The sequence below is a fragment of the Soonwooa sp. genome, assembly GCF_032062245.1.
Lineage (GTDB): Bacteria > Bacteroidota > Bacteroidia > Flavobacteriales > Weeksellaceae > Soonwooa.
The window spans coordinates 1-221,586 of sequence record NZ_DAMBQF010000002.1 but is presented as its reverse complement, the minus strand read 5'-3'; the positions used below and the strand labels follow the sequence as shown (position 1 = coordinate 221,586).

The 221,586-nt window shown below is 35.3% G+C and carries 200 protein-coding genes, 3 pseudogenes and 1 riboswitch; of the genes and pseudogenes, 83 read left to right on the top strand and 120 right to left on the bottom strand.

The genetic code is table 11. The features are described 5' to 3' along the window. Nucleotides 1–195: 195 nt before the first annotated feature. Complete coding sequence (gene radA / locus RT037_RS02785) at nucleotides 196–1,545, top strand: DNA repair protein RadA (RefSeq protein ID WP_313027999.1); 1,350 nt, start codon at nucleotides 196–198, stop codon at nucleotides 1,543–1,545. Between the two features lie 132 nt (nucleotides 1,546–1,677). On the opposite strand, the gene RT037_RS02780 is transcribed toward radA, so the two are convergent. From RT037_RS02780 to RT037_RS02765, 4 genes are read right to left on the bottom strand one after another with little or no spacing between them, the layout of a single operon-like run. Continuing rightward, a complete protein-coding gene (locus RT037_RS02780) occupies nucleotides 1,678–3,945 on the bottom strand; it encodes a DUF5074 domain-containing protein (protein ID WP_313027998.1) in 2,268 nt (755 codons plus the stop codon). A 31-nt stretch (nucleotides 3,946–3,976) separates the two neighbouring features. Then, nucleotides 3,977–5,230 carry a cell surface protein gene (locus RT037_RS02775; RefSeq protein WP_312321531.1) on the bottom strand — a complete coding sequence of 418 codons (1,254 nt, stop codon included), beginning with the start codon at nucleotides 5,228–5,230 and terminating at the stop codon, nucleotides 3,977–3,979. Between the two features lie 13 nt (nucleotides 5,231–5,243). Next, nucleotides 5,244–6,380, bottom strand: coding sequence for a DUF5074 domain-containing protein (locus RT037_RS02770; protein WP_312321532.1), 1,137 nt, complete (start codon nucleotides 6,378–6,380; stop codon nucleotides 5,244–5,246). Beyond that, nucleotides 6,377–8,401, bottom strand: coding sequence for a TonB-dependent receptor domain-containing protein (locus RT037_RS02765; RefSeq protein WP_313027994.1), 2,025 nt, complete (start codon nucleotides 8,399–8,401; stop codon nucleotides 6,377–6,379). Before RT037_RS02765 ends, RT037_RS02770 begins: the two co-directional genes overlap by 4 nt. A gap of 107 nt (nucleotides 8,402–8,508) precedes the next feature. Then, nucleotides 8,509–8,693, bottom strand: a riboswitch (cobalamin riboswitch). A 192-nt stretch (nucleotides 8,694–8,885) separates the two neighbouring features. On the opposite strand from RT037_RS02765, the gene RT037_RS02760 reads away from it, so the two are divergent. Beyond that, nucleotides 8,886–9,458, top strand: a complete 573-nt coding sequence (locus tag RT037_RS02760; RefSeq protein ID WP_313027991.1) for an ACP phosphodiesterase — start codon at nucleotides 8,886–8,888, stop codon at nucleotides 9,456–9,458. Here RT037_RS02760 and RT037_RS02755 read toward each other — a convergent pair. The 6 genes from RT037_RS02755 to RT037_RS02730 all read right to left on the bottom strand — a co-directional run bounded on the left by RT037_RS02755 (nucleotide 9,455) and on the right by RT037_RS02730 (nucleotide 12,801). Next, nucleotides 9,455–9,958 (bottom strand): DinB family protein, encoded by a 504-nt coding sequence (locus RT037_RS02755; RefSeq protein ID WP_312324740.1) that lies wholly within the window; start codon nucleotides 9,956–9,958, stop codon nucleotides 9,455–9,457. The genes RT037_RS02760 and RT037_RS02755 overlap by 4 nt on opposite strands. Nucleotides 9,959–9,993: 35 nt before the next feature. After that, on the bottom strand, nucleotides 9,994–10,434 hold the full coding sequence (locus RT037_RS02750; protein ID WP_313027989.1) for a GNAT family N-acetyltransferase: 441 nt from the start codon (nucleotides 10,432–10,434) through the stop codon (nucleotides 9,994–9,996). Between the two features lies 1 nt (nucleotide 10,435). After that, complete coding sequence (locus RT037_RS02745) at nucleotides 10,436–10,756, bottom strand: barstar family protein (protein ID WP_313027988.1); 321 nt, start codon at nucleotides 10,754–10,756, stop codon at nucleotides 10,436–10,438. Between the two features lie 140 nt (nucleotides 10,757–10,896). Continuing rightward, on the bottom strand, nucleotides 10,897–11,448 hold the full coding sequence (locus RT037_RS02740) for a ribonuclease domain-containing protein (protein ID WP_312324801.1): 552 nt from the start codon (nucleotides 11,446–11,448) through the stop codon (nucleotides 10,897–10,899). Nucleotides 11,449–11,457: 9 nt separating this feature from the next. Next, entirely contained in the window at nucleotides 11,458–12,249 is a 792-nt protein-coding gene (nadE, locus tag RT037_RS02735; RefSeq protein ID WP_313027985.1) for an NAD(+) synthase, read from the bottom strand. Nucleotides 12,250–12,270: 21 nt separating this feature from the next. After that, entirely contained in the window at nucleotides 12,271–12,801 is a 531-nt protein-coding gene (locus RT037_RS02730; protein WP_313027983.1) for a GNAT family N-acetyltransferase, read from the bottom strand. Between the two features lie 113 nt (nucleotides 12,802–12,914). Here RT037_RS02730 and RT037_RS02725 point away from each other — a divergent pair, with 113 nt between their 5' ends. The 3 genes from RT037_RS02725 to RT037_RS02715 all read left to right on the top strand — a co-directional run bounded on the left by RT037_RS02725 (nucleotide 12,915) and on the right by RT037_RS02715 (nucleotide 15,496). Beyond that, nucleotides 12,915–13,910, top strand: a complete 996-nt coding sequence (locus tag RT037_RS02725) for a gliding motility protein GldB (RefSeq protein WP_313027981.1) — start codon at nucleotides 12,915–12,917, stop codon at nucleotides 13,908–13,910. 10 nt (nucleotides 13,911–13,920) lie between these two features. Further along, a complete protein-coding gene (gldC, locus tag RT037_RS02720; protein WP_312322149.1) occupies nucleotides 13,921–14,244 on the top strand; it encodes a gliding motility protein GldC in 324 nt (107 codons plus the stop codon). A gap of 91 nt (nucleotides 14,245–14,335) precedes the next feature. Continuing rightward, nucleotides 14,336–15,496, top strand: coding sequence for a cystathionine gamma-synthase (locus RT037_RS02715; protein WP_312322154.1), 1,161 nt, complete (start codon nucleotides 14,336–14,338; stop codon nucleotides 15,494–15,496). 171 nt (nucleotides 15,497–15,667) lie between these two features. On the opposite strand, the gene RT037_RS02710 is transcribed toward RT037_RS02715, so the two are convergent. Together RT037_RS02710 and RT037_RS02705 are read right to left on the bottom strand one after the other, a co-directional pair. Continuing rightward, entirely contained in the window at nucleotides 15,668–16,888 is a 1,221-nt protein-coding gene (locus RT037_RS02710) for a Vmc-like lipoprotein signal peptide domain-containing protein (RefSeq protein ID WP_313027979.1), read from the bottom strand. A gap of 30 nt (nucleotides 16,889–16,918) precedes the next feature. Next, a complete protein-coding gene (locus RT037_RS02705; RefSeq protein WP_313027977.1) occupies nucleotides 16,919–19,363 on the bottom strand; it encodes a TonB-dependent receptor domain-containing protein in 2,445 nt (814 codons plus the stop codon). Nucleotides 19,364–19,645: 282 nt separating this feature from the next. On the opposite strand from RT037_RS02705, the gene RT037_RS02700 reads away from it, so the two are divergent. From RT037_RS02700 to RT037_RS02675, 6 genes are all read left to right on the top strand, one after another. Further along, a complete protein-coding gene (locus tag RT037_RS02700) occupies nucleotides 19,646–20,200 on the top strand; it encodes an L-threonylcarbamoyladenylate synthase (RefSeq protein ID WP_409529539.1) in 555 nt (184 codons plus the stop codon). Nucleotides 20,201–20,521: 321 nt separating this feature from the next. Next, nucleotides 20,522–21,946 (top strand): CCA tRNA nucleotidyltransferase, encoded by a 1,425-nt coding sequence (locus tag RT037_RS02695; RefSeq protein ID WP_313027975.1) that lies wholly within the window; start codon nucleotides 20,522–20,524, stop codon nucleotides 21,944–21,946. Nucleotides 21,947–22,043: 97 nt separating this feature from the next. Further along, nucleotides 22,044–22,838 carry a thymidylate synthase gene (locus RT037_RS02690; protein WP_313027974.1) on the top strand — a complete coding sequence of 265 codons (795 nt, stop codon included), beginning with the start codon at nucleotides 22,044–22,046 and terminating at the stop codon, nucleotides 22,836–22,838. A 1-nt stretch (nucleotide 22,839) separates the two neighbouring features. Next, on the top strand, nucleotides 22,840–23,436 hold the full coding sequence (locus RT037_RS02685; protein ID WP_313027972.1) for a hypothetical protein: 597 nt from the start codon (nucleotides 22,840–22,842) through the stop codon (nucleotides 23,434–23,436). 191 nt (nucleotides 23,437–23,627) lie between these two features. Beyond that, nucleotides 23,628–24,251 (top strand): DUF2306 domain-containing protein, encoded by a 624-nt coding sequence (locus tag RT037_RS02680; protein WP_313027970.1) that lies wholly within the window; start codon nucleotides 23,628–23,630, stop codon nucleotides 24,249–24,251. A gap of 10 nt (nucleotides 24,252–24,261) precedes the next feature. Further along, nucleotides 24,262–26,775 carry a M1 family metallopeptidase gene (locus RT037_RS02675; RefSeq protein ID WP_313027968.1) on the top strand — a complete coding sequence of 838 codons (2,514 nt, stop codon included), beginning with the start codon at nucleotides 24,262–24,264 and terminating at the stop codon, nucleotides 26,773–26,775. A gap of 78 nt (nucleotides 26,776–26,853) precedes the next feature. Here the strand turns inward: RT037_RS02675 and RT037_RS02670 are convergent, their stop codons facing one another. The 14 genes from RT037_RS02670 to RT037_RS02605 form a co-directional block, all read right to left on the bottom strand. Continuing rightward, the gene (locus RT037_RS02670) at nucleotides 26,854–27,519 is read right to left on the bottom strand and encodes a porin family protein (RefSeq protein WP_313027966.1); all 666 of its coding nucleotides are present in this window, start codon (nucleotides 27,517–27,519) and stop codon (nucleotides 26,854–26,856) included. 27 nt (nucleotides 27,520–27,546) lie between these two features. Beyond that, nucleotides 27,547–28,419 carry a succinate--CoA ligase subunit alpha gene (sucD, locus tag RT037_RS02665; protein WP_079667132.1) on the bottom strand — a complete coding sequence of 291 codons (873 nt, stop codon included), beginning with the start codon at nucleotides 28,417–28,419 and terminating at the stop codon, nucleotides 27,547–27,549. Nucleotides 28,420–28,523: 104 nt separating this feature from the next. Further along, entirely contained in the window at nucleotides 28,524–29,423 is a 900-nt protein-coding gene (locus RT037_RS02660; RefSeq protein WP_313027965.1) for an LpxD N-terminal domain-containing protein, read from the bottom strand. Between the two features lie 55 nt (nucleotides 29,424–29,478). Continuing rightward, complete coding sequence (gene efp, locus RT037_RS02655; protein ID WP_312323491.1) at nucleotides 29,479–30,042, bottom strand: elongation factor P; 564 nt, start codon at nucleotides 30,040–30,042, stop codon at nucleotides 29,479–29,481. Nucleotides 30,043–30,076: 34 nt separating this feature from the next. Continuing rightward, nucleotides 30,077–30,865: an acyl-ACP--UDP-N-acetylglucosamine O-acyltransferase gene (gene lpxA, locus RT037_RS02650; protein ID WP_312323492.1), complete on the bottom strand. Its 789-nt coding sequence runs from the start codon at nucleotides 30,863–30,865 to the stop codon at nucleotides 30,077–30,079. Then, nucleotides 30,866–32,263, bottom strand: coding sequence for a bifunctional UDP-3-O-[3-hydroxymyristoyl] N-acetylglucosamine deacetylase/3-hydroxyacyl-ACP dehydratase (locus tag RT037_RS02645; protein WP_313027963.1), 1,398 nt, complete (start codon nucleotides 32,261–32,263; stop codon nucleotides 30,866–30,868). A 25-nt stretch (nucleotides 32,264–32,288) separates the two neighbouring features. Then, nucleotides 32,289–33,308 carry a UDP-3-O-(3-hydroxymyristoyl)glucosamine N-acyltransferase gene (gene lpxD, locus RT037_RS02640; RefSeq protein WP_313027962.1) on the bottom strand — a complete coding sequence of 340 codons (1,020 nt, stop codon included), beginning with the start codon at nucleotides 33,306–33,308 and terminating at the stop codon, nucleotides 32,289–32,291. 485 nt (nucleotides 33,309–33,793) lie between these two features. After that, nucleotides 33,794–35,008 carry an HD domain-containing protein gene (locus RT037_RS02635; protein WP_313027960.1) on the bottom strand — a complete coding sequence of 405 codons (1,215 nt, stop codon included), beginning with the start codon at nucleotides 35,006–35,008 and terminating at the stop codon, nucleotides 33,794–33,796. Between the two features lie 159 nt (nucleotides 35,009–35,167). Next, entirely contained in the window at nucleotides 35,168–36,013 is an 846-nt protein-coding gene (locus tag RT037_RS02630; RefSeq protein WP_313027958.1) for a diacylglycerol kinase family protein, read from the bottom strand. Nucleotides 36,014–36,086: 73 nt separating this feature from the next. Beyond that, nucleotides 36,087–36,890 carry an RsiV family protein gene (locus RT037_RS02625; protein ID WP_313027956.1) on the bottom strand — a complete coding sequence of 268 codons (804 nt, stop codon included), beginning with the start codon at nucleotides 36,888–36,890 and terminating at the stop codon, nucleotides 36,087–36,089. 84 nt (nucleotides 36,891–36,974) lie between these two features. After that, entirely contained in the window at nucleotides 36,975–38,909 is a 1,935-nt protein-coding gene (gene gyrB / locus RT037_RS02620) for a DNA topoisomerase (ATP-hydrolyzing) subunit B (RefSeq protein ID WP_313027954.1), read from the bottom strand. A 193-nt stretch (nucleotides 38,910–39,102) separates the two neighbouring features. Continuing rightward, nucleotides 39,103–39,861 (bottom strand): response regulator, encoded by a 759-nt coding sequence (locus RT037_RS02615; RefSeq protein ID WP_312322261.1) that lies wholly within the window; start codon nucleotides 39,859–39,861, stop codon nucleotides 39,103–39,105. Next, entirely contained in the window at nucleotides 39,854–42,697 is a 2,844-nt protein-coding gene (locus RT037_RS02610) for a histidine kinase (protein ID WP_313027952.1), read from the bottom strand. The genes RT037_RS02615 and RT037_RS02610 overlap by 8 nt, the downstream gene beginning before the upstream one ends. 162 nt (nucleotides 42,698–42,859) lie before the next feature. Continuing rightward, entirely contained in the window at nucleotides 42,860–45,040 is a 2,181-nt protein-coding gene (locus tag RT037_RS02605; RefSeq protein ID WP_313027950.1) for a LamG-like jellyroll fold domain-containing protein, read from the bottom strand. 344 nt (nucleotides 45,041–45,384) lie between these two features. On the opposite strand from RT037_RS02605, the gene RT037_RS02600 reads away from it, so the two are divergent. After that, a complete protein-coding gene (locus tag RT037_RS02600) occupies nucleotides 45,385–46,728 on the top strand; it encodes a cytochrome ubiquinol oxidase subunit I (protein WP_313027948.1) in 1,344 nt (447 codons plus the stop codon). After that, the gene (locus tag RT037_RS02595; RefSeq protein ID WP_313027946.1) at nucleotides 46,725–47,723 is read left to right on the top strand and encodes a cytochrome d ubiquinol oxidase subunit II; all 999 of its coding nucleotides are present in this window, start codon (nucleotides 46,725–46,727) and stop codon (nucleotides 47,721–47,723) included. The genes RT037_RS02600 and RT037_RS02595 overlap by 4 nt, the downstream gene beginning before the upstream one ends. Before the next feature lie 47 nt (nucleotides 47,724–47,770). Here RT037_RS02595 and lysS read toward each other — a convergent pair whose 3' ends face one another. The 3 genes from lysS to RT037_RS02580 all read right to left on the bottom strand — a co-directional run bounded on the left by lysS (nucleotide 47,771) and on the right by RT037_RS02580 (nucleotide 50,876). Further along, a complete protein-coding gene (gene lysS / locus RT037_RS02590; RefSeq protein ID WP_312322251.1) occupies nucleotides 47,771–49,465 on the bottom strand; it encodes a lysine--tRNA ligase in 1,695 nt (564 codons plus the stop codon). An 87-nt stretch (nucleotides 49,466–49,552) separates the two neighbouring features. Beyond that, the gene (rlmF, locus tag RT037_RS02585; protein WP_313027945.1) at nucleotides 49,553–50,482 is read right to left on the bottom strand and encodes a 23S rRNA (adenine(1618)-N(6))-methyltransferase RlmF; all 930 of its coding nucleotides are present in this window, start codon (nucleotides 50,480–50,482) and stop codon (nucleotides 49,553–49,555) included. A 4-nt stretch (nucleotides 50,483–50,486) separates the two neighbouring features. Further along, a complete protein-coding gene (locus RT037_RS02580) occupies nucleotides 50,487–50,876 on the bottom strand; it encodes a c-type cytochrome (protein ID WP_312322248.1) in 390 nt (129 codons plus the stop codon). A gap of 279 nt (nucleotides 50,877–51,155) precedes the next feature. Between RT037_RS02580 and dusB the strand changes: the two genes are divergently transcribed. From dusB to RT037_RS02565, 3 genes are all read left to right on the top strand, one after another. Continuing rightward, nucleotides 51,156–52,145, top strand: coding sequence for a tRNA dihydrouridine synthase DusB (dusB, locus tag RT037_RS02575; RefSeq protein WP_313027944.1), 990 nt, complete (start codon nucleotides 51,156–51,158; stop codon nucleotides 52,143–52,145). Between the two features lie 327 nt (nucleotides 52,146–52,472). Then, complete coding sequence (locus tag RT037_RS02570) at nucleotides 52,473–53,381, top strand: ATP-binding cassette domain-containing protein (protein ID WP_313027942.1); 909 nt, start codon at nucleotides 52,473–52,475, stop codon at nucleotides 53,379–53,381. Between the two features lie 21 nt (nucleotides 53,382–53,402). Further along, nucleotides 53,403–54,716, top strand: a complete 1,314-nt coding sequence (locus tag RT037_RS02565; protein ID WP_313027941.1) for an ABC transporter permease — start codon at nucleotides 53,403–53,405, stop codon at nucleotides 54,714–54,716. A 180-nt stretch (nucleotides 54,717–54,896) separates the two neighbouring features. Here the strand turns inward: RT037_RS02565 and prmA are convergent, their stop codons facing one another. From prmA to RT037_RS02550, 3 genes are all read right to left on the bottom strand, one after another. Continuing rightward, the gene (prmA, locus tag RT037_RS02560) at nucleotides 54,897–55,724 is read right to left on the bottom strand and encodes a 50S ribosomal protein L11 methyltransferase (RefSeq protein ID WP_313027940.1); all 828 of its coding nucleotides are present in this window, start codon (nucleotides 55,722–55,724) and stop codon (nucleotides 54,897–54,899) included. Between the two features lie 195 nt (nucleotides 55,725–55,919). After that, on the bottom strand, nucleotides 55,920–57,611 hold the full coding sequence (gene ggt, locus RT037_RS02555) for a gamma-glutamyltransferase (RefSeq protein ID WP_313027939.1): 1,692 nt from the start codon (nucleotides 57,609–57,611) through the stop codon (nucleotides 55,920–55,922). 399 nt (nucleotides 57,612–58,010) lie between these two features. Next, complete coding sequence (locus RT037_RS02550) at nucleotides 58,011–58,571, bottom strand: pentapeptide repeat-containing protein (protein WP_313027938.1); 561 nt, start codon at nucleotides 58,569–58,571, stop codon at nucleotides 58,011–58,013. A 117-nt stretch (nucleotides 58,572–58,688) separates the two neighbouring features. On the opposite strand from RT037_RS02550, the gene RT037_RS02545 reads away from it, so the two are divergent. Continuing rightward, on the top strand, nucleotides 58,689–59,999 hold the full coding sequence (locus RT037_RS02545; RefSeq protein WP_313027937.1) for a glycosyltransferase family 4 protein: 1,311 nt from the start codon (nucleotides 58,689–58,691) through the stop codon (nucleotides 59,997–59,999). 332 nt (nucleotides 60,000–60,331) lie between these two features. Then, nucleotides 60,332–60,568 carry a YtxH domain-containing protein gene (locus RT037_RS02540; RefSeq protein ID WP_313027936.1) on the top strand — a complete coding sequence of 79 codons (237 nt, stop codon included), beginning with the start codon at nucleotides 60,332–60,334 and terminating at the stop codon, nucleotides 60,566–60,568. 51 nt (nucleotides 60,569–60,619) lie between these two features. Here the strand turns inward: RT037_RS02540 and RT037_RS02535 are convergent, their stop codons facing one another. The 3 genes from RT037_RS02535 to hisS all read right to left on the bottom strand — a co-directional run bounded on the left by RT037_RS02535 (nucleotide 60,620) and on the right by hisS (nucleotide 62,688). After that, on the bottom strand, nucleotides 60,620–60,880 hold the full coding sequence (locus RT037_RS02535) for a hypothetical protein (protein ID WP_313027934.1): 261 nt from the start codon (nucleotides 60,878–60,880) through the stop codon (nucleotides 60,620–60,622). Between the two features lie 318 nt (nucleotides 60,881–61,198). Beyond that, nucleotides 61,199–61,324, bottom strand: coding sequence for a hypothetical protein (locus tag RT037_RS02530; protein WP_313027932.1), 126 nt, complete (start codon nucleotides 61,322–61,324; stop codon nucleotides 61,199–61,201). A gap of 5 nt (nucleotides 61,325–61,329) precedes the next feature. Continuing rightward, the gene (gene hisS / locus RT037_RS02525) at nucleotides 61,330–62,688 is read right to left on the bottom strand and encodes a histidine--tRNA ligase (RefSeq protein ID WP_313027931.1); all 1,359 of its coding nucleotides are present in this window, start codon (nucleotides 62,686–62,688) and stop codon (nucleotides 61,330–61,332) included. 179 nt (nucleotides 62,689–62,867) lie between these two features. Between hisS and RT037_RS02520 the strand changes: the two genes are divergently transcribed. After that, nucleotides 62,868–63,275: a hotdog domain-containing protein gene (locus RT037_RS02520; protein WP_312324379.1), complete on the top strand. Its 408-nt coding sequence runs from the start codon at nucleotides 62,868–62,870 to the stop codon at nucleotides 63,273–63,275. 21 nt (nucleotides 63,276–63,296) lie between these two features. Here RT037_RS02520 and RT037_RS02515 read toward each other — a convergent pair whose 3' ends face one another. Further along, complete coding sequence (locus tag RT037_RS02515) at nucleotides 63,297–63,626, bottom strand: single-stranded DNA-binding protein (RefSeq protein ID WP_079667109.1); 330 nt, start codon at nucleotides 63,624–63,626, stop codon at nucleotides 63,297–63,299. 476 nt (nucleotides 63,627–64,102) lie between these two features. Between RT037_RS02515 and RT037_RS13820 the strand changes: the two genes are divergently transcribed. Together RT037_RS13820 and RT037_RS02505 are read left to right on the top strand one after the other, a co-directional pair. After that, nucleotides 64,103–64,288, top strand: coding sequence for a hypothetical protein (locus RT037_RS13820; RefSeq protein ID WP_409456544.1), 186 nt, complete (start codon nucleotides 64,103–64,105; stop codon nucleotides 64,286–64,288). A gap of 171 nt (nucleotides 64,289–64,459) precedes the next feature. Next, on the top strand, nucleotides 64,460–64,843 hold the full coding sequence (locus tag RT037_RS02505) for a hypothetical protein (RefSeq protein ID WP_312324652.1): 384 nt from the start codon (nucleotides 64,460–64,462) through the stop codon (nucleotides 64,841–64,843). Nucleotides 64,844–64,957: 114 nt separating this feature from the next. Here RT037_RS02505 and RT037_RS02500 read toward each other — a convergent pair whose 3' ends face one another. The 3 genes from RT037_RS02500 to RT037_RS02490 form a co-directional block, all read right to left on the bottom strand. Continuing rightward, nucleotides 64,958–65,479, bottom strand: a complete 522-nt coding sequence (locus RT037_RS02500) for a hypothetical protein (RefSeq protein WP_312324651.1) — start codon at nucleotides 65,477–65,479, stop codon at nucleotides 64,958–64,960. Between the two features lie 2 nt (nucleotides 65,480–65,481). Continuing rightward, nucleotides 65,482–65,619, bottom strand: a complete 138-nt coding sequence (locus RT037_RS02495) for a hypothetical protein (RefSeq protein WP_312324650.1) — start codon at nucleotides 65,617–65,619, stop codon at nucleotides 65,482–65,484. Nucleotides 65,620–65,899: 280 nt separating this feature from the next. Next, complete coding sequence (locus RT037_RS02490; RefSeq protein WP_313027921.1) at nucleotides 65,900–67,549, bottom strand: dipeptidyl-peptidase 3 family protein; 1,650 nt, start codon at nucleotides 67,547–67,549, stop codon at nucleotides 65,900–65,902. A gap of 154 nt (nucleotides 67,550–67,703) precedes the next feature. On the opposite strand from RT037_RS02490, the gene RT037_RS02485 reads away from it, so the two are divergent. From RT037_RS02485 to RT037_RS02475, 3 genes are read left to right on the top strand one after another with little or no spacing between them, the layout of a single operon-like run. Next, nucleotides 67,704–68,054 (top strand): hypothetical protein, encoded by a 351-nt coding sequence (locus RT037_RS02485; RefSeq protein ID WP_312324683.1) that lies wholly within the window; start codon nucleotides 67,704–67,706, stop codon nucleotides 68,052–68,054. Between the two features lie 3 nt (nucleotides 68,055–68,057). Continuing rightward, nucleotides 68,058–69,149, top strand: coding sequence for an MBL fold metallo-hydrolase (locus RT037_RS02480; protein ID WP_313027918.1), 1,092 nt, complete (start codon nucleotides 68,058–68,060; stop codon nucleotides 69,147–69,149). 47 nt (nucleotides 69,150–69,196) lie between these two features. After that, entirely contained in the window at nucleotides 69,197–73,201 is a 4,005-nt protein-coding gene (locus tag RT037_RS02475; RefSeq protein WP_313027915.1) for a T9SS type B sorting domain-containing protein, read from the top strand. A gap of 63 nt (nucleotides 73,202–73,264) precedes the next feature. On the opposite strand, the gene purF is transcribed toward RT037_RS02475, so the two are convergent. The 5 genes from purF to RT037_RS02450 form a co-directional block, all read right to left on the bottom strand. Beyond that, on the bottom strand, nucleotides 73,265–74,773 hold the full coding sequence (purF, locus tag RT037_RS02470; RefSeq protein ID WP_409529538.1) for an amidophosphoribosyltransferase: 1,509 nt from the start codon (nucleotides 74,771–74,773) through the stop codon (nucleotides 73,265–73,267). A 19-nt stretch (nucleotides 74,774–74,792) separates the two neighbouring features. Continuing rightward, nucleotides 74,793–75,512 (bottom strand): phosphoribosylaminoimidazolesuccinocarboxamide synthase, encoded by a 720-nt coding sequence (purC, locus tag RT037_RS02465; protein ID WP_312323207.1) that lies wholly within the window; start codon nucleotides 75,510–75,512, stop codon nucleotides 74,793–74,795. A gap of 61 nt (nucleotides 75,513–75,573) precedes the next feature. After that, a complete protein-coding gene (locus tag RT037_RS02460; RefSeq protein WP_313027912.1) occupies nucleotides 75,574–76,275 on the bottom strand; it encodes a DUF3307 domain-containing protein in 702 nt (233 codons plus the stop codon). Then, nucleotides 76,272–76,877: a SatD family protein gene (locus RT037_RS02455; protein WP_312322167.1), complete on the bottom strand. Its 606-nt coding sequence runs from the start codon at nucleotides 76,875–76,877 to the stop codon at nucleotides 76,272–76,274. Before RT037_RS02455 ends, RT037_RS02460 begins: the two co-directional genes overlap by 4 nt. 137 nt (nucleotides 76,878–77,014) lie before the next feature. Continuing rightward, nucleotides 77,015–78,847 (bottom strand): endonuclease, encoded by a 1,833-nt coding sequence (locus tag RT037_RS02450; protein WP_312322165.1) that lies wholly within the window; start codon nucleotides 78,845–78,847, stop codon nucleotides 77,015–77,017. A 201-nt stretch (nucleotides 78,848–79,048) separates the two neighbouring features. On the opposite strand from RT037_RS02450, the gene RT037_RS02445 reads away from it, so the two are divergent. From RT037_RS02445 to RT037_RS02430, 4 genes are all read left to right on the top strand, one after another. Continuing rightward, nucleotides 79,049–80,173, top strand: coding sequence for an acyl-CoA dehydrogenase family protein (locus tag RT037_RS02445; RefSeq protein WP_313027908.1), 1,125 nt, complete (start codon nucleotides 79,049–79,051; stop codon nucleotides 80,171–80,173). Between the two features lie 151 nt (nucleotides 80,174–80,324). Next, the gene (locus RT037_RS02440; protein ID WP_313027906.1) at nucleotides 80,325–80,789 is read left to right on the top strand and encodes a nucleoside triphosphate pyrophosphohydrolase family protein; all 465 of its coding nucleotides are present in this window, start codon (nucleotides 80,325–80,327) and stop codon (nucleotides 80,787–80,789) included. Nucleotides 80,790–80,804: 15 nt separating this feature from the next. Beyond that, entirely contained in the window at nucleotides 80,805–81,377 is a 573-nt protein-coding gene (locus tag RT037_RS02435) for a thioredoxin family protein (RefSeq protein ID WP_313027904.1), read from the top strand. Next, on the top strand, nucleotides 81,364–81,972 hold the full coding sequence (locus RT037_RS02430; protein ID WP_313027901.1) for a DUF4230 domain-containing protein: 609 nt from the start codon (nucleotides 81,364–81,366) through the stop codon (nucleotides 81,970–81,972). The genes RT037_RS02435 and RT037_RS02430 overlap by 14 nt, the downstream gene beginning before the upstream one ends. Before the next feature lie 53 nt (nucleotides 81,973–82,025). Here the strand turns inward: RT037_RS02430 and RT037_RS02425 are convergent, their stop codons facing one another. The 14 genes from RT037_RS02425 to RT037_RS02360 form a co-directional block, all read right to left on the bottom strand. Further along, nucleotides 82,026–82,328, bottom strand: a complete 303-nt coding sequence (locus RT037_RS02425; protein ID WP_313027898.1) for an ATP-dependent Clp protease adaptor ClpS — start codon at nucleotides 82,326–82,328, stop codon at nucleotides 82,026–82,028. 122 nt (nucleotides 82,329–82,450) lie between these two features. Further along, the gene (locus tag RT037_RS02420; RefSeq protein WP_079666357.1) at nucleotides 82,451–83,797 is read right to left on the bottom strand and encodes a hemolysin family protein; all 1,347 of its coding nucleotides are present in this window, start codon (nucleotides 83,795–83,797) and stop codon (nucleotides 82,451–82,453) included. 199 nt (nucleotides 83,798–83,996) lie between these two features. Beyond that, complete coding sequence (locus RT037_RS02415) at nucleotides 83,997–85,415, bottom strand: hypothetical protein (RefSeq protein ID WP_313027894.1); 1,419 nt, start codon at nucleotides 85,413–85,415, stop codon at nucleotides 83,997–83,999. Nucleotides 85,416–85,458: 43 nt separating this feature from the next. After that, nucleotides 85,459–85,935, bottom strand: a complete 477-nt coding sequence (locus RT037_RS02410) for a T9SS type A sorting domain-containing protein (RefSeq protein WP_313027892.1) — start codon at nucleotides 85,933–85,935, stop codon at nucleotides 85,459–85,461. Nucleotides 85,936–86,141: 206 nt separating this feature from the next. Next, nucleotides 86,142–87,434, bottom strand: coding sequence for a cellulase family glycosylhydrolase (locus RT037_RS02405; protein WP_313027890.1), 1,293 nt, complete (start codon nucleotides 87,432–87,434; stop codon nucleotides 86,142–86,144). A gap of 125 nt (nucleotides 87,435–87,559) precedes the next feature. Beyond that, nucleotides 87,560–88,300 (bottom strand): LytTR family DNA-binding domain-containing protein, encoded by a 741-nt coding sequence (locus RT037_RS02400; RefSeq protein ID WP_313027887.1) that lies wholly within the window; start codon nucleotides 88,298–88,300, stop codon nucleotides 87,560–87,562. Further along, complete coding sequence (locus RT037_RS02395) at nucleotides 88,293–91,202, bottom strand: histidine kinase (RefSeq protein WP_313027884.1); 2,910 nt, start codon at nucleotides 91,200–91,202, stop codon at nucleotides 88,293–88,295. The genes RT037_RS02400 and RT037_RS02395 overlap by 8 nt, the downstream gene beginning before the upstream one ends. A gap of 208 nt (nucleotides 91,203–91,410) precedes the next feature. Next, nucleotides 91,411–92,271, bottom strand: coding sequence for an ATP synthase F1 subunit gamma (gene atpG, locus RT037_RS02390; RefSeq protein WP_313027882.1), 861 nt, complete (start codon nucleotides 92,269–92,271; stop codon nucleotides 91,411–91,413). A gap of 89 nt (nucleotides 92,272–92,360) precedes the next feature. Then, nucleotides 92,361–93,938: a F0F1 ATP synthase subunit alpha gene (gene atpA, locus RT037_RS02385; protein ID WP_313027879.1), complete on the bottom strand. Its 1,578-nt coding sequence runs from the start codon at nucleotides 93,936–93,938 to the stop codon at nucleotides 92,361–92,363. 17 nt (nucleotides 93,939–93,955) lie between these two features. Beyond that, entirely contained in the window at nucleotides 93,956–94,495 is a 540-nt protein-coding gene (gene atpH, locus RT037_RS02380; protein WP_313027877.1) for an ATP synthase F1 subunit delta, read from the bottom strand. A gap of 5 nt (nucleotides 94,496–94,500) precedes the next feature. Then, complete coding sequence (locus RT037_RS02375) at nucleotides 94,501–94,995, bottom strand: F0F1 ATP synthase subunit B (protein ID WP_079666348.1); 495 nt, start codon at nucleotides 94,993–94,995, stop codon at nucleotides 94,501–94,503. Between the two features lie 87 nt (nucleotides 94,996–95,082). Further along, nucleotides 95,083–95,292 carry an ATP synthase F0 subunit C gene (atpE, locus tag RT037_RS02370; RefSeq protein ID WP_313027874.1) on the bottom strand — a complete coding sequence of 70 codons (210 nt, stop codon included), beginning with the start codon at nucleotides 95,290–95,292 and terminating at the stop codon, nucleotides 95,083–95,085. Between the two features lie 40 nt (nucleotides 95,293–95,332). Then, complete coding sequence (gene atpB / locus RT037_RS02365; protein WP_313027871.1) at nucleotides 95,333–96,424, bottom strand: F0F1 ATP synthase subunit A; 1,092 nt, start codon at nucleotides 96,422–96,424, stop codon at nucleotides 95,333–95,335. Between the two features lie 69 nt (nucleotides 96,425–96,493). Continuing rightward, nucleotides 96,494–96,880, bottom strand: a complete 387-nt coding sequence (locus RT037_RS02360; protein WP_165137243.1) for a hypothetical protein — start codon at nucleotides 96,878–96,880, stop codon at nucleotides 96,494–96,496. A gap of 82 nt (nucleotides 96,881–96,962) precedes the next feature. On the opposite strand from RT037_RS02360, the gene ffh reads away from it, so the two are divergent. Further along, nucleotides 96,963–98,330, top strand: a complete 1,368-nt coding sequence (gene ffh / locus RT037_RS02355; protein ID WP_312322553.1) for a signal recognition particle protein — start codon at nucleotides 96,963–96,965, stop codon at nucleotides 98,328–98,330. Nucleotides 98,331–98,409: 79 nt separating this feature from the next. Here the strand turns inward: ffh and RT037_RS02350 are convergent, their stop codons facing one another. The 5 genes from RT037_RS02350 to RT037_RS02330 all read right to left on the bottom strand — a co-directional run bounded on the left by RT037_RS02350 (nucleotide 98,410) and on the right by RT037_RS02330 (nucleotide 102,558). Further along, the gene (locus RT037_RS02350; RefSeq protein WP_312322554.1) at nucleotides 98,410–99,090 is read right to left on the bottom strand and encodes a porin family protein; all 681 of its coding nucleotides are present in this window, start codon (nucleotides 99,088–99,090) and stop codon (nucleotides 98,410–98,412) included. Between the two features lie 444 nt (nucleotides 99,091–99,534). Further along, entirely contained in the window at nucleotides 99,535–100,179 is a 645-nt protein-coding gene (locus RT037_RS02345) for an outer membrane beta-barrel protein (RefSeq protein WP_312322555.1), read from the bottom strand. A 298-nt stretch (nucleotides 100,180–100,477) separates the two neighbouring features. Beyond that, complete coding sequence (locus tag RT037_RS02340; RefSeq protein WP_313027869.1) at nucleotides 100,478–100,966, bottom strand: hypothetical protein; 489 nt, start codon at nucleotides 100,964–100,966, stop codon at nucleotides 100,478–100,480. 173 nt (nucleotides 100,967–101,139) lie between these two features. Continuing rightward, complete coding sequence (locus tag RT037_RS02335; protein WP_313027867.1) at nucleotides 101,140–101,586, bottom strand: hypothetical protein; 447 nt, start codon at nucleotides 101,584–101,586, stop codon at nucleotides 101,140–101,142. 9 nt (nucleotides 101,587–101,595) lie between these two features. Continuing rightward, nucleotides 101,596–102,558, bottom strand: coding sequence for a PhoH family protein (locus tag RT037_RS02330; RefSeq protein ID WP_079666337.1), 963 nt, complete (start codon nucleotides 102,556–102,558; stop codon nucleotides 101,596–101,598). 100 nt (nucleotides 102,559–102,658) lie between these two features. Here RT037_RS02330 and RT037_RS02325 point away from each other — a divergent pair, with 100 nt between their 5' ends. Further along, on the top strand, nucleotides 102,659–103,486 hold the full coding sequence (locus RT037_RS02325; RefSeq protein ID WP_312324557.1) for an SAM-dependent chlorinase/fluorinase: 828 nt from the start codon (nucleotides 102,659–102,661) through the stop codon (nucleotides 103,484–103,486). A 63-nt stretch (nucleotides 103,487–103,549) separates the two neighbouring features. Here RT037_RS02325 and RT037_RS02320 read toward each other — a convergent pair whose 3' ends face one another. After that, nucleotides 103,550–105,721: a M12 family metallo-peptidase gene (locus RT037_RS02320; protein ID WP_313027864.1), complete on the bottom strand. Its 2,172-nt coding sequence runs from the start codon at nucleotides 105,719–105,721 to the stop codon at nucleotides 103,550–103,552. A gap of 124 nt (nucleotides 105,722–105,845) precedes the next feature. Between RT037_RS02320 and RT037_RS02315 the strand changes: the two genes are divergently transcribed. The 7 genes from RT037_RS02315 (at nucleotide 105,846) to RT037_RS02285 (ending at nucleotide 113,530) form a co-directional block, all read left to right on the top strand. Further along, a complete protein-coding gene (locus RT037_RS02315; protein WP_313027862.1) occupies nucleotides 105,846–106,391 on the top strand; it encodes a CopD family protein in 546 nt (181 codons plus the stop codon). A gap of 58 nt (nucleotides 106,392–106,449) precedes the next feature. Beyond that, the gene (locus RT037_RS02310; RefSeq protein ID WP_313027861.1) at nucleotides 106,450–107,178 is read left to right on the top strand and encodes an ABC transporter permease; all 729 of its coding nucleotides are present in this window, start codon (nucleotides 106,450–106,452) and stop codon (nucleotides 107,176–107,178) included. Nucleotides 107,179–107,199: 21 nt separating this feature from the next. Then, nucleotides 107,200–108,855: a gliding motility-associated ABC transporter substrate-binding protein GldG gene (gene gldG / locus RT037_RS02305; protein ID WP_313027858.1), complete on the top strand. Its 1,656-nt coding sequence runs from the start codon at nucleotides 107,200–107,202 to the stop codon at nucleotides 108,853–108,855. 66 nt (nucleotides 108,856–108,921) lie between these two features. Next, a complete protein-coding gene (locus RT037_RS02300) occupies nucleotides 108,922–109,458 on the top strand; it encodes a GNAT family N-acetyltransferase (protein ID WP_313027855.1) in 537 nt (178 codons plus the stop codon). A gap of 93 nt (nucleotides 109,459–109,551) precedes the next feature. Then, a complete protein-coding gene (locus tag RT037_RS02295) occupies nucleotides 109,552–111,756 on the top strand; it encodes a RelA/SpoT family protein (RefSeq protein ID WP_313027854.1) in 2,205 nt (734 codons plus the stop codon). Between the two features lie 12 nt (nucleotides 111,757–111,768). After that, nucleotides 111,769–112,962 carry a Na+/H+ antiporter NhaA gene (gene nhaA, locus RT037_RS02290; protein ID WP_312323719.1) on the top strand — a complete coding sequence of 398 codons (1,194 nt, stop codon included), beginning with the start codon at nucleotides 111,769–111,771 and terminating at the stop codon, nucleotides 112,960–112,962. A gap of 151 nt (nucleotides 112,963–113,113) precedes the next feature. After that, a complete protein-coding gene (locus RT037_RS02285; RefSeq protein ID WP_313027852.1) occupies nucleotides 113,114–113,530 on the top strand; it encodes a hypothetical protein in 417 nt (138 codons plus the stop codon). A 76-nt stretch (nucleotides 113,531–113,606) separates the two neighbouring features. Here RT037_RS02285 and RT037_RS02280 read toward each other — a convergent pair whose 3' ends face one another. After that, a complete protein-coding gene (locus tag RT037_RS02280) occupies nucleotides 113,607–114,569 on the bottom strand; it encodes a YihY/virulence factor BrkB family protein (RefSeq protein WP_312323717.1) in 963 nt (320 codons plus the stop codon). A 29-nt stretch (nucleotides 114,570–114,598) separates the two neighbouring features. Between RT037_RS02280 and RT037_RS02275 the strand changes: the two genes are divergently transcribed. Next, nucleotides 114,599–115,072 (top strand): 23S rRNA (pseudouridine(1915)-N(3))-methyltransferase RlmH, encoded by a 474-nt coding sequence (locus tag RT037_RS02275; RefSeq protein ID WP_079666326.1) that lies wholly within the window; start codon nucleotides 114,599–114,601, stop codon nucleotides 115,070–115,072. A gap of 51 nt (nucleotides 115,073–115,123) precedes the next feature. Here RT037_RS02275 and RT037_RS02270 read toward each other — a convergent pair whose 3' ends face one another. From RT037_RS02270 to RT037_RS02240, 7 genes are all read right to left on the bottom strand, one after another. After that, nucleotides 115,124–115,687, bottom strand: coding sequence for a phosphatase PAP2 family protein (locus tag RT037_RS02270; RefSeq protein ID WP_312322769.1), 564 nt, complete (start codon nucleotides 115,685–115,687; stop codon nucleotides 115,124–115,126). Nucleotide 115,688: 1 nt separating this feature from the next. Next, on the bottom strand, nucleotides 115,689–116,018 hold the full coding sequence (locus RT037_RS02265; protein ID WP_312322770.1) for a twin-arginine translocase TatA/TatE family subunit: 330 nt from the start codon (nucleotides 116,016–116,018) through the stop codon (nucleotides 115,689–115,691). Nucleotides 116,019–116,175: 157 nt separating this feature from the next. Beyond that, entirely contained in the window at nucleotides 116,176–117,420 is a 1,245-nt protein-coding gene (locus tag RT037_RS02260) for a TCR/Tet family MFS transporter (RefSeq protein ID WP_312322771.1), read from the bottom strand. 450 nt (nucleotides 117,421–117,870) lie between these two features. After that, complete coding sequence (secD, locus tag RT037_RS02255; protein ID WP_313027846.1) at nucleotides 117,871–120,783, bottom strand: protein translocase subunit SecD; 2,913 nt, start codon at nucleotides 120,781–120,783, stop codon at nucleotides 117,871–117,873. Between the two features lie 270 nt (nucleotides 120,784–121,053). Further along, nucleotides 121,054–122,412 (bottom strand): oxygen-independent coproporphyrinogen III oxidase, encoded by a 1,359-nt coding sequence (gene hemN / locus RT037_RS02250; protein ID WP_313027844.1) that lies wholly within the window; start codon nucleotides 122,410–122,412, stop codon nucleotides 121,054–121,056. A 115-nt stretch (nucleotides 122,413–122,527) separates the two neighbouring features. Next, the gene (locus tag RT037_RS02245) at nucleotides 122,528–123,556 is read right to left on the bottom strand and encodes a glycosyl hydrolase (protein ID WP_312322774.1); all 1,029 of its coding nucleotides are present in this window, start codon (nucleotides 123,554–123,556) and stop codon (nucleotides 122,528–122,530) included. Between the two features lie 195 nt (nucleotides 123,557–123,751). Then, nucleotides 123,752–125,266: an amino acid permease gene (locus tag RT037_RS02240; protein WP_313027842.1), complete on the bottom strand. Its 1,515-nt coding sequence runs from the start codon at nucleotides 125,264–125,266 to the stop codon at nucleotides 123,752–123,754. A 177-nt stretch (nucleotides 125,267–125,443) separates the two neighbouring features. Between RT037_RS02240 and pnuC the strand changes: the two genes are divergently transcribed. After that, nucleotides 125,444–126,133: a nicotinamide riboside transporter PnuC gene (pnuC, locus tag RT037_RS02235; RefSeq protein WP_313027840.1), complete on the top strand. Its 690-nt coding sequence runs from the start codon at nucleotides 125,444–125,446 to the stop codon at nucleotides 126,131–126,133. 131 nt (nucleotides 126,134–126,264) lie between these two features. On the opposite strand, the gene RT037_RS02230 is transcribed toward pnuC, so the two are convergent. The 3 genes from RT037_RS02230 to RT037_RS02220 all read right to left on the bottom strand — a co-directional run bounded on the left by RT037_RS02230 (nucleotide 126,265) and on the right by RT037_RS02220 (nucleotide 128,127). Further along, entirely contained in the window at nucleotides 126,265–126,501 is a 237-nt protein-coding gene (locus tag RT037_RS02230) for a hypothetical protein (RefSeq protein ID WP_312324042.1), read from the bottom strand. 73 nt (nucleotides 126,502–126,574) lie between these two features. Further along, nucleotides 126,575–127,003 (bottom strand): DUF4268 domain-containing protein, encoded by a 429-nt coding sequence (locus RT037_RS02225; RefSeq protein WP_312324044.1) that lies wholly within the window; start codon nucleotides 127,001–127,003, stop codon nucleotides 126,575–126,577. Nucleotides 127,004–127,191: 188 nt separating this feature from the next. After that, the gene (locus tag RT037_RS02220; RefSeq protein WP_312324049.1) at nucleotides 127,192–128,127 is read right to left on the bottom strand and encodes a nitronate monooxygenase; all 936 of its coding nucleotides are present in this window, start codon (nucleotides 128,125–128,127) and stop codon (nucleotides 127,192–127,194) included. 443 nt (nucleotides 128,128–128,570) lie between these two features. Between RT037_RS02220 and RT037_RS02215 the strand changes: the two genes are divergently transcribed. The 3 genes from RT037_RS02215 to RT037_RS02205 are packed head-to-tail and all read left to right on the top strand — an operon-like array spanning nucleotide 128,571 to nucleotide 130,182. Next, the gene (locus tag RT037_RS02215) at nucleotides 128,571–129,350 is read left to right on the top strand and encodes a HipA family kinase (RefSeq protein WP_312324046.1); all 780 of its coding nucleotides are present in this window, start codon (nucleotides 128,571–128,573) and stop codon (nucleotides 129,348–129,350) included. Next, nucleotides 129,337–129,720 (top strand): DUF3037 domain-containing protein, encoded by a 384-nt coding sequence (locus RT037_RS02210; RefSeq protein ID WP_312324051.1) that lies wholly within the window; start codon nucleotides 129,337–129,339, stop codon nucleotides 129,718–129,720. The genes RT037_RS02215 and RT037_RS02210 overlap by 14 nt, the downstream gene beginning before the upstream one ends. 3 nt (nucleotides 129,721–129,723) lie before the next feature. Next, on the top strand, nucleotides 129,724–130,182 hold the full coding sequence (locus RT037_RS02205; RefSeq protein ID WP_313027836.1) for a GNAT family N-acetyltransferase: 459 nt from the start codon (nucleotides 129,724–129,726) through the stop codon (nucleotides 130,180–130,182). Between the two features lie 3 nt (nucleotides 130,183–130,185). On the opposite strand, the gene RT037_RS02200 is transcribed toward RT037_RS02205, so the two are convergent. The 6 genes from RT037_RS02200 to RT037_RS02175 form a co-directional block, all read right to left on the bottom strand. Then, nucleotides 130,186–130,545 carry a cupin domain-containing protein gene (locus RT037_RS02200; RefSeq protein WP_312323749.1) on the bottom strand — a complete coding sequence of 120 codons (360 nt, stop codon included), beginning with the start codon at nucleotides 130,543–130,545 and terminating at the stop codon, nucleotides 130,186–130,188. 196 nt (nucleotides 130,546–130,741) lie between these two features. Beyond that, the gene (locus RT037_RS02195; protein WP_312323750.1) at nucleotides 130,742–131,785 is read right to left on the bottom strand and encodes a methylated-DNA--[protein]-cysteine S-methyltransferase; all 1,044 of its coding nucleotides are present in this window, start codon (nucleotides 131,783–131,785) and stop codon (nucleotides 130,742–130,744) included. Between the two features lie 64 nt (nucleotides 131,786–131,849). After that, nucleotides 131,850–133,739: a hypothetical protein gene (locus RT037_RS02190; RefSeq protein ID WP_313027833.1), complete on the bottom strand. Its 1,890-nt coding sequence runs from the start codon at nucleotides 133,737–133,739 to the stop codon at nucleotides 131,850–131,852. 21 nt (nucleotides 133,740–133,760) lie between these two features. Beyond that, nucleotides 133,761–134,915: an ABC transporter ATP-binding protein gene (locus tag RT037_RS02185; protein WP_312323753.1), complete on the bottom strand. Its 1,155-nt coding sequence runs from the start codon at nucleotides 134,913–134,915 to the stop codon at nucleotides 133,761–133,763. Between the two features lie 128 nt (nucleotides 134,916–135,043). Beyond that, entirely contained in the window at nucleotides 135,044–135,487 is a 444-nt protein-coding gene (locus RT037_RS02180; protein ID WP_313027829.1) for a hypothetical protein, read from the bottom strand. A gap of 100 nt (nucleotides 135,488–135,587) precedes the next feature. Further along, nucleotides 135,588–135,893: a hypothetical protein gene (locus tag RT037_RS02175; RefSeq protein WP_313027827.1), complete on the bottom strand. Its 306-nt coding sequence runs from the start codon at nucleotides 135,891–135,893 to the stop codon at nucleotides 135,588–135,590. Nucleotides 135,894–136,067: 174 nt separating this feature from the next. On the opposite strand from RT037_RS02175, the gene RT037_RS02170 reads away from it, so the two are divergent. Genes RT037_RS02170 through RT037_RS02160 form a run of 3 tightly spaced genes read left to right on the top strand, consistent with a single transcriptional unit; the run spans nucleotide 136,068 to nucleotide 136,959 of the window. Then, complete coding sequence (locus tag RT037_RS02170; protein ID WP_313027826.1) at nucleotides 136,068–136,349, top strand: PadR family transcriptional regulator; 282 nt, start codon at nucleotides 136,068–136,070, stop codon at nucleotides 136,347–136,349. A 1-nt stretch (nucleotide 136,350) separates the two neighbouring features. After that, a complete protein-coding gene (locus tag RT037_RS02165) occupies nucleotides 136,351–136,536 on the top strand; it encodes a hypothetical protein (RefSeq protein WP_313027823.1) in 186 nt (61 codons plus the stop codon). 54 nt (nucleotides 136,537–136,590) lie between these two features. Then, nucleotides 136,591–136,959 carry a hypothetical protein gene (locus RT037_RS02160; RefSeq protein WP_313027822.1) on the top strand — a complete coding sequence of 123 codons (369 nt, stop codon included), beginning with the start codon at nucleotides 136,591–136,593 and terminating at the stop codon, nucleotides 136,957–136,959. 115 nt (nucleotides 136,960–137,074) lie between these two features. On the opposite strand, the gene carB is transcribed toward RT037_RS02160, so the two are convergent. The 4 genes from carB to RT037_RS02140 form a co-directional block, all read right to left on the bottom strand. After that, nucleotides 137,075–140,254, bottom strand: coding sequence for a carbamoyl-phosphate synthase large subunit (carB, locus tag RT037_RS02155; RefSeq protein ID WP_313027820.1), 3,180 nt, complete (start codon nucleotides 140,252–140,254; stop codon nucleotides 137,075–137,077). Between the two features lie 60 nt (nucleotides 140,255–140,314). Continuing rightward, nucleotides 140,315–140,668, bottom strand: a complete 354-nt coding sequence (locus RT037_RS02150; RefSeq protein WP_312324110.1) for a four helix bundle protein — start codon at nucleotides 140,666–140,668, stop codon at nucleotides 140,315–140,317. A gap of 12 nt (nucleotides 140,669–140,680) precedes the next feature. Further along, on the bottom strand, nucleotides 140,681–141,778 hold the full coding sequence (locus RT037_RS02145; protein ID WP_313027818.1) for a carbamoyl phosphate synthase small subunit: 1,098 nt from the start codon (nucleotides 141,776–141,778) through the stop codon (nucleotides 140,681–140,683). 83 nt (nucleotides 141,779–141,861) lie between these two features. After that, nucleotides 141,862–142,752: an aspartate carbamoyltransferase catalytic subunit gene (locus RT037_RS02140; protein ID WP_312324056.1), complete on the bottom strand. Its 891-nt coding sequence runs from the start codon at nucleotides 142,750–142,752 to the stop codon at nucleotides 141,862–141,864. Between the two features lie 240 nt (nucleotides 142,753–142,992). On the opposite strand from RT037_RS02140, the gene RT037_RS02135 reads away from it, so the two are divergent. Continuing rightward, nucleotides 142,993–143,448, top strand: a complete 456-nt coding sequence (locus tag RT037_RS02135; protein WP_313027815.1) for an Lrp/AsnC family transcriptional regulator — start codon at nucleotides 142,993–142,995, stop codon at nucleotides 143,446–143,448. Here the strand turns inward: RT037_RS02135 and argH are convergent. The 8 genes from argH to RT037_RS02095 all read right to left on the bottom strand — a co-directional run bounded on the left by argH (nucleotide 143,445) and on the right by RT037_RS02095 (nucleotide 152,201). Next, nucleotides 143,445–144,749 carry an argininosuccinate lyase gene (gene argH / locus RT037_RS02130; protein WP_313027814.1) on the bottom strand — a complete coding sequence of 435 codons (1,305 nt, stop codon included), beginning with the start codon at nucleotides 144,747–144,749 and terminating at the stop codon, nucleotides 143,445–143,447. The genes RT037_RS02135 and argH overlap by 4 nt on opposite strands. 331 nt (nucleotides 144,750–145,080) lie before the next feature. Continuing rightward, nucleotides 145,081–146,169: a M20 family metallo-hydrolase gene (locus RT037_RS02125; protein WP_313027813.1), complete on the bottom strand. Its 1,089-nt coding sequence runs from the start codon at nucleotides 146,167–146,169 to the stop codon at nucleotides 145,081–145,083. Continuing rightward, complete coding sequence (argB, locus tag RT037_RS02120; protein WP_313027812.1) at nucleotides 146,141–146,932, bottom strand: acetylglutamate kinase; 792 nt, start codon at nucleotides 146,930–146,932, stop codon at nucleotides 146,141–146,143. The genes RT037_RS02125 and argB overlap by 29 nt, the downstream gene beginning before the upstream one ends. Before the next feature lie 78 nt (nucleotides 146,933–147,010). Further along, nucleotides 147,011–147,964 (bottom strand): acetylornithine carbamoyltransferase, encoded by a 954-nt coding sequence (locus RT037_RS02115; protein WP_313027811.1) that lies wholly within the window; start codon nucleotides 147,962–147,964, stop codon nucleotides 147,011–147,013. Between the two features lie 84 nt (nucleotides 147,965–148,048). Beyond that, nucleotides 148,049–149,185, bottom strand: coding sequence for an aspartate aminotransferase family protein (locus RT037_RS02110; protein WP_313027810.1), 1,137 nt, complete (start codon nucleotides 149,183–149,185; stop codon nucleotides 148,049–148,051). Between the two features lie 13 nt (nucleotides 149,186–149,198). Further along, complete coding sequence (gene argC / locus RT037_RS02105; RefSeq protein ID WP_313027809.1) at nucleotides 149,199–150,164, bottom strand: N-acetyl-gamma-glutamyl-phosphate reductase; 966 nt, start codon at nucleotides 150,162–150,164, stop codon at nucleotides 149,199–149,201. Nucleotides 150,165–150,445: 281 nt separating this feature from the next. Beyond that, nucleotides 150,446–151,633, bottom strand: coding sequence for an argininosuccinate synthase (locus RT037_RS02100; protein ID WP_313027807.1), 1,188 nt, complete (start codon nucleotides 151,631–151,633; stop codon nucleotides 150,446–150,448). Then, the gene (locus tag RT037_RS02095) at nucleotides 151,605–152,201 is read right to left on the bottom strand and encodes a GNAT family N-acetyltransferase (RefSeq protein WP_312323837.1); all 597 of its coding nucleotides are present in this window, start codon (nucleotides 152,199–152,201) and stop codon (nucleotides 151,605–151,607) included. Before RT037_RS02095 ends, RT037_RS02100 begins: the two co-directional genes overlap by 29 nt. A 167-nt stretch (nucleotides 152,202–152,368) precedes the next feature. Here RT037_RS02095 and RT037_RS02090 point away from each other — a divergent pair, with 167 nt between their 5' ends. The 9 genes from RT037_RS02090 (at nucleotide 152,369) to RT037_RS02050 (ending at nucleotide 163,706) form a co-directional block, all read left to right on the top strand. After that, on the top strand, nucleotides 152,369–152,782 hold the full coding sequence (locus RT037_RS02090) for a terminase gpP N-terminus-related DNA-binding protein (protein ID WP_079666268.1): 414 nt from the start codon (nucleotides 152,369–152,371) through the stop codon (nucleotides 152,780–152,782). 127 nt (nucleotides 152,783–152,909) lie between these two features. After that, a complete protein-coding gene (locus tag RT037_RS02085; protein ID WP_313027804.1) occupies nucleotides 152,910–154,229 on the top strand; it encodes a hypothetical protein in 1,320 nt (439 codons plus the stop codon). A gap of 40 nt (nucleotides 154,230–154,269) precedes the next feature. Next, nucleotides 154,270–155,850 carry an MFS transporter gene (locus RT037_RS02080; protein WP_313027803.1) on the top strand — a complete coding sequence of 527 codons (1,581 nt, stop codon included), beginning with the start codon at nucleotides 154,270–154,272 and terminating at the stop codon, nucleotides 155,848–155,850. A gap of 54 nt (nucleotides 155,851–155,904) precedes the next feature. Further along, a complete protein-coding gene (locus RT037_RS02075) occupies nucleotides 155,905–156,132 on the top strand; it encodes a DUF6814 family protein (RefSeq protein ID WP_312323249.1) in 228 nt (75 codons plus the stop codon). Between the two features lie 247 nt (nucleotides 156,133–156,379). Continuing rightward, complete coding sequence (locus RT037_RS02070; RefSeq protein WP_312323250.1) at nucleotides 156,380–159,076, top strand: ATP-binding protein; 2,697 nt, start codon at nucleotides 156,380–156,382, stop codon at nucleotides 159,074–159,076. After that, nucleotides 159,073–159,444 (top strand): response regulator, encoded by a 372-nt coding sequence (locus RT037_RS02065; RefSeq protein ID WP_313027802.1) that lies wholly within the window; start codon nucleotides 159,073–159,075, stop codon nucleotides 159,442–159,444. Before RT037_RS02070 ends, RT037_RS02065 begins: the two co-directional genes overlap by 4 nt. Nucleotides 159,445–159,462: 18 nt before the next feature. Next, nucleotides 159,463–161,349 (top strand): AMP-binding protein, encoded by a 1,887-nt coding sequence (locus RT037_RS02060; protein ID WP_312323253.1) that lies wholly within the window; start codon nucleotides 159,463–159,465, stop codon nucleotides 161,347–161,349. 14 nt (nucleotides 161,350–161,363) lie between these two features. Further along, nucleotides 161,364–163,271 (top strand): acetate--CoA ligase, encoded by a 1,908-nt coding sequence (gene acs / locus RT037_RS02055; RefSeq protein WP_313027801.1) that lies wholly within the window; start codon nucleotides 161,364–161,366, stop codon nucleotides 163,269–163,271. Between the two features lie 69 nt (nucleotides 163,272–163,340). Beyond that, the gene (locus tag RT037_RS02050) at nucleotides 163,341–163,706 is read left to right on the top strand and encodes a hypothetical protein (RefSeq protein WP_313027800.1); all 366 of its coding nucleotides are present in this window, start codon (nucleotides 163,341–163,343) and stop codon (nucleotides 163,704–163,706) included. 61 nt (nucleotides 163,707–163,767) lie between these two features. Here RT037_RS02050 and pheT read toward each other — a convergent pair whose 3' ends face one another. Beyond that, nucleotides 163,768–166,170: a phenylalanine--tRNA ligase subunit beta gene (gene pheT / locus RT037_RS02045; RefSeq protein ID WP_313027797.1), complete on the bottom strand. Its 2,403-nt coding sequence runs from the start codon at nucleotides 166,168–166,170 to the stop codon at nucleotides 163,768–163,770. Nucleotides 166,171–166,320: 150 nt separating this feature from the next. After that, nucleotides 166,321–167,451 carry a DNA polymerase III subunit beta gene (gene dnaN / locus RT037_RS02040; protein ID WP_079666257.1) on the bottom strand — a complete coding sequence of 377 codons (1,131 nt, stop codon included), beginning with the start codon at nucleotides 167,449–167,451 and terminating at the stop codon, nucleotides 166,321–166,323. Nucleotides 167,452–167,786: 335 nt separating this feature from the next. Here dnaN and RT037_RS02035 point away from each other — a divergent pair, with 335 nt between their 5' ends. Then, entirely contained in the window at nucleotides 167,787–168,140 is a 354-nt protein-coding gene (locus RT037_RS02035) for a diacylglycerol kinase family protein (RefSeq protein WP_313027796.1), read from the top strand. A 67-nt stretch (nucleotides 168,141–168,207) separates the two neighbouring features. Here the strand turns inward: RT037_RS02035 and hisIE are convergent, their stop codons facing one another. The 6 genes and pseudogenes from hisIE to RT037_RS02005 all read right to left on the bottom strand — a co-directional run bounded on the left by hisIE (nucleotide 168,208) and on the right by RT037_RS02005 (nucleotide 173,527). After that, the gene (hisIE, locus tag RT037_RS02030; protein ID WP_313027794.1) at nucleotides 168,208–168,798 is read right to left on the bottom strand and encodes a bifunctional phosphoribosyl-AMP cyclohydrolase/phosphoribosyl-ATP diphosphatase HisIE; all 591 of its coding nucleotides are present in this window, start codon (nucleotides 168,796–168,798) and stop codon (nucleotides 168,208–168,210) included. Beyond that, nucleotides 168,795–169,547: pseudogene (hisF, locus tag RT037_RS02025) on the bottom strand (imidazole glycerol phosphate synthase subunit HisF). Before hisF ends, hisIE begins: the two are co-directional and overlap by 4 nt. Before the next feature lie 129 nt (nucleotides 169,548–169,676). After that, a pseudogene (locus RT037_RS02020) lies at nucleotides 169,677–169,868 on the bottom strand (four helix bundle protein); the annotation flags it as partial. Nucleotides 169,869–170,282: 414 nt separating this feature from the next. Next, a complete protein-coding gene (locus tag RT037_RS02015; RefSeq protein WP_313027792.1) occupies nucleotides 170,283–171,167 on the bottom strand; it encodes an aminotransferase class I/II-fold pyridoxal phosphate-dependent enzyme in 885 nt (294 codons plus the stop codon). Between the two features lie 10 nt (nucleotides 171,168–171,177). Next, a pseudogene (gene hisD / locus RT037_RS02010) lies at nucleotides 171,178–172,344 on the bottom strand (histidinol dehydrogenase). A gap of 289 nt (nucleotides 172,345–172,633) precedes the next feature. Further along, nucleotides 172,634–173,527 (bottom strand): T9SS type A sorting domain-containing protein, encoded by an 894-nt coding sequence (locus RT037_RS02005; protein ID WP_313027790.1) that lies wholly within the window; start codon nucleotides 173,525–173,527, stop codon nucleotides 172,634–172,636. A 135-nt stretch (nucleotides 173,528–173,662) separates the two neighbouring features. Here RT037_RS02005 and RT037_RS02000 point away from each other — a divergent pair, with 135 nt between their 5' ends. From RT037_RS02000 to RT037_RS01975, 6 genes are all read left to right on the top strand, one after another. After that, the gene (locus RT037_RS02000) at nucleotides 173,663–174,217 is read left to right on the top strand and encodes a phosphoribosyltransferase (protein ID WP_079666245.1); all 555 of its coding nucleotides are present in this window, start codon (nucleotides 173,663–173,665) and stop codon (nucleotides 174,215–174,217) included. Between the two features lie 47 nt (nucleotides 174,218–174,264). Next, the gene (locus tag RT037_RS01995; RefSeq protein WP_313027787.1) at nucleotides 174,265–174,846 is read left to right on the top strand and encodes an adenylate kinase; all 582 of its coding nucleotides are present in this window, start codon (nucleotides 174,265–174,267) and stop codon (nucleotides 174,844–174,846) included. A gap of 96 nt (nucleotides 174,847–174,942) precedes the next feature. Next, nucleotides 174,943–175,926 (top strand): GTPase ObgE, encoded by a 984-nt coding sequence (gene obgE, locus RT037_RS01990; RefSeq protein WP_313027785.1) that lies wholly within the window; start codon nucleotides 174,943–174,945, stop codon nucleotides 175,924–175,926. Between the two features lie 20 nt (nucleotides 175,927–175,946). Beyond that, nucleotides 175,947–176,555, top strand: a complete 609-nt coding sequence (locus tag RT037_RS01985; protein WP_313027782.1) for a porin family protein — start codon at nucleotides 175,947–175,949, stop codon at nucleotides 176,553–176,555. A 43-nt stretch (nucleotides 176,556–176,598) separates the two neighbouring features. After that, entirely contained in the window at nucleotides 176,599–177,087 is a 489-nt protein-coding gene (locus RT037_RS01980; RefSeq protein WP_313027780.1) for a DUF6438 domain-containing protein, read from the top strand. A gap of 86 nt (nucleotides 177,088–177,173) precedes the next feature. Then, the gene (locus RT037_RS01975; protein ID WP_313027778.1) at nucleotides 177,174–178,442 is read left to right on the top strand and encodes a DEAD/DEAH box helicase; all 1,269 of its coding nucleotides are present in this window, start codon (nucleotides 177,174–177,176) and stop codon (nucleotides 178,440–178,442) included. 60 nt (nucleotides 178,443–178,502) lie between these two features. On the opposite strand, the gene RT037_RS01970 is transcribed toward RT037_RS01975, so the two are convergent. The 7 genes from RT037_RS01970 to RT037_RS01940 all read right to left on the bottom strand — a co-directional run bounded on the left by RT037_RS01970 (nucleotide 178,503) and on the right by RT037_RS01940 (nucleotide 186,437). Further along, nucleotides 178,503–179,642: a 1-acyl-sn-glycerol-3-phosphate acyltransferase gene (locus RT037_RS01970; protein WP_313027776.1), complete on the bottom strand. Its 1,140-nt coding sequence runs from the start codon at nucleotides 179,640–179,642 to the stop codon at nucleotides 178,503–178,505. A gap of 2 nt (nucleotides 179,643–179,644) precedes the next feature. Continuing rightward, nucleotides 179,645–180,412 (bottom strand): TatD family hydrolase, encoded by a 768-nt coding sequence (locus tag RT037_RS01965; protein WP_313027770.1) that lies wholly within the window; start codon nucleotides 180,410–180,412, stop codon nucleotides 179,645–179,647. 301 nt (nucleotides 180,413–180,713) lie between these two features. After that, nucleotides 180,714–181,679, bottom strand: a complete 966-nt coding sequence (locus RT037_RS01960) for a GSCFA domain-containing protein (RefSeq protein WP_313027767.1) — start codon at nucleotides 181,677–181,679, stop codon at nucleotides 180,714–180,716. Nucleotides 181,680–181,682: 3 nt separating this feature from the next. Beyond that, entirely contained in the window at nucleotides 181,683–182,654 is a 972-nt protein-coding gene (locus RT037_RS01955) for a polyprenyl synthetase family protein (RefSeq protein ID WP_313027763.1), read from the bottom strand. A gap of 141 nt (nucleotides 182,655–182,795) precedes the next feature. Continuing rightward, the gene (locus tag RT037_RS01950; RefSeq protein ID WP_312322427.1) at nucleotides 182,796–183,932 is read right to left on the bottom strand and encodes an inorganic phosphate transporter; all 1,137 of its coding nucleotides are present in this window, start codon (nucleotides 183,930–183,932) and stop codon (nucleotides 182,796–182,798) included. A gap of 28 nt (nucleotides 183,933–183,960) precedes the next feature. After that, the gene (locus tag RT037_RS01945) at nucleotides 183,961–184,599 is read right to left on the bottom strand and encodes a DUF47 domain-containing protein (RefSeq protein WP_079666235.1); all 639 of its coding nucleotides are present in this window, start codon (nucleotides 184,597–184,599) and stop codon (nucleotides 183,961–183,963) included. 140 nt (nucleotides 184,600–184,739) lie between these two features. Continuing rightward, the gene (locus RT037_RS01940; RefSeq protein WP_313027759.1) at nucleotides 184,740–186,437 is read right to left on the bottom strand and encodes a DEAD/DEAH box helicase; all 1,698 of its coding nucleotides are present in this window, start codon (nucleotides 186,435–186,437) and stop codon (nucleotides 184,740–184,742) included. 197 nt (nucleotides 186,438–186,634) lie between these two features. Here RT037_RS01940 and RT037_RS01935 point away from each other — a divergent pair, with 197 nt between their 5' ends. Beyond that, nucleotides 186,635–187,420, top strand: a complete 786-nt coding sequence (locus tag RT037_RS01935) for an FkbM family methyltransferase (RefSeq protein WP_313027757.1) — start codon at nucleotides 186,635–186,637, stop codon at nucleotides 187,418–187,420. 10 nt (nucleotides 187,421–187,430) lie between these two features. Further along, nucleotides 187,431–188,930, top strand: a complete 1,500-nt coding sequence (locus RT037_RS01930; protein ID WP_313027755.1) for a polysaccharide biosynthesis protein — start codon at nucleotides 187,431–187,433, stop codon at nucleotides 188,928–188,930. Between the two features lie 174 nt (nucleotides 188,931–189,104). Here the strand turns inward: RT037_RS01930 and RT037_RS01925 are convergent, their stop codons facing one another. Continuing rightward, on the bottom strand, nucleotides 189,105–190,043 hold the full coding sequence (locus RT037_RS01925; RefSeq protein ID WP_313027752.1) for an ABC transporter ATP-binding protein: 939 nt from the start codon (nucleotides 190,041–190,043) through the stop codon (nucleotides 189,105–189,107). A 76-nt stretch (nucleotides 190,044–190,119) separates the two neighbouring features. Between RT037_RS01925 and RT037_RS01920 the strand changes: the two genes are divergently transcribed. Together RT037_RS01920 and pheS are read left to right on the top strand one after the other, a co-directional pair. Continuing rightward, nucleotides 190,120–190,779: a YceI family protein gene (locus RT037_RS01920; RefSeq protein ID WP_312322176.1), complete on the top strand. Its 660-nt coding sequence runs from the start codon at nucleotides 190,120–190,122 to the stop codon at nucleotides 190,777–190,779. Nucleotides 190,780–190,883: 104 nt separating this feature from the next. Beyond that, nucleotides 190,884–191,894 (top strand): phenylalanine--tRNA ligase subunit alpha, encoded by a 1,011-nt coding sequence (pheS, locus tag RT037_RS01915; RefSeq protein WP_312322177.1) that lies wholly within the window; start codon nucleotides 190,884–190,886, stop codon nucleotides 191,892–191,894. A gap of 51 nt (nucleotides 191,895–191,945) precedes the next feature. Here the strand turns inward: pheS and RT037_RS01910 are convergent, their stop codons facing one another. The 5 genes from RT037_RS01910 to glgB form a co-directional block, all read right to left on the bottom strand. After that, complete coding sequence (locus RT037_RS01910) at nucleotides 191,946–194,360, bottom strand: DUF5916 domain-containing protein (RefSeq protein ID WP_312322179.1); 2,415 nt, start codon at nucleotides 194,358–194,360, stop codon at nucleotides 191,946–191,948. Nucleotides 194,361–194,505: 145 nt separating this feature from the next. Continuing rightward, the gene (locus RT037_RS01905) at nucleotides 194,506–195,273 is read right to left on the bottom strand and encodes a DUF3108 domain-containing protein (RefSeq protein WP_079666227.1); all 768 of its coding nucleotides are present in this window, start codon (nucleotides 195,271–195,273) and stop codon (nucleotides 194,506–194,508) included. 98 nt (nucleotides 195,274–195,371) lie between these two features. Continuing rightward, nucleotides 195,372–196,640 carry a glucose-1-phosphate adenylyltransferase gene (locus RT037_RS01900; protein WP_312322181.1) on the bottom strand — a complete coding sequence of 423 codons (1,269 nt, stop codon included), beginning with the start codon at nucleotides 196,638–196,640 and terminating at the stop codon, nucleotides 195,372–195,374. A gap of 69 nt (nucleotides 196,641–196,709) precedes the next feature. Beyond that, the gene (locus tag RT037_RS01895) at nucleotides 196,710–198,116 is read right to left on the bottom strand and encodes a glycogen/starch synthase (RefSeq protein WP_312322182.1); all 1,407 of its coding nucleotides are present in this window, start codon (nucleotides 198,114–198,116) and stop codon (nucleotides 196,710–196,712) included. A 15-nt stretch (nucleotides 198,117–198,131) separates the two neighbouring features. Next, nucleotides 198,132–200,033 carry a 1,4-alpha-glucan branching protein GlgB gene (glgB, locus tag RT037_RS01890; RefSeq protein WP_313027742.1) on the bottom strand — a complete coding sequence of 634 codons (1,902 nt, stop codon included), beginning with the start codon at nucleotides 200,031–200,033 and terminating at the stop codon, nucleotides 198,132–198,134. Between the two features lie 222 nt (nucleotides 200,034–200,255). Between glgB and RT037_RS01885 the strand changes: the two genes are divergently transcribed. From RT037_RS01885 to RT037_RS01850, 8 genes are all read left to right on the top strand, one after another. Then, nucleotides 200,256–201,380 carry an alpha/beta hydrolase-fold protein gene (locus RT037_RS01885; RefSeq protein WP_313027738.1) on the top strand — a complete coding sequence of 375 codons (1,125 nt, stop codon included), beginning with the start codon at nucleotides 200,256–200,258 and terminating at the stop codon, nucleotides 201,378–201,380. Then, complete coding sequence (locus RT037_RS01880) at nucleotides 201,373–202,770, top strand: leucyl aminopeptidase family protein (RefSeq protein ID WP_313027735.1); 1,398 nt, start codon at nucleotides 201,373–201,375, stop codon at nucleotides 202,768–202,770. Before RT037_RS01885 ends, RT037_RS01880 begins: the two co-directional genes overlap by 8 nt. 19 nt (nucleotides 202,771–202,789) lie before the next feature. Further along, nucleotides 202,790–203,995 carry an acetyl-CoA carboxylase biotin carboxylase subunit family protein gene (locus RT037_RS01875; protein ID WP_312322740.1) on the top strand — a complete coding sequence of 402 codons (1,206 nt, stop codon included), beginning with the start codon at nucleotides 202,790–202,792 and terminating at the stop codon, nucleotides 203,993–203,995. A gap of 10 nt (nucleotides 203,996–204,005) precedes the next feature. Next, nucleotides 204,006–204,716, top strand: coding sequence for an alpha/beta fold hydrolase (locus RT037_RS01870; protein WP_313027732.1), 711 nt, complete (start codon nucleotides 204,006–204,008; stop codon nucleotides 204,714–204,716). A 33-nt stretch (nucleotides 204,717–204,749) separates the two neighbouring features. Then, entirely contained in the window at nucleotides 204,750–205,706 is a 957-nt protein-coding gene (locus RT037_RS01865; RefSeq protein WP_313027728.1) for a hypothetical protein, read from the top strand. Between the two features lie 28 nt (nucleotides 205,707–205,734). Continuing rightward, on the top strand, nucleotides 205,735–206,838 hold the full coding sequence (locus RT037_RS01860; RefSeq protein ID WP_313027725.1) for a carboxylate-amine ligase: 1,104 nt from the start codon (nucleotides 205,735–205,737) through the stop codon (nucleotides 206,836–206,838). A 68-nt stretch (nucleotides 206,839–206,906) separates the two neighbouring features. Further along, nucleotides 206,907–207,746: a glutamine amidotransferase-related protein gene (locus RT037_RS01855; RefSeq protein WP_313027720.1), complete on the top strand. Its 840-nt coding sequence runs from the start codon at nucleotides 206,907–206,909 to the stop codon at nucleotides 207,744–207,746. A gap of 24 nt (nucleotides 207,747–207,770) precedes the next feature. Next, nucleotides 207,771–208,955 (top strand): hypothetical protein, encoded by a 1,185-nt coding sequence (locus RT037_RS01850; protein ID WP_313027717.1) that lies wholly within the window; start codon nucleotides 207,771–207,773, stop codon nucleotides 208,953–208,955. A gap of 263 nt (nucleotides 208,956–209,218) precedes the next feature. On the opposite strand, the gene RT037_RS01845 is transcribed toward RT037_RS01850, so the two are convergent. The 3 genes from RT037_RS01845 to RT037_RS01835 are packed head-to-tail and all read right to left on the bottom strand — an operon-like array spanning nucleotide 209,219 to nucleotide 211,476. Then, nucleotides 209,219–210,226: an acyl transferase gene (locus tag RT037_RS01845; RefSeq protein WP_313027711.1), complete on the bottom strand. Its 1,008-nt coding sequence runs from the start codon at nucleotides 210,224–210,226 to the stop codon at nucleotides 209,219–209,221. A gap of 8 nt (nucleotides 210,227–210,234) precedes the next feature. After that, a complete protein-coding gene (locus RT037_RS01840; RefSeq protein WP_312322750.1) occupies nucleotides 210,235–210,999 on the bottom strand; it encodes a UDP-2,3-diacylglucosamine diphosphatase in 765 nt (254 codons plus the stop codon). Nucleotides 211,000–211,032: 33 nt separating this feature from the next. Beyond that, nucleotides 211,033–211,476: a 6-carboxytetrahydropterin synthase gene (locus RT037_RS01835; protein WP_313028002.1), complete on the bottom strand. Its 444-nt coding sequence runs from the start codon at nucleotides 211,474–211,476 to the stop codon at nucleotides 211,033–211,035. Nucleotides 211,477–211,618: 142 nt separating this feature from the next. Here RT037_RS01835 and hppD point away from each other — a divergent pair, with 142 nt between their 5' ends. The 5 genes from hppD to RT037_RS01810 all read left to right on the top strand — a co-directional run bounded on the left by hppD (nucleotide 211,619) and on the right by RT037_RS01810 (nucleotide 216,354). Then, complete coding sequence (gene hppD, locus RT037_RS01830; RefSeq protein WP_313027705.1) at nucleotides 211,619–212,749, top strand: 4-hydroxyphenylpyruvate dioxygenase; 1,131 nt, start codon at nucleotides 211,619–211,621, stop codon at nucleotides 212,747–212,749. Nucleotides 212,750–212,766: 17 nt separating this feature from the next. Continuing rightward, on the top strand, nucleotides 212,767–213,234 hold the full coding sequence (locus RT037_RS01825) for a hypothetical protein (RefSeq protein ID WP_312322099.1): 468 nt from the start codon (nucleotides 212,767–212,769) through the stop codon (nucleotides 213,232–213,234). Between the two features lie 12 nt (nucleotides 213,235–213,246). Then, nucleotides 213,247–214,500: a fumarylacetoacetase gene (gene fahA, locus RT037_RS01820; protein ID WP_313027701.1), complete on the top strand. Its 1,254-nt coding sequence runs from the start codon at nucleotides 213,247–213,249 to the stop codon at nucleotides 214,498–214,500. A 108-nt stretch (nucleotides 214,501–214,608) separates the two neighbouring features. Further along, the gene (locus RT037_RS01815; RefSeq protein ID WP_312322101.1) at nucleotides 214,609–215,433 is read left to right on the top strand and encodes a flavin reductase family protein; all 825 of its coding nucleotides are present in this window, start codon (nucleotides 214,609–214,611) and stop codon (nucleotides 215,431–215,433) included. Next, nucleotides 215,434–216,354, top strand: a complete 921-nt coding sequence (locus tag RT037_RS01810; RefSeq protein WP_312322102.1) for a M28 family peptidase — start codon at nucleotides 215,434–215,436, stop codon at nucleotides 216,352–216,354. A 50-nt stretch (nucleotides 216,355–216,404) separates the two neighbouring features. On the opposite strand, the gene RT037_RS01805 is transcribed toward RT037_RS01810, so the two are convergent. Together RT037_RS01805 and RT037_RS01800 are read right to left on the bottom strand one after the other, a co-directional pair. Next, on the bottom strand, nucleotides 216,405–216,872 hold the full coding sequence (locus RT037_RS01805; RefSeq protein ID WP_312322103.1) for a DNA starvation/stationary phase protection protein: 468 nt from the start codon (nucleotides 216,870–216,872) through the stop codon (nucleotides 216,405–216,407). Nucleotides 216,873–217,019: 147 nt separating this feature from the next. Then, nucleotides 217,020–217,862: a prolyl oligopeptidase family serine peptidase gene (locus RT037_RS01800; RefSeq protein WP_313027692.1), complete on the bottom strand. Its 843-nt coding sequence runs from the start codon at nucleotides 217,860–217,862 to the stop codon at nucleotides 217,020–217,022. Nucleotides 217,863–217,963: 101 nt separating this feature from the next. On the opposite strand from RT037_RS01800, the gene RT037_RS01795 reads away from it, so the two are divergent. The 3 genes from RT037_RS01795 (at nucleotide 217,964) to RT037_RS01785 (ending at nucleotide 219,591) form a co-directional block, all read left to right on the top strand. Next, nucleotides 217,964–218,638, top strand: a complete 675-nt coding sequence (locus tag RT037_RS01795) for a DUF4197 family protein (RefSeq protein ID WP_313027689.1) — start codon at nucleotides 217,964–217,966, stop codon at nucleotides 218,636–218,638. Between the two features lie 22 nt (nucleotides 218,639–218,660). Beyond that, the gene (locus RT037_RS01790) at nucleotides 218,661–219,212 is read left to right on the top strand and encodes a ferritin (RefSeq protein ID WP_313027685.1); all 552 of its coding nucleotides are present in this window, start codon (nucleotides 218,661–218,663) and stop codon (nucleotides 219,210–219,212) included. 73 nt (nucleotides 219,213–219,285) lie between these two features. Further along, nucleotides 219,286–219,591, top strand: coding sequence for a DUF493 family protein (locus tag RT037_RS01785; RefSeq protein ID WP_312322106.1), 306 nt, complete (start codon nucleotides 219,286–219,288; stop codon nucleotides 219,589–219,591). 74 nt (nucleotides 219,592–219,665) lie between these two features. Here the strand turns inward: RT037_RS01785 and RT037_RS01780 are convergent, their stop codons facing one another. Continuing rightward, entirely contained in the window at nucleotides 219,666–220,643 is a 978-nt protein-coding gene (locus RT037_RS01780) for a deoxyhypusine synthase family protein (protein WP_313027681.1), read from the bottom strand. A gap of 197 nt (nucleotides 220,644–220,840) precedes the next feature. On the opposite strand from RT037_RS01780, the gene RT037_RS01775 reads away from it, so the two are divergent. Then, the gene (locus RT037_RS01775) at nucleotides 220,841–221,455 is read left to right on the top strand and encodes a DUF5715 family protein (protein ID WP_312322108.1); all 615 of its coding nucleotides are present in this window, start codon (nucleotides 220,841–220,843) and stop codon (nucleotides 221,453–221,455) included. Nucleotides 221,456–221,586 lie beyond the last annotated feature (131 nt).

Here is a 221,586-nt window from a genome sequence, read left to right as displayed (position 1 = left end):
ATTAAAAATTTTAACCTGAAAAATTTGCAGATTAACATAGAACATCGGGGCTAGAATAAGAAATAATAATTTAATTTTACAAATAATAGAAAAATTCTCAGTCAAAAACCAAAAAAGTTTAAAATCATCAATCGCCAACATTTATCAGTTTTCAAAAGCTATGGCTTTTTCAAAAAAAATCAAGAAATTAGCAGAATGGCAAAACTCAAAACCGTCTACTTCTGTCAAAACTGTGGCACGCAATTCCCAAAATGGTTAGGACAATGCACCAACTGTGGCGAATGGAATACACTCGTAGAAGAAGTTGTCGAAAAATCATCGACTTCCAAAAACTATTCTGGCGACAAGAAGCAACATATCATCAACATTATCGAAGTTAATGCGCAAGAAGAACCGCGCATTGCAACACCTAGCGAAGAGCTCAACAGAGTTTTGGGCGGCGGAATTGTCTTAGGATCAGTAACACTTATCGGTGGCGAACCAGGGATTGGGAAGTCAACTTTGCTGTTACAATTAGCCTTGAAGATGCGCAAAAAAGTTTTCTATGTTTCGGGGGAAGAAAGCGCTTCGCAAATCAAAATGCGGGCGGACAGATTAACCGACTTACAAAACCCAGAATGTTATCTTTTTACAGAAACGTCGGTGGACAAAATCCTGCACGAAGCCAAAAAATTAAAACCCGATTTCATCATTATCGATTCGATTCAGACTTTGCATTCTAGTTTGATAGAGAGTTCGCCGGGGACAGTTTCTCAGATTAGAGAATGCTCTGGAGAAATTATAAAATTTGCGAAAGAGACCAGCACACCAGTATTTTTGGTAGGTCACATTACGAAAGATGGACAAATTGCGGGACCTAAAGTGCTAGAACACATGGTCGATGTTGTCCTTAATTTTGATGGCGATAGGAATCACCTTTTCCGATTATTACGCGCCAACAAAAACCGTTTTGGATCCACCGCAGAAATCGGAATCTACGAGATGATTTCTCAAGGTTTAAAAGAAATTAAAAACCCATCCGAAATATTAATCACCAAAAAGTTCGAAGAACTTTCTGGCAACGCCGTAGCGGTGACTTTGGAAGGCAATCGTCCGATGTTATTAGAAATTCAGGCTTTGGTGAGCACCGCAGTCTATGGTACGCCACAACGTAGTTCGACTGGTTTTGATGCCAAACGATTGAATATGCTTTTAGCAGTTTTAGAAAAAAGAGCAGGTTTTCAATTGGGTGCGAAAGATGTTTTCCTCAACATTACAGGCGGAATAAAAACCGACGACCCAGCTTTAGATTTGGCGGTCATAGCTTCTATCCTTTCGTCTAATGAAGATTTTGCGATTTCGGAGAAGTATTGTTTTGCTGGAGAAATTGGTTTGAGCGGCGAAATTCGTCCGATTCCACAAGCTGAACAACGCATTTCGGAAGCGGAAAAATTAGGTTACGAAAAGATTTTTGTTTCCAACCTTAACAAAATTCCGAAGCGTAAATTTGGGATTAAAATAGAAGAAGTCGGGAAAATAGAAGATTTCCACGAACGATTGTTTTAGGTTTTATTTTAAATTGAAACTAAAAAATATTTAATAAAAAAGCTTCTTCACAAAGTTTGAAATTTTTTAATTAAACTAAAAAAGCTGCCCAAATATTGAGCAGCTTTCATTATTTAAAAGAAAAATATCAAATTAGTTTTTAACTAATTTTTTCTGATAAGATGCTTTGTCCGTTGTAATTTTAAGAACATAAACACCTTTTGCAAGACTTCTTACATCCAATTGATTATTCAACAATGGCAATTCTACACGTTTTCCTGATAAGTCATATACTTCAACATTTGTTACTTTATCCGTAGATTTTAAACTAACAAAATCCGTCACTGGATTTGGATAAATTTGAAGATCAACTTTAGAAACGTGATCAGTCGCTAAGGTCGAAGAAGAAATCGTCATGGTATGATCTAGAACTTTTCCGTTTGAGTTAAAACTAAGTGTCAACGTCGCTGTCCCTGATGTAATCGGCGTAATAACCAACTCATCATTTTCATTAATTTCCGCCGAAATAATTGCGTTTTTACTAATAGATTTAATACTTACAACAACGTTTGCGCCGATATTATCCTGATCTGTTACTTTATTTTTAAGATCAACTGTCGTAACAGAATTCACCGTCAAACTACTTGGTACATTGCTATCTAAAATTGGTTCAAAAACGTCTGGGAATACCGTCATTGCAGGGAACCAATAGTAATCGTTAAGCGTTTGCGTTTTGATTAATGCGCCCGTTGTATCATAAGTATGAATCCAGTTTTTTTGATAATGCGCACCGTAACCACTTTCTGTAGTATTCAGAATTAATTTATCAGAAACTGGGTCAACTCGTAATGCAGCACCATAAGGAATTTGTTTGTAAGTCCCCGTCTGTCCTGGGATTGCTGCAAAGTTTTCATTAAAAGTTTTAGTTGTAACGTCGAATTTTACAATCTGTGTTCCAGACGCCCATTCACTTTTAGAATTAATCCAATACAAAGCATTTTGTTGTGTACTTGCTGAAAAGCTTCCTGCATTCCAAGCGCCCCATGACGCAATGTATTTTGTTGTCGGAATAGCGTATTCTGTCGTTGCAAAAGTTGTTGGATTAATATTAACCAACTTTTGATTCTGAATCGCCCAAACACTTCCATCTTTAGCCTGTGCAACCGAATGGAAAGATCCTGGAATGGTTGTTTTTAAAGTATGCGTTTTAGGATCGATGATTAAAACACCACCATTTTGTTTAACCACAAAAACATACTGAGAAGTTCTTATCATATTTCCTATTTGGCCAGAATAAGTGGCACCACCACCAGTACCAGCAATCAAATCACCAACTTTCATATTTGCAATATCAAACAAGAAAACACCATTAGCAGCACCAATATAACCAGTATTTTGATCAACGCCGACAAAGGATCTTCCATCGCCACCGCCGATATTATCGAAACTTGCAATCTTCTCCATAGTTTTTGCATTAGCAACGACTAATCTTCCACCAGGTGTGTATTGCGTATCTCCTCCGTCCGACTCTTGTTTAGAAATAAAATAAAATTTATCGCCATAGATGGTACCATATTGTGTTGTTGCACCGAAAGCTTGGTTATTATTTTTTTCGCTGTAAACACGATAATAAACTTGATCATTTTCGCCAACAAAGTTAACCGAACCATTGGTATGCCCAAACCACTCTTCGTTCACCATAAAGAATCCTTTGGTAAAATCTGCTTGTGAAGAATATACAGAAACTGGCGTGAAAGTGCTTGAAATTTCTTGAGGATTCATATCGACATTGTAATTCCATAAATCCCAAGAACCATTTACCAACTGACGACTCGTCGCTCCAAGACCAGAATATCCAAAATCATCCGTCGCCGAATCTTTAACCCAATAAGACCAATAGCCTTGGTACCAACCAGATTGCCAGTGATCATTAGCATCAACAGCTTTGTAGTCGTCAAAATCATAAGCTGTAGTATTAATAATACCATCCAAAGGATAAAGCGGATATGTTGTATTGTTGTTTTTGTACAAACCAATTGTTCCTTTACCATCTAGGTCAAAGCCCATACCACCAATTGCTGAACCGTATTGAGTCCCCTGATAAAGCAATGTATAAAAACGTTTGTCAACTTTTGCAATGGCTTTTATCATATCTTCGCCAGTTGCATTACCATCCCAACGGAATCCCCAAACGAGAGCATCAGGATTTTTTTGATCATTCCACTGGATGGCTAACACCGCTTTGTTAGATCCAGTCCCAACCCAATAGACAACGTCGTCCATTGTAAAATTGCTATTCTTAGATTGTTTTTTCGACATTATGTTTTTGACCTCCGATCGAGGAACGCCTTGCACTGTAACTTGAGCATTAACAGAAAATGCAAAAAGAAACAGCAAAAAGAAAAGATACATCTTTCTCATAAGTACTGATTTTTATTGTTTGTTTTTAATTTTATTTAAAATGTAAGTTATAAGCTCCTGCCACTTCTGTCGAAACTTCGCCTAGCCAACCAGCTTCTTGATTGATACCTGTATATACTTTCACGAAATCGATACCCGGAAGTTTAACATAGTTTCCATACTTATCAACCGCCCAAGAGATATCGATATTGGACGCATCATCATTATTTGGTGCGTTGTCAGCATAACCATACGCATAAGATTTACCAACCCAATAGGTGCCTGTGCCGCTTTGATCATAGAAGTTATCCTTAAGGCGAGTTCCTTTTAAAGAATAAGACATTTCTGAAAACCATAAAGGATAATAGCTTTGCGCATGGAAGGTATTTCGAGTTTTAAAACCAGAAACACCTCGGTTATCTTGCCATTTGATATACTGTGTGTCGGTCTGCCAGAACTCAGTGCCAGGAACGGGCACTTTATTTTCATCTGGTTTGAAGTAAGTAATTTCGTAATTTTTAGTAGTAGTATCTTTAAAATACTCGCTACCTGCAATCTCATACCACTCATCTTCATCGGGTTTTCCATTTTTATTTCGATCGTAGGCCACCATGATAATGCCAGGTTCGCAAGAGCCAGCTCTTTCTTCGATTGCTTCATTTCCCCAAAAAGCATTTCCTAGAATTTTGAAATCTCGTCCATCGTAATTCGGAATGGTATGATCAAAACCAAAAACCACATATCCTCCAAAGCCGCCCAAAGTCACCATGGTCGAATTACCACCAACCAAAGATTCTTTGGCTTTTTTAATCATTTTCTCTTGAGTGTCTCCAATGGCATACTCTGGAATTTCGTTAATGAATTGACCAACCGCAGGTCGATAATCGAAAACATCAGCAATATATTTACTATAGGATTTCAATTCCTTATTGACGATAATTTGGGATGTATATTTTTTAGAAACACCATTCGTTTCGGCAGTTAAAGTCAACGCATAATTCTTGGCATACCGCGAAATAAACTCGAGTTTGGGTACATCTTTAGCAATGATGGAATCATAAACCACTTCCTTGTTATCAACTATTTTCTTGGCACTAATGCTCCAAGTAAGTTTTGAATTCAAACCTAATTTTGAATCGATATCCAAAACGCGATAACGACTAACCGAATATTGATCGTCCAAAGTTTTTCCTGGTAGACTTACTCCGTTATCAACTTCTTCACGATCCGACTTACAAGCGACAAGTCCAATTAGCAGGCTGCTTGCAAAACCTAAAGTCAAAATTTTTATAGAATTTTTTCTCATAATACATTAGATGTTATTTGTACAGAAAAACAAAATGCGCAGGGATATTTCCGGCTTCTGTTTTCCATTTGAATTTTCCATTTTTATCAAAACAATACACAAAACCCATCGATACATAATTGCGAGCATCCGTCATATAGATATCTTCCGTAATAGGATTTACTGCAATACCATAAGGCGTTTTTATAGCGTCGGCATAAGTAGGTTCGATGATGTTTTTAGAAATAATTTGTTCGGTTTTAACATCGATAATTCCGAAAGATTTGGTGTAGGTGTGCGTGTTGTAATTAAACTCGTTACCATAATAATAGAGTTTGTCATTAACAATCTTCATTTCGCTGACAGCCACGCCAAAATCTTTTTTAACCTGTCCAGAAACAGGATCAAGCAAATACAAACTCGATGGAATTGTGTAATAATCGCCACGAGAACTCACGTACAAATCGCCGTAATTATCTTTTTCGATATGGTGAAGATTAATCGCAACATCTATTTTTCTTAATTCTTTAAATGTCGTTAAATCCACTTCCGATAAGGTTTTGTCATAATTCGGAAAACGATAACCACCTGAATTGGCGACATAAAGTTTATTACCGATAATTTGCATTTCCTCTGGTTGATAACCAACAGTCACCTCTCTTGTAATCGCCAAAGAAAGCGTGTCTATCTCAGCGACTTTACCAATCGGCGCATTGGGATCTAACACGACTGGACCTGCATAACTGCTTGCATAAGCCTTCCCATCTTTGAAAGCCATATAACGACAGTTCTGAAGTTTAATCGTTTTAATACGTTTGGCAGTCTTCGCATCGAGAACTTCAATTTTATTGGAAACATTGACCACGACATACATTTTGCTGCCGTAGATTTTAATATCGTTACCCACATCACCCAATTCTTTAACCACTTCGGGATTAATATCAGCATAGATATTTCGGTGATACGTTCCCGTTGCATAGTCGAAGTAATCCAAAGTGGATTTATTACTTCCCATATTGCCTTCATTTAAAAGATAAAAACCTTTGATAGCGGTATTTTGAGGTGGTTCTAAACCAGATTCTACTTCGGGGCGCACAATAACATCATCCGTTCGACAAGAGAAAATCAACAATAAAAGTGAAAATAAAAAATAGATTTTTAGATGTTTCATAAGGTGTAATTTAGGATGAGACGGAAACTTCTGCCAGGCATCGGAAAATTGATAACCACGTCATAATACTGATTGAAAATATTGTTCATCTCCACACTTGCTTTAAACTGATGCTGCTTCCATCGGAAAATCTTTTGCACCGACAAATCGTGTGTATACCAAGGTTGCACATAGTTGTACTGAATATTATCTTGGTTAACATCATAACGCTCGCCAACATACATTGTACTGTAGTTAAAACTCCAGTCTTTATAATCCGCCATCATCGTAAAAGTCCCACTGTGCCACGGCGTATACGGAATTTGATTTTTATAAAATGTATCCTCAGGATCGCTAGCATCCTGCGCGTTTTGATACGTGTAAGAAAGCAATGGTCTTAGTTTTACATTTCCAATTTTGAAAGTGGATTGTAGGTTAACGTCAACACCTCGGATCTCTACACGACCAAGATTCATCATCAACCAACGGAACATACTGCCATTAGGCGCAGCTACAATTTTGTCCTGAACTTCATTATAATAGCCGTCAACTTTTAAATAAAATTCTTGAAAAACATCATTTTTAAAACGTTTATGATAGGTAAAACCAAGGTCATATTGCGTGGTATATTCAGGTTTCAGATAGGTATTCCCAATGTTGGTGTAATACAAATCATTAAACGTTGGCATTCTAAAAATCCGTTTGTAGAAAGTTCTTAACGTTAAATCTTTAGTATTGAAGGGCTGATAAGCAGCATAGAAAGCAGGCGTCCACTCTCGTCGGTCTGGAGATTTCGCATTTTTCTCAACATTTTCGTGCACGAAAGTTCCTAGAAGACTTCCCATAAAACGCAGTCGATTCCATTGATAAGTCGACGCTAAAGCCACCAAATTGGTATAACGTGTAGGGTATGAAAAGTTGATTAAATTGGCATCTAAATTATTAAACTGGAAATCACCATTTAAGCTGATATCCCAACTCGGTGTAATCGTGTAGATGTTAGAAGAACTAACGTAAACTTCACGTTGGATGTAAGAATTCTCGAATCTGATCACATATTCTGTACGCACCGTGTCCGCATAATACGTGTAATCGTAAGCGAACTTGGCTTTAAGTTGGGTTTCGAATTTTGGAAAAAGTTTCTTTCTAAAAGTGCCTTGCACAAAGTAATTGTCATCCGTCATCCTAGAACCACGAGCACCAAATCTACCGTTAACAATGGCCGCAGGAATGCCACGGTTAGAGTTATAGGCGTAACCACGAATATTCCAAGTTCCGTTACGGATTATTCCATTTATTGTGGTTTCAAAACGTTTGGCTTTAATATCCGAATCTTGTCTTTTTGCAATCGTGTCATACGCAATCGCGCCATCTGGATATCTTTTGAAATAGCGAAAATTATACACGCCATCACTTTCCAAATATTCAGAACTAAAACTAAACGCAATTTTGTCTGACAATTTTTGCTCTAGCCTAAAAGAAGGATTAAATAATTGTATCGTGCCATTTTTGAGACGAATAGAAAGATTTGTTTTTTTGTTTCCAGTAAACGAAGGTGTTTTGGTTTGAAGATAAATAGCACTTGCAGAAGCAAAATCCTTTGCCGGTTGGAAGATTTCACTTTTTTGACCATTATATAAGGAAATACCTTCGAGATCATCTAAAGAATAACGCCCCAAATCGACCAAACCATTTTGTGCATTTCCGAGCTGGATACCATCATAAAAAACGCCAACATGTTGGCTTCCCAAACTTCGTACATTAATAGTTTTTAGACCACCAACGCCGCCATAATCTTTGATCTGGACTCCCGAAAAATAACGTAAAGCATCCGCAACCGATTGACTGCTCAAGCGTTGCAAGTCTTCTCCACTTAAGGTTTGTGCAGGAATTACATCTTTCAAATCGCGTTTGAAAAGAATAACTTCCGTGATTTCTTTTTTGGAAATACTATCTTTACTCTGTCCAAAAACTAAAGACATCACAAAAAAAGCCACAAGAAATGCCGCTTGAAAAACCGATAAAAAAAGTCGTGTCACCATTAGCTCATTTAGAATAATGATGACGCTAATGGAAAATAAGAATACAAAGCAACAGCGCAAAAACTGCACAGTAACTTCGTTGTTCTAGGCTTTATTCCACGAAAGCGTCAAACGTTAAACATACTGGCAGGTCTTCTGACTTACTTCATTTTTGGAATCCTTCCCATTCTAAGAACAGTGGATATTGTTACCAAAAACCTTGCGTGAAGCTTACAGCAGCGGGTCTGTCTGGGATTTTCACCCAGTTCCCTTTTAAAGCTTTTTATAGCTCACCAGTTTTGCAAAAGTATTAAATTTTTATTAAACAAGAAAGCCTTTTTCGTTAAAGTCCAAAATCACAAATAATTTTCCTAATTTTTAAATTATTCTAGAAAAATTTATCTAATGTAATAACATTTGCTTTGTACAAAAACAGCATTTAAAAGAAATAAATTACTTAAATTGTATTTACTTTTATAACACAAAAAATCGCACAAACATTATAATGAATTATCTTGCACACTCCTATTTATCCTTTACTGACGGGCAACTTGTCGGGAATATGATTGCAGATTTCATCAAAAATAATGAGCGCGAAAATTTCCCTTTAGAAATTCAAAAAGGCATCAAACTACATCGCGCCATTGATAGTTTCACCGATACACATCCAGCAATTTCGCAAGCAAAAAAAGTATTTAGTCCTTTGGTAAGGCTTTATGCAGGGGCTTTTGTTGATGTTGCGTTCGATTATTTTGTGGCGCACTCTATTTCGGATGGAGCACTTTTTGAACATTCCCAAAAAGTCTACAAAACACTTTGGCAATATGAAGAATGGCTTCCAGAAAATTTTAAAATTATGCTCAAAAAAATGGAAGAAGACAATTGGTTGTACAATTATCGCGAAGATTGGGGCATCAAATTTAGCACGAAAAATGTCCTCAACAAAGCCAAATATTTGGAAAAAGACATTCCCGTTTTTGAAGCATTTTTGAGCCATAAAAAAGAAATCGGAAAAGAATTTGAGATTTTCTTTCCCGATATTAAATCTTATCTCGATACTTTGGATTTAAAAATTTAAAGCTTCGACAAATATCTTTCTTCGATAATATTAAGATGATGAATATTGTGACCAACAATCAGTTTTCCGATAGTTTCAACACTTAAAGCATTGCCGTTGGCTGCACCTTTTAGCTGCAAAACTTCTTCTGACAAATCATCAAAAAATAAGATACTTCCTTTTCTGACAAAAGAAAATTCGTCGATGAGGTTTTCCAGGCTTCTATCATTTGCATGAGAATTTTTAGCCCAAAGTTCTTCATCAAAACCTGGCAATTCTGTTTGATCTTGCCTTGCAAAAGTCATGGCACGATACGCAAATACTTTCTCGGTATCTATTAAATGTTGTAATAATTCTTTGAGTGTCCACTTGCCATTGTCATAAGCAAAAAGTCCTTGTTCCTCAGTCAAATCACTGAAAATACCAAAAGTTTTTCCGCCCGAAGTGTCTAGAGCATCAATCCATTCTTCATCTGGAACCAAATCCAAATAACGTTGGATGTATTTTTCGAAATCTGTCATAGTTATAGTTTTTGAATATTATTTAAAGATAACAATTATTCGTTAACCCATTCGAAAAAATTAACTTCATCATATTTTTTGAAGCCACAGGAAGGATATAATTGGTTACCAATTTCGTTTTGCTTACCTGTTTCCAGCAACATTCCACATGCATTTGTATCGCGACAAAGCTCTTTGGCTGCTTCTAGTAGAGCTTTAGAATAAGATCTTCCTCTGTAATTTTCATCGACAAATAAATCGTTTAGCAACCAATATCGCTGCATTCTTGTAGACGAAAAAATAGGAAATAATTGTACAAAACCTACCAAATTATTCTCGAATTCCGCAACAAAAATTTCGGATTCTTTATTTTTTATTCTTTCTGTTAAAAAGCTTTTTGCAGCTTCGATATCCGAGTTTTTATGATAAAATATTCGATAGCTGTCAAATAATTTTGACAGAGCATCCAAGTCTTTTATATCAACTTTTCTAATCATCTTAATCTGTTAAATCGTCTTCTGAATCGGCATCTTCGTCATCTTCGAATTGCTCCAAATAATATGAAAACGTAAAGCCTTCAACCTCTTCTTCTGCATCTTCCAAAGTTGTTAAAAGGTCTTCAAAAGTCTCCAATTGATCAACTGTCATATTGACAAATTCGATATGAAGAGGCATTTCTAAATCGCCCGAAATAACGTCGTACAAAGCATCTAGATTATCTCCAAAATAATCAGGAAGCGTTAATTTAGTTTTTAATTGAGCATAAAAATCTTCGTAGTCTCCCAAATCTACAAAGTCGATATATATTGTTTTTTCCATAGTATTAAAATTTCCAATGTTTTGTTTTTAAATTCCTACCAATGATTGAATTAAAATTTTAACTTCTTTCTTGTCAAGTTTTGAAACTTCTTTCTCTTTTTGGCAAGAAAATAAAACCAACACGACAATTAACCATCGCATTATTGTTCTTGAAAAGTTTTGTAATGATCGGTTGTTACGAAGATTAAACCATCGTTGCTAAAAACAACTCTGTCAGCATTTCGACGTCCACAATTGTAGTTGAGATCGGCTTCGTAATAGTTACGTCCTTTTTGCGTTGGCAGATTTTTTTCACGGTTCGTGAATTTGTCTCCGCCGATAGCTCTTCCTGGCAAAACATCACAAAGATTTCCTTTGCTAGCTTCCCAACCAGAAGATTTTGCTGCTTTCTTAGTGATATAATAATCAGGAAGTTTTTGATGCGTTTTAAGATAAGCTACAACAACCGATTGTTTTGTCAGCTCATCAATTGATTGTCCGCTATAATTATTAGAAGACTTTTTGTTATCGTTTTCAGTTCCTTTTTGGGGATTTTTTTCTTGATTAAAATCTGAATTTTGACGATTAGCATTTGTCGTAATTTCAGTGTCTACAGCTTTGTCAGATTTTGGTGGATTAATGACATACATCACCGCAATACCCGCCAAGGCGCCAAAAAAGAAGAATAAAAAGGTTTTAAGTTTTGGATTCATTAAAAAAAATTAAGATTTATACTCCTCTGGAATATCACAAATTGGGATGGGATTAACCTTGTGCAAGGTTGCACGATGCATCTTTTGATACTTTTCGAAGACTTCACGTTGTCTTCCTTCAAAATGATCAGGTGTTAAACTTTGATCTTGCTCCATCGCCCACTCCAGTTCTGGATAAGTTGCACCAATCTGCTGCTCGTCGGTTCTTTCACCGTCCCAAAGACCGTCCGTTGGTATCGCTTTTTGGATACTTTCGATAATGTCAAGATGCCTCGCTAACTCATAGATTTGTGTTTTGTACAAATCAGCAATTGGCGAAATATCAACACCGCCATCGCCATATTTTGTGAAAAATCCGACACCAAAATCTTCAACTTTGTTCCCAGTTCCTGTTACCAAAAGTCCATGAATTTGTCCATAATAATACAACGTCAACATCCTAAGTCGCGAACGAGAATTGGCTAAAGCCAATTGCTCTGCTGGGAAATCTTGGTCTTTAACATCAACCGTTTTTTGGAACGTATCAAATGTCGGCGTCAAATCCACACGAAAACTTTCAACATTAGAAAATTTTGATTTTAGATCTTCGATGTGATCTTGCGCACGATTGACTTGATCTTCTTTTTGACGAATTGGCATTTCTAACAACAAAACTTTAAGACCAGTTTTTGCAGCCAACATCGACACAATGGCAGAATCTATCCCGCCAGAAACGCCGACTACAAAGCCTTTCATCCCAGAATTTTGTGCGTAATCTTTCAGCCAGTTAACAATATGATTAATTATTTTTTCGGATTGCATTTTATTTATTTTATTTAAATTTTAATTCGGTTTCGAAGTCATTTCATACCAAAAACAATTGCCATCAGGTTCTGTAAAAGTTCCAGTTTTAGTAAAACCTAATTTGGTAAGAACATGATTGGAAGCACCATTTTCGGAATGTGCGTAAGCGTAAAGATTTTTAAGTTTCATCTCATCAAAAAACTTATCAACAAAGGCTTTTCCTGTTTCGGAAGCGTAACCTTTCCCCCAAGTTTCGGGAAGAAAACGATAACCCAATTCGTAAAAATCTTTGAAACCATTAATTTCGGAATCGTTAAATTTTAATCCACTCCAACCCACTAACAGTCCAGATTCTTTTTCTACAACAGCAAATCTGCCAATGCCAAAACGCTGATATTGATTACGAATCATCTCTATAACTTTCACAGATTCTTCTTGCGCGGTTAAAGCAGGCATCCCGATGTACTTCATAACTTCTGGATTACTGTCCAAAAGATACAGTCTATCAGCATCTTGCAATTCTAAAGGTCTTAAAATTAATCTTTCGGTTTCGAAGGTGTTGAGCAACATTAAAATTCTTATTTTTGTGGTTTCAAATTCTTGAGTAAAATTAAAGATTATTTTCTAGCCTACTTTAGAGAAAATTTGATTTTTAAAAGAAAGTTTACAAAAGTATCTAAAAAATGAAAAAACTTATAGTAAGTCTATCGATAATCGCTTGTCTGTTTGGTCTTAACTCTTGTAAAAAAGATGCTGAAAAACCGCAATGGGAACAGGAAGTTAAAAACCCGATACAGAAAATTGATTTGGTGGACATTTCGGAAAAGTTATACGACCCGAATGTGAGTATGGAAGATTTTAAGAAAGATTTTCCGTGGTTCCAAGGGACGGTTCCAGACAATGTTTTTGTAGAACGCAGAAAAGATCCTGAGGAAATAAAAATCTATAAAGACGCCATTTCGAAAATTGATAAGGCTAAACTTAATAAAGATTTAGCTGCACTTTTTTCGCATATTAAAACGTATTTCCCGAACTTTAAAGCGCCAAAAGTTTTCCTGTATTCAACCGCAGTTTATTACGAAAGTATGCTGGCTCCTATTTTTTATAAACCCGAAGAAAACTATCTATTCATAGATGTTTCGGCTTTTATGGGAATGGATAACAAAGCTTACAACGGTATCGATAAGTATATTCAAAAATCAATGAATCCTAGTAATATCGTCCCAAAAGTGTCAATGTCTTTTGCTGAACAAATGGTGCCGAGAAAACCGACGGAATCAAAATTTATTGATGAATTGGTATACAATGGGAAAATCCAGATTTTGCAAGATATTTTCTTACCTGAAACGCCTGATTTTTTAAAAATAAATTACACCAAAGAACAGGAAGAATGGAACATTGCAAACGAATTTAACATTTGGAATTACTTTGTTGAAAACGATTATCTCTTTAAATCTGATCCCGAATTGGCTGGACGATTTATCCAACCAGGACCATTTTCTAAATTCTATACAGAAATCGATAAAGATAGTTCGCCACAAGTTGGTGTGTGGACGGGATGGCAAATCTGTAGAGAATATTTAGCGAAAAATCCAAATGTCAAAATCCCTGAATTTTTAAACAAAAACGCCACCGATATCTTTAACGGATCTGGCTACAAACCAAAAGAAATTAAATAAATTACATACAATGAGAAAGACCCAAATAACTATAAATGTGGAACTTGACGAAAACCACGTTCCCGAAAAAATGACTTGGAATGCTGAAGATGGGGGCATTAATGCGCAAGAAACTAAAGCAACGATGATTTCGGTTTGGGATGACAACGCAAAGGAAGCACTTCGTATCGATCTTTGGACGAAGGATATGCAAGTAGACCACATGAAGCAGTTTTTTCACCAGATTTTGGTGTCGTTAGGTCACACTTATCAACGTGCAACTGGCGAAGATGATGTAGCAGAATGGCTAGGTGAAGTCGCTGAAGAATTTGCAGTGAAGTCAGCAATTAAGTAGTTTAGATTAAGGATTAAGGATTAAGGATTAAAGATTTGTATTTTTAGTTTTTAGCAAAATTAATTCATAATTCATAATCGATTTTAAAATAATAAAAAATAAAAAAAATATGAAATTCAATACAAAAGTGATCCACGGTGGACAACAACACGAGCCACACACAGGATCTGTTAATGTACCCGTATTTTTAACATCAACATTTGCGCAAAAAAGTCCAGGTCAACTAAAAGCTGGCTACGAATATTCTAGAGGTGCAAACCCAACACGTCAAGCTTTGGAAGATGCTTTGGCTTCTATCGAAAATGGTGCAAGAGGTTTAACTTTCGGATCAGGATTGGCTGCGATTGATTGTGTTCTAAAATTACTAAGTCCTGGTGACGAAGTGATTGCAGTTGACGACCTTTATGGTGGAACTTACAGAATGTTCACAAGATTATTTGACAAATATCAGATTAAATTCAGTTTTGTAAACTTTGACGAAGTTGATACGATTAAAGATGTAATCACAGACAAAACAAAATTGATTTGGTTAGAAACACCAACCAATCCTTTGATGAAATTGGTGGATATAAAAGCGGTAACTGATTTAGTAAAAGGAAAAAATATTTTGGTAGCTGTTGACAATACATTTGCGACACCTTACATCCAAAGACCAATTGATCTTGGTGCTGACATCGTAATGCATTCTGCGACTAAATATCTAGGTGGACACTCTGACGTTGTTGCTGGTGCTTTGGTTGCAAAAACACCTGAGTTGGGCGAACAGCTTCACTTTATCCAATTTGCAAGTGGCGGGATTTTGGGTCCACATGACTCTTATTTGGTATTAAGAGGGATCAAAACTTTATCTCTTAGAATGCAACGTCACAGCGAAAACGGTGTTAAAGTCGCTGAGTTTTTAGAAAATCATCCTGCGATTGATAAAGTATTCTATCCAGGATCAAAAAATCATCCACAATACGAATTGGCTAAAAAACAAATGGCAGAATTCGGAGGTATGGTTTCTTTCACTTTTAAATCAGGTAAAAAGGAAGATGCTATTAAGTTTTTAGAAAATCTAAAAGTTTTCACATTGGCTGAATCTCTTGGTGGTGTAGAATCTCTTGCAAATCATCCTGCGTTAATGACACATGCTTCTATCCCAGCGGAGAAACGTGCAGAACTTGGCATCACAGATGATTTGGTAAGATTAAGTGCTGGTATCGAAGATATCGAAGATCTTATCGCTGATCTTGAGCAAGCTCTGAAGTAGGTTTTGGTTGATGGTTGATGGTTGATGGTTGATGGTCAAAATTAATCTTTTAATCGTTTAATCGTTTAATTAAAAAAATAAAATCCCGAATCAAATAAATGATTCGGGATTTGTTTTAAAGTAATATGAAGAAAAAAAAGCTTTTGTGTTTAATTTCTAAAATACGTTGGATTAGTTACCAGCATCAGCTACGTCAAAACTATTAAGTCCAGTCCATCCTTTTGCCCACTCTGGCAATGCAGTACCGTTACCAGCACCTCTAGCATCAGCACTCTTTGTGAAAGCTTTAGATAAATCTGGATTTGGGTTAGCTGTTGTTGCTTTCGCTTTCCATTCTGTACCAACATTTACAAAACGTACATTGTTAATTTTTGTACCGCTATTGAACCAAGTATAAGTTCTATCCGTTTCGAAATCTAAACCTGTTTGAAAGTTTGCGATAACGATATTATCAAAACTACCTTGAGATCCTGCTCTGATTTTCATACCTTGAGATTCTGCACCTGCAGTATTTCCGATGAAAGTAGCATTTTTAACTGTTGGGTTAGATACACCACCATTAGCACCATTAGTTGTGTTAGGATCTGTATCTTGGCTATCTGCTTCGATACCTCTGTTACCTGGCTCAACTGCACCCATAAATGCTTTCATTCTTGCAGCATAAAGATAATCTACAGTACCACTCCAGCTTTCTGTCCAGTCAAAAGAATCGTCTCCAACTCCTGTTACTACAATGTGATCAACATTAACGTTACCACCAAACATCTCTACACCATCATCAGCACCATTAGTTACATATACATAAGAAACTGTTGTTCCGCTACCAACACCAAATAATGAAAGACCGTTAAATTCTTTCTCTGGGTTGTATTTATAACCTGAATCTTTAATAACTACATACTTAATAACACCTGAGTTATCAGCTTTATCTGTTCCTCCGTATGTTAAATCTCCTAATTCTGAAGTTGAAGTTCCAGCAGCACTTCTGTTAGATGGTGCATTACCTAAAACTACGATACCTCCCCAATGTCCTTGCTTATGTGCTGTACCTTCGAATACAACTGGCTTAGCAGCAGAACCATTGATGAAAATTTTAGCTCCTCTTTCTACGACTAGATAATTAGCACCTTCAGCTACTTTAATCTGTGTACCTTCAGGGATTGTAAGAGAAGCTCCCGCTTTAACTGCAACTTTACCTGTAATGGTATATACTTTAGCTGGATCTAATGTTACATTTTTTGTAATATCACCTTTAAAGTTATTTGCATCGATACCAGAGTTATCAATTACTACTGGATCATCATTGTTCTTATCATTACAAGATACCACTACTGCTGTTGTAGACGCTACTAATGATAAACCAAGAATAGCTTTTAAAAATGTTTTTTTCATTTTACTTAGATTTTAAATATTTACTTTTAATTATTTTGAAAATTTGTATGTTAAACTAAGGCCAACTTGACGACCTCTCGTATAATCTTTATGGATGAAAGTTCCGGCATCATTAATCTGTTCAATTTTAGAATGCGGATTTAGTAGATTTTTGCCGCTAATCCCGATACCTATTTGTTTTAGCGAAAAATTGATATTAACATCTAAGATATCTTTTGCAAGCTCATAGAAGTCACCAACTTTGTTAGTACCGATAGAGTAAAGATTTTTACCTATACGAGAGTAAGAAACAACTAGATCAAGAGTATTATCGCCACCCCACTTATAATTATATCCAACATTAGCATTAGCTAAGAATTTTGCAACACCTTGCACATCATTTTCTAATTTGCTGAACTGTGCAGTTTTTCCGTTGTTTTCTTTAGCTAGTTCGGTTTCATTTTTTAGCTCTTGTTTCGACTGCATAAATGTTCCGTTCACAAAAGCATAAATTTTTGATTTGTCCCAACTAAAGATATCCTTTCTAATTTCTGCTTCAGCACCATAGATATAACCCCAATTTGCAATATTGAAAAATGTCATATCACTTGGAGAAGCAGAAGAATATGTACTTCTACCGATTGGGTTTTGGATGTACTTACCAAAAGCTGTCAAAGAGATTATCTCTCCAGTTTTCGGGAAAAACTCCCATTTAAGATCCGCATTATAATTATCTGAAGGATACAAATATGGATTACCATATACGTTAGCAGTTACATCATAATAAGCAATCGGGATCAGCTCTTTTGGTTGAGGTAATGTATAGGTTTTAGAAGCTGAGAATCTCAAGTTTTGTCGATCATTTATGCTATATTTAGCATTAAGTGCTGGCAAAAACTTATTGTATTGTTTTTTTCTTGTACTGTCATCTAAGATGTCTTTCCAAGCCATATCAAAATCAATATAGTCGAATCTTCCACCGATTTGCAAAGTAAATTTATCTGACAAATTCATATCAAAGTTTGCAAAACCAGACTGGATATTTCTTTTGATAGAATAATTACTTTTTTGAATATTATAAATAAATAAACTATTATTATAAGCATTAATGAAGGCATCAATATCTTGATAATTAACAGGTACTGAGGTTGTGAAGTTCATCCCCAAAGTTGTTTGGTTAAACTGTCTATCCTTGTATGACCCATCATAACCGACAACCAATTTATAATTTTGGTTAAACTTTTTAGTTAAATAAAGATGTCCTAGATAGGTTTTATCTTTTAACTCATCAAAATATCTGTGATTACTAATTGCACTACTTGCCAAGAATTCGTTAGTCTCTGCATTAATAGTATTCTGCATACGATCTGGTCTTTTGCTATTCATCAGGTTAAATGCTAAAGCCCAATCTAAAGTCCAACTACCATTGATGTTATGATTACCGAAAAGCTGATTAATCCAAGTGTCGGTTAACTTATTATCACCTCTGTTAATAATTACATTTCTATCAACGTCATAAGCATAACCATTGTAGATTTTTGCTTCTTGCTGAGATGAATGTATGTAGTTAGTCGTAAATTTTAATTTATTATTCGCGTTAATTTTATAGTCAACATTCAATAACGCTGTTGTGTTCGTTTTATAATCTGACTTCTCAACGTTATAATCTTTGTTAGCATCACCATTTGCGAAGTAGAAACCTTCTTTTCCGATGCTGTACTCGTAAGAATTATCAAATCCTGCATAACCAAACAACATAAACTTCCCTAGTCTTGCACCACCTTCAAAATCCATACTGGTATTAAAAGGATTCTGAGCGTTTTTAAAATTCCATTTCGTTGTGAAAGGATATTTATCGTAAGGACTTCCTGTTCTATAAGTTGCCTCATTAAAACCGAAAAAACCTGGTCCACCATCTTGCATCTTAAAATTAGCCTTATCAAAAGTCTGAAGATTGATAGAACTTCCTAAACCAACTTTGAAATACGGTTTTCCTACATGTGTTTTAGAAACGATATCAATATTAGCACCACCAAAATCACCAGAAAATCTAGGATTATATACTTTATCCAAAGAAAGATACTCGATCATCGAAGTCTTGAAAATCTCTAAATTTATATTCTTGAATTCTGGATTATCCGAAGGAATTTCAAGACCATTAAGAGTTGTACCATTATAGCGATCTCCTAATCCACGAACAAAGATCTGTCCGCTTCCTTCTTGCTTTTGCGTTCCTGTTGCTTTGGTAACTGCTGTTGCCACGTCGCCAACACCTTGTTTTTCTAATTGTACAGAACCAACTCGTTCTATAACTTCAACAGATTTTCTTTGTAAATTGATAAGGTTAGACTCTTTACCTTTTTTGGTGCTACCTTGGATGATGACACCTTCGATATTTTTTGTAGATTTAACAGTGTCGTTTTTTTGTTGAGCTAATAGCATTGTGGTACTTCCTAATAAGAATAATACGCCGATGCTTAGTTTGTTGATTTTCATTTTTACTTACTTACTTTTTTTCTTCGCTGACAAAGGAACTGAAGTATAGCATGAGAATTCGTATTGAAAGATTTAATTAAATTTTAAAAAAATATTAAGAAATTACACTTTATGTTAAATTAATTTTAACATCTGAATTTTACATAAACTTCCGTTCATTTATAGTTAAATTTGCAGTATCGAAAACCAATTTTGGAAAATACAGTTTTATTAAAAAGCCTATTATTCAATAGTTTATAATTTTAAGCTTTTGTAACATTCCAGATTAATTCATTTTGAATCATGAGCATAGAAAAAGCAATAGAATCTTTACAAAACGGTGGCACAATTCTTTATCCAACTGACACAATTTGGGGCATTGGATGTGACGCAACTAATCCTGAAGCGATAAAAAAAGTATTCGACATCAAACATCGCGACGCGAATAAATCCATGATCATTTTGGTCGAAAACGAAAAGAGACTACAAGATTTTGTGGAAGTTCCGGAGATGGCTTGGGAAATTATCGACCTTTCCGAAAAACCAATTACCATTGTCTACGAATCTGCAAAAGGTCTTCCAAAAGAAGCTTTGGCTGAGGATGGATCTATCGGCATACGATTGATTAAAGATGATTTTTGTAAAAAATTAATTTCTAAACTTAATAAACCAATCGTTTCAACTTCAGCAAATCTTAGTGGTGACAAAAGTCCTCTTAAATTCTCAGATATTTCCCAAGAAATAATAGATGCTGTAGATTATGCAGTGGAAGAAAACCGCGAAAAAATCTCTAAATATTCTGGTTCTTCTGTTATTAAAGTTTGGAAAAACGGACAAATTAAAGTCTTGAGAGAGTAAGTTTTTTAATTAAAAAACTTCAGGCGACACCTACGATGTCGCCTGAAGAAAAAATAAACTATGAAAAAAAACTACTACTTTTTACTACCCAATAAATTTTTGATGAGTTAGCTTTTGTTCGATAAAATATTCACCATATTTATACCAAATAAGAAAATCTGCCATCGTTAACAACCATCATACTAATTAGTTATAGCAATTTGACATATTTGTCAACTTTAAGACAAATTATCTGACAACATGACTTTTTCTTATATAAAAATGACAAATCATAATTAAGGAAAGCCTTATCTTTGCAAGCAAATATTTGCGGAAAGCCTTATGAATGTTAATTTAACTCAGAACAAAAATTTAAAACTATTCAAAATCATTTCGGAAGTTGCCCATCGCAACGGTCAATCTGTCTATATAGTTGGAGGTTATGTTCGAGATTTGTTAATGAAACGCAAGGCGCCAACCGACATCGATTTCGTTACAGAATCTTCGGGAATCGAGCTTGCAGAAAGCATTGCGAAAGAAATTAATCCTAAACTAAAAGTTGCCGTTTTCAAAACTTATGGCACGGCAATGTTCCGTCACAACGACCTTGAGCTCGAATTTGTTGGTGCACGAAAAGAAAGCTACAGCGAAGACAGTCGCAAACCCTTTGTAGAAATCGGCACTTTGGAAGACGACCAAAAACGCCGCGACTTCACGATTAATGCGATGGCAATTTCGCTTAACAAAGATAATTTCGGTGAGTTGATCGATCCTTTTAATGGACTTCAAGATTTAGAACAAAAAATCCTTCGCACGCCGCTAGAACCTTTACAGACTTATTCGGATGATCCGCTTCGTATGATGCGCGCGATTCGCTTTGCATCAACACTTGGATTTAATATCGAAGAAAAATCTTTAGAAGCTATAAAAACTGAGGTTGAAAGAATCCACATCGTTTCTATGGAACGTATTATGGTGGAATTCAACAAAATTATGCTTTCCGAAAAGCCTTCAGTTGGACTCAAATTATTGGAAGAAACTGGACTTCTTCAAATTATCTTACCAGAATTAACAGCATTAAAAGGTATTGAAGATGTTGATGGACAAACGCATAAAGACAACTTTTACCACACTTTAGAAGTGGTTGACAATATTTCTGAAAACACTGACAAATTATGGTTGCGTTGGACAGCATTGTTGCATGACATTGGAAAAGCGCCAACGAAAAAATTTGTTGAAGGAACAGGCTGGACTTTTCATGGACACGAATTTTTGGGTTCCAAAATTGTAAAACATATTTTTAAACGTCTTAAACTTCCTTTGAATCAGGATTTAAAATACGTTGAAAAACTAGTCAGAATGCACGCTCGTCCCATTGCTTTGGTGACGGACAATGCTTCAGATTCTGCACTACGACGACTTTTGTTTGATGCTGGCGAAGATTTAGAGGATTTAATTATTCTTTGCAAATCCGACATTACGACTAAAAGTTATGCAAAACAAACCCGTTTTAAAAAGAACTTTGAATATGTCGCAGAAAAAATAAAAGAGGTTGAAGAAAAAGATCATATCCGCAACTTTCAACCACCAATTTCGGGAGAAGAAATTATGGAAATGTTTGACCTCAAACCTGGTCGCGAAATTGGTATTCTGAAAGAAAAAGTTAAAGAAGCGATTTTAGAAGGTATTATTAGTAATGATAAAAAAGAAGCGCGAAATTTTGTTATCGAAGAAGCGAAAAGCTTAGGCTTGAATTTGGTATCCTAAATCAATTTTTCGTCATTTCTTTTTTTATTAAATTTGAATTTTAATACTTTTAAAATCGGAAAATATTTTTCTGTTTTAAATATAAAATTAAACTCTCATGCAAAACTATTTGGATCTCCTAAAACATATTAAAGACAACGGAACTGACAAAACCGATCGCACCGGAACTGGTACTAGAAGCGTTTTTGGTTATCAATTGCGTTATGATTTGTCGAAAGGTTTTCCGATGGTTACGACGAAAAAAGTTCATCTTAAATCGATAATTTATGAGTTGCTTTGGTTTTTAAAAGGTGACACAAATATTAAATATCTAAAGGATAATGGCGTTTCAATTTGGGACGAATGGGCAGACGAAAATGGAAATCTTGGTCCTGTCTACGGCGCACAATGGAGAAGCTGGGAAGGTGCCAATGGAAAAATTGTTGACCAAATAACTGAAGTGATTGACCAAATCAAAAAAAATCCAGATTCACGTAGACTTATCGTTTCCGCTTGGAATGTTGCTGAAATCCCAAACATGGCTTTAGCGCCTTGTCATGCGATGTTTCAGTTTTATGTGGCGGACGGAAAATTGTCGCTGCAACTTTATCAAAGAAGTGCGGATGTCTTTCTAGGCGTTCCTTTTAATATTGCCAGTTATGCGTTGCTTTTGATGATGGTGGCTCAAGTTTGTGACCTGGAAGTTGGCGATTATGTGCATAGTTTTGGTGACGTCCATATTTACAATAACCATTTTGAGCAAGTTGACAGACAATTGGCGCGCGAACCAAAAGCGCTTCCAACAATGAAATTAAATCCAAACATCAAAAATATTTTTGATTTTGATTTTGAAGATTTCACTTTAGAAAATTACGATCCACATCCAGGAATAAAAGCGCCTGTTGCGATATAGGATGCGAAACTTTATATTTTTAATTTTTATTATTTGTTTTCAAAACTGTGCAAAACAAGAAGTAAAAATTACTGAAAATGAAGAATATCCGCCAGTCTTAGTTGATATTTTAGAACCTAGAACAGGCATTATTGATACGCTTCAAGTTCCAAAATATATAAGATCAGAAGTAGCTACAATTTCGAAATTAAATTATTTTTCAGATGGTATATCTGGTAAAGGTGATGTAGAAGAAGATAAGATACCACCCTATTCTACCTTTATTGAACTTAAAAATAAGGCGTCACGAACGGATTTACAAAAACTGACATCAAATAAAAATGATGTTATTGCTTTCTATGCACATCTAGCTATTTCGGAAAATAGCCCAAATGTTATTCCTAAAGTTTTCTCAAATTTCTTAGAAAAAAACAACAAAATATTTTCAAGAAGAGGTTGTCTGGTTGGAGAAGTAGAAACTTCAGAATTATTCTATGATGAGTTTTCGAAATTTAATCTAAGTCCCGAATTGTCAGCGGAAATATCAAAAATTGCGCTACAACATAGAAATACAACAAAATATGTCTTCACATTAGAAAAACGAAAAAAATCTAATTGATAATTGAATTGAGCCCACGGTTTTAAGCGTGGGCTTTTTGTATATTTAATAAAAATCTTCCTATCAAAAATTTGATGATTTTCTAAAACTAAATGGACTACAAATTGTCGAATAAATAACATTTTTTTATAATAGTATTTTGTAACAATTTATCATCTTTGAGCACTTATTTAATAACAATTCAATAAAGAATGAAAAAAACATTCTTCATCATTTTTGCTGTTTTCTGTGTGTTAATCGGACTTTATCCTTTGATTTATGTTTTCCTAGATCGAAGTTTTGGACTACTTCGGTTTAAAGATCAAGAAGTTTTACAAAATCTATTTTGGAATATTGGTTTCTACACGCACATCATCTTTGGAGGACTTTCGTTATTAATTGGTTGGATACAATTTGTTCCAAAATGGAGAAATAAAAATCTAAGTTTCCATCGAAAAGTGGGGGAACTTTATATGATTTTTGTATTCTTAAGCTCGTTGGCTGGGATCGGAATTGCGACACTATCAACAGGCGGAATTAGCACTGCAATTGGATTTTCTTCTCTAGGCATCGTTTTGTTTTTAGCAACATTTTTAGCATTTACTTCTATTAAAAAAAGGAACTTAGTAATGCATCAAAAAATGATGATTTACAGTTATGCAGCCTGCTTTTCTGCGGTTACATTAAGAATTTATTTGCCATTACTACAAAGGATTTTTCAAGATTTTATCATCGCTTATCGCAACGTTGCGTGGTTATGTTGGATTCCAAATATTATCTTTGCTTATATTATCACTAAAAATATTAAAACATCGACTTTAGATGTTATTAAATAGTAGAACTCTTATGAAAAAAATCGTCATATCTTCATTATTGTTAGGCGCTTTATTTAATTCTAATTTAGCTTTTGCGCAAACAGATTATTCGGGGCGAGAAAAAGTCTATCGTGCGACACATACCAAAATGACAGAATTAAAACACACCAAATTAAAAGTTAGTTTCGACTACGAGAAAGAACAGCTTCATGGTGAAGAATGGTTGACTGCATCACCTTACTTTACGCCGACAGATTCTTTGGTTCTTAATGCAAAAGCCATGTTGATCCACGAAGTTGCTTTGGACAAAAACGGATCAAAACAAGCACTTAAATACGATTACAAAAACGATATTTTAAAAATAAATCTTGACAAAACTTATCAAAAAAATCAAAATTACACGGTCTACATCAAATATACAGCGCGTCCGAACGAAGTAACGCAAAAAGGAAGTGCTGCAATTAACGATGCAAAGGGTTTGTACTTCATCAACGCTCAAGGAAAAGATCCTGACAAACCAACGCAAATCTGGACGCAAGGCGAAACCGAATCTTCTTCAGCTTGGTTCCCAACCATTGATAAAACCAACCAAAAAACAACTCAGGAAATCTACATGACGGTTCCTGATAAATACGTTACGTTATCGAACGGACTTTTGAAAAGTTCAACAAAAGAAGCTAACAACATGCGAACCGATTATTGGGTAATGGACAAAAAACATTCGCCTTATCTATTCTTTATGGGCGTTGGCGATTTTGCAGTTATTAAAGATAAATGGAAAAATATTCCTGTAAATTACTATGTAGAAAAGGAATACGAGCCTTATGCTAAACAGATTTTTGGAAACACACCAGAAATGATGGAGTTCTTTTCGAACAAGTTAAATTATCCTTATCCGTGGGCAAAATATGATCAAATGGCTGGACGCGATTATGTTTCTGGTGCGATGGAAAATACGACAGCGACTTTACACGGCGAAGCTTCTCAACAAAAACCTGGCGACCTAATTGACGAAAACCGTTGGGAAGACACCATTGCACACGAACTGTTCCACCATTGGTTTGGTGATTTGGTAACAGCCGTAAGTTGGAGCAATTTAACAGTTAATGAAAGTTTTGCTGACTACTCCGAATATCTTTGGAACGAGCATAAATACGGTAAAGACGAAGCCGATTACAAATTAATAAAATCACTTCAAGCTTATAAAATGAATCCTGCCAACTTCACGAAGAATTTGGTTCGATTCGATTATGATTCTAGAGAAGATGTTTTCGATTCCGTAACTTATAACAAAGGTGGTGGCATTCTTCACATGTTAAGAAATTATTTGGGTGACGATGCTTTTTTTGCAGGATTAAATGATTATCTTAAAACCTACGAATACGGAAATGCCGAAGCGCATCAATTGCGTTTGTCTTTCGAAAAAGCTTCAGGAAAAGACCTTAACTGGTTTTTCAACCAATGGTATTTCGGCGCTGGACATCCAAAACTTAGCATCAATTACACTTACGAACCTGTTAAAAAACAAGTGAATGTTGCCGTAACACAAACACAATCTGGTGCTTATTTTCAGTTTCCGTTAGCGATTGATGTTTACGAAAATGGTATTCCGAAGCGTTATAATGTTTGGGCAGATGCGAAAGCTAGTCAAAGTTTTACATTTAATTTTGCACAACAACCCAACTTAGTGAACGTTAATGCAGATCAAGTGCTTTTAACTGAAATAAATGATAACAAAACTGCGGATCAATATTTAGTTCAATACACAAAAGCAAAAGAATTTAAAAGTAGATATCTTGCTGTAGAATTTGCAAAAGAAAATATTGATAAAAATACTTCTGTTTTAAAAATATTAACAGCCGCACTTAAAGATTCTTCACATAGAATCAGAATTCTAGCACTTTCAGCCATTGACTTATCAAAGCCTGAACAAGCTAAACTTCTTCTAAAAGACGTTGAAAATATTGCTCAAAACGATCCTAAAACTTTAGCTCAAGCAGCGGCAATTTCGGCACTTTCTAAAACGAAAGACAAAAAGTATGTTAGTATTTATGAAAAAGGAATTTCTGCGGTTTCCAATTCAGTTAAAGGAAATTCTATCGCAGCTTTAGCAGATATCGAGCCTCAGAAAACTGTTGCATTAATGCAGAAAATTGATTTATCAAATGCTTCTGAAGATCTAATCAACAAATTGATGCCGATTATCGTTAAAAATAAAATCGAATCGCAAATGGAAAATATTGGTGGTCAAGTTTTATTTTATCCTTTTATTAAATTCCAAGATGCAGAGCTTGGCGCTGTTGCCGAAGAAGGTTTTAACTGGATTATGAATTCTGATAATACGAAAGCAACCAAAGCGATGACCAAAGTTATGGGACAAGCAAAAAGTGAGATTTCTGCAAATCCACAGGCAAAAATGATATTGGTACAAATCATGAAAGAAGGCTTAAATAAGAAGATGCAACTTCTAAAACAAAATCCTCAAAGCCAAAGTCTTCATGAACAAATTGACGCGATTAATAAAGCGATTGAAGATTATAAATAACATTTTCAAAAATTATTATTAAAAACAAAATCCCGCGAAACTTCGTTTCGCGGGATTTTTATTTATTTAAGAAAAAACTTACTGAAAAATATAGGAAATACCTAGACCAATCATATGTTCACTTTTCTTTTTAGCAACACTTAGGTCAGTTGTAGCTTGTTCAATTGGTGAATTTTTGAGATCTGGATACACATTTAGCAAGTGATAATCATATTTCAGAGTAGCTTCCCATTGTCTTTTATAACTGAATCCAATCCCTAGACCAAGTCCAACATTAAAAGCTCTACCTTTTCCGTAGCGGTCAACTGCATAATCCTCTTTACCTGGCGGAATATTTTTATTAGATTGATTAATCAAATAATCAAATCTTGGTCCTCCTAAAGCAAAGAATTCACTTTCTCCTTCAGAAAAATAAGCTTTAAAATTAATTGGTAAGCTCAAATAATTATTAGCATATACCGCATGATTCCAACCTCTTTTGCTTTCAGTACTTTTATCACCCGTTTCGCCCGCACCTACATATAATAATTCTGTTTGTACATAAAATTGATCATCTCCACCAACCGGAGTTATAGCTACAACTCCTCCATAAAATGAATATCTTGGTCCAGATGGATTATGTGCATGTTGGATTCTAGAATATGTCGGACCAGCCGTTAAACCAAATCTTGTCGCACTAAAATCAACTTGAGCTTGTACCATTGTAGCCAATGCTAAAGCACATCCAAAAATTATTTTTTTCATCAAACGAAAGTCTTGGGTTCTAAAATATTATCCTAAAACTTTAGCTACAGTTGCACCAATCTCAGCTGGAGAATCAACAACGTTTATACCACATTCGCTCATGATAGCCATTTTAGCTTGCGCAGTATCTTCTGCTCCACCAACGATAGCACCAGCGTGTCCCATTGTTCTACCTTTAGGCGCAGTTTGTCCAGCGATGAAACCAACAACTGGTTTTTTAGAACCGCTATCTCTGTACCATCTTGCAGCTTCAGCTTCTAGAGAACCACCAATCTCACCAATCATAACAACTGCTTCAGTTTCTGGATCGTTGATGAATAATTCTAAAGCTTCTTTAGTTGTAGTACCAATAATTGGGTCACCACCAATACCGATTGCAGTAGATACACCGTAACCAGCTTTTACAACTTGATCAGCAGCTTCGTAAGTTAAAGTACCAGATTTAGAAACGATACCTACTTTACCTTTTTTGAAAACGAAACCTGGCATAATACCAATTTTAGCTTCATCAGAAGTAATGATCCCAGGGCAGTTAGGTCCAATTAATCTACAATCTCTGTCTTGGATGTAGCTCTTAACTTTTACCATGTCTTCTACAGGGATACCTTCTGTAATACAAACGATAACTTTGATACCTGCATCTGCAGCTTCCATAATTGCATCTGCAGCAAATGCTGGCGGTACAAAAATGATACTTACGTTAGCTCCCGCTTTTGCAACAGCATCTGCAACTGTGTTGAATACTGGTTTTCCTAAGTGCTCAGTTCCACCTTTTCCTGGTGTTACACCTCCTACTACGTTTGTTCCGTATTCGATCATTTGACCTGCGTGGAAAGTTCCTTCGTTACCTGTAAAACCTTGTACGATTACTTTAGAATCCTTGTTTACTAATACTGACATTTTATTTTTATTTTTTAAATTTTAAATAATATTGATAAAACACAAAAATAGTCAATATTCTTGGAAAGTGAATACTGATTTTTGTTTTTTATCACAGAATTAATTTAGAGTTTTTTAAGTTTAACCTCTTTCTTAAGATAATCTCTAAAAGGATCTGCCAAAAGTCCAAAATAAGTTCCTTTTTTAAGATCGCGGTTAACACCAGTCTTGGCAAGAAGTACCGTCCCAGAGTCAATTCTAAGACCTGAAGCCATACCAACTTGTCCCCAAATTGTCACCTCGTCTTCGATAATACAACAACCTGCGATTCCTGTTTGTGATGCAATTAAGCAACGTTTACCAATAACGGTATCATGTCCAATTTGGATTTGGTTGTCTAAGACGCTGCCTTCACCGATTAACGTAATATCTGTAACGCCTCTGTCAATTGTACATCCAACACCGATTTCTACATTGTTTTCGATAACGACATTCCCGACAGAAATTAATCTATCAAAATTGCAATTTAACTTTCTGTAATAAAATGCGTTTCCACCCAAAACCGTATTAGCTTGGATTATAACATTATCACCAATTATTGTGTCATCTCCTATAACGACATTAGGGTAAATAATGCAATTTTTTCCGATTTTAACATTGTTACCAATAGTTACACTTGGATGGATTTGAGAATTCTCACCAATTTCTGGTTTAGAAAGTTCACCAAAAAAATTACTAATTTTCGTGAAATGTGTATTAATTTTATTAAAATCTCTAAAAGGATCTTCCGAAATTAACAACGCTTTTCCTTCTGGACAATCTACTTCTTTATCAATTAAGATAATCGTTGCATCCGAGTGTAATGCTTTATCATAATATTTAGGATGGTTTACAAATACAATTTCTCCAGCTTTAACACGGTGAATTTCATTAGTACCTAAAATTTGAAAATCTTCGGGACCAACATATTTTGATTGGATAAGATCAGCGATAGACTTAAGCGTCTGCGGTTGGCTAAATGTCATAACAATAACTATTTATCAAAAAAAAGCGCTTTGGAAATCAAAACGCTTATATTATTTATTTTACTCTTTCCAGATAAGAACCGTCTTCTGTATTAACTTTAATCTTATCTCCAGCTTCGATAAACAACGGAACCAAAACTCTTGCGCCTGTCTCAACAATTGCATTTTTAAGAGCGTTAGTTGCTGTATTACCTTTAACACCTGGATCAGCTTCTACAACATCCAAATATACTGTTGGTGGGATCTCAGCAGAAAGTGGCGTCTCATCAGCTTCTTTCAAAACGATAGTTACCTCTTCTCCAGCTTTCATGAATTGTGCGTTTTCAATCATTTCTTTATTGATGTAAAGTTGAGAGAAATCGTCGTTGTTCATAAAGTGGAAACCATTTTCGTCATCGTATAAATACTGGAATTTTCTAGTAATTACTTTAACTTCATCGATTTTATGCCCTGCAGAAAACGTGTTATCTATAACTTTTCCGTTGGTTACACTTTTCAATTTTGTTCTTACGAAAGCAGGACCTTTACCTGGTTTAACGTGTTGAAAATCGATGATTTTGTAGATGTCATTACTGTATTCAATACAAAGACCTTTTTTGATATCAGCTGTTGTTGCCATTAATATTTATTTCTTTATTTTATAATTTTTAAATTTAGTCTTTTGATGAGCCGTAGCCTTTAACAATACCTCGCGGTGAGTTTTGGATAAAGGTTAAAATCTCGTCTCTTTCTACCGTTGGTAGCATTTCTTTTTCGATGAATTCGATGGCTTGTGTTGTGTTCATTTTCATTTGAAAAATGGCACGATAAATCTTCTGAATTTCAAAAATTTTATCATTGTTAAAACCACGTCTTCTAAGTCCAACCGAGTTAATACCAGCATACGAAATTGGATCTCTAGCCACTTTAACATAAGGCGGAATATCTTTTCTGATCAACGATCCTCCAGAAATCATCACATGTTTTCCGATTTTACAAAACTGCTGAACGGCACTCAATCCTCCCATCACAACGTAATCACCGATTTCCACGTGACCTGCAATTCCGCAAGCGTTAGCAATAATAACATTATTACCCAATACGCAATCGTGAGCGACATGCGCTGTTGCCATAACCAAACAGTCATTTCCGATTTTGGTATAACCTAAAGCTTTGGTGCCACGGTTAACTGTTACAGCTTCGCGAATCACCGTGTTATCGCCGATATACACAAACGTATCCTCACCATCAAATTTTAAATCCTGTGGTATACCACCCAAAACAGCACCTGGAAAAACTTTGCAATTTTTTCCGATTTTGGTACCATCCATAATGGTAACATTAGGACCAATCCACGTTCCTTCTCCAATTTCTACATCTCCGCTAATTGTGGTAAAAGCTTCCACAACTACATTTTTGCCAATCTTGGCACGTTTGTCTACGACTGCTAACTGATGTACCATTTAGTCTACTTTATTTCTTGCTACTTGTGCCATAAGTTCTGCTTCTAATGCAACAGAATCGCCAACATAACCGTAACCTTGCATATGCACAATACCACGTCTTATTGGTTCAATTAATTCAATTTTAAAGATAAGTGTATCTCCTGGAACAACTTTTCTCTTGAATTTTACTTTATCGATTTTAATAAAATATGTCGAATAATTTTCTGGATCTGGTACGCTAGCCAAAACTAAAATTCCGCCAGCTTGCGCCAAAGCTTCTACTTGCAAAACGCCTGGCATAACTGGTTCTTTAGGAAAATGTCCCACGAAGAAAGGTTCGTTCATGGTTACATTTTTAAGACCAACAACGTGCGTATCTGACAATTCTAAAACCTTGTCTAACAATAAGAATGGCGGACGATGAGGCATCAACTTCATAATACCATTAATATCGAAAACTGGTTCTTTTGTTAAGTCAAAATCTGGAACATTTTTCTTCTTCTGAAGTTTCCATTGTCTGTTAAGTTTTTTCGCAAACTGTGTGTTTACGAAATGTCCAGGTTTGTTAGCGATAACGCGACCTTTAATTTTAACACCAACTAAAGCCAAATCGCCGATTACGTCAAGCAATTTGTGACGTGCCGCTTCGTTAGGATAGTTAAGTGTTAAGTTATCCAAAATACCGTTTGGACGGATAGAAACATCTTCTTTACCGAAAGCTACTTTCAGTTTTTCTGTTGTTTGTGGTGTTAATTCTTTGTCAACATAAACGATGGCATTGCTAATGTCTCCACCTTTGATAAGGTTATGATCTAACAATTGCTCAAGCTCATGTAAAAAACTAAAAGTTCTTGCCGAAGCAATTTCTTCTTTAAAATCAGAAAGGTTTTTTAAACTCGCATTTTGAGTTCCTAAAACTTTAGTCCCGAAATCTACCATTGTCGTCACTTCGTAATTCTCCGACGGAATAATTGTAATCTCTGAACCCGTATTAGGATCAACATAACTAAGAACTTCTTTAATAACAAGATATTCTCTTGTTGCATTTTGCTCTTCAACACCAACTTTTTCGATAGCTTCTACAAAAAACTTAGAAGATCCATCTAGAATTGGTGGTTCAGAACTGTCCATTTCCATAATTACATTGTCAAGATCCATCCCAACCAATGCCGCTAAAAGGTGCTCGCAAGTGTGGATTTTAACGCCTAATTTTTCTAAAGTCGTTCCACGTTCAGTAGTTGTTACATAATTAACATCAGCTTCAACTTGTGGGCGACCTTCCAAATCTGTTCTTATGAAAACAAAACCAGTATTTTCTTTAGCTGGTTTCATGGTAAGATTCACTTCTTTTCCTGTGTGCAGTCCTATACCTGATAGATGTATTTCTTCTTGTATAGTTTTTTGTTTATCACTCATTGCAAAGATATTTTTTTAACAAATTTTATTTTTTGTTATTTTCTAAATTATTAATTCTCGTTATAATATCGCCAAAGTTTCTGAAATGCACATAACTTCTACGATAATCTCCCGCAGGAATAGCTGGCGAACCATAAAGAACTTCTTTGTCCTTCACGCTACTATTAACGCCACTTTGGGCTTGGATTTTAACTTGGTTCCCGATTTCGATATGTCCAACAATACCAGCTTGACCGCCGATTTGGTTCCAATCTCCAATTTTTGTTGAACCGGCAATACCAGCTTGTGCAGCGATGACGTTATTCTGACCGATTCTCACGTTATGAGCAATCTGAATAAGATTATCAATTTTCGTCCCTTTTCCAATTACGGTTGAACCAATGGTTGCGCGGTCAATACTACAGTTAGAACCAATCTCCACATCATCTTCCAAAATGACATTTCCTAGTTGAGGGATTTTTTTGAATCCTTCTGGGCTCAATTGGAATCCGAAACCATCGCCACCAATAACTGTGTTAGAATGGATGATACAATTATCGCCAATCACACAACCATCGTAGATACGCGCACCAGAATCAATTTTGCAATTTTTTCCGATTTTAACGCCTTTGCCGATGTAGACTTGTGGATATATTTGACAGTTATCGCCGATAACCGCCTTGTCCGAAATATAAGTAAATGCACCGATGTACACATCGTCACCAATTACCGCAGAATGGCTAACGCTAGACGGCTGCTCGATGCCTGACTTTTTCTTTTTAAGATCGTTGTAAAGATTCATCAAAATCTGAAACGAAAGATAAGCATCTTCCACCGCAATAATAACTGGTGAATAGGTGTGATTTTCTTTCAAGAGATTTTGTGACACGATAAGTACAGAACAATCTGTTGTGTCTATGAAATGTGAAAAACGCTCTTGTGCTACAAATGATAAATGACCACTTTGGCCATTTTCTATAGGAGAAACCCCAGTAATAACTGTATTTTTATCACCGATGATTTTACCATTTATAAAGTTAGCAATTTGCTCTGCAGTAAATTCCATATCGTGCAAAGATAACAATTTCTTAATTACACATTACATTTTTGATAACATTTTACAATTTTGTCAAATATTTTTAATCTCCTAAATTCTCTGCATTTTTTTGAAAGATAATTTTTTCTAAATAATTTTCTATCACAGATAATCTGATTAGTAATACATACTAAAACTGGTGATTTTTCGATTTTATTGAATTAAAAACTATTCCAAATACATAATTTTTTTCTTCATTAATTTTCTGAAAAATCCACTCTAGACTATCTTTTTTTTGAATTGTCAATGAAATTAAAATATTATTAAATTTTGGAAACTTAATTTTCTAATTATTTCTGCAATAGGGATAGATGCGGCATCCTTTGGCTTGGCGCGAGGCGGCGGAGCGCAGCGGAGCCGTCCGAGCAGCCAAGTTAAAGATAGAGAGGATAGCCCGACCTTGCGGATTGAGCATCGGCAAAGCTAGGCGAAATCCGCAAGGGATTGCCCAAATATTATATCACTTCGCGAGGAAAAGACAGAATATATTTTGTATTGACTTGATTGATAAACGACGACAAAATCTGATTTTCGGAATCTTCCAATTTGATTTTTTTGCCCGATTTGTCTAACAAAAATATTGGTTGCTTTTCGGTGTCATAAGGCAAAAGACTTCTCGAAATTTGATCCACCAACTCGTTCCCATTATCGATACCGAAAAGTTGATTGGTCTTATGAATTTTGGTCTGAATAAAATCCTTGGAAAAATATTGTGATGATGACATCGTTTTCGGGAAATGACGATAAATAACAGCTTTACAAAGATAAGACAACACAAAATCGTCTGATTCTGTCCACGATTTTATCGCTTGGTAAACGTCCATATCATCCAACATCGTGAAGTTTTTCAAGTTGAGTTCGTTCTCTTCTTCGAAATGCTGATTTTCTAAGAAATATTTTAAATATTTTGGCGCATCCAAAGAAGTTCCTTCAGAAACCAGCTTTTTTGCTCTTCCCAAAATTTTCACCAACAGATGTTCTGACAAAGCCGCCGTTTTGTGGTAATAAACCTGCCAATACATGAACATTCTCGCTGTTAAATAATTCTCTACCGAATAAATTCCTTTGGAGTCAACGACCAACTCGTCGTTCGACACATTAAGCATGGAAATAATACGCTGCGTATTAACATTACCTTCCGAAACGCCCGTGTAGAAGCTATCTCGCTTTAGATAATCCAAACGATCGACATCCAACTGCGACGAAATCAATTGGTTGAAAAACTTGCGCGAGTATTGTCCTTTGAACATCTCAATCGCTAAAGTCAACTCACCCGAAAATTCTTCGTTTAGTTTTGTCATTAACAATAAGGACAACTTTTCATGGTGCCAATTGTCCATTAATCGATTTTCCAACGCGTGAGAAAATGGTCCATGTCCAACATCGTGCAACAAAATCGCCAACAAAGCCGCTTTTTCTTCTTCCTTGGAAATGGAAATGCCTTTTAACTTCAAAGTTTCTAGTGCTGTAAACATCAAATGCATCGCGCCCAAAGCATGATGAAATCTGGTATGCTTGGCGCCCGGAAAAACCAACGACAACAATCCTGTCTGAGAAATCCTGCGAAGTCTCTGGAAATAAGGATGTTCGATTACATCATAAAGAATCTCGTGTGGAATCTTGATAAAACCGTGAACCGGATCGTTGATAATTTTGAGTTTGTTAAGCATAGAAAGGCTTTGTTTGACTCAAAGATACAGTCTTCGATTCAAATCAATATTAATATCAATTCAATTTTGAGTTTTAGATCGCCAAGTTTTAACATTAAATTTTTCACTAAAAAATATAAATAACGAAAATCTTCAATATCAATAAATAACTTTTTTAATTTAAACCAAAATTCTCAAACTTTTAGGAAGTACTTTAATCTCAACTGGCGATTTTATTTTGTGATATTCACCGTCAAGATGCCAAGCTTCTGAATCCACCGTAAAAGAAATTTCGGAGGCAGAAATATATTGTAAATATTTTCCAGGTTTTAAGCTTTTTGTAAACATTCTGTAAGCAAAAGAAAGTCCTGCAGGCAACGGAAATTTCTTAACCAAAGCGATTTCTACTTTACCGTCCGACATATCTGCTTGTGGCGCAATGTAGGCATTATTCCCGAATTGACGACTGTTAGCGACATTCACCATCATATATTCGCCGTCGAATTGTTTGTATTTTTCTTCAAACTTAACTTGAATAGGTTTAAATTTAAAATACTTCTCTACCGTAATTTTGATGTAACTGCTAAAACCACGTTCAGAATGTTCGAATCCTTCGATAATGTTACCGTCTAGACCAACGCCAGAAACGTTAATCGACAAATTCCCATTCACCGAGAAAGAATCCACCAATTTGAAATCTTTCTTTTTTAGCTTTGTTAAAAGAGAATCGATGTTTTTAGAAAAATTAGTTTCATTAGAAAAACCATTACCCGAACCAGCTGGAAAAACCGCCAAAATTTTATCAGAATTAACCAATTTACTTGCAACCGTAGAGATTGTTCCATCGCCGCCGATTGCCACAAAAACATCAACATCGTTCCAATTTTGTTTAATAAAATCAAAACTGTCTTCAATCGATTTTGAAACTAAAACCAAAGGATTTTCAACTCTCGATTCTAAAGCTGTCAAAAAGCTTTTATAATTTTTTTTAGCTGAAAAAGGATTGATAATGTAAGCTGTTTTCATGGATAAATTCTAATAAAAAACTCCGATAATTCGGAGTTTTGATATTGCAAAAATACGTTTTATTAATTAATTGTTAATTAAATCGTACACGTTGTAAAAATTCAGGTTTTAGTTGGTCTTTAATATCTTTATAATCTAAAGTAATATAGACTACGCCCGCTGCATAAGCGGTAATCTCGTATTGGTTATAGACAAAAGTAATCGACTTGTTTCCAAAATAAAAATTGGTATTAAGTGGAATTACTTTTTCTAACAACATATCTTTTTGACCATCTTTATCATTTTTCGTAAAACTGTCCATCAAGAGCTGGTTCCAAATTTTATCTTTTGGATTTTTGACAATGTCAGAAAGTAGAATACTTTTATTGTTTTTAAGGTCAAAAACTTTATAAAGTTCATTGTAATAACCATGTGCACCTCCTGAAAAACCGCCGTTTGTATATCGAATTGTTAACATGTCATCTTGGTTAGAAAACACCGACATGTGCGATTGAGAGTCCCAAGTCTGATGCGATCCTGGTTGAAAATCTTTTGGTTTACTTTCTTTATAAAAATTAGATTTATCTTCTTCGAAAGCCGTTGCAAAACCTGTTTTAGAATAATCATTTGTTTTTAATAATGTTGGTGCATAGATGCTATCCAAAACCGTTTTATTAGTAATTGTCGGAAATAGCAAAACGCTCTTATTATAAGCCAAAGTTAGGTTAGTACCAGCTTTTATCGAGTCCGAAATTTTGATAGAATCCATCTTAAATGCTGCTTCTGCGGCAATGGTATCTTTATCAAACGTAGGGATATTGACCTCTGTTGTTTGCTTTTTTGAACAGCTAAATAACACCAACGAGCCTAAAACTAAGCTTCCAACTAATGAGTTCATAAATTAAAATTTTGCTTTTTGATAGCAAAAAACCCTCCAAAAGAGGAAGGTTTTAATGTTTTATTTTAAATTTAAAAAGAAAAATTATGCATCAATTCTTGCATAGATTGCATTGTTCTCAATAAACTCTCTTCTTGGTGGAACTTCGTCTCCCATCAACATCGAAAATGTACTGTCTGCTTCAACAGCATTTTCAATAGTGATTTGCTTCAGGGTTCTGTGTTCTGGGTTAAGCGTTGTATCCCAAAGCTGTTCAGGATTCATTTCCCCAAGACCCTTATAACGTTGTACTTCTACTCCTTTTCCGTCTGGTGACATTTCTAGCGTAATTTCTTCACGTTCTTTTTCGTTGTACGCGTAGATTTTTTTGTTACCTTTTTTCAACAAATACAAAGGTGGTTGAGCGATATAGACATATCCATTCTCAATCAATTCTTTCATATACCTAAAGAAGAATGTCAAAATCAACGTCGAAATGTGAGATCCATCGATATCGGCATCGGTCATAATCACAATTTTATGATAACGAAGTTTTGTTAAATTCAAAGCTTTTGAATCTTCCTCAGTACCCACGCTTACACCTAATGCTGTATAGATATTTTTGATTTCGTCGTTGTCATATACTTTGTGAAGCATCGATTTTTCAACATTCAAAATTTTACCTCTCAAAGGAAGAATAGCTTGGAAATGACGGTCACGACCTTGTTTAGCTGTTCCACCCGCAGAATCTCCCTCCACTAGGAATAATTCTGATTCTGCTGGATCTTTCGAAGAACAATCTGACAATTTTCCTGGAAGTCCAGAACCGCCCATTGGCGATTTACGTTGAACCATTTCTCTCGCTTTCTTAGCTGCTTGACGTGCTTTTGCTGCCAAAACAACTTTCTGAACGATTGTTTTAGCTTCAGATGGGTTTTCTTCTAGGAAGTTCGTTAGCATTTCACCAACGATTTTATCAACCGCACCCGAAACTTCTGAGTTACCTAATTTGGTTTTCGTTTGCCCTTCAAATTGAGGTTCCATAACTTTAACAGAAATAACTGCTGTAAGTCCTTCACGGAAGTCATCTCCTGTTACTTCTACTTTTTCTTTTGCTGGTAAACCAAGTTCATCAGCATATTTTTTCAAAGTTCTTGTTAATGCTCTACGGAAACCAGCTAAATGCGTTCCTCCCTCATGTGTATTAATATTGTTAACATACGAGTGAAGGTTTTCATTAAACGACGTGTTATAACGCATTGCCACTTCTACAGGAATCCCTTCTCGATCACCTTCCATGTAAATAACGTGTTCCATTATCGATTCACGATTTCCATCGATATATTCAACAAATTCTTTAAGACCACCTTCAGAATGGAAAACTTCATATTTGAAACTTCCATCTTCTAAAACTTGTCTTTCGTCTGTTAAAGTGATTTTAATTCCTTTATTTAAATAAGAAAGTTCTCTTAAACGATTTGCTAATGTATCGTAATTGTAAACCAAATCAGTGAAAATTGTATCATCCGGCTGGAAGAACTGCATTGTTCCACGCTTGTCAGTATTTCCTACTTGCTTAACATCTTCTAGAGCTTTTCCTCTTTGATAATGTTGTTGATACACATTTCCGTCACGGAAAACCGTCGTAATCATGTCGTTAGAAAGCGCGTTAACACACGATACCCCAACACCATGTAAACCTCCCGAAACTTTATACGAATCTTTATCGAACTTCCCTCCTGCTCCAATTTTGGTCATTACAACCTCCAAAGCTGATTTTTGCTCCTTTTCGTGAAAGTCAACCGGAATACCACGACCGTTATCGGTCACCTCGATTCCGTTGCCTTCTTTGATGGTTACCGTAATTGTATCACAATAACCTGCCAAAGCCTCATCAATAGAGTTGTCCACTACTTCATAAACCAAATGGTGAAGACCTCTCGTGCCCACATCACCAATGTACATCGAAGGACGCATACGTACGTGCTCCATTCCTTCTAATGCCTGAATACTACTTGCTGTATATTGTTTTTGACTCATATAAAATTTTTAATTTTTGCGCTGTGCAAAGACCTACAAATATCGTGAAAATTTTCGGGTTTTGAAAGTTTTTAGCATCCAAAAATTAGTTAAATAATATAGTCAACTTGCATAAATAAATTATATTTTAATAGATGAAATTTGACTTCAAAGTTATTCGATAATACCTTAAAATATCCCTTAGCATTATAAATTATTTCTTCATGAAATTCACTTTATTTAGTATTTCTTGTAACTTATCATTAGCAATGGGAATCCAATCGCCATTCAGAAATTCGATATATGCACCATCTTTTTTTCCCAAACTTCCTATATGGCTAAGATTAGCAATATAAGACCGATGGACACGCATCAAGCTGTTATTATCTTTAAAAAAGTCTTCAAAATATTTAAGATTACGGGAGACCAACAAATTTGTTCTGTCAGTTTTATTAATTGTCGTATAAGCTCCATCCCCTTTTAGATAGAGTATATCTTCGATATTCATAAAGATAATTTTTCCGGAAACTGGAATTGCAATCTTGTTATTAAAAGAATGTTCTAAATTGGTTTTGAGCGCAATCAAATTATCCGTTTGATTTTTTCGTTTCTGAAATAAAGCAACGGCGTTTTGCAAATCTTGCGGATTGATTGGTTTTAGTAAATAATCTATAGCCGATAATTTGAAGGCATTAATGGCGTAATTATTATAAGCAGTCACAAAAATAATTGAAAAATTAACTTCGGATTCATTAAAAAAATCTAAAAGTTCTAATCCACTATGACCAGGCATTTCGATATCTAGAAAGACCAGCGCAGGATTTTCTTTGCGAATAGTTTTCACACCTGCGGAAAGGCTTTTACATTCGGCAATTATTTTAATCTCAGGACAGAATTCTTGGACTAAGAGTTTTAGATTCATCCGAGCCCTTTCTTCGTCGTCAATTATTATTGCATTAATATCGTTACACATCACTTGCTTTTATTTTTAAAAGGACTATGGTTCCTCGATTGTCATTTTTGTCAATATATTGTATGTTAATTTGGTATTGCTCGCTATGGTTAATCAACATTATTCGCTCTTCTAAGGATTGTGTTGCAAAAGATTTATGGTTTTTATTTTTTATAGCATTCAGTTCCATACTTCTTTTTCTTCCAATTCCGTTATCCTCAATTTTAATCATTAACATATCATTAAATTTATCAAAAGTAACTTCTAAATTCTTATTCGCATTTTTGTGTAAAAGCCCATGTTTTATGGCGTTTTCTACATAAGGCTGAATAAGCAAGGTAGGAATTGTAACATCTGAATTTTCCAATTGCTCATCTACAAAAATACTATACTGAAAATCATTACCGAATCTAGCTTTTTCCAAATCGAGGTAGACTTTTAGAGTTTCAATTTCTTCTTTTAAGGAGATGTTATCTCGGTCACTCATGTCAAGGATAGATCGAGTTAATTTTGAAAATTTAGACAGATAGAATACGGCTTCCTTCTTTTCATTAGCCACAATATAAGATTGTAAAGTATTGAGTGCATTAAAGAAAAAATGAGGATTCATCTGGGATTTCAGAGATTTAAGTTTATTCTGATTGACTAATTTTTCTAAGTTTAGTTTTTCTATTTTTTTTGAATTTTCTAAGTTGATTCGTTTAATAATTGTTTTAAAAATGAAATAAATTCCAAAAATTAAAGCTATTCCCAAAAGTGCCAAAAACCACCATGTAAGATAAAAAGGAGGCGAAATATAAAATGAAATCTCTTTGCTAATAACTTCAGAATCTCGAACTATTTTTAAAACAACGTGGTGTTTGCCGCTAGAAATCGATGAAAAAACCAGACGTCTGTTAAGATTAGAAATCTTTTGCCAGTTAGAGTCGTCTATTTTATAATAAATTTCATATTGTGCATTGGGTGCTTCTGACTGAATATCAAAATTAATTTCAATATTATTTTGAGATGATTTCAGTTGGTCAAAATCCTTGTTGTGGATAATTTTGCCATTTGCCGTTATGTTATTTACAAATAATTTTAAAGGTTGAAAACCAAATGTATTAGTATAAGGAATATGAATAATCCCTTTATTAGTCGAAAAAAATAAACGATGCTGGAACTTTGCAATATCATTAATTTCTACATCTTTTGGGATGTGTAACGCCGGAATTATCTTTTGTTGTTGTGGCAAATAATTATAAACCACATTGTCTTTTATTAAATAAATGCTATCATCAATAATTTTAAATTTCTGAATTTTCGCATTTTCAAACTTATTAGGAAGTTTAATTTTATGAACTTTTCCTGAGTTTAACTCATATAAATTTTCATTTTGAGAAAGTAGATAGATTTTACCATCCAGATTTTCCATTTGGATAAAAACACTCTTAGTATCATTCGGAATATCTTTGGTAATGCCTTTATGATAACGTCTTATACCATAATTAGTCAAAAAATAAATGCTATTGTCTTTAGTATCTACAAAACAATTTTTACCATTTTCTGAAGTCACCAATGGTATAAAGTAGATCCCATCTTGCGAATGTTGCTTTAACGCTTCAAACTCTTTGTCCCACTCACTTTTAAGTTTTGGATCGGTATAGATGATGCCATTCCAAGTGCTGGCGCTAATCACATAATATTTGGCATCCAACTGCGCAATTTGCTTTACCGCAATAATATGTTCTAAAGTAGCGTGTTGAGATTTAATAATAAATTTTGATGACGTAAAAAGCAATCTATTGTTAATATTATCGACAAACAAAGGTGAAATCACATGATCTGTCTTACCTTTATAAATCCTATGCACATTAAACAATTCATCTAAACTAAAAATCTCATCGCGATTGGAGGAAAACAACAAGTTGTTTTTCTCATTTACCAAACGTATAGGAATCGTTGGTGTTGCAATAAAACCAGAGTTAAAATCCTCTACATACAACGCACCATTGGTTAATGTAGAAATCCAGAAATTACCGACTGCCGTTTTGGTAATAAAAGATATATTTGTTTCTGAAAAATAGTGTTTATAAGTATTATTCTGAGGATTGAATCGATATAAACCTTTGGTAGAACACAGCCAAATATCCTGATCGATAACATTGGCGTTTTGAGTAAATACGACATTAAAAGGCAAAGTCTTAAGACTATTTTCTCCGTTATTAATAACTAAATAACTTGGATCAAATTTAGAAAAAACATAAAGCTTTTTCCCATCTGTTGTGATTATTGGAGCTGTAATCTTTTTGGTGTAATCTGCGGGCAAAGTCAATTTCCTTAATTGATTTTGTGGATTAACCACGTGGATTTCTTCTCCAATCGTATAAAAACTATCTTCCAAAGCAACAGTTTGGATAGTTGTATGAAGATCTAACGGAATCTCTTTAAGCAACCGAAAACTGCTAATATCATAAATCCTAATGCCTTTTTTTCCCGCAATGTAAAGTTTATCATGAATTAGAGCGTACTTAAGAAAACCATTTGCTTTATAAGCCTTAAAGCTCTGTATCCGATTATCCTCTACAAAGAAAATATTGCCGTTAAAATCTTGAAACCAAATTCTTCCTTTTTTATCTTGATTAATATTTGAAACCGATTTTACCGTTACATCCACACTAGTAAAAGATTTGACCTCAACACCATCATATCGAAAAATGCCTTTGGCAGTCCCCAACCAGATAAAACCTTTCCTATCCTGCTTAACATCAAACACCATATCTGATGGCAAACCAGAGATTTTGTTGAGCGTAAAAGCATAAGGATTGGATTGTCCAAATAAGTATAAGGAACAAAACAGGAAAAATAGAAATTTCAAGGCAATTGTTTTTCTCAAAATTAGGAATTTTACTCAAACTTGATGGGATGAGAATTTTAGGCTTAAATTAAATCTTTTTTTAGAAAAGACTGTTCAACTTTCGTTGGACAGTCTTCCAAAAAATATAAAAAAGTTATTAACTATTATTAAAGTATGATTAGCTTAGTCTTTAATAATTTTTATTAGTTTTTCAGACGTTTTAGTTTTAATAAAATAAACGCCACTTTTCAGATATGTTAAATCAACTTCTTTGGTTTTATCTTTTGTCAGAATTAATCTTCCGCTAGCGTCAAAAACCTGTATATCTGCAACTTCGCTTAATTGTGCAATTCCTTTTGTTGGATTTGGATACACTTCTATTTTTGCTTTTGATCCGATATTATTAGTTCCTAATGTAGAGCTACAATCTTCACTGTAATTAGCAATGCTGTCTTTTATGTAAGAAGTAGGATCTGTCCAGTTAGCAATACTGTAAGCAACATTATCAACTTGAACGCAGGTAAGATTTGGATTATTTTGAATGTAAAGATCCGATATGATACCGTTATTTCCATTCGCTAAATTTAAACTTGATAATTGCGAATTCTGACTGTCTATAACATATAATTGTGGATTTGAACTTAGATCTAAACTTGTTATTGGATTATCACTTGTCACCAATATATTTAAGGCTGAGTTTGTGCTTAGATTAATTTGGCTAATTTGATTTCTCGCAAAACCTAGATTGGATAAGGCTGTATTTGAACTTACATCTATGCTGGTTAAATGATTATCGTTCAAAACCAAATTGCTTAATCCCGTATTTGCACTTACATCTAAACTTGTTAATTGGTTCTCTTGAATGTACAAATTCCTCAAAGCTGTATTCGTACCCAAGTTAATGCTGGTTAATTGATTACGTGCGCAATCAACATTTGTCAAAGCTGTATTCGCGCTTAGGTCTAAAGTTGTTAAATTATTATCTCTTAAAAATAATTGTTTAATATTTTTAAAAGCTTCAATTCCTGTCATATTGTTGATGCCTTTTAACGAAAGTGCTAAATTTTCAGTAACTGCTTCCGCTTCCGTACATTGTATTTTGCCATCACCATTGGTGTCAATTGTAGGAGTATGGTTTAATAGTGCAAATTTAAAATTACCATCAGGAATATTCACCTCACAAGTAGCTGGTGCGCAATTGGTACTGTATGAAGCTCCCGCAGGAATGCTAAAATAAGTTCCTACCCAACTGGCTTGACTGTAATTAGGATTATCTACCTGAATGCACGTAAGATTGTTATTTAACCCCGCTAGCATTGCAACAAAATTCGTGTTGTTTCCGTTGGCAACATTCAAAGAAGTCAATTGATTACCTGACACCCAAATTTCATTCAATCTTTTGTGATTGCTTACATCCACTTTGGTTAAATTGTTTTCAGCAACCTGCAGTCCACCAAGATTTTTAAATGCCTCCAAACCTGTAAGATCGCTAATGTATTTATTATTGATTTTAAGGATCCCTTGAAAAGCTTCCGCTTCCAAACATTGAATTTTTCCGTCGTTATTAACATCTATTTTTGGAGTATTATAATTTAATAATGCATTTTTGAAATTAGCATCAGGAATATTGACTACACAATTGGTAGGAAGCTCAGTTGAAAATAGTGATAAAATCTGTGCGTCCGAAAGTTGTTCAGTATATACTTTAATTTCATCGATGCTGCCGTAAAGCGAACTAGGGAAATTAGCATTAAATCCTGTAAAAAAAATGTCCGACGATGATGTAGATGGAAGACCTTGGAATGGACTTTTAGCATTGATAACTTCAACACCGTTAAGGTAAACTTTCATCCTATGACTAGAACTCGGTCCATTCGTCCAACTGATTGCTATGTGATTCCAACCCGAAGTTGGGAAGTTGATAAAACTTTGTCCAGACGCAGAATTATTTGCATTGTTACCAAGATAAGACAAAAGCTGAATTCTTCCAGCGCTATTGAGCCCTAACATTATTCCTTCTGAATAACTGTATCCACCATTGGACCAAAAAATCAGAGGTTTGTTAGTTCCAAAAGCACTTTGTCCTGTGCCTTCATGCTTGTACCAAAGCGATATAGTTCCGTTGGATAATAAAGCATTTTTTTGAGCAGTTGTTAAAGTAACTTTAAAAAAATCATGACCAGCAGCTAATTTGGCAGCTTTTGCTGCGTCATAACTTCTGTCTTCATCTAAACCAATTCCATTGTTTCCCATAGAAAAACCTGGAGAAACCAAAGTATTCGTAAATGAATGACTTAAAGCAGGAATTTGAGCCAAGGACATCTGCGCCAAGCAAGATCCAAAAATGAGTAATAGTTTTTTCATTGTTAAAATGTTTTAAATTTTGCCACAAAGAAAAAAACACCCTTACTATTTTATGCTTGTCACTTTACGAATGTATCATTTTATTTCACTAAACTAAGAAAAGAATTCACGAAGCATTTTTGAATTTATATTTTTTACTCTTTCATTATACAAAAACATAGAGATATGGAAAAAATATCAGATTTTGAAAGTTTTTAGCATTAAAAAATTAGTTAAATAATATAGTCAACCTGCTTAAACAAATTAATTTTTAATAGATGAAATTTATCATTAAAATTAACCATAATAATGTAAGTATGAATAAGTTATAATTCTTATCTTTAATCATTCAAAACAATAACTGGATGGATGATTTTATCGCGGCTCGGTCGCAAATGGCTCTATCATTAGGTTTCCATATCATATTCGCTTGTGTTGGGATGGTAATGCCTTTTCTTATGGCCTACTCTCATTGGAAATATCTAAAAACAGGAAGGGAAATCTACGAAGGGCTTACCAAAGCGTGGAGCAAAGGTGTTGCAATTCTTTTTGCAACAGGCGCGGTTTCAGGGACGATGCTTTCTTTCGAGTTAGGCTTATTGTGGCCAAAATTTATGGAACATGCAGGTCCCATTTTCGGAATGCCTTTCTCGCTTGAGGGAACGGCATTTTTTATTGAAGCCATCGCATTAGGTTTTTTCCTTTATGGTTGGGAGAGACTAAACAAGTGGTTTCACTGGATTTGTGGATTAATAGTTGGAATTAGCGGTTTAGCATCGGGAATTCTTGTTGTAGCCGCCAATGCTTGGATGAATAGTCCCTCTGGATTTGATTTTGTGAATGGTGAATACATCAACATAGATCCCATAAAAGCGATGTTTAACGAAGCTTGGTTTCCGCAAGCCTTGCACATGACAGTGGCTGCATTTTGTGCGACTGGATTTGCTGTTGCTGGTGTTCATGCTTATTTAATTTTAAAGAAGAAAAATGTCGAATTTCACACCAAAGCATTTCGTATTGCAATGGGATTTGCATTGATTGGAGCTTTTGGAGCGCCGTTAAGTGGTGATATCGCGGCGAAGTCAGTTACCAAAAGACAACCTATCAAACTAGCCGCGATGGAAGCTCATTTTGAAACTGAAAAAGGTGCCGCCTTCGTTTTGGGTGGAATTCCTGATGAAAAAACGGGTGAAGTAAAATATTCCGTTAAAGTACCAAAAGTTTTAAGTTTTCTCGCGACAGGCGAGTTTAATGGTGAAGTTAAAGGTTTGAACAACTTCTCAAGAGATCTGTGGCCGCCGGTTGCCGTTGTTCATTACGCTTTTCAGATTATGATTTTCTTTGGTGTTGTGATGATGTTTATGGGTGGACTTTATCTATTCGCTTTGTACAAAAAGAAAGAATGGATGACAAAAAAATGGTTTCTTAAAATGTTTTTTATTGCAACTCCGTTCGGATATATTGCTCTAGAATCAGGCTGGACGGTAACCGAAGTTGGGCGACAACCATGGATAATTTATGGTGTCATGAAAACTATTGATGCCGTAACACCGATGCCTGGAATTCAATATTCATTTTACTTTTTCACGTTTATTTTCGTGACTTTAGCGATGATTTTAGCGTTCTTATTGTCAAGACAAATTAAAATGGTTCCAAAATTATACGACCCAACCGATCCAAATTATTCACCTAAAACTAATAAGTCATGATCTACGTAGTTATCGCCTTTTTATGGCTTTCAGTTTGTTTGTACGTCGTTTTTGGCGGAGCGGATTTCGGTGGCGGAATTGTCGAACTTTTTGCTGGAAAAAACACGAAAAAGAAAGTTCACGACATTATGCACGATGCGATTGCGCCCGTTTGGGAAGCCAATCATATGTGGTTGATTATCGCAATTGTGGTTTTATTTGTAGGTTTTCCGCAGATTTACGCCGGAATTTCAACTTATCTTCATATTCCGTTAGTATTGATGTTGGTGGGAATTATCGCTCGTGGAACGGCTTTTACATTCCGGAATTATGATGCAGTAGAAGATCAATGGCAGGTTTTGTATTCCAGAATATTTTATGCGGCAAGTCTGTTGACGCCTTTCTTTTTAGGCATTATTGCAGCAGCAACCGTTTCATCATCAATTAATCCTGATGCAACCAACTTTTTGGATCTCTATATTTTTAGTTGGCTCAATCTTTTTGGGGTCGCTGTAGGACTTTTCACGATTGCTATTTGTTCGTATTTGGCTTGTATTCTTTCCATCCGAGAAAGCCGAAGTGATGATGAAGTAACGATGATGATTGGAAAATCTAAAAAAGCAATGGTCTTAATTGTTTTAACAGGAACGTTGGTTTTTGGCGCAGCATATTATTCAGGAATTCCATTATTTCAGTGGATATTTTCGAAGCCTTTAGGAATTGCAGCCGTTGTTGTTGCAACGATTTTGTTAGGTTTAATTTTCTATTGCATAAAGATACGAAAACTCCTTTCGATTCGATTATTTGCAGGATTGCAAGTGGTTTTAATTTTGGTTGCAGCAACGTATCAACATTATCCAGATATTGTTTTATTAGGAAACGGAAACCATTATTCTTTAATAGAACATGCCGCGCCAGAAGCAACTATCAATGCATTGGCTTGGGCGCTTTTAATTGGTTCCATATTCATCCTACCCTTTTTGTTTTATTTAATCTACGCGATGAGAAGGAAGTAAAAAAAAACGAACCGAAGTTCGTTTTTTAATATATCGTTAAGATTCTGTTATGCCAATTTCATCAACAGAACATCATCTATTTTCTCCACTTTTACCAAGTTGCTTTTGGTTAAAGTTTTAGAAGCTTTGTCCCATTTTTTTCCTGAGAATTTGGTTTGCTCCTTTACATCATTCAAAGGCATTTGCTCGCCAGATTTTAGGATTTCAAGAATTAACTTTTCATCTTCTCCTAATTCGACTGTTGGAGCCACTTTTTCTGGTTTCATTTGAGGAAAGAACAATACTTCTTGAATTGACGGGTTATTCGTTAAGAACATAATCAATCTATCCATCCCAATTCCAAGACCTGAAGTTGGTGGCATACCATATTCCAAAGCTCGTAGGAAATCTTGGTCGATAAACATCGCTTCATCGTCCCCTCTTTCAGATAGAGCCATTTGCGATTCAAAACGTTCTCTTTGGTCTATTGGGTCGTTCAATTCCGAATAAGCATTTGCGATTTCTTTTCCACAAACCATCAATTCGAAACGCTCTGTAAGACCTTCTTTGCTTCTATGTTTCTTGGTTAAAGGCGACATTTCCACAGGATAATCTGTAATGAATGTTGGCTGAATGAAGTTTCCTTCACATTTCTCACCGAAAATTTCATCAATTAATTTTCCTTTACCCATCGTTTCGTTTACTTCAATTCCGATAGATTTTGCAAAATCGAAAAGTTCTTGTTCAGATTTTCCAGTGATGTCGAAACCTGTATATTTTTCAATCGCTTCTTGCATAGAAACTCTTGGATAAGGCGCTTTCCAGCTAATTTGATGTTCACCAAAAGTAGATTCTGCAGTTCCATTAACCTGTGTTGCACAGAATTCTAACAATTTCTCCGTGAAATCCATCATCCAGTTGTAATCTTTGTACGCAACATAGATTTCCATTGCAGTAAATTCTGGATTATGCGTTCGGTCCATTCCTTCGTTACGGAAGTTTTTCGAGAATTCATAAACGCCATCAAAACCACCAACAATTAATCTTTTAAGATACAATTCGTTTGCAATTCTTAAATACAAAGGAATATCTAAAGCATTGTGATGTGTGATGAACGGCTTTGCAGCTGCTCCACCTGGAATCGATTGTAAAATTGGCGTTTCAACCTCAAAATATCCTGCATCGTTGAAAAAATTACGCATCGCCGTGAACAATTTTGTTCTCTTCACGAAAATTTCTTTCACGTGCGGATTCACCACTAAATCAGCGTAACGCTGTCTGTAACGCATTTCTGGATCGGTAAAACCGTCATGTACATTACCATCAGCATCCACTTTTGGCAATGGCAAGGGACGCAATGATTTTGTTAAAAGAATAAAATTCTTAACATTAACGGTCATTTCGCCAACTTGAGTTTTGAACAAATCACCTTCGATACCGATGATATCGCCGATATCTAAAAGCTTTTTGTATACTTCGTTGTATAAATCTTTATCTTCTCCCGGACAGATTTCGTCACGGTTAAAATACACTTGGATACGACCTTTAGAATCTTGAAGTTCCGCAAAAGATGCTTTCCCTTGGATTCTTCTGGACATTAATCTACCTGCAATCTTCACCTGTTTACCCTCTGCAAAATCCTGTTTTATAGATTCTGTAGTATCAGTAATTGTGTATTCTTCCGCTGGGAATGCATTGATCCCCATTTTGCCGAGCTCTTCTAACTTTTGTCGGCGGATAATTTCCTGTTCAGATAATTGCATTGTCTTATTTTAAATAACGTGCAAAATTAGTGAATTTAGAATTGATGGTCAATTGCTTTGCTGAGATTTTTTTTAAACTGAATTAAATTAATTCGTCCAAGAATTTCTTTCGTTTTTCGAAATAAAAGTCCAAGCCAAAATCCGACTTACTTTTTGACCTTGCGCCATATCGATAACTTTAACATCGATGGCACTTATCTTTTTTAAATTTTCTAAAAGTTTCGGAAGATGTTCCTTTTTAGAAATCAAACATGTGAACCATAAAACTTGCTGCGCAAAAGTTTTACTTTCTGTAATCATTTTTGTATTAAAAGCCAATTCGCCACCGTCACACCACAACTCAGATTGTTGACCACCGAAGTTAAAATTAACTTTTGGAGTTTTGTTTTTATTAAGATTTTTAGTTTTTCGAGAATTGCCTTTTATCGCTTCTTCTTCAGATTTATGAAACGGCGGATTACACATTGTCAGCGTAAACTTATCTTCTACCTGAATTATATTTTTAAAAATGAAATTAGGATTCGTTTGCTTTTTTAATTGAACTAAATTGGAAAGTTCAGGATTAGCATTTAATATTTTTTGCGCATTTTTCAGCGAAGCTTCATTAATGTCAGTTCCTAAAACTTGCCATTGATAAGACTGACTTGCGATAATTGGATAGACCATATTAGCGCCAACGCCGATATCTATTAGTTTCACGCTTTTATTTTTGGGAATATCACCAAGATCTTCCGCTAACAAATCTGCTAAATAATGTACATAATCTGCTCGACCAGGAATCGGCGGACAAAGATTGGCGTCGGGAATATCCCAATCTTTAATATGATAAAACTTCTGAAGCAAAGCTTTGTTCAGAAGTTTCACCGCTTTCGAAATACTAAAATTAATGGTTTTTGCACCAAATTTATTTTCGAAAACATAATGTTTAAGCTCTGGAACTTCAATAATTAAATCATCAAAATCGTAAGCTTGTCGATGAAGATTTCTAGGATGTAGATTTGATTTTTCGTCTGACATCAAATTACTTCTTCAAGCTTAGAACATAAGACGCCATCAACTTTGCATTCTCTTTGCTAAGTCCAGGATGTGCAGCCATAGGGACATTTCCCCAAACACCAGAACTTCCTTGGATAATTTTTTCGGCAAGCGCATCAATATTTTCGGGTGTATTTTCGTATTTCGCAGCCACTTCTTCGTAAGCAGGGCCGATCATTTTTTCATTAACTTTATGACACGCCAAACAATCCGCACCTTCAACTAAGGATTTCCCTTCTTCCAAAGGTGTCAGTTTTGCTTCTTCTTGTTTAGGTTCTTCGATAAGTGTTGTTGACTCTTTAGAATCTGTTGCTTCAGCTTTCTTTGAACAAGAAAAAGCTAACAAACCAACTGCTACTAAAAGGATTTTTTTCATAATCTTACTTTTCAACAAATTTAATCAAAGTATCTTGAACAAAAAAAGAGAATATCAATGACATTCTCTTTTTTAATTTGCTAAACTTTCATCGGTTTTAATCAATGATCATTTTGCGTCCCAATTTTATGTGTGTTTGCGTTTTTGTGTTTGCAAATCTGCAAAAAGGATTTTAGTGAAAAAATACCTATTTCGGGGTATATTCCAACTTTTTTAATACTAAAAATCACTCTTAAAAATGTGTGAAAATAAAATTTTAAAAATGCGTATTTTTGCAGCATGGTAAAAATTGGCAACATAGAACTTCCTGATTTCCCGCTTTTGCTAGCGCCAATGGAAGACGTTTCGGATCCACCTTTTAGAAGACTTTGCAAAATGCATGGTGCAGATTTGATGTATTCAGAATTTATTTCTTCGGAAGGACTCATTCGTGATGCTATAAAAAGCCGAAAAAAACTTGACATTTTCGATTACGAAAGACCTGTCGGTATCCAAATTTTTGGTGGCGACGAGGAAGCAATGGCTATGTCAGCAAGAATTGTAGAAACTGTAAATCCAGATATTGTTGACATCAACTTTGGCTGTCCTGTTAAAAAAGTCGTTTGCAAAGGTGCAGGTGCAGGCGTCCTAAAAGATATTGATTTGATGGTACGTTTGACGAAAGCTGTTGTTGACTCAACGCATCTTCCTGTTACCGTAAAGACGCGTTTGGGTTGGGATACGGATAGCATTAATATCGATGAAGTTGCCGAAAGACTACAAGCAACAGGCATCAAAGCCTTGACAATCCACGCAAGAACGCGCGCCCAAATGTACAAAGGCGAAGCGGACTGGCATCATATTTCGAGAATTAAAAACAATCCAAATATTGAAATTCCGATTTTTGGAAATGGTGACATCGACTCGCCTCAAAAAGCTTTGGAATATAAAAATAAATTCGATTGCGATGGTATTATGATCGGTCGTGGCGCCATTGGTTATCCTTGGATTTTTAATGAGATAAAACATTATTTTGAAACTGGTGAAATCTTACCAGAACCAACAATTACAGATCGACTTGAGGCGGTTAAAAACCATGCCGAATGGTCTGTAGAATGGAAAGGCGAACGTCCTGGTCTTATGGAAATGCGGCAACATTACAGCAATTACTTCCGTGGTATTCCGCATTTTAAAGAGTTTAAAACTAAATTTTTACAAGCTGTTACTTTAGAAGAAGTTGAAAACTTGATTGAAGAAACGAAAGAATTTTACGATGCTAAAGTTTTTTAATTATGAGAAAAGAGAGAACATCATAATGTTTTCTCTTTTTTCAGTTTTAAAAGCAATCAGTGCTTATTTCATTAATGCCCAATTTTCATTTCTATCATTTGTTATTTCTAACGAATTCTGTAACATTTCAGGAAAGTTTATACTAATTTTATAGATTCAAAAAAAATCAATAAAAAAGGACAAACTTTCTACGGATGAGAAATCCCTAGCCACGATGGAAGCGGCATCCTTTGGGTTGGAGTGAGGCGGCGGAGCGCAGCGGAGCCGACCGAGCGACAGGCCCAAAGATACAGCGGACAGCGTGATAAAGCTCCTAAAAATAAAATTATGCTAAGAGCAGAACACATCAAAAAAACTTACAACGCCGGAAAAAAAGTTGCTTTGCAAGATTTCAGCATCAACGTTCCTACCGCGAGTATTTATGGACTTTTGGGCCCTAACGGCGCTGGAAAAACCTCCTTTATACGTATCATTAATCAAATTACGCAGCCAGACGAAGGTCAAGTTTGGATCAACGATCAACCGCTCAACCCAAAACACATCAAACAAATTGGCTATATGCCCGAAGAGCGTGGACTTTATAAAAATATGACGGTTGGCGACCAACTTTTGTATTTTGGTGAGCTGAAAGGTATGACGCGTCAAGATGCTATGGAACAAGCAAAATACTGGTTCGCGCAATTGGAAATCGACCAATGGTGGAAGAAAAAACTAAGCGAATTATCGAAAGGTATGGCGCAAAAAATTCAGTTTGTGGTGACGGTTTTGCACCGCCCAAAATTGCTGATTTTGGATGAACCATTTTCTGGTTTTGACCCTGTTAATGCTAATTTGATAAAAGATCAAATCCTAAAACTTAAAGAAAACGGAACCACGATTATTCTATCGACACACCGCATGGAAAGTGTTGAAGAGATGTGCGATTATGTTGCACTAATCAACAATTCTCGCAAAGTCTTGGACGGAAAAGTTTTTGACGTTAGAGAGCAGTTCAAACAAAATATTTTCGCTGTGACTTTATCAGATTTTGATAGTTCGAAATTCGAAAACTTCCGCAACCTGCATCAATTGCAAGATGTTAAAGAAGAAAATGCTTTGGTATCTTTTGATTTTGAAAACGTTGAAAACAGAAATCTTTTGCTTCAAGATTTGATGAACATCGGAAACGTGAGAAGCTTTAACGAAAAAATACCGAGCATGAACGAAGTTTTCATCAACGCTGTGAAATCTAACTAATCTGCATTAATTTTTGATTAAATGAAAAATATTATACTTATCACTAAAAGAGAATACTTGACGCAGGTTAAGAAAAAATCTTTTATTATTCTTACGATTTTGGCGCCTTTGCTAATGATTGGTTTTGGCGTTTTGGTTGCTTTTATGTTCAAAGCTAACGAGTCAGAATATCACTTTAACGTCATCGACAAAAGTGGCATTTTTACTAAGCAACTAAAATCGACTAAAGACATTACTTATACTTTCGTACCCGAATCTACTGAACGTGCACTGACAAGTACCTTGAAGGAAATGGAAGGCATCGACGGATTGTTGATTATTCCGAAAGTTCAGAATCAAAATTTTAATTCGTTGGAAACTTCGACCAAACTTTTGACGAACAAAAAAATCGGAATGGACACCAAATCTTCGATAAACAGTGACCTAAGCGACATTCTAAAAAAAGAGAAAATAAAACAACTTGGACTTTCCGAAACGCAAATCGTAGATCTTAATTCTGGTTTCAAAATTACAACGCAAAATATTGCCGAAAACAACAAACCCGACAATGACATGGCTTTCGGTATCAAAACTGGACTAAGCATGGTTTTGGTGTACGCCACTTTTATGTTCATCATCATCTACGGCGTGCGTGTGATGCGAAGCGTTTTGGAAGAAAAAAACAACCGCGTTGTCGAGATTATCATTTCGTCGGTTAAACCCTTCGAATTGATGATGGGAAAAATAATCGGTGTTACATTGGTTGCTTTAACGCAGTTTATCATTTGGATTGGGATGTTTGTCACTTCGGCTCTTTTCTTAAATACAGGATTTATGGCTATGCAACAAAATATTCCTGCAGAAGCAAGCGAAACCATGAACAAAATGGATATCCAGCAAATTATCGGACAAGTATCGCACACATTATTGGACATGAATTTCGGATTGATTATCGCAGTTTTCATCGTGTTTTTCCTTTGCGGATATATCTTCTACAGTTCGATGTACGCCGCAATTGGTTCTGCCGTTGACAACGAAACCGAAACACAACAATTTACTTTATTTGCAATCATGCCATTGATGTTGGGCATGTACGGAAGCTTCACGATCTTCAACAATCCAGATGGACCTTTAGGTTTTTGGTTATCGATCATTCCGTTCACATCGCCTGTTGCAATGGTTGCAAGAATTCCGTTTGGCGTTCCGATGTGGCAGATTTTATTATCAATTTCATTGCTGATTGCTTCTACTCTTTTCATGGTTTTTGTCGCAGCAAAAATCTACCGAATTGGTATTTTGATGTACGGAAACAAAGCTACAGGCAAAGAACTTTGGAAATGGATTCGCACTAAATAATATTTTGGGCGTGCCCTCAAAACACTACGGCGCGGACGACTTTGTCGTCCGCGCCGTAGTGTTTTGAGGTCGGTCTGCGCGCAGTCGCTGTTATGTTCGGACGGCTCCGCTACGCTCCGCCACCTCACATCACGAGCTCCAACAATGCGCTTCGCCCTCACGCAAGGACGTGAGAGTTGACTATTTTTTCAAAAGAAGACTTACCCACTCTTCTCTTTGCAACTGTCTTTCTAAAGTTAAATTCTGAGCTTTACAAACTTCCAAAATATCATCAACATCGAAGAAGCAAAGTCCTGACAACAACAGTTCGCCACCATCATTCAAATCTTTAACATAAGTCGGAATATCCGAAATCAAAATATTACGATTGATATTCGCCAAGATAACATCAAATTTTTCTTTACCAAGATTTTCGGCAGTTCCCAATTCAATTTTTAAATCTACATTGTTACGTTCTGCATTTTCGTGAGAGTTTTCTACAGACCATTCGTCGATGTCAATTGCTAAAGTTTCGCCAGCACCTCGTTGTTTAGCAAAAATCGCCAACACCGAAGTTCCACAACCCATATCCAAAACTTTCTTGTCTTTGAAATCCATATCATACATCTGCTGAATCATCAAATGCGTTGTCGCATGATGTCCTGTCCCAAAAGACATTTTTGGCTGAATGATAATTTCGTAAAGAAGATTTTGACTTTCATGGAATTCTGCTCTTATCAACACTTTGTCATCAATATTAATTGGTGTAAAATTTTTTTCCCATTCTTCATTCCAATTAATATTTGGCATTTGTCGGGATTCGTAAGAAATTTCAACATCTGGAGAATTAAGTAAGTTAAGGTCTTTAAGCGCTTCTTCACTATACAAATCCTCTTGGATGTAAGCCAAAATCCCATCATGTTCTTCTGTAAAACTATCGAATCCAATACCGATAAGTTCTGCCATTAATATCTCGCTCCAAGGTTGTACCGGATTTATTTTGAATGTAAATTCTAAGTAAGAAGTCATATTTTTATTTTAATAATGCAAAAATAAGAATTATGCTTTTAAATAAGTTATGAGTTGTAAGTTATAAATCATGAATTTTAATAAAACACAAACATTAAACTTAAAACTCGTAATCTTTAAACTCATCAGAGTTTTAATTAAAAAAAGGAGTTCAGATTTTAATCCAAACTCCTTTTAAAAATTTTTTAAAAAAAACTATTCCACGCCAACAGAGTCGTCACCACGACCATCAGCCACTGCATGTATGTTTTTATTATCGTCCACAAGAATAATTTCTGTTCTTCCAATTTGCTCACGACGTTCGATTTTGTAACCCATTTTTTCTAAAGACTTCACCGTTGTTTCTGGGAAGTTTTTTTCAACAGCCACAGTTTCTGGCAACCATTGGTGATGGAACTTCGGAGCGTTAACTGCAAAGTTGGCATTTAAACCAAAATCTACAACATCTACAATCGCTTGGAAAACCGAGGTTGGAATTGTTGTTCCTCCAGGTGTACCAACAACCATTTTCACTTTATTATCTTTCATCAAAATAGTGGGTGCCATGGAAGATAGCATTCTTTTCCCTGCTTTAATAGCGTTAGCTTCTCCACCAACTGCGCCATACATATTTGGCACGCCTGGCTTTACAGAAAAATCATCCATTTCGTTATTTAAGAAAAAACCAGCACCCGAAACGACTGTTTTACTACCATAAAGTCCATTAAGTGTCGTCGTCACCGAAACCGCGTTTCCTTCTTTATCCAAAATCGAAATATGTGTCGTCTCAGTACTTTCCTTTCCTTGCTTTATGATTTTACCAACTTCACTACTCGGTGTCGCTTGATTCGGATTGTAGGATTTCCAACGGTTTTGCAAATACGCGTCGCTTACTAACTTTGTCGTTTCATCTTTAATAAAATCTGGATCGCCCATATATTCGGCGCGATCCGCATAAGCACGACGCTCAGCCTCAACCATAGGCTGTACAGTCTCTATAGCATTTTGTTGCGGATTTTTAACATCAGCATAACTGTACATTTTTAACATTTGTGCTAACAAAATTCCACCACTTGATGGTAAAGGCATAGTAACAACTTCATGACCTTTGTAGCTAAAAGTCATTGGTTTTCTTTCCTTGGTTTTATAGTTTTTAAGATCGGCTGCAGTAATAATTCCGTTTCCGAGTTTCATCTCGTTAACAATCATTTTGGCTGTTTCACCTTCGTAGAATTCCTTTTCACCATTCTTTTGAATACGTTTCAAGGTTTCTGCCAATTCTTTCTGAACCAAAATATCACCAGCTTTCCATTTTTCATTTTTTATAAAAACGGGGACATTTTTATTATGTTTCGCAAATTCTTCTTTATGCATATTAAGAAGTCCCGCTTCTTGCTCAGTAATTGCAAAACCTTTTTCGGCTAAATCTATTGCTGGTTGAATTAATTTAGCAAAACTTAATTTAGCATAAGGCATCGTCGCAAACATCCCAGAAATACTTCCAGGAATACCAACCGCCAATCTTCCATTCTGTGACAAATCGGTATTTGCATTTCCTTTTTTGTCCCAATACATATCGAATGTAGACTTTGCTGGTGCGGTTTCGCGATAGTCAAGTGCTATTTTTTTCCCATTATTGGTTGTAGCAACTAAAAATCCGCCACCTCCAATGTTACCCGCTTGTGGATAAACTACAGCCAAAGCCAATTGTGTAGCAATAACCGCGTCAAAAGCATTTCCTCCTTCTTTAAGAATTTTAGAACCAGCTTCACTGGCTAAAGGATGCGCCGAAACAATTACACCTTTTCGTTTGACCTTAACTTCTTTAACAATATTAATATCTGTGTATTGCGCCGTAATATTACCAAAAGCCAAAACTGAGGCAAGTGCGAGTAGTTTAATTTTCATAGTATAAATCAATAAAAAAGCAAAGTTAAAGATTAAAATTCGAGTATGTCAACATTCCATAAAAAGATTAAAATTCAATTATTCATGGTACAACTTTAGTAATTTTTTAAAAAATTATCACTCTATTTATATTTTTATTAGTTATATTCACAAAACAAAGATAATATATCAAATTCATCCTATAAGTAATATTAATTCTACATTCTTACTTTATTAAGTTAAAATGTTTATTAATAAACTTTAGCTTTTTTTGAATTTTGAGTTTGTATATTACAAAAAAGGGGAAAACTCAATAACTAAATAAGTTCTTTATGAACAAACTCGACTACGGTAAAAAGGCAGGTTAACCACAAAACTTTAAAATTAAACGAAGTAATTACCGGCTTCGCGTCGTTTTTTTTATTCTATATTAATCTCAAAAACACCTAAAAGTACTGAAATATTCTCTCTGGAAAATTTGGATTTTTTAATTGAATTATAAATGGGATTAATAGAAAATCCTGACGCAGAACGAAAATCTGCAGCTTCCAAAATACTTCTCTCAAAATGAGCGTGATCGAATCGACAATCTGCCAAAATAAGCCTTGAAAGATTAGCTTCTGCAAACTCACACTCGTGGAAATCAACATTTTTAAACTTTGACTTTCGCAAATCGACCTGATAAAAAGAAGAATGATTGAGCACTGAATGCTTGACATCTATCGAAAATCCGAAGTCATAACAATCTTCAAAATGAAGTCCTAACATTTTACACTCCACAAATTCCACATCGCGAAAAGCCGTATCTCCCAACTTCGCAAGACTCCAATTACAATTGACAAAACGACTTTCAGAGAATTTATAGCCTGAAAAATTAAAATCTGAGAAATCACAATTTTCGAATATACATTGGTCAAAATCGCCTTTTTCGATTTCAGAAAAGTTGCTTGGACTAAATTGTTGGTCAAAAAAGGATTTCATAATTAGAATTTAAAAGTTTATTAAAAAAGAAAAGTTTTATTTTCAGTTTTAAATTAGGGACAATATTAAAAAACGGGTAAATTTACAGAATCGATTTTGATGACGAAAAGCGCTTGAATGAAAACCTCGAAAAAAGTTTTAATAATCTCTTATTATTGGCCTCCAGCTGGTGGTCCAGGTGTACAACGTTGGTTAAAGTTTGCGAAATATCTTCCCGATTTTGGTTGGGAACCAATTATCTACACACCCGAAAATCCGAGTTACCCGATTGTTGACGAAACGCTTCTTAAAGAAGTACCTGAAAACATAAAGATTGTTAAAACCAAAATTTGGGAACCTTATCAACTTGCTGAAAAATTCAGTAAAGGCAATAAAAAATATAAAGCTGGACAATTTGATGTTGGTAAAAATCAATCTATGATGTCGAAGCTTTCTATTTTTGTGCGAGGCAATTTTTTTATTCCTGATGCACGAAAATTTTGGGTAAGACCTTCCATAAGTTTTCTAAAAAAATATCTGAAAGAAAAAAACATCGATGTTATTGTGACAACGGGTCCACCACATTCTTTGCATTTAATTGGACTTGGATTAAAAAAAGAAATTCCTAATCTAAAATGGATTGCCGACTTCCGTGATCCTTGGACAGAAATATCTTATTACAAACATCTAAAACTTACAAAATCTTCTGACCAAAAACAGCGCAATCTCGAAAAATTAGTTTTTAAAACAGCTGATTTGACTTTAGCAACAAGTTATAGTGACGCAAAAAATTTCAGAAAGCTGGGCGCCAATTCGGTGTGTATTACCAATGGTTTTGACACAAGTAATTTTGTTGAAGCTGATAAATCAAAAAGCGACAAAGACAAATTCAGTTTGAGTTATGTTGGGGTGTTGGAACAGTTGAGAAATCCAGAAAATCTTTGGAAAGCCATTAATGAACTTCTGGAAGAGCATAAAGATTTTGAAAAAGATTTTGAAATGAAATTTGTTGGTCGTCTCGATGATAAAATTCTTGAAAATCTAAAGGCATCAAAAGTTGGAAAACATTTGCAAATCCTCGGTTATCTTGCTCACGGTGAATCTTATCAGGAAATGCAAAATTCGGATTTGTTATTGATTACTAACTTTCCAAACGATTCGTCAAAAGGTATTATTCCGGGGAAATTGTTTGAATATTTATCGACAGGAAAACCTATTCTTTCTTTTGGTCCAAAAGAGGCTGATGTTTCAAAAATTTTGGAGGAAACGAAGGCTGGAAAACATTTTGATTATTCAGAAATTGAAAGCTTGAAATCTTATATTCTACAAATTTATCAGCTTTGTAAATCTGGAAATAGCAATTCTAAAAACGCCAACATTGACGCTTTTTCACGAAAAAATCTAACAAAAGATTTGGCTGAAAAACTGGATATTTTGGTTACTGAATAATTCTTCTTTGGCATTAAATTTTAAGCTTTCAAAAAAATAAAATTCATTTTTCTAAATTTTCTAATTATCCCGCATCTGCGTGAGGGCGAAGCGCATTGTTGGAGCTCGTGATGTGAGGCGGCGGAGCGCAGCGGAGCCGTCCGAGCATCACAGCGACTGCGCGTAAACCGACCTGAAGCGCGAACGAGGGCGACGCGGAGCGTCGAACCGAGTGAGCGCAAATGGGCACGCCAAAATTTAACTTTTTATTATGAATATAGATTTCTTTTTTGGCACGTTATTTCCTTCTATAGATACAAAATCAAATAGTTAATAATTAAAAAAAATAAATTATGGGATCTAAGAAAAATGGCCTTTTGGCATTGTTAGGATTGGGCGCTTTAGCATATTGGAAGTATAAAAAATCGACGCCAGAAGAGCAACAAGCGGTGAAAGATAAAATCAATACAGCGAAAGATAATTTGACGAAATTCGGCAACGATTTGAAGTCGAAAGCAAATGACGCACTTGATCAAGCAAAAAATAAAACAGGAGAATTGAAGCAAGACGTTGAAAACGCTGCTAAATAATTTTTCTTTCGAGAAGAAGTAAAAAAGACGGCTTATGCCGTCTTTTTTTTGTTATTTAATAAGGTTTTTGACTTGTAAATCTCCAAATCCAAAAACGCCATATTTTAGTTTTACTTCTTTGCAAAGATCTTCAAAGTTTTTATAATTTTCTGAAAGATATTTTAATTCAGATTTTGTTTCGCCAGATTTTAAATCTATAATTGAATCTACTATTAAATGCAACTTTCGAAAGACTTTTGAGTTTTCGGAAGAAAGACTTTTTAATTCTTCTAAATCATTATCTGAAAATGCTTTCCAAAGTTTTTTCGCCAACGCAATATCTCGTTCTGAAATTTCGATCGCAGTTTTAATTTGATTTTCAAAATCTGTTGCTTCAAGATTTGCAAAACCGTCCCAAGATTCTTCTTTTGGAAAAACACGGAAAAGCTTTAAATCTTTTTTGACTTCGCTGAGTAAAAACCAAAAATTGAGTTGACAAAATACATCGTATTCAAACCAAAAATAAATTGCAGAACCTTCTTCGATATTTTCAAACTTTTGAAATTCTGAAAGTACTTTTTCCTGATAGCCTATCTCAGATTCAGCGTAAGTTTGAGCAATAAAATATTGACGGTTTATCCAAAAATTCTCTTATTTAACAGGTCCTTCGATAAGGCATTCTCGCCAAATTATCATTTGAGATTTATCGACAACTTTGTCAAGCGTCGCAGCGAGACAATCGCCGTTAAGAACATGAAAAACCTTTGAATTTGTCATTTATTTTATAATTCAATATTTAAAAAATCATCTTGACGAATAGTTCTTTGCTCGCCGGTCGTAAGATTTTTAATTGTCAAGGTTTGGTTTTCAATTTCTTCTTGACCAAGAAAAACAAGACTCTGAATTCCTTTTTTCTCAGCATAAGTAAATTGTTTTTTTAGTTTTGCAGCGTCTGGATAAAGTTCTGCTGCTATGTTTTTATCTCTAAGTTTAGAAATGATTTTATAGGCTTCAATCGCTTCTGCATCACCGTAATTTGCAAACAAATACTTAACTTGATTGTCATTAAAATTTGGGAATAAATCCAATTCTTCTAAAACCAAATAGATCCTATCCAAACCAAAAGAAATCCCTATTCCAGGCATATCTTTAACGCCAAAAACTTCTGTCAAATTATCGTAACGACCGCCGCCGCCAATAGAACCCATTTCAACGCCATCTGCTTTAACCTCGAAAATTGCGCCTGTATAATAATCTAAACCACGAGCCAAAGTGATGTTAAATACCAAACTTTCTGCTTCAATTCCTAAATCTCTGGCTTTTAAAATGACAAATTCTAACTCGTCAACACCTTGAAGACCAATTTCAATGTTAGCAAAACGTTCTTTTAATTGAAGTAAATTTTCTAAAGCATCGCTTCCTTGTTCAAAAAGGAAATCCAGCTTTGCGATGGCTTCTTGAGAAATATTTTTCTCCTTCATTTCTTTAACCACGCCATCTTTACCGATTTTGTCCAACTTATCTAGAGCTACAGTAAAGTCAATCAATTGATCCGAAATTCCCGCATATTCTGCCAAACCTGAAAGAATTTTACGGTTATTCATGTGGATTGAAACAGGCAAATTAAGATCCGAAAATGATTTAAAATACAACTTCAACAACTCTACTTCTTGCCAAAGACTTGTACTTCCCACAACATCCGCATCACATTGATAAAACTCTCTGTAACGTCCTTTCTGTGGACGATCAGCACGCCAAACGGGTTGAATTTGATAACGCTTGAACGGGAAAGTCAACTGTCCATTATTCATTGCTACAAATCTGGCGAAAGGCACTGTCAAATCATAACGAAGCGCTTTTTCGGAAATCTGAGAAATCAATTTTTGAGAATTTTTCGCACTCCAATCTTCCTCTTTAGTTTTAGAAGCATAATCTCCCGAATTTAGGATTTTAAAAATCAAACGGTCGCCTTCTTCACCATATTTCCCTGTTAAAGTGGCAAGATTTTCAAAACTTGGTGTTTCTAAAGGCTGAAAACCAAATAGTTCAAAATTCTTTTGAAGTTTATTAATGATATATTTTCTACGAAATACTTCTTGCGATGTAAAATCTCTTGTTCCTTTTGCTAAACTCGGTTTCATGCTTTGAAAAATTCTTCTTTTTGATAAAAGCAAAGTTACTAATAATCTAAGAATTTTCAATTTTGATTTTTAACACAGATATTATCAGTTTTAGAACTTATGAGAATAGATTAACTTCATCAAGAATCGTCCAGAAAATCTGCATAAATACTTAGCTTTGTCATCAAAATAATCTCGCAATGAAATACCACACAAGAAAATGGGTAAAACCAGAAGACCTCAACCCAAATCATACACTTTTTGGAGGAAGACTTTTGGAATGGATTGATGAAGAAGCCGCTCTTTATGCTATTATCCAGCTAGAAAATCAAAAAACTGTAACCAAATATATGTCCGAAATTAATTTCGTAAACTCCGCCAAACAAGGCGACATTATCGAAATAGGACTTTTGCCAATCGGATTTGGACACACTTCTCTCACCCTAAAATGTGAAGTCAGAAACAAGATGACACATCAAACCATTATCACCATTGATAAAATTGTGATGGTTGCTTTGGGTGAAAACGGAAAACCAGTCGCTCACGGCAAAACGCAAATCGAATATGTTGATGATCGCTTAAAAAATCAAAATAACACAGAAGATTAGTTCTGTGTTATTTTTTTAAGATCAATTACTTAATAATAGAATCTCTTCAATTCGGATTTCGGTTATTTGTCGTTTTACCCCATCTTTATCTTCGTAATTACGATACATGATTTTGCCTTCAATGGCAATTTCTTTTCCTTTAGGAACATATTTTTCTAAAATGTCAATTATTTTTCCATAACCAACTAAGTTATGCCATTGGGTTTCTTCCACTTTTTCTCCATTTTGGTTAATATAAAAATCAGATGTTGCAAGGCTAACATTTGCTCTTTTTGTACCACTTTCGAAAGTGTGGATTTCTACTTCTTTTCCTGTGCGACCGATAAGTGTCACGCGATTTCTTAAAGACATAATTTTAAAATTTTAATTATACAACTAGATTCTGGTCGTCATTTCTTTTCCTGAATCTCTGTGACAAAGTTGCGAGAATAAGAAAATATTAGTCGGTTATAAAATATTTAAAATCGTTTGTAGTCGTTTGTAAACGAATAAGTATTTGAAATACAATTTTTTGTAGATTTAGTATTCAAAAACATAAAAATGAAAATTTCTTTTCTAGTAATTATTATTTTAGTTTTTACAAATTTTCACTCTTTTCAGGAAACACAAAAGTTTTTGGATTCTACAACTGTTATTAAAAATAATCACTACAAATTGGATGTTGTACAAAAAAATCTTAATGAAGAGGCTTTGGTTAGTTTTTCATTGTTTAAAAAAATAAATAAAAAATGGATTAAACTTAAAGATTATCGTTTTCAAAAAAAAATTTCGTTCTCTCTGTTGACACAAGTGAAGACCTCAACAATGATGGCTACAAGGATGTCAAGATTTCGTTTGCACAGGCAGCGCGCGGAGCCAATGAAATTAATCGGTTATTTGTTTTTTATCCAAAATCGCAGAAACTTATCGATGAGGAAAACTCTGCGAATTATCCCAATTTGCATTACAACGAGAAAAGAGATTGTGTAACCTCAGACATTTTTTATGATGGAAGCGCAACTTATTTTTTTTAAATTAAGAAAAATATATTAGAACCTTTTCGGAAAAGTTGAATTTTATGATGACAGTATCTCTAGCTACAAGATTGTGAAAGGCAAAGAATTTTTATTAAAAAAACAAGCCTATAAGTCTGATGAGGGCGCGACCTTCTTTTCTAATTTTGATCCAGTTGAGGAATAATTTTTATGACAAATATTTTATTAAAAACATTTTCGGAAGATGATTTTGAATTGCTAAATAATTGGATCACAACTAATGAAGATCTAATGCAACTTGCTGGTTCAGCTTTAGTTTTTCCGTTAACTAAAAAACAATTTATTGAAGATTTAAAACAAGAGAATCGCTATGCTTTTTCAGTTTTTAAAAATGAAAAATTAATAGTTTATGCTCAAATTTTGAAAAAAGAAAACAGCTTTCTTCTTGGCAGAATTTTGATTGGCGAAAAAGAAAATCGCGGACAAGGTTATGGACAGATTATTATTGAAAGACTTTTGGATTTTGATTTTAAAAAATTTAAAAATAAAACCGCCGAACTTAACACGTCTTTGACTGGAATACATCAGCAATAAAATGTTACGAAAAAATAGGTTTTAGAATAAATCTAGACTTAAAAAAAGAAGTCCAAATCAATAAGAAAATTTGGACTTCGGTTAATATGACTATGGGAAAACTAAGTGACTTGCTTATTTCTTAGACAATCTAGTTGAAAAATCGCTAATCACATTTTGATATTTTCTAAGCACACGATCCCAATCACGGAACTGTTCATCTGCCTTTACACTGGTTCCACTAGCACCAGAATATTCGCTATTAAGTTTAACTTTAAAAGTTAATGGATTCGATTTTGATAACTTAACAATAAGCCTAGTACGGATTGTATTTTGTTGAAAGGATTGAATACTCCAAGCTGTTCGCAGATAAGAAGTTTCTTTGTCGCTAACCTCGATTGCGTCAAAATAGTCTGTCACAATTTGGGTAGTCAACTTCCACGCGTCAGAAATTGAAAGGTCTGGATTTACAGCAATTTCGAAATCAATATTAGCCTGATCCGTTTTAATAGATGCTTCTTCGGAGTCATTCGTTTTCATATTGAAAAACAAAGTTTTAGGTGGCTCTGGTCCTGCTTTCTTTCCACAAACGGTGGCTTCATATTTTAAAAATTCTGTTTTCTGCTCCTTAACATTATAACATTCACTTTTATCCACTTTCAAAAGATAAGTTCCGGACCAACCAATTGTCCATTGACAATAATACTAGCATCATTTTCAGATGTCGACACAGTCACTTTTTGAGCTGTTACATTCGTAAAAGCAAAAATTGTACAAAGTAAAAATAGAGTTTTCATAGTTAAATACTTTTTATTGCTCACACAATATTAGACTATGTTTTGGACTTTTTAATACCTAGTTCTAGGTATTTTTACAAAAATTCTGCTTTTTTCAAACTGCTTTTTGACACTATATTTTTCGATAAGAATGCTTTTTTAGTTTTAATGTATTATTAATATTTTTTATTATATTATAAAACTAAAACACTGACTAACAACCACATTATAGATTAAAAAAATCTTTGAAAAAACAAAAAAAACAGAAGCTAAAAATAACTTCTGTTTTTTTATTATTAAATTATTTCAAACCTAACATTTGAGGACCTTGTTCAAAAACAATATCGACAGGAATATTATGTGTTTTTAGCTTGTCAAGATCTTTTTGTAAATCTGCTGGGATAATACCTTTTTCGGCATACAATTTTTTAACGCCGTCATAATCGCCGTTACCTTGTAATGTTAAAACCAGTTCTGAAAGGCCATTCATCGCAGCTTCCATCTTCGGAACATTAACTTTATATCGTCCGTTGGCTGACTTTTCGAAAGCGCCTTTTTCAGCAAAGTAATTAAACGCAATCATATTCGCAGTGCCGTGCGCCGAACTTGCCCCGAATCTCACCGAACGGAAAATCCCAGCTAAAAATGTTACGAAATAATCTTCTTTACTTCCCGACAATTCGCCTTTTTGTAACAGTTGATTAACCATATAAAGTCCTAGGATATCCGCTTTTCCTTCTTCCAAAGCTGAGTTAGCTTCCTTCAATGCTTCGCGAACAGAGCCTCTGCCGTTAACTGTATTTTTAATGCCTAAGCCGTGCGCCACTTCATGGAACATCACGTTAGAAAAGAACGAATCAAATTTGATATTCTTCTGTTGACTTTCATCGATAAGCGAAGTTGCAATCGGAACCAAAATTTTATCAAACTTAGCTTTCATCGCATTTTTAAGTTGCAATCTTCTCGTTCCTTTTTCTAATTGAACTTTCTCATCATTTGGTAAGTTAATAGCAATGGTTTTTCCAGCTGCGTTGCAATCCCCAGCATAAAATACGACATCATAGGCATTAAGATCCGAATCTGTCCCTGGAACTTCCTTCTTATATTCTGCTTTTACAGGAAGATTGGTTTGCAACTCGGGAAGATATTTCACAAACTTCGCCAACTTGTTACTCCACTCCACATCTTTCACCAAAACATAAGCTTCAAAAGATGATTTGTAACCAAACATTTGGTCTTCATAATTTTCGATTGGGCCAATAACCAAATCCAAATTTGAGTTTTTCATGTCCATCCACGCCAAATCGCTCGGATAATAATTGTCCGTCATTAAAGCTTCTGCACGAAGCTTCAAATATTTTTTAAGACCTGCATCTTCCGCGATTGTCGACGCTTCATTCAGATAATTTGCAGCTTCTTGCAATTTAGTTTTAAACTCTACCGAATACGGCACCGCATATAACTTGCCTTTATCATCTCTTTTAACAACAGAATAAGCCGATTTTCCGTCTTTAACATCCGCCTTTTCAAACTCAGCTTTTGTCATGTTAGTTGGATAGTAAGTCGCACCTACTGGCTTTGCACCAACGCCCGCTACGAATGGCTTTTCGTTATTAAGACGATCCCAAGGTCCATAATTAATGATAGCATAATCTTTCGCTTCACCAGATAATTTGGACAACAATTTAGTTTTGTCACCGTAAGCTTGTTGCCAAAACAAATCGTCCATCACTTTTGCAGCTTTGAACATTAATTTCAAAACTTCTTTTTCTTTCGTTGTTAAATGCGAAATATCGGTTGTTAGGTCAACTTTTGCGTATTGTTGAAAAGGATAAGACTCTTGCATTTTTGTAATTTTTGCCTTTGTTTTAGTTGTTTTTTTCTGAGCCGAAAAATTGGTTAACAAACCCGAAACAGCTAATAAGCCAAGTATAATTGTTTTTGATTTCATTAGAATTAATTTGTGTAAATTTAGTTATTAATCTTCGGAGCAAATCTATTTTCTTGTATTAAAACATGATAATTTTGATTTTAAAAGCAGTCAAAACGAGCATTTTTATTGAAGGGAATAGTTTTTGATTCTTCCGAAACTGAATATTAACACCATGCAAACTTGTCCAGAATGTGGCGAAAAAATCGTTGGTCGCTCTGATAAAAAATTTTGTTCTGATGCTTGTCGCAACAGTTACAACAACCGAATCAATAAAGACACGACTAATCTGATGCGAAATATCAATTATCAACTTCGCAAGAATCATCGTATTTTGACAGATTGCAATATTGACGGTAAAACCAAAATTTTAAAATCAAAATTGTTGGCTTTGGGATTCAGTTTCGAGTATTTTACACAGATAGTTGTGTACAAAAACGCTTCGGAATATAGATTTGTCTACGACCAAGGTTACAAATTTTTGGAAGATGATTGGATTTTGCTGGTCAAAAACATTTCGAATTAAATTATGTATTTTATACTTATCATCGTTTTAGCAATTGCTACTACAGTTTTTCTATTTATGCAACAACCGATTTTTGGTTCTAAATCTAAAGGTCGTCGCCTCGAAAGAATTAAAAAATCTGCAAACTTCCGAAAAGGACGTTTTCAAAATATAGAACATACGCCTAACTTCGGAGAAGGCTTTACACCCAAAAAAGTTATGTGGGATTTTTTAACACAAAAGGTTCCTAATAAAACGCCAAAACAAGCCATTCCTTCAAAAAAAACTGAATTAAAATCTCAAAATACTGATGACGAATTTTTAGTTTGGATGGGACATTCATCTTACTATTTTCAGGTTGATGGGACAAAGTTTCTGGTGGATCCAGTTTTTAGTGGCAACGCTTCGCCAATTGCAGGTACAACAAAATCTTTCAAAGGTTCGGATATTTATCAATCGGATGATTTTCCTGAGATCGATTATTTGATTATTACGCATGATCATTACGATCATTTGGATTATAAAACTTTAAAAAGTTTAAAACCAAAAATTAAGAAAATCATTTGTGGATTGGGTGTTGGTGCACATCTCGAACGTTGGGGATTTGCAGAAAACCAATTGATAGAACTGGATTGGTACGAAGATGCGGTTTTAGAAAAAAATATCCACATCACTTCTACCCCAGCCCGACATTTTTCTGGACGAGGCTTGAAAAGAGATATCAGTCTTTGGTCCTCTTTTGTTTTAAAATCTAATCGTCATAACATTTTTGTTGGTGGCGATAGTGGTTACGGAAAACATTTTAAAAACATTGGTGAAAAGTTCGGTTCTTTTGATTGGGCAATTCTCGAAAATGGACAATATAACGAGCGTTGGCATTACATCCACACTTTGCCGTCCGAAACTATAAATGTTATCGAAGATCTACAAGCCGAAAATGTTATCCCTGTTCATTCTTCAAAATTTGCTTTAGCCATGCATTCTTGGAAAGAGCCTTTAGAGAAAATTACAGAAAATAGTCAAGGCAAAAACTTTAAAATCTTCACACCAATGATTGGCGAAAAGGTGGATTTAAATAATAAAAATCAAGAATTTGCAGCTTGGTGGGCTTCTTAAAATTTTGTTAAAAAAGATTATCTTTGCCGAAATTTACAAAAAGCTCGATGAAGAGAATTTTTACTATTGTTTTTTTAAGTATTGCTACGTTTCTACTGGCTCAAAATAAGTATCAAAATCAATATTATTTCTACGAAAATAAAGGTCAAATTATTGACCAAAAGGCAAAGCCAAATCCTGAGGTTAAGTATCTTTTTAATTCCGCGGGATTAAATGTCCAAATCAAGAAAACTGGTTTTTCTTATGATGTCTATGAAGTTGAAAAAAAAGTATCAAAAAAGAAACAAGCAACTTCTGAAAATACCATTAATCCTAAGCTTCAGAAAAAGCAAAATCAAGAGGTCGAATATACTTCTAAATATCATCGTGTCGACATCAATCTCGTTAATGCCAACACTAATGTCCAAATTGAAGCTAACGGAAAATCGCCAGATTATGAGAATTATTACAATCTAGAGCACAACCCAAAAGGGGTTGAAAAAGTGCATCGTTATGAGCGAATTGTTTACAAAAATGTTTATAATAATGTTGATTTAGTATTTTTTAAACCTAAAGATTCTACAAAAACCGTAGAATATAATTTCTTAGTTCATCCAGGTGGAAAAGTATCAGACATCAAAATGAAATTTGAAGGTGCCAAAACCAAATTAAAAGATGGCAAACTCGCTATGGCACTCCGTTTTGGAGAAATGCAAGAAAACATTCCTAACTCTTGGATAGAACATTCTAATTCAAAACAAAACATTGTTGTTAATTTCAAAGATTTAGGAAATCAAACATTTGGTTTTGATTCTGAAGTTAACATTTCTGATAAAACCATTGTTATAGATCCTGTGCCAACAAGGATTTGGGGGAGTTTTTTTGGTGGAGATAATGATGATTCTGCTAGTTTTATGACAAAAGATCTTTTTGACAATGTAATATTTACTGGACTAACCTATAGTAGATCAAATCTTGCAACCACCGGGTCTTACATTAATAATCATTGGTCTACAAATCCGCATATATTTGAAGTTGATGGCTATTTGACGAAATTTGACAAAGATGGACAACGCCTATTTAGCACCTATTTGAGAAGTACAACAAATCGTGTAGCAATAGATAAAAACAATTATATTATTGTAACAGGGTCAACAACTTACGAAAACCATGGTACACCTGGAACATACAAAAGCGCTTTACCAGCCTCTGATGGATTTGATGGATTCATTATTAAGCTTAATCCTGGAGGTACAAGAATATGGGGAACCTATTATGGGGGTGAAGATGCCGAGATTTTATCAGCACTTTCAATTGACCAAAATAATGATATTGTAATTGGAGGCTCAACCAATAGTAAAACGAGAATATCAACAAACGGAACAAATGCAGGAAACGCCAGCAATCAGGTTTATGATGGTTTCATCGCAAAATTTTCTACAAGCGGACAGTTAATTTGGGGTTCATACTTTGGAGGAAGTTTACAAAATAAAATCACAGATCTTACAACTGACGAAAAAAATAATATCTACGCGGTTGGAACGACATTTAGCAATGACGGGATTAGTTTTGGAAATAGCTATCAAACCACTAAAGGCAAAGACTTTGATGCTTTTTTAGCATCCTTTTCATCCAATGGAAATATAATTTTTGGTACATATCTAGGAGGTGATGGAGAAGATGTCGCCTACAATATAAGTTATGGTAATGATAAAGTATTGTTATCAGGTATTACTTATAGTAAGACAGGTATTGCTACTTCTGATGGAGAGTATCCTCAATATCAAAATCAAGCTCCCAATGGTTATAATTCTTTTTATACACTATTTAGCACCAATGGTAGTATCATTAGAAGTTCATATTTTCCATCAACAATTACAAATGTAAAATCTTTATCCAATGGAGATTTCTATCTCGTAGGAATCGCAAGGAATGATGAGGTAAGATTCTCAACTACAAATGCTTATCAAAGAATAGTTTTAGGTTATAGCGATGCCTTCATTTCAAAATATAATGGCTTAAATTTTTCAAAAATATGGGCGACTTATTTTGGAGGCTCATCAACTGACTCAGGAAGTGATATTGCAATCAGTGAAGCATCAAAAACAATCTTTCTATGCGGATCAACTAGCAGTTCTGATCGAATTGGTACACCAGGAACATACATGCCAACTAACACTGCTTCCGCAGGAAAAGCATTTATTTCGAAGTTTAGTGATTGTATTAATAATCCTTTTGTCTCCTCAAATTCTCCAATTTGTGTTGGTAGTGGCATCGAACTAAAAGCGTCTGGCGGGACAAATTTTTCTTGGACTGGTCCTAATGGTTTTACATCCAGTCTGCAAAATCCCATTATCACGAATGCCACAACTGCAAATTCTGGCATTTATTATTGTCACATTACTGGGACTGGAGGTTGCGATGGTACTTATACAGTGACTGTTTTTGTTGGGGATAATGAAAAACCTATTCCTGACAATCCTAGTCTTCCAAAATTAACTGGTGATTGTAATTTTGTAGTGACACCAATTCCGACTGCGACAGACAAATGTGCAGGAAAAATTACAGCAACAACGACAGATCCTTTAAGTTATAGTCTTCCTGGTCTTTATACAATTACTTGGACATACAATGACGGAAATGGAAATACCGAAACACAAACCCAACTAGTAGAAATTACCGATCAACCGAGACCTACAGGAAATTCTCCACAAAAATTGTGCGCGATTAAGCATCCAAAAATTTCGGATATCCAAGTTGTTGGGACTAACCTAAAATGGTATGACGCGAGTGGTGCGATTTTACCAGTAAATACAGCCTTGGTTGATAATAAAAAATATTATGTCACACAAAATAGCGCCGGTTGTGAAAGTTCAAAACTAGAAATCTTGGTTAAAATTTCAGATCCTGTGGCACCATCTGGAAATTCCTTTCAAAACTTTTGTATTGGACAACATCCGACCTTAGCAGATATTGCACTTACAGGACAAAATATCAAATGGTATAATGCATCAAATATTTTATTAGCCCAAACAACTTCACTTATTGATGGCGAAACTTATTATGCAACACAAACAATTTCTAGTTGTGAAAGTATTAATAAATTAGCTGTAAAAGTTGCCGTTAATAATAGTAGTATACCTGCTAAAAATTATGTTGAACCTACATTTTGTAATGATACAACAGATGATTTTAAATTTATTAATTTAAACGATTATAGAACTAAATTAATTACTAATATAACCAGTTTACAATTCACTTTTTATGATAGTAACCATCAATTGGTGCCTGATTTTACAAAAGCCAAACTCAATATTGGGCATAACCTTTTTAATGTCGAAATTAAAAACACAGTTGGTTGTTCGCAATGGTTTACATTAGAATTTAATTTAAACAAAAAACCAAAACTGAGCCTTCCTCCCGAAGTTGAATTTTGTAGTGGCATCGATGCAGAACTTAATGCTGGCGACTGTGCAGGATGTACTTTCTCATGGAATACTGGCGAAACAACTCAAATTATTAAAACTCAAACTGAAGGCACATATTCGGTTACTATCACCACTGAAAAAACTTGTCAAAACTCGGCATCAGTCGTTGTTAAAAAAGCAAAACTTGCAACGATTAAAAATATCCAAATAGAAAATAATTTGGTAACAATTATAATGTCCGAAGCTGGCAATTATCTATATTCTGATGATAATATCAACTGGCAAACCTCTAACCAATTTAAATTAGAAAACGGAAATTACACCATCTATGTTAAAACAAAAGCGGGATGCATAATCGACCAACGTACAATTAGTATTTTCGAAATCCCAAATAGTTTTTCCCCGAATGCTGATGGTATTAACGACACTTGGAAAATTAAAGGTTTAGAAAATTATAAAGATTCTCAAGTCATTGTTTTGGATCGATTTGGTAAGAAGCTTTTCGAAACCAAAGTTAATGGCATTTTTGAATGGAACGGAAAAATCAATGGACATCCATTGCCAACAGATACATATTGGTACATCATTAATGTTAGTGATGGCCGAAGTTTCAAAGGATTTTTGGTTTTAATAAATCGAAATTAATTTTAATTAAAAAAAACAGCGCCTCAAAATTGAAGCGCTGTTTTGTTATATTTCTGAAATTTATTATTGGAATAAATCTTCTTCTACTGGTTTTTCAACAGGATACTTTTCTGTGAAACATCCAAAACAATGATTCTTAGATCCTAAAATATCTTGCAAATTAGGAACAGACAAAAACTCCAAACTATCAACTTCTAGATAATCTCTAAGTTCATCTTTGGTCATATTTGCTGAGATTAAATCATCTTTAGTCGGCGTATCGATTCCTAAAAAACAAGGCGCAATAATTGGTGGGGAAACACTTCTAAAGTGAATTTCCTTAACACCTGCTTTTTTCAAAATTTTAACCAGACGTTTGGACGTTGTTCCTCTAACAATCGAGTCGTCGATAATCACAACACACTTGTCTTTAATTTCGGAAACAATTGGATTTAATTTAAGATTAACATAATGCTCGCGCATCTCTTGCGACGGAATAATAAATGATCTCCCGATATAACGATTCTTGATCAACACTGGACGGAAAGGGATTCCCGAAGCTTTCGCAAAACCAATTGCAGCAGGAACACCAGAATCTGGAACACCAATCACTACATCCGCTTCAACAGGCGCTTGTTCCCAGATTTTCATACCTGATTTCTCACGAACTTCGTGCACATTGATGCCTTCCAACATCGAGTCTGGACGCGCAAAATAAATATATTCGAAAGAGCAAATTCTGTTTGTGCAATTTTCTTTAACCAAATAAGATTGAAGTCCTTTTTCGTTATCGCTTGTATAGACGATTTCGCCTGGAAGAATATCACGCACATATTGTGCACCAACACCATCCAAAGCACAAGATTCTGATGCCACAACAAAAGTTTTTTCGTCAATCGCTCCTAAAACCAAAGGTCGAATACCGTTAAAATCACGGAACGCAAAGAATTTATTTCGAGTAACACCAACTACAGAATAAGCACCTTCAATCTTTTCCATCGTCGCTTTAATCGCACCACGAAGTCCAAGATCTAGGTTTTTCTGAATTAATCTTAAAATAACCTCAGAATCCGAAGTCGCACGGAACACCACACCTTCTTCCTCCAACTCTTTTTTGAGTTGTTTGGCGTTGGTCAGATTTCCGTTGTGCGCGATGGATAAGATAATTTGATCATATTCGTTCTTTGCAAAGAAAGGTTGATAATTGTATTTTTTTTTGTCGCCCGCTGTCGTGTAACGCGTGTGACCGATAACACAATTTCCCATGAAAGTTTCGGGATTTTCGATGGTTTTAAAAACATCCAAAACCAAACCTTCATCTTTTATAGAATACATTTTCCCATCGTTACCAACGGTAATTCCGCAAGCTTCTTGCCCACGATGTTGCAATGCAAAAAGTCCAAATTGTGATAACGAAAATGTGTCTGTATTTTCGTCGGAAACCAAACCAAAAATCCCGCATTCTTCTTCCATTTTGTCAAACGGATAAGCGCCAGCTTCTGGTTCTTGATTTTTTAATTCTTCGAATTCGTTATAGCGATTCTGAAACGCATATTTTGGTAACGAACTGAAGTTTTGAAATTGTAAATTCATTTTTTAATTTCTATAGAACTTATGAATTAACTGCTTTTTGTAATCGATCATATATCTCTTCATAAGCTTCTGTAACTTCTCCAAGATCTCTTCTGAAACGGTCTTTGTCCAACTTCTTCATCGTATCTTTATCCCAAAGACGACAAGTATCTGGTGAGATTTCGTCTGCTAAAACGATTTTTCCGTCCGAAGTTTTTCCCAATTCGATTTTAAAATCGACAAGGATAATATTCATTTTATCAAATAGCGCAATCAACAATTGGTTGATTTTGTCCGTTAAAGCGTACATTTCTTTAAGTTCATCATAAGATGCAGCGCCCAAAAATACAGCGTGATGATCGTTGATTAGCGGATCTCCTAACTCGTCTTTTTTGTAGCAAAGATCAAAAATAGTCACTGGCGATTTAAGACCTTCTTCAACACCAAGACGTTGCGCCATACTTCCCGCAACATAGTTACGCACCACCATTTCCAACGGAATAATGTCCACTTTTTTCACCAATTGCTCGATATCACCAAGCTTTTCGATAAAGTGTGTCGGGATTCCATTTTTTGCTAAATATTCGAAAATTAAAGTTGAAATAGCATTGTTTAATTCGCCTTTTCTAGCGAAAGAACCACGCTTTTGTGCATTGAAAGCTGTTGCATCATCTTTGTATCTTACAATAACCTCATCTGCTTTGTCTGTTGCGAAAACCTGTTTTGCTTTACCTTCATAAAGCATTTCTTTCTTTTCCATTTATTCTTTTTACTTTTTTACTTTTAATTTATTTCTATACAAATTTACGGAAATAATTGGTTTAAATCTGAACCAAAATTCCCGTTAAGATTGCGATTCCAAAACTTAATAAAGTCCCTATTAATACATATTCTGTCAGTTTCCGTTGTTTAGCTTGTGCCAAATCGCTAAATCTAAAAACCGACTTCGCCGCAATCATAAAACCCACACCTTCCCAATGATTAACAACTATAAAAACGAAAACCATTAATCGTTCCAAAATTCCAATATATTTGCCTGCGTTGGCTAAAGAATCTGTCTGAACGGAATCTTTATCTTGCGGATTGGGCGTCCAAAAACTTATCATTAATTTAATAATAATCGAACAAGGCGTCGTTAGGAAAACAGCTGCTGTAAAGAGTTTGAGATTGATTTCATTAAAGATAATACTCCAATCTATATTTTGTTGAATGATTAAACTTAAAGCAATTATTACTGCAATATGTAAAAATTGGTCGATGAAAAACCATAATCGTTTATTTTTAGGTTTTTGAAACTGAAGTTTCGCGGCATCAATTACAAAATGTGTCGCGCCAACAACCAATGCAATCCACCAATAATTGAGATTCCAAAGAAATACGAAACTCAAAATTGTGTGCACCAATACATGAATGTACAAATATAGACTTGCTAATTTTTTTTGCTCTTTATCGTTAACCCACGCATTTGGCTGGAAGACGAAATCTCCGAGTAAATGAGCCAATATGAGTGGTAAAAAAATCATTTTTGCTGAGAGATTAGTTGTCGATAATAAGCTTCGGTTTCCATCAAAAGATCGTAGTTAGCGCGTTTTAGACGTTGGCTAATGGAGGATTGTGTCAAGTTAAGTAACTTCGCAGCTTCGTCTTGGTTGATGTCTTTTTTATTTAAAAACAAATCAACGATTTCTGCCGACATCACACTCCAACTATCAACGGTTAAACTCACCCATTTAAAAATCAGATTAAGTTGAGCATCGAGTTCTGGCTTTTCTGACGCGATATGAAGATTTATTTTTTCGGCTTTTATACGTTCAAGATTACGTCCAGAATTGACAAAAGCGCTGCCGTTACTTTGTGACACTTTATCAGCGACAAAATTTTGATCTCCCAAACCAATCGAAATACGAACGTCTAAATCCTGGATTTTTTTGATGCCAGCTTTTATTTTTAAAAACTCTAGAAAAGCATCTTCAGCATTTGGAATAAGATACTGAAACTCGTCGCCGCGGTAGTTTTCCCATTCTTGCGAAGTTTTCCCTTCAAAAATCTCTTGCAAAGCTTTGTACCAAACTTCTGCCCCGAATTTTTGAGAGTCAATAATATCGCCTGTGATTACCGCTTTCATAATGCAAATATAATAAAAATCGCTAATATTTTAAAATATAATACAAAAAGCTTATAAATTAAAACATTAGCGAAAAACATTATAATCAATAAATATTAGCAAAATAACTTATATTTATAACATATTAGCGAAATAGCTTATCTCTTAATAAACTGCTGAACTTTGTCATCCAATTTTAAGAAATACACACCAGCAGACAGATTAGCGACATTTAAAGAAGCATTTTTAGCATTCAAAGTTCCTGATTTCACCAATCTTCCCATAGAATCTAAAATCTGGAAATTAGCAATAACATGATCTGATTTAACATTCAAAATATCTGAAACTGGATTTGGATAGATGCTTGTGTTCGCCAATAAACTAACATTTTGTGATGCCAAGGATCCTAAATTTTGACAATAATCTTTTGGATAAGATTGCCACTCTGCGTCATCATAAGTTTTGGTCGGATTTTTAACACTTGCCAAACGGTATAAAGATTTATCCGTATTCGTATTATCCATTCCTTTATTACCAATCGCATCAACAGGAAAATTTTTGTAGTTAAGCTCTACATAATTATAACCCGAAAATGTCAAAGCTGGCGACGCCGATTGGAATCTTGCATTTTCTGTTGGATAACACGACAAAGTGGCATTAGGATTAATTGCGACAAAACTTTGACCATGCGGCAGAATTCCTTCTAATTCTAGTGGCTTTTCAAAATAATAGTTTGTACCACTTTTATATTGCGCAGATAAACGATAATTTTTGAGATCGATATCGTGTCCAGTAAGGTTTTTAATTTCTAAAGCACGATTATTAGACGTCCCCTCGATATATTTATCAATCATCAAATCGCTCGCATAGGCATCATTTTCCAAAGTCGTTATTGACAGCATATTACTTTGAGAACTTTTCAAATAAGCATTATTATATGCAATAACGCTGAAGTTATAAGTCGTTAACGGTGTTAAACGATCGGCAACATATTTATTAGAAGAAGTTTTACCGATTAAAGTTCCGTCTTGGTAAACTTCGTAACCGATAACCGTTGGATCTTGACTTGGTGTCCATTGCAAACTAGCAAAATACGCAGAAGTTTTGGTTGTTACTAAATCCGAAACCGCTTGTGGCGCAGTTGTCGCAATAGTTTGATTCCAAATTGAATTAACCCATTCTGGGTGATCGATAAAAGGATTTCTATTTTTCTGAATTTGATAAACGTAATTGTTACGATCAATTTCTTTTTGCGAAACAGGATCTAGATTATGCCAATTAATCAACATCTGGATGTACCATTTTTCGAAAGCTTGCTCCTCGCTACCATTCAAAGGGTTTTGATCTTTTGTAGGATCTGCGGTTGTATCAAAATTAAAACTGCCCAACTTACCTTCATAACGAACAGCAAAATAAAGTAAAGACCTAGCTATATCACCTTTAAACTCGTTAATTGGTTCGTAAACTCGACCTGTATAAGTTGCGTTTGGTACTGCAATATTACCAATTTTTGAAGTATTCGTAAAAGTATGAAAAATTGTTGATCCCACTGTTCCGTACGGATAATTACTTCTCAACTGATTGATTCTTGCATCCGTCGGAATCACAAAAAATAAATCCGAATACATTGGATAATTGCTATTGAAGGAACTTTGAGGCATAACATGCTCACGATTCCAGCCAAGACCTTCGGCATTAGCGGAGCCAATCATTTGACTAAAATTGTATACATAAGCATCTGGACCAGTCGGAATTTCAGAATACATATCCAACAAACTTTCATCCTTTTCGTAATAACGATCTACATCTGTCGTCGCATAGAACGTTTGCAAATCACCATAATTCCAACTAATAGGTTTGGCAGAAATAATGTCGTGTAGTTTTGATTTTAATTGATAACCAGAAAGATTTTCGGTACCATTGTAATAATCACCTGTTTGACCAAAAAACAAACTTGGTAGAATTAATAATCCAAAATAAAGTTTTTTCATACTCTAAAATTATAAGGGCGCTAAAGATAAATAATTATCTATTGCAAAACTGAAACACATTATTAATATATTATTAAAAGCTAATAAACTAACTGCTAATACTTTAATAAGTAAACCTTAAGCATTAAAAAGAAAAATTTTGTCTCCTTTCTAAATTAAGTTATATTTGGGTCTCAATAAATTAATATGGACAGCACAACTATGGACAACTTAAAAATGGTCGCTGAAACGGCTAGAGAATTTGCAGAAAAAAATATCCGCCCAAATATTATGGAATGGGACGAAAGTCAAACTTTTCCAAAAGATCTATTCCACCAACTAGGCGAAATGGGATTTATGGGAATTATTATTCCTGAACAATACGGAGGTTCTGGACTTGGATATCACGAGTATGTAGCAATTTTAGACGAAATTTCTCAAGTTGATCCATCAATTGGACTGTCTGTAGCAGCGCACAATTCTCTTTGTACTAACCACATCTACGAATTCGGGAACGAAGAACAACGTATGAAATGGCTTCCACAACTAGCTTCAGGTAAAGTTATCGGTGCTTGGGGACTTACAGAGCACAACACAGGATCTGACTCGGGAGGGATGTCAACGACTGCTGTTAAAGATGGTGACGAGTGGGTTATCAATGGTGCTAAAAACTTCATCACACACGCAATTTCTGGTGATATTGCTGTTGTTATGACAAGAACAGGAGAAAAAGGCGCTAAAAATAATTCTACAGCTTTCGTTTTAGAAAAAGGAATGCCAGGTTTCTCTTCTGGTAAAAAAGAAAATAAATTAGGAATGCGCGCATCAGAAACAGCTGAGCTTATTTTTGATAATGTACGTGTACCAGATTCTCACAGATTGGGCGAAGTTGGAGAAGGTTTCAAACAAGCGATGAAAATCTTGGATGGTGGTAGAATTTCTATCGCTGCCTTATCTTTAGGAATTGCGAGAGGCGCTTACAAATCTGCTCTTAAATACGCTAAAGAAAGACAACAATTCGGGAAAGCGATTGCAGAATTCCAAGCGATTAATTTTATGTTAGCTGATATGGCAACAGAAATCGATGCAGCGGAACTTTTGATTCAAAGAGCTTCAACTTTAAAAATGGCTAAAAAACCAATGACTAAAGAAGGCGCAATGGCAAAACTTTATGCATCTGAAGCTTGTGTAAGAATCTCTAATAACGCGGTTCAAATCTTCGGTGGTTACGGTTATACTAAAGACTTCCCAGCTGAGAAATTCTACAGAGATTCTAAACTTTGTACAATTGGTGAAGGGACTTCAGAAATCCAAAGATTGGTTATCGGAAGAGATATCACAAAATAGAAATACATTTTTTATCTACGAGTATTGATTTATAATTCTATGATTGTAAACTGAAACCAAAAGATTTTAAATAAAAATAAAGACCGGAAAATTGTTTCGGTCTTTTTCTTTGCACCTTAATCATTATATTTGCTTAAACTTTTATAAAAAAATGGACAAAATAGATAGCTTGAACCAAGTAGGAGAATTCCATAAAACCTTTAAAGCTCCAATTTTGGACACGCCACAAATCCCATCAAAAGAGCGTTGTGAGTTAAGAGTAAGTCTTTTGCAAGAAGAACTTAACGAGCTAAAACAAGCGATTGCTGATAATGATTTGGTAGAAATTGCAGATGCACTTTGCGACCTTCAATATGTACTTTCTGGCGCGGTTTTAGAATTCGGAATGGGTGACAAATTTGTGGAACTTTTCAACGAGGTACAACGTTCTAACATGTCAAAAGCTTGCTCTACAGAGGAAGAAGCAGAAGCAACAGTCAAAAATTATCAAGACAAAGGTGTTGATGTTTTCTTCGAAAAATCGGGCGAAAAATATAATGTTTATCGTAAAGAAGACAACAAAGTCTTGAAAAGCATCAACTACTCCCCTGCTGACCTTAAGTCTATTCTGTCTTAATTAAAAAACAAAAAGATGATAAAATCAATTTCAAAACTAATGTTATTTGGCGCTTTAGCATTAAGCATACAAAGTTGTATCGCACAAAAAGTTGTCGTTAACCGCGAAGTCGACACACAGTCTGACGGCAAAATTTTATTAGGCGAACAGACTTTGGAACAGTTTAAAAAAGAACCATTTTCGGATTGGTATGACAAAGAATACAACGATTACAAAATAGATGAAGAAAGCTTAAAAGCGCTTAAAAAAGAGAAGGTTTCGGGTTATTCTTACATCGTATTTTTAGGAACTTGGTGTGGCGATAGTCATCGAGAATTCCCTCGTTTTATGAAAATTATGGATGCAGCGGGTGTTAATCATAACAAAATCCAAATTATCGCTGTTAATCGCAAAAAGGAATCTCCAAATGGTGAAGAAGGACTTTTTAACATCCAAAGAGTACCTACTTTTATCGTTAAAAAATATGGAAACGAAGTTGGCAGAATTATTGAATATCCTGAATCTGGGTTCTTGGAAAAAGATCTCTTAAATATTTTAAAAAAGAAAGGTCAAACCAAATTAGCACCAGAGGTTAATGAAAAATATTAATACAATATTATCTTTTGTGGTTGGAATTCTTCTAACCATTTTTTGTCTATTAGCGTGGAAAGGCTGCCACAAAGAAGAAGCGGCGGTCATCAATAAAGATTATTATCTACTAACCAACCAAATCACCAAAATGAACAAAATGGTGGTTATGGAACAGGATTTTTCTAGCTTCCAAACGCATAAAAGCAAGGCTTTTTCGATTGGTGGTTATGATGTTCTTCCAAAAGAAATGGTGCTTTACACCACTGCAAAAGCGCAGGTTTCTTACGACTTAAAAAAGATGAAAATAGATGTCGACACTGTTAATAAAAAATTGGTTATCGATGCGCTTCCACAAGCGGATATAAAAGTTTTTCCTGATGTTAAAATCCACTTTATGGACGATTACGCCATCAACCGTTTTAGCCAAGCTGATATCAATGGCATTATGGATTCTGCGAAGAAAAACATGGAGAAAAACATTGATTATACCAAACTAAAACAAGAAGGTAACAAACAGTTGATCGATAATCTTAACGAGATTTTTGTTCTCGCAAAAGCACTCAATTATAAAATTGAAGACCGAACTAACACAATCAAACTTCCTGATTTATAAAACAAAAAGTCCCGAAATTTCGGGACTTTTTGTTATGTTTAAAATTAATTTGTTTATAAAATTTCGCAGGTTAATCCACGTTCGGACAACATTTGATTCATTGGTTTTAACAAATCCAAATCGCCAGTTTTCACTGTACATTTCCCTTTGTAATGCACTAACATTGTACATTGTTCGGCTTGTTCTAACGTATGTTTACAAATCTCAATAAGGCAATCCGTTACAAAATCGAATGTATTAACATCGTCATTATATAAAACCAACTTATAGATTTCATCTTCTTTTTCCAAAACCAAAACGTCTTTTTCGTACTGGCGTTGCGGTTTATCAAAAGAATCGTGATTATAGATTTTCATTTTTTAAAATTTAAAATTTCATTTAAAACCATAAAAAAGCAAAATAGTTTTATTTAAATATTATTGAAACTTAGTTCTCAAAAAAACGTTAGTTTACAATAAATCTTTTTGGTTTAAAATTATTAAGCTTCCACATCAAAATCTGGCTCGTGCGGTGTGTAGATGAGTTCGACAACTTCTACACTTTTATTTTGCATTTTCAGAATTTTGATATGATAATCGTTACAATCAAACTCTTGGTTTTCCTCTGGAATATCCTCTAGCTCTTTCAAGATAAATCCAGCTAAAGTGTTATAATCTGCTTCTTCTGAAGCTGGGAAAGGTTTTGGTAAAAACTCATTAATTTCTTCCAAAGGCTGCGTCGCTTGCACCCAATACACATTGTTTGCAACTTCATCAACGATTTTCTCTTCTTCATCTTCCTCATCTTGGATTTCGCCAACCAATTCTTCCAAAATATCTTCCAACGTGATAATACCTTCTGTACCACCAAACTCATCAATAACAACTGCTAAATGTTGTTTTTTCTGTTGGAAAATTTTAAGCAAATCCGATATTTTTTTACTACCAACCACAAAGTAAGCTTCACGCATCAATCGTTTAAGATCATCATGCGACAATTCGCCTTTGCTTTTGATATATTCTCGGATAATTTCTTTAGTATAAAAAATACCAATAATATTATCGATGGAGCCTTCATAGACAGGGATACGAGAATATCCACTTTCCATTAATTGGTTGATAATCTCTTCGCGATCGTCCTCGATATCTACAGAAACGATGTTCTGTCTTGGAATCATAATTTGTTTTGCGTTATGATCTGTAAAGTCAAAAGCGTTTTTGATAATCTCGTAGTTCTCCTCTTGGATTTCGCCACTGTCGGCACTTTGCTTTACTAAAAGTTGCAATTCTTCGGTTGAGTGAATATCTTGATCCGTTGCTGGATTGATGTTGATTAATCGTAAAAAACCATTTGATAATGAATTCATTAACCAAATAAATGGTTTGAAAATATTATAAAACAAACGAAGTGGCGTTGCAATGAAGAAAGTTGTAGGTTCGGACTTACGAATCGCAATAGATTTCGGAACTAATTCTCCAAAAACAATGTGCATAATTGTAATTAACATAAAACTACAAACAACTGAAATTGTTGTAATGGTTGTCTGAGAAATGTCTAAACCAAAATAATGAAAAGCATCTTCGATAATATGATGCAAAGCACTTTCTCCTACCCAACCTAAAGCTAGTGAAGCGAGGGTAATACCAAGCTGCGTCGCTGATAGATACTCATCAAGATGCTTGATGATGTGTTCGGCTTGTTTTGCCATTTTGTTACCTTCCGCCGCTTTTAGCTGGATTTGAGAGTAACGTACTTTAACGATTGAAAATTCTGCGGCTACGAAAAAGCCATTGAGTAGCACTAATAATAGCGCAATAAGAAGTTTGACTAAACTATCGGGGTCCATTTAGAATTTTAAAAATATTTTGGCAAAGATAGTTAAAAAATTGATTGTAGAAGTTTTGAAACCAAATGGTTGATGAAATTAAATTTCAACTCATTATGGTTTTTTTTAGAACTTAACAAAAATTCAGAGCACAATAAAAAAAGGAATCCGTTTCTCAACGAATCCCCTTTCATTATTATGTAAAAAACTTCTCAAAATACTAATTGATACTTTCTTTGCCGGTAGTTTTTGCTTTGTTCTGAACAGATTTTGGTTTAGGTTGTTCAAGGCTGCCTCCAGAATTTTGTACAGCTTTTTGATTTGCTGATACTTTAGTTTTTGAACTCAAAGATCCTTCATCACTCTTCGAACTGTTAAAGTTGATTCCTCTGTTTTCAGGAAATTTATAGGCTTTTGGTTCGATGTATTTCCCAATCATGTTCGCAGGCTTTGCTTCTTCGGCTTTCAAGGTATTAACATTTTGCATGTAAGGATCGTTTCGTACCCCCTTCACTTCCCAGCTTACTTCGACATTAGGTTGATTGGTACTGATTTCGAATTGGTTGTCGGATATTTTTTTAGAAATAATTGCCTGTGCAAAAGTTCCGATCACTGTTAACTGATATCTGAAATCCTTATTGATGGTACCAAAATAATCTGGTAATTTTACGGTTGCTTTCCCGTTTGCATCAGTTTTTGCATTTCCACTGTAGATATTCAGAACTTCGTTGCTCTCTATTGAAAAATGGCGAAGAATTTTGTTTTCAGGATCTAATGGGTGATCAATTGTAAACGCTTTTACTCCTGTTGCTGTGAAATTTCCTCCCACATGAAGACGAGCAGTTGGTGTACTCATGTTAATTCCCACATTTCCCGTGGTATTTTCAATAGTTAATCTTTCACCACCACCTTCTAATTCAAAAACTTGCAGGTTGTCGTTTGCGGGATTATTTCTAATATTCCATTGTCTTACACCATTTTTTGCAAAACGCAGTGCTGCATCTCCATTAAAAGCATCAATATCTATTAAAGAGTAACTTGAGGTGGATTTGTTTCTAATTCCGGTTAAACCTCCATGTACAACATCTAGTTTATAGCTTGGTAAATTCGTACCAATACCAACTGCGCTGCCATCATCACTTATTTGTGAATCTCCCAGCTGTGTTCCAGTTGGTGAAAATTTAGAAATTTTATTCACGGTTCCTGAAATTCCTGCAACAGATTGTGCAGTTTTTGCGCTCAATGCATAAGGAACACTTAATAGTTGAGAAGTTGATATAAGTGAATAAGCAGTTCCGCCGTTCGGATCAATTTCCGTTTTTACAAAATAGGGACCTGTGTTCCAGTTAATTCCAGCTAAAGTGCCGGTAATTGGAGTTCCAGAACCAATTTGCAAAGTAAGTAGACCGTTTGCATTTGTCGTTGGATTTGGGGTGAATGATTCCTGGTAAACCACAGTTCCAGATGCGGAAGTTTGCAAAATGCTTACTTTCACCCCGATACTTTTATTAGCGGCAAGTGCATTTCCTGCGCCTCTTACGATCGCTTGATAACTAATGAGATTCGGTGATTGCGCATAAATTCCTTGGAAAAGCAAAAGAATAAAAATCGCAAGCACTTTAAGAGTAAAATTTTTCATGGTTATGTTGTTTTTAGTTGTTATTTTTTAATGATTTGGTAAATTACTTTTTGATGATTTTAAATGTTTTCAACACGACATTTTCAGCTGAAACTTTCAAGATATATATTCCCGAAGGACTTTGCTGCAAATCAATTTGTGACTCTTTGCTTTGAATTTTAGCATTTCTAATCATTTTTCCAGACGTGTCGAAAAGTTCATAAGAGGAACTTCTTTTGGCAAAATCTGCAAAATTCAAGAATAGAATGGATGAGGTGGGATTGGGATAGACTTTCATTTCTAGAACAATCGAAGGATTATCGTCAACGCCCAAATTCGAAATTTCGTAAGCTTGATGAACGCCTTCCGTTGCAGAAAAGGTGCTTGTAAAAGTACTTTTAGTAAAAGCTTGACCAATCGAAAAAGCGATACTTCCAGATGCGCCATTGGTACTGCCACCACTAGCGTTGAACGATTGTTGCGCAATTCCTTTAGAAGAAATCAATAGCACAATCATTATTAATAATTGTTTTTTTTTCATGGGTTAATTTTTAAAAGTTTAAATAAATTCTAGCATCTTTCATCCTTTTCACAAACCTGAATTGATTGTTGAAATTTCATTAATGAAAACTCGTAGAATGATTTAGAAAGTCGCTGCAGATTGAGATTAAACTATTTTTCAGCTTTAACTTAACCGCTTCTGCAGCGACACACAATAGTCGAATCCGAAGACTCATAATGAAAACATTACTTCTCAATGATTAACTTCTTCGTCACTTCGCTGCCGTCTTCTAGTTTTATTTTTAGATTAACGACACTTGTAGAAGCTTGAATCTTGAATTCATGGTTATCAGTTGTTTTTAGTTTTAAAAGTTTCCCGCTAAAGTCAAAGGCTTGAACAGACAATACTTTTTTGTCAGACTCAATTTTGAAATCATCTTTAACAGGATTTGGAACGATTCGCACGCCTTTCATATCCAGCATTTGGTTACCTACGGCTAACGTACTGTAACAAGTTGTTGACTTTAATCCGTATACAGAATTGTTGACAATATCATTTCCATAAGTGGTTAGGTTAGCAAACATACCTGTTGTTGTCACTTGACGTTGCGCTGCACAATCTTTATAATAACTCCAAGCCAACCATCCGATGCCATATTCGCAGGCTTTTGTCAAAACTCGTTTATAAATATGATTGATATCCGTATCTCCACAAGCATTAGCATCCTGAATATTCGCAATTTCACCTAGAAAGAAATAATATGGACTATTTTTCATTTCCAACATTTTAGCATCAATTGCTGCATTGTTATTTGCATAACCTACCCAATAAGTGTGCGCAGAAAAAATGACATTTTTAAGATTATCGGCATTGTAAATAGTCGCTGCAGAATTGTTAACCAAGGTAGTAGACGCCATACCACAATCTGGCGCATCGATCATAATTGGGACTTTATAACCTTCTGTTCTTAAGCTAGCAACTGCTGCTGCATAATTGTTAGTAAAATCTGTTGTGTTACCACCCCAAGCGGTATCATTCCCAAACTCGTTGGCGATGTTAATAATCACACGATCTTGGCGCGCATTTATAATATTTTTGATGGCAGTTTGTTTCCAAAAACTCATAATCTTGTTGTTGAAAGTTGGCCAATCATTAGAACAAGTTAGATCATGAATTTCCAAAATTGTGTAAAGTCCTTTACTAGTGCAATAATCGATAAATGCTGCTAATTTTCCGTTGTCAATATAAGATTGTAATGTTCCTGGTGCATTTACATCTCTCCAATGCACACCATTGGTATTCCAAGGTATTCTGATAGCATTGGCTCCAGTTTTTACAAACTCGTTAATTTTGGTTTGGTAAGTGGAAGCCACGTTAAAGTCTACATCGCCATCATCCAAGATTGAATAATTCATTCCCTTTAGGATGAGAGGTGTGCCGTTGGCTGTTTTTAAAGTTTTGCCTTCAACTTTTAGATACTGTGCTTGGGAAAATGCAAACACTATCATCGCAGCAAATAATGTAATTTTTGTTTTCATAATTAATATTTTATTTGTTTTATGATAATCCAAATGTCAACATTAATCTGTAAGTATTTGACTGCCAATTGTCGAATGGCGAGTTTCAGTTGTCGAATGGTGAGATTTTGCCCACCAATCTCATTTTATATCTTTTGGAAAAGATTGAGAAATTCTGTCTTTTTCGCACGACTGATGTTGACGAATTTTCCGTCATTCATCACGATTTCGCCGCCATCTCCACGAATATATTGTTTAACAAATTTCAAATTAATAATGTAAGATTTGTGCGCTCGGAAAAAATTTGGTTGATCGCTCAACACTTCTTCAAACATCGAAATTCCTTTACTAATAAGGTGTTTGGTTTGATCTTTCATCACGATATTGCAATAAGAACCACTAGCCTCTACATACATAATATCTTCGATCATCACAAACAATAAGCCTTCTTGCACCGATAGCGCAATCCTATCTTGGATTTTTTCTTTATCAAATTTATAAACATTACTCAATTGTTCTTTTGAAACAAAGAGTTGATCCTGTCGAAATCTTTCTAAAAGTTCCTGAATATCTTCCACAGAAATAGGTTTTAGAAGGTAATCTAGCGCACTCATTTTCAAAGCTTTAATCGCATATTGATTGTAAGCCGTCGTAAAAACGAATTTAAAATCAAAAGATTCAAACTGTTCCAAAACTTCAAAACCTGTAAGATTTGGCATTTCGATATCCAGAAAAACAATATCTGGTTTTAAGCTATCTATTGCTGCTTTCGCTTCGCGACTGTCTTGCAAAATCGCCAATATCTCGACATCATCAACCTGTTTAAGAAGATGTTCTAAGGTGATAAGGCAATGTTTCTCATCATCCAAAATAATAGTTTTAATCATGTCTATTCATTATTTTGATTAATACTTTTGTTCCTATTCCGACTGAGTTTTCGTCGTATAAATCAAGAATATCAACTTGATTTCTTTTGTCCAAACCAAGAATTCGGCCTTTGGTAATTTCTAAACCATAAGATTTGTGCGTCGAAGATTTTCTAATCTCAGCGGCTTTTTTTCGGCCGACACCGTCATCTTCGATCTCGATAACAATCATCTCAAAATTATCAACATCACGCGAAAATCTAATTTCCAAATGTCCTTTTCCATTTTTATGATTGATACCATGCCAAATTGCATTTTCTAAAAAAGGTTGCAAAATAAGCGGCGGAATACTGACTTCTTCTGGTTCCATGTCGTCAGAAATCATCATATTATAATCAAATTTATGCTCCATTCGTACTGCTTCGAGATCAAGATAAAGTTTTGTCGCCTCTAATTCCTCTTTCAGACTAATCGTTTCTTTCTGCGAATTATCGAGAATCTTGCGCATCAATTTTGAAAATGATGTCAAATATCTACTCGCTTCTTTGTCTTTATTCTGAATGATAAAACTGTTAATCGAATTAAGCGAATTGAACAAAAAATGAGGATTCATCTGCGATCGCAACATTTTGTTTTCATTTTCTTTGGCACGTTTTTTTAGAATACCTTTTTGTTTTTCTTGTTGAACTAAAAAATAAGTGAATCTAAATGTCATAATTGCCACCAACAAAAGACTTAACAACCAAAACCACCACGTTTTATAAAATGGTGCTGAAATATAAAACTTAAACTTCAAAGTTCTTGGTTGGATATTCCCGAGATTGTCGCCCACTTGGACTTCGACAAGATAATCTCCTGCAACAGGCTTTACAAGGCTAATTTTTGGTTCGTTTCCGAGATAAGTCCATTCTTCATTGTTAATTCTGTATCGATAGATAAGCTTGTCTCTGTCAGCAAAATTTAATGCAGAAAAATGAAAATCCAATTGATTGAGTTCTTTTTCTTTAAACTTTAAAACTTCATTTTCTCCAAAATCTAAATTCTCATTATTGGCTTTAATACTTGTCAATTTTAAAACATTGATTAACTCAGTACGAAGAATCGTTTTCAGATAAATTTTTTGAACATTATACTCGCTTGAGAAATACAACCAATCATCTTTTGTCAAACAAAAGGCTTGTGTAACGTCATTGGAAGCTAAACCATCAATTTTGGAAAGCCGAATCGTCTTATCATTTTTAAGATTGAATTGATACAGACCTTCTCCACTTCCGAACCAAATATTGGCTTTAGAATCTTGCGCAATGCCTTGGATATTATCATTCCCGATTTTGAATTCTCTAGTGTTCATCGACTTTACAATAACGCCATCAGGATTAACGATATTCCATCCGCCGTAGGCCGAAAAAATCACATTTCCATTTTGCAAAAAAGCTACGCGATTGTAATAATCCGCAATAAAAGAATCATGATTATTTTTAATTTTAGTAATTTGTTGAAAAGCTTTCGATTTTTTATCAAAATAAGAAATCCCAAAATCCTGAGGCATCCAACTTGCAAGCCACATTTTATCGCCTTTTGTCACCAAATCATTAAATAAATTGATGCTAAAAAAGCTTTTATTATTATTTAAAAATGTTGGTAATTCTTTCAAACTCAACAAATCATAAACCCTAATTGGTCCAGAATCTGGAAGTACCCAAATTTTAGAATCCCAAACCTTAGCAAGCTTCGCTTTATAATTCTCACTCGTAATTATTTTTTCAAATGGCTCATTATCATTTATTTTCTTTCTAAAGATCCCAACATCCGTCGCAACATACAGCATTTGCCCATCGATAGACAAACGTGTCGGCGTCCCAGATATTGGAAAAGTCTCAATTTGCTTATCTATATTTTCACGATAAATCAACTGTTGTTGATCTGCAAACCACACTTGCCCGAGTGGATCTTCTACAATATCAGCGATAATTTTGGGAACAGGTTTGTTAAGATTAATACTCAGAATTTTGTTTTGTTCTTTAAAAACTTTAAGAAGTCCGTTGTTGGTTGACACCCAAAAAATTCCAGTTTCTGAATCGTAAAAAACATGATTTATCGTTTCGAGACTTTGGACAATCGTCTGAGTTTTATTGCTTTTAACATCGAAAGTAGAGACTTGATGTTCATCATAAAAAGCCAACAAGTTATTAGAAATCGGCTGTTGGACAAACTTTGCAGAAGTCGTCAAAAGCACTTGCTTAGGAATAACGGATTGCTCATCAAGCTTTCCGAGCCAAGCGTCGGGTGACGTCACAAAAATATCGTTGCCTAATTGTGTTGCGCTATTGATATTTTCTCGTTTAACCAAAGATATTTTATCCAAAGATCTATCCCACTCAAAAATCCCAAACTTAGAAAACATCAACAAGCCTTTCTTACTTGGTATAAATTGAAAATTAAATTTTAAATCCTTATTTTTTTTATCAATTAAAAAGCTTTTTTGTTTTTTAGTTTTTAAATCAAAATATTTAACATGATTAAAATCTGTCGACCAAACTTTATCTTCATAATAAAAAATATTTTCGAAATGATCGTTGTTAGGATTACTATCTCGAAAATTAACTGGATATAAAATCTCTAATTTACTATGGACATTATTTAGTTTTATTAAGCCTTTTCCCGTTTCTTCCAAGAAAATACTTTGTTGATCGGTGGTTGCAAAATAGACCGATGACGAAATATCTTTATGCGGAACGAAAACATAAGCATCATAGACAGAAATCCCTTTTTGGGTGTAGATATACAGGAAATTATCTTTTTTGAAAGTACCAAACACTTTATCAGACGGCAATCCATCGGTATATTGCACTAACTCAGTCCGATAAACAGACTGAGATAAATAGAAAATCGGTATCAAGAAAAATAATAATCTTGCTAGCATTTTGTCGACATTGGTGTTTTCGAAAGGAAATTAAGCAATTTTTGCAAAATCTAAATTCTACTAAACAAATATCAACAATTAGCTTACACAAGGCGATGCCGATTGTCGAATGGTGAGTTTGGGTTGTCGTATGGTGGGTTTTGACCAACAAAAAACGCATCGAAGATTGCTCTCCGATGCGTTTTACCAAACTAACTATTAACTTTAATTAACTATTTTTAAGCGCTTCAGCTCCCGAAACGATCTCAAGGATTTCGTTTGTAATGGCAGCTTGACGAGCTTTATTATAGAATATTTTAAGCTCATTTCTCAAAGCTTCCGCGTTATCAGTAGCTTTGTGCATCGCAGTCATACGCGCACCATGCTCAGAAGCTACAGAATCTAGAATACCTTTGTATACTTGCGTCTTGATAGACTTAGGAATCAAAGTTTCAAGAATCTCTTGTCTTCCTGGTTCAAAAACATAATCAACATTAATTTCTGATGTTTTCTCAGGCATTGCGATAGGAAGTACTTGCTCTGTTACAACCTCTTGAGTTGCTGCATTAATGAATTTGTTATACACTAGATAAACTTTATCAAATTTACCAGTCTTATAATCATCCATTATTTTTTGAGTCATTTTAGCAACATTCTCAAAAGAAAGGTTATCATACAAAGAACTGTGATTTTCGAAAACTGTTTTGTTTCTTCTAACCGCATCGTATACTTTTTTACCAATCGTGATAATCTCAACATTGTGATTTTGGTTGTTAGAAAGCTGATGGTTAAGTTCTTTAATAACCGAAGAGTTGAAAGCACCAGCAAGACCTCTGTTAGAAGTAACAACGATGTAAAGAACATTCTTCACTTCGCGTGCTACTGCGTATTCTGAAACATTTTCGGAGTCAGAGCTAGAGCTAACGTTTTCTATAATTTCTTGAAGCTTTTCAGAATAAGGTCTTAGCATTACGATAGCATCTTGCGCTTTCTTTAGTTTCGCTGCGGAAACCATTTTCATCGCGCTAGTAATCTGCATCGTAGATGAGATGGACGTAATTCTGCCTCTAATTTCTTTTAAGTTTGCCATATTGTATTTAGTTGTTGGTTGTCGGTTGTTGGTTGTTAGTCTTAGAAATTTCCATCAACTATCAACCAAAAACCATCAACTAATTTTTATTAATTATATTTTGCAGATAAATCTGTAGCAACTTGCTTTAACACACCAGTGATATCGTTATCGATTTTACCAGCTTTAAGCGCTGACATAACTTCTGGGTGTTTGTTTTTAAGGAACTCAACGTACTCAACGATGAATTCTTTAACTTTATCAATTGGGATATTTTTTAACAAGTTTTCTGTACCAGCGTAGATCATCGCAATTTGATTTTCTACTGGAAGTGGTGAGTTAACTGGTTGCTTAAGAAGCTCCACATTTCTTTCACCTTTTCCGATAACTGCAAGTGTAGAAGCATCTAGATCTGAACCGAATTTAGCAAAAGCTTCAAGTTCTTTGTATTGCGCTTGGTCAAGCTTCAAAGTACCAGATACTTTTTTCATTGCTTTGATCTGTGCGTTACCACCAACACGAGATACAGAGATACCTACGTTAATTGCTGGACGAACCCCAGAGTTGAACAAGTCTGACTCCAAGAAAATCTGTCCATCTGTAATGGAAATTACGTTAGTTGGGATATATGCAGATACGTCACCCGCTTGCGTTTCGATAATTGGAAGTGCTGTTAAAGATCCTCCACCTTTTACTAATGGTCTTAGAGATTCTGGAAGGTCGTTCATTTGAGATGCAATTGTATCGTCGGCAATAACTTTAGCAGCTCTTTCTAACAATCTTGAGTGAAGGTAGAATACGTCTCCTGGATAAGCCTCACGTCCTGGTGGTCTTCTTAATAGCAAAGACAACTCACGGTAAGCAACGGCTTGTTTTGATAAATCATCATAAACGATTAATGCTGGACGACCGGTGTCTCTGAAGAACTCACCAATAGAAGCTCCTGCCATAGCAGAATATACCTGCATCGGAACTGGATCCGAAGCGTTAGCAGCAACAACAACTGTATAAGCCATTGCGCCTTTATCTGTTAATGTTTGTACGATTTGCGCAACTGTAGACGCTTTTTGTCCGATTGCAACATAGATACAGTATACTGGTTTCCCAGCATCATAGAATTCTTTTTGGTTGATGATGGTGTCAATAGCAACGGTAGTTTTACCAGTTTGACGGTCACCAATGATAAGCTCTCTTTGTCCTCTACCTACAGGAATCATTGAGTCAATTGCTACGATACCTGATTGCAAAGGTTCAGTTACTGGTTGTCTATAGATAACACCTGGTGCTTTTCTTTCAAGAGGCATGTCGTAAAGATCTCCTGTGATAGGACCTTTACCGTCGATTGGGTTACCCAATGTGTCAACAACTCTTCCTAACATACCTTCTCCTACTTTGATAGAAGAAATAGTGTTAGTTCTTTTAACAGTATCTCCTTCTTTTACAAGTTTTGATTCTCCAAGTAGAGCAACACCAACGTTGTCTTCTTCAAGGTTCAATACAATACCTTCAACACCACTTTCGAATTTTACCAATTCTCCGTATTGTACGTTTTCTAAACCGTAAACACGTGCAATACCATCACCGATAGAAAGTACAGTACCTACTTCCTCTACGTTAGATTGCGTATCGAAATTTGCTAATTGTTGCTTCAGTATCGCCGATACTTCTGCTGGATTTATTTCTGCCATTTTATGGTTGTTTTTTCTTAATTAAGTTGAAATTCTTTCTTAATGTTATTAAGTTTTGTTTTCACAGAAGCGTCGATTTGCTTATCACCAACTCTTAGGATATATCCTCCCAAGATCTCTGGATTGATAATGCTTTCTACTTCGAAATCTGTATTGCTTGGAACCAATTGAGAAGCCTTAAGGATGTCTGTAACTGTCTCTCTTGACAAAGCTGTAGCAGATGTTAGAGATACACGTTTTGTCCCTCTGATATCTTCAACTTTGTTAATAAATTCTTGAGCAATATTTTTAAGTTGAGACTCACGTCCTTTCTTAATGGTCAATTTAATAAGATTTTGTGCAACAGGTGAAAAAGCTTTAAAAACTTCTCCAGCAACTTCAATCTTCTTTTTAGCATCAATAAAAGGTGTATCCAAGAATTGGTTTAACTCTTTTGATTGAGACATGATTTTCACCACATATTGCATCTCTGTGAAGACTGCATCTGTACTGCCAGCTTCTTGTGTAAACTCAAGAAGACCCTGTGCGTATCTTTTTGCAACTTTAGATGTTAGCATTGTTCTTAGTTAAGGTTAGACTTGTTGATTAAGTTTTCAACTAAAGCAGTTTGTGCTTCGTTGTTATCTAACTTTTGTTTTAGAATATTTTCTGCGATGCTTACAGACAATGTACCGATTTGGTTTTTGATATCTGCCATAGCTGCGTTTTTCTCTGTTTGGATAGAAGCTTTAGCATTAGCAATCATCTTTTCTCCTTCTACTTTAGCAACATCTTTAGCATCGTTAACGATTTTATCCTTCATCTCTCTAGCTTCTTTTAGGATCGCATCACGCTCTAACTTAGCTTCACGAAGAATTCTTTCGTTATCTTCTTTAAGTTGAGACATCTCTTGACGAGCCAATTTAGCTTGGTTAAGAGCATCTTGAATGTTGTTTTCTCTTTCTCTTACAGCACTTAAGATTGGAGACCAAGCAAATTTAGCCAACAAAGCTAAAAGTAGAATAAATACAACTGCAGTCCAAAATAAGTTACCAATTGAAGGCGTTAATAAGTCCATTATCTAAATGTATATTAAAGTTATAATTCGTTTTAGTTTAATAAAAGGATTCTACACACCAACCGTCTGTAGAATCCTTAATTGTTTTTATCCGTTACCTAGTAATGCTACTACGATACCGAATAGACCAGCACCCTCGATAAGAGCTGCTGCGATAATCATTGCAGTTAGGATTTTTCCTGATTGCTCTGGTTGTCTAGCGATACCTTCCATAGCGCTACCACCAATTTTACCAATACCTAATCCTACTCCTAGAACTGCTAAACCAGCTCCGATTGCTGCGATACTACCTGTCATAATGTTATAATTTAAAAAGTTGCTTTCTATTAATTAATTTTTAGTGATCGTGGTGAGGCTCCTCAACCGCAGATCCGATAAACAATGCCGTTAACATTGTGAAGATATAAGCTTGTAATGCTGCTACCAATACTTCTAACACATAGATGAATAATGTTAAACCTAAAGATACTGGCGCAATCATATAAGTTTTCATGATGAAGATCAACGCGATCAAACTCATGATAATGATGTGTCCTGCAGTCATGTTAGCAAAAAGACGAATCATCAATGCGAAAGGCTTAGTAATAATTCCTAATAATTCTACAGGAACCAAGATAATGTATACTAAGATTTTACCACCGAAAGGCATATTATTTCCTAATGGATCTAACATGTGCATCCAATATGTTTTCTTCCCACTAAGGTTAACCACTAACAATGTGAACACTGCCATAACCATTGTAAAGGCGATGTTACCAGTTGTGTTAGCTGCTCCCGGTACAAGTCCAAGAATATTAAGAACCCAGATGAATAAGAATAATGTTACTAAATAAGGAACATACTTTCTATATTTAACCGAACCGATGTTTTGTAAAGCGATATCATCTCTTACGAAAAGAATGATTGGTTCCATAAACTTCGCGACACCACTTGGCACAGCTGATTTTTTGTAACTAGCTTTTGTCGCGAATGCTAAAAGAATAATAATGATAGCTGCCAAAATCATTTGTGCAACCACTTTAGTAATAGAGAAATCTAAAGGCTTAGCATTAGTAGGATGCTCTACGCCTTTTTCATCTTTTTCGATGTTAAGTGTTCCAGCGGCGTCAGTTTTATAAATTTTACCGTGGTATAGTTTATAATTCTCTCCATCAACGTTAGCAACCAATTCGCCTTCGTGACCGAATTTTGCAGAACTGAAAACTTTCAATCCATTATCTACTAAAATAACTGGAAGTGGAAAACCAACAGAGCTCTCGCCCTCTCCCCACAAATGCCAGTAATGGCCATCAGCAATGTGATGCATAATGAACGGTACAGGATTGTACTTTTCCTCAGTTCCTGCTACTGTAGCTGTTTCGCTAGCTTTCACAAAAGAAAAGCTAAAAACAAAAACATGAAGGAAAATTAACAGTTTTTTAAAATTCATGACTAGATCGATTTCTAAAATTTTTTTGCAAAAATATAAAATAATATCCGATTTTGGGAAATCTTTAACTCAAATATTTTTATGACATTCGTCTTGTTTTCTTACCAAAGCCACAACAAGAACAACTTCCGCCGCAAGATACAACCAATACATTCCAAAATAAACTAAAAGATTGTTTTTAAAATCTGATTCAAACAAAGCAATATATCCTATCGCAAAAAGCTTAAAAACTACAAATCCCAAAAATATAAAGCCTATAATATTTTTCTTTTTTAAACCAAAAACCAAAAGCATTGTTACAACTCCAACTAAGGTAACGAAAAATAACAAAAAATGGATTTTATAACTTAAATTCAGAATGCCCTGAGTCTCCAATATCCATTGAACCAAGAACATCAAAGCAGAGAACAAAAGAAATAATAACGCGTACGTTGGGATAAGCTTCAGATTCTTCATTTTGGCAAAACTACCAAAAATTATTCAGAACTACTTTATTTATTATAAATTCGTTATTTTTGCAAATCTAATTTTCTAAACAATGTTCAATAGTTTACAAGACAAACTTGATAAAGCCTTACACAACATATCTGGTCGAGGCAAAATTACCGAGATTAACGTAGCCGAAACGGTTAAAGAAATTCGTCGTGCCTTGGTAGATGCCGATGTTAACTACAAAGTAGCAAAAGACCTCACCAAAAGAGTTCAAGACAAAGCTATTGGTCAAAATGTATTGACCTCTTTAACACCTGGCCAGTTGATGACCAAAATCGTCCATGACGAATTGGTGGATCTTATGGGAGGATCACAAGAAGGCATCAACCTTTCTGAAAAGCCGACAATTATTTTGATTGCTGGTTTGCAAGGTTCTGGTAAAACGACTTTTTCGGGAAAGTTAGCCAATTATCTGAAACAAAAAAGGAGCAAAAAGCCTCTATTGGTAGCATGTGACGTCTATCGTCCTGCAGCTATTGATCAGCTAAAAGTTTTGGGCGCTCAGATTGGAGTTCCGGTATATACAGAAGATGGAAATCTTAAGCCTGTTAGCATTTCTGAAAACGCCATTAATTTTGCTAAACAAAACAACCACGACGTTATCATCATCGATACCGCGGGACGTTTGGCAATTGATCAAGAAATGATGAACGAAATCCGCACCGTTCATCAAGCTGTAAAACCTACAGAAACACTTTTCGTTGTTGACTCGATGACAGGACAAGATGCTGTTAACACAGCAAAGGCCTTCAACGACGTTCTTAACTACAACGGTGTTGTCCTTACCAAATTGGATGGTGACACGCGTGGTGGTGCGGCTTTAACCATTCGTTCGGTGGTTGAGAAGCCAATTAAATTTATTTCTACAGGTGAGAAAATGGAAGCCTTAGATCTTTTCTACCCAGAAAGGATGGCTGACAGAATCTTAGGAATGGGTGACGTTGTTTCCTTGGTAGAAAGAGCTCAGGAGCAATTTGATGAAGAGGAAGCAAAAAGACTTCACAAGAAAATCGCTAAAAACGAATTTGGTTTTGATGACTTTTTAAAACAAATTCACCAAATCAAAAAAATGGGTAATATGAAAGATCTTATGGGGATGCTACCTGGAGTTGGTAAAGCGATAAAAGATGTTGACATTAGCGATGATTCTTTCAAACATATCGAAGCGATTATCTACAGTATGACGCCAGAAGAAAGAAGAAAACCATCAACTATCAATATGTCTCGTAAACAACGTATTGCAAAAGGTGCTGGTAGAAAACTTGAAGAAGTTAACCAACTGATGAAGCAATTCGAGCAAATGGGGAAAATGATGAAAATGATGCAAGGTCCTCAAGGAAAACAAATGATGCAGATGATGAGCAAGATGCCAAATATGCCAGGAATGGGCGGCGGATTGTTCGGAGGAAAATAATTTTTTATTAATTCAATTTTTAGATAAAAAAAACTCTCAGATTGCTCTGAGAGTTTTTTTTTTATTTTATGTGTTAAGATTAGAACTTATATCCTACACCAACTTGGAAGTAATTTAATTTTAGCGAAGAATCCACCTCTTTTTTATAGATTTTGGACACGCCTAAATTATATCTTGCATCCACAACAAATGCGTTCATGAAAGTATAATCTACCCCAAACTGAACACCAAATGTTGGTTTTGCTAAATTATCATTTAAAACTTTGTTAAATTGATGTAACTCCGAAGCCATTTCCTGATTAGCTTCATTAATAACATCTGCTGGCAAATTAGATTCTTTATACTCACCTTTTATTTTGCTAGACGTCGTGATGGAAATATTTGGACCAGCGTATACAGACAGTTCTGGTATAACATAATATTTAAGTGAAATCGGGAAAACAATTTGCTCATATCCAAAATCCATATTTAATTTTGCGTAACTGCCAGATTCTGATAATTGCCCTTGATATTTCCCTCCTAATCCAGCATACAAACCTTCGATCTGAACTGCAATTTTTTCGTTAAATTTTTGCTCAAAAAACAGACCAATAAAGAAGTCAGAACGCCCTTTTTTATCTAAAGCCACTTGTTCAAAATCCATATTTTCTTTAGTATTAATTTGCGAGTTTATATACCCACCTTTAATACCAAAAGAAGATTTTTGAGCATTCATTGCCCCAAAAAGTGCCAAAGCACCAACCAATAATATTTTTTTCATTGTTTATTAAAATATTGCGCAAAAATATAATTATTTATCAAATTAACAAAATTTAACTAAAATTCACTCGTTAAATTTTAATTTAAAAAAAAATATACAACTAAAATGTTCAGATAAAAAACCAAATTATCGAAAAATATTATAATTTATATAAAATTAAGTGAAATAATTTTATAAAAAAACACCCAAAAAAGTTGAGCATTCTTTATATTATTATTTAAAAATTAGTTAAATCGGTAACCTATACCAACATTAAGATAATTAGCTCTAATAGAATAGCCCGAAGGCGCATTCTTAAGATGATTATTTAATTGGAAAGAATATCATACTTCAGCAAAAAACTTTGGTGTAAAGTCATCAACTAATGTGACTTTATTTAATATTTAAAAATAAAAAAGAGCAACCTTTCGATTGCTCTTAAAATAAATATTTTGTTGTAAAATCTTATTTGAAAAGATATTTAACACCAAAAGTAACTGATCCTAAGTTAAGTCCGAAATTATAATTATCATTTTTAACTTTGAAATTATTAGGATTCTCTTCTGGCTTAAAGCTAGTTGATCTATATCCAAACTCTCCAATTGTAGCCTCAATAGTCCAATTTGGAGAAATAATATAATCGATACCTGGTTTTACAACTACCCCAAAAGAATTAACATTTCCTTTAACATCAGCTTCTCCGTTTTCTTGACCTTTAAGACTACCAAACGCCATAGGAACAGACAATTGACCAAATAACAAGAAATTATCACTTACATTCCAATATTTTCTAACCAATGGCTCAACTGTAAAAGTAGAAACTGTAGATTTATCAAAACTTTCACCAAGTATTCCACCTGGCTCAGAAGTAGTAGATTGATATCCAACACCTACTCCAATTGCCAAATTAGGCGCTACAAAATATCCTACAACTGGTGCAACAGCAAATGAATTTTCTTTAGACTCATCGCTAGTTCCAAAATCACTAGTAACTTTGCTTTCGTTACCTGAATATGCAACTTGACCTGAAATAAATGTTGTCCCTTGAGCAATCTGTGCATTAACTGATGCGAAAAGTGCAACAGCACCTACTAAAAATAACTTTTTCATAATTGATTAAAATTGATGCTGCAAATTTATATCAATTAATTTTAACTGTTTTTAACAAAAATTATGAAATATATCAGCAAATTAGCTTTAAAAAATAAATATTCAATTTAACATTTAACAATGATTTCAGAAAACTATTTAGAAAAATTTAAAAATACTTTGCATTGAGTATTAAAAAACAACACCACAAGTGGTTTCATGCAAAAAAAAGTATTTCCTAATCATAGTTTCGACAACCGAGAAATAAAAAAGCATCCAAGATCTGGATGCTTTAAATTTATAAAATATAAGTACTTAATTACTTCCCAAAAGAATACGCATAACCCAAGTTAACAGAACCTGAACTTCCACCGTCAGCAGAAATACCTCTGTAGCTTAAGTTAACCTCGCTAGGACCAAAGTGGTAAGCTGCTTTTGGAGCATAATAGAAACCACCGTCACTTTCGCCATCTGAAAATGCAAACCCGTAACCTAAATCTACTGTTAAGCTAAATTCTGGTGTGAAACGATACTGCCCTGATGCAGCAATTGGAACAAGATTTACATTCTTCACGCCATAATCCTTATATTCAGATTTCGGAAAATAGGTTTGAAAACCTGATGCAAGACCTACATTAAAGTCCGCTGCAACTGGCCAAAGATAAGAAGCATCTGCACCAATAGAAAATCCATAACCTGTCGATAAATCTCCAACTGGTAAACCTAGGTTAGCTCCTAATTTAAATCCTGATTGAGCGTCCATTGCTCCAAAAAGTGCTAAAGCACCTACTAAAAATAACTTTTTCATAATTCTAATGTTTGTATTGATTTTGTTATATATTTTTTATGATGCAAATTCGAGACCAAATTATAAAATATGTTAAAATTTAAAATAAACATTATATATTAAAAATGCAAAAACCTGCTTACACAGGCTCTTGCAAAAGATTTCGAATTAGTAAATTTTTTGATTATGTTAATTTATTTAACATTAAAATTAATAGTTTGGTTGTGATAAACTCCAGAAAGCTTGATTATGATCGCACTTTTCCATCTCGATTCAGGTTTTAATTGTGGGTTTTCGACATCTTCGCCAATGATATTCAACTTATCACCACTTTTTACGATAGAAACAACTTTGATATCATTTTTAGTTTTAGGCGTTGCATTTATTGCAATGAGCATTTCGTTAGCATCATATACAGGAATAGGAATTTGTCCGTAACCTTTCGGCGAAGCATTCAAAAACTGATACAAATAGTCAATCTCTTGTTGATTATTTAATATTCTGGAAGTATTATCTCCTAACATCTCAAGTTTTGATTGATGAATCACCTCAAAAGCGATAGAATCCGAAGTAACTACTTTATTTTGAGGTGTACATTGTAATACTAAAACAGTTACTAACAATATATATAAGTATTTCACACTCAAAAATTATTTATTTGGTTGATTTTGTTGATCTTCTTTATTGTAAGCCAAGATAATTTTCTTAACCACCGGATGTCTAACAACATCTTCTTCTGTTAAATACACAAAACCAATTTCTTCAACATCTTTCAAAATCCTCATAGATTCTCGAAGTCCAGATTGTTGATTTTTAGGCAAGTCAACCTGACTAGGATCGCCTGTGATAATAAATTTAGCATTCATTCCCATTCTTGTTAAAAACATTTTCATTTGAGAATGTGTCGTATTTTGTGCTTCATCCAAAATTACAAAAGCATCATCCAACGTACGTCCACGCATAAAAGCCAAAGGTGCTACTTCGATAACTTTCTTTTCCATAAAGCCTTCTAGCTTTTCATGCGGAATCATATCACGAAGGGCGTCATATAATGGTTGCAAATACGGATCTAATTTTTCTTTGAGGTCGCCAGGTAAAAATCCCAAACTCTCGCCCGCTTCCACAGCTGGTCTCGTCAAGATAATCCTTTTAACCTCTTTATCACGAAGTGCTCGTACCGCTAAAGCCACACTGGTATAGGTTTTCCCAGTTCCGGCAGGTCCAATTGCGAACACCATATCTTTCTTATCAGTAGTTTTTACTAATTTTTTAAGATTGGATGTTTTTGCTTTGATAACTTTTCCGTTAACACCTTTAACAATGATATCTTGGTCAAAAACCAATTGCTTTTCTTCCTCGGATTTTATTTTTAAAATAGATTCAACATTTTTGAGATCGATACTGTTATGTTTAGAAATAAAAGCAACAATATCGTCAAGTCTAGATTTAAGAACATCCAAAGTTTCTTGATTACCCATCGCAAAAATATAATTATCGCGACCCGTAATTTTAAGAGTTGGAAAGCTAGATTTAATTAAATTAAAGTATTGATTCTGTACACCATAGAAGATTTTTGTATCGATGTCAGAAATTTCATAATTTAGTTCATACATATATTTTCAGAGTATTTTCCTAACAAATATATAGAATTGATTTGAGGAAAGCCTTGACCTGAGCATATATTTATAGTTAATTTTGCATAAAATAAAAGAGATGCCAATTATAAGTTTAACTTCGGATTACGGAACCGTCGACCATCGCGTTGCCTGCATCAAAGGCAGTCTTCTTAGTCAGAACGAAAACATAAAATTGGTTGACATTAGCCACGATATTTTAGCCTACAATCTTCAACAGACGGCCTATATTATTAGAAGTTCTTACAAAAGCTTCCCAACTGGCAGTATTCACATAATTTGCGTTGACAGCTTTTATCATAAAGACCGAAAAAACATCCTCGCAAAAGTTGATGGACATTACTTTTTAGCGGCTGACAACGGCGTTCTTAATTTAATTTTTTTCGATATTAAACCCGATTACGTTTACGAAATCACACTGAATAAAAGATTTGATGACACGATTAACTTTACGGCAACGGATATTTTTGTCCCTGCTGCCATCCACCTTTCTAATGGTGGCGTGCCAGAAGTTATTGGTCGTCCAACGCTAGATACAAAGGAGACTTTTTTTGTGAATGCAAGCTACAAAGCTTCCGAAAAAATGATTATCGGCGAAGTAATGTATGTTGACAATTTTGGAAATGTAATCTCAAATATCCATAAAAGTCTTTTTGAAAAACATGCGAGCAATTTCGAATCTTTTACGATTAAATTCAGGAATATAGTTTTGACAAAGATTTTTAATCAATACACAGATTTGATCCCAAATTGGGAACAAGAACAAGAATATCACGGTAAATCTGCGGTTATATTTAATGATAATAATCTTCTCGAATTAACTGTATACAAAGGCAGTCTTCACAACGGCGCCGCTTCTTTATTCGGTATGAATATGGGCGAAAAAATCTATATCGAATTCGAGTAAAGTCTAAAATAAAAAAGCGTTTGTTGTTAACAAACGCTTTTTTATTTTTAATTTCTTAATAAATTATTTAACAAACTTTTTAGAAATAACTTGTCCTTCAATTGTTGCATAAGCGACGTAAACACCGGCAGCAAGTCTACTAATGTTAACTTCAGAATTTCGGTCAACTGCTAGATCTGTTTTAACAATTTTCCCAGCCATATCAAAAATCTCCAACTTATCAATCACTTTATTTGATTTTACTATTAATGTATTTTTTGATCCAGTAACAGCTAATGAAAAGCCGATCGTTTTAACATCAATAGTAGATAATGTTTTACATTCTACTTTCGCAATCCATCCTTTCTCAACAACCGAAGCATTAGATGAAAAACGTATTGTGATTGCTCCTGTCGGGTGTGTCGATTCGAAAGAACCTAAATTTTGCGTTCCCGAAATATTAATTGAACCGTTATGTAAAAATGGTGTTGATGCAATATTAGGTCCGTCATAAATTCTCATCATATCTCCACCTTGTTCTGTTACAAACTCAGTAAACGTTAGCTTTATTTTATCATTAGGATTGCTAGGTGTAAAAGTTTTAATAATAACTTCACTATTACCATAATCGCGATCTTCGCCTCCAGAATCTGTAAAATTATAATTATTACCACACCATTGTGCATCTGTCATAATAAGTTGAGTCAAGGCATAAGAGTTTTCGCCACCACAATTAACGCCAACACTTACAGTATAATATGTATTAGGATCTAAAGTAGCAATATTAATGACTTTATTAGTTACAACACCAGTCTTAACAACAGTACCATCCGTTTTAGCAATTTTATATTTCCATTCAGTTCCTCCATTATTATCAATAATTGTCGCTGTAAGAGAATTTGGAGTCAGGTTGGAAATCTGAAGATTGGACACCGTGGGATTACAACCTGTCACACAATCTGTATTAAGACAAGCTTTGGAGTCTACCGTCTGACGAATTAACGCGCCTGGCTGCGGACCAAAACCTAATGCCAAGTTAACACCAACACCACCTACCAAATGACAATAACTCATTATCGTTCCTTTTGCGGGAATTGGACCATCACAACCTTCGGAAAAACCGCCAACTGGGCCACAACCATCGATTGGCGTGTTATCACCATTCCATACACAAGCATGCGTATGTGGCGAACCTAAAGAATGTCCCATCTCATGCGTCATTGCCATAATAGTCCAAGAATAAGTTGGCACATTTGAATAGGTCATATTAATACCGGAATAAGCATATTTACTTGTAGAGCACAAAGAGTTAAGGTAAGCTACACTTGTCGTTGAAGGATAATTAACGAGATGCGCTAGATCTCCATTAAAAGTTGTACGAGTAGCCTTAAACTTTGCTAAATTTTCGTCAAAACTTCCAGTATAAGGATCAGCTAAAGTCCATACAAAAATCTCATGCAATGACATTTTAACGCCATCATTATTGTACAAAGTTCCAATATTATTATGGATTGCTGTTATCCAGTTGGTTGTTTTAGTAACATCTCTCCCATTCTGAATGTAAGGTTTATTACAGATTTCATAATACACTCTTACACAATTCTCGGTTGTTTGAGCCGTTTTAGAGATTGTATCAGGATCAAATGAAATTTTCTGATTTTGATTTTCCATCAAAGCATCAGCCTTACAAATAAACTGACTTTTCCCCGTTAAAGTAGCATCGGAATAAACAATAAAATCTTCAGAAGAAACCGCCTTTCCTAATGCGATATTTCCAATCTTAAGATCAGAAGCCAATCCTACAACATCATCTTCAAAAAAACTAAACGCAACTATTGAAGATGCATCACCTTTAATAATACCTTGATAATATACGCCTGGTTTATAATTTTTGAATTCCCCTTTGTCCGTTTGAACAGTCAAATTCTTTTCACCTCCAAAAATATCATTCTGTAACAATTCGACAGTAATCATTTTTTCACGAAACGGAAAAGTCATTTCGATAGCTGTTGGTCGTTTTAAAACCAAATTCTCTAATTGTTTCTTGTCAAGATCTAGTACAATAGCATCAGTCGCAGATTGCTTGTATACAGCATTTTTGCTAGCGTCCTCGTTTTTTTTAAATAAATTGTAGCTTTCAAAACTTTGTTTACTTGTTTTGTAATCAATAATTCTCTTCGCTACTTTTTGTCCCGATTGACCAAAAGATAAAGAAAATGCACAAAACAAGAAAATAACATGTAATATTCTTTTCATTTTTATTTTATTATTAATGTTTTGCAAATAAAAGATAAAAAAAACAATTTTGCAATTTACAAGATATTTAAGGTCTGTCAATTTTGTTTTAGCAATTAAAAGTATATTTGCAAAAATTTGACACGTGCTCTATTTGATTATCAAAGCGATTCACATTATTTTTATGGTCAGCTATTTTGCTGGAATGTTTTATTTACCAAGAATTTTCGTGTATTATAAAGATACCGACGATTTCGAAAATCCAAAACAAAATATCCTGCGCGAGCAATATGCCTACATGGCAAAAAGATTATGGAATATCATCATCGCTCCTGCTGGTATCATCATGCTTTCTTGCGGTTTGATTATGATTGGATTAAATACTGGTCTTATGAAAATGTCTTGGTTTCATTTAAAATTAACATTTTTGATCGGACTTTTATCTTACCATATTTGGGCTTGGAAAAAAACGAAAAGCATACAAATCTTAAATGGTAAAGCTTTAAAAACCTCCAATATCAAACTACGACAAATCAACGAAATTGCAACGTTCTTACTATTTGGCGTTGTTTTTACAGTGATTTTAAAATATTACATTATCGCGTATTGGTGGCAATTATTAGTGAGTTTCATCGTTATCATCATGCTGATTATGGCAACTGTCAAATGGGTTAACAAAGGAAAAAAGTAAGTCTAAGTTAAAAGCGAAATATCAACTAAACAACACATACAAAACACTACAAAGAAGCATGTTTGCAATATTAAAAAAAGAACTTTGGAGCTATTTCGGAAACTGGAGCGCATGGGTGATCATCGGCGCTTTTAGTTTTGTATCGGCTTTATTTTTATTCTTCTTCGAAAACAGTTTCAACATATTAGACATCGGGAGCGCATCTTTACAAAGCTTTTTTGTGTTGGCGCCTTGGCTTTTGATGTTTATCATTCCAGCTTTAACGATGCGAAGTTTGGCAGAAGAGCAACAATCTGGGACTTTGCTGTGGCTATTTTCGCAACCTTTAAAAATTTCGGATATCATTAATGGGAAGTTTTTTTCGGTTTGGACGATTGGCGTTTTATGTTTAATACCGTCTTTAATTTATTTTTATACCGTTTATAATTTAGGAATTCCCGAAGGCAACATCGATATGGGAATGACCTTTGGAAGTTATTTTGGATTAATCGTTTTAATTGGCGGATTTTCAGCATTGGGGATTTTGGCATCATCATTTTCGTCAAACCAAATTATGGCGTATTTATTGGGTGTTTTGCTTTGCTTCGTCATGTATTTCGGGATCGAGCAATTAGCAAGTTATAAGTTACTTGGTGGTGCGGATTTTATTTTACAGAATTTTGGATTTTATCAGCATTTTATGTCTTTTACAAGAGGACTTATCGATACTCGAGATTTATTTTATTTTGTATTAGTAATGATTATTTGTCTTAAAATCGCTCAATTTTCGGTATCAAAAAAGAAGTAAAATTTCCTATATTTTTTAAAAATGAATAAAAACAAAATCATATATATTCTTGTAGGACTTTTGCTATTGTTAGGCATTTTTGGCGTGTTCTACAAACGATTTGACTTAACTTCAGAAAAGCGTTACACACTTTCAGATGCCACTGTTAAAACTTTAGAGTCCATCAAAAAACCTGTAATGATCGAAGTTTATTTGGATGGCGATTTTCCCGCTTCGTTTAAACAATTACAAAACGAAACCAAATTCCTTTTGGACGAATTCCGAAAGATAAATCCTAAAATCGATTACAAATTCCGTGATCCAATTGCGGAAAAAATTCCGATGGATACGTTACAAGCGATGGGCATGCAACCGTCGATGTTACCAGACATCAAAGACGGAAAAATCACTAATATCGTGATGTATCCGTATGCTGCGATCAAATATGAAGACTATGGATTTGCAATTCCGTTAATTATCCAACAAACGGGCATCGATTCTAGTGAGCAACTTAATAAATCCATCGAAAGTTTAGAGTATAATTTTGCTTCAAACATCAAAGCGATGACCGAAGAACACAAGAAAAATATTGGATTTTTGGTTAACCAAGACGAATTGGGAAAACAAGAATTCACCAGCTTTGTGGAAATGGCTCTAGAGAATTATAATGTTGGTCCAATTATCCCAGAAAATAAAACTGAGTTAAGTCTTGCTGACATCCCAAAACTTCGACAAATGGACGCTTTGGTGATTGCAAAACCTCGTAAAGCTTTTACAACCAACGAAAAAGTTATCCTTGACCAATACATCATGAATGGCGGAAAAAGCCTTTGGATGTTAGATGCTGTTAATGCCGAAATGGACACGCTTTTCCGATCCAAAAAGATTATGGCATATCCTGTTGACATGAATTTGACGGACATGATGTTCAGCTACGGCGTTCGCGTTAATCCTGGTTTGGTTAAAGATATGAAGCAATCCGCCTTAATTCGTTTGGTGACTGGCGAAGTGGCTGGCAATCCACAATTCACGAACTTGATGTGGCCTTATTTTCCACTTGGTATTGCGCAAAATGAAAACGTTATAACGAAAAACATCAATCCTGTTAAGCTTGAATTCCCGACTTCTATCGATACACTTTCAAGAAAAAATACAAAATTCAACGTTCTATTTAAGTCGAGTGACCACACGATTACCAAGAGTATTCCGAATTATGTTTCATTGTCCGAGATGGTAAAAATGGACAGCATTGGCGTAATGGAGCAAGCTTCTACGCCTAAGATTTTTGCTGTGTCTTTGGAAGGAAAATTCCAGTCGGCCTATGCCACAAGAAGCGAAAAAAATGGCTTCCCGAATTTTAAAAATCAAAGTTCTAACAACAAAATGATTGTCATTGCGGATGGTGACATTGCAAGAAATCAAACCGTAAAAGGTCAAGCGATGCCCCTTGGTTTCGATTATCTGACGCAACAGCGTTATGGCAACGAGCAATTCCTTAGAAATGCACTCGATTATCTTTTGGACGACTCCAACTTGATGGCGCTCCGTAACCGAAATATAGAAATGCGTCTTCTCGACAAACAACGTATTGATGCTGAACGTCAAAAATGGCAATGGACCAATCTCCTTTTACCACTAGGGATTTTGGGCGTGCTGGGCGCATTGTTCTTCTGGCTCAGAAAAAAACAATTTTCATAATACAAAACCTGTCGAATTCGGCAGGTTTTTTATTATTTTTAAACCTCATTAAAACCAAAAAGACAAATGGATTTTCCGAAACTTGAAACCGAACGATTAATTCTTGATGCGCCAAAAGAAGCCGATTTAGAAAACATAGCGAAGATTTTGAACAACGAAGTTTATTCTAAAAACACGATTAACATTCCGTTTCCTTATATTATTGATAGTGCAAAATTTTGGCTTAGTCTTTCAGAAAATGGTTTTAAAAATGAAAATCAATACATCTTCGCAATTCGGTTAAAAGACAGTCAAAAAATAATTGGCGGTATCGATTTAGGCATTGACAAAAATTTTAATAAAGCTGAACTTGGTTATTGGCTTGACGAAAATTTTTGGAACCAAGGTTTTGCAACAGAAGCTGTTATTAAAATTATAGATTTTGGGTTTAAACATTTAAAACTGAAAAGAATTTTTGCAACACATTTTGATTTTAATCCTGCATCAGGAAAAGTTTTAGAAAAATCTGGGATGAAAAAAGAAGGCGAAATGAAAGCCCACACTAGAAAAGGAAATATATACCACAATCATATTTTGTACGCAATTGTGAATGAAAATTTGTAATCTTTTAATTAGGATCTAATCTAAACTTTCTACTTCCAAAACTTGAATAAAACTTGATTTTTTCGTAAATTCGTGATTATCATTACACAAATCATGGCTTACGATTTAGAAAAAGAAAACAAGGAAATCCTTGCCCGCTATAAAGATCTGATATCCAACACCTACCGAACGCTCGACGAAGATCAAAACAAATTGATTCGTAAAGCTTTTGATATTGCTCTGGATGCGCACAAAGATCAACGTCGAAAAACTGGCGAGCCCTACATCTATCATCCGATAGAAGTGGCAAAAATTGTGGCCAACGAAATTGGGCTAGGTGCGACAAGTATTGCCTGTGCCCTACTCCATGATGTTATCGAAGATTCGGAATACACTTATGAAGATTTAAAAAAGATTTTTGGAAATAAAATCGCAGATATTGTCAATGGTTTGACAAAAATATCGGTGATGAACAACCAAAATATCTCCATCCAATCTGAGAATTACCGTAAGCTACTTTTGACATTATCAGAGGATTTTCGAGTGATTTTGATTAAAATCGCCGACCGTCTTCACAATATGCGTACACTAGAAAGTATGCGTCCTGACAAGCAACAAAAAATTGCGTCAGAAACTGTGTACATCTACGCTCCGATGGCGCATCGTTTGGGACTTTATAATATTAAATCCGAGCTCGAAGATTTATCATTAAAATACAACAATCCGGAAGTCTACAACGAGATTACGAGCAAGTTAGAATTAGCTAAAGAAAGCCGTGATAAATATATCCAAGAGTTTAAAAAAGAAGTTTCGGAACAACTTGAAGAAGAAGGCCTCAACTTTACAATAAAAGGGCGCGCAAAAGCGATTAGTTCTATTTATCGTAAAATGTTGAAGCAGAATGTGACTTTCGAAGAAGTGTTCGATAATTATGCGATTAGGATTATTTATAAATCTGATGCTAAAAACGAAAAATTCTTAGCTTGGAAAATTTACTCCATTGTTACAGATCTTTATCGTAGCAATCCGTCGCGTATGCGTGACTGGATTTCGCAATCGCGGTCGACTGGTTACGAGAGTTTGCATTTAACTGTTATGGGACCTGACAAAAAGTGGATTGAAGTGCAAATCCGTAGCGAACGTATGGACGAAATCGCCGAGAAAGGTGTCGCAGCGCATTATCGCTACAAAGAAGGTTACAAAAATAGCGACGACCAAAACTTTGACCGTTGGGTAACCGAAATCCGTGAAGTTCTTGAGCAGCAACAAGATTTATCCACTTCCGAGCTTCTTGATAATATTAAATTAAATCTTTATTCTAAAGAAGTTTTCGTGTTTACACCAAAAGGTGAAATCAAGATTTTACCAACGGGTGCGACAGCTTTGGACTTTGCATTTTCGGTGCACTCGGACTTGGGTTCCAGATGTCTTGGTGCAAAAGTTAATGGCAAATTGGTGCCGATTAGTTATGTTTTGCAAAACGGCGATCAAGTCGATATTTTGTCTTCTCAGAATCAAAAACCAAAATCGGATTGGCTAGATTTTGTCGTAACATCTAAGGCTAAATCTAAGATTAAAGCCATTCTTAATTCAGAAAAAAATAATCGTACAGCTGAAGGTAAAGAAATCTTGCAACGTAAAATGCGTCATGCAAAACTTAACTTTAACGACGATGAAATTAATAAACTTCAAAAGTTTTTAAACCTTAAAACCTCACAAGATTTGTTCTTAGGTTTCCAAGATGGAACTTATGATATGGGAGACCTCAAACGTTATTTGGAAGGTCGTACATTATTCGGGAACTTATTACAACGTTTCAGAAAATCGCCGACAACTAAGGTTGTTACAAATAATGACACACCAGCGCAAGATTTAGATTTAATTGTCTTCGGAAAAGATGAAGAAAAATTAAACTACAGTTTTGCAAAATGTTGTACAGTTATTCCGGGTGACAAAATCTTTGGATTCATCACCATTTCCGAAGGTATTAAAGTCCATAATGACAATTGTCCTAATGCGATTAACTTACGCGCAAACTACGATTATCGTGTGCTAATTGCTAAATGGGTAAATTCTGAAAGTTTCAAAAACAGAATTCAAATCGAGATCGAAGGTCTTGACAGAATGGGAATGATTAACGACATCACCGCGGTGATTAGTAACTCGATGGGTATGGATATGAAATCGATGTCAATTGCTTCTAACGATGGTATTTTTACAGGAACCATCAACCTTGAAGTTAAAAACAAACAACAATTAGAAGATACTTTCAAAAAACTTAAAAATATTAATGGCGTTTCTAAAGTGAAGCGCTTGTAGAAAATAGACAGCATGCAGTTAACCGACTACTTTAAAAAGTTCTTTCACAGCTCACAATCATCTGGCGTTATCCTTATTGTTTGTGTCATTTTTTCACTATTATTAGCAAATTCATCAATCGGACAAAGTTTCCAAAACTTTTTAGATACCGAGATTGGCACCAATCTTTTCCATTTAAAATATCCTATTAGCATTTGGATTAATGACGGATTAATGGCGATTTTCTTCCTTTTGGTTGGGCTTGAAATAAAACGTGAAATTGTAGAAGGCGAATTGTCGAATTTTAAAAGTGCATCCTTACCAATTTTTGCAGCTATTGGCGGAATGCTCGTTCCAGCGCTTATTTATTACTTGTTTAATTATGGTACAGACTACGAGAAAGGTTGGGGAATCCCGATGGCGACGGACATTGCTTTCTCTTTAGCCATTGTCTCGATGTTGGGCAAAAAAGTTCCTCCAGCCGTTAAAATTTTCCTTGCTGCCTTGGCGATTGTTGATGATTTGGGTGCGATTTTGGTGATTGCAATTTTCTACACCGATCAGCTTCATTGGTTGTATTTAGGGCTTTCTAGCGCAATTATTTTACTCCTTATTGCACTTAATTATTTTAAAGTTAAGAAACACGTTTTCTATATTATTCCGGGAATGTTCTTGTGGTATTTTATGCATCATTCGGGCATCCACGCGACAATCGCAGGTGTACTTTTAGCATTTACGATTCCTACCAACGAATCTAAAACAGAAATATCACCACTTGAAAAGTTGGAGCATCAACTACATACACCGGTTAACTTTATTATTATGCCGATTTTTGCTTTAGCGAATACCAACATTATTTTCAAAACTGGGATGGTTGACGGATTGTTCACGAATTTCGGTTTCGGGATTATTTTCGGGTTGGTTGCCGGAAAAGTTATTGGCATCGGTTTATTTTCGTTTATCGCTATTAAGTCAAAAATCAGTAGTCTTCCACACCACTCGACTTGGCTACACATGATTGGCGCTGGATTTCTTGCGGGCATCGGTTTTACAATGTCGATTTTCATTGCGCTATTATCCTTCAAAGGTAATCCAGAAATACAAGATGAAGCTAAGTTTGCGATTTTGATAGCGTCAGTTTTAGCAGGTGTTATCGGTTATACACTTTTAAATTTAGTTTCAAAAAGGAAGAAGAAAATTGGAAAAGAAAAAGTTGTAATTCAATAATTATTAATTGTTATTTTTAAATTTTAACAAAGAAAAATGATAGGCGTTGGCAACCCAGCAATTATATATTTGCTTTTTATTTTTTTTAATTATAAGTTGTATAATTTGGCTGGTAATTTCTATCATTAAAAAATATACAGTTGGTAAAATTGTGTCGACAATCCTTATTCTTTTGTTTGCGTTTCCGTTTATGGATGATTTTTATAGAAGCGATGAAAGGAAACATAATGTTATAAAAGATTTACAAACTCTCAATCTTCGACTAAATGATAAGTTTAGGATTATTGAAAATTATGAGAGTTATATTCTTGGTGGAAATTTTCAACATTTCAGTATTGAAATATCCAATAAAGACCAAGAAAAAATAATTAATCAAATTATAAATTCAAAAAACTTTCAAGAGAAAAAAAATGAAAACTATGTTTTCATGGATAACGATTACAACGATAATCGAGAATATCTTTTAAACTATAAATATCCGCAATTTTATACACGAAAAATTAAAACTAAAATTGACGGAAAAATCATAGCAATTGACTTAGAAATAGGTTTAAAAGACAATGTTTAAGATACTCAAAATGGGAAAAATAAAAGCATTTAATTATAAAGATAATTTAAAATCTTTAACTAAATATTAATAAAATTTAATCCAAATTTTCAGAAAAAGACTCGGTGGCATCATCATGTACGATCATTTCTTGATTTATGATATTCTCGAGTTTTACTTTTTTAATAGCGAGATTCAGTTCGTTTCCAAGTAACACCAACATCACATTAAGATTGGTCCAAACCATCACCAAAATAATTGATCCAATCGAGCCATAAAGAACGTTGTAACGTGCTATATTCGCAACATAAATAGCAAAGAAATAAGTTAGAACAACAAATAAAATTGTTGTTAAAATTGCCCCTGGAATAGCTTCTGAGAATTTCGTGATTTTAAGACAACCAACCCAATAGAACAACGCCAAAAGAATAAAATAAAACAACGGAAATGAGATAAATCCAATAATCTTGGACAAGTTGTCGACCAGCCAACTGATGTTATATTCTGGTGTGAAGAGTTTTAGAACAACTTCACTGTAATAAATTCCGAAAATCGAAAACAAAACCAATGCGATAAAAGCCAATGTAATCAACATCGCCAACGCATATTCTTTGATAAAACCGCGTTTTAGTTCAGTGTTGTGGTTAAAACCATTGATTAAACTAAATGCGCCATTGGTCCCAAAAACAAATACCAACAAAATGGTCAAATTGCTGACACCTTTCATATTTGGGACAATATTATTTTGGATATAATCGCTGACATCTTGTTGCATGTGCGAGGGAAAAACATTCTCCATCAAAACTTCAAAAATATAGAACTGAAGCTTGTCGTAATGCGGCATATAAGGCAATAGAGAAAACATAAAAAGGATCATCGGGAAGAGACTGAGGAAAAAACTCCATGAGATACTTGCCGCTTGTTTGCCCAAAGGTTTGCTAAAAACACCTGCAAAATAGACCTTCATCATTTGCAAAAGAGAAATGCCCAAACCCGGAATGTGAATACCATCCAGAAAATCTGAAATTTTTGTGATAAATTTGGGTAATTTTTTATCCATAAATTCTTATTGCAAAACAAAGATACTAAATGCGAATTAATTTGCTCTGCATCGGCAAGACCGACGATAAAGAAATTATCAATCTTATCAATTATTATATCCCAAGACTTCCAAAGCATTGGAATTTTAACCTTGTGGAAATTCCTGATGTTAAAAACGTCAAAAACCTAACACCTGACGCTCTCAAAAAAGAGGAAGCCAAACTTTTTAAAAATCATATTGACGCTGGCGAATTGGTTATTCTCCTCGACGAAAAAGGAAAACAATTCACAAGCCGCGAGTTTTCTCAAAAAATTGATTTTTGGATGGGAAGTTCGGTTAAAAAGATTCACTTTTTAGTTGGTGGCGCTTATGGCTTTTCAGATGAGATTTATCAAATGGCCAACGAGAAAATTTCACTTTCAAAAATGACATTTACGCATCAGATGATTCGACTTTTCTTTGTGGAACAAATCTATCGTGCATCAACAATTCTTCAAGGAAAACCGTATCACAACGATTAGATTTTTGTTTTTAAATTTAATTCTTAACAAATCGAAAAGATTGGTGTAAACTTAAATTGATTGTTGTTTTCTGAGGACGATTTTTGTGATTTCGGCAAAGAGTCCACCCGACAAAACACCTACCAAAGCACCAAAAACAACATCCATCGGAAAATGTACACCAAGATAAATTCGGCTGTACGACACTATTGTTGCCCACACAAAAATACAAACTGGTAACCAACGGTATTTGTGCGAGATAAGAAGACTTAAAAAGCTAGCAATAAAAAAGCTATTCGCTGCATGTGACGAGAAAAAACCATATTGTCCTCCGCAAGTTATCATTCTCATTTTTGGAATTAAAGCCTCATCATGACAAGGACGAAGACGCGCAATCCCGTATTTGAAAATGCCAGCAATTTGGTCCGTAAACGTAATTCCTAATGCAATGAAAATCAGAATAAAAATTACAGATTTTGGTTTGTAAGTTTTAAAAACTAAATACAAAAAGATAATGTAAAGCGGAATCCAAACCCATTTGCCAGTTACTAATAACCAAAACGGATCATAAGAAGCATCACCAAGATTGTTGAGATATAAGAGTAAATCTCGGTCTTTGTCTATTAGCTCTAGCATATTAACGACTTACAGGTCCTTCGTGTTCATCACTAAGTTGATCAACTTTGGGCGTTTCTGGTTTTTCGGACTCTAGAGATACTGATTTTTTGATATCATTCATCGGGTTATAATCTTGAACCGATTGTTTAACCTTGTCGATTTCTTTTTTAATTTCGGAAACAGGATTGTCTGCTTCTTTCATTATTTCGGTTTTGATATCGTCGACAGCACCACGCATTTTGCGTACGCCTTGTCCCAAACCACGCGCAATCTCGGGTAATTTATCAGGACCAAATAAGACCACAATAGCCAAGGCTATCATCAGCATTTCACCAAAACTTAATTCCATAGTGCAAACTTACAAAATGTATTGAAATTCAACCAAAAACCTTTGCTTAAATATTTCTTAAATTGGTTGTTGGTTATTAGTTTAAGGTTTAAGCAAAATTAATTCGTAATTCGTAATTCGTAATTCGTAATTCGTAATTCGTAAATCAAAAAAAAAATTACTCTTGCATCGCCTTCTTTTCTCTCAAACGTTTGTTGCGAGCGAAAGTATAATAAGCTACGAATGCGCTAATTCCCATTAATACAAATCCTAGGAAAAATGGTGCGCCTGCAAATTTGAATGGTGCTTTATCATGCGTGAAATAAAAGAAAATATTCGTCATCAAAGGTGGTCCAATAATCGATGTTAAACTAACTAAACTTGCTAAAGCGCCTTGCAATTCGCCTTGCTCGCTGTTGGGTACCTGTGAAGAAATAACAGATTGCAAAGCTGGTCCACAAATTCCGCCAAGTCCATAAGGCACCAAAAAGGCGAACATCATCCAACTTTCACTTGCAAACGCGAACAGCAACATCCCGACAGAATATAAAATCAATCCGTAATAAATACTTCTTTCGTTACCGAGTTTTGGTTGCAAATATCTTATCAAAACGCCTTGTACCAAAGCTGCCATAACACCAGAAACACCTAAGGAAATGCCGACTAACTTTTCGCTCCAGTTGAATTTATACATCGTAAAAAATGTCCAGTTGGTTTGCATCGCATGACCTGCAATATAAACCAAAACTAAAGCACCGATAAGCCCTAAAAGTTCTGGATGACGTTTTAACCCCATTAACGATCCAATGGGATTCGCACGTTTCCAGTCGAATGGACGTCGATTTTCTTTGGGTAAACTTTCTGGAAGGACAAACAAGCCGTAAAGAAAATTAATCAAACATAATCCTGATGCTGCATAAAATGGAACTCTCGCGCCGTATTGTCCTAAAACCCCACCAATAACTGGTCCGATAATGAATCCTAAACCAAAAGCTGCGCCTACCAATCCGAAGTTTTTGGCACGGTCTTCATCAGTAGACACATCAGCAATGTATGCGCTAGCTGTTGTGATACTCGCCCCCGTAATTCCTGAGAAAATACGTCCAATAAATAACCAAAATATCGTGGGAGCAATGGCTTGAATATAAAAGTTAATTGCAAAACCTAGCAAAGATGCTAAAATAATGGGACGACGTCCAAATTTGTCACTTAGTCCGCCTAAAACTGCAGCGAATAAAAACTGCATCACCGCATATAACGTACTTAACCAACCGCCATAACGTGCAGCTTCACTAACATCAGCGTGGATTAGCTCTTGGATCAATTTTGGAACTACCGGAATGATAATTCCCCAACCCGTGATATCGATTAGTAGTGTTATAAAAATGAAGCCAATTGCGGCTGATTTTTTATTGCTTTTCATACGGCTACGAATTTAGTTTTTTTTTCTTTGTGATTGGCGATTGGTTTTTAGTTTTTGGTTGTCGGTTGTCTAGCAAGATTAATTGATAATGGATAATTGATAATGGATAATTGATAATGGATAATTGATAATGCATAATTCTTTAAACTTCTCGATACATTTCGTTACGTGAAACACTCTAAGTGACGAAGCGTGAATTGTAAATCATCATTCGTAAATCCAAAAATGACAATCACAACAAACCCGAATATAAAATTGGATGTGGTTGTTGCGCCCCGGATGGAACGGTCTGTTGGAGCTCTTTTTCTGGGTGGCTTCGAGACTTCGACTCCGCTCTGCAGCCTCGAAATAGCCACCAAGAAAAAAGCGACTAGTGACAGCCGGAAATGGCGCCCAAATAAAAAGCCTCCAGATGATACTGAAGGCTTTTTTATACTATTAAAAACTAATTTAGTTTTTTACAATTTCTGTGTTGTCTACACTTGTTTTACCATTTGGTATTTCTTCTTTTTTCTTACCTCTAAGGAAGTCGTAAGCTGTTGCTGACGCGATGAAAATTGACGAATATGTACCGAAGCCGATACCTACCAACAGACAGAACATGAAGCCTCTTAGGTTTTCTCCACCGAAGATGAAAATCGCTAGGATCACCAGAATCGTAGTGAAGGATGTATTGAAAGTTCTACCAATTGTACTCGAAATCGAGTCATCGAATAGACCTGCCAACGTAAGCGCTTTTTTCTCACGAAGGTACTCACGAATACGGTCAAAGATGATTACGGTATCGTTAATCGAGTAACCAATTACCGTCAAAATTGCCGCAATAAAATCCTGATTGATTTCCATATTGAATGGTGCAATCTTGTAGAATAATGAATATACACCTAATATAACAATTGTATCGTGGAATAGACCTGCAACGGCTCCTAACGAGAATTGCCACTTGTCAAATCTTACCAAAATGTAGATAAAGATACCTACTAATGATGCTAATACTGCTAAACTACCTCCAGTTTTGATATCGTCGGCTACGGTTGGACCAACTTTAGTTGATGATACAATCCCAGCATGACCTTTATCTGCTGATTTGAAATCTGCCAATGTCATATTAGCTGGAAGATCAGCTTTTACACCTTCAAAGATTTTTTGCTCTACAGTTTGGTCAGCTTTTAAAGATTCGTCATCGATAAGGTAATCTGTTGAGATTTTCAATTGGTTACCACTACCGAAAGTTTTAGCTTCTACTGCTGAGTTTTTACCATCTGCTGTCTGCATAAGTTTTGCAATGCTTGCTTCAACTTTTTCAGCATTAACTGGCTTTTCGAAACGTACAACATAATTACGTCCTCCTGTAAAGTCAATACCGAATTTGAAACCATTCACTGCAATTGATGCAATACTAATGATCATTAAAATTGCTGAGAAGATATAAGCATATTTACGTTTTCCGATGAAGTCGATCCATACATTACGGAAAGCATTCTTGGTCATTGGCGTCCAAACAGACAGAGATTTACCTTTGCTTAATCTATTGAAGATCATCAATCTTGATAAAAGAACTGATGTGAACAATGTCATAATCAAACCAATAATCAATGTTACTGCGAAACCTTGGATAGGTCCAGTACCAAAGATGTAAAGGATAATTGCCGTAATCAAAGTCGTAAGGTGACCATCGATAATCGCAGATAATGCATGTTTGAAACCGTCTTTGTAAGCTTCTAAAATTGACTTACCACGGAATAATTCTTCTTTTGTTCTTTCATAAATAATTACGTTAGCATCGACCGCCATCGCCATCGACAACACGATACCTGCAATACCTGGAAGCGTTAATGTCGCATCGATAGAGTCCATGATTCCGAAGATGTAGAACAAGTTGATGATCATCGCAATAACTGCGTAGATACCTGCACCACCATAGTAGAATATGATATAAACAATAATAACTGCAAATGCAATAAGGAATGACAGCACCCCTGCTTGGATAGATTCTGCTCCTAATGAAGGACCAACAACGTCAGCTTGTACAATTTTAGCCCCTGCTGGCAATTTACCCGCACCTAAAACGTCTGTTAAATCTTTAGCTTCTTGTTGTGTGAAGTTACCAGAAATCTGTGTTCTACCATCCGGGATTACGCTTTGTACGTTAGGTGCCGTGTATACTCTGTTGTCCAAAGTTACAGCAACTGGCTTGTTAACGTTTTTCCCTGTCATCGTTTTCCATTCTTTCGCACCTTTTGAGTCCATTTGCATGTCTACTACGATACGTCCGATTTGGTCATAACTAACGTTAGAACTTTCTACAGCACCATCAACAGGCGCTTTTTGGCTGATATTCCCACGGATTGCATAAAGCACCAAATTGTTAGGATCTTCTCTTTCTGGTTTGTATCCCCACATGAATTGGGTATACTTAATGTTAGTAGGTCTCGCTTTGATAGCAACTTCACTGTTAAGGATTTTATTAACAATAGCTGTATCTGACAATTTAACATTAGCAACACCGTTAGAACGAAGTGTGTTAATCTGAAGCGCTTTTACTAAATCTGTGTTAGCCTTAACTCCCATAGAATCACTTTTAGCACGAACTAATTGTCCTAACTGCTCGAAGTATGGATATACTTCTGGAACTTGTTGAACTTCCCAAAACTGAAGCTTTGCAGAAGTCGCCAACATTTTTTTAACTCTGTCGATATCTTTAATACCAGGCATCTCTACCAAGATACGTCCAGTACCAGCTACACGTTGTACGTTAGGTTGTGTAACACCCATCTTGTCAATACGTGTACGGATAACCTCGTAAGCTGTACCAACAGATTGGTCGATTTTCTTTCTTACAATATTTCTAACCTGATCATCAGTTGTATTAAATTTGATTTCAGTCAAATTTGTGTTACCGAAGATCTCAGGATCTGCAAGTTTTAGATTAGTACCTTTTTCTTTGTTAACAGCATCAAACTGAGTAAAGAAATCATCAATAAATAACTTTGTTGAGTTTCTTTGTACTTTTTCTGTTCTGTTAAGTGCTTCGATTAATACTGGGTTTGTAGAATAATTAGTTAAATCATTCACCAAATCTCTTTGATTAATTTCCAAAAGCACGTTAATACCACCTTTAAGGTCAAGACCAAGCTTCATTTCTTTAGCTTTTGCGTCTACATAGTTAAGTTTTGTAAAACCTAAATTCAATGTATCCTTAGATAGTCTTGCAATCTCCTCTTGGTATTTTTGTTGGTTATCGCCTGCAACAGCTAGTGCCTCTTTTTCTATTTTGTTGGCATAGAAAGACGGCAAAAGCTCATTAAGACATATAAGTCCTAGTACGATAGCAACTAATGTAACGAGTCCTTTTCCTTGCATTTTCTTACTATATATAATTAATTTAGTCGGCAAATATAATGATTTTCTCTATAAATAAGAATTTGCTTTTGTGTAATTATTAACAAATCAGCGTAAAAACCTTAACTTTTTTTTAAGTTAATTTTAATCTTGGATAAAATATTTGATAAAATCGAAATCTTTTAAATCTTTGTAAACTCTTTTAGCAAAAACAAAAAAAGAGCTGATTTCTCAACTCTTTCCGTTATTCTATTTTATAATTTTTCCTGAATTAAAATCCAATTTTAAAAATTATATCGTCATCGAAAAAATACGGGTTTCGGGTTTGTTACGCATCATTCGAAGGTCAAAAACCATCGCTACATTTCTTGTAAAAGCTCTACCCTTTTCGGTAATTTTTATTTGATGATCTGCAAATTCTACCAAGCCGTCTGCTTCCATTTCTTTCAACATTTCTAATGCATTTTCTAACTCGGGGAAGCTTGTTTGCACATCCCAAGTCGTCTCTAGTTGACACATCAAATTAAGAATATGACGACGAATCGTTAAATCTTCATCATTGAGAATATGGCCTTTAATAACTGGAATTTCACCGTTTTCAACTTTGGTTTGATACTCTTCCACCGATTTTTCATTTTGCGCAAAAGCATACCAAGAATCCGAAATTGATGATGCGCCAAGACCAACCATCAATTGGGTTTTGCTCGACGTGTAACCCATAAAGTTTCGGTGAAGTTTTTTACCAATCAAGGATTGATAAAGATCGTCCGATTCTAAAGAGAAATGATCCATGCCAACCTCGATGTAACCAAGATCTTCAAGAAGTTTTTTCCCGTTTTCGTATTGTTTGCGTTTTTCTTCACCAGATGGCAAATCTTTTTCATCAAAACCTCTTTGCCCAACACCTTTTATCCAAGGCACATGCGCATAAGAATAAAACGCCAAACGGTCTGGCTTTAACTCCAAAGTTTTACGAATGGTAAACTCGGTTGTTTCCCAATTGGAATGTGGTAGACCAAACACTAAATCGTGAGAAATACTTTGATAGCCTATTTCGCGCGCCATTTTCGTTACCTTTTCTACGTTTTCGAAAGGTTGAACGCGGTTAATCGCCTTCTGAACTTTAAGATCATAATCTTGAACACCAAAACTTACTCTTCTAAATCCTAAATCATAAAATGTCTGTAGATGTTCTTTGGTTGTATTATTTGGATGTCCTTCGAACGAAAATTCTTGATGTTCTGCAATTTTTACCGTTTCGAAAATTGAAGACAAAAGCGTTTTCAAATTCTGTGGTGAAAAGAAAGTTGGCGTACCACCACCCAAATGCAATTCTTTAAGAATCGGCTTTTCGTCGAATAATTCTAGGTAAAGTTTCCATTCTTTAATAACAGATTCCAAATACGGAACCTCCACCGAATGTTGCTTTGTAATACGCTTGTGGCACGCACAAAACGTACATAAAGCTTCGCAAAAAGGTAAATGAATATAAATTGAAACTCCTTCTTTCGCGTTAGTTTCTTTAAAAGTTCTTACCACACTTTGCTTCCATAATTCTGGAGAAAATGAAGCGTCGTCCCAATACGGAACAGTTGGATAAGACGTGTAACGCGGACCCGGAATATTGTATTTGTCAACTAATGAAATCATCTTGTCTTCGACATTAAAATTGACTGCAAAGTTACGAAATAGAAGTCAGAGTTAAATATACTTTCCGAAAGCCAAAAAATGACTTTTGTTGTACAAACAGGAGAAATTTTTCATATTAATCTAAAAAACTAAGTTTTGAAATTTTGTCTTTTCCTGCTAAAACTAAAGTCTTGGCATCCAGCCATTCGCAAGTGTAAAAGCCTTTCTCATCTGAAATTTTTGTCCAAGATTTTCCGAAATCTTTAGAATAACTTATATGATTATCTCCTAAAGCTACAATCTCCTTGCCTTTGGATTTTGGTTTTATCTTAACACAAGTCGAATAACCTGCATTTTGTCCAGAAGCTTGTATATGCAATGTTTTGCCACCATCGTTGGTTGTCGCAATGTTGTTAATATTTTTGGACTGGTTTTTATAATCGCCACCAACAGCAATACCAAAATTTTCGTCCGCAAAATCAATAGAATAAATACCTTGCGAAGGTGTACCTTGCACAAAAGGCGTTTCGTATACTTCCCAATCATAAGGTTTTGACCAATCGAATTTGAAAATTCTAGCTTTTGTACCACCAGTAGCAATCCAAACTTTGTTACCCTGCATTGTAATATTAGAATTACTCGCTGCAAAATGCGCTTCTCCTTTAGCATAGGTAGGAACATTTCGATAAGTATCGTTAACCATTTTTTTATCTTTTGATGTAATAAAAAAATTAGGTTTCCCATCTGCAAAAGGATCACTAATCGCTAAACCATTATTGTTAGTATTGTTAACTTTGAAACAATCATAAAAAGTTGTAGAATCTGAAAATCTCATCAATTCCGAAACACTTAGATTGACTGAAGAAACACCATAAAATTGAGCTGGCGAACCAATATTAACAGTTTCGAAAAAACCTTCTTTAAATCGTGCTAACACACGAAATTCTTGATTTTTGGAATTAAGCTTTATTTGACTTTTATCTTTTGGATTTTTAATTTTTACAAACCCAAACTTCGATTGCGAGCCTGCGTACCAAACTTTGCCATCGTAAACTTCGATAGCGCGAATGCTAATGTTATCTGTTAACAAAGTATCAATCTTGATGTTTTGAGATTTTGAAAATCCAAAAACGGCTATCGCAACAAAAAGAAAAATTGATTTCATGACTTGTAAATATTCGAAGGACAAATTAGTATTTTTATTTTGAATATGCGTCCGGGCGAAGGGCATTGTTGGAGCTCGTTATGCGAGGCGGCGGAGCAAAGCGGAGCCGTCCGAGCATAACAGCGACTGCCCGTAGACCGAAAAGACGCCCAAATAAAAAACCCGCTCAAAAAAAAGCGGGCCAAAAAAATATATTTAGTTTTCGGTATTCTTATGAGGATTGTTAAGATGGCTATTTTTGCGACCATAGAACATATAGACCAAAACTCCCAATACAAGCCAGCCAGCAGACAATTCTAAAGCATGTGCGCTAAGGTTAAGAATCAAATATAAGTTGATGAAAACACCCAAAGCAACGACAACTTTATAAGCTGGTACTTTGAAAGTTCTTTCTAGGTTTGGTTCTTTCTTACGCATTACCCAAACCGCGATACACACTAGCGTAAACGCGAATAATGTCCCAAAACTTGTCATATCCGCCAAAGTCGAAATCGGTGTAAACGCCGCTACGAAAGCTACAACAACACCAAGAAGAATAATTCCTTTAGCCGGTGTTTTAGTTTTTGGATGAAGCTCTCCTAAGAATTTTGGGATAAGTCCATCTTTTGACATTCCGATGAAGATTCTCGACTGTCCCATCATCATAACCATGATTACAGAGATAAGTCCTACTGTTGCTGCAATCGTAACAATATTACTTGCCCAGTGATAACCTGCAATTTCGAAAGCGTAAGCTACTGGAGCCTTGATCGCTTCTGGGAATTTGCCTTCTGGATTAAAATCTGTATAATGCATCATCCCTGTCAATACCAACGACACACAAATGTAAAGCGCAGTACAAATTAACAACGACGTGATAATCGCAAACGGAACATCTTTTTTAGGATTAATAGCTTCTCCAGCTTGTGTAGACACGGCATCGAACCCGATGTAAGCAAAGAAAATAGCTGCAGCTCCCGAGATGATCCCTTTGATGCCGTATGCTGAGACCATATCACCCTCGGGGTTTTTGACTAGTGCTTCGGCTGGGATAAAAGGTTTCCAATTTTTAACACCGTCAACACTTGTATAAAGATCTGTGTTTGTAAATACGATGTAAGCACCAGCGATGATTACAAAAATAACCGCCGACGTTTTCATAATTACAATAAGGTTGTTAGCGCCAGCCGCTTCTTTTGTCCCCTTAACCAACAAAGCAGTAATTAAAAGTACAATGATAAAAGCTGGCAAATTCATAGAGAATCCTTCGCCAACATAACTTGATGGATCCGACGTCAGCCAAGCAGGCAAATGGACGCCAAATATTTTTAGAAATTTATTAAAATAACCGGACCAACTCACGGAGACCGCCATACTTGCCATGGCATATTCAAGGATGAGACACCAGCCCATCGCCCAAGCGAAAATCTCACCAACTGTCCCGTAAGCATAAGCGTAAGCCGAACCTTCTACAGGAATTATCGATGCAAACTCTGCGTAGCAAAGTGCTGCAAAAACACAGGCTATACCTGCCACAATAAAAGAAATCGCCAAAGCTGGACCTGCGTGATAATAAGCACCCGTCCCTGTCAACACAAAAATACCACCACCAATAATAGCGCCGACACCAATTGCTGTTAAACTCCATTTACCAAGAACACGCTTCAATTGACTTTTTTTCATGTCCGCTTCGTAAGCACTTAGCGGTTTTTTGATCCAAATGTTTGACATAAAAAATACTCTTTACTTCTTTATTTAATTTCAGGTTACGAAAATATAAAAAAAACGCAATTACAACATCAAATCCTAACAAAATATTAAAATAAGTTAAGGGAATCTTGTATTTTTAACATTAATGATATAATAATAATATTACCCATTTTTTATTAAATATGTATCTTTACCAGTATGATCGATTTTTTTAACAACCTTAGTGCACAATATCAATCCTACGACACCTATCTTATTGTCCTAGAAGCTATTGCAACTTTTTTTGGTATTATAAGCGTCTATTATTCAATCAAAAAAAACATTTGGGTATATCCGACAGGCATTATTTCTACGGTGTTATTTATTTACATCATGTTTGTTTTTGGGCTGTTAGGCGACATGCTGATTAACGTTTACTATACGGTAATGAGCATCTATGGTTGGATATTATGGCGTCAAAATACAAACGACAACGTTCACATCAATGTAGAAAAAGCCTCTCCAAAAGATTGGAAAAATGCGATTGTTTTATTTGTTGGGAGTTTAGTTTTTGTAGGATTAATCTACTATTACAAACCTTTTATCGACAACAACTTCTCGATGGAAAATGTCAAATTAGGATTATATCATCTCGATTGGGCGAATTATATGGACATCGTGACGACTTCTCTATTCTTGGTCGGCATGTTTTTGATGGCAAAACGAATTGTCGAAAACTGGATTTTTTGGATCGTCGCAGACCTTATCTGTATCCCAATGATGCTCTACAAAGGACTTGGCATCACGTCGCTACAATATTTCGTATTCACATTTATGGCGACAGTTGGCTACATCGAATGGCTCAAAACTTGGAAAAATCAAAACAAAAATGAGGAGCAGGTCGATTAATTGTTCTTAGAAAATCCTCGCCCGCTTTCCGCTATATCTTTTGTAATGATCGCTTCGACTCCGTTAAGCGGCCATTACAAAAGGATGCCGCTTCAATCGGGGCTAGGAGGAATTATCGTGAAGTTGCTTGACTAATTTAGCCCACTCAACTTTTCTGAATATTCTTTTGAGAAAACAGCTTTATCGTCTTGTAATTTTTTGAAATCCGTTGGCAAAATGTAGTTGAACAAGAACTCGTTGTTTTCGTCAACGAAAATAAGTTCCTTTTCTTCTCCATCTATTAAGGATGCAAAAATATCCCACATCGACTGATCTTTCAATTTTAATAATTCGAAAAAATCTTTAGCTTTTATTGTTATTTTCTTCATAATTTTTTTTAGGCTTCTTACAAAATCACTGACTCGTCAATCATCATTCGTAATTCCAAAATATAAAATCGTCTTACACGTCTTTTATAAAATCTTCGTATTCATAAAAGAACATTTCGAAAGCGGTCATTTTTTCGACAAAGAATTCAAAAGTATCTGGCCAAGTTTGTTTGTTAAAAACGCTAACACCAGTTTTTGTTATCCAAATGCGACTAATAACTTTTCCGTTTTCCAAAACAAAATGTTCGTCTATCTCAAAATCACCAATCTCATCTCGCAACAAATCTTCCAAAGATTGAATCTTCTCAAAATAAGCATTTCGGAAGAGTTCGTCTTTCATTTCGATGTCGAGAGAGACTTCAGCTTTCTTATTATCTGCACTGAATTTAAAAGAAAAATCTTTAATCTTAGTATCATACAACAACCATTCTCTCGGAAAAGCTTTCCCGAAAGCGGTCCAAAATTCTTTCTTTAGTTGCGCTGCTTCTTGTTTTGAAAACACTTTATCTTAGTTATGAGTGATGAATTATTAATTAACGGTATTTGGTGTTTAGTTATTGGTTTTTAGTGTTAATTCTAGAAATTTGATTGATAAGATTTCTTATCTAGATTCTTAAAACCTAAAACCAGCTACCTAATACCTAATTGCTAATACCTAATACCTAATACCTAATACTTAATACCTAATACCTATAATTTAATATCTAAATTAGCGGCATTAAACTCCGCCACCAAATTCTTGATAACTTCTTCGACTGGTAAAATGCTATCGATAAGCGCCGAAGATTGTCCAATCTCTAACTCGCCTTCCTCCAAATCGCCTTCGAACATACCACGTTTTGCCCGTGCTCTTCCCAAGGTTTCTTTTAGTGCTTCAACATTTCTACCCTCTTGATAAAGCGCTTCTAGATCGTTGAAAAACTTATTTTTCACTAATCTCACTGGCGCTAATTCCTTTAAAGTTAAATGTGTATCGCCTTCACCAAGTTCAACAATTTTATTTTTGAAATTATCGTGAGAACTCGCTTCCATAGTTGCTGCAAAACGAGAACCAATTTGCACGCCGTCTGCACCTAGAATCATTGCAGCTTTCATTTGAGCACCTGTTGCAATACCGCCAGCAGCGATTAACGGTGTCGAAATATGACGTTTAACATTTGGAATAAGTGATAAAGTTGTCGTCTCATCGCGACCGTTATGTCCGCCAGCTTCAAAACCTTCTGCAACAATAGCATCAACTCCAGCTTCTTGACATTTAACAGCGAATTTGGTTGAGGATACAACATGGGCTACTTTGATGCCTTCTTTTTTTAAAATTTCAGTGTAAGCCTTTGGACTTCCCGCTGAAGTAAAAACAATCTTAACGCCCTCCTCCAAAATGATTTTGATAATCTCTTCGAGATTCGGATACAACAAAGCGACATTAACGCCAAAAGGCTTGTCTGTTGCTGCTTTACATTTTTGAATATTTTCTCTAAGAATATCGGGATACATGCTTGCAGAACCGATAAGTCCTAATCCTCCATTGTTAGAAACCGCCGAAGCCAACCTCCAGCCACTGTGCCAAATCATTCCGCCTTGGATGATTGGATATTTTATATTAAAAAGTTCTGTTATTTTATTCATATTTTGTTGATGATCGTAAGATTTTTTCGCAATACCGAAGTCGATAAAACTTGACATTATGTTGAATATTTTCCCAAAAATAAGGATTATTTTGTGAGTTTTAAAACGTCTTTTAAGAAATCGAATCTTTACTTTCTTAAACCACAAAAGCTAAAGAATTTTCATCTAAACTAGAAACATTCTTTTCTTTAATACAAGAAACTAAATAGCATTTTTGTAAACCACAAAGGCTAATAAAAAATAACTCTGTAGTAGAAAAGTAAATTTTTGACAATAATCTCAACGGCGTGGTTGCGCCCCGACCTGAACGGAGCTCTTTTTGCGCTTCGACACGGTGGAAAGCCCAAGCCTTGGAAAGTCGAAAAGCAAAAAAGCGGGAGTGGAGGGCGGAAAAGGCGCCCAAATAAAAAATATTGCTTTATTTTTACATTTTAAATTACAAGATGGATTTATCACTACGGACGGTCACCGTCTTACGCTATATATTGCCGTTGCGCGAGGGCGGCTCGTTGCCAGCTTTGGCGGAAGCCGACGACGACTTCAAATATGTGTTGAAATTTCGTGGCGCTGGTCATGGTGTGAAAGCTTTGATTTCGGAGTTAGTCGGTGGCAAAGTGGCTCAGGTTTTGGGATTGCGAACGCCTGAATTGGTTTTTGCAAACTTGCACGAAGACTTCGGAAGAACCGAAGCCGACGAGGAAATTCAGGATTTGTTGAAAGCGAGTGTTGGACTAAATTTGGCCTTACATTATTTGTCTGGTGGCATCAATTACGATCCTGCGGCTGTAAAAATCGATGGCAAATTGGCGTCCGAAGTTGTTTGGCTAGACGCTTTTCTTACCAATATCGACCGTACTTTCCGAAATACAAACATGTTATATTGGCATAAAGAATTGTGGTTGATTGATCACGGTGCTTCCTTGTATTTTCATCATTCTTGGGACAATTGGGAAAAGAATGCTGTGAGCCCTTTTGTGATGATAAAAGATCATGTTTTGTTACCGCAAGCCGATCAATTGGACGAAGTCAACGCAAGATTCCGAGCGATATTGACGGATGATGTTTTGCGCAACATCGTGGAATTAATTCCTGAAGATTGGTTACAGTGGCGTGATACCGAACTTTCGCCAGAGGAAATAAAAGAAGTGTATTTTCAGTTTTTGACAAGACGTATTGCCCATTCTGATAACTTTGTAAATGAAGCGAAACATGCAAGAGGTTAAATTATACGAGTATGCGGTGATCCGTCTGGTGCCGAAACCTGAGCGCGAAGAGTTCATCAATGTTGGTTTGGTGCTTTTTAGCAAGCGTGAAAAATACATAAAAGTGAAAACATACCTTTGCTCCGACCGCATGAAATGTTTTGTTTGTGAAACCGAATTTGACATCATCGAAAAACATTTGACGTCTTTTGAAAACGTTGCAAAAGGTGGGAAAGATGCTGGACCAATTGCGCAACTCGAAATCCCAGAACGATTCCGTTGGCTAACGGCTGTACGGAGTTCTATCATCCAAACATCGCGTCCGCATCCTGGACAAGCCAAAGATTTGGATGCGGCTTTCGATCGACTGTTTAAAGATTTAGTAATGTAAAAAATGAAAACTTCCCTACTCGATTTTCAGTTGATTACGGATGATTATCCCTACGAGCTTTTGCTTTTGGCGGACGAAACACGCAACGCCATCGACAAATATTTATCGAGTTCTGATGTTTTTCTTGCAAAACTCAACAACGACAATGTTGGCGTATTCTGCTTATATCATCAAGATTCTGAAACGGTTGAATTAAAAAACATTGCAGTTTCTGAAAAGTATCAGCGCCAAGGAATTGGCGAACAAATGATAACGCACATCAAAAAAATCTGCTATCCAAAATACAAGCGCATTATCGTTGGGACAGCAGATTGTGGGATTAATCAGATTCGGTTTTATGAAAGAAATGGATTTCAAAAATATGACGTCAGAAAGAATTTTTTCCTCGACAATTATCCTGAAACAATTTTTGAAAATAGCCTTAAGTTAAAAGATATGCAACTGCTAAAATTTGAATTTTAAAAGCTACTCTTCTCGATTAACCAAATCCATTGAAAATGCGGGAAGACAAATTGCAACATATTCGCAAGCTTCCGAAAACGGATTGGAATATCTAACACGCGCTCCCTTCTCTATCAAAATGCTTTGACCTTTTTCTAAATTGATGATTTCACCATCGATTTCGAATTGTTTTTTTCCAGAAATAATCAAAGTGAATTCATCAAATTCTGGGGTCTGATGTGGCTCGCTCCAGTTAGGAGGCGCGACCATGTGCGCAATCGAAATATTTTTGTTTCCTGTAGAATTTCCCCAGTGTTCTTCTATCAGTTTTCCATCGGTTGTTGGTACAACGAAAGGATTTGCTTGGATTTTATATTTTTTCATTTTTTGGGTTTATGGTTTAAGGTTTAAGGTTTAAGGTTTAAGGTTTAAGGTTTAAGGTTTAAGCAAAGTTAATTCGTAATTCTAAACTTAAAAATAAAAAATTTCTCGATATGCTGCGCTACTCGAAATGACGAACAGAAAAACGATAAAGAAGCCTTCGATTTAGCTTAGTGACCATGTTTCGTTAATTCTTAATTTAAAAAAGAATCGATTTTTCGAGCTCTAGGAGTTTTTGTTTGCGCCAGATACCGCCACCGTAACCTGTTAATTTTCCGTCGCTTCCGATAACGCGATGACAAGGTATAATAATCGAAATTTTATTAAGGCCGTTAGCATTTGCAACTGCGCGAACGCCTTTTGGATTTCCCAAAATATTGGCTTGTTCTTGATAGCTTCTGGTCATACCATAAGGAATCGTCCGAAGAACTTCCCAAACTTGCTTCTGAAAAGCTGTCCCAACTGGCGATAAAGGCACCGAAAAATCTGTTTTTTTTCCTTCGAAATATTCTTTAAGTTCTTTTTCCAAAGTTATAAAATGTGGATTTTGACCTTGAATGATAGTCGCGTCAAAATGTTTAGAAATTTGTTTTAATTCTGTTGGTAAAGCTTTACGATCTGAGAATTCTAATATGCAAATTCCGTTGCTATCTGCACAAGCAATCATTGTCCCAAGTGGGGTTTCGATGCGTTTTAAGTCAATTACTTTCTCCATTTTGGATTGTGTTGGCGATACACCAAACACGTCTTTGAATCTTTCATTGAAGCCACTCAAACTTTCATAACCAGAATCCATAGCGGTTTCGATAAGGTTTTCTCCCTGTTGTAATTTTTTGAAAGCCGAATTTATTTTAAACATTCTTTGAAAAGCATGAAAGGTCATTCCGTGATGTTTTAGAAACCAACGTCGCACATGGGCTGGCTCCAGACCTCGCTTGACTAAGTCATAATCTTTAACTTTAAGACAGGGGTCGTTAGACAATTCGTCCAAGAGTTTTTTAATTCCTATAGGCGTCTGATCTGGATTTTCTAAAGGTTTGCAAACTTTACAAGGTCGATAACCTTTTAAGATAGGATCTTTGGTATTATCAAAAAATTCAACATTCTCAATTTTTGGTTTTCTTGCTGTACAAGTTGGACGACAAAAAATCCCTGTCGTTTTAACCGCCATCCAAAAAACGCCTTCAAAATCAGGGTTTTTGTCACAAGAGGCTTGGTACATTATGTCGTTGGAAAGTTTCATTTTTTTATTTCAAAATTAGAACAAAGCCTATTTTAGTTACAACCGAAAACTGAACAAGTATTTTTTATTCGGTTTTAGCTTTCCATTTTCTAAGAACTTTTGTAAACAAGAAAATAAAAATAAAGCCAATAATTAATAATGAAAAACTTGTTATATCCATTCCTAATACATCTAAAATACCATCACAGTTGTAAACTTCAAGCCTGTTTATCGGTAGCGCACGACAAGCATCAATTTGATGTTTGGTAATAATTGCGAATAAAAGTAAGACTAAAGCGACAAAAGTGTTAAGACTGATATTAACGGCAATCGAAGTTATAAATTTTGAAAAAGTCTGAGTAATGCTCATCAACAAAATAAGTAATCCGGTTACAAAAAACGCATACAATACAAAATATTCGACAAAACTACCTCCTACTGCAAAATTCACAATAAAACTTAAAAGTGCGATAAATAATGATAAAACGCCAGTTGTAATAATCGCAAATAATAAAGCCCGTAATCCCGTTACACGGAAACCTAGAATAAAGGTTGCTAAGCAAAACGAGATCCATAGAAACACGTGAATGTACTCCATAAAGAAGTCTTTATTTTTTATCGTATCGACATTTTCTAAAATCTGTTTGAGGTTATCTGAATAAAAATAGTGATTGGTTAGTTTTCTTTCAAAGAACTCTTCTGGAGACAATTGTCTATTAACTTCAGGATTAAGATCTTTGACACTTACCGCGGCATCTACAACCTTGCCATCTTGCACAACTGCTGCTGCTGCGACATCAATATCCGCTGCTGCCTCAACTGCCGTTGTCGCATAGTCACTACCAGTATATTTGTATGGATCGTAGGTTTCGTCTCGCTCTGGTTTGTATTTTTTAGTAAAAATAGAAACCTCAAAATTATCTGGATAAAACACTAAATCTGTTAAAGTTTTTGCGTCAAGATTAGTTCGGATTTTATATTTTTTTGCAAGCTCAAAAAACGAATTGAACTGTTTTTCAAAATTTTGTCTGCTTTTAGAATTTAATAAATCAGCAACCGCTTTGTTAACTTTTGCACGTTTTTGTTGCTGCGTTTCTGATAGTTGAGATTCGGTATCGTCAACAATAATGCCCTCATAGTAAGGTGCAAAATTCTCTCCACCTTGATCATAAAAAATTGTTGAATAATTATAAAAACTTGGCGTAGTGGTGAGAATATACGATGACAAGTCCACCACATTCTTTTTGAAATAGAAGATCTTTTTATCCCTTTCCGTTTTGGTGTAAGCAATTTTTGTCCCGTTGCTTGCTTCTGGTTCAGGCTTTAGATATTCGTCATCACTATTTTTTTTAGTACTAATTTTAGGATAAACCTCAAAATATTGATAAACTCTGTCATAGTTGACAAAATATTTTTTATCTCTTTCAATTTTTTGAATATCTGTTTCGCAGTACAAGTCAAAAAAAGGTTTTGGATAAAGTCGATTTCCTAAAGTGAAGTCTTCATAATTCTGCGCCAGAAAAGGATAAGTGGTATTAATTAGCTCAATGTTTTTAGACATTTCCGTATCTGGATAAAGCCGATTAATATTGAGTTTGTCCGCAAACATATACGACATGTAAAAACTTGTACAGCTTAAAATAATTACAAAATATTGGACAAATTGGAAGAATAATTTGGTGCTTGAAACAGGATAAAAATTCTTGAAAGCATTATTCTTAAACATATTAATCAGCCAGCCTACCAACAGTAAAACCGAAACTATTAGATGAATAAAAATAATACCATTCGTAAAATAATCGTCAACTGCACGACTCTTTTGTAAGGTTTGGGGATCGCTGTGCGCGAAAAATCCAATGCCAAAAAATATCAGGTGAAATAAGAGTGCCAGAGCCAACATCCAAACGATTTTGGTATTCCAAATTGTAGGATAACGCTCTAGTAAATATTGATTGAAGCGAGAAATTTTGTTCATTTTGATAAATCTTAAACTGCATTAATTAACAAAAAAACGTCTTGTCGATTTTGAAATATTACGCACATACACAACTTCGATGTCGGCATTACCAAGAACTGATAAAACTTGCGAAAATTTGGTGTCGATACCAAAATTTGCAATGTAGATACCGCCATTATATTTAAGCTGATGCAAATCTAAAGCGCCAAATAAAGTCAACAATTCTTCACGACTTGCAGAAGAATCAATCTCAATAATTAGCTGATTGCCAAACTCTTCTGTCGAAGTCTGATGATTATCTTTGTATTGTCCATTTTTGAGGAAGATAACTTTGTCCGAAATTTTTTCAACTTCATACAACTGTTGCGAACTAAGGATCAACGCGATCGGATTGTTAACCGAATTACAAATCGCTTTCAAATCTTCCAAAATAACTTGTTGCGCCAAGACATCAAGATTAGCTAAAGGCTCGTCCAACAACAAGATTTCGGGTTGACGAAGTAAAGTTCTTGCCAATTCGAATCGCATTTTGTAACCTGACGACAACTCGCCCCATTTAAGATGTTTATAATTCCAAAGACCAAGTCGAGCAATCATCATTAATGTTCGCGTTTCGTTTTCCTCAGGATTGATTCCGTAATTGGAAAGCACGAATTTCAGATTGTCTTTTAGACTTCCGTACCATTTTTCTGTCCGTTGCGGGATGTAGATTAATTTGGTTCTGAGATCAAAATCGTTAGTCGTTTTATCTTTAAAATTAAAACTAAGACTTCCGTCGTTGTACGATAATTCTTTAGCCAAAATCCGCAGTAAAGTGGTTTTACCATTGCCATTCTCACCAACCAATCCGTAGACTTGACCTTTACGAATCTGCACTGAAACTGGACCTAGAGAAAAACGATTGGAGCCATAAGACTTTTTGATATTTTTAGCTTCTAAAACCGAGTTGTCCGAGGATAATTCCTCAACTGGAATATTTGCAATTTCATCTAAAAGACTTTTTGCTTTTTCGATAAGAGTATCGATGTTTGTTGGATTTTTTTCTCGCCAATCGGTTAACTCAATTGCTTTTTGATAAATGGACATCCTCTGGGTATCCATTGCGCAATCTAGCAATTTTCGAAAGCCAAGTTCGGTATCTCGATTGTCAAAAATGCGAAAAACTTCATTGACGCGTTGTTGGTGTCTGGTCATAAATGATCATTAAGTTGTTTTAAAGATAATATTTTAAACTAAAATAAAATAATTTAAAAATAAATTTATGAAATTGCTGTATCTATAAAAACTAAAAGCCACTCGATACCGAATGGCTGTTTGTATGTCTAGTGTTTTCCCTTACCGTGAGAATGGCCTTTATGGTTCCCTTTTTTAGATTGCTTTTTATAATATTTTTTATAAGATTTATAGCTTTTTTCGTTGTTTTTATTTCTGTTATAGTAAGCTACTGGATTTTGACCTTTATAATATTTGTTTTTAAACTTAACATAATTGTCAGCGCCTAAAATTCTTTCAATCTCCGAGTAACGATCGGTTCTCCATCTATCTGGATTTGTCCCGTAATAATGATTCCAAGAGTCATAGTCGGTATAGCGATTATTAAGGGAGAACAATTGATCTTTTTGCGTATTCGATAATAATAAATCGGCGATAACAGTCTGCCAGTTAACATCATTAATACTACTTCTGTACGCCTCGTAATATATCGATTGCGATGACGATAATCCTAGTCCAAACACCAGCATCATCATTGTCATTAACTTTTTCATAATTCTAAATTTTAAGTTTTACAAAAAAGAAGTTTCAAGTATTATACCAAAATAAGAAAATCGCTTTTAGAAAGGGTTTTGAAGCGGTTTTAAAACTTATTTATTTAAAAGATATTATTCTGATCAATCCTTTATTTTCGTGGTACATCATGCAAGTGACAATCCCGTCGCGCTCGTTACAATCTTTGGTCATTTCGTAGCTGACATTTAATTTTTCACCGTCTTTTTTATCTTTAATTAGTTTATCATTACAAACTAAAAAATCACCTTTTCCTGCAATTCTGATGTAGGTTCCAGTACAATCTCTTACAATACTTCCAGTTTCAGCTTCATTTTTACTAATACTTGAGCATGATGAATAGCTAACAGCAACAATACAACCAATTATTAAATTCTTAATATTCATAGTTTATTTTTTATAAAATTAATAAAGATTCATGAAACACTGATATCTAAACCATTATAAATAAGTTTAAAAATTAAAATAAAATACATTGTTATACTATGTATTTTGTTTTATATCTGAAACCTGAATGAAGAATTTATCAACAAGTGGATTTTTCAAATCAAAAAAGGGACGTTGTCGTTTTTGGTTCTCTCTGTTTTAAAAGATGGAAAACGATATTACGGCTATGATTTAATCAACGAAATCAAAAAACAAACAGAAACAGGTATCGCTGAAGGAACTTTGTATCCTTTGTTAAATCGTTTGAAAACCGAAAATCTAGTGACTGCAGTTTGGATAGAACAAGAATCTGGAATCCCGCGAAAGTATTATGAAATAACAAATCTTGGAAAAAACACCATCCAAGAAATGAAATCATACTGGACACAACTGAACAACATCATCGAAAAAATTTAATATGAAATTTAAAGAAATAGAATTCACAGATAGCACTGCGAAAAGAATTTACAAAGATTACATTTCGCGCATTAAGAATACAACAAAAATACTCGACTCAGATAATCGAGAAGAGATTTTAATGGAAGCTAACAGTCATATTTTTGAGAGTTTCCAAAACGATAAATCTGAACCAAATGACGTTTAAAAACTTCTAAATATTTTAGAAAAAATTGGTCAACCAGAAGTCTTTCTTAAGGAATTGGTTGCTCAAAAAAAACTTGAAGAATCGACGAAAACATTTAATCCAATTAAGATTTTAAAAGCTTTAATCCTTAATCTAGGCAACGGATTTTCGTATGTTTTGTTCTTCATTTTTTATCTGTTATTATTCGCATTTATATTTTTAATTTTCCCTGAAATATTTGATCCCGAAAAAGTAGGTTTTTTCTACAATGCCAGAGATATTTTTGTTTTAGGAAAAATAAGTTCATCTACTAAAGATTACTGTCAATACGAACAATTGGGAAATTTATTCATACCTGTTATGATTGTTTTAACCGTCATTTCATTTGTCATCATCACCTTATTATTGAAACTTAAAAAGACGGTAAATATTAAACTGAGTTAAAAAATTATCAGATTTTTTTTATGTTTTCAGCGGCGGCTTCGCCGCCGCTGAAAATCCACAAAAAAGCCTCACAGATTTTTCTGTGAGGCTTTTACTTTATAAAAATTAAATTGACTTACATCGCCAACATCTTAAAACTCATGCTTTCGATAACTTTCAAAATAGCTTCTACAGTGTCCATGGATGTTAAACAAGGAACGCCGTTTTCAACGCTCATTCTACGGATTTGGAAACCGTCTCTTTCGGCTTGTTTTCCTTTTGTAGTCGTGTTTACAACGTATTGAACTTTACCTTTTTGAATCAAATCGATTAAGTTAACATCTTCTTCACCGATTTTGTAACCGATTTTCGTTGGAACACCGTGCTCTTCAAAGAATTTTGCAGTTCCTTCGGTTGCCCAAATTCTGAAACCTACATCGTTAAATCTTCTCGCCAATTCCACCGCTTCGGCTTTGTCGTTATCCGCAACCGTAAACAAGATAGAACCGTGCGTCGGAACTTTTCTTCCTGCTGCGATTAATCCTTTGTACAAAGCTTTTTCCAGCGTTGAATCTTTCCCCATAACTTCTCCTGTCGACTTCATTTCTGGACCTAAAGAGATGTCTACTTTCGTCAATTTTGAGAAAGAGAAAACAGGAACTTTTACGAAAACGCCTTCTTTGTTTGGAACTAATCCACTTTTAAATCCTAAATCTGTTAATTTCGCTCCTAAAACTGCTTTAGTAGCCAATTTTGCCATTGGAACATCCGAAATTTTAGACAAGAAAGGAACCGTTCTCGATGAACGTGGATTCACTTCGATTACATAAACTTCGCCGTCCGAAATAACGTACTGAATGTTCATTAATCCTACAATTTTCAAACCTTTCGCCAATCTTTGAGTATAATCAACTAAAGTATCGATTTGTTTTTGATTCAAATTTTGTGGAGGATACACCGCAATCGAGTCGCCAGAGTGAACTCCTGCTCTTTCGATGTGTTCCATAATACCTGGAATAATCACTGTTTCGCCGTCGCAAATCGCATCGACTTCCACTTCTTTTCCTGTTAAATATCTATCGACCAAAACTGGGTGTTCTGGACTAGCTTCCACCGCGTTTTCCATATAATGCTCTAACTCGGTTTCGTTGTATACAATTTCCATTGCACGACCTCCCAAAACGTAGCTTGGACGTACCAAAACTGGATATCCAATTTTGTTTGCAATCACAATTGCTTCTTCTTTTGAAGTCGAAGTTTTTCCTAAAGGTTGCGGAATTTGTAAGTCTTGAAGCGCTTTTTCGAATTTATCTCTGTTTTCGGCTCTGTCGATGTCTTCAAGCGTTGTTCCTAAGATTTGTACGCCATGAGCAGCCAATTTATCAGCTAAATTAATTGCGGTTTGACCACCAAATTGTACCACAACGCCTGTTGGTTTTTCAAGTTCGATGATGTTCATCACATCTTCCTCTGTTAAAGGCTCAAAATAAAGTTTATCCGAAATCGAGAAGTCCGTAGAAACCGTTTCTGGATTGTTATTGATGATAATCGCCTCGTAACCCATTTCTTTAATTGCCCAAACCGAATGCACCGTCGCATAATCGAATTCTACACCTTGTCCGATACGGATTGGACCAGAACCCAAAACGATGATTTTCTTTTTGTCTGAAACTACACTTTCGTTTTCATCTTCGTAAGTTCCGTAGAAATAAGGTGTTTCCGACTCAAATTCTGCGGCGCAAGTGTCCACCATTTTGTAAACTGGCATGACACCGTTTACTTTTCTGAAATCGAAAATTTCACGCTGCGTAACTCCCCAAAGATGAGCGATATTTAAGTCTGCGAAACCTAATTTTTTCGCTTCAAGTAAAACATCTTTATTGAATTTATTTTCTTTAATTGTGGTTTCAAAATCGATTAGTTTTTTGATTTTCCAAATAAAGAATTTATCAATTTTACTCCATTCCACAATCGTTTCCCAGTCGTAACCTCTTCGCAAAGCATCACCAATGATGAATAATCTTTCATCATCGCAAACTCGGATTCTTCTTTCAATTTCTTCGGCTGTTAAAGCTTCTGCTTGCTTGGTTTTAAGTCCGATATGTCGAATTCCTGTTTCTAAAGAACGAATCGCTTTTTGCAAAGATTCCTCGAAATTTCTTCCGATTGCCATTACTTCACCAGTAGCTTTCATCTGTGTTGAAAGTCTTCTATCAGCCGTTTCAAATTTATCAAACGGGAATCTTGGGAACTTCGTTACCACATAATCTAAAGCAGGCTCAAAACAAGCGTAAGATGTTCCTGTAACTGGATTCATGATTTCGTCAAGTGTTAAACCAACTGCAATTTTGGCAGCGATTTTCGCAATCGGATAACCTGTCGCTTTCGATGCTAAAGCCGATGAACGAGAAACTCTCGGATTCACTTCGATGATATAATAATTGAATGAATGCGGGTCTAAAGCCAACTGAACGTTGCAACCGCCCTCAATTCCTAAGGCTCTAATGATTTTTAATGAAGCATTTCTCAACAACTGATATTCTCTATCTGAAAGCGTTTGAGAAGGTGCCACAACAATGGAATCTCCCGTGTGAACTCCCACTGGATCGATGTTTTCCATATTACAAACCACAATCGCATTGTCGTTGGCATCACGCATTACTTCATATTCAATTTCTTTATAACCAGCGATTGATTTTTCAATCAAACATTGAGTTACAGGAGAATATTTAAGTCCTAATTCAGAAATTTCTCTTAATTCTGTTTCGTTTGAAGCGATTCCGCCACCTGTTCCGCCCATTGTAAAGGCTGGACGAACGATAACCGGATAACAGATTCTATTCGCGAAAGCCACCGATTCTTCAACTGTATGTACAATATCCGAATCTGGAACTGGCTCATTTAATTCACGCATCAATTCGCGGAACAAATCTCTGTCTTCCGCTCTGTTAATCGCAGAAAGCTTGGTTCCAAGAACTTCAACTTTGCACTCTTCAAGGATTCCAGATTTTTCTAATTCAACCGCCATATTCAGTCCAGTTTGTCCTCCCAAAGTCGGAAGAAGCGCATCTGGACGCTCTTTTCTGATGATATGACTCACAAATTGAAGAGAAATCGGCTCGATATACACTTTATCTGCAATTTCCACATCCGTCATAATCGTCGCCGGATTGGAGTTGATTAAAATAACTTTGTAGCCCTCTTCCTTCAAGGAAAGACAAGCCTGAGTTCCCGCATAATCGAATTCGGCAGCCTGCCCAATGATGATTGGACCGGAACCGATAACTAGGATGGTTTTTATGTCGTTTCTTTTCATTTTTATAGATGCTAGAGCCTAGAGCCAAGAACCGAGATTCAAGAGCAAAGACTTTTAGATTTAAATAGTTAACTTATTTTTGAATGAATAAATCATTTTTTGAATTTCGGAAATTTCTTTCAAAAGACTTTCAATTTTTTCAGGTGATAAAAGATTCAGCTCTTTTGTTAAGATGAGTTGCGTTTGTAGTTCAAATGCTGATCCTAACGAAATTCCTAAAAAATGATTAAATTCTTTATTGCTGTTTCTTCCAGAACCTTCTGCTATATTGGATGGAATTGAAATTGCTGCACGTTTCATTTGAGATATTAATCCAAATTTTTCGTCATTGGAAATATCCTGACAAACCAAATAAATTTGCTTCGCCAGTTGTATGGATTTTTGCCAAAACAATAAATTCTCAAAATTGTGCATTCTTAATCGATTTTAAACTTTCGCCTCTTGGTTCTTGGCTCTCGATTCTTGGTTCATTAATTCAACAAACTCATCAAACAAATAATTCGCGTCTTCCGGGCCTGGACTTGCTTCTGGATGGTATTGAACAGAGAAACAAGGGTGAATTTTATGTTTCACACCTTCGTTGGTTCTGTCGTTAAGAGCGATGTGCGTTTCGATTAAATCTGTATTTTTCAAAGAATCTTGATCGACAGCGTAACCGTGATTTTGAGAAGTTATCGCCACCGTATTTTTTTCTAAATCTAAAACTGGATGGTTTCCGCCTCTGTGTCCGAATTTTAATTTAAAAGTTTTAGCACCACAAGCCAACGCGATTAATTGATGTCCTAAACAAATCCCGAAAATTGGAGTTTTTCCTAAAATTCCGCGAATCATTTCTAAAGCATGTGGAACATCTTCTGGATCGCCAGGACCGTTAGAAAGCATCACACCGTCTGGATCCATCAAAAGAATTTCTTCTGCCGTTGTGTCTTGAGAAACTACCGTGATGTCGCAATCTCTTTGAGAAAGCTCTCGGATAATTCCTAGTTTAGAACCGAAATCTACCAAAACAACTTTCAAACCTCTTCCTGGAGCGGCGTAAGGTGTTTTTGTAGAAACCATTTCCACTTGGTTAGTTGGGAAGTTTGTTCCTTTCAGTTCTGAAATTACTGCAGCTTCATCAGCATCAGCGTTAACGATTTTTCCTTTTACAACACCTTTATTACGAAGAATTTTTGTTAATTTTCTGGTATCAATTCCAGCGATTCCGCTTAAATTTTTCTTTTGGAAAAACTCGTCCAAATCCATTTGTGCTCTGAAATTAGATGGTAAATCGCAAACTTCTTTCACAATTAAACCTTTAATTGCAGGTTCGATACTTTCGTAATCGTCGCGGTTGATGCCATAATTTCCGATGAGCGGATACGTCATACAAACGATTTGTCCGCAATACGATGGGTCAGAAATCAACTCCTGATAACCTGTCATTCCTGTGTTGAAAACCACTTCTCCATCGGTATCCAAATTGGCTCCGAAACCCGTTCCGTGGATTACTTCACCCGATTCTAATATTAATTTCTTTTTCATTTTATTTATTAGATGTTAGATGTTAGACATCAGATTTTAGACTTTATTTGTCTGATATCTGAAATCTTATATCTTATTGTCTTTTATTCAAACTCAAATCCTTTTTGTTCCAAAGCGTCTTTTAAAATTGCCATTCTTGCATAAACGCCGTTTTCCATTTGTTTAAAAATCCTTGAACGCTCGCATTCCACCAAATCTGTATCAATTTCAACACCTCTGTTAATTGGCGCTGGATGCATGATGATGGCGTTTGGTTTCATTAATTTTTCACGTTCTTTGGTTAAACCATATTTTTTGTGATATTCTTCCGACGAAAATCCATGTTTACTTTCATGTCTTTCGTGTTGAATTCTCAACAATATTAACACATCAACTTCTTTTACTAATTCATTAAAAGCTAAAAAAGTTCCGTTAATAATAGCACCTTCATCAAACCATTTTGATGGTCCTGAGAAGTAAACTTTTGCTCCTAGTTTTCGTAAAGCTTCAGCATTAGAGTTGGCTACTCTACTGTGTTTAACATCGCCAACAATCCCAACTTTAAGGCCTTCAAATTTTCCAAATTCTTGAATAATTGTCACCAAATCCAACATACATTGCGATGGATGATTTCCTGTCCCATCGCCTGCGTTGATAATCGGAATGTTGATGTTTTTTAAATCTTCATAAAAGCGATCTTGTTTGTGACGAATCACCACCAAGTTAACGCCCAAACTTTCGATTGTCTTGACAGTGTCGTAAAGACTTTCGCCTTTGTTAACCGAACTATGCGACGCATCAAACGGAACTACTTTAAGTCCCAGCTTTCGCTCTGCGATGTCAAAACTAGTTTTCGTTCTTGTACTATCTTCAAAAAACAAATTCGATACAAAAATATCTTGCTTGGCTTTGAAGCTTTTCCCACCTGCGATTTCCAAGGCATCTTGGATAATCTTGTTAATCTTTTCTTGGCTAAGTTGTGTAATATTAAACATCTTTATTTTGAGTTTTGAGCACAAAAAAAGCGAGGACAACAATCCTCGCTTTTAATTAAAAATATCGAAAAGAGCGCTTACGCCCGGTAAATCTAATGATATCAATAATGCTTTTTTCATTAGCTGCAAAGATAGACTTTTCTATTAATTCTCAAAAATATTTTTTAGACTTTTTAACATTTTTTATCATCTCGTTGTTTTTCTTAACAATTTTTATATTTTTGTTAAAAATCATAAATCATGGATGCTAAAGACAGAATGATTCTAAGTATTCTTCAACAAGATTCTACATTATCAGTGAAAGAAATCTCGGAGAGGATTGGACTTACCTTCACGCCAACTTACGAGCGTATCAAGCAACTCGAAAAACAAAAAGTCATCGATAAATATGTTGCGCTACTTAACCGCGAAAAGCTCGGTCTCAACATCATCGTCTATTGCAACATTCGACTGAAAGAACAATCCAAAAAAGCTTTGGAAGCCTTTGAAGAACACATCGAAAAATTCGATGAAGTGCAAGAAATCACAAGTCTTTCTGGTGAGTACGACTATATGTTAAAAATTATCGCAAAAGACATCAACTCTTACAACGACTTCGCTGTTAATGTCATATCAAATTCGCCGAATATCGGCTTGTATCACAGTTCTATTGTACTGCATGAAGTAAAGAAAACTACTACTTTCAAACTTGACTAAGCCTGAAGTTTCGTAGCAATCTTATGGAATTGGTGCGCAACTTCATCTAAACAAAGATTTCCGATACTGCCTTGGTGGCTGTGTTGGAGATCTTTGATATCGTAATCGAATTCTTCATTTTCGATCGCATTTCCGACACTTACATAAGCATCTCGGAAAGACGCACCAGCTTTTATTTCTTCATTAATCTTCTCAACACTGAAAAGATATTTGTATTTTTCATCTTCTAAAATCCCGTCTTTAACTTGGATGTTTGGAAGTGTATAATTTAAAATTTCTAAACATTCTTTTAAAGAATCGATTGCTGGGAACAAAACTTCTTTTGTCAGCTGCATATCACGATGATAACCTGATGGCAAATTATTAGTCAACAAAATCAACTCATTAGGAAGCGATTGTATACGATTACAACGCGCTCTTACCAACTCGAAAATATCAGGATTTTTCTTGTGTGGCATAATGCTACTTCCTGTCGTAAACTCTTTTGGAAAGCTTATAAAATGAAAGTTTTGGCTTAAATATAAACAAACATCATAACTGAATTTGCTTAAAGTTCCTGCTAAAACTGACAAAGCAGACGCTAACAATTTTTCCGATTTTCCGCGTGTCATTTGTGCATAAACCGAATTATGATTCATGGAAATAAAACCTAATTTGGAAGTTGTACTCGCTCTATCAATCGGAAATGAAGATCCGTAACCTGCCGCTGAACCCAACGGATTTTTGTTAATGATATTCTTAACCGACAACAACAATTCGACATCATCTAAAAGCGATTCTGCATAAGCGCCAAACCACAATCCAAAAGACGAAGGCATCGCAATTTGGAAATGCGTGTAACCAGGTAACAATACTTTCTGATGTTGTTCTGCCAACGAAATTAAGGTTTGGAACAAGGTATCCACCAAAGCAGAAATATTGCGAATTTCTTGTTGCAAATATAATTTGATGTCCAACAAAACTTGATCGTTACGTGATCTTGCAGTGTGGATTTTCTTTCCTGTATCGCCTAATTCTTCAATTAAAATCGCTTCAACTTGAGAATGTATATCTTCTGCTGACTTATCGATTTCGAAATTGCCAGCCCTAATGTCATCTAAAATAGATTCTAAAACCGCCAGCATCGCCGTTGATTCTTCATGAGAAATCAAACCCACTTCTGCTAACATTTTGCAGTGCGCCATCGAACCGATGACGTCGTATTTTGCTAAACGGTCATCAAAATCCAAATCCTTACCAACAGTAAATTTGTTGACTAAATCGTCTGTTTTGCATTGGTCTTTCTGCCAAATTTTTTTCATTTTGTTTCTTAAATTAATAGGTTTTTGGTTATGGGTTTTGGTTGGCTGTTGTCGGTTATTTATGAACAAAATTTTCTCTTTCGTCGAAGTGATAAATCGTAAATATCAACTTGTAAATCACAATATTTCTCGATACGTTTCGCTATTCGAAACGACGAACTTAAAATCGTAAATAAAACTTCGTAAATCTAAAATCAACGTTCCTAAAACCAGTTAGTAGTTGCAGCCCAGCCTGAGCGGAGCTCTTTTTGTTATAGCAATTTCGAGGAATGAGGATTGCAAAACAAAAAAGCGGGAGCGGAGGATGGAAATAGCTGCCCAAATAAAAAAATTATAAAACCTGTTCTAAAATATTGATGTAAATTTCGATTCCATTCTTGATTTCGGCAATGTAAATAAACTCATCTGCCGTATGCGAACGAAGGCTATCGCCCGGCCCCATCTTAACCGAAGTGCACGGAATAATCGCCTGATCGGACGAGGTCGGCGAACCGTAAGTCGTCCTGCCAAGCGCCAAACCAGCCTGTACAAAAGGATGTGCGATTTCGATCTTTGAGGAATTAAGCCTAAACGAACGCGGTGTAAGCGTGGATTTCATTTCGGATTGGATGATGTCGAAAACTTCTTTGTTGCTGTACTCATCGGTCACACGAACATCCAAAGTGAAATTGCATTTCTCAGGTACTACATTGTGCTGCGTCCCAGCGTTAATAACCGTTAGCGTGACTTTGACGTCGCCAAGATATTCGGAAGTTTTCTCGAATTTGTAGTTTAAGATATGTTGCAAATCCGCCATGCATTTCACAATCGCGTTGTCGTCGTTAGGATGCGCCGCATGGGACGCCGTGCCTTGCATTTCGCCATCAATCACCAAAAGTCCTTTTTCGGCAATCGCTAAATTCATTTTTGTAGGTTCGCCAACAATCGCCAATTCTACGTTTGGAAGTTGCGGAAACAAAGCTTCGATACCGTCAACGCCAGAGATTTCTTCCTCTGCAGTTAATGCAATAATCAAGTTGTGAGACAAATTTTCTTTTTCATAAAAATGAAGAAAAACTTGCGACATTGCCACCAAAGACGCTCCTGCATCGTTGCTTCCCAACCCAAAGATTTTTCCGTCTTTTTCGACTGGAATAAAAGGATCCATAGTGTAAGCTTTATTCGGCTTAACGGTGTCGTGGTGGGTATTTAACAAAATTGAAGGTTTGGAAGCATCAAAATTTTTGTTGGTTGCCCAGATATTATTTTTGTAGCGGTTAATCACCACACCTTTCTCTTTAAAAAAACTTTCTATCACCAACGATACGTCGTACTCTTCCTTGCTAAGTGAAGGCGTCGCGATCATCTTCTTGAGAAGTTTGGCCGCGTTGTCGAGTAGCTCGTCGATTTGGTTAACAGATTTCAGTTCCTTGGTTATCATAAATTATATGTTCTTGTAATTGGGTTTCGTTAATTAAAAAAATCTTTTGTACGCCGTTTTTCTTGGCAAGTAAAGCATTTTCGATTTTGGGGAGAATGCCTTTGTGGATTTTTTTCTCTTCTTTAAGTTTTAAAACATCGTCTTCGGAAAGCGCTTCTATCACTGTTGAATTATCATTAACATCTTCTAAAACGCCATCTTTATCAAAACAAAATAATAATTCGACATCGAATTTTTTTGATAAAGCTTGTGCTAAAACTGAAGCAATAGAATCGGCATTCGTATTAAGTAAATCGCCGTGATGATCGTGCGTAATCGCAGAGAAAACTGGAATTAAATCTAATTTTAGAAACTTACGAATGAGTTTTGAATTCACACTTTTACGATTGACATCACCAACAAATCCGAAATCTATCTCTTCGACACTGCGTTTTTCAGCTTGAATTAAATTGGCATCAGCTCCTGTAAATCCCATTGCATCGCAATCTAAATTCTGAAGTTTTGCAACAATGCCTTTGTTGATTTTGCCAGCATACACCATCGTTGCAATGTCTAAAGTTTGCGCATCGGTTACGCGTCGACCATCGACCATCTGTTGTGGCACATGGAGTTTTTCTGCCAAAGTGCTAGTCAACTTTCCGCCGCCGTGCACCAAGATTCGTTTTCCAGAAATGTTAGAAAATTTATTTAAGAATTGATCCAAAGCCTCATCATCATCGATTAAAGCACCGCCAATTTTTATGATATACAATTTTTCTTTCATTTCGGATTTCTATTTATTGATAGAGATTCCCTTCTTTCTACTCGCCTCACCTAGTCTATCGTGTTTCTGTTTTAAAATTTATTTTAATTCATTTAAGATTTCGCTGAAAACGGTTTGTGCCGAGAAAATTCGGTTTTTTGCTTGTTGATAAATAATCGAATGTTCGCTATCCATCACTTCGTCACTCAACTCCAAATTACGTCGCACGGGCAAACAATGCATCACTTTGGCATCGTTGGTTGTTTTCAACTTTTCTAAAGTTAATAACCAATCTTCTTTAACCTCGGGCATTGTCGCGTAATCTTCAAAAGATGACCAGTTTTTAACATAGATAAAATCAGCATCTTTTAGCGCTTCATCTTGGTTATGAACAACTGGCGTATCTTTTACAAAATTTGGATCCAAATCGTAGCCTTCAGGATTTGCAATCACCAAATCAACGTCCAAAGCTTGCATCCATTCGGTAAAAGAATTTGCAACTGCATGTGCAATCGGCTTAACGTGTGGCGCCCAAGTTAAAACGACTTTCGGCTTCTTTTCTTGTTTCCAATTTTCGGTAATCGTAATGCAATCCGCAAAACTCTGCAAAGGATGACGCGTCGCCGACTCTAACGAAACGACTGGCACTTTTGCGTGCTTTTCGAACTGGCTCAAAATGCTTTCTGTGGTGTCTTCTTCTTTGGATTTCATCCCCGCAAAGCAACGCACCGCAATGATATCGCAATATTGATTAAGCACTTCAATCGCATCTTTGATATGCTCGACTGTCCCGCCATCCATCACCGCGCCATCATTGTATTCTAGATTCCAAGCTTCTTGCGCTGCATTCAACACCAAAACATTTAAGCCCAAATTTTGAGCAGCGATTTGACTACTCAATCTCGTTCTGAGACTTGAATTAAGAAATACCAAACCTATTGTTTTTCCATTCCCTTTGTTAGGCTTTGCCAAAGGATTTGCTTTAATTTCTAAAGCCTTTTTTATCATAGATTGAAGATCATTAAGATTTTCTACACTTGTGAAATTTTTCATTTCTTTGAATACAATTTTGATAGGACTTCGTCCCATCCTGTTCTAAATCGTCCCTTAGGGACTTTTTTTAGATTTTATAAAAATTTAATTTAAATTTTGAAGAATATCTTTTAAAGCTGCGATAAAAATATCCGCTTCTTTTTCGGTGATGTTAAGAGCTGGCAAGATCCTCAATACATTTTTGTCATTAGCATTTCCTGTGAATACAAAATGCTTTTTTAACAAAGAAGAACGAACTTCGGCACAAGGCTGATCCAACTCGATCCCGATCATCAATCCACGTCGCCTAATGGATTTTATATGTTTAAAATTTTTGATTTTATCTTCTATATAAGCGCCAACTTTCTCGGCGTTTTGGATAAGATTTTCATTTTTAATAACGTCAAGAACTGCAATACCAGCGGCGCAAGCTAAATGATTTCCGCCGAAAGTTGTTCCTAAAAGCCCATGGCTCGCTTTGAATTTTGGACTGATTAAAACCCCAGCAATCGGGAAACCATTCCCCATACCTTTTGCGGTGGTGATAAGATCAGGCTTCACATCAAATTCTTGATGCGCAAAGAAATAACCAGCACGTCCATATCCAGACTGCACTTCATCCAAAATCATAACCGCATCATTGCTATCGCACAAACTTCTGATACTATGGATGAAGTGTTCATCTGGCAAGTTAATGCCTCCAACACCTTGAATACCCTCAACAATTACGGCACTAATCTCGTTGGTCTTAAATATAGTCTCTAGCGTTTTGACATCGTTCCATGTACATTTGACAAAGTTATCGGAAGCGTTAACTGGCGCAACAATTTTTGGATTGTCCGTCACCGCAACTGCTGCCGAAGTACGACCATGAAACGAGTCTGAAAAATATACAACTTTCTTCTTCCCATTGTGGAAAGATGCTAGTTTTAAAGCATTTTCATTAGCTTCAGCACCAGAGTTACAAAGGAACAAGCTGTAATCTTCGTAACCTGACAACGAACCTAACTTACTTGCCAATTCCACCTGCAAATCATTCTGGACCGAGTTGGAATAAAATGAAATTTTCTCAAATTGATCTTTCAGTTTTGCTTGATAATATGGATGATTGTGCCCAATCGAGATCACCGCATGACCTCCATAAAAATCTAAATATTGTTGTCCTTTGTCATCCCAAACAAAAGCAGCTTTTGCCTTAACTAGATTAATATCAAACAATGGATATACTTCGAATAAATTCATTTTTAATTAAATTTTAAAATGCAATTGCTTTAAGATTAAGACCTAAAGTCTCTTCCCAACCCATTGCTAAATTCATGTTTTGAACCGCTTGTCCTGACGCGCCTTTCAGTAAATTGTCTATCGATGAATGCACTACAATAAAGCCTTTATTTTGTTCAATTTCGATAACACATTTGTTGGTGTTAACGACTTGTTTCATATCTAAATGTCCGTCTGTAACCTGAACAAATTTTGCATCTTTATAAAAGTCCTGAAACAATGTTTTTATTTCTTCTAAACTTTTATCACATTTAATCGTTGAACTTGTGAAAATTCCACGTGCAAAATCGCCACGCCAAGGCACAAAATTCAACTTTACATCATTGGAAGATTTAGAATTTAAATTCATTAAAATCTCTTCTACATGCTGATGTGTCAATGTTTTGTAAGCCGAGATATTATCATTTCTCCAAGTGAAATGTGTTGTCGATTGCAACTTTTGTCCAGCGCCAGTAGAACCTGTAATCCCAGTTGTATAAACATCTGTCAAAAATCCCACTTCTGCCAAAGGCAACAACGCCAACTGAATGGCCGTTGCAAAACATCCAGGATTGGCTATACTTTTCGTTGATTGGATTTGGGTTTTGTTGATTTCTGGAAGTCCATAGATAAATTTTCTATCATTAAAATGTGCTTCTAAACGGAAATCGTTTCCTAAGTCAATAATTAAAGTCTCAGCGTCAATCGCATTTTGAGTCAGCCAATTTTGGCTTTCTTTATGTGGAAGACACAAAAATAAAATATCAACTTTTTGAAAGTCATTCGTTAAAACAACATCGCAAATCCCCGCTAAATCTGGATATAACTCTGAAATCTTAACACCTGAATTTGAACGGCTGAAAAGACAAGTCATTTCAACTTCTGGGTGATAAGCCAAAAGACGAATCAACTCACTTCCCGTGTACCCGTTTGCTCCGATGATGCCGACTGTTTTTTTCATTTTTAGTTTTTTTGATTATTGATAGAAGTAACCTTGTATCCTTTGTTAAATCGTCTCGTTTTAGATAGAAGTCCCCTCCTATTCTTTATTAAATTATCTTTAGTAATAGGAGTCTCCTCCTATCCTTTATTAAATCGTCCCTTCGGGACTTATTTTGCAATTATTTTTTTTGCAGCGAATTGCACGCAGCCCGACCTGAACGGAGCTCTTTTCTTTTTTTTTCAAAAAAAAAAGAAAAAGCGGGAGTGGAGGGCGGAAATGCTGCCCAAATTTTTAAAACCTTAACTGTTTATTTGATGATAAATCGTTAAAGCATTGCTCAATACTTTGGTAAATCCTTTAACATCATCTCCCGTCCAAGCGCGATTGGCTTCGCCATAACTTCCGAATTTATCGGACATCAAATCGTTATCTGACTCAATTCCGTTTAAAACAAATCGGTAAGGATAAAGCGTTATAAATACTTTTCCGTTAACCGTCTTTTGAGAATCATTAAGAAAAGCTTCGATATTTCTCATCACTGGATCTAGGAAAAGCGCTTCGTGAAGCCAGTTTCCGTACCAATCTGACAGTTGCGACTTGATCGTTTGTTGGTACTTAGAAAGCGTATGTTTTTCTAAAAGATGATGCGCCTTAATTGTCAACAAAGCCGCGGCAGCCTCGAAACCAACACGACCTTTGATCCCCACAATCGTATCGCCAACATGGATGTCGCGACCAATGCCATAAGGACTTGTCAGAGATTCGATCTTCTGAATCGCAAAAACCGAATGCGCGAAAGTTTCGCCATTAACAGCAACAACTTCACCTTTTTTGAATTCAATTTCTAATATGGCAGGTTCTTGTTTTTCAACTTGTGACGGAAAGGCATCTTCGGGAAGACTATGACGAGATTTCAAAGTTTCTTTACCACCAACTGAAGTTCCCCAAAGTCCTTTGTTGATCGAATATTGCGCTTTCTCGAAATCAATATCGAAACCGTGATTTTTCAAAAACTGAATTTCTTCTTCTCTCGATAATGACATATCACGAATCGGCGTGATAATCTCCATCTCTGGACACATTACTTGGAAAATCAAATCAAAACGAACTTGATCATTCCCCGCTCCTGTACTACCATGCGCAATCGCTGACGCTCCAATTTCCTTAGCATACTTCGCAATATTTTGCGCCTGAACAGTTCTTTCCGCACTTACAGAAAGTGGATATGTATTATTTTTTAGAACATTTCCGAAAATCAAATATTTAACACAATCGTTATAATATTCTTTTTCAGCATTTATAAATATATAAGTTGCAACGCCTAATTTCTCCGCTCGAGATTTTAACTCAACCTCATCAGCTTCATTAAAACCGCCTGTATTAACCGTCACCGCGTGAACTTCGTTACCTAAAGTTTCGCTTAAATATTTTGCACAATAAGAAGTGTCTAGTCCTCCACTAAATGCCAACACTACACCTTTCTTCATCTTTTGTATTTTTTGTATAATTAGAATTAAATAAAATTTTCTTCTTGCTTGGCGAGTACAACATCGCTGTACACAAACAATTTTCTCTATTTTTACTCTTCAACACATCATAATTGACACAACTTTTGCAACCTTCCCAAAAAGTTTCATCTTTTGTAATTTCGGAATATGTTACAGGCTGATAACCCAAATCGGAGTTAATCTTCATCACCGCAAGTCCTGTTGTTAAGCTAAAAATTTTAGCTTCTGGAAATTTGATGCGTGAGAATTCGAAAATCTTAGCTTTCATCATTTTCGCTATACCTCTTTTCCTAAAATTAGGAGAAACAATCATCCCAGAATTCGCTACAAATTCGCCATCACTCCATACTGACAAATAGCAAAATCCTGCCCAGCGACCATCTTCTTCGATCGCTAAAACCGCACTTCCTTCCAGCATTTTTTGACGCAAAAAGTCAACTGTTCTTTGCGCAATGCCCGTCCCTCTAATTTTGGCCGAGTCCGCCATCTCCTGTTTGATTTCCTCTGCGTAATGCAAATGTTTTTCTGAGGAAATTTCTATTTTCATTGACTTATATCTAATTAAAGACGCAAATATAAAACATAATTTCTTTTAAAAACAAATTATTTAGATATTTTTTGTTTATTAAATTTTTATTAAAGATATTTTATCTATTTAATCTTAAAACATATTTTTGCTAAATTATTATATATTTGCTAAAATAATATAGTTATATGAAGTCTTGCCCAAAATGTAATCAAAACAATGTCGTAAAAAGTGGAATAATTAACGACAAACAACGTTTTCTGTGTAAAGATTGCAACTATTATTTCACGGTTAAAAAACTAGGAAAACAGATCGACGATTATTACGTAACAAAGGCATTACAGCTGTATTTGGAAGGATTAAGTTTCCGCGAGATCGAGAGAATTATTGGTGTATCACACGTTACAATCAGCTCGTGGATAAAGAAATACAACATCACAAGACCACCTCACTCCGACTTTCACCCAGTGTATAAAATATTGAAACAAAATGAGTTAATTGAATATCTTTCGCAAGAAAATAATATCAAAAACTCGGGTTTAATTATTACTGAATTTGCAGACAAATACATGCTCATTAAATGGGAAAGATTCAAGAAATAGGTAAAAATATTTGTTTAAAAAATTCACTAAAATATAGTCTTAGCAAAAATATATATTAAATTTTCGTAAACGAATTATTAATTACAATTTGGCAACACCAAATTACACATCAAATAATTAATAATTCATGAAAAATATAATAAAATCATTAACGATATTATCAATATCATTAATACTTTCACAAACAAAAGCACAAGACAGCATTAGCACTTCTGACCTTCTCAAACGCATCGAAAGCTTAGAAGCAGAAAAAAATAAAATCAAAGAATGGGAAGTTTCGACTTATGGTTGGGTAAGGACGGAATATAATTTTGACAGTCGACAGTCTGCCTACTCTCGAGAATATAATCTCAACCTTTATCCTCTGGATGAAAAACTAGATGCTAACGGCAACGATATCAATAGCGCTGCGGCCAGCAATTTTTTATCCATCACCACTAGAGTCGGCCTCAACATAAAAGGGCCAAATGTTTGGGGCGCAAAAGCAAGTGGAAAAATTGAAGCTGACTTTTTTGGAAATACTGAAATCAATAAATCTTCGGCAGGAAGTGGAAGCATCGGGCTTCTAAGATTGCGACACGCTTACGCTACTTTGGCTTGGCCAAAAACGAGTCTAACATTTGGACAAACTTGGTATCCTTCTTTTATCCCAGAAGTTTATCCAGGTGTTGCGAATTTTAATACAGGTATTCTATTCAATCCTTTTGGATGGGCAGGTCAAATAAAACTTACTCAAAAATTAACAGATGACTTATCTTTTACCGCTGTTGCTTATAAAGATCGGGAATTCCAGACGGCTAATGCCACGGGCGCTTTTACAAATAGCGCAACAATTAATTCGGTGATGCCAACGTTCCACGGACAACTTCAATACAAACATAAAAATATTATCGCTGGTATTGCAGCAGAATATCAATCATTAAAACCTGTTATCGAAAGTAACAATCTGGTCTCAACCGAGAAACTAAACGCTGCTGCTTATTTAGCTTACTTCAAATATTCTGATTCTAAATTCTCTGCTAAACTTTATGGGATAACTGGTGGAAATCTTCATCATCTTGTTATGATTGGAGGCTTTGCTGGTTACGAGCAAGCCAATGGTCAAGAAAGCTACAAGCCTACAAAAACGTCATCTTTCTGGCTTGACCTTGCAAGTAATAATGAAAAAATAGCACCCGGAATTTTCTTTGGATATACCAAAAACTCTGGCGTAGACGAGGGATACAAAAACCTTTACATGCGAGGTATCTCAGGAACTAGACTTCTAGATAACGTATGGCGCGCTTCTGTCCGCCTAGAATTTAAACAAAACAAATTTAACATCGCACCAGAACTAGAATATACAGCCGCAAAATATGGTGACACACAAAATGATGCAACAGCTGGCGGAAGAATAACAAATGTCGGCAACTTCCGAGCTATGCTTCGTGTGATGTACTCATTTTAATACTATTTAAAAAAAATACTAAATCCAAAATCAAACTAATATGAGCGAACTACAACAAGATTCTTACGAAAACATGAGTGAGAAGCAAAAAAACAAAACGATCTGGAGCGTTATTACAGCTTCCTCATTAGGGACTTTAATAGAATGGTATGATTTCTACATTTTTGGAAGTCTTGCCGTGGTGCTGTCCACAAAATTCTTCCCAGCAGATAATCCTACAGCGGCGTTTCTTTCGACCTTAGCAACTTTTGCGGCCGGATTTGTCGTAAGACCTTTCGGTGCATTATTCTTTGGACGATTAGGCGATATGATTGGCAGAAAATATACGTTTCTGGTGACTTTACTTATCATGGGATTTTCAACATTTCTTATTGGTTGTATTCCATCTTATGAAACCATAGGTTTTATGGCACCTGTATTAGTTTTAATCCTGAGACTTTTACAAGGTTTAGCACTTGGTGGCGAATATGGTGGCGCCGCAACTTATGTTGCAGAATATGCACAACCGCATCGTCGTGGTTATTGGACATCATGGATCCAGACTACTGCAACGGTTGGACTTTTCATTTCATTAATTGTTATTTTAATTACAAAAACAACGCTTTCTCATGATGATTTTGATACTTGGGGATGGCGAGTTCCTTTTTGGATTTCAATATTAATGGTTGGTGTTTCTTACATCATTCGTAAAAACATGAAGGAGTCTCCACTTTTTGCTAAAGCTAAAAAAGAAGGAAAAACATCAACTAACCCACTTAAAGAATCTTTCGGAAATCGTTATAATTTCAAATTTGTCTTGTTAGCATTATTCGGTGCTGTTATGGGACAAGGTGTTGTCTGGTATACTGGGCAATTCTACGCTATGAGTTTCATCCAAAAAGTAATGAATGTTGACTCGGCACAAGTTGACTCGTTAATGGCGATTGCATTACTACTTGGTACACCGTTATTTGTTTTGTTCGGATGGTTATCGGATAAAGTTGGACGAAAACCGATTATGTTAATCGGGATGTTAATTGCGGTACTTTCTTACAGACCAATCTATGATAAGATGTTTAAATCCGTTAATCTCGAAGGAAAAGTAGTTGCTACAAATGGTATTAAAGAATCTCGAACTTCCAAAATCCATGACAAAATTGCTGGCGACAGTATTATAACTTATCATAAAGAAACCAATTATACCGACGGTTTTAAAGTTAAAAAAGACAGTGTCGTGCATTGGTCTTCTTTAGCAACGCCTGTCTTAAAAGATAACAAACCTGAAGTTGCGACTGTTAACACAACAATTTCAATAAATGATGATACTAAGTGGCTGCTCATATTTTTGGTTTTTATCCAAGTTGTCTTTGTAACAATGGTTTATGGTCCTGTAGCAGCATTTTTGGTTGAGATGTTCCCGATCCGAATTCGTTACACCTCCATGTCTTTACCATATCATATCGGAAACGGAATTTTCGGAGGACTTTTGCCCGCAGTTGCAACTTATCTGGTTACAGCTGGTAAAGAAGCTGGACACGCACAATGGTATCTAGAAGGTCTTTGGTATCCTATTATTGTAGCGTCTGTCTGTTTAGTAATTGGTCTTATCTATTTAAAAAATAAAAATAACATCAAAGATTAGGTTTGAAATCACAAATCAAACTCAAAAATTCTTAACTTTAAAACAATCATTATTATGGATGGATTAAAAAAAATATTAGGCATCGTTTGGATACTTTTAGCTTTAGTTGTCGGTTATTTCGGGATTACAGAAATGGGGATTCCAAAATTAACATCAGGCAAACAAGAAGATTTGGTATTTGGGATTATTATCTTATTTATTTTAATGCCAATTATATCTGGTGGATTAGCAGTTTTTGGATATTATGCTCTATCGGGCGACTATTCGAAAGACAAAATGTAATATTCATTTCCTTTGAAAACCACGCAAAGATTTTGGTCTTTGTGTGGTTTCTATAAAAATATGAAAAAACGACACGAACAGAAATTAGTTTTACTTAGTTTCGCTTTACTTCTCTTGTTTAGCGCACCAATCATATTGCTTTTCAATTCTTCGAACAAGCTTTTTGGGCTTCCTGAAATATACACTTACCTATTTGGCGTTTGGATTTTTTCGATAATATTTTCATTAGTTGTTATAAAAAAGTACGATGAATAGTCTTGTTCTGTTTGCAGTTGTTATCGTCTATTTGGCTTTGCTTTTTTTCGTGGCGCATCATGCCGAGAAAAAGAAAAGTAAAATATGGGTTAACAATCCCTACATCTACTCACTATCTATCGCTGTATATTGTACGGCTTGGACTTATTATGGCAGTATAGGTGTAGCCGTTAATCAGGGTTTACAATATCTAGCGATCTATATTGGACCCGTTATCATCATCCCAGCTTGGATTTTTATAAATTCTAAAATTATTCGTATTGCAAAAGTCAACAAAATAAGCAGTATAGCAGATTTCATTTCATTAAGATATGGGAACCGCCGTGGCTTGGGTGCGTTGATAACCTTGGTATGTATCTTTGCAATTATCCCTTACATAGGACTTCAGATTAAAGCAATTTCAGAAACCTTTCATCTACTAACTGATACACCGACTTCAAAAAACATATTAACAGATAATGCAACCTATGTCGTTATCATGATTGCAATGTTCGCAGGATATTACGGAACACGATATGTTGACGCCTCCGAAAAGCGTCTTGGCATCATCGCTGCTGTTGCTTTAGAAAGTCTATTAAAACTCATTTTCCTCGTACTGTTAGGCGTTTTTGTGACTTACTTTGTCTACAATGGTTACAGCGACATCTATGACCAAGCTTCCAAAATTGCAGATTTTAATGCTAAAAATACGTTCAACGGACTTGGCGGAAGTTTTAATTGGCTGATTATGTGCTTACTATCAATATCTGCTTTTTTCCTTTTGCCGAGACAATTCCATACAAGTATCGTTGAAAACAGACAAGAAAAACATCTGAAAACCGCACTTTGGTTTCTTCCATTATATCTTTTGGTTTTTAATCTTTTTGTATTTCCAATTGCGTGGGGCGGCCGCGTTTTATTTGATGGACAAGCGGTTAATCCAGAATTTTATTCTATTTTAATCCCATTACATTTTGGGAAAGAATGGATTAGTGTATTGGTATTTTTAGGAGGATTAAGTTCGTCCATTTCGATGATTATTATCTCTGCGCTTAGCTTGTCGATTATGCTTTCTAACAATCTTATTATACCTTTTGGTTGGATCGGAAAATTTAAAGAAAACCAAGCTTCAGAAAATACGCGAAGCATAACCAATATTAGAAAAGTTAGTATTTTTATTCTTGTTGTTATATCTTTTATTTTCTACAGATATTTCATTTTGGATAATTCATTATTTTCGGTAGGTCTTATCTCCTTTGTATTAATTGCACAATTGGCACCAGCATTTTTTGGTGCGATATTCTGGAAAAGAGGAAGTTCGAAAGCCGTAATTATTGGACTAATTGCAGGTCTTATAATTTGTTATTTTGGGTTAATCTTACCACAATACTACTTTTCTTACAACCACGAGTTCAAAGGTTTTTTAAGAGAGCTTTACAACACTTTTGCAATATTCAACATTCCTTATTTTGATAGGATAAGTCAAATTTTCTTTTGGTCCCTTTTGGTTAATACTGGACTTTTCACTTTTATTTCGGTAAGTCTTAAAGGTGATTATAGAGAACGAAACTTCGCCGAACTTTATGTGGACATCGACAAGTATATCCAAAATCATGAAAATGCTTTTATATGGCGCGGAACCGCTTATGTTTCTGACATCAAAAATATTTTAGTAAGATTTTTAGGTATTCAAAAAACGGAACAAGCTTTCCGTGTTTTTAATCTTAAATATAATATTAATAACCAAGTAGAAACGGCTGATTCTCGTTTTATTAAATTTTCTGAAAACCTTCTGGCTGGTCGAATTGGGACCGCTTCTGCAAAAATCTTGATCGAAGGTGTGACCAAAGAAGATAAAATTTCGTTACCTGAAGTTCTTAACATTCTTGAGGAATCAAAAGAAAATATTATCACCAACAAAAAACTTACTGAAAAATCAAATGAGTTAAAATCGCTTTCAGAAAAACTACAAATTGCGAACGAGCATCTTATCATTAAAGACAAGCAGAAGGACGATTTTTTGGATAGTGTTGCACATGAATTGCGAACGCCGATAACTGCCATTCGTGCTGCTGGCGAAATCCTCGCCGATGATGATGATATGCCTTCCGAAATTAAAAAAGAATTTCTCAATAACATTATTACAGAGTCTGACAGACTTAGCGAAATCATCAACGATATTTTGTATCTTGATAAACTGGAACACGGCAAAACACCTTTGAATATTGGCTTTAACAACATAATCGAAACTTATCAAAAAGCAGTAAAACCTTTGTTACATTTAATAAACAGTAACGATATCCATTTGAGTTTGGTGAATCTTTTGTCTGTCGAAAACTTCCATTACGACGAAGCGAGAATGATACAGGTTTTTCAAAATATTTATGGCAACGCACTAAAATTCATCGAAGAACAAGGGATGATACAAACTAAATTTTTAATACAAAACGATAATCTCAACATTAAGATATTTAACACTGGAAAACATATTCCAGAAACCGATTTGGATTCGATATTTGACAAATTTTATCAATCCAATAATCAAAATATTATCAAACCAATTGGCAGCGGACTTGGGCTTGCCATTTGCAAAAATATAATGCTGGCGCATGGTGGCAACATCTATGCAGAAAATAGTGGTCTAGGCGTTACTTTTAACATCAACCTTCCCACCAATCAACAACACGAAAACATAAAAGAGGAATTATGAAAACGATTTTGATAGCCGATGACGAACACAAGATTTTGATGTCGTTAGAATATAGTTTTAGGAAAAATGGATACAATGTCTACATTGCCAGAGACGGTTCCGAAGTTTTAGAAATCTTGAATACGCTGACACCGGACTTCATTCTGCTAGATATTATGATGCCCAAATTGGATGGTTATTCTACTTTAGAAGAAATAAAAAAACAAGATAAACTGAAAAGTACTAAAGTCGCTTTCGTTTCTGCTAAAAACAATCCTGAAGATATTCAGAAAGCTTATGATTTGGGAGCAGATGCTTATTTTACAAAACCATATTCGGTTAAACAAATTATCCAACAAATCGACGAGTTAATCGACAATAATCACTAACTACTAAAATGAAAAAAGATGAATGCAGACAATTTGATCCAACAAAGTAAAGACAACACAGAAGAATTTTGGAAAGAACAAGCCCAAGCAATTAGCTGGTATATTTTTCCTAAAACGATAACATCACCAGACGAAAATAATTACAACCAATGGTTTGCAGATGGCGAACTCAACATGTGTTATTTGTGTATTGACAAGCACATTGAGGACGGTTTCGGTGACCAGATTGCCATTATCTACGACTCACCTGTAACCAACCAAAAGAAAACTTACACCTTCTCGGAAGCCAAAGAAGAGATTTCAAAACTTGCAGGTGGACTTCAATCTCTTGGTTTAAAACAAGGTGATACTGCGATTATTTATATGCCGATGATTCCGCAGACGATGTTCACGATGCTAGCTTGCGCAAGAATTGGCGTAATACACAATGTTGTTTTTGGAGGATTTGCACCACAAGAATTGGTTGTTAGGATCGATGATTGCAAACCAAAAGTTTTAATAACAGCAACTGCTGGTGTCGAAATCGCAAAGCGAATTCCGTATCTTCCTTTGGTTGAAAAAGCCATCGAACTTGCGCAAGATAAAGTTGATAACATCATTGTCTACAACAGAAATCTTGTCGAAAATAAAAACGAATATTTTGAAGGAACTGTCGATTATCAAGATTTAATTTCAAAATCGCAAGCTGCTGATTGCGTTTCGGTAAAATCCACGCATCCTTTGTATTTGCTTTATACCTCGGGCACCACTGGAAAACCCAAAGGTATCGTGCGTGATACAGGCGGATATGCGACGGCACTCAAATTTTCGATGAAATATATTTATGGAATCGACGCAGGTGAAACGTTTTGGGCTGCTTCGGATTTTGGTTGGGCAGTTGGTCATAGTTATAGCGTTTATGCACCTTTAATCAACCGAAATGCTACAGTAATCTTTGAAGGGAAACCTGTCATGACGCCAGATGCTGGAACATTTTGGCGCGTGATTCAAGATTACAAAGTTTCGATCATGTTTACAGCGCCGACTGCGATTAGAGCTATTAAAAAAGAAGACCCGAACGGCGAATTGGTAAAAAAATATGATTTATCAAGTTTAAAAAAACAGTTCCTCGCTGGCGAACGTTGCGACGTCGCGACTTTAGATTGGTTTGACCAACATATCGGCGTGTCAGCCATCGACCATTGGTGGCAAACAGAATCTGGATCTCCAATGTTAGGATTAATGACAGGTTTTGACGATTACAAAATTAAAAGAGCCTCGGCAGGAAAGCCAATTCCGGGTTATGACATCAGAATTTTTGATGAAAATGGTTACGAACTCGATGCCCACCATGAAGGTTATTTAGCGATAAAACTTCCGCTTCCTCCAGGTGCTTTGCTTGGCGTATGGAAGGATTATGAAAGATTCGAAAATAGCTATTTATCGCAGTTTGATGGTTATTATTTCTCTGGCGATGGTGCCATTGTGGACGAAGATGGCTACGTCTTTATTACTGGACGTGTAGACGACGTTATTAACGTTGCTGGACATCGATTGTCAACTTCCGAAATGGAAGAAGTCGTGTCGTCGCATCCTGATGTTGCAGAATGTGCGGTTGTTGGTATTGATGACGATCTGAAAGGTCAAATTCCTTTTGCTTCGGTTGTTATTAAAAATGGTTCCGAAATATCTGACGAGCAAGTTGAAAAAGAAGTTATCCAAAAAGTCCGTGAAAAAATTGGCGCCGTTGCAAGTCTTAAAAATGTGATGGTTGTTAAAAGATTACCCAAAACCCGCTCTGGAAAAACCCTTAGAAAATTAATTCGTACTATATTAGACGGTAAAGAATTCCAGATTCCATCGACGATTGACGACGAAACAATTATTGATGAACTTATCGAAAAAATTAAAATTTATAAAAAATAAAATCCTCATTGTATATGAATAATTATCAAATAAAAAACCTTCCCGAGTATTTTAAACAATACAAAAAGTCCATCAAGAATCCAAAAAAATTCTGGGACAAAATCGCTGACGAAAATTTCGTTTGGTACCAACGTTGGAGCAAAGTTGTAGAATTTGACATGGAAGAAGCCAATATTAAATGGTTTAAAAATGCAAAACTCAACATCACCAAAAATTGTCTCGATCGTCACCTAGAATCTCGTGGCGAAAAAACAGCCATCATTTGGGAACCAAACGACCCTAAGGAAGAAGCGCAGCACATTAGCTATCGCGACTTACACGAACGCGTTTGCAAAATGGCAAATGTGCTTGAAGAAATGGGTGTACAACGTGGCGATCGCGTTTGCATCTATCTTCCTATGATTCCAGAATTGGCGGTTGCGATGTTGGCTTGTGCTAAAATGGGCGCTGTACATTCGGTGATTTTTGCAGGATTTTCTGCATCAGCAATTGCATCACGAGCTAACGATTGTGGCGCAAAAGTCATTATTTGTTCTGACGGAAGCTATCGTGGTAATAAAGCTTTAGACCTAAAATCAATTGTTGACGAGGCATTAAATTCTTGCGAAACTGTAGAAAAAGTGATGGTCGTAAAACGTACCAACGGGGCAGTTAATATGAAAGAAGGTCGTGACTTTTGGATGGACGACTATTTATCAAAAGCATCATCCGATTACGTTACAAAAATCATGGATGCCGAAGATCCTTTATTTATTCTTTATACATCAGGTTCTACAGGGAAACCAAAAGGCATGTTGCATACTTGCGCAGGTTATATGGTTTATTCTGGCTACACTTTTAAAAATGTTTTTGATTATCAAGAAAATGATATCTACTGGTGTACGGCGGACATTGGCTGGATTACTGGACATTCCTACCTTTTGTATGGTCCATTAATTAACGGTGCGACAACGGTTATTTTTGAAGGTGTACCAACTTATCCAGAACCTGACCGTTTTTGGGAGGTTATTGACAAACACAAAGTGACGCAATTCTATACGGCGCCAACTGCTATTCGCTCTTTAGCAAAAGAAAGTGTAGAATGGGTGGACAAACATGATTTATCGAGTTTAAAAGTTATCGGGTCGGTTGGAGAACCTATTAACGATGAAGCTTGGCATTGGTTTAACGATCATGTTGGACAGAAAAAATGTCCAATTGTTGACACTTGGTGGCAAACAGAAACAGGCGGAATTTTAATTTCTCCGCTTCCTTTTGTAACACCAACCAAACCAACTTATGCAACGCTTCCACTTCCTGGCGTACAACCAGTTTTAATGGATGACAAGCGAAACGAAATTACAGGAAATCAAGTTACAGGAAATCTCTGCATTCGTTTCCCGTGGCCAGGCATTGCAAGAAGTATTTGGGGCGATCATCAACGTTATAAGGAAACCTACTTCACGGCTTTCCCAGGAAAATATTTTACTGGTGATGGTGCTTTGCGCGACGAAGTTGGCTATTACAGAATTACAGGTCGTGTGGACGATGTTATTATCGTTTCGGGACACAATCTTGGGACGGCTCCTATTGAGGATAGCATCAACCAACATCCTGCAGTTGCCGAATCTGCGATTGTTGGTTATCCGCATGACATCAAAGGAAATGCACTTTATGGTTATGTAATTTTGAAAGAATCTGGAGAAGGCAGAGACCGCGAAAATCTTAAAAAAGAAATCAACCAGTTAATTTCTGACCAAATTGGACCAATCGCAAAATTGGACAAAATACAATTTGTATCTGCGCTTCCAAAAACACGATCTGGAAAAATTATGCGTCGTATTTTAAGAAAAATTGCGGAAGGTGATTTCAGCAATTTCGGGGATACATCGACATTATTAAATCCTGAAATCGTGGAAGAAATTAAGAACGAAAAAATTTAACACTCTTTAAGTTTGTAGTTGTTCGGTTTTTGATAATCTAAAAATATAACACCAATAAAAATTCAAATTATGGCAAGTATTATCATAGGATTATTTAATAATCATAGCAACTACAAAACGCTAGAAAGCGATTTAGAAAATGCAGGCATCGACGGATCACAGTACATCGTATACCTCAATAACAGTAGCGACGAGCATTTTTTGGCGAGTGTACAAATTAGAGATGACGCACATGCATATTCGGTTTCTGAAATTTTTAATAAAAATGATGTTAATAAAACCTATCTGTTTAACAATATGACGATTCAGGAAGCTAGCAATTATGAGGATCTCAAAAAAAGAATTGAGGTTCTTGCAGCAGCACAAATTCCAAATACGCCAGATATTAACATCAAAGAAACTGACAGCGGTATCGATTCGCAAGTCAAATTTTAAAACCAATAAAAAAGTCCAAAGCGAATAACTTTGGACTTTTATTTTTACTAAACTAAAAAAATTAACCTCTTAGTTCTGCATTATATTCTTTTTGGAAGGATTTAATCAATGAATTCATCACTTCCGAAATATCTTTATCTTCCAACGTTTTTTCTTCATTTAAAAGTTCAAAACTTATAGCGTAAGATTTCTTACCTTCTGGTAGATTTTTACCTTCGTAAACGTCAAACAGGTTGATTTCTTTTAAGAAAGGTGATTTGTTCTTTTTCGCCAATTCGTACAATTCTGCATAAGTCACAGACTTGTCAACCAACATTGCTAAATCTCTTCTAATCTTGTTAAACTTCGGAATATCAACAAACTTAAAGTTCCCTGTATTTCGTAAAGATTGACAATTTTCTAATTCGATTTCTGCGTAGAAAGCATCTTGATCCATGTCCGCATCTTTAAGTAAAGCTGGCGCCACTTTTCCTAATCTTACTAAAGTTTTATCACCAGAAACAATTTCTAAAGCATCAGAAAAACGTGCATCTTCCAAAGCTCTTTCTGTTGTTTCGATGTTTAATTTATCAAGAAGAATTTTAACATAAGCTTTCAACATAAAGAAATCTGTAGCACTTTTTGGTTGCAACCAGTTTTCTGAAACGTTTCTTCCCGATGTTAAAATCGCCAATTGTTTTCTCTCTTCATATTTTTCGAATTTGTGATAAATTTTCCCTAATTCAAAAAACTTAATATCTGGATTCTTACGATTAATATTATAAGCCGCATTTTGCAAAAGTCCTTCTAACAAAGATTTTCTCATTGTCGAAAGTTCATTACTTAGCGGATTAAGAAGTTTAACAGCGTTGGTTTCGTCTTTAACAGAAGTCAAAGAATTGTTCATCACTTCGTTAAAACCTTGGCTTTGCAAAGTTCTTGCCCAAGCGTTTTCTAAAGCGTCTTGATCATCCAAATGCAAACTCACCGTTGTGAAAGACGTTTTCTTCGGCGCTTCAATTTTGTTATAACCGTAGATACGTAAAATTTCTTCGATAACGTCAATTTCTCGCGTTACATCCGCACGATACGCAGGAACAGACAATTCTAGCCCATTTGCGATTTCGTTAAGAACTGTAATTTCTAAAGATTTTAAAATCTCTTTTATTTTTTCGCGGTGAATTTTAACACCTAAAATTTGATCAACTTTAGAGTAACGAAGTACCACATAGAAAGGTTCAATCTTCGTGGGATAAGATTCTAAAATTTCGCCAACCAATTTACCACCAGCAATTTCCTCCAACATTTTAACAGCTTTTGTCAAAACTGTTTTTGTATTATTAGGATCAACACCTCTCTCAAATCTGAAAGATGAGTCAGTATTAAGTCCGTGCGCTTTAGAAGCTTTTCTCACCGCAACCGGATTGAAGTAAGCACTTTCTAAAAATATCTTAGTCGTAGAATCCGAAACACCACTTTCTTCACCGCCAAAAACGCCAGCAATACACATTGGATTTTGGTTTCCGTCTTTAATCATGATTTCGGTGCCCTTTAATTTTCGCTCTACACCATCCAAAGTTTTGAAAACCGTTCCTTCTGGTGACGTCCCAACAATCACTTTGTGCCCAGCAATTTTATCAGCATCAAAAGCGTGCAAAGGCTGACCATAGCTGTGCAAAATATAATTGGTAATATCCACAACATTGTTAATCGGCGCAAGACCAATCGCTTTCAATCGATCTTTAAGCCAAGATGGCGACTCTTCAACTTTAAGTCCTTCAACAACAGCACCAAGATAACGTGGCGTCAATTCTGTATTTTCGATATCGATTTGGAAATCGTGAGAACCTTCTGAAGTCAAAGCTACAGTCGATAATTTCTCTAACTCTGACGGAAAAGCATTGGACGACAAATAAGCGTGCAAATCTCTTGCAACACCATAATGCGACATTCCATCGGTACGGTTTGGCGTTAAACCAACTTCGTAAACCTCATCATTAATTAACTCAAAATACTTTGCGAAATTCTCTCCTACTTTATATTTCGTTTCGTCTAAAACCATGATGCCACCGTGATCGTCTGACAAACCAAGTTCATCTTCTGCACAAATCATCCCTTCCGAAACTTCGCCACGGATTTTTGCTTTTTTAATTTCGAAAAAATTTCCAGTTTTATCATAGATTTTTGTTCCTACAACCGCAACAGGAACTATTTGTCCAGCAGCAACATTGGGCGCACCACAAACGATGTCAAGGATTTTTCCGTTACCTACATCAACTGTTGTTTTGCTTAACTTGTCCGCATTGGGATGTTTTTCACAAGTCAAAACTTTCCCTACAATGATGCCTTCGAGATTTCCTTTAACGCTTTCATACTTGTCGATAACTTCTATCTCCAGACCAATATCTGTAAGAAACTGACCGATTTTTTCCGTAGTCAAATTGGTTTTAATATAATCTTTAAGCCAATTATTTGAAATTTTCATTATTCTGAATTTGAATTTTTAGAAGGCTGATATTTTAAGATTTGATTTAATAAAAACTCAAAAACGCTTCTGTAATAAAATCTTATTTTAAACAAAATTTGAGACCTGAATTTTTCAAATCTCAAATTGTTATTTTCTGTTTTTTAAACTTTATAATCCGATAACCGGCATGGATAACATCAAGATGTTTTCGTTGTCTTCGAGTCCATCAATTGGCTCGATGATACCTGGACGATTCGGCTGAGACATTTTGAAAGTGATATCGTCAGCACCCAAAACAGATAACATTTCTGTTAAAAACTTAGAACTGAAACCTATATTAATATCTTCTCCGTTATAATCGCAAGGGATTTGCATATCCGCTTTGTTCGCAAATTCTGTATCCTCTGCATGCAAGTGAAGAACGTTGCCCGAAAGCTTGAATCTCACTTGGTTTGTAGATTTGTTCGACATAATCGATGCTCTACGGATAGAACTTAACAACAAGTTTCTGTTAATCGTCAAGACATTTGGATTTTCTTTCGGAATAACCGCGTTGTAGTTAGGATATTTCCCGTCAATCAAACGACAGATCCAAATATTATTACCAAACGTGAACTTCGCCATGTTTTCGTTAAACTCAATAACAACTTCATCAACAGAATTGTTCAAGATGTTTTTGAAAATCGCCAACGGTTTTTTCGGCATGATGAATTCCATTGGTTCTGCATTTGCAAGATCTGTTCGCTTGTAAACCACCAATCTATGAGAATCCGTTGACACGAAGTTGGTTTCGTTTTCTGCAAATTGGAACAAAACGCCCGTCATAACTGGACGAAGTGAGTCGTTACTTGTCGCAAACAACGTATTGCTCAACGCATCTGCCAAAACGCCACCTGGCATAACCACTTTTTGAGAAGCGTCAAACTCTGGCAATTCTGGATAATCTTCTGCATTGTCAAGTGCAACAGAGAAGTTATCTTTCTCATCCAAAATTTCTAAAACGCTACCGTTACCTTCTGGTGCATCCTTAACGACTAATGTCAATGGTTGTTCGCCATAAGTCTTTAAGAAATCTTGGAAGATTTTGGCAGGAACCGCCATTTTTCCAGCATCGTCAGACATTACCTCGATAGAAGTTATCAAAGTTGTTTCTCCGTCGGAAGCTGTAATTCTTAAATTATTTTGATCTAATTCAAAAAGGTAATTTTCCAAAATTGGTCTGGATTGCGAACCAGAAATCACACCACTAACTGTCTGTAAGGCTTTTTGCAATTCGCCACTGGCAACAATAAATCTCATAAAAGCTAATTATTTCGATTCACAAAGATAAAAAATTATGGCAAATTGGCGGTCTGATTTGTAATTAATTACCAAGAGTGAGTTTAAAATTTTATCGAAACATAAAATTAACAAGTCACAAAAGCATCTTTGCTAAATTTTCAATGCCCTTTTGCGCCTATTTTTGATTTTCTATTTTTGATTTAGCCCGCTAAATCTTTACACACGAAACAAAAAATCCATCCAAAATTGACAATAAAAATTTTAGCAATAAAATTTAAACAAACTCTACAATTTTAGGATTTATCTATATTTGTGAAGAATTTTAAGATTTAACAAAAAATAAAATTTTTCTCATGAAAAAACCACCTCTACATAAGAGCTTCTGTTACACTTTTAAAGGTCTCTTTTGGTTGTTAAAAAACGAGAGAAATTTCCAAATCCATTGTTTGGGACTTCTTGTTAACCTCATCTTGATTTTCTATTTCAAACTTCAGACTTGGGAAATTATCGCTGTTCTTAGCGTCACTTTTGGTGTTATGATTGCTGAAGCGCTTAACACTTGTATTGAGCAAATTTGTGATTTTATCGAACCTAATTTTGACAAACGAATTGGAGTTATAAAAGATATTGCTGGCGCAGCCGTTTTAATCGCTTCTATCCTAGCCGTCGTTGTTGGTATTTTGGTGTACGGGAAATATTTATTTTAGTTGTTGCTTTATGGCAAAGTTAATTCCTAATTCCTAATTCCTAATTCCTAATTCCTAACTTCTAATTTTATTTTTCCCTAGATTTTAAAACATTTTCAACATCGTCAAGTTGAAAACCTTTAGCTTTTAAAAGAATTAAATAATGATACATCAAATCTGCGGCTTCATTTAAAAAAAAATCATCGTTGCTATCTTTTGCTTCTATCACCAATTCCACAGCTTCTTCACCAACTTTTTGCGCAACTTTATTGATTCCTTTTTTAAACAATTTATTCGTATAAGATTCCTGGTTATCAAAGTCGATTCGGTCATTGATAGTTTGTTCCAATTCATAAATAAAATCATGATTCGAAGCTTCCTTAAAACTAGTCACAGATGCCGTATGACACGTCGGTCCAAAAGGTTTTGCTTTTATTAAAATCGTGTCGTTATCACAATCCAAAACCAGCGATTTTACTTCTAAAAAATTACCTGACTCCTCTCCTTTTGTCCACAATCTATTTTTGGATCGCGAAAAAAATATCACTTTTCCAAGTTCTTGAGTTTTATTAACAGCATCCTCGTTCATATAACCCAACATCCAAACCTGATTATTAAGATAATTCTGAATAATCACCGGAACTAAGCCATCACTAGTTTTATTAAAATCAATGTTCATCGTATTGCTATATTTTGGTGTTTCAAAGAATTTTTAAGTTTAGGGATCGGAATTTCACCAATGTAAAAAAACACTTGCAGCCAATCCGCCACTTGTTTTTGTCTTGTTAAAAACTTCCGCGAAATCTTCCATTTTCCCTGCGCCACCAGAAGCAATAACAGGAATGTTAAGACTTTCGGAAACCCGATTTGTAATATCAATTCGGAAACCCGCTTTTGTCCCGTCACCATCCTCGAGGTTAACAGAATTTCGCTAGCACCACTTTTTTCTACTTCCTTTACCCAATCCAAAGTTCCCCAATCGGTTTCCTCTTTCCCACCACTCACAAAGACTTTTTGTGTTACGTTGACATTGCGTGTATCTACCGCAACAACGATACATTGCGAACCAAACTGCGCCGATAAATCAGTAATCAATTGCGGATTTTTTACCGCCGAAGAATTTACCGAAACTTTATCAGCACCTGCATTAATAACCGTCGAAGAATCTTCCACAGAATTAATCCCGCCACCGACAGTAAACGGAATATTAATCGCAGCTGGAATTTTTTTTACCATTTCGGCAAGAGTTTTTCGCTTTTCTAAAGTTGTCGAAATATCCAAAAACATCAATTCATCAGCGCCTTCATCAACATACTTTATCGCCAATTCTACAGGATCGCCAGCATCGCGCAAGCCAACAAAATTGACACCTTTCACCGTTCTCCCATCTTTGATATCAAGACACGGAATGATTCTTTTCTTTAACACATTTTTTGTATTTACAATTATTTGTTTTTAGATCTACGATTTGGAAATTCAGATTTACGATGTTGGATTTTTGATTTACAATTTAATCTCAAATCGCTAAATCTTTAATCGTAAATTAAAAATCGTAAATCATTTATTTTTTTTATTTCTTAAGGTTTTTATTGAACTAACAACAATTGACAAAATTTCATTAAGCTTAAGTTTCAAACCTTTAATCTTACTTGACTGAAATAAGTTAGATTCCTCTAAAATCTCCAACCAAAAAATAGTTTCGTCAGTTTCCTCTTCAACAATTTTTAGTTTATTAATAAAATCAGCTGTTGATTTTGCTCGACAAGCTGCACGATAATTCGCTCCTACAGAAGTCGCACATTTAACAAGTTAATAGCAATTGCCCTTATAGCAATAGAGTGTGGAAATTCATCAATCAAAAGAATCACATCAACCCCAACTTGTTTTGTTCGTTTTTTAATTAATTCTTGCATGTGTCAAATATTTACGATTTTAGATTCATTAATTTACGAATAATTCAATTGCGATCTTGATTTTAAATTGAATTTACAATTCGTAAATCGCTAAATCATCAATCGTAAATCAAAATTCTTACTTTAAAATTTGTATCAATTTTTGATTTTCTTCGGCAGTTCCAACATTTATCCTTAAAGCATTCGGAATTGTGGGAAAACGTTTGCTACACAATATTTTCGCTTGAATTAAATTGTCGTAAAAAGCTTCTCAGTTTTCGACTTCAACCAAGAAAAAATTAGCATCTGAATCGTAAACTTTTTTAATACTTGAAGAATTTTCAAAAGCTTGCTTCAAAATACTTTTCTGAACCAAAACTTCTTGTAAACGACTTTTGGATTCATCGACTTTTTCCAGTTCTTGAAGTGCCATATTCATGATGACTTCACTGATATTATAAGGCGCTTTTGTTTTGTTAATTAAAGAAATAATAAACTCCGAAGACAACGCCATCCCAATTCGTAAACCTGCTAAAGCACGAGCTTTTGAAAGGGATTGTAAAACAATTAGGTTTTCAAATTCATTTAACTTTTCTAAAATCGATGTTTGATTTGAAAACTCAATGTAAGCTTCATCAACAACGACAATTCCATCAAAGTTTTTAATATAAAATTCTAAATCGTCAATTGAATTTCCTGTTTGATTGTTGGGCGAACACAAGAACAAAACTTTCGCACTTGACTCTTTAGCTTTATTTAAATATTCTTCTTTTTGCAATTGAAAATTAGTATCTAAATCAAGTGTGACAATCTTGTTTTCATTAATTGTTGCATAGAAACTATACATCGCAAAAGATGGATTCATCACAACAATTGCATCCTTTTTTGGATCACAAAAAATTTTAATAATAAGGTCAATCATCTCATCACTTCCATTTCCTAGAGCAATTTGTGAACTTGGTACATTTTTAATCTCGGAAAGTTTTTGCTTTAATTTTTTCTGAGTCGAATCTGGATAACGATTAAAAGTCCCAAACGGATTTTCGTTAGCATCCAAAAGCGTGTAATCGCCGTCTGACAAAGTATCTCTAAAACTAATATAAGGTTGAAGCGCAAGAATATTTGGTCGAACAAATTTTTGTATCGGATTTTCCACTTTTTAAGATTTATTTGTTTTGATTGATTTGATTTAATCGATGTGTCACAGCATTTTTATGCGCAAAAAGTCCTTCTGCTTCTGCCATGATTTGGATGGTTTTTCCAAGGTTCTGAATACCTTGTTTTGTAATATTTTGAAAAGTAATTTTCTTTAAAAAAGAATCTAAAGAAACGCCAGAATAACTTCTAGCAAATGAATTGGTTGGCAAAGTATGATTCATTCCAGAAGCATAATCGCCAGCACTTTCGCAAGAATAATTTCCTAAAAAAAAACCGAACCTGTATTAACAATTTTAGAACTCCAATTCTCTGGATTTTCTACAGCTAAAATCAAATGCTTTGGCGCATAAAGATTGGAGATTTCAAAAGCTTCGGATAAATTTTCGACCAAAATAAATTGACTATTTTCAACGGCTTTTTCTGCCAAATCTTTGCGAGTTAAATTCTGCATCTGCGATTTTAACTCGTTTAAAGTTTCTTCAAAAACCCGTTCGTTGTCAGAAATAAAAACAACTTGACTATCGGCGCCGTGTTCTGCTTGCGATAACAAATCTGCCGCACAAAAACTCAGGAATCGTTTGTTTATCAGCGATTACCAAAACTTCGCTCGGACCTGCAGGCATATCAATCGCAACACCAAATTCGGTCGCCATTTCTTTCGCAGCAGTTGCACACTGATTTCCGGGACCAAAAATTTTATAAACTTGAGGAATTGTTTCTGTCCCAAAAGTCATCGCAGCAATCGCTTGCGAACCAGAAATGACGTGAATATCAGCTTTAATGTTATTCTCGTCCAGAAAGCGAAGAAGCGTATTCGTATAAGAGGTTGCAATTTTTTTTGAATTAAAATAAGACAAATCATCTGTATCAATACCTTTGGGAACCGCCATTGATACACGACATTTCGAAAATCCTAGATGTTCGACAACGTCAATTTTCTTAGACGTTTGGATCAAAAGATTTTCGCCAACTATCGCGACATCTACGACGCCATCTTCGAGATATTGCGGAATATCGGAGTTGCGCAAATAGAAAATCTCCAATGGAAAATTGTCTACGAAAACCTTCAGTTGGTGTTTACCGTCATTGTAAAAAATGCTGCAGTCGCGCAAAAGCTTGATGGAATCTTCGTAAAGTCGTCCGCTTTTTTGAATGGCAATTTTTAGTTTACTCATTTTATTTTTGAATTAAAGCCTGAGTAAATCGCGGATTCTGCCGATTAAAAATAAAAAATCCCGTTCGATTTACTCAAACGGGATTTTGATATTTTTTGTCAACTACATATCATTATCAGCTTGCCTGAGTGCAAGTATGATGATAATAATGATGTAATTGATTGTTATACATTTCTGTTATTTTGATGAAACAAGTTTAGAAATAATTTTTAACCGAAAAAAAATATTTTTCTAAAAATTTCCAGTTTAAAAGATAATATTTCTGAAATTTAAAATTTCCTAATACAATTTATTGTTTGATAAATTTAGTTGTAGCTTCGCTAGTTTTAGTTTTAATCTTAATTAAATACAAACCAGATTTCCAAGCTTTAACATCGATCGGCATTGCAGAATTTGATTGATAAAATAAATTTCCGCTTCCATCGAAAATTGAAATTTGTTCTACATCTTTTATTCCTTTAATATTGATAAAGTCAGAACTTGGATTTGGATAAACTTGAATCATATTTTTATCAATTTCGGAAGTTGCCAGATTGTCAAGATTTTGGATTTTTACATTATCCACTTTGAAACCCGATTTATAGTTATCGAACTCAAAATCAAACTCTTTAATCGAGTTAATTTGAGAATTAAAAGTCGAAGTTGTAACCTTAACATTGTCAATATAATATTCAATCTTTTTCGTAGTAAAATCGATATTTACTTTTAGGTTATACCATTTTTTAGCTTGCCAAGTTTTGGTAACAATTGTCGTGTCATTGCCAACTTCTAAAGTCGCATCATAACTATAATAAAATCCTCCCAGACGCTCGTATTCATCAACATCCATACTGTATAGCGACAACATATCGCAATCAGCAGAATTGAGATTATCCAGATAAATATCTGCCGAAATTGACATTCTATTATAAGCCGGTGCGTCATGGAAAATGCCGCCCCAATTCTCTTCTTGGGTTTCATCTGCGATAACAGCAACCGAGTTTGCGCCGTCCGTTGCAATCGTATTAACAACTTGCGAATGAGTCTCATCAACGTAACCCCAATTGCTCCAAGCTTTTTGTCCATGGAAGTTTCCAAGGTTAAAGCCTTCCGAAGTTTCAAAAGAGATTTTGGTTTCTTGTGCAGAAATAGTATTGCTAAACAACAATATCGAAAGTGTAGAAATAAGTAATTTTTTATTCATATTAATAGTTAAAGGGCTGCAAAAATAAATAAAGTTTTCAAACAGACTCAAAAATTTTAATATTCTTACATAAGTCATATTTCTAATTATTAATAATAAATTAAAATGCTTAATTTTGTGCTTTCTTAAAAAATTATGGAAAGTATAAAAGTTCACGACAAATCTTTTGTCCCTTATCTAAAGCACGAAGAAATCTTAACAATCGTCGATAGAATGGCGAAAGAAGTCTATGAAGAATACAAAGACGAACGTCCAGTTTTCATCGGGGTTTTAAGCGGTGTTATTCAGTTTTTCTCTGATTTTATCAAAGCTTATCCTGGCGAGTGCGAACTTGGTTTTATCAAAATGAGTTCTTATGTTGGGACAGAATCTTCGGGGATTGTCTTCAAAGAGATGGAGCTAACAAAAGACATCAAAGACCGTCACATCATCTTGATGGAAGACATTGTGGATACTGGTAATACAATCGAAAATCTTTTCACTTATTTTAAAGAAACACAACGTCCAAAATCGATTAAAGTAGCATCTTTGTTACTAAAACCGGATGTTTACAAAAAGGAATTCAAGATCGATTATGTTGGGAAAGAAATCCCTAACAAATTTGTTTTAGGCTACGGATTGGATTATGATGAGTTGGGAAGAAACCTAAAAGACCTTTATCAATTAGAAGACGGAAGTATCAACCACTAAATTTCTATACGGTCTCGCATCGTATTCCAAATAAATCTAAATAAAAAATGATTAACTTAGTATTATTCGGCCCTCCGGGAAGCGGAAAAGGAACGCAAGCGCAACATTTGATTGAAAAATTTAATCTTAAACAAGTTTCGACTGGCGACCTTTTCAGATTCAATATCAAAAATGAAACAGAACTAGGAAAACTTGCAAAGTCTTACATCGACAAAGGCGAGTTAGTACCAGACCAAGTGACCATTGATATGTTGGTGGACGAACTAAGAAAACCGTCTGACGCTGCTGGGTACATTTTTGATGGTTTCCCAAGAACAGCAAAACAAACGGAAGCTTTAGAACAAATTGTAAAAAATGAACTAAATGCTGATATTACGATTTGTCTTGCTCTAGTTGTAGAAGACGAAACGCTTGTGCAACGTCTTTTGAAAAGAGGCGAAACAAGTGGAAGAACTGACGACAGCAACGAAGAAATTATCCGTAACCGCATCCAAGAATATTATGCGAAAACGGCAGAAGTTGCAGAACTATACAAACAACAAGGCAAATATGTAGAGGTTAATGGTATTGGAGAAATATCAGAAATCGCAGAAAAACTTTTTGCTGAAGTTGAAAAAATTACAAAGTAATTTTTAAGTTATGAGTTATAAATTATGAGTTAGGTTTGTACTTATTTCTAAATTCATAACTCATAATTTATCATATATAATTAAAAAAGAAAACAAATGTCCAATTTTGTAGATTACGTTAAAATTCATTGTACATCAGGTCATGGCGGTGCTGGATCAGCGCATCTTCGTCGCGAAAAATACATTCCGAAAGGTGGTCCTGACGGTGGCGATGGTGGTCGTGGTGGCGATATCATCATGAGAGGTAACGGTCACGAATGGACGCTTCTTCCGCTTCGTTACACACGTCACGTGAAAGCTGGTCGTGGCGAAAACGGTGCTAAAAATCAGTTAACTGGTGCAGCTGGCGAAGATATCTACATCAACGTCCCAATCGGTACGATTGCAAAAAATGAAGAAGGTGAAATACTTGGCGAAATCCTAGAAGATGGCCAAGAAATCATCATCATGAAAGGTGGTAAAGGTGGACTTGGTAACGAACATTTCAAATCGTCTACCAACCAAACGCCTAGATACGCACAACCTGGACTTCCAGGCGAAGAAGGTTTTGTTGTTTTCGAACTAAAAATCCTTGCGGATGTTGGTCTTGTTGGTTTTCCAAATGCTGGCAAGTCGACGCTTTTAGCTTCAGTTTCTGCGGCTAAACCAAAAATCGCAAACTACGCTTTTACAACGCTTACACCTAACTTAGGAATTGTCGATTACAGAAATTACAAATCTTTTGTAATGGCAGATATCCCCGGTATTATCGAAGGTGCGGCGGAAGGAAAAGGTCTTGGTCACCGTTTTCTACGTCATATCGAGCGTAACTCTATCCTACTCTTTTTAATTCCTGCAGATTCTGAAAACCATTATAAGGAATTTGAAATTTTAGAAAATGAATTAAACGAATATAATCCAGAACTTTTACATAAAGATTATATTATTTCTGTTTCTAAAGGGGATTTGCTAGATAACGAATTAAAAGCTGAAATCTCAGCAGAGTTCCCAGAAGGGAAAAAACCACTTTTCTTCTCAGGTGTTACTGGAGAAGGATTGATGGAGCTGAAAGACGCTATCTGGAAAAAACTACACGGATAACAATCACATCGCAATTAATTATGAAAAAACTACTATCAATTCGTGCATTAGGATTTTTAGCGACCTCTCATGCACAAACTACTTTTGGCGTACAAGCTGGTTACAACTTATCAACCATAAAACTTCTTGACGAAAACATCGATAGCAAATCTTATTTCTATGTTGGTGGTATTGTAGAGCACAACATTAACGACAAATTTTCTGTACAAGGCGAACTTTTATACACAGAACTTGGCGGCAAATTTAGTTACGAGATCACAAGCTTGGTTGGAAACGAAATTGTAACTATGGGCACTCAAACAGCCAATGTACATTTACCACAATTACAAATTCCGATTTCAGCAAAGTATTATATAACTATGCCTTTTTCGGTTTCGGCTGGACTTAACTTCGGCATTAATCTTAATCCGAATGTTAAATATTCTTTCCAAGGAGAATCTTTTTACGACGGAAAAATTGACAACATTAGTACACTAAACGTTTTTCCTTTTTTAGGAACAGCATATCAATTCCCCAATAATTTATTTTTGGACGCGCGCTATAACTTCAACTTTTTCAGTATGAATAAAGAAGGCGGATCAACGAAGGCTAGCTTTTTCCAAGTTGGTTTAGGTTATCGATTTAAATAATTTTTTGGAACGAAAATTGAAACTCCTTTTCAAAATAAAAGTTATGAAATATCTACTAAGCCTTTTCGCATTCGTGGTTTTAATGTCTTGTCAGACCCAAAAAAGCACATCAAATTATTCTAAAATAGAATACGAAACGACACCTTGCTTTGGTTTTTGTTCTGTTTTTAAATTGACAATTAATCCTGACAGAACAGCCATTTTTGAAGCAGAACGTTTTAATTTTGGAGAAGGACATTCTAAAGATGATTTTTCAAAACCAAGAGAAGGCACTTTTAAAACAACTATTAAGGCTGAAGATTACGCAAAATTAGTGACAATGCTTGATCGTCTTAATGCAAAAAGCCTTAATGATAAGTACGGAAATTACAATATCACGGATTTGCCCACAAGTTTTCTTCGACTTAATTATAAAGATGGCTCATCAAAAAACATCGAAGATTATGGCAAAGATGGGACGAAAGAACTTGCCGAAGTTTATAAATTTATAGCAGATCTTCGAAAAAATCAAAATTGGAAAAAAGTAGAATAAGTCTTTATTTTATTTAACTTAACTTTGCACAATCAAATTCCTTCACCGTGAAGGAATTTCTTTTTTTTAAAATTAAATATTTTCATTTGAATTTCACAGACCTCAACCTTATAGAACCCATCATTAAAGCGGTTCAAAAAATAGGATACGAAACGCCAACCCCGATTCAGGAAAAAGCGATTCCGACCATTCTTAAAGGACAAGACTTTTTGGGTTGCGCCCAAACGGGAACAGGAAAAACCGCAGCTTTTGCGATTCCAATTTTACAAAATTTAATGTCTAGGTATTCGCCTACCAACAAAAAAATAAAAGCTTTAATCCTTACGCCAACGCGAGAATTAGCCATCCAAATTGAAGAAAACTTCAAAGATTATGGTAGCGATTTACCATTAAAATCTTTAGTAATTTTCGGTGGTGTTAAACAAGGCGCTCAAGAAGCTAGCCTCAGAAAAGGTGTCGATGTCCTTATCGCAACGCCCGGCCGATTGCTAGATTTCATCAACCAAAGAATTATCAGTCTAAAAGATTTAGAGATTTTTGTTTTGGATGAAGCGGACAGAATGTTGGACATGGGATTTGTGCACGATGTTAAAAAAGTTATCAAACTGATCCCTCAAAAAAGACAAACGCTGTTCTTCTCAGCAACGATGCCTAAAGAGATTAGTGCACTTGCTAACAGCATCCTGCACAATCCTGTAAAGGTTGAAGTAACGCCCGTTTCGTCAACCGCGGACACAATCCAGCAAAGTGTATTCTTGGTAGAGAAAAACGATAAATTAGATCTTTTAATTCATATTTTAAAGGATCAAAAAATTGATCAACTTTTGGTATTTGCGAGAACCAAACATGGCGCGGACAAAATTGCAAGAAGTCTTCACAAAGCAAAAATCTCTGCAGAAGCCATCCACGGCAACAAGTCTCAGAACCAAAGACAAAATGCGCTTAGCAATTTTAAATCGAAAAAAACGCGAGTTCTCGTAGCGACAGACATTGCTGCGCGTGGCATTGACATCGACGAACTGAAACATGTCTTAAACTTCGAATTGTCCGACGTTTCTGAGACTTATGTGCACAGAATTGGTCGTACAGGACGTGCGGGTAACGAAGGGACTTCTTTCTCTTTTGTTGATGGATTGGATCTTGTTAACCTTCGAAACACCGAAAAATTAATCGGTAAAAAAATTCCTGTGGAAAAAGATCATCCGTACCACACGGATAATTTAGTGGAGCAAAAGCGCGACAGTAATAACAAACCAGTTGCAGCGAGATCGCCACGCCCGTCTAAGACGCAAGAAAAACAAAAAGCCGCAAAAAAGAACTATTACAAAAAAAGTTCTAGACAAGGTAACAGATAACAAAAAAACGTCATAAGCAATTAACTTATGACGTTTTATTTTTTGGTTTGAACTTGAGTTTTAAAACTCGAAACCGAGTTTTATTTTGTTGATCACAGGATTGGCATAATGGCTCAAGAAATGTGTTTTAATCGCGACATCGTTCGCATCAATACTCCAAGACATTCTTCTGTTAAACAAGTCTTTTTCTTCCTGATTATAATATTTTGCGAAATCATTACTTTCTTTCAAAAGATCCAAAGCAATAAAATTATTCGGGAACAAATGATAATTACCGATAATGGCTTTATCAATCGACTCTGCAAGCAATTGAATTTTCTGGTTATTGTTTTCGGCATTCGTTTTAATAAGCTCCAAAGTATCATTAAGAACTTCCCCAAAATGAATATGAATTCGTTTTTTTTGTCCTAAAACACCCGCCATTACATTTTCGAAATCCTCGTTTTTAGACTTAACAACAACTTCTGATTTTTGCGCTTGTATCGCCTTGTAAGTTTTCAATTTATCCGTTGGATCATATTCATACGAAATGCTTACTGGGACGATGTTTAAGCTTTTAAAATAATCGCAAACTTCGTCTTTTCCGTTGGTCATCGCAATCATCTTAAGAACGCCAGGATGCGTCATATCGTTACCATCTTTGGTACGACCTTCACGTTGCGCAATCCAAACCGATTGATGCTGATTTAGGATTAAATCTTTGATGTAATCGGACATTAGTTGGCTACTCTTCAACAATTCGCGCGGCGAAACATCACGCTTCACCAAAAAGTTACGATTCAGCTTTGCTAAAACCATAAAAATATCACGTTGTACCAAGTTATCACCAATGGCAGAAGCCGTTAATTGAAAGCCATTTTCGAGTAAAGCTAAATTGATTAAACTCGTATCTAGAACGATATCGCGGTGATTCGAAATGAAAAGATATGTTTTATTTTTATCTAAATTTTCTAAACCAGAAACTGTTAAACCTTCCGAAGATTGCTTCAAAATATTGCGGATACAATGGCTAATCACTTTATCTTGAAAATCTTCGATACTATCAATTGATGCTAAAATTTCTGCAATGTCGTCCTCCGATTTATTGGGAAACGTGAATTGCAACAAAGCCAGCATCATCGGATGTTTTGCCATAGATTGCAATGCCGGTTGTACCTCTTCTTTATTATAAAATCGAATTGAATCTAAAAAAGAATCCATAATTATTTAATTCCAAATATTTTTAATGCGTTCTCGGTGGTCGCTTTGTTAATTTCTTTAAATGAAAGTCCATAAATGTCTACCAACTTCCCAGCAACCAATTCTACATAAGAACTTTCGTTGCGCTTCCCACGATGCGGAACGGGCGCAAGATAAGGCGAATCTGTTTCTAAAACTATTTTATCCAACGGAATTTCGTTAAGGAATTGATCAATTTTTCCGTTTTTAAAAGTTACAACACCACCAATCCCCAATATAAAGCCTAAATCTATAGCGCGTTTGGCTTGGTCTAAATCTCCTGAAAAACAATGGAAAATCCCACGAAGTTTTGGATGTTTTTTACGGTCGAGAACCTCGAAAGTTTCGTCAAAACTTTCACGAGTATGGATCACAATTGGCCAATCTTTTTCTATCGCGCAATCGATTTGTTGTTCAAAAGCTTTTACTTGAATGTCCAAAGTTGATTTGTCCCAATAAAGATCAATTCCGATTTCTCCAATGGCAACATAATCTCTTTGGTCGATATAGTTTTTTACAATCTCGAGTTCTTTTTCCCAAGATTCTGGTTGTACCGAACAAGGATGAAGTCCCATCATTGCAAACATTTGGTTGGGATAATCGGCTTCTAAAGTGAGCATTTTTTCATGCGTTTCGGAATCGATAGCTGGTAACATAAACTTTTCTACGCCTTTGTCTAAAGCACGCTGAATCATCTCTGTTCTATCGTCATCGAATTGTTCTGAATATAAATGCGTATGTGTATCAATCATTTTTTGGTTGTTGTTGGTTCGCAGTTGTCAGTATTTGGTTTAATTGTTAGTTGTCAGTTGTCGGTTATTGGATTTTTGTGTATTTAAAAATCGTAATTCTTATTTCGTAATTCATAAATCCTAATTCATAAATCCTAATTCATAAATCCTAATTTGTAAATCTTAATTCGTAATTCACGAATATTAACTCTTGAATCCAAACTCTCTAATTATCCGAAATCCGCAGCCCGACTTGAACGGAGCTCTTTTTACAAAGCGTTGCGACGCAAAAAAGCGAGAGTGGAAGGCGGAAATAGCTGCCCTAAAAATCTAAATCTGAGAAAATCGGATGTTTAACTTTTTGACGTTGCGTATTGATTTTCTGTTTTAAACTTTCTAAAAACTTTTGATGTTTTGGCCCTTCTTCATCAGAAGATTTATGTTGAAGCGCAGATTGGATTTTACTGTTTTCGTTAATGAAAATTTTGGTTTCGTCATCGAAAAATGCGTTTCCAAATTTCTCCCAAACATACTGAACCGCTTGCGTATTCGGGTGCAACATATCGTCTTTGTAAAAGCGATAATCGCGCAAATCGTCCATCAATATTTCATAAATCGGAAGATAATGACAGTTGCTATAATTCGGGATGACATCGTGGATTGCAGTCAATAATTTCGCTTTGCTAAGGCTATTTTCTGTCATGCCATCTTTGGTGTGACGAACAGGGGACAAGCTGAACAAAATCTGCACATTGTCAGGACAAATATCCTTAATACACTCGATGCTTTCTGCAATATTTTGACGAAGCTCGTCATTGGAAAGCAATCTTTTATTAAAGAATTTTTGCGGAATCTTATGACAATTGGCAGCGATTTTATTCTTTGGTAAAAACTCATAAATAAATGCGCTACCGTAAGTGACAATCACCCATTTTGAAGTTTGCAAAAAGTCGTTGGCAGATTGAAGTTTTGAGTTGATTTGTTCCAAAGTTTTGTGCGCATAACGCGAGTCAAAAGACGAATGATGATCGAGACTCATGAACAAATCGTTGGCTAAAATAAGATCTGCTTCGGTGTAATCTTTCCCTGCATAAATCTTCTGAAATGCTTTATTAATCGCAAACGGATTGAACAAAGTCCCAAACGGATTGTGAAAAGTTTTGAGCTGTCCATCCGCTAATTTGGAACTAATTTCGGAGGCGAAACATGAACCTATCGAAAATATAGAATCTTCGATTTGGATTTTTTCTTCAACGACATTAATGTCAACTTCTGTTCTGAAAATCATGATTTACTTTTCTCTTTTTAATAGATATTCTGCAAGTTCCAAAAGCGGTTTTTTATTCTCCGCAGGAACATCGATTTTATTTAAATATTCTAAAGCAATTTCGCTGTGTTGATGTACCAAACGAAGGACTTTCTCTTCAACCTTTGTCATACGGAAAATCTTTTCGACACCGTAGATTTTGTCAACATTATCAGTTTTTTTGGTGTACCAATAATCTAATTCTTTACGCTCTTCCTCATTAGCATTTTGTAAAGCGGTTAGATATAGAATTGTTTTTTTATTTTCGTAGATGTCACCAGCATGTTTTTTACCAACTGCAGCCTGATCACCATACACATCTAAATAATCATCCATAATCTGGAATGCGATGCCTAAATGTTTTCCGAAGTTGTAAATAGACTCTGCATCGTCGTCACTCGCACCAGCGATAAGCGCACCAATCTGCAACGAGGCAGCACTAAGAGAACCTGTTTTGTAAGTAATCATCTTGATGTAATCGTCATGACTAACATCGTTCATACTTTCAAAATTAACATCGTATTGTTGCCCTTCGCAAACAACAATCCCGGTATCTGTAAATATTTTAAGACATTTTTTAAAAAGAACAGGTTCTAAATCTAAAAAATATTGATAAGCTTTAAACAACAAATTATCGCCTGACAAAATTCCGATATTAAGACCATAAAGCGTATGTATTGTCGCCTTATTACGACGAAGTGGTGCCTCGTCCATAATGTCGTCATGTATCAACGTGAAGTTATGAAAATACTCAATCGCCAAAGCTGGCTTAATCGCATCTTCTAACTTACCACCAAAAAGATCACACGCCATAAGAACCATAATAGGTCTCATACGCTTGCCACCGTGTGACATAATGTAATTCATTGGGGCATAAAGTTCTTCTGGTTTGTCCAAGAAGACATGCTTTTCAACGGCTTCAGAAACGATATTTTGGTATTTATCTAAAAAACTCATAGTCGTATTTAATTTGACACAAAAATACAATTTTAAAACGGTTTAAGTCAATCAAAAGTATTATGAAAAACGATTAAAAACAAAAAACTTTGCCCTCAAGAGAAGACAAAGTTTGTATTTTAATTTAAAGTTTAAAAAAACTTAAAATGCGATAACAATAAGATATGTAACCCCTGCAACAAGCGCACTAATCGGGATTGTAAGAATCCAAGCCCAAAGTAAGCTAACAGTAACACCCCATCTAACTGCAGAAATACGTTTTGTTAAACCTACACCGATGATAGATCCTGTAACTGTATGCGTTGTTGATACCGGAATACCAAAGTGATCTGTGATAAATAAGGTAATCGCACCAGCAGTCTCAGCAGATACACCTTCTAAAGGCGTCACCTTTGTAATACGTGTACCCATTGTTTTGATAATCTTCCAGCCACCACTCATAGTTCCTAATGCGATTGCTAAGAAAGATACCAAAGGCACCCAAATATAATGTTCTGTAAAGAAGTTAAATCTTTCGGCAGCATCCATTAATGCATATTGATCTTGCAACATATTAACGTGGTAATAGATAACCGCTGCTCCAATAATACCCATTACTTTTTGAGCATCGTTAAGACCATGACCAAGACTGAATAAAGCTGAAGAAACCAACTGCATTTTCTTAAACTGTCTTTCGGCTTTATGAGGATTTGATCTTTTATAAAGTTGAATAATGATTAACGTGATAATAATCGAAATAATCATACCGATTAACGGCGCCATGAATATGAACAAGAAAATAGGAATAACGACTTTAAATTTAACAACATCTTGTGTAAAGAGTTGCTTAAAAGCTTGTCCCAAAGTTTCGAAAAACCCAAGATCTGGATGCGCTACACTTATAGCATGATAATCCAAATACAAAGCATGCATCAACGCAGCACCGATAAATCCACCAATCAAAGTATGTGACGATGATGACGGAATACCAAACCACCATGTTAAAAGATTCCAAGCAATTGCAGCGATAAGACCTGCAAATATCACTTCGAGATTAATATAGTTTTCGTTGACGGTTTTCGCAATCGTGTTACCAATCTTGAATTCGCCAATGACGTAAGCAGCAATAAAAAAGGCTGCGAAGTTCCAAACGGCAGCCCATAAAACTGCTTGGAACGGTGTTAAAACTTTGGTTGAAACGATGGTTGCAATCGAGTTAGCTGCATCGTGAAAACCGTTGATATAGTCAAATATTAATGCTAACGCAATAATAACAATTAGTAAAATTGGAAAATCCATTCTTTTTTATTTTGATAGTTGAACAGACTTAAGCGTATTTAATAACAATACTTTCCATGATGTTAGCAACATCTTCTGCCTTGTCAGTTACTACTTCTAGATAATCAAGAATCGATTTTTGTTTGATGATAAGGATCGCGTCGTTAGTTTCGAATAACTTAACTGTTGCTTGGCTTAATACATCATCTGCAATGTTCTCGTAAGAGTTAATCTTGATACAAGATTCTTTAACCTCGTTAGGATTTTTGAAATCTTTAAGATTTTCGATAGCTTTTTTAAGCTCTACACAAGATTTATAAATTAACAATGAAAACTCAGAATACACTTTGTTCTCAGGTGTTTTGTAAAGGTAGATGTATTTTGCCGAAGCGTAAATGTAATCTGCAATATCATCAAGACCAGCAGCTAATTGGCTGATATCTTCTCTGTCAAATGGTGTAATAAAATTTTCTCCTAATTGTACAAAAACCTCATGCGTCAAGTCATCCATTTTGTGCTCATAATCACTCATTTGGTTAAGCATAGACTCATCATTAACATCAAACTCTAGCAATCCTTCGTGAAAAGTTTTCGACATATCGATTAATGTGTCTGCAATTCTTTCGAAAAGGTCAAAGAAAATCTTGTCTTTTGGCTGGAATGCTCTGAAAATATTACCAATTCCCATTTTATATTTATTTACAATTTTTGAATCCACAAATATCGAAAACTAGCTTAACCTCAATAATAAGCCAATGTTAACAAATCATTAACAATAAAAAACCTACATCGGCTGATGTAGGTTAATATTAAGCAATAATTTCAGGATTAGTTAGCGACTTCCGCACGCATATCTTTTCCTTTAAATTTCTGAGTTTCAAGACCTCTAAGTACTTCATCTTTGAAAGATTTCTCTATCTCGAAGAACGAAAACTTCTCAAGAATCTCAATATCGCCGATGTCGGCACGTTTTTTAGATTTCGAAGTTGCTTTGTTAAGGATTTCTAACATGTCCATTTTTTTCAATTGATCTCTTTTGCCAAGATTAAAGAAAAATCTTACCATGTTTTCTGAGTTACGTCTAGGTTTACGATCTCTACCACCGTCACGTCCGCCTTCTCTTCTCTCACGAGGTTCACCTCTTCTTTCGCGCTCTCTACCTCTTTCGCGACGACTTCCTCTGTCATCACCTCCATTGAATCTAGCTTCCACCAAGTCATTTCTGTCTTTGTAGTAAGTTGCTAACTCTTTCAATTGGAATTGAAGTAACTTGTGCACCAACTCTTCTTTTGAGAATTGAGACAAATCTGGGATTAATGCATCATCAAACGCAAAAACATCTTCAGCAGCACCTTCATTTAACAATTTTTCGAAAACACCGTTAACTTGCGCTTTCATAATATCGTCACCAGTTGGGATTTTACCTTCGTTGATTTCGATTTTTGTAGAGGCTTTTATTTGCTTAAGTTTTCTACTTTCTTCAGGTTTAATCAAAGCTAGAGAAATACCGTCTTTACCAGCACGTCCTGTACGACCACTTCTATGTACAAAAACTTCTGGATCATCTGGTAATGAGAAATGGATAACGTGCGTTAATGAGTCAACATCCAAACCTCTCGCCGCAACGTCAGTCGCTACAAGAATATCGATATTTTTCAAACGGAATTTCTTCATAACTGTATCACGTTGCGCTTGTGATAAGTCACCATGAAGAGCATCTGCTGCGTAACCATTTTGCATCAAGAAGTCTGCAACCTCCTGAGTTTCCATTCTTGTACGACAGAAAATAATCGAATATTGGTTAGGGTTAGCATCAATCATACGCTTTAGCGCTTCTTTCTTTTGACGGTAACCAACTACGAAATATTCGTGTTTGATGTTCTTTTTAACCTCATTAATCGATCCCACCGAAATACGATGAGGATTGGTTAAATAGTTTTTAGAAATTCTTTCAACCTCTTTGTTCATCGTAGCAGAGAACAAGAAAGTTTGTTTTGTTTCTGGTGTTTCGCTGATAATTGTTTCCAAATCATCTTTGAAACCCATAGACAACATTTCGTCAGCCTCATCCAACACCAACCAATGGATGCTAGAGAAGTCTAAAGCTTTTCTGTTAATAAGATCAATAACACGTCCTGGAGTACCAACAATAATTTGTGGTTTATCTCTTAAAGAACGGATTTGTTCCATAATACTACTACCACCGTATACCGCAGTCGTTTTGATGTTTGGTAAATACTTGGTGTAGTTTTTTATGTCTTTCGTAATTTGAAGACATAATTCTCGCGTCGGACAAAGCACCAAAAATTGGATTTTGCGACTCGTTTCGTCAATCATATCCAAAATCGGAAGCGAAAACGCTGCTGTTTTGCCTGTCCCTGTCTGCGCAAGTGCGATTAGATCGCGTATATCTGATAAGATAAAAGGGATAGTCTGTTTTTGGATTTCTGTAGGGCTTTCATAGCCCATCTCGCCAATTGCCTTCAAGATATCAGGACTTAAATTGGACTCGGAAAATAACTTCATTAAGTTGTATAAAATTTTTGCAAAGATACGATTTTATTTTTGACAATTTTTATAAACTTTTGTTAACAAAAATATATTGACCCTCAAGCTTCTAAAATCAATTTTTAAAAATTTAATTAAATAAAAACTAAAAATATTTTACCAATATTTGCTGTAAAAGTATCATCTTTGATACTTTCAAAATGTTTTGAACATCCATGAATGCATACAGCAACCTCGCAGAATATCTGCAATATTTGTCTCCTAGTTTTTATAAATCACGTTATTTTAAAAAACTCAAAAACCTCAACCCAACCAATATTATCGAAAGAAAAGTAGAACCAGAGTTTCTTTGGATTAAAAGTCATCTTAACAAAGACGCCGTATTTGTTGATATTGGAGCTAATGTTGGTGCTTATCTTTATGTTTTGGAAAATCATCTTAAACCGAAAAACATTTTCGCATTGGAGCCAAATCCCGAACTTACTGATCGTCTGAAAAGACTTTTCCCAAAAATGCACATTTTCTCCTCAGCATTGTCTGATGAAAATACAACGGCAGAATTTAAAATCCCTGTTATAAAAGGTCAAAAAGTACACAGCCGCGGCACTTTGCAAACGCAACTTAAAGAAAAAGACGAAGAAAATACAATTCTTCAAAAAGTACATGTCGTGAAAATGGACGACCTTAATCTTAATACTTCAAAAATTGATTTTATTAAAATCGATGTTGAAGGCAACGAGATGAAAACTTTACGAGGCGCAAAACAAACTATCCTAAAACATCGACCAACATTAATGGTTGAGATGGAACAACGTCATCACACCGAATCGCTTTGGTCATTAATTTCAGAAATTGAAAATTGGGGCTTCAGCGCAAATTATCTTGATCGTGAGACTTTAGCTTTAAAAAAACTAACGGAAGAATTCATACTTTTGCAAAACGCTGATAATGTTAAAAATTATCAATTTTACATCAATAATATTATTTTCATACCGAATTAATAACTAAAACATGAGTGTTGTCGCACGACAAGGAATAAAATATTCCATTATTGGCTATTTGGGAACCTTAATAGGGATTATCTCGTCAATTTTTATTTTCCCTCACAATATGGAATTTTACGGAAAGTTACGTTTCCTCCTACCAACGGCTGAAATGTTTATCCCGATTGTCGTGTTTGGTTTATCTTTTTCGAATGTTAAATTCTTTCTTCAAACTCAGGAAGATGGTAAACATCACAATTTTTTGAGTCTTTCGCTTCTCGTAGTTGTTTTTAATTTTGCGATTTTTACGGCGATTTATTTTCTCGTCGCCAACCTATTCCCGAGTTTAAAAGAATCCGAAACCTGGAATATGAAAAAGCTCATTTTTCCAATGATTTTGATTTTGGCACTATCGTCAGTTCTCAATAAATTTATTACAAATTATAAAAGGATTGTCGTTTCTAATATTTTCGAAAACATTGTTCCGAAAATTGCAAACCTCGGTGCTTTCTTGATATTTTCGTATTTGGTTCTTAGTCATGCCGAACTTTATTCCGAAAAAGTTGCGTATGCTTTTTTCTTCGGAATGTTTGTTTTGACTTTTATTGGTTACTTTTTTTACACCAACAAGTTAGAAAAAATAAAACCTGATTTCAGTTTAGATTACATCAAACAAAATGGATTTTGGGTACAGGTTTTCAGTTATAGTTTGTTTGGTTTCTTAGGAAATATCGGCAATTATTTAGCGGTGAGAATCGACAATTACATGATTGGCGAATTCATCGATTTCGAAGCAAATGGTGTCTACAGTACGATTTTGTCGATCATTACGATTATTAATATTCCGCAAATGGGATTGTTTAACATTTCTGCACCCATAATTAATAAAACCATTGCAGAACATAATTACACCGAACTTGATCGCTTCCACAAAAAAACATCATTAAGTTTATTTTTCCTTGGGCTGACGCTTTATTCGTGTATTTTGGTTGGCTTTCCGTATTTGACAGATTTGATCAAAAACGGAGCTTTACTAAAAGAAGCAGAACCCGTGGTTTGGATTTTAGGTTCCGCATTTATTTTTGACTTAGCAACAGGATTTAACGGACACATTATTTCTTTGTCAAAATATTATCGTTTCAACATCATCGTTATGCTAATTTTGGCGAGTTTAACCATCGGACTTAACTTTGCTTTCCTTAAATATACAGACCTCGGCATCATCGGAATTGCGATGGCGACAGCAATTTCTTTAACGACTTTCAACCTTATCAAAATCATTTTTAATTATCAAAAATTCAAAGTTTTTCCTTTAAGTATGGAGATGCTTTACGCTTTGGTTTTAAGTTTTATAGCCATTACAGTGGCGATTGTAACGCCAAATTTTTCAAACAGTCTTTTGAATTTATTTTTAAAACCGAGTATCGTTCTTGTAATTTTAATGATTGGTAATCATTTTTTGAAAATCTATCCTTTGGATAAATACCTTAACAAAGATTTCTTTAGAAGTTTAACGAAGTTTAAATAAAAAAGGAAAAGTTTGGCAGGGTCAACTTTCGAAGGACTTAATTGCCTAGAGAAAGCTAATATCGTCCTAAAAAGGCAGAAAGAGAATTAACCAAAAATTTCCTTGATTCTTACATCAAAATTAAAATTAATTTTCGTAATCAACTCATTTTCCGTGGATTAAGTTATCAACAATTTATCCACAGAAACTTAGCAATATTTTGCCGTCAAGTTTTTCTAAAGTATGAATAATCAAGACTTTATCATCTAGCTTAACTTTGTTCCAAAAGAAAGAACCTGCGAAGCGACTTTCCTGTACTTCCGCTTCCAGACCTTGATCAGCGACTTTTATCTGTTGTGGAAAATAGAAATTTTTATCCAAATTCAACCTAGTTTTCTCTGAGTCTTCAAAGACATTAACTTCACCCAAAAGTTTAGCAACATATTCATTCGTAGGCTGTTGATAAATCAATTCTGGACTGTCATATTGCAAAATTTCTGCATTTTTAAGAATCGCTACTTTGTCAACCCATGGCATAATTTCTTCTAAATTATGTGTCGAAATAATAACCGAAAGTCCCAAATTTTTAACCAAAGAAAAAAACTTATCTCGTAGCTCGAACTTTCGCGATGTATCCAGATTGCTAAAAGGTTCGTCCAGTAAAAGCAATTTTGGAGTTACAGACAAAGCACGCGCAATCGCAACACGTTGTTGCTGCCCGCCACTCAGGTTTTTAGGAAGAACTCTTGCAAAACCTTTCATCCCAACCGCTTCTAGAAGCTCTGTAACCTTTTCGTTTTTAGTTTTTAAATTAATGTTTGAGATAAATTTTCCAACGTTATCAAAAACCGTGGCATAAGGCATCAAGTCATATTGTTGCGCTACCAACTTCATTTCTGCTTCGCCAGGAACAAGATTCCCTTTTGGACCTTTTAATTTTTTTCCATTGAAAATAATTTCGCCATTTCGCCAATCGTGAAGACCATAAATCAAACTTAATAGTGTTGATTTTCCGCATCCACTTTCGCCCGCCAAAGCAATAACCTGCCCTTCTTCCATAGAAAAATTAAAGTCCTGAAATAACTTTTGGTCGGGTAAATAACTGAATTCTAAATTGTTTATCTCTAAAAGCATTGTGCAAAATTACAGATTTTAAAATACTGATTAAATTTGTTATATTAGCAAAATAATGTCTTAATTGTAATTTAAAATGAAAAAGAATTTGTTTTTTGGCGGCTTAGCTGCGTTGGCGATTACTTTAACGCTTATCTCTTGTGGAAAAGATAAGCCCGTAACGAGTGAGAGCAATGAAGTCCTAACTACAAAAAAAGGACAAGTCTATGTTGTTGATACGATGAATAGTAAGATCGAGTGGAAAGGTTTTAAAGTTTTCAAAACGGATAATACAAGCCATTTTGGTTCTATTAAATTTGAAAATGGGGAAGTTACAATTAACGAAAACAAATTAGAAAGCGGAAAATTTGTGGTAGCGCTTAACACGCTTACTAACAGCGACATCAAAGATGCTGAAGAATCTGCAAAACTAAATGCTCACCTTAAAAGTGCTGACTTCTTCGATGTAGAAAAATTCCCGACTGCATCATACGAAATTACAAAAGTGAGCGAAGCACCAGCTGGAAGCGATTACAACACAGTTTTGGATGGTAATCTAACGATAAAAGGGATCACCAAACCTATGAGTTTTAATGCTAATGTAAAAACTGGCGAAGGCGAATTGCAAATTGCGACCGAACCTAAAGATATTAGCCGTGAAGAGTTTGGTATCAAATTCCAAATTCCGGCAGCTAATGGTTTAATAAAAGATGAAATCAACATCCAAATGTTGATGAAAGCCATCGAAAAGAAATAAATTTTATTTAAAAATTATATAAAATCTGCCCATAGTTGGCAGATTTTTTTGTTTTAAATAAGGATAAAATTTGTAATTTTGCAACTTATAATTATACCTAAAAGATGATAGAAAGAATTGATGAATTATTGGTTGAAGTAGAACAATTCAGTTCTTCGGCAAAAGAAGAAATCGAACAATTTCGCATCAAATTCAACGGAAAAAAAGGCGTATTGAACGACTTTTTTGAAAAATTCAAAGAAGTCCCTAATGATCAGAAAAAAGATTTTGGTCAAAAAATTAACAGCCTAAAACAAGCCGTTGCTGCGAAGTTGGAAGATCTTAAAAATGCTTCTGAAGGCCAATCTAACATCATAAAAGACGACCTTACAAAACCTGCTTTTCCTTTAGAATTAGGAACGAGACATCCGATCAACCTTGTTAAAAACAGAATTATCGAAATCTTCCGTTCTATCGGTTTTGCCATTGCTGACGGTCCAGAAATTGAGGACGACTGGCATAACTTTACGGCGCTTAACTTGCCAGAGTATCATCCAGCGAGAGATATGCAGGATACTTTCTTCATCGATACCAATCCTGACATCTTGCTTCGTACGCATACATCGTCTGTACAAGTGCGTTACATGGAAGAAAATCAACCACCGATTCGTATTTTGTCGCCAGGTAGAGTTTTCAGAAATGAAGCAATCTCGTCTCGTTCGCATTGTATTTTCCACCAAATTGAAGGTTTATACATCGACGAAAATGTAAGCTTTGCAGATCTTAAACAAACCATCCAATACTTCACAACAGAGTTATTTGGAAAATCAAAAATAAGAATGCGTCCGTCGTACTTCCCTTTCACAGAGCCAAGTGCAGAAGTTGACGTGTATTGGGGACTTAACTCTGAGACCGATTACAGAATTACAAAAGGTACAGGTTGGTTAGAGATTATGGGTTGCGGAATGGTAGATCCTGCCGTTCTTAAAAACGTTAATATCGACGCTGATAAATACAGTGGTTTTGCCTTCGGAATGGGAATCGAGAGAATTGTTATGTTACTTTATCAAATGAGCGACATCCGTATGTTCTTAGAAAATGATGTAAGAATGTTAAATCAGTTTAAATCTTTATAAAATTAAAATCCACCAAGTTGGTGGATTTTTTATTTCGTTTTATTTTAAAATTTAAAACCAATTCTTAGCACGGTTGTAATCTAAATAGTAAGTCAGCTTTAACGAAAAATTGTGAACCGCCGGCTCAGCAAATAATTGATTATAATTATTCTTCATACCCAATCGCGATTCGTTAAGATAATTCTGAATGGCGTTTCGATACAAAAAAGTCAACTGACTTCCTGGCGCAAACCACCAACTGTAACGCAGATCGATATTCCAAGCGTTGTAAGTACCATTCAGGTTTTTAGTGAAATTATTAGTGGGTGTCACATCGCCATCGTTGTCGAGTGTATAAAATTGTTTGTAAGTAACATCCGAAAAATAATGGCGGAATGCTAGACTCAGAGCCATTTTATTATTAAATGTATACTTAGAATTAAGACTATTTTCCAAGGTATTTCTTTGACGTCGTCCAATATAGATTCCAGCGACATCCTTGCCAACATAACCTTTTTCATTATTACTAAAACTCGGTTGAATCTGCCAAAACACATTGAATTTATCAGAGAAACGATAACGCAGAATCAAACTTGTTGACACCAGATTCCGAGCTTTCTCATTGTAAGCATAATAATCCACATTAATATTAAACTGAAATTTTTTACGACTATCACTTTCGAACCAAATCCAAGAATCAAAATATGATGGAACATTTAAGAATCGACCTTCTGCGCGAGGTTCGTAGATATCTTTTTGCCCAAAAGGCGTTGCTTCCACTCCAAAACCATAGTTTTCAAACTTTTTATTTTGAAACTGATTGTTATGATTTAGCACAAAATTATTATACAAAAAAGGTGATAATCGCTGATAATATTGTGCATTAAAATTCAAAAATATTTTATTAAATCGCTTTGATGGCTGCAACAATCGGTAACCGTACCACGCATTATAATTGGCAAAATTCGTCATGGTCGAAAATCCCAAATCATTAATATCCCAATCTTTCGTCGTAATCCCAGCATTGATATCAAAGCGGTGTTTACCATCAATTTTTCCGAATCCGAATTGATTTTTAGTCCCAAATTTTGTTTCTTCAGTCATCACCCAACTTCCACGCAGATTTCCGTAAAAATTATACGTATTTTTCTTATTGTTAATCGACCAAAGCAAACCTGTCGCATTCGCATCTCGGAAACTTCCGTCACGCACAGTGCTTGTATTAATCAAACTTACAGAAGAATTTTCGTTAAATCTTTGGTCTAAAACTAATACATTATAATTTGCCCAAGGTTCCACAACTTCTTTACGAATTTCTCCAGTTGTTTCATTTTCTATTGTTGCAAACATCTTTTGCGTCACTGCATTGAAAAACCCAATTCCTAAACCTTTGTTGGTACGTCCAGAAATCTTAAAAGAATTAAAGAGTTTAACTTTCGCAGGAAATTCAGTGATTTTTTCATCATCTTTTAATTCAATTTCTCCTGAAGGCGAGCCTCCAATTCTTCTTGAATAAAACAAATTTCCTTTACTAAACAATTCCGTTCCTTCAGTAAAAAAAGGTCGTTGTTCTGCAAATTGTTGTTCAAACGGTGTCAAATTAAGAATTGAATTATCAAAATTAGCTTGTCCAAAATCCGGAATTAAAGTCATATCGAACGTAAAGGCATCATTAATACCATATTTAACATCCATTCCACCATTCAAGTTGGTCGTTGTTTCGCCATCAAAACGGTTGACATAAGTTGAAAAATATGGCATAAAACTCAGTCTTGTTGGTGGTTTTATGTTTTCAATGCCTGTTAAAATACCATCGAATAAGGTGTAAGAATTCTTTTTGTTATCGACGAAATTCCAGTCATAAAAGACATTCGTACGTTGTACTTTTCGGAAAAGATTAATCCCCCATTCTTGCACATCTTTTTTAGTAAAACGCAATTCGGAAAACGGAATCATAAACTCCGCAGTCCAGCCGTCTTCCGTAATTTTAGCCTCCGAATGCCAAACGCCGTTCCAAGAATCGTCCTCGCCATCGGTCGTTAATTTCGCATCATATTGTACACCCGCCGCAGTTACAACAAATTCTAGACTTTGCTGCTTATCATTATAACCGTTAAGCGTCAAACCTACAAAATCATCGTTGGAAATCCCGTCGCGTTCAGTTAATTCTTTTGCAATTTTAGAAGGTTCAGGATCGTGCATTTTCATCATAACGTACAATCCCAAATCGTTGTAAAGTATTCTAACTTCGGTTTTAAAAGCTTGTTCCGAGGGTTTTCCGTTATTCGGACTGCGTTCGATAAAATCTGTTGCTATCGGGACTTTTGCCCAAACCTCATCCGAAATATCGCCATCAATTTTCGGCGTCACATCAGATTTGATAGTGGACATTTTTTTCCGAATAATATTGTCAGTATTGTTAGTTTCTTGTCCAAAATACAGCGCGGAAATCAAAAGACAAAATCCTAATGAAAAATGACGTTTCATAGTTGTGTGTTAGTTATAACAATTAGACTATCGAAGTGATAATTTTATTACATCATTTTTAAAACAAAACACTAACACGCTGATTAACAAATAAAAAAAGTCGAATTACTTCGACTTTTAATTTTTAAAATATTTAGATTAAATTTTATTTCTGAAAATTAACTGGATATTTCGTCCCAGCAATCTTATCAATACTCGCCTTAATCGCACCAACTGTTAATTCTGCTTTAATAAGAATGGGGACTCTATTTTTGTCGTTTGACACCCAAAGTGTTACACCTTCTTTTTCTTTAAAAACGCGACCACTCATTACAGACGGAATGATTTTAAGACAATTAATCTTTCCAAATTTTGTCGAAACGTTTTCTGTACCCGCAATTCTCAACTGAAACGGAAACATCTCATCATCAATCCAAACATTCATTTTGATAACATTTCCGACCTTTAATTGATCATCATCCAAATTTCTTAAATAATAGAAACTCGATAACATATCTTGGACACCCTTTGCTGTGTTAATCGTCTTGGCAGGACGATCGGTATTTTTTTTATCAACCAAATAAACGGTTTGATTAACGTGATTAAAAGTACTCTGCAAATGTTGACGATAACTACCTTCGGCAACATTCCTCACATAAAAATAAGGCTGACCATAAAGATTAATATAACTCTCGTAGACGTCGTTTACTTTAAAAAAAGCTTTAACCGCGCCACTTGTCTGCCCAACACCTTTTACATAAAAGTAAGGCTTGTTGTTAAGTGTCGCATTAGAAGTCGTCAAAGTTGCTGATCCAGCCGTTAAAAAACCGTAATGGATACGATACGTAAGACTTTCTCCGGCATTAATATTATCGTATTGAGCCGACGATAGCGCAAAAACTACCATAGAAAATAATAGCAATAATTTTTTCATCCTTTTATATTTGCTTAGTTAATAGACAAAAACGTTGCCAAATATAAGACAAATAATAAAGCCTTTAAATTTGAAAATCTAAAGGCTTCATATTTTTTTTAAGAAATTTGAGTTCCGCTTTTGATGATAGCATTTTTCTTAACGACGACAATTCCGTCTTTTACCGAATAAGTATCATAATCGCCATCAGGAAGATTTTTACTTCCAATAATACGGACATTATCACCTATTTGGCAGTTTTTATCCAAGATTGCGCGCTCAATATAACAGAATTTACCGATCCCGATATTGGGTGATTGTTGAAGTTCATTTTCAACAATTTCGTTGGTTGTTTGATAATAATCGGCACCCATAATGTATGAACTAACAACAGTAGTTCCTTTATCAATACGACTTCTGTTACCAATAATCGAATTCTCAATCTTTGCTGCCAAAATAATGCAACCATCACCAAAAACCGCCTTGCTAACATAAGAACCATTAATTTTTGAAGGTGGCAACATCCTTGCTCTTGTATAAATCGGAGAAGAACTGAACAAATTAAACTGCGGTAAATCTTGAGCTAAATCTACATTGGCTTCATAAAAAGACTCGATCGTACCGATGTCTGTCCAATAACCATCGTATTGAAAGCTCAAAGTTTTATATTGACCAATCGCCTGAGGAATAAAATCTTTTCCAAAATCATCACCTTCACCTTCAGCGAAAAGTTTTCTTAACACGTTTTTCGAAAACACGTAAATCCCCATCGATGCAAGATAATCTTTGCCTTGGCGTTTATTAGTTTCGCTAACCTCAGACTTCCATTCTGGTAAAATATCTGCGCTTGGTTTTTCTGTAAAGTCTGTGATATTTCCGGCTTCATCAGATTTTAAAATTCCAAAACCTGTTGCATCTTTAGCATTAACTGGGATCGTCGCAATCGTAATGTCGCCATTATTTTTTTCGTGAAAATCAATCATCTCACGGAAATTCATTTGGTACAATTGATCGCCTGACAAAATCAAAATATAATCGTACTCATATTTAGTCAAATGCTTCATAGATTGGCGCACCGCATCAGCCGTCCCTTGATACCATTGGTCATTTTCAACATTTTGTTCAGCTGCCAAAATATCGACAAAACCTTTGCTAAATGTATCGAAATGATAAGTATTCTTGATGTGCGAGTTAAGCGACGCCGAGTTGAACTGCGTTAAAACCAAAATCCTGTTGTAGCCAGAATTGAGACAATTAGAAATCGGAATATCAACAAGGCGGTATTTTCCCGCAATTGGCACAGCTGGCTTGGATCTAGAATCGGTCAAAGGAAACAATCTCGATCCTCGTCCACCGCCCAACACTATGGAGATTACATTTGCTTTCATATTATAAGTCGTGTTTTTGATGTCAATAAATTGGATTTCTTAATTTGGATTTGATGTCTGATTTTCAAATCAGTACTCGTATAAATATAAGTAATTTTCAGCGGATTTCTCCCAAGAAAAATTAAAATTCATATTATTTTCTATTAACATTTTCATCATTTTTTTATTTTCGAAAATTGTTAAAGCTCTTTGCATCGCATGGACAACACTTTCGGCATTAGCATCAGTAAAATTAAAACCACTTCCACCACTCGAAATATCTTCTACAGTATCCTTCAAACCACCTGTATATCGCACAATCGGAATAGTTCCGTATCGCATTGCATACATTTGGTTAAGTCCGCAAGGCTCCACGCGTGACGGCATCAAAAGAAAATCTGCCGAAGCATAAATCTGGTGCGACAAATATTCTTTATAACCCAAATCCAATGCAAAATTAAACTGATAAACTTTCTTAAGCTCTCGAAGTGAAGCCTCTAAATACGGATTTCCAGAACCTAGAACAATAATATTAAGCTTGCCATCACTTTCTTTAATAGCTTGTGAAATTATTTCTGGCAGCAGATCTGCACCTTTCTCACCAGCAAATCTTCCAATAAATCCGAACAAAGCCAAATTAGGATCAAGATCATAAGCTTCACAAAGCTGAACTTTATTTTTCCATTTTCCTATTTCGGCATTCTTAAGATCGAAATGCGCTGTAATCATCGGATCAGTTTTCGGGTTCCAAACTTCGGTATCAATGCCATTAATAATTCCAAAAGCTTTCTGCGCCTCTTGGTGCATGAGACTTTCTAAACCTTGAAAACTTGAAAATAACTCTTCCAAATAACCTTTAGAAACGGTATTAAAAGCGTGGCTAGATTTTATCATTGCAGCCATAGGATTAATCCTCGAATTCCAGTCTAGAAGTCCAAATTTACTAGCATCAAAAAAGGGTAAGTACTTGGACATTTCCCAACTCATACTGCCTTGGTATTCGCCATTATGAATCGTACCAATTGTTTTAACACCCTTCAAAAATTTAAAACTTGGACAATTCTCAATCATAAAAGGCACCAAACCCGTATGATAATCGTGACAATGCAAAATATCTGGACGAATTTCCATCGCCGACAACCAATGCAAAACACCATGCTGAAAAGCGATAAATTGCTCGGACTCATCATCATAACCATATACTTTTTCGCGATCTAGAAGTCCCGGAATCTTAACTAAATATAAGTCAAAACCGAGTTTTCTATTTTTTTCTTTATGAACAATGACTTGATACATCCGCTCAGCCTGATGAATAAAACCATCAAAAACTACTTCTAACTCATTATCATACACAAAAGCATTATTATACCAAGGCATCACAACACTAGCGTCCAAACCCATTTGATTTTGATATTTCGGTAAAGCGCCTACTACATCAGATAGTCCGCCAACTTTTGCAACAGGATAACACTCCATAGAAAGGTGAAAAATTTTCATAAAGTTTTGATATGTTTAATGTTCATTTTTTAGGATTAAACCTGACAATGGCGGCAATCGCAAATCCATTGTATAAGCTCTTCCCATTAGTTTTTTGGAAATTATTTTATTAATATTTGGAATAATGCCACTTCCTCCAAATTTTTTATCGTCAGAATTAAGTAATATTTTCCATCTTTTATCATCAACACCAACTTGATAATCCATGCTATTCGGTGTTAAATTAAGAATAATCATCAGTTTTTCCGACTTAGATTTTCCTTTTCTTAGATAGATAAAAATAGAATGATCGCGATCGTCTCCAGTAACCCATTCGAAACCTTGTTTGTCAAAATTTAACTCAAATAAAGCCTTTTCGTGGGAATAAATTTTATTTAATTCTTTAACAAATAATTGCAACTGTGCATGAATCGGATATTTTAATAAATCCCAATCGAGTTGTGTTTCAAAATTCCATTCGTTGGTTTGTGCAAATTCGCTTCCCATAAAGAGAAGTTTGGCGCCTGGATTTGTAAACATATAAAGATACAAAGCCCGAAGATTGGCATATTTCTGCCATTCGTCGCCATACATTTTATAAATCAAACTACTTTTACCATGCACAACTTCGTCATGTGAAAGCGGCATCATATAGTTTTCATTAAACATATAAAGGCTCGTAAAAGTCACCAAGTCTTGATGGAATTTACGATAAACAGGATCTTTTTTAAAATAATCCAAAGTGTCGTGCATCCAGCCCATCATCCACTTCATGTCAAAACCAATTCCGTCTTCGCTAACCGATTTTGTCAACTTTGGAAAATCCGAACTTTCTTCAGCAATAGTCACCACATCAGGAAAATTTTTATGAACTGCTAAATTAAAATCTTGAAGAAAAGATTTGGCTTCTAGATTAACATTTCCACCATGGATATTGGGTTCCCATTCGCCATCGTTTCTGGAATAATCAAGATGCAACATCGAGGTAACCGCATCAACACGGAGTCCGTCCGCATGATATCGATCCAACCAAAACATCGCATTACTTATCAAAAAAGATTTGACTTCTGGTCGTCCATAATTGAAAATATACGACTTCCAATCTGGATGAAAACCCTTGCGCGGATCTTCGTGTTCGTAAAGAAAACTACCATCAAATCTATGCAAACCGTTAGCATCACCAGGAAAATGCGAAGGCACCCAATCGAGAATAACGCCAATGTCATTCTGATGAAGTTGATCAATTAAAAACATTAAATCTGTCGGTGCGCCAAATCGTGACGAAGCCGCATAAAATCCAGTAATCTGATAACCCCAACTTGGATCATAAGGATATTCCATAACGGGCATAAATTCGACATGAGAAAATCCCATTTCTTTAACATAAGGAATTAATTCGCTAGCAATTTCACGATAAGTTAAAAACTCGTTAGGATTATTTTTACTTTTTAGCCAAGATCCGAGATGCATTTCGTAGACGGAAATCGGCGTTTTCATAACGGGAATTTGTTGACGTTTTTGTAACCATTTTTCATCATGCCAAGCATACCAAGTCGATGCAATCACCGATCCTGCCTGCGTCGCTTGTTCCATTTTAACTGCAAAAGGATCACTTTTTTCTAGAAATTCGTTTTTTTGAGTTTTGATGCTGTATTTATAAACGTCTGAAATCTTAATTTTAGGAATAAATGTTTCCCAAATCCCAGACTGATCCCAGCGTCCCGTCAAAAAATTCTTACTGTGTTTCCAATTGTTAAAATTACCAATAACCGAAACTTCTTTTGCGTTGGGCGCCCATACAGAAAAATAAATTCCTCTTTCGCCGTTAACAACAGCTTCGTGTGCACCAAATTTTTCATAAAGCTTAAAATGTTTACCCTCTCGAAACAAGTAAACATCCAGTTCTGTCCACAAAGAAAATGCGTCGTGATTTGACATAAATAAGGTATTAGAAGTCGTTAACAACTATAGCAAGTTAATCATTAATTAGAAACTGACAAGTTAAATTTTAACACAAATCAATATTTATAATTTTTAAACATTTAATCATATTCAATTAACATTAAATAACAAAACAATTATTTTACAATTAATTATTACACAAATGTTAAAGATGTTAAAATATTTCATAAATTAGAAGTCATTAACACGAACTAAAAGATGAAGTTTAACCTGATGACGCTAGATGAAGATGATCGCGATGTCTACATAACAGGAAATTTTAACGCTTGGGATCCGAAAGATCCAAATTTTAAAATGACAAAAATTGACAATGCACATTATTTCATAGATATCGCGGACGACAAGTTGCCAGATATCGTAGAGTATAAATTCACAAAAGGAGGCTGGGAAAATGTTGAAATCGACAAATATGACAATATTACAGCCAACAAAAAAGTAAAAAAAACAGATAAAGAATCAAATAATAAAGTCGAAAAATGGCGTATCAATTGGGGACCTTTCAAAAAAGAATTTTTTCCAAATGTAGAATTAATAGATGAAGCTTTCTACAGTCCACAATTGGACAAAACACGCAAAGTTTGGGCGCTTCTACCCTACAATTACCACGAAACCGAACAAGATTATCCAGTTTTATACTTACAAGATGCACAAAATCTTTTTAATGAAAGTTCGGCTTTTGGAAATTGGGAAATCGACAAAAAGCTGGCTTTATTAGCGGAATATGGACGTGGTAATCTCATCGTAATTGCAGTAGAACACGGCAATAACGACAGAATTAAAGAATATATTTTTGATAACGAAGAAGTTACCGAAGGTGCAGAAGGCAAAAAATATTTAAGATTTATAACAGATACACTTAAGGCATTTGTTGACAAAAATTATAGAACCAAAAAAGATCGCGACAACACAGGCATTGGAGGAAGTTCGTTAGGTGCGCTCATCAGCATCTATGCAGGATTTCTTTATCCTGAAGTCTATTCCAAATTGTTGATATTTTCGCCATCGCTTTGGGTGGAGCCGAATAATGATTTTCCATTGATGAAATTTAGCAAAGCTTTTTACACCAAAGTTTATCTCTACGGTGGTGCAAAAGAAGGTTCGCAAATGGTTGAAAGAATAGAAAAATTCGAAACCGCTTTACAAACTTGGGAGCTTCAAGATTATTTTGATTTTGAAACTAAAACAAGCATTAATGCTGAAGGAACACATCAAGAATTCTATTGGTCGCAAGAATTTCCAAGAGCGATAGAATGGCTGTATTATGATACGCTTGAAGATCCAACCACAATAAAAAAAACCTCTACAACTGAAAAAAATGGCTAAAAAAGATAGCATACAACAAACAATACAACTTTATACAACCGAAGATTGGTCAATTTCTAAAGCTGATTTTCCAAAAAATATGCAATTGTTTTTTTCTGCGGCAGAGAAAGAATTTTTCGTGATTGCCGAGGAAAATTCTGTGCAATATTTTATTGGTTTTGGAAAGAAGATAACAACCGCCAATCTTTTAGACATTGGAAAAAGTTTTTCTTACAAATACCGAAAATCTCTTCTTGCACAAAAACTTATTATTAAAAATGAGTTAAAGGACGATGAGTTAGAAGCCTTTATTATTGGACTTTTCCAAGGGACTTATCAATATCCATTCAAAAATGAACATCCTTTTTGGAGTTCTGATTTTGAAATTGAAACCTCTAAACAAGACAAAAAAACGATTAATGCGATTATAAAAGATGCAAAAGCCCTTTGTATAGGACAATTCGCTGGAATGGATTGGCTTAACAAACCTGCCAACCAAAAGAAAGTGGATGATATTTCTTCATTTTTAAACGAGATTTCAAAAAAATATAAGTTAAAATATAAAGCTTACAATCGAGAAGAATCGATTAAAAAAGGCTTAGGCGCTTTTGTAGCGGTTAATCAGGGAAGTGCTATGGATGCGGCATTTACCATTTTAGAATATCAAAGTTCTAAAAAATCTGCTCCGACGATTGGACTTGTTGGGAAATGTGTTTTGTTTGATACAGGTGGAATTTCAATTAAACCTTCTGCAAATCTTCATTACATGAAAAGCGATATGGGTGGCGCTTCAGCGGTAATTGGCGCATTAATCTATGCAGCGGAAATGCAACTTCCAATTAACATAATTGCGGTTTTACCAATAACCGATAATGCAGTTTCGGAAAAATCTTATTTACCAAGTGATGTCGTAAAAGCCTACAACGGAAAAACGATAGAAATTATCGATACCGATGCTGAAGGCCGATTAACATTAGCCGACGGTCTTTCTTACATCACCAAAAATTACAAATTGAACCATCTTATTGACCTTGCAACTTTAACGGGAAGCAGTGTAAGAATGTTCGGAAACACTTGTGGCGCTTATTTTTGTAATGATAATCAACTGAATCAAAAACTACAATCTTCAAGCGAAAAAAGTCAAAACAGAATCTGGAATCTTCCACTTTGGGATGTTTGGAAATCTGAGATAACTTCGGATGTTGCTGATTTTAAAAACATTTCATTAAAACCTGTTGGTGACTGTATTGTTGCTGCAAAATTTTTGGAACAATTTATCAACGATCATCCATCATGGGCACATCTTGACATCGCTGGTGTCGCCTACGGAAATGTCGAATATGCGAAAGATAAAGCGGCAACTGGCTACGGCGTACACTTGCTAGCGCAACTTTTCAAAACTTATAATTGATGATACAAAGTAAAATACGATGGAAAAAACTATTGTCTGTATATCCTGTTACTACAAAGGATTTGACTTTATTGATGAAGCTAAAAAACTTGGCAACAAAGTCATTTTGATTACCTCTGAGTCTTTGAAAACCAAAGACTGGCCTTGGCATGCGATTGACGAAGTCTATTATATGTCGGAGATTGCGCCTTCAACTTGGAATCTCGAACATCTTGTACAAGGATTTTCTTATTTAATGAAAATTCATCAAGTGGATGCTGTCGTTGCTTTGGACGATTATGATGTCGAAAAAGCGGCTATGATTCGCGAAACTTATAGAATCCCAGGCATGGGACAAACGACACATCGTTATTTCCGTGATAAGTTAGCGATGCGTCAACAAGCTTTGGATAACGATATTAATGTACCTGAATTTTCATCGATATTTAATGATGAAAAATTAAATAGTTTCATAGAAGAACATCCAGGTCCGTGGGTTTTAAAACCTCGATCTGAAGCATCTGCAAGTGGCATTAAAAAAATAAAAGATCGTGATCAACTTTGGTCTGTAATAGAAAATCTAAAAGAAGAACGTTACAAATTTCTCCTAGAAAGTTTTAAGCCAGGAAAGGTTTATCATGTCGATTGTCTCATTTATAAACATCAAATTGTTTTCGCATGTTGTTCGCAATATACCTCGCCGCCGATGAAAGTGTCGCACGAAGGTGGAGTTTTTGCAACAAGAACTTTGGATCAAAATTCGGATTTTACAAAAGCACTTTTAAAAATTAATCAACAAGTTTTAGAAAAATTTGGAATTAAAAACGGCGCAACTCACAGCGAATTTATCTTCGGAGATGATGGACAGTTTTATTTTCTAGAAACCTCATCACGTGTTGGCGGTGCGCACATTCCGGATATGATAGAAGCGGCAACTGGGGTTAATATTTGGAGAGAATGGGCAAGATTAGAAGATGCTTTATTACGCAAAAATGATTATTCTGTAGAGATTAAATCCAATCTTTTTGCTGGACTTTTAATTGCTTTAGCAAAGGAAAAAAATCCTGACACTTCGATTTTTAAATGTCCACAGATTTTCAAATTTTTATCCATTGACAATCACATCGGAATCGTTTTTAAATCCGAGTCTGAGCAACAAATTATTGAAGACCTCGACTGCGCCTCAGAAATTATCGCAGAAAGCATCCTCAATATATTACCACCTACAGAAAAACCAACCTCTTAAACTCACAAAAATGCAAATCGAACATACAGAATATTATTCTCACATTTTGGGGAGAAACTTAAAAATCGAAATTACAGGACATTTTGGATATCCTATCATTATGTTTCCGACCTCGCAAGGTTCTTACACTCAGAATACTGATTTTCATCTCAATGAAAGTATTTCCACTTTTATTGATGATGGAAAAGTTAAGTTATACAATGTCGAAACCATTGACAAAGATACTTTTTACGCGGATCATTTATCACCCGCAGAACGCATCCGAAACTACGAAAGCTACATTCAGTTTTTGGTGCAAGAATTTGTGCCTTCGATCCAAAAATTACATCAGACGCATCGTGTAGCTGTAGCAGGTTGCAGTTTTGGAGGTTATCATGCTTCTAACTTTGCTTTTAGATATCCAGATTTGGTATCGCATTTATTTTGTTTGTCTGGCGCTTTTTCGATTAGAAGTTTTATGGATAATTATCAAGATAATTTGGTGTATTTCAATTGTCCAGAAGAATTTATGCCAAATGATGAAGCTTGGAAATATCGACACATGCAGATTGTGTTAAGCACTTCTGACCAAGATATTTGTCTTGATAAAACGCGAAAAATGGCTGCAATTTTGGCAACAAAATCCATTAATTTTTGGTATGATGAAGCCAAATGGATTAACCACGATTGGCCACTTTGGCGCATGGTTTTCCCAAAATTTATCTCAAATTATTTTAATTAAATCATTTTAAAAACACATAAAAAAAGTACAATTATGGCTAAGAAAGTAGGAATATTATTTGGTATGGAAGACACGTTTCCATGGGCATTTATAGATAAAGTAAACGAGTTAGGTAACGGCGAAATCATCGCAGAACCTGTTATGATTGACAAACTGGAACAAGGCGCAGATTACGAATACTCAGTAATCATTGACAGAATTTCTCAGGATGTTCCTTTTTATCGTGCTTATCTTAAGAATGCTGCGGTTAACGGAACTTATGTCATCAACAATCCATTTTGGTGGAGCGCAGACGAAAAGTTTTTCAATAATGCACTCATGACAAAAATCGGAATTCCAGTTCCGAAAACTGTGCTTCTTCCATCACACGAAAGACCGACTAACACGTCAGAAACTTCTTTTAGAAACTTAAAATTCCCACACGATTGGGATTATATTTTTAAGTATGTTGGTTTCCCAGCTTATATGAAACCTCATGATGGTGGCGGTTGGCGCAATGTTTATCGTGTAGAAAATCAAGATGACCTTTGGAATAAATTGTCAGAAACTGAACAATTGGTGATGATGGTTCAAGAGGAAATTGTCTTTGAAGATTATTATCGCGTTTATTGTTTGGGCAAAAAATATGTTCATATTATGCCTTACGATCCACGTAATCCACATCATTTGCGTTACGTAACCGAATCAAAATACGAAGGTGAACAATTAGAAAAAGTTCTAAAAACAATTCATGATTATACTTTGAAAATTAATGAAGCTTTAGGATATGATTTTAACACGGTTGAATTCGCTGTAAGAGACGGAATTCCTTATGCTATCGATTTCTGTAATCCTGCGCCAGACGCTGATCGCAACTCGGTTGGTGAAGATAATTTTCAATGGATTGTGGAACATTCTGCAAAATTAGCTATCGAAAAAGCCAAAGAATATGTTTCTGGAAAACCTAATATTTCTTGGGGCGATTTCGTGAAAGATTCTGTTAAAAAATAGAGCTTTTCTAACATCAAAAACACAAACTATGCACAGATTTACGATAGGAGTTGAAGAAGAATACCAGATCATCGATGCCGAAACACGCGATTTGGTTTCGCATGTTTCCAAAATCATTGAAGGCGGAAAAACACTTCTCAGCGAAAACCTAAAACACGAAATGCACGAATCCGTTGTCGAAATGGAAACCGGCATTTGTCAAAACGTTAAAGAAGCCAGAGAAGAGCTTACCAATCTTCGTCGTCATCTTGTAAAAGTGGCGCACGAGCAAGGTCTTCGCGTTTCTGGAGGTGGCACACATCCGTTTTCGCATTGGAAGAATAATATCATCACCAAAGATGCTCGTTACGACAAGCTGGTAAACGATATGGGCGATGTTGCACGTTCTAATCTTATTTTCGGATTACACGTACACATCGGCATTCCTGATCGAGAAGAAGGTATCAGAATCCAGAATGTTATGCGTTACTTTTTGCCTCACGTTTATGCTTTGTCTACCAATTCGCCGTTTTGGGTTGGTCGTTTGACAGGTTTCAAATCTTATCGTCAAGAAGTTTTTGCGAAATTTCCGAGAACTGGGATTCCGAGTTACTTTAGTAGTGTTGCAGAGTTTGATGCTTACGTTAATTTGATGATTAAAACAGGAACGATTGACAATGCTAAGAAAATCTGGTGGGATCTGCGTGTCCATCCATTCTATCCAACCATCGAATTTAGGATTTGCGACATGCCATTAACCATTGACGAGACGGTTTGTCTGGCTGCAATCATGCAATGTTTGGTGGCAAAAATTTACAAAATGCATCAACAAAACATCAGCTTCCGATCTTATCGAAGATTGATGATTTCTGAAAATAAATGGCGTGCTTCTAAAGATGGAATCCACGCTAACTTAATCGATTTTGGGAAAGAAAGAAGTGTTCCGTATTCCGATTTATTGGACGAACTTTTACTGTTTATCGACGATGTTGTGGACGAGCTAGATTGTCGTCAAGAAGTTGAATATTCGCGAGAAATTTTAAAAATGGGAACTGGTGCAGATCGACAGCTACAAGTCTTTAACGAAAGTGGCGGCGACCTAAAAGCAGTTGTTGATTATATGATTTTCGAAACAGAAAAAAGTGTCATCTAGCCAGCCTTTAAAGTCGTGAAAAAAGCCATTTGTTAATATTTGCTTAACTTTGCATAAATTTTTGCAGTATGAATCAAGCAGTTAGAATCGCAATTTTAGATATGAATAACAGTTTCCCCAACCAAGGATTGGCAAATATTATTCAGATTTCTGAAAATTTTAAAAATACAAACTCCGAGCAAATCAGCATCGAAGTTTTCGATGTTCGCTATAAAAACGAAATGCCAAATATTGAAGATTTCGATATATTCATTTCGTCAGGTGGTCCCGGAAATCCACACAAAGAAGGTTTTGCTTGGGAAACACCTTACGCCAATTTTTTAAACGGAATTTGGGATTACAATAAAAATAACGAAGACAAAAAATACTTGTTTTTGATTTGTCACTCATTCCAATTAGCGGTTATCAATTGGAAGTTGGCGAATGTTTGTAAAAGAAAATCTTACTCGTTTGGTGTGATGCCAATACATAAAACAGAGGAAGGCGAGCATGAAATTTTATTTAAAAATCTGCCAGAACCTTTCTACGCTGTGGATTCGCGCTCATACCAATGCATCGAACCAAACGACGAGAAGTTAAACGAACTGGGAATGAAGGTTGTCGCAATCGAAAAAATGCGGCCGAATATCCAATTAGAAAGAGCATTGATGGCGATTCGTTTTTCGGATGAGATTTTCGGGACTCAATTCCATCCTGAAGCCAATCCAGCTGGCATGTTAGAAAATCTAAAAGACGAATCTAACAAACAAGCGATGATTAGCAGCTTCGGCATGGAAAAGTATTTGGAAACACTTGACAGAATTGATGATGAAGACAAAATTATTTTGACCCAAAAAGAAATTTTACCGAGTTTTTTAAAGATGGCTCAAGACAAAATTTTGCAAGCGCTAGCTCACAGTTTGGATTAATTAACTAAAAAAAACAAGGCACAAATGGTACCTAAATATAGAGATCAATTTAATCAAGAATTCACCAACGAAAAATATGAGTTGATGAAGGAGATGATCCACGAAAAAACTGGACAATACACAGGTTTTCGCCTTTGCGAGGCGCCAGTTTTTTTACCCTATTCTTTTAGAGAAAAATTATTATACGCTGCCGAATCTATTTTGGAACAAATTAACAAAATCCCAAAAGAGGTTTTTGATAAAGCTATTCCAGCAAACTGTTTTGTGCCACATGACACAGACAAGCCGCATTTTTTGTGCATCGATTTTGGTATTTGTCGTGGCGCCGATGGTAAGCCAATGCCTCAGTTAATCGAGTTACAAGCTTTCCCATCACTTTATGCATTTGAAGAATTGCATCGTGATGTTGTTTTCGAAGTTTTTCCGTTTTTGTCAGAGTTATCGCAGCGTATTCCGTATGATCAACTTATCGAGATTATGAAAGAAGTTATCGTTGGCGACGAAAATCCCGAAAATGTCATTCTTCTCGAAGTCTATCCTGAACGTCAAAAAACAAAAATTGATTTTAAAATCACTGAAGATCTTTTACACATAAAAACCGTTTGTCTTAGCAAGGTTAAAAAAAGAGGTCGCGAGATTTTTTATGAAAACGATAATGGCGAATTAGTCAGAATTAAACGTATCTACAACCGTGTTATCTTGGACGAACTGGATAAAATCGAAGGTTTTGAATCGGAGTTTAATATTCGTGAAGATGTCGATGTAGAATGGGTTACACACCCAAATTGGTTTTATAAAATTTCAAAATATGTATTGCCTCTTTTGGAGCATACTTACATCCCAGAAAGCTATTACGCCAACGAATTCCCGAGTGATGAAAATATTGAAGAATATGTCTTAAAACCTTTATATTCCTTTGCTGGTGGTGGTATTAACCTACATCCGACTAAAGAAACTTTAGTACAAATCGATGATCCTTCTCAATATATTTTGCAGAAAAAAGTAGAGTATGCAGAAGTTTTCCGTGATCCAAATGGCGACTACGCAAAAGGAGAAATACGAATGCTTTTCATTTGGAAACCTGGCGACGAATTCCCCACTTATCTTAATAATTTGGTAAGAATGACCAAGTCCGACATGGCGAATGTTGATTTTAATAAAGCTGACCAAATGTGGACAGGAAGCTCTTTTGCCTTGTTTGTGAAATAGTTTTCCAATAAATTAAAACGGAATAGTTTCGATTATAACAAAAAATGCCACATTACTAATGCGGCGTTTTTTTATTGTATTTATAAATTACATTTGAACTCTTATTTTTATCTAAAAATTAACTGATTAGTTTTGGAATTAATTATCCCGAAACTGCGGCCGGGATGGAACGGCCTGTTGGAGCTCGCGCCGCAGGCGTGGGCCAATGCGTTGGCGCGGCGCAGCGACTAGTGACAGCCCGAAATGCCGCCCAAATAAAAATGTTAAGACACCAAAAGACTGCAGCCGCGAATGTCGGAATGGTCGATTCTGCCCAAAACTTGGAAGCTTTTGCTAAGCGTTTTTGAATTTGGATTTTCAAGGATTTTCCCTAAATCTTGCGTCGCAATAAAGCTGCAAGAATGACGATTGGCGAGGTCGATAATGTTGATCGCACCCGTCCTACCCGACTCCATATACGACAGCGGATCTTCGGTATTTCTCACCAAAATGCGCATCCAGTTGGGACAATCGTAGATATTTTCGCCCATCGAATAAGCTTGAGACAGCAATTCGGTCATTGAATATTCGGAGTAGATTTTGTCGGTTTTAAAGGCTTTTTGGAAAATCGACAACAGCTCGTCTTTTGTCATTTCTTCCTTACGTCCCTTCATACCGCCCGTTTCGATAACGATAAGATTTTCGGTCGAATTAAGTTTAAGATTTTTATATTCTAAAGTGTCCAAAAAGTCCAACAACGCAAACGAAACACCGAAAAGAATGACTTTTTTATCAGAGGTTTTATTTAGAATTTCGAATAAATCGTCGTGATTGTAAAGGAAATAACCGTTCTCTGCTTTGCCCGATTTTTCGATAAGATAGTTCACCATGTAGATTAACGACGAATTGTCGCGCTCCAAATAACTCGGCAAAAGTCCTAAAAATATGAAGTCTTCGGGATTTCCGATAAATTGATCGAAGCTTTTGTAAATGCTTTCTTCGTACAAGCCAAAATCTGAAATCCAATGTTTGGAGAGATTCATCTGCGTCGTCCCCGAACTTTGAAAATACTTTTCAGCAGGTTTTTCGATATCGAGAACTTGATGATTTTTGAACATTTCGATGGGCAAAAAAGGAATCGCTTCCAAAGTTGTCACCGTTTCGGGATTGATGTTGAGATAATCTACAAACTTTTTGTAAACCTCAACATGCCAATATTGAAATCGAAAAGTCTCCAAAGCTGCTTCTAGAAAATCGGCCTCAGTTTGTATGTTGAAAATGGAATTTTGCATTATTAAATTTATTCTTCAAAAGTTTTCAAATGGAATTCGCCATCGAAAACGCCGTAAGTAAAATAAGAAATCCAGTCGCCCAAGTTGATATATTTGGCACCTTTTGCTAAATCCAAAACCATAGGCAAATGGCGATGTCCGTAGATGAAATAATCGATATCTTCGGTCTCCAACTTCTTTTTAGAATAGACAATCAAAAACTCTTTGTCTTCGCCCAAAAATGCTTTGTCTTCCTCGCCAGAAATCATTTTATTCTTTTGCGACATATACAATGCAACACGCATAGCAATGTCCGGATGCAACCATTTGAAAGCCCATTGCGCAATAGGATTGGTAAACAATTTCTTCATCCTTTTGTAGCCTTTGTCGCCAGGACCAAGCCCATCGCCGTGTGCCAACAAAAAGCGCTTGCCAGCTGCCGAAAAATATTGTTTTGAAAAATAAACCGTACAACCGATTTCTTCTTCAAGATAGTTTTTCATCCACAAATCGTGGTTGCCAACAAAGAAATAAATATCAATTCCTGAATCTTTTAGCTCTGCCAACTTTCCTAAAACACGGACATAACCTTTCGGAATGACGTATTGCCACTCATGCCAAAAATCGAATAAGTCGCCCATCAAAAACAAAACCTGCGCATCTTTCTTGATATCGTTAAGCCAACGTATAAAACGCTCTTCACGAATCTTACTAGATTTGGGATCTGGCGCACCAAAATGTTGGTCCGATGCAAAATAGATTTTTTTGTCTGGTGAAAGATTAATTGGCGTCATTCAGGAATTCGAAATACGATTTTAAAACTAAAATTAATTTTCTTCAGCCAACCATTCTCCATAAGAATTTTCGGTCTCGTGGAGTTTAAGATAAGCTAACTCGATAGTATTAGGAAGTTTATTTTTGATTTTTGCAGCGATGTCGTACAACATATTTTCGCAAGTCGGTTGGTAATCGCAAAAGATAACTTTGTGTCCTTCGTCTGCCAATTTTTGACCAAGATTTTTGTGTGGCGAAGCACCATTTACCAAAACAGCATGATCCCAAACATCAACCACTTCTTCTTTTACAATTTTTTTAATATCACCAAAATCGACCACCATTCCGTTTTTTACATTATCCAAATCATTGATAGGATTTCCTTTTACAGTAACGAAAAGCTTGTAAGAATGACCATGCATATTTTTGCATTTTCCATCATAATTATAAAGAACATGGGCGGTCTCGAAAGTGAAAATTTTTGTAATACGAATCATATTGCAAAGATAAGCATTTTTAGTTTCAAGAATATTAGAATTCTGTTGCATGAAGCATTCGAAATTTTATGAAAAATTGGGTTTTTCTAAAAGTTTAAAAATTTGTAATTTGGCGAATAATATTTAAAAGTAGAAAAGAGACATGTCAACATTAACTTTTGCAGAAAAAATCGCGCAAGCAGAAAATTTCCTTCCAATCAACGGAACAGATTATATAGAATTTTATGTAGGAAATGCTAAACAAGCAGCCCATTTTTACAAGATAGCTTTTGGGTTTCAATCTGTTGCTTATGCAGGCCCAGAAACTGGCGTTAGAGATCGCGCTTCTTACGTTCTTCAACAAGGAAAAATTAGATTGGTTTTAACAACTGGATTGAAGTCTAATTCTCCGATCTGCGAACATGTAAAAAAACATGGTGATGGTGTTAAAATCTTGGCTTTATGGGTAGATGACGCTTACAAAGCTTTCGAAGAAACTACAAAAAGAGGTGGAAAACCTTATTTAGAGCCAACAACCATTACAGATGAATTCGGTGAAGTTAGAATGTCAGGGATTTATACTTACGGTGAAACGGTTCATATGTTTGTAGAAAGAAAAAATTACTCTGGACCATTCATGCCAGGTTATGAAAAATGGGAAAGTGATTATAATCCTGAAGATGTTGGTTTACTTTATGTTGACCACTGCGTTGGGAATGTAGATTGGGACAGAATGCTTCCTGTTGTTAAATGGTATGAAGATGTGATGGGATTTGTAAATATTCTTTCTTTTGACGATAAGCAAATTAATACTGAATATTCTGCATTAATGTCTAAAGTGATGTCTAACGGAAATGGTTTCGCGAAATTCCCAATTAACGAGCCTGCAGAAGGAAAGAAAAAATCTCAAGTTGAAGAATATTTGGATTTCTATGAAGGCGAAGGCGTGCAACATATTGCTGTTGCTACAAAAGATATTGTACATACCGTAACTGAGCTTAAAAAGAGAGGTGTTGAATTCCTTTCTGCGCCACCAGAAGCTTATTACGACATGATTCCTGAAAGAGTTGGAACAATTGACGAGGATATTAAAAAACTTCAATCTCTAGGAATTTTGGTTGATTGTGATGAAGAAGGATATTTATTACAAATTTTCACAAAACCTGTTGAAGATCGCCCTACTCTTTTCTTCGAAATTATCGAAAGACACGGCGCGCAAAGTTTTGGAGCAGGAAACTTCAAAGCCCTTTTCGAAGCTTTAGAAAGAGAGCAAGAGAAAAGAGGAAATCTTTAAAAACATAAAACACTTAGATGAAAAAAATACTTTTTGTTTGTATGTTAATGCTGGCTATGGACAGCATTAATGCACAAAATTACGAACAGCTTAATAATCTAATCTCAAAAATAGAAAAGAGAAATAAGCAAAATCGCGATGCAACAGATTACATTATCGAAGATAAAAAATATGTATTTATTCAAAAGTTCGATGATCATGATGAAAGACACATCATAGAGTTTAGTCCTGATAAAAGTTTTACACTAATAGAACTTTTTGATGATCATAAAACTGGAAAAACAGCCTCCAACGTTTTTACTGGAGATTATGTTCGAAAAAAAAATGTGGTTTCGGTAAGAGCTGACAAACTTGAAGGTAAAAAAATAGGAATGCCTCTCACCTACACATTTTACTTAATGAATGCTAAGAAAGTTTGGTATCTGAAAGATCTTAACAGCGATGGTCGTTGGATCGAAAATACTACTCTTGGCAAGAAAAAATAAAAATTAACAATTATGAAATCATTTGTAGATTACAGTCATGACAGTGACTTTTCTATCCATAATATTCCGTTCGGTGTAGCGGTTTTTAATAAAGAATATATCGCTTGTGCGACAAGAATTGGTGATATCGTTATCGATTTAGCAAGTCTACACGATTTTGGCTATTTCGAAAACATCAAAGGTCTAGACGAAAACGTTTTTGAAGCTTATACCTTAAATGAATTTATAGAATTAGGTAAACCAATTACCAACGATGTTCGTTTAAAAATTCAAGAATTATTGCTAGAAGGTTCTCCTTTAGCAAACGATGAAAAAACGAAAGAGGTTTGTTTCTTTGATTTGGACAAAGTACAAATGATGATGCCTGTACACGTTCCGAATTACACGGATTTCTACAGCAGTATTCAACATGCAACCAATGTTGGGATGCTTTTCCGCGATCCAGCCAATGCCTTACTACCCAACTGGAAACATCTTCCTGTAGGCTATCATGGCCGCGCCTCTTCGATCGTTGTTTCTGGTGTTGACATCCAACGTCCAGTTGGTCAAATAAAACCACCAACTGCTGAAAAGCCTTTCTTTAGTCCAAGTCTACAATTAGATTTCGAATTAGAAATGGGATTTGTTGTTAATAAAAACACAGAACTTGGCGAGCATATTCCAATGGAAGAAACAGAAGATGCGATCTTTGGAATGATGATTTTCAACGATTGGTCGGCTAGAGATATTCAGTCTTGGGAATATATTCCGTTAGGTCCATTTTTAGGCAAGAATTTCGGGTCAAACATTTCGCCTTGGATTGTTACAATGGAAGCATTAAATCCTTTCAGAACTGAATCTCCAAAGCAAGATCCAGAAGTTTTAGATTATCTAAAATTCGAAGGCGACAAAAACTACGATATTAATTTAGAAGTTTATCTAAAACCAGAAAATGGCGAGGATAACCTGATTAGTGCTAGCAACTACAAATTCATGTACTGGAATATGTGCCAACAATTAGCGCATCACACTGTTAATGGTTGTAATGTTGAAGTTGGCGATATCTACGCAAGTGGAACTATTTCTGGTGAAGATCCAAAATCTTATGGATCTATGTTAGAATTAACTTGGAGAGGTCAAAATCCTATCAAATTGTCAAACGGTGAGGAGAGAAAATTCGTTGAGGATAATGACACGATTACGATGAAAGCTTGGTCAGAAAAAGATGGTATTCGTGTAGGATTTGGAGAAGTAACTTCTAAAATTTTACCAGCAAGAAAAATTTAAGTTTTTTATCATTTTTAAAACCACAAAAGCACTTTACATCTTAATCTTATTTTGTGGTTTAAAATATTTCAAAAACAATGTTTTAAAACCTTTTGTGGTTCAAAAAATATGAAAACAATAACACCATCGGATCTTACAAGTCCGCAGTTACAATTGGTGATGCAGTCGGCAATTGCGCCACGACCAATTGCTTTAGCCAGTACAATTAACGCAAAAGGAGAAATCAATCTTTCTCCTTTTAGCTTTTTTAATATGTTTAGTACCAAGCCGCCGATTCTTATTTTTTCGCCGAGTCGTCGCGTTCGTGACAATACGACCAAACATACGCTTCATAACTTGTTAGAAGTTCCTGAAGTCGTTATTGGTAATGTTAATTACGATATGGTACAACAAGTTTCTTTGGCGAGCACAGAATATGAAGACGGCGTTAACGAATTCGTGAAATCTGGTCTGACCATGAAGCCTGCGGAATTGGTAAAACCACCATTAATTGCAGAATCACCTGTTAATTTTGAATGCAAAGTTTTAGAAATTAAATCTTTAGGCGAAGTTGGCGGATCAGGAAATTTGATTATTTGTAAGATTGTAAAGATTCATATTCAAGAACAATACTTTGGAGATGATGGCAATCTAGATCAAAACAAACTCGATTTGGTGGCGAGACTTGGCGCTAATTATTATTCGAGAAGTAATGCCGATAGTCTTTTTGAAGTTCCAAAACCTTTAGTAACAAAAGGTATTGGATATGATCAATTGCCAGAAGTTATTAAATCTAGTACAGTTTTCACAGGTAACAATCTTGGGATGTTAGCCAATGTTGAAGAACTTTCTGGAACTAAATTTTCCGGTGAAGAAGCTGTACACATCCTTGCACAAGAGCAATTGCATCAAAATAAAATTGCAGAAGCTTGGGAAATTTTAAAACTTGATTAAATGAAAAAAATATCGACTTTAATTTTAGCTTGTTCTACAAGTTTAGTATTCGCGCAAACGATTTCTGAAAGCAGAATCAAAGACATCGTAACAACCCTGGCAGCCGACAATATGAAAGGCAGAAAAGTTGGAACACCCGAAAATGAAAAAGCTGCGGAATATATTGCGGAACAATTTAAAAAGAACAAGTTAGACTATTGTTACGGCAAATCTTATTTGGTTCCGTTTCATTATAATGATGAAATGTACTTTAATGTTTGTGCGATTAAAAAAGGAAAAACCGATAAAATTATAGCTTTCGGAGCACATTTTGACCACATTGGCGAACGTACAACTGGCGAGGACAAAATCTACAATGGCGCGGATGATAACGCCAGCGGAACCTCTGCCGTTATTGCACTTTCCGACTACTACAAAGATCGAAAAGACGATTACAGTTATATGTTTTTAGGTTTTAATGCCGAAGAAATAGGGTTGGTAGGTTCTGACAATTTATCGAATAATGCAGAATTCAAAAAATATCTTCCGAATATCAAAGCGCTTTTCAACTTCGAAATGATTGGTACAAAATCAGAATTTGGAGCTAACAAAATGTTCATGACAGGTGATAATGTTTCGGATTTAAAAGACATTCTGAATCAAAATGCAGTTGGCGATTTCAAAATTGTTGGTGATCCTTATCTTGACCAAGGTTTATTCTATCGCTCTGACAATGTAGGTTTTGTTAAGAAAGACGTTATTGCGCATTCTTTTTCAACCGTGGATATGAACCATCAAAATCATTATCATAAAGTAAATGATGATATTTCTGTTATCGATTTTAAAAACTTAACAGATTTGGTTAACAGCTTTGCAAAAACTTTAGATAAAACTTTACAAAAAGATTTTAATCCAAAGTATAACGAGAAGCTTGAAAAATAAAAAATGTCACTCAAATCTGGGTGACATTTTTTGTTTACATCAAATTACTTTTATAAATGCGCTCTTAGCATCCAAGCCATTTTTTCGTGTTTTTCTAAAAGACCAACCAAGAAATCTTCTGTACCGAAATCTTTAGAGTCATCCATTTTTGAAACAACTTCACGAATGTAAGATATCACAGATTCTTGATCTTCTAACAAAGCTTTGATGAACGACTGACTGTCATTTTTACTAAGTTTTTTCTCTGTCAACCTTGTTAACTGTACAAAGTCTTTTAAGCTTCCTGGTGCCACTTGTCCTAACTGACGAATACGTTCTGCAACCTCATCAATAATCTCTTCGAGCTCGTCATATTGACTTTCAAAAAAGACATGCATTGCGTGAAAATCTGCTCCTTCAACATTCCAATGTGCATTTCGGGTTTTCGTATAAAGAATATGTTCATCTGCTAAAAGTACAGAAAGCGCTTTTACATTATCCTCAATTTGTTTTGCATCTAATCCGATTGAAATTTTCATACTATTTTATTTTTAAATTAATTCAATTTTATATGACAAAAATAAAGCAAATAGCTTACCAATAAGACTTTTCTTAATTCAAAAAGGGAAAATAATAAAAAGATAAAATCTATCAACAATTGTATTTTCGATAGACATATGAAATATCTATAATTTATCTTTTAAAAATTCTATAGTTTTTTCAGTAACAAATTTTAAATCTTTTGGCATTTGTTTTTCGGACCAAGGTTCAAAACTTCCAATACCATGATCGCCGTTTTCAATAACCAATAATTCTGAGTTCTTTGCCCATTGATGAAGCAATTCTGCCTCCCGCAGATTAACCGTTTCGTCCGCTGAACCATGAATTATTAAATAAGGAATCGATAATTTTGTAACAGCATTCTCGATTGTAAATCGTTCTTCATTAGCTTTAAAATCTTCAAAAAACTGAAAATAATGAGGCATCTGCTGTTTGGTTCGTTTATTCTCGATATAGAGAACGCCAGCTTTTTTAATTTCGGGCAACATTTCTTTTGGAGGAAAACGCGATGCATAATCCGAAATTCCTGCAAAATCCACCAAAGCTTTAATACGATGGTCTTCGGAAGCTTGTATAACGACGTTCCCATTGCCACGACTATGACCGATTAAAGCAATTTTGGAAGCATCAACCTCTGGTAGTTTAGAAAAATAATCGATTACGAATGTCAAATCGCTCATCTCTTTAGAATAGTTATTATGACCAAAAGCCTCCAAATCTGCAAAATTAGAAGTGTCATCCAAAGTCGTCCCGTTGTGCGAAAAATTAAATTTCACAAAATAAAAACCTGCCTCAGCAAATGCTTCAGCAAGATAATGCCAAGCACCCCAATCTTTAAAACCTTTATAACCATGCACTAAAATAACCAACGGTAATTTATCTTCACTTTTTTTATAATAAGCGTCGGCTAAAAATGATTTAGTTTCAGGATTAGTAAGGACAATATTTCTGTTAATTTCGATGGACATATTTTATTTTTAAAGTTATAAAAAAGCTAGCAAACCAATTGTAAAAAAAACAGATGGCTTAATTTTTGAAACCTAAAAAAAAACTAAATTTAAAATAGAACATGAGACCAAGATTTATAATCACAGCAACAATAGCAATAGTGGGAGTAGCGGGAGTATCCCACTCTTGTGTCGCTTTAGCAACCTCTAGTATTGGACTTTCAATTATTAAAAAAATATTGATTGGCGGTATTACAAGTGGCGTTTCGACATTTCAAAACAAAGAAGCTTTTATGTCGAATAGTTTAATTGACCAAGCGATGCCATCACAACTGCGAAGTATCAATTCAACTTTAACAAGTCTTGGACTTTCGAATTTAGTTAACAAAGAAAAAGAATACATCGCAGAAGCAGCAGCTTTTACATCAAAATTTGCAGAACCCATTTTAATAAATGGTGTTAACAGCTTAACGACTGATGATGCCGCTAGAATTGCCCAAGGAGGATCTGGTATTGCATCGCAAATTCTTCGCGAAAAAACAGAATCTCAATTGGTTGCTGCTTTGGCGCCAGAAGTTGATAAAAAACTAAACGAATTTGGAATCGTAAAAACAATTAATACAGCATTAAAAGGCAACAATATCTTGGGAAGTTTATTAGGTCAAAACAATAACAGCACTAGCGCAAGTATGTTGAGTAGTTTGGCTTCTCAGCAGCTTGTAAATGGCATGTTTGCTCTTATTACAAATTATGAAAAACAAAACACAGATGTCTTAACCAATGCATTGAAAAAATAAATATTAACCAAACACATTCATTATGAATACTAACAGATTATCAAAAAAAATGCAAGAAGCTCTTATAAAACAGATGACAAAAGAAGCGCATGCGTCGCAGATATTTTTGTCACTTGGGGTTTGGGCTGATACCGAAGGTTATGCTGGAATTGCGAATTTCTTATACCGACATTCGCAAGAAGAACGCAATCATATGATAAAATTTATGAGGTATATTTTGGATCGTGGTGGAGAACCTGAAGTTGAAGCCATTGCAGCGCCACCTGCTAATCCAAAAACACTTACTGATTGTTTTAATAAAGTCTTTGAAAGCGAAGTAGATAACACATATGCAATCTACAAATTGGTAGATTTAGCCTTTGAAGAAAAAGATTGGGCTACTTGGAATTTTATGCAATGGTTTGTAAAAGAACAAATTGAAGAAGAAAAATTAGCACTTGGACTTATCGACAAATTAAAAATCGCTGGTGGAGATAAAGCAACCGACGAGTCACTTTTCAATTTGGATAAAACCTTGGCACAAACGCCGGATGACGAACCACTTCCGCAAGAAGCAACGGCTGACAATCCATAACGGAATAAAAATAAAATATCATTACCTTTGAGTTTCCGAACTGTTTCGGAAACTTTTTTTTAAACCTAAAATTATGGCAGAACTTATTAATGGTGATCATAAAAATCCAGAAGAATTTTATAAATCTCTTCATGAAAAATTGACCGAACATCACAATTTTCCAGAAGAATATTTGTATAAATTTATCGTACCAAGCGACTCTGGAAAGATTACAGAAATCATGAAAGTATTCGACGGACTTCAACACACTTTCACCAGTAGAGATAGTAAAAATGGTAAATACACAGCATGTACAATACAATGTTTTGTGCTAGATGCTGACCAAGTTATCGACATTTACAAAAAAGTTGCAGAAATTGAAGGCGTTGTCATGCTTTAATAATATTAGTAAAAACTAAAAAACCTCCAGAAATTCTAGAGGTTTTTGTTTTATTTTAAATCTTAAAAATTCCATTAAGAATTCTCCAAAATGTAGGTAAACATCAATGGTGCACAGATTGTAGCGTCTGATTCCACGATGTATTTTGGGGTATCGACATCCAATTTCCCCCAAGTGATTTTCTCGTTCGGAACTGCTCCTGAATAAGATCCGTAAGACGTTGTAGAATCTGAAATCTGGCAGAAATACGACCAGAAAGGTACGTCTTCCCACTCCAAATCTTGATACATCATTGGAACTACACAAATTGGGAAATCTCCAGCGATACCTCCACCAATTTGGAAGAATCCAACGCCTTTTCCACCTGAATTTGCACGATACCACTCCGTTAAGTAAATCATATATTCGATACCTGATTTTACAGTGTGAACATTAAGATTTCCTTTGATAACGTTTGAAGTGAAGATGTTTCCTGTTGTAGAATCTTCCCATCCTGGACAAACGATTGGTAAGTTTTTCTCCGCTGCCGCTACGATCCAAGAATCTTTAGGATCGATTTCGTAATATTGTTCTAAAACTCCAGAATTTACCACTTGATATAAGAACTCATGTGGGAAATATCTTTCGCCTTTTTCTTCAGCTGCATGCCAAACATCTTCCAAATGCGTTTGCAATCTTCTGAAAGCTTCTTCTTCTGGAATACATGTATCGGTAACACGGTTAAAGTGCTGATCTAAAAGTTCTCTTTCTTGCTCCGGCGTAAGATCACGGTAGTTAGGAACTCTTTTATAGTGAGAATGGGCAACAAGATTCATTACATCTTCCTCCAAGTTGGCACCTGTACAAGAAATAATATCCACTTTCCCTTGACGAATCATTTCCGCAAGAATTTTACCCATTTCTGCCGTTGACATTGCACCAGCAAGAGTAATCATCATTTTCCCGCCATCTTTTAGGTGGGCAACATAACCTTTAGACGCGTCTACAAGCGCAGCTGCGTTAAAGTGTAAATAGTACTTTTCAAGAAATTCTGAAATTGGTCTATTGCTCATTTTTGAAATTTGTTTTTGCAAAGATAGGAATATTGAAACGTATTGGCTAAATCTTGGTTAAGGAAAAGCCGATTTTATCATTTGTTAAAATTTCTGTTTTAATAATGAAATAATAAACATTTCTAAAAGTTTAAAATAAAGCTATATGCATGTCTTTTTTTAATAAAGACCTATCTTTGCCGAATCAATTCAATAAAATGAAAGGATATATTTTCGCTTTTTTACTTTTAAATATCAATTTTTACTTCAGTCAAAAAAACAAATCTTTAGATTGCTACGACTTGAAAAAAGTTCTCGAAGTTGAAGCAACACCTTTGTACCAACCGCATCTTGACGCTTCCAAAAAATTTAACATCAAACTTTTAAAAGACTCCAAAGATGTTACAAAGTACAATAACAAAGGAAAAATGCCGAAAGTTAAACTGACGGCGAAAGGTTATAAAGTTCAGAAATTGGACTACAGCCGACCTTATCTTGTTTCGAAAGCGAAAACGACTTTAGAGAAAATCGGTTCTAAATTTAACAAAGACAACAAAGGCGCAACAATTACAGTAACTTCAATAACGCGAACTTTGGAAGATCAATGCAAACTTCGCAAAGTGAATAAAAATGCTTCTTTAGGCATTAGCTCTCACAATTATGGCAATTCGTTTGACATTTCTTATGTAAGATTTAATGGAAAACTAGAACATAACACCAAATTGGATGCTGCACTTTTAAAGGTTTTAAAACACTACGAAAGCCTTGGCAGAATTTATTTTATTAAAGAAAAGCAACAGAGTTGTTACCATGTGACGGTGAGAAATTATTAGTTTTGGTTGTTAGTTGATGGTTGTCGGTTTTTGGTTTTTGTCTCTTGTCTCTTGTCTCTTGTCTCTTAATCATAACTAATTCATAATTCATAATTCATAATTCATAATTCATAATTCATAATTCATAATTC

Excerpts from the sequence above, each read along its gene's own strand:
- acs (WP_313027801.1), top strand. The coding sequence starts at position 161,364 with ATGAATAATTATCAAATAAAAAACCTTCCCGAGTATTTTAAACAATAC.
- RT037_RS02325 (WP_312324557.1), top strand. The coding sequence starts at position 102,659 with ATGCCAATTATAAGTTTAACTTCGGATTACGGAACCGTCGACCATCGC.
- RT037_RS01940 (WP_313027759.1), bottom strand. The coding sequence starts at position 186,437 with ATGAAGTTATTTTCCGAGTCCAATTTAAGTCCTGATATCTTGAAGGCA.
- RT037_RS02570 (WP_313027942.1), top strand. The coding sequence starts at position 52,473 with ATGCTAAGAGCAGAACACATCAAAAAAACTTACAACGCCGGAAAAAAA.
- RT037_RS02475 (WP_313027915.1), top strand. The coding sequence starts at position 69,197 with ATGAAGAGAATTTTTACTATTGTTTTTTTAAGTATTGCTACGTTTCTA.
- RT037_RS01960 (WP_313027767.1), bottom strand. The coding sequence starts at position 181,679 with ATGATTTTCAGAACAGAAGTTGACATTAATGTCGTTGAAGAAAAAATC.
- efp (WP_312323491.1), bottom strand. The coding sequence starts at position 30,042 with ATGGCAACAACAGCTGATATCAAAAAAGGTCTTTGTATTGAATACAGT.
- RT037_RS01860 (WP_313027725.1), top strand. The coding sequence starts at position 205,735 with ATGCACAGATTTACGATAGGAGTTGAAGAAGAATACCAGATCATCGAT.
- RT037_RS02490 (WP_313027921.1), bottom strand. The coding sequence starts at position 67,549 with ATGAAATCAAAAACAATTATACTTGGCTTATTAGCTGTTTCGGGTTTG.
- RT037_RS02295 (WP_313027854.1), top strand. The coding sequence starts at position 109,552 with ATGGCTTACGATTTAGAAAAAGAAAACAAGGAAATCCTTGCCCGCTAT.
- atpE (WP_313027874.1), bottom strand. The coding sequence starts at position 95,292 with ATGACAGGTAGTATCGCAGCAATCGGAGCTGGTTTAGCAGTTCTAGGA.
- RT037_RS02310 (WP_313027861.1), top strand. The coding sequence starts at position 106,450 with ATGTTTGCAATATTAAAAAAAGAACTTTGGAGCTATTTCGGAAACTGG.
- RT037_RS02140 (WP_312324056.1), bottom strand. The coding sequence starts at position 142,752 with ATGTTTAATATTACACAACTTAGCCAAGAAAAGATTAACAAGATTATC.
- RT037_RS02065 (WP_313027802.1), top strand. The coding sequence starts at position 159,073 with ATGAAAACGATTTTGATAGCCGATGACGAACACAAGATTTTGATGTCG.
- RT037_RS02090 (WP_079666268.1), top strand. The coding sequence starts at position 152,369 with ATGAAGTCTTGCCCAAAATGTAATCAAAACAATGTCGTAAAAAGTGGA.
- RT037_RS01995 (WP_313027787.1), top strand. The coding sequence starts at position 174,265 with ATGATTAACTTAGTATTATTCGGCCCTCCGGGAAGCGGAAAAGGAACG.
- RT037_RS02695 (WP_313027975.1), top strand. The coding sequence starts at position 20,522 with ATGAATGTTAATTTAACTCAGAACAAAAATTTAAAACTATTCAAAATC.
- RT037_RS02135 (WP_313027815.1), top strand. The coding sequence starts at position 142,993 with ATGGATGCTAAAGACAGAATGATTCTAAGTATTCTTCAACAAGATTCT.
- RT037_RS02050 (WP_313027800.1), top strand. The coding sequence starts at position 163,341 with ATGGCAAGTATTATCATAGGATTATTTAATAATCATAGCAACTACAAA.
- RT037_RS02085 (WP_313027804.1), top strand. The coding sequence starts at position 152,910 with ATGAAAAATATAATAAAATCATTAACGATATTATCAATATCATTAATA.
- RT037_RS02685 (WP_313027972.1), top strand. The coding sequence starts at position 22,840 with ATGCGAAACTTTATATTTTTAATTTTTATTATTTGTTTTCAAAACTGT.
- RT037_RS02200 (WP_312323749.1), bottom strand. The coding sequence starts at position 130,545 with ATGAAAAAATATAAAATCCAAGCAAATCCTTTCGTTGTACCAACAACC.
- RT037_RS02440 (WP_313027906.1), top strand. The coding sequence starts at position 80,325 with ATGGACAAAATAGATAGCTTGAACCAAGTAGGAGAATTCCATAAAACC.
- RT037_RS01965 (WP_313027770.1), bottom strand. The coding sequence starts at position 180,412 with ATGATTGATACACATACGCATTTATATTCAGAACAATTCGATGACGAT.
- RT037_RS02450 (WP_312322165.1), bottom strand. The coding sequence starts at position 78,847 with ATGAAAAAACTTTATTTTGGATTATTAATTCTACCAAGTTTGTTTTTT.
- pheT (WP_313027797.1), bottom strand. The coding sequence starts at position 166,170 with ATGAAAATTTCAAATAATTGGCTTAAAGATTATATTAAAACCAATTTG.
- RT037_RS02340 (WP_313027869.1), bottom strand. The coding sequence starts at position 100,966 with ATGAAAAAGTTATTTTTAGTAGGTGCTTTAGCACTTTTTGGAGCAATG.
- RT037_RS01980 (WP_313027780.1), top strand. The coding sequence starts at position 176,599 with ATGAAATATCTACTAAGCCTTTTCGCATTCGTGGTTTTAATGTCTTGT.
- RT037_RS01900 (WP_312322181.1), bottom strand. The coding sequence starts at position 196,640 with ATGAAAGCAAATGTAATCTCCATAGTGTTGGGCGGTGGACGAGGATCG.
- ffh (WP_312322553.1), top strand. The coding sequence starts at position 96,963 with ATGTTCAATAGTTTACAAGACAAACTTGATAAAGCCTTACACAACATA.
- RT037_RS01780 (WP_313027681.1), bottom strand. The coding sequence starts at position 220,643 with ATGAGCAATAGACCAATTTCAGAATTTCTTGAAAAGTACTATTTACAC.
- RT037_RS01870 (WP_313027732.1), top strand. The coding sequence starts at position 204,006 with ATGCAAATCGAACATACAGAATATTATTCTCACATTTTGGGGAGAAAC.
- RT037_RS01840 (WP_312322750.1), bottom strand. The coding sequence starts at position 210,999 with ATGACGCCAATTAATCTTTCACCAGACAAAAAAATCTATTTTGCATCG.
- RT037_RS02765 (WP_313027994.1), bottom strand. The coding sequence starts at position 8,401 with ATGGTGACACGACTTTTTTTATCGGTTTTTCAAGCGGCATTTCTTGTG.
- RT037_RS02600 (WP_313027948.1), top strand. The coding sequence starts at position 45,385 with ATGGATGATTTTATCGCGGCTCGGTCGCAAATGGCTCTATCATTAGGT.
- RT037_RS02725 (WP_313027981.1), top strand. The coding sequence starts at position 12,915 with ATGAAAAAACTTATAGTAAGTCTATCGATAATCGCTTGTCTGTTTGGT.
- RT037_RS02495 (WP_312324650.1), bottom strand. The coding sequence starts at position 65,619 with ATGAAAACTCTATTTTTACTTTGTACAATTTTTGCTTTTACGAATGTA.
- RT037_RS01845 (WP_313027711.1), bottom strand. The coding sequence starts at position 210,226 with ATGCAAAATTCCATTTTCAACATACAAACTGAGGCCGATTTTCTAGAA.
- RT037_RS02425 (WP_313027898.1), bottom strand. The coding sequence starts at position 82,328 with ATGAAAATCTATAATCACGATTCTTTTGATAAACCGCAACGCCAGTAC.
- rlmF (WP_313027945.1), bottom strand. The coding sequence starts at position 50,482 with ATGTCAGACGAAAAATCAAATCTACATCCTAGAAATCTTCATCGACAA.
- RT037_RS02035 (WP_313027796.1), top strand. The coding sequence starts at position 167,787 with ATGAAAAAACCACCTCTACATAAGAGCTTCTGTTACACTTTTAAAGGT.
- dusB (WP_313027944.1), top strand. The coding sequence starts at position 51,156 with ATGGTAAAAATTGGCAACATAGAACTTCCTGATTTCCCGCTTTTGCTA.
- RT037_RS02080 (WP_313027803.1), top strand. The coding sequence starts at position 154,270 with ATGAGCGAACTACAACAAGATTCTTACGAAAACATGAGTGAGAAGCAA.
- RT037_RS01855 (WP_313027720.1), top strand. The coding sequence starts at position 206,907 with ATGAATCAAGCAGTTAGAATCGCAATTTTAGATATGAATAACAGTTTC.
- RT037_RS02400 (WP_313027887.1), bottom strand. The coding sequence starts at position 88,300 with ATGATTAAAACTATTATTTTGGATGATGAGAAACATTGCCTTATCACC.
- RT037_RS02150 (WP_312324110.1), bottom strand. The coding sequence starts at position 140,668 with ATGCACAATTTTGAGAATTTATTGTTTTGGCAAAAATCCATACAACTG.
- obgE (WP_313027785.1), top strand. The coding sequence starts at position 174,943 with ATGTCCAATTTTGTAGATTACGTTAAAATTCATTGTACATCAGGTCAT.
- RT037_RS02280 (WP_312323717.1), bottom strand. The coding sequence starts at position 114,569 with ATGGATAAAAAATTACCCAAATTTATCACAAAAATTTCAGATTTTCTG.
- gldC (WP_312322149.1), top strand. The coding sequence starts at position 13,921 with ATGAGAAAGACCCAAATAACTATAAATGTGGAACTTGACGAAAACCAC.
- RT037_RS01835 (WP_313028002.1), bottom strand. The coding sequence starts at position 211,476 with ATGATTCGTATTACAAAAATTTTCACTTTCGAGACCGCCCATGTTCTT.
- RT037_RS02240 (WP_313027842.1), bottom strand. The coding sequence starts at position 125,266 with ATGTCAAACATTTGGATCAAAAAACCGCTAAGTGCTTACGAAGCGGAC.
- RT037_RS02125 (WP_313027813.1), bottom strand. The coding sequence starts at position 146,169 with ATGATAACCAAGGAACTGAAATCTGTTAACCAAATCGACGAGCTACTC.
- RT037_RS02480 (WP_313027918.1), top strand. The coding sequence starts at position 68,058 with ATGTATTTTATACTTATCATCGTTTTAGCAATTGCTACTACAGTTTTT.
- RT037_RS02245 (WP_312322774.1), bottom strand. The coding sequence starts at position 123,556 with ATGAAATCAATTTTTCTTTTTGTTGCGATAGCCGTTTTTGGATTTTCA.
- RT037_RS02060 (WP_312323253.1), top strand. The coding sequence starts at position 159,463 with ATGAATGCAGACAATTTGATCCAACAAAGTAAAGACAACACAGAAGAA.
- RT037_RS02345 (WP_312322555.1), bottom strand. The coding sequence starts at position 100,179 with ATGAAAAAGTTATTTTTAGTAGGTGCTGTTGCACTTTTCGCATCAGTT.
- RT037_RS02755 (WP_312324740.1), bottom strand. The coding sequence starts at position 9,958 with ATGACAGATTTCGAAAAATACATCCAACGTTATTTGGATTTGGTTCCA.
- hisIE (WP_313027794.1), bottom strand. The coding sequence starts at position 168,798 with ATGAACATTGATTTTAATAAAACTAGTGATGGCTTAGTTCCGGTGATT.
- RT037_RS01910 (WP_312322179.1), bottom strand. The coding sequence starts at position 194,360 with ATGAAACGTCATTTTTCATTAGGATTTTGTCTTTTGATTTCCGCGCTG.
- RT037_RS02190 (WP_313027833.1), bottom strand. The coding sequence starts at position 133,739 with ATGAACAAAATTTCTCGCTTCAATCAATATTTACTAGAGCGTTATCCT.
- secD (WP_313027846.1), bottom strand. The coding sequence starts at position 120,783 with ATGCAAGGAAAAGGACTCGTTACATTAGTTGCTATCGTACTAGGACTT.
- glgB (WP_313027742.1), bottom strand. The coding sequence starts at position 200,033 with ATGTCAAATCACGACGCATTTTCTTTGTGGACAGAACTGGATGTTTAC.
- RT037_RS02670 (WP_313027966.1), bottom strand. The coding sequence starts at position 27,519 with ATGAAAAAAATAATTTTTGGATGTGCTTTAGCATTGGCTACAATGGTA.
- RT037_RS02730 (WP_313027983.1), bottom strand. The coding sequence starts at position 12,801 with ATGTTGCTCAACACCTTCGAAACCGAAAGATTAATTTTAAGACCTTTA.
- RT037_RS02690 (WP_313027974.1), top strand. The coding sequence starts at position 22,044 with ATGCAAAACTATTTGGATCTCCTAAAACATATTAAAGACAACGGAACT.
- RT037_RS01825 (WP_312322099.1), top strand. The coding sequence starts at position 212,767 with ATGAAAAAAATACTTTTTGTTTGTATGTTAATGCTGGCTATGGACAGC.
- atpG (WP_313027882.1), bottom strand. The coding sequence starts at position 92,271 with ATGGCAAACTTAAAAGAAATTAGAGGCAGAATTACGTCCATCTCATCT.
- RT037_RS01905 (WP_079666227.1), bottom strand. The coding sequence starts at position 195,273 with ATGAAAAAATTATTGCTATTATTTTCTATGGTAGTTTTTGCGCTATCG.
- RT037_RS02710 (WP_313027979.1), bottom strand. The coding sequence starts at position 16,888 with ATGAAAAAAACATTTTTAAAAGCTATTCTTGGTTTATCATTAGTAGCG.
- RT037_RS02595 (WP_313027946.1), top strand. The coding sequence starts at position 46,725 with ATGATCTACGTAGTTATCGCCTTTTTATGGCTTTCAGTTTGTTTGTAC.
- RT037_RS01790 (WP_313027685.1), top strand. The coding sequence starts at position 218,661 with ATGAATACTAACAGATTATCAAAAAAAATGCAAGAAGCTCTTATAAAA.
- RT037_RS01985 (WP_313027782.1), top strand. The coding sequence starts at position 175,947 with ATGAAAAAACTACTATCAATTCGTGCATTAGGATTTTTAGCGACCTCT.
- nhaA (WP_312323719.1), top strand. The coding sequence starts at position 111,769 with ATGCAGTTAACCGACTACTTTAAAAAGTTCTTTCACAGCTCACAATCA.
- RT037_RS01920 (WP_312322176.1), top strand. The coding sequence starts at position 190,120 with ATGAAAAAGAATTTGTTTTTTGGCGGCTTAGCTGCGTTGGCGATTACT.
- RT037_RS02070 (WP_312323250.1), top strand. The coding sequence starts at position 156,380 with ATGAATAGTCTTGTTCTGTTTGCAGTTGTTATCGTCTATTTGGCTTTG.
- RT037_RS02215 (WP_312324046.1), top strand. The coding sequence starts at position 128,571 with ATGGATTTATCACTACGGACGGTCACCGTCTTACGCTATATATTGCCG.
- fahA (WP_313027701.1), top strand. The coding sequence starts at position 213,247 with ATGAAATCATTTGTAGATTACAGTCATGACAGTGACTTTTCTATCCAT.
- RT037_RS02075 (WP_312323249.1), top strand. The coding sequence starts at position 155,905 with ATGGATGGATTAAAAAAAATATTAGGCATCGTTTGGATACTTTTAGCT.
- RT037_RS02415 (WP_313027894.1), bottom strand. The coding sequence starts at position 85,415 with ATGAAAAATTTTACTCTTAAAGTGCTTGCGATTTTTATTCTTTTGCTT.
- RT037_RS02565 (WP_313027941.1), top strand. The coding sequence starts at position 53,403 with ATGAAAAATATTATACTTATCACTAAAAGAGAATACTTGACGCAGGTT.
- RT037_RS02745 (WP_313027988.1), bottom strand. The coding sequence starts at position 10,756 with ATGGAAAAAACAATATATATCGACTTTGTAGATTTGGGAGACTACGAA.
- RT037_RS02320 (WP_313027864.1), bottom strand. The coding sequence starts at position 105,721 with ATGAAAAGAATATTACATGTTATTTTCTTGTTTTGTGCATTTTCTTTA.
- RT037_RS02420 (WP_079666357.1), bottom strand. The coding sequence starts at position 83,797 with ATGGACCCCGATAGTTTAGTCAAACTTCTTATTGCGCTATTATTAGTG.
- RT037_RS01880 (WP_313027735.1), top strand. The coding sequence starts at position 201,373 with ATGGCTAAAAAAGATAGCATACAACAAACAATACAACTTTATACAACC.
- RT037_RS02185 (WP_312323753.1), bottom strand. The coding sequence starts at position 134,915 with ATGACCAGACACCAACAACGCGTCAATGAAGTTTTTCGCATTTTTGAC.
- RT037_RS01865 (WP_313027728.1), top strand. The coding sequence starts at position 204,750 with ATGGCTAAGAAAGTAGGAATATTATTTGGTATGGAAGACACGTTTCCA.
- RT037_RS02660 (WP_313027965.1), bottom strand. The coding sequence starts at position 29,423 with ATGACATTTAGCCAACCGCAGACGCTTAAGTCTATCGCTGATCTTATC.
- RT037_RS02175 (WP_313027827.1), bottom strand. The coding sequence starts at position 135,893 with ATGAATATTAAGAATTTAATAATTGGTTGTATTGTTGCTGTTAGCTAT.
- RT037_RS02445 (WP_313027908.1), top strand. The coding sequence starts at position 79,049 with ATGGACAACTTAAAAATGGTCGCTGAAACGGCTAGAGAATTTGCAGAA.
- prmA (WP_313027940.1), bottom strand. The coding sequence starts at position 55,724 with ATGACTTCTTACTTAGAATTTACATTCAAAATAAATCCGGTACAACCT.
- RT037_RS01885 (WP_313027738.1), top strand. The coding sequence starts at position 200,256 with ATGAAGTTTAACCTGATGACGCTAGATGAAGATGATCGCGATGTCTAC.
- RT037_RS02485 (WP_312324683.1), top strand. The coding sequence starts at position 67,704 with ATGCAAACTTGTCCAGAATGTGGCGAAAAAATCGTTGGTCGCTCTGAT.
- RT037_RS02740 (WP_312324801.1), bottom strand. The coding sequence starts at position 11,448 with ATGAATCCAAAACTTAAAACCTTTTTATTCTTCTTTTTTGGCGCCTTG.
- RT037_RS02530 (WP_313027932.1), bottom strand. The coding sequence starts at position 61,324 with ATGACAAATTCAAAGGTTTTTCATGTTCTTAACGGCGATTGTCTCGCT.
- RT037_RS02270 (WP_312322769.1), bottom strand. The coding sequence starts at position 115,687 with ATGCTAGAGCTAATAGACAAAGACCGAGATTTACTCTTATATCTCAAC.
- RT037_RS02705 (WP_313027977.1), bottom strand. The coding sequence starts at position 19,363 with ATGAAAATCAACAAACTAAGCATCGGCGTATTATTCTTATTAGGAAGT.
- RT037_RS02780 (WP_313027998.1), bottom strand. The coding sequence starts at position 3,945 with ATGAGAAAGATGTATCTTTTCTTTTTGCTGTTTCTTTTTGCATTTTCT.
- RT037_RS02430 (WP_313027901.1), top strand. The coding sequence starts at position 81,364 with ATGAAAAATATTAATACAATATTATCTTTTGTGGTTGGAATTCTTCTA.
- RT037_RS02605 (WP_313027950.1), bottom strand. The coding sequence starts at position 45,040 with ATGAAAAAACTATTACTCATTTTTGGATCTTGCTTGGCGCAGATGTCC.
- RT037_RS02615 (WP_312322261.1), bottom strand. The coding sequence starts at position 39,861 with ATGTGTAACGATATTAATGCAATAATAATTGACGACGAAGAAAGGGCT.
- RT037_RS01945 (WP_079666235.1), bottom strand. The coding sequence starts at position 184,599 with ATGGGAATTGGTAATATTTTCAGAGCATTCCAGCCAAAAGACAAGATT.
- RT037_RS02630 (WP_313027958.1), bottom strand. The coding sequence starts at position 36,013 with ATGAAAACAGCTTACATTATCAATCCTTTTTCAGCTAAAAAAAATTAT.
- RT037_RS02275 (WP_079666326.1), top strand. The coding sequence starts at position 114,599 with ATGCGAATTAATTTGCTCTGCATCGGCAAGACCGACGATAAAGAAATT.
- sucD (WP_079667132.1), bottom strand. The coding sequence starts at position 28,419 with ATGTCAGTATTAGTAAACAAGGATTCTAAAGTAATCGTACAAGGTTTT.
- hppD (WP_313027705.1), top strand. The coding sequence starts at position 211,619 with ATGTCAACATTAACTTTTGCAGAAAAAATCGCGCAAGCAGAAAATTTC.
- RT037_RS02770 (WP_312321532.1), bottom strand. The coding sequence starts at position 6,380 with ATGAAACATCTAAAAATCTATTTTTTATTTTCACTTTTATTGTTGATT.
- RT037_RS01970 (WP_313027776.1), bottom strand. The coding sequence starts at position 179,642 with ATGGATTCTTTTTTAGATTCAATTCGATTTTATAATAAAGAAGAGGTA.
- radA (WP_313027999.1), top strand. The coding sequence starts at position 196 with ATGGCAAAACTCAAAACCGTCTACTTCTGTCAAAACTGTGGCACGCAA.
- RT037_RS02100 (WP_313027807.1), bottom strand. The coding sequence starts at position 151,633 with ATGAAGAAAGGTGTAGTGTTGGCATTTAGTGGAGGACTAGACACTTCT.
- RT037_RS02095 (WP_312323837.1), bottom strand. The coding sequence starts at position 152,201 with ATGAAAATAGAAATTTCCTCAGAAAAACATTTGCATTACGCAGAGGAA.
- RT037_RS01930 (WP_313027755.1), top strand. The coding sequence starts at position 187,431 with ATGAGTGTTGTCGCACGACAAGGAATAAAATATTCCATTATTGGCTAT.
- purC (WP_312323207.1), bottom strand. The coding sequence starts at position 75,512 with ATGGAAAAGAAAGAAATGCTTTATGAAGGTAAAGCAAAACAGGTTTTC.
- gldG (WP_313027858.1), top strand. The coding sequence starts at position 107,200 with ATGAATAAAAACAAAATCATATATATTCTTGTAGGACTTTTGCTATTG.
- RT037_RS02760 (WP_313027991.1), top strand. The coding sequence starts at position 8,886 with ATGAATTATCTTGCACACTCCTATTTATCCTTTACTGACGGGCAACTT.
- RT037_RS02505 (WP_312324652.1), top strand. The coding sequence starts at position 64,460 with ATGACAAATATTTTATTAAAAACATTTTCGGAAGATGATTTTGAATTG.
- RT037_RS02635 (WP_313027960.1), bottom strand. The coding sequence starts at position 35,008 with ATGCTTAACAAACTCAAAATTATCAACGATCCGGTTCACGGTTTTATC.
- RT037_RS02520 (WP_312324379.1), top strand. The coding sequence starts at position 62,868 with ATGAAATACCACACAAGAAAATGGGTAAAACCAGAAGACCTCAACCCA.
- dnaN (WP_079666257.1), bottom strand. The coding sequence starts at position 167,451 with ATGAGATTTATTGTTGCCAGTGGCGAATTGCAAAAAGCCTTACAGACA.
- RT037_RS02540 (WP_313027936.1), top strand. The coding sequence starts at position 60,332 with ATGGGATCTAAGAAAAATGGCCTTTTGGCATTGTTAGGATTGGGCGCT.
- hisS (WP_313027931.1), bottom strand. The coding sequence starts at position 62,688 with ATGAAACCGAGTTTAGCAAAAGGAACAAGAGATTTTACATCGCAAGAA.
- RT037_RS02205 (WP_313027836.1), top strand. The coding sequence starts at position 129,724 with ATGAAAACTTCCCTACTCGATTTTCAGTTGATTACGGATGATTATCCC.
- argB (WP_313027812.1), bottom strand. The coding sequence starts at position 146,932 with ATGAAAGAAAAATTGTATATCATAAAAATTGGCGGTGCTTTAATCGAT.
- RT037_RS02330 (WP_079666337.1), bottom strand. The coding sequence starts at position 102,558 with ATGTATGAACTAAATTATGAAATTTCTGACATCGATACAAAAATCTTC.
- RT037_RS02180 (WP_313027829.1), bottom strand. The coding sequence starts at position 135,487 with ATGAAAAAGTTAATGACAATGATGATGCTGGTGTTTGGACTAGGATTA.
- RT037_RS01785 (WP_312322106.1), top strand. The coding sequence starts at position 219,286 with ATGGCAGAACTTATTAATGGTGATCATAAAAATCCAGAAGAATTTTAT.
- RT037_RS01925 (WP_313027752.1), bottom strand. The coding sequence starts at position 190,043 with ATGCTTTTAGAGATAAACAATTTAGAATTCAGTTATTTACCCGACCAA.
- pheS (WP_312322177.1), top strand. The coding sequence starts at position 190,884 with ATGATAGAAAGAATTGATGAATTATTGGTTGAAGTAGAACAATTCAGT.
- RT037_RS02360 (WP_165137243.1), bottom strand. The coding sequence starts at position 96,880 with ATGAAGAATCTGAAGCTTATCCCAACGTACGCGTTATTATTTCTTTTG.
- RT037_RS01775 (WP_312322108.1), top strand. The coding sequence starts at position 220,841 with ATGAAAGGATATATTTTCGCTTTTTTACTTTTAAATATCAATTTTTAC.
- RT037_RS02550 (WP_313027938.1), bottom strand. The coding sequence starts at position 58,571 with ATGAAATCCTTTTTTGACCAACAATTTAGTCCAAGCAACTTTTCTGAA.
- RT037_RS01815 (WP_312322101.1), top strand. The coding sequence starts at position 214,609 with ATGAAAACAATAACACCATCGGATCTTACAAGTCCGCAGTTACAATTG.
- atpB (WP_313027871.1), bottom strand. The coding sequence starts at position 96,424 with ATGAATTTTAAAAAACTGTTAATTTTCCTTCATGTTTTTGTTTTTAGC.
- RT037_RS02410 (WP_313027892.1), bottom strand. The coding sequence starts at position 85,935 with ATGAAAAAAAAACAATTATTAATAATGATTGTGCTATTGATTTCTTCT.
- RT037_RS01800 (WP_313027692.1), bottom strand. The coding sequence starts at position 217,862 with ATGTCCATCGAAATTAACAGAAATATTGTCCTTACTAATCCTGAAACT.
- argH (WP_313027814.1), bottom strand. The coding sequence starts at position 144,749 with ATGAAAAAAATTTGGCAGAAAGACCAATGCAAAACAGACGATTTAGTC.
- RT037_RS01850 (WP_313027717.1), top strand. The coding sequence starts at position 207,771 with ATGGTACCTAAATATAGAGATCAATTTAATCAAGAATTCACCAACGAA.
- RT037_RS02750 (WP_313027989.1), bottom strand. The coding sequence starts at position 10,434 with ATGATTAGAAAAGTTGATATAAAAGACTTGGATGCTCTGTCAAAATTA.
- RT037_RS02460 (WP_313027912.1), bottom strand. The coding sequence starts at position 76,275 with ATGATTTTTTTACCACTCATATTGGCTCATTTACTCGGAGATTTCGTC.
- RT037_RS01875 (WP_312322740.1), top strand. The coding sequence starts at position 202,790 with ATGGAAAAAACTATTGTCTGTATATCCTGTTACTACAAAGGATTTGAC.
- lpxD (WP_313027962.1), bottom strand. The coding sequence starts at position 33,308 with ATGGAATTTACTGCAGAGCAAATTGCTAACTTTATAAATGGTAAAATC.
- ggt (WP_313027939.1), bottom strand. The coding sequence starts at position 57,611 with ATGAAAATTAAACTACTCGCACTTGCCTCAGTTTTGGCTTTTGGTAAT.
- RT037_RS02300 (WP_313027855.1), top strand. The coding sequence starts at position 108,922 with ATGGATTTTCCGAAACTTGAAACCGAACGATTAATTCTTGATGCGCCA.
- RT037_RS02405 (WP_313027890.1), bottom strand. The coding sequence starts at position 87,434 with ATGAAAACAAAAATTACATTATTTGCTGCGATGATAGTGTTTGCATTT.
- RT037_RS02210 (WP_312324051.1), top strand. The coding sequence starts at position 129,337 with ATGCAAGAGGTTAAATTATACGAGTATGCGGTGATCCGTCTGGTGCCG.
- RT037_RS02395 (WP_313027884.1), bottom strand. The coding sequence starts at position 91,202 with ATGCTAGCAAGATTATTATTTTTCTTGATACCGATTTTCTATTTATCT.
- RT037_RS02515 (WP_079667109.1), bottom strand. The coding sequence starts at position 63,626 with ATGTCTTTAAGAAATCGCGTGACACTTATCGGTCGCACAGGAAAAGAA.
- RT037_RS02455 (WP_312322167.1), bottom strand. The coding sequence starts at position 76,877 with ATGAAAGCGGTAATCACAGGCGATATTATTGACTCTCAAAAATTCGGG.
- RT037_RS01935 (WP_313027757.1), top strand. The coding sequence starts at position 186,635 with ATGAATGCATACAGCAACCTCGCAGAATATCTGCAATATTTGTCTCCT.
- RT037_RS02005 (WP_313027790.1), bottom strand. The coding sequence starts at position 173,527 with ATGAATAAAAAATTACTTATTTCTACACTTTCGATATTGTTGTTTAGC.
- RT037_RS02230 (WP_312324042.1), bottom strand. The coding sequence starts at position 126,501 with ATGAAGAAAATAACAATAAAAGCTAAAGATTTTTTCGAATTATTAAAA.
- RT037_RS01795 (WP_313027689.1), top strand. The coding sequence starts at position 217,964 with ATGAGACCAAGATTTATAATCACAGCAACAATAGCAATAGTGGGAGTA.
- RT037_RS02545 (WP_313027937.1), top strand. The coding sequence starts at position 58,689 with ATGAAAACCTCGAAAAAAGTTTTAATAATCTCTTATTATTGGCCTCCA.
- atpH (WP_313027877.1), bottom strand. The coding sequence starts at position 94,495 with ATGCTAACATCTAAAGTTGCAAAAAGATACGCACAGGGTCTTCTTGAG.
- RT037_RS01895 (WP_312322182.1), bottom strand. The coding sequence starts at position 198,116 with ATGAAAATTTTTCACCTTTCTATGGAGTGTTATCCTGTTGCAAAAGTT.
- nadE (WP_313027985.1), bottom strand. The coding sequence starts at position 12,249 with ATGCAATCCGAAAAAATAATTAATCATATTGTTAACTGGCTGAAAGAT.
- RT037_RS02260 (WP_312322771.1), bottom strand. The coding sequence starts at position 117,420 with ATGAAAAGCAATAAAAAATCAGCCGCAATTGGCTTCATTTTTATAACA.
- RT037_RS02165 (WP_313027823.1), top strand. The coding sequence starts at position 136,351 with ATGAAATTTAAAGAAATAGAATTCACAGATAGCACTGCGAAAAGAATT.
- RT037_RS02265 (WP_312322770.1), bottom strand. The coding sequence starts at position 116,018 with ATGGAATTAAGTTTTGGTGAAATGCTGATGATAGCCTTGGCTATTGTG.
- purF (WP_409529538.1), bottom strand. The coding sequence starts at position 74,773 with ATGAATTTACAATTTCAAAACTTCAGTTCGTTACCAAAATATGCGTTT.
- RT037_RS02645 (WP_313027963.1), bottom strand. The coding sequence starts at position 32,263 with ATGAGTGATAAACAAAAAACTATACAAGAAGAAATACATCTATCAGGT.
- RT037_RS01810 (WP_312322102.1), top strand. The coding sequence starts at position 215,434 with ATGAAAAAAATATCGACTTTAATTTTAGCTTGTTCTACAAGTTTAGTA.
- RT037_RS01950 (WP_312322427.1), bottom strand. The coding sequence starts at position 183,932 with ATGGATTTTCCAATTTTACTAATTGTTATTATTGCGTTAGCATTAATA.
- carB (WP_313027820.1), bottom strand. The coding sequence starts at position 140,254 with ATGAAAAGAAACGACATAAAAACCATCCTAGTTATCGGTTCCGGTCCA.
- RT037_RS02145 (WP_313027818.1), bottom strand. The coding sequence starts at position 141,778 with ATGAAAAAGAAATTAATATTAGAATCGGGTGAAGTAATCCACGGAACG.
- RT037_RS02115 (WP_313027811.1), bottom strand. The coding sequence starts at position 147,964 with ATGAAAAATTTCACAAGTGTAGAAAATCTTAATGATCTTCAATCTATG.
- RT037_RS02435 (WP_313027904.1), top strand. The coding sequence starts at position 80,805 with ATGATAAAATCAATTTCAAAACTAATGTTATTTGGCGCTTTAGCATTA.
- hemN (WP_313027844.1), bottom strand. The coding sequence starts at position 122,412 with ATGATTTCATTAGTTGACAAATACAATATTCCGGGTCCGCGTTACACG.
- RT037_RS02195 (WP_312323750.1), bottom strand. The coding sequence starts at position 131,785 with ATGAAACTTTCCAACGACATAATGTACCAAGCCTCTTGTGACAAAAAC.
- RT037_RS02110 (WP_313027810.1), bottom strand. The coding sequence starts at position 149,185 with ATGAATTTATTCGAAGTATATCCATTGTTTGATATTAATCTAGTTAAG.
- RT037_RS02580 (WP_312322248.1), bottom strand. The coding sequence starts at position 50,876 with ATGAAAAAAATCCTTTTAGTAGCAGTTGGTTTGTTAGCTTTTTCTTGT.
- RT037_RS02680 (WP_313027970.1), top strand. The coding sequence starts at position 23,628 with ATGAAAAAAACATTCTTCATCATTTTTGCTGTTTTCTGTGTGTTAATC.
- RT037_RS02700 (WP_409529539.1), top strand. The coding sequence starts at position 19,646 with ATGAGCATAGAAAAAGCAATAGAATCTTTACAAAACGGTGGCACAATT.
- RT037_RS01955 (WP_313027763.1), bottom strand. The coding sequence starts at position 182,654 with ATGAGTTTTTTAGATAAATACCAAAATATCGTTTCTGAAGCCGTTGAA.
- RT037_RS01805 (WP_312322103.1), bottom strand. The coding sequence starts at position 216,872 with ATGAAAATTTCAATCGGATTAGATGCAAAACAAATTGAGGATAATGTA.
- pnuC (WP_313027840.1), top strand. The coding sequence starts at position 125,444 with ATGATCGATTTTTTTAACAACCTTAGTGCACAATATCAATCCTACGAC.
- RT037_RS02625 (WP_313027956.1), bottom strand. The coding sequence starts at position 36,890 with ATGAACTCATTAGTTGGAAGCTTAGTTTTAGGCTCGTTGGTGTTATTT.
- atpA (WP_313027879.1), bottom strand. The coding sequence starts at position 93,938 with ATGGCAGAAATAAATCCAGCAGAAGTATCGGCGATACTGAAGCAACAA.
- RT037_RS02775 (WP_312321531.1), bottom strand. The coding sequence starts at position 5,230 with ATGAGAAAAAATTCTATAAAAATTTTGACTTTAGGTTTTGCAAGCAGC.
- RT037_RS02675 (WP_313027968.1), top strand. The coding sequence starts at position 24,262 with ATGAAAAAAATCGTCATATCTTCATTATTGTTAGGCGCTTTATTTAAT.
- RT037_RS02375 (WP_079666348.1), bottom strand. The coding sequence starts at position 94,995 with ATGGACTTATTAACGCCTTCAATTGGTAACTTATTTTGGACTGCAGTT.
- lpxA (WP_312323492.1), bottom strand. The coding sequence starts at position 30,865 with ATGGTACATCAGTTAGCAGTCGTAGACAAACGTGCCAAGATTGGCAAA.
- RT037_RS02220 (WP_312324049.1), bottom strand. The coding sequence starts at position 128,127 with ATGAATAAAATAACAGAACTTTTTAATATAAAATATCCAATCATCCAA.
- gyrB (WP_313027954.1), bottom strand. The coding sequence starts at position 38,909 with ATGAGTCAAAAACAATATACAGCAAGTAGTATTCAGGCATTAGAAGGA.
- argC (WP_313027809.1), bottom strand. The coding sequence starts at position 150,164 with ATGAAAAAAACAGTCGGCATCATCGGAGCAAACGGGTACACGGGAAGT.
- RT037_RS02350 (WP_312322554.1), bottom strand. The coding sequence starts at position 99,090 with ATGAAAAAAATATTATTGGTTGGTGCTTTGGCACTTTTTGGGGCAATG.
- lysS (WP_312322251.1), bottom strand. The coding sequence starts at position 49,465 with ATGCAATTATCTGAACAGGAAATTATCCGCCGACAAAAGTTAGAAGAG.
- RT037_RS02000 (WP_079666245.1), top strand. The coding sequence starts at position 173,663 with ATGGAAAGTATAAAAGTTCACGACAAATCTTTTGTCCCTTATCTAAAG.